General features: G+C 44.0%; 189 protein-coding genes and 1 other RNA gene (1 of these 190 cut by a window edge). 99 read left to right on the forward strand and 91 right to left on the reverse strand.

The features are described from left to right. Nucleotides 1-64 precede the first annotated feature (64 nt). Complete coding sequence (locus ACYTPF_RS05950) at nt 65-382, forward strand: putative signal transducing protein (RefSeq protein WP_461851545.1); 318 nt, start codon at nt 65-67, stop codon at nt 380-382. Between the two features lie 46 nt (nt 383-428). Here the strand turns inward: ACYTPF_RS05950 and ruvX are convergent, their stop codons facing one another. From ruvX to ACYTPF_RS05970, 4 genes are all read right to left on the reverse strand, one after another. Further along, nucleotides 429-860, reverse strand: coding sequence for a Holliday junction resolvase RuvX (gene ruvX / locus ACYTPF_RS05955; RefSeq protein ID WP_179984300.1), 432 nt, complete (start codon nt 858-860; stop codon nt 429-431). After that, nucleotides 853-1419: a YqgE/AlgH family protein gene (locus tag ACYTPF_RS05960; protein ID WP_179984299.1), complete on the reverse strand. Its 567-nt coding sequence runs from the start codon at nt 1417-1419 to the stop codon at nt 853-855. The genes ruvX and ACYTPF_RS05960 overlap by 8 nt, the downstream gene beginning before the upstream one ends. Before the next feature lie 139 nt (nt 1420-1558). Beyond that, nucleotides 1559-2512: a glutathione synthase gene (gene gshB / locus ACYTPF_RS05965; RefSeq protein ID WP_179985249.1), complete on the reverse strand. Its 954-nt coding sequence runs from the start codon at nt 2510-2512 to the stop codon at nt 1559-1561. Nucleotides 2513-2650: 138 nt separating this feature from the next. Continuing rightward, nucleotides 2651-3379 carry a 16S rRNA (uracil(1498)-N(3))-methyltransferase gene (locus ACYTPF_RS05970; protein WP_179984298.1) on the reverse strand — a complete coding sequence of 243 codons (729 nt, stop codon included), beginning with the start codon at nt 3377-3379 and terminating at the stop codon, nt 2651-2653. A gap of 792 nt (nt 3380-4171) precedes the next feature. Between ACYTPF_RS05970 and ACYTPF_RS05975 the strand changes: the two genes are divergently transcribed. After that, nucleotides 4172-5014 carry a mechanosensitive ion channel family protein gene (locus ACYTPF_RS05975; protein WP_118492753.1) on the forward strand — a complete coding sequence of 281 codons (843 nt, stop codon included), beginning with the start codon at nt 4172-4174 and terminating at the stop codon, nt 5012-5014. A 109-nt stretch (nt 5015-5123) separates the two neighbouring features. On the opposite strand, the gene ACYTPF_RS05980 is transcribed toward ACYTPF_RS05975, so the two are convergent. Then, nucleotides 5124-5921, reverse strand: coding sequence for a M48 family metallopeptidase (locus tag ACYTPF_RS05980; RefSeq protein ID WP_179984297.1), 798 nt, complete (start codon nt 5919-5921; stop codon nt 5124-5126). A gap of 408 nt (nt 5922-6329) precedes the next feature. Between ACYTPF_RS05980 and ACYTPF_RS05985 the strand changes: the two genes are divergently transcribed. Continuing rightward, a complete protein-coding gene (locus tag ACYTPF_RS05985; protein ID WP_461851546.1) occupies nt 6330-8132 on the forward strand; it encodes a choice-of-anchor I family protein in 1803 nt (600 codons plus the stop codon). Nucleotides 8133-8280: 148 nt separating this feature from the next. Here ACYTPF_RS05985 and ACYTPF_RS05990 read toward each other — a convergent pair whose 3' ends face one another. The 4 genes from ACYTPF_RS05990 to ACYTPF_RS06005 all read right to left on the reverse strand — a co-directional run bounded on the left by ACYTPF_RS05990 (nt 8281) and on the right by ACYTPF_RS06005 (nt 16732). After that, a complete protein-coding gene (locus ACYTPF_RS05990; RefSeq protein ID WP_179984295.1) occupies nt 8281-11307 on the reverse strand; it encodes a TonB-dependent receptor in 3027 nt (1008 codons plus the stop codon). 84 nt (nt 11308-11391) lie between these two features. After that, the gene (locus ACYTPF_RS05995; RefSeq protein ID WP_461851547.1) at nt 11392-14106 is read right to left on the reverse strand and encodes a poly(beta-D-mannuronate) lyase; all 2715 of its coding nucleotides are present in this window, start codon (nt 14104-14106) and stop codon (nt 11392-11394) included. A gap of 382 nt (nt 14107-14488) precedes the next feature. Further along, the gene (locus ACYTPF_RS06000; protein WP_179984293.1) at nt 14489-15802 is read right to left on the reverse strand and encodes an MFS transporter; all 1314 of its coding nucleotides are present in this window, start codon (nt 15800-15802) and stop codon (nt 14489-14491) included. Nucleotides 15803-15853: 51 nt separating this feature from the next. Beyond that, on the reverse strand, nt 15854-16732 hold the full coding sequence (locus ACYTPF_RS06005; RefSeq protein WP_118492763.1) for an NAD(P)-dependent oxidoreductase: 879 nt from the start codon (nt 16730-16732) through the stop codon (nt 15854-15856). A gap of 624 nt (nt 16733-17356) precedes the next feature. Between ACYTPF_RS06005 and ACYTPF_RS06010 the strand changes: the two genes are divergently transcribed. The 3 genes from ACYTPF_RS06010 (at nt 17357) to prsR (ending at nt 22268) form a co-directional block, all read left to right on the forward strand. Beyond that, nucleotides 17357-18481 carry a beta-ketoacyl-ACP synthase III gene (locus ACYTPF_RS06010; RefSeq protein WP_461851548.1) on the forward strand — a complete coding sequence of 375 codons (1125 nt, stop codon included), beginning with the start codon at nt 17357-17359 and terminating at the stop codon, nt 18479-18481. 297 nt (nt 18482-18778) lie between these two features. Then, nucleotides 18779-20824, forward strand: a complete 2046-nt coding sequence (gene prsK, locus ACYTPF_RS06015) for an XrtA/PEP-CTERM system histidine kinase PrsK (RefSeq protein WP_179984290.1) — start codon at nt 18779-18781, stop codon at nt 20822-20824. A gap of 82 nt (nt 20825-20906) precedes the next feature. After that, nucleotides 20907-22268 carry a PEP-CTERM-box response regulator transcription factor gene (gene prsR, locus ACYTPF_RS06020; RefSeq protein ID WP_179984289.1) on the forward strand — a complete coding sequence of 454 codons (1362 nt, stop codon included), beginning with the start codon at nt 20907-20909 and terminating at the stop codon, nt 22266-22268. A gap of 141 nt (nt 22269-22409) precedes the next feature. Here the strand turns inward: prsR and ACYTPF_RS06025 are convergent, their stop codons facing one another. The 4 genes from ACYTPF_RS06025 to ACYTPF_RS06040 form a co-directional block, all read right to left on the reverse strand. Beyond that, on the reverse strand, nt 22410-22727 hold the full coding sequence (locus tag ACYTPF_RS06025; RefSeq protein ID WP_179984288.1) for a GFA family protein: 318 nt from the start codon (nt 22725-22727) through the stop codon (nt 22410-22412). 18 nt (nt 22728-22745) lie between these two features. Continuing rightward, entirely contained in the window at nt 22746-24878 is a 2133-nt protein-coding gene (locus tag ACYTPF_RS06030) for a diguanylate cyclase (RefSeq protein ID WP_461851549.1), read from the reverse strand. Between the two features lie 117 nt (nt 24879-24995). Then, entirely contained in the window at nt 24996-25331 is a 336-nt protein-coding gene (locus ACYTPF_RS06035) for a replication protein RepA (RefSeq protein ID WP_179984286.1), read from the reverse strand. Beyond that, entirely contained in the window at nt 25291-25986 is a 696-nt protein-coding gene (locus ACYTPF_RS06040; RefSeq protein ID WP_118492777.1) for an AAA family ATPase, read from the reverse strand. The genes ACYTPF_RS06035 and ACYTPF_RS06040 overlap by 41 nt, the downstream gene beginning before the upstream one ends. A 236-nt stretch (nt 25987-26222) precedes the next feature. Between ACYTPF_RS06040 and ACYTPF_RS06045 the strand changes: the two genes are divergently transcribed. The 6 genes from ACYTPF_RS06045 to ACYTPF_RS06070 all read left to right on the forward strand — a co-directional run bounded on the left by ACYTPF_RS06045 (nt 26223) and on the right by ACYTPF_RS06070 (nt 35407). Further along, nucleotides 26223-26963 (forward strand): glutathione peroxidase, encoded by a 741-nt coding sequence (locus ACYTPF_RS06045; RefSeq protein WP_136781987.1) that lies wholly within the window; start codon nt 26223-26225, stop codon nt 26961-26963. An 84-nt stretch (nt 26964-27047) separates the two neighbouring features. After that, the gene (locus ACYTPF_RS06050; RefSeq protein WP_461851550.1) at nt 27048-28136 is read left to right on the forward strand and encodes an alpha/beta hydrolase; all 1089 of its coding nucleotides are present in this window, start codon (nt 27048-27050) and stop codon (nt 28134-28136) included. 253 nt (nt 28137-28389) lie between these two features. Further along, nucleotides 28390-28833 (forward strand): hypothetical protein, encoded by a 444-nt coding sequence (locus ACYTPF_RS06055; protein ID WP_461851551.1) that lies wholly within the window; start codon nt 28390-28392, stop codon nt 28831-28833. Nucleotides 28834-29020: 187 nt separating this feature from the next. Continuing rightward, a complete protein-coding gene (locus tag ACYTPF_RS06060) occupies nt 29021-30436 on the forward strand; it encodes a TolC family protein (RefSeq protein WP_461851552.1) in 1416 nt (471 codons plus the stop codon). A gap of 5 nt (nt 30437-30441) precedes the next feature. Continuing rightward, nucleotides 30442-32175: an efflux RND transporter periplasmic adaptor subunit gene (locus tag ACYTPF_RS06065; RefSeq protein ID WP_461851553.1), complete on the forward strand. Its 1734-nt coding sequence runs from the start codon at nt 30442-30444 to the stop codon at nt 32173-32175. Further along, nucleotides 32168-35407 (forward strand): efflux RND transporter permease subunit, encoded by a 3240-nt coding sequence (locus ACYTPF_RS06070; RefSeq protein ID WP_461851554.1) that lies wholly within the window; start codon nt 32168-32170, stop codon nt 35405-35407. Before ACYTPF_RS06065 ends, ACYTPF_RS06070 begins: the two co-directional genes overlap by 8 nt. A gap of 85 nt (nt 35408-35492) precedes the next feature. Here ACYTPF_RS06070 and ACYTPF_RS06075 read toward each other — a convergent pair whose 3' ends face one another. Continuing rightward, nucleotides 35493-36719 carry a dipeptidase gene (locus ACYTPF_RS06075; protein WP_461851555.1) on the reverse strand — a complete coding sequence of 409 codons (1227 nt, stop codon included), beginning with the start codon at nt 36717-36719 and terminating at the stop codon, nt 35493-35495. 391 nt (nt 36720-37110) lie between these two features. Between ACYTPF_RS06075 and ACYTPF_RS06080 the strand changes: the two genes are divergently transcribed. From ACYTPF_RS06080 to mutT, 21 genes are all read left to right on the forward strand, one after another. Next, nucleotides 37111-37869, forward strand: a complete 759-nt coding sequence (locus tag ACYTPF_RS06080; protein ID WP_179984279.1) for a SapC family protein — start codon at nt 37111-37113, stop codon at nt 37867-37869. Between the two features lie 175 nt (nt 37870-38044). Then, a complete protein-coding gene (locus tag ACYTPF_RS06085) occupies nt 38045-38869 on the forward strand; it encodes a hypothetical protein (RefSeq protein WP_461851556.1) in 825 nt (274 codons plus the stop codon). A gap of 425 nt (nt 38870-39294) precedes the next feature. Beyond that, a complete protein-coding gene (gene mraZ, locus ACYTPF_RS06090) occupies nt 39295-39753 on the forward strand; it encodes a division/cell wall cluster transcriptional repressor MraZ (protein ID WP_012519465.1) in 459 nt (152 codons plus the stop codon). Continuing rightward, the gene (gene rsmH, locus ACYTPF_RS06095) at nt 39750-40691 is read left to right on the forward strand and encodes a 16S rRNA (cytosine(1402)-N(4))-methyltransferase RsmH (RefSeq protein ID WP_461851557.1); all 942 of its coding nucleotides are present in this window, start codon (nt 39750-39752) and stop codon (nt 40689-40691) included. Before mraZ ends, rsmH begins: the two co-directional genes overlap by 4 nt. Then, nucleotides 40688-41023 carry a cell division protein FtsL gene (gene ftsL / locus ACYTPF_RS06100; RefSeq protein WP_118492788.1) on the forward strand — a complete coding sequence of 112 codons (336 nt, stop codon included), beginning with the start codon at nt 40688-40690 and terminating at the stop codon, nt 41021-41023. Before rsmH ends, ftsL begins: the two co-directional genes overlap by 4 nt. Next, nucleotides 41020-42795, forward strand: a complete 1776-nt coding sequence (locus ACYTPF_RS06105; protein WP_461851558.1) for a peptidoglycan D,D-transpeptidase FtsI family protein — start codon at nt 41020-41022, stop codon at nt 42793-42795. The genes ftsL and ACYTPF_RS06105 overlap by 4 nt, the downstream gene beginning before the upstream one ends. Next, the gene (locus ACYTPF_RS06110) at nt 42785-44350 is read left to right on the forward strand and encodes a UDP-N-acetylmuramoyl-L-alanyl-D-glutamate--2,6-diaminopimelate ligase (RefSeq protein ID WP_461851559.1); all 1566 of its coding nucleotides are present in this window, start codon (nt 42785-42787) and stop codon (nt 44348-44350) included. The genes ACYTPF_RS06105 and ACYTPF_RS06110 overlap by 11 nt, the downstream gene beginning before the upstream one ends. Continuing rightward, entirely contained in the window at nt 44347-45756 is a 1410-nt protein-coding gene (locus ACYTPF_RS06115; RefSeq protein WP_461851560.1) for a UDP-N-acetylmuramoyl-tripeptide--D-alanyl-D-alanine ligase, read from the forward strand. The genes ACYTPF_RS06110 and ACYTPF_RS06115 overlap by 4 nt, the downstream gene beginning before the upstream one ends. Then, the gene (gene mraY, locus ACYTPF_RS06120; RefSeq protein WP_014950432.1) at nt 45750-46832 is read left to right on the forward strand and encodes a phospho-N-acetylmuramoyl-pentapeptide-transferase; all 1083 of its coding nucleotides are present in this window, start codon (nt 45750-45752) and stop codon (nt 46830-46832) included. The genes ACYTPF_RS06115 and mraY overlap by 7 nt, the downstream gene beginning before the upstream one ends. 21 nt (nt 46833-46853) lie before the next feature. Beyond that, nucleotides 46854-48386: a UDP-N-acetylmuramoyl-L-alanine--D-glutamate ligase gene (gene murD, locus ACYTPF_RS06125; RefSeq protein WP_461851561.1), complete on the forward strand. Its 1533-nt coding sequence runs from the start codon at nt 46854-46856 to the stop codon at nt 48384-48386. Next, the gene (gene ftsW, locus ACYTPF_RS06130; RefSeq protein WP_461851562.1) at nt 48383-49804 is read left to right on the forward strand and encodes a cell division protein FtsW; all 1422 of its coding nucleotides are present in this window, start codon (nt 48383-48385) and stop codon (nt 49802-49804) included. The genes murD and ftsW overlap by 4 nt, the downstream gene beginning before the upstream one ends. Further along, a complete protein-coding gene (gene murG / locus ACYTPF_RS06135; protein ID WP_461851563.1) occupies nt 49797-50939 on the forward strand; it encodes an undecaprenyldiphospho-muramoylpentapeptide beta-N-acetylglucosaminyltransferase in 1143 nt (380 codons plus the stop codon). Before ftsW ends, murG begins: the two co-directional genes overlap by 8 nt. Then, nucleotides 50939-52384, forward strand: a complete 1446-nt coding sequence (gene murC / locus ACYTPF_RS06140; RefSeq protein WP_461851564.1) for a UDP-N-acetylmuramate--L-alanine ligase — start codon at nt 50939-50941, stop codon at nt 52382-52384. The genes murG and murC overlap by 1 nt, the downstream gene beginning before the upstream one ends. Before the next feature lies 1 nt (nt 52385). Then, nucleotides 52386-53369, forward strand: coding sequence for a D-alanine--D-alanine ligase (locus ACYTPF_RS06145; protein ID WP_461851565.1), 984 nt, complete (start codon nt 52386-52388; stop codon nt 53367-53369). A 2-nt stretch (nt 53370-53371) separates the two neighbouring features. Then, nucleotides 53372-54142, forward strand: a complete 771-nt coding sequence (locus tag ACYTPF_RS06150; protein WP_461851566.1) for a cell division protein FtsQ/DivIB — start codon at nt 53372-53374, stop codon at nt 54140-54142. A gap of 7 nt (nt 54143-54149) precedes the next feature. Further along, nucleotides 54150-55379, forward strand: a complete 1230-nt coding sequence (ftsA, locus tag ACYTPF_RS06155; protein ID WP_179984267.1) for a cell division protein FtsA — start codon at nt 54150-54152, stop codon at nt 55377-55379. Between the two features lie 109 nt (nt 55380-55488). After that, a complete protein-coding gene (ftsZ, locus tag ACYTPF_RS06160) occupies nt 55489-56655 on the forward strand; it encodes a cell division protein FtsZ (RefSeq protein ID WP_118492812.1) in 1167 nt (388 codons plus the stop codon). A 213-nt stretch (nt 56656-56868) separates the two neighbouring features. After that, a complete protein-coding gene (gene lpxC / locus ACYTPF_RS06165; RefSeq protein WP_014980041.1) occupies nt 56869-57780 on the forward strand; it encodes a UDP-3-O-acyl-N-acetylglucosamine deacetylase in 912 nt (303 codons plus the stop codon). Between the two features lie 208 nt (nt 57781-57988). Further along, the gene (locus tag ACYTPF_RS06170) at nt 57989-58867 is read left to right on the forward strand and encodes a peptidoglycan DD-metalloendopeptidase family protein (RefSeq protein WP_461851567.1); all 879 of its coding nucleotides are present in this window, start codon (nt 57989-57991) and stop codon (nt 58865-58867) included. 179 nt (nt 58868-59046) lie between these two features. After that, nucleotides 59047-61755 carry a preprotein translocase subunit SecA gene (gene secA / locus ACYTPF_RS06175; protein ID WP_461851568.1) on the forward strand — a complete coding sequence of 903 codons (2709 nt, stop codon included), beginning with the start codon at nt 59047-59049 and terminating at the stop codon, nt 61753-61755. Continuing rightward, the gene (gene mutT / locus ACYTPF_RS06180; RefSeq protein ID WP_461851569.1) at nt 61755-62135 is read left to right on the forward strand and encodes an 8-oxo-dGTP diphosphatase MutT; all 381 of its coding nucleotides are present in this window, start codon (nt 61755-61757) and stop codon (nt 62133-62135) included. The genes secA and mutT overlap by 1 nt, the downstream gene beginning before the upstream one ends. Nucleotides 62136-62301: 166 nt before the next feature. Here mutT and ACYTPF_RS06185 read toward each other — a convergent pair whose 3' ends face one another. The 9 genes from ACYTPF_RS06185 to ACYTPF_RS06225 form a co-directional block, all read right to left on the reverse strand. Continuing rightward, a complete protein-coding gene (locus ACYTPF_RS06185; RefSeq protein ID WP_461851570.1) occupies nt 62302-63174 on the reverse strand; it encodes an aspartoacylase in 873 nt (290 codons plus the stop codon). A gap of 40 nt (nt 63175-63214) precedes the next feature. Further along, a complete protein-coding gene (gene yacG / locus ACYTPF_RS06190) occupies nt 63215-63442 on the reverse strand; it encodes a DNA gyrase inhibitor YacG (RefSeq protein WP_014950407.1) in 228 nt (75 codons plus the stop codon). Nucleotides 63443-63543: 101 nt separating this feature from the next. Further along, a complete protein-coding gene (gene zapD / locus ACYTPF_RS06195) occupies nt 63544-64296 on the reverse strand; it encodes a cell division protein ZapD (RefSeq protein ID WP_269916839.1) in 753 nt (250 codons plus the stop codon). 343 nt (nt 64297-64639) lie between these two features. Next, a complete protein-coding gene (coaE, locus tag ACYTPF_RS06200; protein ID WP_461851571.1) occupies nt 64640-65251 on the reverse strand; it encodes a dephospho-CoA kinase in 612 nt (203 codons plus the stop codon). A 71-nt stretch (nt 65252-65322) separates the two neighbouring features. Further along, nucleotides 65323-66240: a prepilin peptidase gene (locus ACYTPF_RS06205; protein ID WP_461851572.1), complete on the reverse strand. Its 918-nt coding sequence runs from the start codon at nt 66238-66240 to the stop codon at nt 65323-65325. 153 nt (nt 66241-66393) lie between these two features. Beyond that, nucleotides 66394-67602, reverse strand: coding sequence for a type II secretion system F family protein (locus ACYTPF_RS06210; protein ID WP_461851573.1), 1209 nt, complete (start codon nt 67600-67602; stop codon nt 66394-66396). A 75-nt stretch (nt 67603-67677) separates the two neighbouring features. Next, a complete protein-coding gene (locus ACYTPF_RS06215) occupies nt 67678-68103 on the reverse strand; it encodes a pilin (RefSeq protein ID WP_461851574.1) in 426 nt (141 codons plus the stop codon). Between the two features lie 399 nt (nt 68104-68502). Continuing rightward, the gene (gene nadC, locus ACYTPF_RS06220) at nt 68503-69357 is read right to left on the reverse strand and encodes a carboxylating nicotinate-nucleotide diphosphorylase (protein ID WP_461851575.1); all 855 of its coding nucleotides are present in this window, start codon (nt 69355-69357) and stop codon (nt 68503-68505) included. Between the two features lie 32 nt (nt 69358-69389). Further along, nucleotides 69390-69908, reverse strand: a complete 519-nt coding sequence (locus tag ACYTPF_RS06225; RefSeq protein ID WP_269916845.1) for a retropepsin-like aspartic protease family protein — start codon at nt 69906-69908, stop codon at nt 69390-69392. Nucleotides 69909-70107: 199 nt separating this feature from the next. Here ACYTPF_RS06225 and ampD point away from each other — a divergent pair, with 199 nt between their 5' ends. From ampD to ACYTPF_RS06260, 7 genes are all read left to right on the forward strand, one after another. Continuing rightward, entirely contained in the window at nt 70108-70644 is a 537-nt protein-coding gene (gene ampD / locus ACYTPF_RS06230) for a 1,6-anhydro-N-acetylmuramyl-L-alanine amidase AmpD (protein WP_461851576.1), read from the forward strand. 45 nt (nt 70645-70689) lie between these two features. Further along, on the forward strand, nt 70690-71595 hold the full coding sequence (ampE, locus tag ACYTPF_RS06235; RefSeq protein ID WP_461851577.1) for a beta-lactamase regulator AmpE: 906 nt from the start codon (nt 70690-70692) through the stop codon (nt 71593-71595). A gap of 350 nt (nt 71596-71945) precedes the next feature. Beyond that, nucleotides 71946-72692, forward strand: coding sequence for a pyruvate dehydrogenase complex transcriptional repressor PdhR (pdhR, locus tag ACYTPF_RS06240; RefSeq protein WP_020744112.1), 747 nt, complete (start codon nt 71946-71948; stop codon nt 72690-72692). Between the two features lie 208 nt (nt 72693-72900). Continuing rightward, complete coding sequence (gene aceE / locus ACYTPF_RS06245) at nt 72901-75576, forward strand: pyruvate dehydrogenase (acetyl-transferring), homodimeric type (RefSeq protein WP_179984242.1); 2676 nt, start codon at nt 72901-72903, stop codon at nt 75574-75576. 21 nt (nt 75577-75597) lie between these two features. Further along, on the forward strand, nt 75598-77637 hold the full coding sequence (gene aceF, locus ACYTPF_RS06250; RefSeq protein ID WP_461851578.1) for a pyruvate dehydrogenase complex dihydrolipoyllysine-residue acetyltransferase: 2040 nt from the start codon (nt 75598-75600) through the stop codon (nt 77635-77637). Nucleotides 77638-77769: 132 nt separating this feature from the next. Then, nucleotides 77770-79191, forward strand: coding sequence for a dihydrolipoyl dehydrogenase (gene lpdA / locus ACYTPF_RS06255; RefSeq protein WP_136782031.1), 1422 nt, complete (start codon nt 77770-77772; stop codon nt 79189-79191). A gap of 123 nt (nt 79192-79314) precedes the next feature. After that, nucleotides 79315-79752 carry a hypothetical protein gene (locus ACYTPF_RS06260; protein ID WP_232091220.1) on the forward strand — a complete coding sequence of 146 codons (438 nt, stop codon included), beginning with the start codon at nt 79315-79317 and terminating at the stop codon, nt 79750-79752. A gap of 7 nt (nt 79753-79759) precedes the next feature. On the opposite strand, the gene ACYTPF_RS06265 is transcribed toward ACYTPF_RS06260, so the two are convergent. Beyond that, a complete protein-coding gene (locus tag ACYTPF_RS06265; protein WP_461851579.1) occupies nt 79760-80830 on the reverse strand; it encodes a LysR family transcriptional regulator in 1071 nt (356 codons plus the stop codon). Between the two features lie 151 nt (nt 80831-80981). Between ACYTPF_RS06265 and ACYTPF_RS06270 the strand changes: the two genes are divergently transcribed. The 7 genes from ACYTPF_RS06270 to ACYTPF_RS06300 all read left to right on the forward strand — a co-directional run bounded on the left by ACYTPF_RS06270 (nt 80982) and on the right by ACYTPF_RS06300 (nt 89478). Beyond that, nucleotides 80982-82259 carry an efflux RND transporter periplasmic adaptor subunit gene (locus ACYTPF_RS06270; RefSeq protein WP_461851580.1) on the forward strand — a complete coding sequence of 426 codons (1278 nt, stop codon included), beginning with the start codon at nt 80982-80984 and terminating at the stop codon, nt 82257-82259. Beyond that, nucleotides 82259-85381, forward strand: a complete 3123-nt coding sequence (locus ACYTPF_RS06275; RefSeq protein ID WP_461851581.1) for an efflux RND transporter permease subunit — start codon at nt 82259-82261, stop codon at nt 85379-85381. Before ACYTPF_RS06270 ends, ACYTPF_RS06275 begins: the two co-directional genes overlap by 1 nt. Nucleotides 85382-85556: 175 nt before the next feature. Then, a complete protein-coding gene (locus tag ACYTPF_RS06280) occupies nt 85557-86267 on the forward strand; it encodes an SIMPL domain-containing protein (RefSeq protein WP_461851582.1) in 711 nt (236 codons plus the stop codon). Nucleotides 86268-86443: 176 nt separating this feature from the next. Then, a complete protein-coding gene (locus ACYTPF_RS06285; RefSeq protein WP_179984235.1) occupies nt 86444-86734 on the forward strand; it encodes a DUF1289 domain-containing protein in 291 nt (96 codons plus the stop codon). A gap of 20 nt (nt 86735-86754) precedes the next feature. Next, on the forward strand, nt 86755-87579 hold the full coding sequence (locus tag ACYTPF_RS06290) for an HDOD domain-containing protein (RefSeq protein ID WP_461851583.1): 825 nt from the start codon (nt 86755-86757) through the stop codon (nt 87577-87579). A 134-nt stretch (nt 87580-87713) separates the two neighbouring features. Then, nucleotides 87714-88517, forward strand: a complete 804-nt coding sequence (locus ACYTPF_RS06295; RefSeq protein WP_461851584.1) for a DUF481 domain-containing protein — start codon at nt 87714-87716, stop codon at nt 88515-88517. Between the two features lie 214 nt (nt 88518-88731). Further along, on the forward strand, nt 88732-89478 hold the full coding sequence (locus ACYTPF_RS06300) for a DUF481 domain-containing protein (RefSeq protein ID WP_461851585.1): 747 nt from the start codon (nt 88732-88734) through the stop codon (nt 89476-89478). Between the two features lie 209 nt (nt 89479-89687). On the opposite strand, the gene serA is transcribed toward ACYTPF_RS06300, so the two are convergent. The 7 genes from serA to ssrS form a co-directional block, all read right to left on the reverse strand. Then, nucleotides 89688-90917, reverse strand: coding sequence for a phosphoglycerate dehydrogenase (serA, locus tag ACYTPF_RS06305; protein WP_269916858.1), 1230 nt, complete (start codon nt 90915-90917; stop codon nt 89688-89690). Nucleotides 90918-91251: 334 nt separating this feature from the next. Then, a complete protein-coding gene (gene rpiA, locus ACYTPF_RS06310) occupies nt 91252-91908 on the reverse strand; it encodes a ribose-5-phosphate isomerase RpiA (protein WP_461851586.1) in 657 nt (218 codons plus the stop codon). 89 nt (nt 91909-91997) lie between these two features. Beyond that, nucleotides 91998-92642 carry a 5-formyltetrahydrofolate cyclo-ligase gene (locus ACYTPF_RS06315; protein ID WP_461851587.1) on the reverse strand — a complete coding sequence of 215 codons (645 nt, stop codon included), beginning with the start codon at nt 92640-92642 and terminating at the stop codon, nt 91998-92000. Nucleotides 92643-92673: 31 nt separating this feature from the next. Next, nucleotides 92674-94302, reverse strand: a complete 1629-nt coding sequence (locus ACYTPF_RS06320) for an ATP-binding protein (RefSeq protein WP_461851588.1) — start codon at nt 94300-94302, stop codon at nt 92674-92676. 60 nt (nt 94303-94362) lie between these two features. After that, the gene (locus ACYTPF_RS06325) at nt 94363-95304 is read right to left on the reverse strand and encodes a nucleoside hydrolase (RefSeq protein ID WP_179984227.1); all 942 of its coding nucleotides are present in this window, start codon (nt 95302-95304) and stop codon (nt 94363-94365) included. Nucleotides 95305-95326: 22 nt separating this feature from the next. Beyond that, a complete protein-coding gene (locus ACYTPF_RS06330; protein WP_179984226.1) occupies nt 95327-96223 on the reverse strand; it encodes a ribokinase in 897 nt (298 codons plus the stop codon). Nucleotides 96224-96244: 21 nt separating this feature from the next. After that, a non-coding RNA gene (gene ssrS, locus ACYTPF_RS06335) (6S RNA) lies at nt 96245-96427 on the reverse strand. A gap of 533 nt (nt 96428-96960) precedes the next feature. On the opposite strand from ssrS, the gene ACYTPF_RS06340 reads away from it, so the two are divergent. From ACYTPF_RS06340 to ACYTPF_RS06375, 8 genes are all read left to right on the forward strand, one after another. Continuing rightward, the gene (locus ACYTPF_RS06340; RefSeq protein ID WP_179984225.1) at nt 96961-97527 is read left to right on the forward strand and encodes a UPF0149 family protein; all 567 of its coding nucleotides are present in this window, start codon (nt 96961-96963) and stop codon (nt 97525-97527) included. Nucleotides 97528-97602: 75 nt separating this feature from the next. Further along, the gene (gene pepP / locus ACYTPF_RS06345) at nt 97603-98916 is read left to right on the forward strand and encodes a Xaa-Pro aminopeptidase (protein ID WP_461851589.1); all 1314 of its coding nucleotides are present in this window, start codon (nt 97603-97605) and stop codon (nt 98914-98916) included. Between the two features lie 42 nt (nt 98917-98958). Beyond that, nucleotides 98959-100332: an FAD-dependent monooxygenase gene (locus ACYTPF_RS06350; protein ID WP_461851808.1), complete on the forward strand. Its 1374-nt coding sequence runs from the start codon at nt 98959-98961 to the stop codon at nt 100330-100332. Then, a complete protein-coding gene (locus tag ACYTPF_RS06355; protein WP_461851590.1) occupies nt 100319-101491 on the forward strand; it encodes an FAD-dependent monooxygenase in 1173 nt (390 codons plus the stop codon). The genes ACYTPF_RS06350 and ACYTPF_RS06355 overlap by 14 nt, the downstream gene beginning before the upstream one ends. 243 nt (nt 101492-101734) lie before the next feature. After that, nucleotides 101735-103285 carry a M28 family metallopeptidase gene (locus ACYTPF_RS06360; protein WP_461851809.1) on the forward strand — a complete coding sequence of 517 codons (1551 nt, stop codon included), beginning with the start codon at nt 101735-101737 and terminating at the stop codon, nt 103283-103285. Between the two features lie 51 nt (nt 103286-103336). Beyond that, on the forward strand, nt 103337-104212 hold the full coding sequence (locus ACYTPF_RS06365; protein WP_461851591.1) for an EamA family transporter: 876 nt from the start codon (nt 103337-103339) through the stop codon (nt 104210-104212). 133 nt (nt 104213-104345) lie between these two features. Continuing rightward, nucleotides 104346-105335: an MBL fold metallo-hydrolase gene (locus ACYTPF_RS06370; protein ID WP_461851810.1), complete on the forward strand. Its 990-nt coding sequence runs from the start codon at nt 104346-104348 to the stop codon at nt 105333-105335. Nucleotides 105336-105500: 165 nt separating this feature from the next. Continuing rightward, nucleotides 105501-106433, forward strand: a complete 933-nt coding sequence (locus ACYTPF_RS06375) for a DHH family phosphoesterase (protein WP_179984220.1) — start codon at nt 105501-105503, stop codon at nt 106431-106433. A 54-nt stretch (nt 106434-106487) separates the two neighbouring features. On the opposite strand, the gene ACYTPF_RS06380 is transcribed toward ACYTPF_RS06375, so the two are convergent. Then, entirely contained in the window at nt 106488-107336 is an 849-nt protein-coding gene (locus ACYTPF_RS06380) for a LysR family transcriptional regulator (protein ID WP_025256097.1), read from the reverse strand. Nucleotides 107337-107590: 254 nt separating this feature from the next. Between ACYTPF_RS06380 and ACYTPF_RS06385 the strand changes: the two genes are divergently transcribed. The 5 genes from ACYTPF_RS06385 to gcvP all read left to right on the forward strand — a co-directional run bounded on the left by ACYTPF_RS06385 (nt 107591) and on the right by gcvP (nt 114696). Further along, nucleotides 107591-108505 carry a glucosamine kinase nucleotide-binding domain-containing protein gene (locus ACYTPF_RS06385; RefSeq protein ID WP_461851592.1) on the forward strand — a complete coding sequence of 305 codons (915 nt, stop codon included), beginning with the start codon at nt 107591-107593 and terminating at the stop codon, nt 108503-108505. 146 nt (nt 108506-108651) lie between these two features. After that, complete coding sequence (gene nagA / locus ACYTPF_RS06390; RefSeq protein WP_461851593.1) at nt 108652-109791, forward strand: N-acetylglucosamine-6-phosphate deacetylase; 1140 nt, start codon at nt 108652-108654, stop codon at nt 109789-109791. 365 nt (nt 109792-110156) lie between these two features. Beyond that, on the forward strand, nt 110157-111236 hold the full coding sequence (gcvT, locus tag ACYTPF_RS06395; protein ID WP_461851594.1) for a glycine cleavage system aminomethyltransferase GcvT: 1080 nt from the start codon (nt 110157-110159) through the stop codon (nt 111234-111236). 51 nt (nt 111237-111287) lie between these two features. Further along, complete coding sequence (gcvH, locus tag ACYTPF_RS06400; protein WP_014950360.1) at nt 111288-111677, forward strand: glycine cleavage system protein GcvH; 390 nt, start codon at nt 111288-111290, stop codon at nt 111675-111677. Between the two features lie 121 nt (nt 111678-111798). Beyond that, entirely contained in the window at nt 111799-114696 is a 2898-nt protein-coding gene (gcvP, locus tag ACYTPF_RS06405) for an aminomethyl-transferring glycine dehydrogenase (protein WP_461851595.1), read from the forward strand. A 268-nt stretch (nt 114697-114964) separates the two neighbouring features. On the opposite strand, the gene ACYTPF_RS06410 is transcribed toward gcvP, so the two are convergent. The 8 genes from ACYTPF_RS06410 to ACYTPF_RS06445 form a co-directional block, all read right to left on the reverse strand. Beyond that, on the reverse strand, nt 114965-117172 hold the full coding sequence (locus ACYTPF_RS06410) for a hypothetical protein (protein WP_461851596.1): 2208 nt from the start codon (nt 117170-117172) through the stop codon (nt 114965-114967). Between the two features lie 245 nt (nt 117173-117417). Next, nucleotides 117418-117735, reverse strand: coding sequence for a hypothetical protein (locus ACYTPF_RS06415; RefSeq protein ID WP_461851597.1), 318 nt, complete (start codon nt 117733-117735; stop codon nt 117418-117420). A 217-nt stretch (nt 117736-117952) separates the two neighbouring features. Continuing rightward, complete coding sequence (locus ACYTPF_RS06420) at nt 117953-118270, reverse strand: hypothetical protein (protein WP_461851598.1); 318 nt, start codon at nt 118268-118270, stop codon at nt 117953-117955. Further along, entirely contained in the window at nt 118257-118898 is a 642-nt protein-coding gene (locus ACYTPF_RS06425; protein WP_461851599.1) for a nucleotidyltransferase domain-containing protein, read from the reverse strand. The genes ACYTPF_RS06420 and ACYTPF_RS06425 overlap by 14 nt, the downstream gene beginning before the upstream one ends. A 2-nt stretch (nt 118899-118900) precedes the next feature. Next, the gene (locus ACYTPF_RS06430; protein WP_461851600.1) at nt 118901-119710 is read right to left on the reverse strand and encodes a pentapeptide repeat-containing protein; all 810 of its coding nucleotides are present in this window, start codon (nt 119708-119710) and stop codon (nt 118901-118903) included. An 85-nt stretch (nt 119711-119795) separates the two neighbouring features. Continuing rightward, nucleotides 119796-120527 (reverse strand): SLATT domain-containing protein, encoded by a 732-nt coding sequence (locus tag ACYTPF_RS06435; protein ID WP_461851601.1) that lies wholly within the window; start codon nt 120525-120527, stop codon nt 119796-119798. A gap of 257 nt (nt 120528-120784) precedes the next feature. Beyond that, nucleotides 120785-122296: a serine hydrolase domain-containing protein gene (locus ACYTPF_RS06440; protein ID WP_461851602.1), complete on the reverse strand. Its 1512-nt coding sequence runs from the start codon at nt 122294-122296 to the stop codon at nt 120785-120787. A gap of 92 nt (nt 122297-122388) precedes the next feature. After that, nucleotides 122389-123567, reverse strand: a complete 1179-nt coding sequence (locus tag ACYTPF_RS06445) for an alpha/beta hydrolase-fold protein (protein WP_461851603.1) — start codon at nt 123565-123567, stop codon at nt 122389-122391. A 521-nt stretch (nt 123568-124088) separates the two neighbouring features. Between ACYTPF_RS06445 and ACYTPF_RS06450 the strand changes: the two genes are divergently transcribed. The 3 genes from ACYTPF_RS06450 to ACYTPF_RS06460 all read left to right on the forward strand — a co-directional run bounded on the left by ACYTPF_RS06450 (nt 124089) and on the right by ACYTPF_RS06460 (nt 128588). Then, nucleotides 124089-125273: a PQQ-dependent sugar dehydrogenase gene (locus tag ACYTPF_RS06450; protein WP_461851604.1), complete on the forward strand. Its 1185-nt coding sequence runs from the start codon at nt 124089-124091 to the stop codon at nt 125271-125273. Between the two features lie 90 nt (nt 125274-125363). Next, nucleotides 125364-128018 carry an ATP-binding protein gene (locus ACYTPF_RS06455; protein WP_461851605.1) on the forward strand — a complete coding sequence of 885 codons (2655 nt, stop codon included), beginning with the start codon at nt 125364-125366 and terminating at the stop codon, nt 128016-128018. Nucleotides 128019-128138: 120 nt separating this feature from the next. After that, nucleotides 128139-128588, forward strand: a complete 450-nt coding sequence (locus tag ACYTPF_RS06460; protein WP_020746386.1) for a DUF3010 family protein — start codon at nt 128139-128141, stop codon at nt 128586-128588. 147 nt (nt 128589-128735) lie between these two features. Here the strand turns inward: ACYTPF_RS06460 and ACYTPF_RS06465 are convergent, their stop codons facing one another. The 4 genes from ACYTPF_RS06465 to ACYTPF_RS06480 form a co-directional block, all read right to left on the reverse strand. Continuing rightward, complete coding sequence (locus tag ACYTPF_RS06465; RefSeq protein ID WP_151281357.1) at nt 128736-129284, reverse strand: hypothetical protein; 549 nt, start codon at nt 129282-129284, stop codon at nt 128736-128738. 320 nt (nt 129285-129604) lie between these two features. Beyond that, nucleotides 129605-132772 (reverse strand): tetratricopeptide repeat-containing hybrid sensor histidine kinase/response regulator, encoded by a 3168-nt coding sequence (locus tag ACYTPF_RS06470; protein WP_461851606.1) that lies wholly within the window; start codon nt 132770-132772, stop codon nt 129605-129607. A 59-nt stretch (nt 132773-132831) separates the two neighbouring features. Continuing rightward, nucleotides 132832-133035: a hypothetical protein gene (locus tag ACYTPF_RS06475; protein WP_179984203.1), complete on the reverse strand. Its 204-nt coding sequence runs from the start codon at nt 133033-133035 to the stop codon at nt 132832-132834. Nucleotides 133036-133049: 14 nt separating this feature from the next. After that, the gene (locus ACYTPF_RS06480; protein ID WP_461851607.1) at nt 133050-133877 is read right to left on the reverse strand and encodes an SAM-dependent methyltransferase; all 828 of its coding nucleotides are present in this window, start codon (nt 133875-133877) and stop codon (nt 133050-133052) included. Nucleotides 133878-134052: 175 nt separating this feature from the next. Between ACYTPF_RS06480 and ACYTPF_RS06485 the strand changes: the two genes are divergently transcribed. After that, nucleotides 134053-134493 carry an SRPBCC family protein gene (locus tag ACYTPF_RS06485; protein WP_461851608.1) on the forward strand — a complete coding sequence of 147 codons (441 nt, stop codon included), beginning with the start codon at nt 134053-134055 and terminating at the stop codon, nt 134491-134493. A 198-nt stretch (nt 134494-134691) separates the two neighbouring features. On the opposite strand, the gene ACYTPF_RS06490 is transcribed toward ACYTPF_RS06485, so the two are convergent. Beyond that, the gene (locus ACYTPF_RS06490) at nt 134692-136716 is read right to left on the reverse strand and encodes a RecQ family ATP-dependent DNA helicase (RefSeq protein ID WP_461851609.1); all 2025 of its coding nucleotides are present in this window, start codon (nt 136714-136716) and stop codon (nt 134692-134694) included. Between the two features lie 145 nt (nt 136717-136861). Continuing rightward, nucleotides 136862-137458 carry a hypothetical protein gene (locus tag ACYTPF_RS06495; RefSeq protein WP_461851610.1) on the reverse strand — a complete coding sequence of 199 codons (597 nt, stop codon included), beginning with the start codon at nt 137456-137458 and terminating at the stop codon, nt 136862-136864. 173 nt (nt 137459-137631) lie between these two features. Here ACYTPF_RS06495 and ACYTPF_RS06500 point away from each other — a divergent pair, with 173 nt between their 5' ends. Continuing rightward, on the forward strand, nt 137632-138756 hold the full coding sequence (locus ACYTPF_RS06500; RefSeq protein ID WP_461851611.1) for a zinc-binding dehydrogenase: 1125 nt from the start codon (nt 137632-137634) through the stop codon (nt 138754-138756). Between the two features lie 200 nt (nt 138757-138956). Next, a complete protein-coding gene (nei, locus tag ACYTPF_RS06505) occupies nt 138957-139778 on the forward strand; it encodes an endonuclease VIII (protein ID WP_461851612.1) in 822 nt (273 codons plus the stop codon). A 123-nt stretch (nt 139779-139901) separates the two neighbouring features. Here nei and ACYTPF_RS06510 read toward each other — a convergent pair whose 3' ends face one another. From ACYTPF_RS06510 to ACYTPF_RS06520, 3 genes are all read right to left on the reverse strand, one after another. Beyond that, a complete protein-coding gene (locus ACYTPF_RS06510) occupies nt 139902-141074 on the reverse strand; it encodes a sugar efflux transporter (protein ID WP_461851613.1) in 1173 nt (390 codons plus the stop codon). Between the two features lie 284 nt (nt 141075-141358). Next, nucleotides 141359-142033 carry a nitroreductase family protein gene (locus ACYTPF_RS06515; RefSeq protein ID WP_461851614.1) on the reverse strand — a complete coding sequence of 225 codons (675 nt, stop codon included), beginning with the start codon at nt 142031-142033 and terminating at the stop codon, nt 141359-141361. A 192-nt stretch (nt 142034-142225) separates the two neighbouring features. After that, nucleotides 142226-142594: a hypothetical protein gene (locus tag ACYTPF_RS06520; RefSeq protein WP_461851615.1), complete on the reverse strand. Its 369-nt coding sequence runs from the start codon at nt 142592-142594 to the stop codon at nt 142226-142228. A 330-nt stretch (nt 142595-142924) separates the two neighbouring features. On the opposite strand from ACYTPF_RS06520, the gene ACYTPF_RS06525 reads away from it, so the two are divergent. Next, complete coding sequence (locus ACYTPF_RS06525; protein ID WP_461851616.1) at nt 142925-143383, forward strand: aspartyl protease family protein; 459 nt, start codon at nt 142925-142927, stop codon at nt 143381-143383. A gap of 98 nt (nt 143384-143481) precedes the next feature. Here the strand turns inward: ACYTPF_RS06525 and ACYTPF_RS06530 are convergent, their stop codons facing one another. From ACYTPF_RS06530 to ACYTPF_RS06540, 3 genes are all read right to left on the reverse strand, one after another. Beyond that, nucleotides 143482-143892, reverse strand: coding sequence for a hypothetical protein (locus ACYTPF_RS06530; RefSeq protein ID WP_269916897.1), 411 nt, complete (start codon nt 143890-143892; stop codon nt 143482-143484). A 264-nt stretch (nt 143893-144156) separates the two neighbouring features. Continuing rightward, entirely contained in the window at nt 144157-144465 is a 309-nt protein-coding gene (locus ACYTPF_RS06535; RefSeq protein ID WP_179984192.1) for a hypothetical protein, read from the reverse strand. Next, nucleotides 144465-145013, reverse strand: a complete 549-nt coding sequence (locus tag ACYTPF_RS06540; protein WP_179984191.1) for a YaeQ family protein — start codon at nt 145011-145013, stop codon at nt 144465-144467. The genes ACYTPF_RS06535 and ACYTPF_RS06540 overlap by 1 nt, the downstream gene beginning before the upstream one ends. Nucleotides 145014-145284: 271 nt before the next feature. Here ACYTPF_RS06540 and ACYTPF_RS06545 point away from each other — a divergent pair, with 271 nt between their 5' ends. Then, nucleotides 145285-145926: a peroxiredoxin-like family protein gene (locus ACYTPF_RS06545; RefSeq protein WP_461851617.1), complete on the forward strand. Its 642-nt coding sequence runs from the start codon at nt 145285-145287 to the stop codon at nt 145924-145926. 81 nt (nt 145927-146007) lie between these two features. On the opposite strand, the gene ACYTPF_RS06550 is transcribed toward ACYTPF_RS06545, so the two are convergent. Continuing rightward, nucleotides 146008-146904: a hypothetical protein gene (locus ACYTPF_RS06550; protein WP_461851618.1), complete on the reverse strand. Its 897-nt coding sequence runs from the start codon at nt 146902-146904 to the stop codon at nt 146008-146010. A gap of 287 nt (nt 146905-147191) precedes the next feature. Here ACYTPF_RS06550 and add point away from each other — a divergent pair, with 287 nt between their 5' ends. Further along, nucleotides 147192-148193, forward strand: coding sequence for an adenosine deaminase (add, locus tag ACYTPF_RS06555; RefSeq protein ID WP_461851619.1), 1002 nt, complete (start codon nt 147192-147194; stop codon nt 148191-148193). Nucleotides 148194-148218: 25 nt separating this feature from the next. Here add and ACYTPF_RS06560 read toward each other — a convergent pair whose 3' ends face one another. Then, entirely contained in the window at nt 148219-148782 is a 564-nt protein-coding gene (locus tag ACYTPF_RS06560) for a class GN sortase (RefSeq protein ID WP_461851620.1), read from the reverse strand. Continuing rightward, nucleotides 148775-151192: a marine proteobacterial sortase target protein gene (locus tag ACYTPF_RS06565; RefSeq protein ID WP_461851621.1), complete on the reverse strand. Its 2418-nt coding sequence runs from the start codon at nt 151190-151192 to the stop codon at nt 148775-148777. The genes ACYTPF_RS06560 and ACYTPF_RS06565 overlap by 8 nt, the downstream gene beginning before the upstream one ends. A 59-nt stretch (nt 151193-151251) precedes the next feature. On the opposite strand from ACYTPF_RS06565, the gene ACYTPF_RS06570 reads away from it, so the two are divergent. Further along, a complete protein-coding gene (locus ACYTPF_RS06570; protein ID WP_461851622.1) occupies nt 151252-151428 on the forward strand; it encodes a hypothetical protein in 177 nt (58 codons plus the stop codon). 297 nt (nt 151429-151725) lie between these two features. Here ACYTPF_RS06570 and ACYTPF_RS06575 read toward each other — a convergent pair whose 3' ends face one another. Then, nucleotides 151726-151953 carry a hypothetical protein gene (locus ACYTPF_RS06575; protein WP_461851623.1) on the reverse strand — a complete coding sequence of 76 codons (228 nt, stop codon included), beginning with the start codon at nt 151951-151953 and terminating at the stop codon, nt 151726-151728. Between the two features lie 140 nt (nt 151954-152093). Next, the gene (locus ACYTPF_RS06580) at nt 152094-153047 is read right to left on the reverse strand and encodes a YihY/virulence factor BrkB family protein (RefSeq protein WP_179984185.1); all 954 of its coding nucleotides are present in this window, start codon (nt 153045-153047) and stop codon (nt 152094-152096) included. 307 nt (nt 153048-153354) lie between these two features. Here ACYTPF_RS06580 and ACYTPF_RS06585 point away from each other — a divergent pair, with 307 nt between their 5' ends. From ACYTPF_RS06585 to ACYTPF_RS06595, 3 genes are all read left to right on the forward strand, one after another. Continuing rightward, a complete protein-coding gene (locus ACYTPF_RS06585) occupies nt 153355-153906 on the forward strand; it encodes a type 1 glutamine amidotransferase domain-containing protein (protein ID WP_461851624.1) in 552 nt (183 codons plus the stop codon). A gap of 92 nt (nt 153907-153998) precedes the next feature. Beyond that, the gene (locus tag ACYTPF_RS06590) at nt 153999-154691 is read left to right on the forward strand and encodes an SDR family oxidoreductase (protein ID WP_461851625.1); all 693 of its coding nucleotides are present in this window, start codon (nt 153999-154001) and stop codon (nt 154689-154691) included. Nucleotides 154692-155096: 405 nt separating this feature from the next. Continuing rightward, on the forward strand, nt 155097-155984 hold the full coding sequence (locus ACYTPF_RS06595) for an SDR family NAD(P)-dependent oxidoreductase (protein WP_461851626.1): 888 nt from the start codon (nt 155097-155099) through the stop codon (nt 155982-155984). A 79-nt stretch (nt 155985-156063) separates the two neighbouring features. Here ACYTPF_RS06595 and ACYTPF_RS06600 read toward each other — a convergent pair whose 3' ends face one another. Then, a complete protein-coding gene (locus ACYTPF_RS06600) occupies nt 156064-157971 on the reverse strand; it encodes a tetratricopeptide repeat-containing diguanylate cyclase (protein WP_461851627.1) in 1908 nt (635 codons plus the stop codon). 504 nt (nt 157972-158475) lie between these two features. Here ACYTPF_RS06600 and ACYTPF_RS06605 point away from each other — a divergent pair. Both ACYTPF_RS06605 and ACYTPF_RS06610 read left to right on the forward strand, forming a co-directional pair. Next, nucleotides 158476-161730 carry a WD40/YVTN/BNR-like repeat-containing protein gene (locus ACYTPF_RS06605; protein WP_461851628.1) on the forward strand — a complete coding sequence of 1085 codons (3255 nt, stop codon included), beginning with the start codon at nt 158476-158478 and terminating at the stop codon, nt 161728-161730. Between the two features lie 266 nt (nt 161731-161996). Continuing rightward, nucleotides 161997-163973 (forward strand): TonB-dependent receptor, encoded by a 1977-nt coding sequence (locus tag ACYTPF_RS06610; protein ID WP_461851629.1) that lies wholly within the window; start codon nt 161997-161999, stop codon nt 163971-163973. Here the strand turns inward: ACYTPF_RS06610 and ACYTPF_RS06615 are convergent. Together ACYTPF_RS06615 and ACYTPF_RS06620 are read right to left on the reverse strand one after the other, a co-directional pair. Beyond that, nucleotides 163968-164513 carry a PepSY domain-containing protein gene (locus tag ACYTPF_RS06615; protein ID WP_461851630.1) on the reverse strand — a complete coding sequence of 182 codons (546 nt, stop codon included), beginning with the start codon at nt 164511-164513 and terminating at the stop codon, nt 163968-163970. The two genes, ACYTPF_RS06610 and ACYTPF_RS06615, sit on opposite strands and share 6 nt — an antisense overlap. Nucleotides 164514-164626: 113 nt before the next feature. Continuing rightward, nucleotides 164627-165622 (reverse strand): hypothetical protein, encoded by a 996-nt coding sequence (locus ACYTPF_RS06620; RefSeq protein WP_461851631.1) that lies wholly within the window; start codon nt 165620-165622, stop codon nt 164627-164629. A gap of 157 nt (nt 165623-165779) precedes the next feature. On the opposite strand from ACYTPF_RS06620, the gene ACYTPF_RS06625 reads away from it, so the two are divergent. The 3 genes from ACYTPF_RS06625 (at nt 165780) to ACYTPF_RS06635 (ending at nt 170106) form a co-directional block, all read left to right on the forward strand. Beyond that, nucleotides 165780-167255, forward strand: a complete 1476-nt coding sequence (locus ACYTPF_RS06625; RefSeq protein ID WP_461851632.1) for a radical SAM protein — start codon at nt 165780-165782, stop codon at nt 167253-167255. Nucleotides 167256-167265: 10 nt separating this feature from the next. Next, the gene (locus ACYTPF_RS06630) at nt 167266-169053 is read left to right on the forward strand and encodes a DUF1223 domain-containing protein (protein ID WP_461851633.1); all 1788 of its coding nucleotides are present in this window, start codon (nt 167266-167268) and stop codon (nt 169051-169053) included. Between the two features lie 123 nt (nt 169054-169176). Beyond that, entirely contained in the window at nt 169177-170106 is a 930-nt protein-coding gene (locus ACYTPF_RS06635) for a dienelactone hydrolase family protein (protein WP_461851634.1), read from the forward strand. A 40-nt stretch (nt 170107-170146) separates the two neighbouring features. On the opposite strand, the gene ACYTPF_RS06640 is transcribed toward ACYTPF_RS06635, so the two are convergent. The 3 genes from ACYTPF_RS06640 to ACYTPF_RS06650 are packed head-to-tail and all read right to left on the reverse strand — an operon-like array spanning nt 170147 to nt 173893. Continuing rightward, nucleotides 170147-172360: a xanthine dehydrogenase family protein molybdopterin-binding subunit gene (locus ACYTPF_RS06640; RefSeq protein WP_461851635.1), complete on the reverse strand. Its 2214-nt coding sequence runs from the start codon at nt 172358-172360 to the stop codon at nt 170147-170149. Next, a complete protein-coding gene (locus ACYTPF_RS06645) occupies nt 172347-173372 on the reverse strand; it encodes an FAD binding domain-containing protein (protein WP_461851636.1) in 1026 nt (341 codons plus the stop codon). The genes ACYTPF_RS06640 and ACYTPF_RS06645 overlap by 14 nt, the downstream gene beginning before the upstream one ends. Next, nucleotides 173372-173893 carry a (2Fe-2S)-binding protein gene (locus ACYTPF_RS06650; protein WP_269916918.1) on the reverse strand — a complete coding sequence of 174 codons (522 nt, stop codon included), beginning with the start codon at nt 173891-173893 and terminating at the stop codon, nt 173372-173374. Before ACYTPF_RS06650 ends, ACYTPF_RS06645 begins: the two co-directional genes overlap by 1 nt. A gap of 244 nt (nt 173894-174137) precedes the next feature. Here ACYTPF_RS06650 and ACYTPF_RS06655 point away from each other — a divergent pair, with 244 nt between their 5' ends. From ACYTPF_RS06655 to gloA, 3 genes are all read left to right on the forward strand, one after another. After that, complete coding sequence (locus ACYTPF_RS06655) at nt 174138-174869, forward strand: YehS family protein (RefSeq protein ID WP_461851637.1); 732 nt, start codon at nt 174138-174140, stop codon at nt 174867-174869. A 93-nt stretch (nt 174870-174962) separates the two neighbouring features. After that, complete coding sequence (locus ACYTPF_RS06660; protein WP_461851638.1) at nt 174963-175907, forward strand: alpha/beta hydrolase fold domain-containing protein; 945 nt, start codon at nt 174963-174965, stop codon at nt 175905-175907. Between the two features lie 31 nt (nt 175908-175938). Next, the gene (gene gloA, locus ACYTPF_RS06665; protein WP_461851639.1) at nt 175939-176487 is read left to right on the forward strand and encodes a lactoylglutathione lyase; all 549 of its coding nucleotides are present in this window, start codon (nt 175939-175941) and stop codon (nt 176485-176487) included. Nucleotides 176488-176601: 114 nt separating this feature from the next. Here the strand turns inward: gloA and ACYTPF_RS06670 are convergent, their stop codons facing one another. The 8 genes from ACYTPF_RS06670 to ACYTPF_RS06705 form a co-directional block, all read right to left on the reverse strand. Next, on the reverse strand, nt 176602-180120 hold the full coding sequence (locus ACYTPF_RS06670) for a DUF748 domain-containing protein (RefSeq protein ID WP_461851640.1): 3519 nt from the start codon (nt 180118-180120) through the stop codon (nt 176602-176604). 129 nt (nt 180121-180249) lie between these two features. Continuing rightward, a complete protein-coding gene (locus tag ACYTPF_RS06675; RefSeq protein ID WP_179984168.1) occupies nt 180250-180840 on the reverse strand; it encodes a DUF2780 domain-containing protein in 591 nt (196 codons plus the stop codon). Between the two features lie 240 nt (nt 180841-181080). Further along, nucleotides 181081-183015 carry an LTA synthase family protein gene (locus ACYTPF_RS06680; RefSeq protein WP_461851641.1) on the reverse strand — a complete coding sequence of 645 codons (1935 nt, stop codon included), beginning with the start codon at nt 183013-183015 and terminating at the stop codon, nt 181081-181083. Between the two features lie 180 nt (nt 183016-183195). Continuing rightward, nucleotides 183196-184437, reverse strand: coding sequence for a M56 family metallopeptidase (locus ACYTPF_RS06685; RefSeq protein ID WP_461851642.1), 1242 nt, complete (start codon nt 184435-184437; stop codon nt 183196-183198). Beyond that, complete coding sequence (locus tag ACYTPF_RS06690) at nt 184430-184822, reverse strand: BlaI/MecI/CopY family transcriptional regulator (protein WP_269916925.1); 393 nt, start codon at nt 184820-184822, stop codon at nt 184430-184432. Before ACYTPF_RS06690 ends, ACYTPF_RS06685 begins: the two co-directional genes overlap by 8 nt. Nucleotides 184823-185057: 235 nt before the next feature. Next, a complete protein-coding gene (locus ACYTPF_RS06695; RefSeq protein WP_461851643.1) occupies nt 185058-187043 on the reverse strand; it encodes a class I adenylate cyclase in 1986 nt (661 codons plus the stop codon). Nucleotides 187044-187228: 185 nt separating this feature from the next. Next, nucleotides 187229-188590, reverse strand: coding sequence for a HAMP domain-containing sensor histidine kinase (locus tag ACYTPF_RS06700; RefSeq protein WP_461851644.1), 1362 nt, complete (start codon nt 188588-188590; stop codon nt 187229-187231). A gap of 12 nt (nt 188591-188602) precedes the next feature. Beyond that, nucleotides 188603-189316, reverse strand: coding sequence for a response regulator (locus ACYTPF_RS06705; protein ID WP_461851645.1), 714 nt, complete (start codon nt 189314-189316; stop codon nt 188603-188605). A gap of 167 nt (nt 189317-189483) precedes the next feature. Here ACYTPF_RS06705 and ACYTPF_RS06710 point away from each other — a divergent pair, with 167 nt between their 5' ends. After that, on the forward strand, nt 189484-189933 hold the full coding sequence (locus ACYTPF_RS06710) for a Spy/CpxP family protein refolding chaperone (protein WP_461851646.1): 450 nt from the start codon (nt 189484-189486) through the stop codon (nt 189931-189933). A 121-nt stretch (nt 189934-190054) separates the two neighbouring features. Here ACYTPF_RS06710 and ACYTPF_RS06715 read toward each other — a convergent pair whose 3' ends face one another. Beyond that, nucleotides 190055-190651: a DUF4136 domain-containing protein gene (locus ACYTPF_RS06715; protein ID WP_461851647.1), complete on the reverse strand. Its 597-nt coding sequence runs from the start codon at nt 190649-190651 to the stop codon at nt 190055-190057. Nucleotides 190652-190975: 324 nt separating this feature from the next. On the opposite strand from ACYTPF_RS06715, the gene ACYTPF_RS06720 reads away from it, so the two are divergent. Next, nucleotides 190976-192037, forward strand: coding sequence for an L-dopachrome tautomerase-related protein (locus tag ACYTPF_RS06720; protein WP_461851648.1), 1062 nt, complete (start codon nt 190976-190978; stop codon nt 192035-192037). 24 nt (nt 192038-192061) lie between these two features. Further along, nucleotides 192062-192607 carry a DsrE family protein gene (locus tag ACYTPF_RS06725; protein ID WP_461851649.1) on the forward strand — a complete coding sequence of 182 codons (546 nt, stop codon included), beginning with the start codon at nt 192062-192064 and terminating at the stop codon, nt 192605-192607. Nucleotides 192608-192773: 166 nt separating this feature from the next. On the opposite strand, the gene ACYTPF_RS06730 is transcribed toward ACYTPF_RS06725, so the two are convergent. The 4 genes from ACYTPF_RS06730 to ACYTPF_RS06745 form a co-directional block, all read right to left on the reverse strand. Next, nucleotides 192774-193229: a hypothetical protein gene (locus ACYTPF_RS06730; protein ID WP_461851650.1), complete on the reverse strand. Its 456-nt coding sequence runs from the start codon at nt 193227-193229 to the stop codon at nt 192774-192776. Between the two features lie 242 nt (nt 193230-193471). Then, nucleotides 193472-194053: a hypothetical protein gene (locus ACYTPF_RS06735; protein WP_461851651.1), complete on the reverse strand. Its 582-nt coding sequence runs from the start codon at nt 194051-194053 to the stop codon at nt 193472-193474. 172 nt (nt 194054-194225) lie between these two features. Beyond that, a complete protein-coding gene (locus ACYTPF_RS06740; RefSeq protein WP_461851652.1) occupies nt 194226-195017 on the reverse strand; it encodes a S1 family peptidase in 792 nt (263 codons plus the stop codon). Nucleotides 195018-195344: 327 nt separating this feature from the next. After that, nucleotides 195345-195683, reverse strand: a complete 339-nt coding sequence (locus tag ACYTPF_RS06745) for a MerR family transcriptional regulator (RefSeq protein WP_461851653.1) — start codon at nt 195681-195683, stop codon at nt 195345-195347. A 60-nt stretch (nt 195684-195743) separates the two neighbouring features. Here ACYTPF_RS06745 and ACYTPF_RS06750 point away from each other — a divergent pair, with 60 nt between their 5' ends. Then, nucleotides 195744-196538, forward strand: coding sequence for an MBL fold metallo-hydrolase (locus ACYTPF_RS06750; protein ID WP_461851654.1), 795 nt, complete (start codon nt 195744-195746; stop codon nt 196536-196538). Nucleotides 196539-196699: 161 nt separating this feature from the next. Here the strand turns inward: ACYTPF_RS06750 and ACYTPF_RS06755 are convergent, their stop codons facing one another. After that, on the reverse strand, nt 196700-198376 hold the full coding sequence (locus tag ACYTPF_RS06755) for an acyl-CoA dehydrogenase family protein (RefSeq protein ID WP_461851655.1): 1677 nt from the start codon (nt 198374-198376) through the stop codon (nt 196700-196702). A 252-nt stretch (nt 198377-198628) separates the two neighbouring features. Here ACYTPF_RS06755 and ACYTPF_RS06760 point away from each other — a divergent pair, with 252 nt between their 5' ends. The 3 genes from ACYTPF_RS06760 to ACYTPF_RS06770 all read left to right on the forward strand — a co-directional run bounded on the left by ACYTPF_RS06760 (nt 198629) and on the right by ACYTPF_RS06770 (nt 201378). Then, entirely contained in the window at nt 198629-199429 is an 801-nt protein-coding gene (locus ACYTPF_RS06760; RefSeq protein WP_461851656.1) for a PaaX family transcriptional regulator, read from the forward strand. Between the two features lie 48 nt (nt 199430-199477). After that, nucleotides 199478-200590 carry a hypothetical protein gene (locus ACYTPF_RS06765; protein WP_269916936.1) on the forward strand — a complete coding sequence of 371 codons (1113 nt, stop codon included), beginning with the start codon at nt 199478-199480 and terminating at the stop codon, nt 200588-200590. A gap of 320 nt (nt 200591-200910) precedes the next feature. Next, nucleotides 200911-201378, forward strand: coding sequence for a DUF3718 domain-containing protein (locus tag ACYTPF_RS06770; RefSeq protein WP_461851657.1), 468 nt, complete (start codon nt 200911-200913; stop codon nt 201376-201378). A gap of 179 nt (nt 201379-201557) precedes the next feature. Here the strand turns inward: ACYTPF_RS06770 and ACYTPF_RS06775 are convergent, their stop codons facing one another. Further along, complete coding sequence (locus tag ACYTPF_RS06775; protein WP_461851658.1) at nt 201558-202901, reverse strand: M24 family metallopeptidase; 1344 nt, start codon at nt 202899-202901, stop codon at nt 201558-201560. Nucleotides 202902-203060: 159 nt separating this feature from the next. Continuing rightward, on the reverse strand, nt 203061-203441 hold the full coding sequence (locus tag ACYTPF_RS06780; protein ID WP_461851659.1) for a VOC family protein: 381 nt from the start codon (nt 203439-203441) through the stop codon (nt 203061-203063). 107 nt (nt 203442-203548) lie between these two features. Between ACYTPF_RS06780 and soxR the strand changes: the two genes are divergently transcribed. After that, nucleotides 203549-204025, forward strand: coding sequence for a redox-sensitive transcriptional activator SoxR (gene soxR / locus ACYTPF_RS06785; protein WP_461851660.1), 477 nt, complete (start codon nt 203549-203551; stop codon nt 204023-204025). A gap of 6 nt (nt 204026-204031) precedes the next feature. Beyond that, nucleotides 204032-205006, forward strand: coding sequence for a 23S rRNA (adenine(1618)-N(6))-methyltransferase RlmF (gene rlmF / locus ACYTPF_RS06790; protein WP_461851661.1), 975 nt, complete (start codon nt 204032-204034; stop codon nt 205004-205006). 124 nt (nt 205007-205130) lie between these two features. Here the strand turns inward: rlmF and ACYTPF_RS06795 are convergent, their stop codons facing one another. From ACYTPF_RS06795 to ACYTPF_RS06815, 5 genes are all read right to left on the reverse strand, one after another. Then, entirely contained in the window at nt 205131-205853 is a 723-nt protein-coding gene (locus tag ACYTPF_RS06795) for a TorF family putative porin (RefSeq protein WP_461851662.1), read from the reverse strand. Nucleotides 205854-205992: 139 nt separating this feature from the next. Then, nucleotides 205993-207210, reverse strand: coding sequence for a BCCT family transporter (locus ACYTPF_RS06800; protein ID WP_461851663.1), 1218 nt, complete (start codon nt 207208-207210; stop codon nt 205993-205995). Nucleotides 207211-207378: 168 nt separating this feature from the next. Beyond that, nucleotides 207379-209031: a choline dehydrogenase gene (gene betA / locus ACYTPF_RS06805; RefSeq protein WP_461851664.1), complete on the reverse strand. Its 1653-nt coding sequence runs from the start codon at nt 209029-209031 to the stop codon at nt 207379-207381. 18 nt (nt 209032-209049) lie between these two features. Next, nucleotides 209050-210516 (reverse strand): betaine-aldehyde dehydrogenase, encoded by a 1467-nt coding sequence (betB, locus tag ACYTPF_RS06810; protein WP_461851665.1) that lies wholly within the window; start codon nt 210514-210516, stop codon nt 209050-209052. A 753-nt stretch (nt 210517-211269) separates the two neighbouring features. After that, nucleotides 211270-212100 carry an META domain-containing protein gene (locus ACYTPF_RS06815; RefSeq protein WP_461851666.1) on the reverse strand — a complete coding sequence of 277 codons (831 nt, stop codon included), beginning with the start codon at nt 212098-212100 and terminating at the stop codon, nt 211270-211272. Between the two features lie 210 nt (nt 212101-212310). On the opposite strand from ACYTPF_RS06815, the gene ACYTPF_RS06820 reads away from it, so the two are divergent. Next, the gene (locus tag ACYTPF_RS06820) at nt 212311-212826 is read left to right on the forward strand and encodes an Mpo1 family 2-hydroxy fatty acid dioxygenase (protein WP_461851667.1); all 516 of its coding nucleotides are present in this window, start codon (nt 212311-212313) and stop codon (nt 212824-212826) included. A 57-nt stretch (nt 212827-212883) separates the two neighbouring features. Here the strand turns inward: ACYTPF_RS06820 and ACYTPF_RS06825 are convergent, their stop codons facing one another. From ACYTPF_RS06825 to ACYTPF_RS06835, 3 genes are all read right to left on the reverse strand, one after another. After that, nucleotides 212884-213540 (reverse strand): crotonase/enoyl-CoA hydratase family protein, encoded by a 657-nt coding sequence (locus tag ACYTPF_RS06825; RefSeq protein WP_461851668.1) that lies wholly within the window; start codon nt 213538-213540, stop codon nt 212884-212886. A gap of 106 nt (nt 213541-213646) precedes the next feature. Beyond that, entirely contained in the window at nt 213647-213853 is a 207-nt protein-coding gene (locus ACYTPF_RS06830) for a hypothetical protein (protein ID WP_014977119.1), read from the reverse strand. Nucleotide 213854: 1 nt separating this feature from the next. Continuing rightward, entirely contained in the window at nt 213855-214220 is a 366-nt protein-coding gene (locus ACYTPF_RS06835) for a hypothetical protein (RefSeq protein WP_461851669.1), read from the reverse strand. 183 nt (nt 214221-214403) lie between these two features. Between ACYTPF_RS06835 and ACYTPF_RS06840 the strand changes: the two genes are divergently transcribed. The 7 genes from ACYTPF_RS06840 (at nt 214404) to ACYTPF_RS06870 (ending at nt 221575) form a co-directional block, all read left to right on the forward strand. Beyond that, the gene (locus ACYTPF_RS06840) at nt 214404-216434 is read left to right on the forward strand and encodes an aminotransferase class I/II-fold pyridoxal phosphate-dependent enzyme (RefSeq protein WP_461851670.1); all 2031 of its coding nucleotides are present in this window, start codon (nt 214404-214406) and stop codon (nt 216432-216434) included. 93 nt (nt 216435-216527) lie between these two features. Then, nucleotides 216528-217310 carry a TrmH family RNA methyltransferase gene (locus ACYTPF_RS06845; RefSeq protein WP_461851671.1) on the forward strand — a complete coding sequence of 261 codons (783 nt, stop codon included), beginning with the start codon at nt 216528-216530 and terminating at the stop codon, nt 217308-217310. A 38-nt stretch (nt 217311-217348) separates the two neighbouring features. Then, a complete protein-coding gene (gene ylqF, locus ACYTPF_RS06850; RefSeq protein ID WP_461851672.1) occupies nt 217349-218350 on the forward strand; it encodes a ribosome biogenesis GTPase YlqF in 1002 nt (333 codons plus the stop codon). A 79-nt stretch (nt 218351-218429) separates the two neighbouring features. Next, nucleotides 218430-218939, forward strand: a complete 510-nt coding sequence (locus ACYTPF_RS06855; protein ID WP_461851673.1) for a WbuC family cupin fold metalloprotein — start codon at nt 218430-218432, stop codon at nt 218937-218939. Nucleotides 218940-219308: 369 nt separating this feature from the next. After that, nucleotides 219309-219530 carry a helix-turn-helix domain-containing protein gene (locus tag ACYTPF_RS06860; RefSeq protein ID WP_015067690.1) on the forward strand — a complete coding sequence of 74 codons (222 nt, stop codon included), beginning with the start codon at nt 219309-219311 and terminating at the stop codon, nt 219528-219530. 206 nt (nt 219531-219736) lie between these two features. Further along, nucleotides 219737-220366 (forward strand): uracil phosphoribosyltransferase, encoded by a 630-nt coding sequence (gene upp / locus ACYTPF_RS06865; RefSeq protein ID WP_179984135.1) that lies wholly within the window; start codon nt 219737-219739, stop codon nt 220364-220366. 183 nt (nt 220367-220549) lie between these two features. Then, nucleotides 220550-221575 (forward strand): LacI family DNA-binding transcriptional regulator, encoded by a 1026-nt coding sequence (locus ACYTPF_RS06870; RefSeq protein ID WP_461851674.1) that lies wholly within the window; start codon nt 220550-220552, stop codon nt 221573-221575. 88 nt (nt 221576-221663) lie between these two features. On the opposite strand, the gene ACYTPF_RS06875 is transcribed toward ACYTPF_RS06870, so the two are convergent. The 3 genes from ACYTPF_RS06875 to ACYTPF_RS06885 form a co-directional block, all read right to left on the reverse strand. Beyond that, on the reverse strand, nt 221664-224567 hold the full coding sequence (locus ACYTPF_RS06875) for a TonB-dependent receptor (RefSeq protein ID WP_461851675.1): 2904 nt from the start codon (nt 224565-224567) through the stop codon (nt 221664-221666). Between the two features lie 326 nt (nt 224568-224893). Continuing rightward, nucleotides 224894-225472, reverse strand: coding sequence for a thymidine kinase (locus tag ACYTPF_RS06880; RefSeq protein ID WP_179984132.1), 579 nt, complete (start codon nt 225470-225472; stop codon nt 224894-224896). 5 nt (nt 225473-225477) lie between these two features. Further along, nucleotides 225478-227496: a putative bifunctional diguanylate cyclase/phosphodiesterase gene (locus ACYTPF_RS06885; RefSeq protein WP_461851676.1), complete on the reverse strand. Its 2019-nt coding sequence runs from the start codon at nt 227494-227496 to the stop codon at nt 225478-225480. A 490-nt stretch (nt 227497-227986) separates the two neighbouring features. Here ACYTPF_RS06885 and ACYTPF_RS06890 point away from each other — a divergent pair, with 490 nt between their 5' ends. Continuing rightward, the gene (locus ACYTPF_RS06890) at nt 227987-230497 is read left to right on the forward strand and encodes a TonB-dependent receptor (RefSeq protein ID WP_179984130.1); all 2511 of its coding nucleotides are present in this window, start codon (nt 227987-227989) and stop codon (nt 230495-230497) included. A gap of 118 nt (nt 230498-230615) precedes the next feature. Here ACYTPF_RS06890 and ACYTPF_RS06895 read toward each other — a convergent pair whose 3' ends face one another. Next, nucleotides 230616-230686: the final stretch of a hypothetical protein gene (locus ACYTPF_RS06895; protein ID WP_461851677.1), read on the reverse strand. Its footprint extends 637 nt past the window's final position; only the last 71 of its 708 coding nucleotides appear in the window; the start codon falls outside the window, past its right edge; its stop codon occupies nt 230616-230618.

A 230686-nucleotide genomic window follows, 5' to 3' on the forward strand; every position in this document is an offset into this window, starting at 1 on the left:
CTTGGGCTGCTTTTTCGTATAAGCTCTACGCGGTATGCATTATTTTATTGCAATTGGATAGTCATTGAAAAAACTTTTCTCCTCACAAGACGCTTTTGAAATGCAAGCGGTTCGCAGCGAACTTGATGCGCTGTCTATTCCCTATATGGTAAAAAATGAATTTGCTGGTGGTGCTATAGGAGAGCTGCCTTGGCAGGATTCTCAGCAGGAGGTGTGGCTCATCGACGATAGCTGGTATGCACGGGCGTCGAAAGTTATCGAGGCCATCGTTCACAAATCACGTAATACGAATAACAGCAGTGAAGACTGGCGATGTGACGCGTGTGGTGAGGAAAACGGCAGCGCATTCGATGTATGCTGGCAGTGCGGCGCGGAAAAGTAAAAGTACAGGAAGTGAAAATTAACAACAAAGAGTAGCGCAAAGGTGGCTACTCGTACTGGCTTTCGCTCCAGCTGGTGAAGATCACGCAAGCTGATACGCTATCAACTTTATCCTTAGTAAGCTTTTTATAGCCACCTAACTCAAACAACATAGCTTTAGCGTCGGTAGTAGTAAGACGCTCGTCACAGGTTTCCACTGCAACACGAAAACGTCCATGGAGTCGATTGGCGAACTTGCGAGCTCGTTGGGTCATTTCCTGCTCTGTGCCATCCATATTTAGCGGTAAACCAACAACGACAACATGGGGTTGCCATTCTTCATAAAGCTTTTCTATCAATGCCCAATCTGGAATGCCGTCTCGTGCTTTAAGCGCTGCAAGCGGTGAAGCAGTGCCAGTAATTTCTTGGCCTACTGCTACGCCAATACTCTTAGTACCAAAGTCAAACGCAAGTACAGTACGGTTTCCTATATCAGGCATGCCCGGCTCCTGGAGCTAGCTGCCATACATCAACACCGAGTTTATTTACCGTTGCTTGCCATTTTTTATGCATAGGAGTGTTAAACAGAATTTCTTCGTCCGCTTCTATGGTTAGCCACGCATTTTCCTGCATTTCCTTTTCAAGTTGCCCTGGTGTCCACCCGGCGTAACCTAAAGCAATAAGCACGTCCTCTGGGCCCTCATCGTTGGCGATAGCCGTCAAAATGTCCTTTGATGTGGTAACCATGATCCCCGGCGCGAGCTTAAGACTAGACGCCCAGGATTTCTGCGACGAATGCAACACAAACCCACGTTCTTGGTTGACGGGGCCGCCCGCAAGTACGATTTGTTCTGCCTTGTCTTCAGACACTGTCAATTCTTTATCAGTTTGTTCAAGAAGTTGTTTTACGTTCATAGTAGAGGGCTGATTCACCACAATGCCCATAGCGCCTTCAGCATTGTGCTCACAAACATAAATGAGTGAACGTGAAAAGTAGGGATCGTCTAAGCTAGGCATTGCGACCAAAAAGTGATTTTGTAGGCTTTTTAATTCCGTCATAGTTTGCTTTTTACTACTATATTTTACTAACGTCTTTTACTTTAGGGGGCCATTTAACATTAAGTATAAAAGGCCCTGTATTCACCCACGCTGAGCTTTATCTGAGCTACTCGCACGGGTTACTAGTGCAAAGCACGTTTTATCTGTTGGCTAAGCGCTTTTCAATTGCGTCAAACAGTGCGCCCATAATGTCTACGTCGTACGCGGCTTCTATTTCTCTTACGCACGTTGGGCTGGTAATGTTTATTTCTGTAATTTTATTGCCAATTACATCAAGCCCTACAAACAAAATATTATTTTCTTTAAGCGTAGGAGCTATGGCTTCAGCCAATGCGCGGTCTGAATCAGAAATTGGCTGAGGGCGGCCAGTGCCACCGGCGGCCAAGTTCCCTCTTGTTTCCCCTTTGGTTGGCAGTCGCGCTAAGCAGTATGGCATTACTTCACCATCTACAATCAATACACGCTTGTCACCGTCTTTAATCTCTGGAAGGTACTCCTGTACCATCATATAGCGCGTGCCCAAATGAGTCAGAGTTTCAATAATTACGCCTAAATTATTACCGTCAGGCTTTACTCTGAATATAGAGGCGCCACCCATACCGTCTAAGGGCTTACAAATAATATCTTGATGCTTGGCATGAAACTCACGAATAATCGTTTGGTTGTTTGATACGAGAGTATTCGGGATATGCTCTGGGAAATACGATGTAAACAATTTTTCGTTGTAGTCACGTAGGGCCTGAGGATTATTTACAACCAGTGCTCCAGCGTCTTGCGCTAGCGACAATATCTGGGTGGCGTACAGAAATTCGCTGTCAAAAGGCGGATCTTTACGCATAAGTAAAACATCAATATCCCCTAAATACAGGGTTGCTTCGTCTTCAATCGCGTAGAAATCTGTCGCTTGGTCTTTAACCGACACGGTTTTGCCCAAACCCATAGGCTTACCATTGTCTAAATACAGGTCTTTTAGTTCGAAATAAACAACCTTTGCACCGCGGCGCTGAGCTTCAAGCATCATCGCAAAGCTTGTGTCTTTATGTGGCTTAACGCTTGCGATGGGGTCCATAATTACGCCAACGGTATATTGCATAATGTTCTCACCTTGAATGTTTTTAAAATGCCGGCTCATATAGCCCTGCCGATAATCTTTGTATATTGGGTCACACCCTAATACTTCAAGTTATTGGTCTAGCATAGGCCTGTAAAAAAAAGGGTTTAGAATATATCCTCAAAAGTCGCCGTGTTGTGCCTGGAGAATACTTAAACTCGTAATTGCCGCCGTTTCGGTACGTAAAATACGTGGCCCTAAACTTACCGATTGATAACCGTTTTCGTTAGCTTGATGGATTTCTGTGTCTGATAACCCGCCTTCTGGACCTATAAGTAGTCGAAAGCCTTGAGTATTATAAGGTTGCCTCGCTAAGCTTTGTTCTGCGCCGGGTGCTAAAACCAACCGCGTAGTATTGGTTGATGAGGACAGCCACTGACTTAAATTTACCGGGGCATTGAGCACAGGAATAATGTTGCGACCACTTTGTTCACAGGCACCAATGATAATTTTCTGCCATTGCTGAATTTTCTTTTCCCAGCGTGACTCGTCAAGTTTTACTGTGCATCGTTCGGTAATAACAGGCGTTATCTCTGTTACGCCAAGCTCTACGCTTTTTTGTAGCACAATGTCCATTCTATCGCCCTTAGAAACACCCTGACCTAAGTGAAGGTGGAGGGGGGACTCTTTTGCTAAAGAAAGACATGCGTCGGCTTCAACCGTTACTTTTTTTCTTTGAACACTTATGACTTGTGCACTGTATTCGTTGCCATCGCCGTTAAATAGCACAATAGGGCGATTGGGCTTTATGCGCAGCACAGTAGCGATGTGATGACCCGCATCTTCGGTTAATTCAAATTCTTGTTCTAAAGGAATGGGGTTGGGGTAATAAACTCTTGGTATACGCATAAGGAATCAGGTGTTTGGTTTTAATGCGTATGATACGTGTCTGTATATGCAGGTTGCAATGCTGTCGACGGCATCATGTAAATAATTGGAGAAAAACTTACACAAACGGCAACACGCGACCTATCTTTAATAATCACCTGACTCGTAGGTTTACTCTATGCCGCAGAGGGCGAAGAGTTGCTCGAAGAGTTTTCCAACACTGTGGAAGAAGGCTTCGATTTTTGTGCTGGGCGGTATTCCGCTCTTGCATACTTAGTGTGTTTTCCTTTATCGGTGCGAAGTGAATATAAAAATAAACACAAAACAACCGAAAATAGGGTTATGAGAAGCAACATGCGTTAATCCTTTAAGTGACATAGTTTGCTAAAGCTCGTTCATAAAAATTAGCGGAAAAAGGACCGAAACCCATTTTCTGCGTCAATCTTTATGAGACTTTAGTCTAAAACTTTAAGGCTGAAAAATCATCAAAAAAAAAGTCTTAAAACTCGGTAACTTCCGAAAAAGTTAAAAAGACAACAAAGCGCATTCAAGCTTCGATGTAAAATAGTGCCTTTGTTGAGTGACATGTGTGTGACAATTATTCAAAAAAATACTTAAACTTTGGTATACGTTGTAACTAAGAGTAGCGTTATGTATCGCTACTTTTGGATAATGCTAACACTATCAAGGGCCTATAAGGCTTAGACTTTAGGGCGAATTTACGCTGTTTGGACCTATTGTGTATTGGTGATAATACGAATAGCTGCTACCGTATGTATGCTAATTACAACTAACCATGACAAGGACCATATTATGGAAGAAAAACTCTCACTTTTTTCAGCAAGTGATGTTGAAAGGTACATAAACGACTACGCCATTCCATGGGGCATCAATATCCTAATGGCGATTGCGATTTATGTAGTCGGTAAAATCGTAGTTGGATTTATTCTGTCTGTATTTAGACGCCTAATGGCTAAATCTAAATACGATGACATGTTGGTGGATTTTCTAGAAGCGATACTTAGTGCTATCTTGATGCTATTTGTTATCGTCGCGTCACTAGATCAACTAGGTGTGGATACTACTTCACTTGTAGCCATATTAGGTGCGGCTGGTTTAGCCATTGGTCTGTCATTACAAGATTCACTTAAAAACTTTGCAGCAGGCGTAATGCTACTAGTATTTAAGCCGTTCAAAGCGGGTGATTTTGTTGAAGCTGCGGGTACTGCAGGTTCAATCAAAAAGATTGGTATTTTCACAACTACAATGAATACGCCTGATAACAAAGAAATTATCGTTCCAAACGGCAATATCTATAGCGGTAACATCACTAACTACTCTGCGAAAGATACTCGTCGTGTAGATATGGTTGTTGGTATTGGTTATGACGCTGACTTACTTAAAGCTAAGCAAGTGTTGCAAGAAATGATTGAAGCGGATGATCGAATTCTAGCTGAACCTGCTCCGACTGTAGCGGTTTCTGAACTTGCTGATAGCAGTGTTAACTTCGTAGTACGCCCTTGGGTAAATGCTGCAGATTTCTGGGCAGTTAAGTTCGACTTTACAGAGCAAGTTAAACTTCGCTTTGACAAAGAAGGTATTTCAATTCCATTCCCGCAAATGGACGTGCACCTACACAAACAAGACGGCGAGTAACCGTTATCTTGGAAACAAAAAACGCTGCTAAATGCAGCGTTTTTTTTGCTTTAAAAGCAAGCGAATTAATTAGGCGCTAAACAAAGTATACCTCTATAAGACTGTACTTTTATTTACAGTTAGGTCGATAGGCCGTGGCCTGATAGTCAGCATAGGCGGCGGGCATATTAGCTTGCAAGTTATCGATTCTTGTCTGTGGTGCAGGGTGGGTAGATAGCAGCTCCATAGGACGTTCACCACCACTCGCTGCATCCATATTTTGCCACAAGTTTACAGACTGTCTTGGGTCAAACCCAGATTTTGCCATTAGCTGAAGACCAATGACGTCGGCTTCTGATTCGTGAGTTCTGCTAAAAGGAAGCTGAACGCCTACTTGAACACCTAAACCAATCGCTGCCATGATCGGACCTGATTGAGGCACTTCGTTCGCGGCCAACACTTGACCTACCGCTTGACTGCCTACATTAATTAACGTTGACTGAGACATACGCTCGTTACCATGTTCTGCGATAACGTGACCTACCTCGTGACCAATAACAGCCGCTAGCTGGTGTTGGTTTTCCGCTACGTTAAGTAACCCGGTATATACGCCTATTTTCCCGCCAGGTAAGGCGAAAGCATTAACCTGTTCATCGTCAAACACTACCACCTCCCATTGCCCACTAAAAACGCTCTCAGGAACTTGGGCAGTGATAGCGTCTGCAACGCATTCCACATAGGTGTTTTGTACTGCTTTGCGTGAAATTTTTAGCTCTTCTTTCATACCTGAAAAAGCTTGATCGCCCATTTGTGCTAGCTGGGCTTCTGAATAAAGTAATACTTGATTTCTACCGGTAGGAGATGTTGCACATGCGGTTAGTGTGAGCGCAGCAGCAATAACCGCTGAGGCAGTGAATTTCAATTTCATAGTTAATCCTTTTGATTGCTGAGTACACCCATTTTCGTGAACCCATCCACAAAAAATGATATGCCATTCAGTTTATACGTCTTTTAGGCAGTATTAGTATCAGATACAACGGACAAATAAAACTAGACCTTCGCGCTAAAGATACTGCTTTGTGCTCACAAGCGTTTCTATTGAAATTAATAACTAATAAAAGACGTTGAAATATGCACTTACAATTGACGTAAAGTAAGCTAGGTGTGTACTTTTTATAGAAAAATGACACGCCTTTGCCTTCTTAATATTTGTGTCATAAACTGATTTTAATTTATACATAGAAGTTGAATAAATTTTCTGGTGTACTAAGAGTAGGAATCCCAGATTTCTCGGGCCTCGCAACGTACGACAAAAAACAATTAAAAAGGAAATCAAATGGCAGTGCGTAACAAGTTTAAATATGGATTAATTGCATTTTTAGTTTCAGCTGCGCTCACAGGATGCGGCCTTGATGGTGACGATGGTGCTCAGGGTGAAACAGGGGCACAAGGACCACAGGGCGAACAGGGTGATCCAGGTACTGATGGCAGCGACGGCACCGATGCTTCTATTGGTATCGCGATGGATGTGGTTGGTCGTGCTTTCTTAGGCAATCAAACCGCAGCTGAAATCGTTCAATATCATTCTGATACCAGCACTATTTACGCCACTAACGGCGAAACAAATACAATTGCAGTTATTGATGCCTCAGGCGTTAGTACGGCAACAATGTCTGATCCAATTAATACGACCACGCTAACACCGACCACAATCGCATTACCTGCTGATATTAACGGTGTGGCGCTAGGCAGTTTAACGAGCATTGCAATAAGCGGTGACCTTATGGCCGTTGCAGTACCAGCGGATGTTAAAACTGATAATGGTTACGTGTTGTTTTACAACGGACTTGATAGCTCTGCTCCCGCATTTTTAGACTCGGTAGAGGTAGGCGCACTACCTGATATGGTCACTTTCACTCCTGATGGCGGTAAAGTGTTAGTAGCCAACGAAGGCGAACCGTCTGATGACTATACTGTTGACCCTGAAGGTTCCATTACGGTTATCAATATTCTTGCCAGTGGCGAGCCTGAAGAAACAGGTACTACTGTAGGCTTCAGTGCGCTTAACGGCAGTGAAGCTGAGCTTATGGCACAAGGCATGATGTTCCCAAACCCAGCAGGGCGTACAATTAACGGAACCGCTATCACCTCGACTGTAGCGAAGGACCTAGAGCCTGAATATATTACAGCGACTAACGATGTTGCCTATGTAAGCCTTCAGGAAAACAATGGCCTAGCAATTTTAGATTTGGAAGAGTTAACCGTGGACGTTGTTGGCTTAGGAGCCAAGTCTTGGGCTGGACTTAACATTGATATTCAAGAGAATGAAGCGGTCAGCTTTGGTCAATATAGTGGCCTATATGGGGTTTATCAGCCAGATACAATTGCTAACTTTACGTGGAAAAACGCAACTTTCATCGTGACTGCGAATGAAGGTGACGCTCGTGAGTACTTCTTTGAAGCTGCTGATGAAGCTGCTTGTACTGCTGCTGGTGGTGTTGATTTTGACGAAGACGATGGTTGCCTTGCGTATACCGACGAAGTGAAAGTAGAAGACCTAACGGCTGCGGCAAACTCTGAATTGGCGATGCTACAGGCAACAGGTGAAGCTGACGATTTACGCGTAACTTCGGCCATGGGTGATGCTGATGGAGACGGTGAATATGACGCTGCATATGCCTACGGTGCGCGTTCATTTACCATTTGGGATCAAAATGGTTTAGTAGTTTATGACTCTGGCGACGATTTTGAACGCATTACCGCTTCAGTTCACGGTGCACAGTTCAATAATGGTGACGACGAAAACGCAAGCGATTCACGCTCTGAGAACAAAGGACCAGAACCAGAGGCATTAACCGTGGGGCAAGTGGGTGATCGCACTTACGCATTTATCGGCACGGAGCGCATGGGTGGTATTTTCGTTTACGATGTAACGAACCCTTACGATGTTCAATTCGCTGAGTATGTGATTAACCGCGATCTTACCGAAGGTTTAACCAGCGATAGCGTTATTGGTGACCTTGCGCCAGAGAGTTTGGTATTTGTTAGCGCTGAAGACAGCCCAAGCGGTGTTCCTCTACTTGTAGTAGGTAACGAAGTAAGTGGTACAGTATCGGTATGGCAAATCAACCAGCTGTAATTTAACACTCAATAGTGAGTCAAAAACCCGCTTAACTAAGCGGGTTTTTTTATTAGAAAATAAAAAAGCCCTAGCTTGAACTAGGGCCTTTGAGAGTCGCGTAATGCCTTGCTTTTGCTAAGGTATTACGAGTGGCGATTGGAAGTCCTTAGTACTTGACCGTTACACCTGCAAACAGGCGAGGACCATAGTCATTAACTTCGCCAAGGTTGCCTTGAACGTAGTAGTCTTGAGATTTAGGTGCACTGAATAGGTTAATTGCTTCAACCTTAACGCGTACGTGGTCATTAACCTTGTACGATGCGCGTGCTTCCCAAACACCTACTTCGTCTACGTAACGCAAGCGCGTACCGTTACTGGTGTAAGGTTGGAAATATTCGCTTCTGTACTTATAGATAAGCGCTGTATCTAGGTCGCCAATCTGGTAATAAACCTGACCGCTAAATACATGCTCAGAGAAGCCAGGTACTGAACCTGGAGGAATGATACCTTGGGTTAACTGAGTAGTATTACCGTCAAGGTCGGTAATAAAGGTATCACCGTAATTACTGTCCTCGAATTCATAATCAGTGTCAGCATAGTTATAACCAAACTTAACACCAATACCACTATCCCAACGATAAGCGATTGAGGTTTCGATACCGATGATGCTGCTGCTTTCGTCTGTCGTTACAGAGTTAGTAATAGGCAAGTCATAATCGTCACCTTCAATCTCAAAGGTTTCTAGCACCGTTTGCTGTTGGAAGCCACCGTTGAACTGCTTGTAGTAAACACCGAAAGCAAAAATTGAGTCTTCATTCGGGTACCACTCAATGGCAACGTCATAGTTCCAAGACATAAGAGGCTTAGTACTTGGATTACCAGACCCGTTTACACCAACAATTAGGTCTGAAATCGTCGTAGGAGCAACTTCATCATCAGTTTGGAACGTACGGCTAAAGCCTAGGTCTGATGGGTCTGCGCGAGACATACCGCGATAGATACCTGCACGTAGCAAAATGTCGTCGCTATAATCCATTACAAAGTTAGCGCTAGGCAGTACTTCAGTGTAGCTACCACCACCTTCGATACGCTCAACCACTGAATCATCTTCAACAAGTGTTAGTGTACCCAGTTCACCTTCAATAACTTCAAATGAATTTCTGAAGCCAATTGAAGTAACTTCAGTGTTTACAACACGAACACCAAAGTTACCGCGAATGAATTTACCCCACATTTCTGTGTCGTAGTTTGCCATCAAATAACCGGCATAAGTGCGCTCAGTGACATCTATTGTTCCCGAGTTTTCATATTCCAGCTCAGGGTAAGCGAAATCATCGCCGTTAGATGCAGCTACGGCACGGGCGAAGCAGTTGTTGTCATACGTTGCCCACGAAGAACCAGTACCGCTATCTACAATATTACCGTCTCCATCAACATGAGTGATGATGTCACCGTCTGACACAGAAGATAAGAAGTCACTTTCTGGGAAGTCAATTTGACAGCCTTGCATAAGTGCAATTGCCTGAGCGATTTCTTCTTCGTCAGATGAGCCTTCAGTAGGAGAGAACGTCCATTCAGTTCTAGAACCATTGCCTTGAGACCCGCCTAGTTGAACGAATGTCATTTCAGACGCACGTAAGCCACCTTCGATGCTTACGAAAACGTCATGGTCAAGAATGTAGCTGAAATCTACTTTAGCCGACTTAACTTCGTTTTCGCGCGTATTTTCTCTATCAGCACGTGTACGTAAGCTATCGTAAAAGTTTGTGATATCAGTCACATCAAAGTTCTGTACCGTGAAATGAGGAATATCATCACCCATATCCCACGAGAAGAATTGTCTGTCTTCGGTGCGGGCACGGTTTGAAATTTGAAGTTCTTCACGCTCGGTTTTTGAGTAGGCAAGGTCGAAGCTTAACGTTAATGCATCAGTGGCAAAGTGTTCAACATTGATACCAAAACCGTGGTAAGTCTCGTCACGCGAGAACTGTTCACCAGAGCTTTCAATACGATCTTGACCTTCCCAGTGTAGAATGCCGCCCACATCATTGGTTACCAACGTAGGGCCGGTCAAACCAGGTATCGCACGCTTTTGTAGAAAGATTAAGTCGTGTCTTGCTTCTTGCTGCAAGCGATTTGAGTACTGGAAGTCAGTGTTAATATCCCAGGCGTCATTAGGCTGAAACTGCAGTGCTAGGAAGAATGCATCACGCTCATCAGATGTTTCGTTTTGACGATAGCTACGAGAGCTACCTGTCCACGCATAGGGTGAACCTGCACTAATTGCCTCACCAGTTTCTGGGTCGATTTCTGTGTTGTAGCCTTGGTTAGAGCTACCGCTAACCTGGTCTTCACAGTCGCCAGCGCTGCTGCGGAAAAAGCCTTCATTAGTGTTGGTAGGATCGTTCAAACACGCCCATAGTGAAGAACCTGTTGGGCTAGAGCTTCTGTACTCGGCTTCAGGTTGAGTTATATCTTGGCGCTGGGCACCGATTGAGATACCTAACGCAGAGCCGTTATTGAACTCGAACTGGTCAACATAGCTTATCGTTCCACGATAGCCTAAGTCACTGTGAAGTGAGTTATCTACATTGCCTTCGTCAGGGTTATAGTTGCCTTTAACTTCACCCTGAATACGTTGTTTGCCGTAATCAAGAGGGGCTACAGTTTCAAGGGCGATAACACCAGCCACACCACCTTCAATCATAGAGGCGTCTTGGGTTTTATAAATAGCAATTTTCTTAACCAGTTCGCTTGGGAACTGTGAGAAGTTAACCGAACGGTCACCGCTACCATTAGTCGCTTCACGGCCGTTAATGTGCGTCGCACTTAAGAACGGACCTAGACCACGAATAGTAATTTCTGTAGCACCACCATTTTCACGGTGTGATGCTGCGCCCGTAATGGATTCTAGCGCTTCACCAATAGAAAGCGCTGGCAGATCACCAATGTCTTCGGCCGATAAGCCGTCAACAACAGTAGTCGATTCGCGCTTGATTGAAATTTGGTCCTGTATTGTACGACGTGAGCCAACAACGTCGATAACTTCTACGTCCTCCGCCGCGGTCTGCTCTTGCGTTTCTTGCGCTTGTACTGAAAAAGCGGCAGTGCTGGCTACACCAGCGATGAATGCGGCTCTTACCCAACGCGCAGTTGGGTTTAGGGTAAAGGGTGTGCTTCTTTTCAACGACATTACAATTTCTCCGTTGTGTTATCGATGCACTAACGCCCCGAAGGGCGCAGTGACTTAATGTGTAGGGTATTCGTGTTTTATGTATTAATTATCTGCTGTCCATGTAGAGCCAGCACCTACATCAGTAGACTGAATGTAGTAAAGCCCTTTAGCTCCAGCGACTGCTTGTGCACCGTTCGGGTCGGTTTCAATTAGACCGTTGGTAGCGGTAACAAACTCTGGCACTTCCTTGCCATTGTCTGCGGGGTTTTGGTCAATAGCGCCGTCGGTATCAAATTCGCCGTTGCCGTTAAGGTTGCGAATGTCTACCCAAGACTCATCTTCAACATCGCCCGATGCATAGCTATCGGTAAAGCCGAAGTTGTTAGAAAGAAGTGATTCTTCGTGATTGATAAGGTCACAGTCATACTCGAAAGCGTGGTCACTACTAATCGCTTCAGAATCAAATGCAAGCCCAAGCGTGCTCTCTTTATCTGCTTCGTTAAAGCCATTTGCAATTGCATTAGCATCGAAGTCGATTACAAAGAAGTTTTTGGTTAAGCCATAAAGAATTGGCGCGTTATCCGCTGTTAACTCATCGCAATCACCCACTGGTGCTCTACTGCCAATTTCTGTGCTGAACACGATGGGTTGAAGTGAGTTTAGAACGGTATTGTTAGTAACAGTCAGTGTTAAATCGCCACTGCCGTCAAGCACTGCTTGGTTACCTGCGTTAGGTACACCGCCATCTGCTTGAGAAAATGGGTTAGCCGTGAATACTAAGCCGCCTGCTTCTTTATTGCCTGAACGAATACCTGCAATGTAGTTATTAGTTACCGTATGGCCGAGCGGTGTCATCAATACACCACTTGGGCGGTCGTCTGAACCAGAGATATCAGTGGTTCTAATGATGATATTGTCAGCAACAGTGTTAAACCCACCGTCTTCTAGCGAAATACCGCCATTGGCATCAATAATCGTGTTGCCTTGAATAGTAGCGCCAGACGTTTGAACGCGCATTAGGCGACGGCCTGACGTGAAGTTATCAATACGGTTGTACTGAACAACAAAGTTAGCGTCTTCTGCCGCATCTGCTCCGGTAGTGCTTCCAACGTTAAGAAGCAGTAGGCTTGATTGGTTAAAGTTCGGGTTAACCGCATTTTCGAATAAATTGTACTGGATAGTATGGTTTAGACCCGAAGAAGAGAGCTTGATTACTGAACCTTTAACCGCGTTGTTTCTATTGCGGAAAGTATTACGCTCAATCATTGCGCCTTCACCATTAACAACAAGCCAATGATGAGTTTCTTCATTCAATGTGGTCTGGTCACCATCCATTGTGTTTTCAGCAAAGGTGAAGTTATCGCCTTCTGAATAAATAACTGCGGCTGCTTCGCTTTCACAGTAAGAGTCTAATGCTGTATCAATGCTTTCAAAACGCATGCCCTTTATAGCTGCACCGTCTACAGTACTAGCAACATTTATACATGCTTCGCCAGATATGACCGGCGTTTCACCTTCTACTGCAGTCATGGTTACAGCACTGGTTAATAAAATTGGTGCCAAGTCAGCATACACGTTAGTGTTTAGGCCTAAAACATCGCCGTTGGCAAGGCCGCTATTGAGGGCACTTTCAAGACCGGCTTTATCGTTAACTACGGTAGTGTAAACAATGGTATCTACCGCATCTGATGCTGAACCTTCAAAACCATCGTTGTCCGTATACGAGGCTTCTACAGAAATGATTGCGCCAGCGTTAGCACTTGGTGTGAAAGTGTTGCTGTTGCTATCAGCAATGGCTACGCCATCAGCAAACCACGTATATTCAACGTTCGCTTCGTCAAACCCATTGTTGTCTGTCAGTGTTGCCGTTAAAACACCGTCTACCAAATAAGGGACGGTACCTGTTATCTCAATTGAGCCAGCCTCGTCTACAGCTTGCTCGTTGACCGGTATAGTAGGTTCAGAAGTGATAACTTCTTCAAAACCGTTATCATCGGTATAAGATGCTTCGACAGTGATCACTTGACCAACAAGACTTGCGTCAACGACATAACTGCTTTGAGTAGCTCCTGAGATCGCAGCGTCATCGCCATACCATTGGTATGCCACTTCGCCGGTAGCGCCATCTTCATCGCTAATTTCTGTAGAAAGGGTGTTGCCAACAGTAGGCGTGCCTACAATAGCGATTGCACCTTCTGAATTTACGCGACCTACAGGGTCTGTTGGTTCAGACATAGGCGCTTCATCAAAGCCGCGGTTATCAGTAAAAGCCGCTGATACGGTAATAACCTTACCAAACTCATTTTCTGTAAGCGTAATTGTAGATGTAACTTCATTTTCAATAGCAACATCATCTGCATACCACGTGTAAACAATGCTCTCTGGTTCTACCCCGTTTTCATCTGAAACAGTGGCAGTAAGCATGCCGCCTACTACAACATCGCCAGAGATGGCGATACTCGACTCAAACGCTATTGCCATTACATCACTTGTTGGTTCACTTACGTGAGATTCGTTAATACCACCATCGTCAGTGTAAGAGCCTTGCACCGTTATAGCCGAACCAATTTGATCGTCAGTAAGAGTAAAACTTGCACCGCTTGCGTCAGCAATAAGTTGATTATCAGCGTACCAAAAGTAGTTTACGTCTGATGAAATACCATCTGGGTCGCTGACTGAGGCAGTTAGCGTTTCGCCAGAAGTTGGCGTACCAGATAGCGTGATACTACCTAGGGTATTAGGGTTGTTATCAGAATCTACATCACATCCCGTAATGGCTGCGGCTATGGCGCAAAGTGCAAATGCTTTAATCTTCATGATGGCATCGTGCTCCAAGTTTAATTATAGGGTGGTAAAGTTTTTTATTGTGTTTTGGTGTTACCAATATGTGTATTTGTTTTTACCAAATTGGTAATAAGGCTAATAAAAACACAATTTATTAACATTTGCTAGCAAATTTACTAAATTTCTTAAAAATTAAGACGTTTAAAATAAGCTCGATAAAAGGGATTAGCGGAATTGGTCAGATAGGTCTGGGGTCAGAGTACTTTTTAGGCCCGAAGTCAGTGCACTTTTCGCTGTGACAACCAGATGAGTTTTAGGTTAGGGGGCTGGTTACAGGCACTAGTTAGTTACGTTTAAGTTATGGGTACAAAATGCGCTACCAGACACCTAATAATTCTGATAGCGCATCAATTTACTAACGCTTAGGCTTAAGCATTTCTATTTTTGGGATAAGAAGCCAAATGGCTGCAATTGCAATGATAGCTAACGACGCTCCGATGACGAAGGCAGGCGTATAATTACCATCTGCAGTAAGCCATGGAACCAAAGATGTTAAGCCCACCGCACCCAACTTCGCCGCCATACCTGAAAAACCAGATAGCGTACCCACGGCTTTTTTACCAAACAAATCACTCGGAAGGGTTTGAACGTTACCTATTGCTGTTTGGAAACCGAACAGGATAACCGCCATAATAAGCACCGCTACCGTTGGCGCGCCAGGGTCTGACATTGCGATAAGAGCAGGAAGCATTATTAGACAACCCAAGGTGATAACTAGCTTCCTTGTCTTATTCGGCGTCCAGCCAGCCGCTATACGATTTTGCGCTAACAAACCGCCGAACCATGCGCCAAGCATTGCGCCCACATAGGGCACCCAGCCGTATATACCTATCTCGGTAACGTTCATGCCATACACTTCGTTAAGATAGATAGGGATCCAGAATACAAATAACCACCAAATAGGGTCGATTGCCGCCGAAGCGATAATTACGCCCCAGCTTTCTTTACGAGAAAGCAGTTCACCTGTTGAAGGGCTGTATTCCTCCATTTCCTTGGCATTGCCATTTTCATCTTTATCTTCGCTCATGGTGCGCTGACCAGAAAGAATATAGTGCTTTTCTTCCTCGGTAATCCATGCGTGCATCGCTGGTGGAGCTTTAACTATAATAACCCAAGGCAATAGCCATAAAAGACCGATGGCACCTACGATAATAAATACCGCCTGCCAGCTAAAATGCAGAGTTAAAAAGCCAATAATTGGAAAGGCTATGATGCCACCAATAGCAGCGCCAGAGTTAAAGATGCCTTGGGCTAGCGCACGCTCTTTCGTAGGAAACCATTCGGCGTTACCTTTGGTTGCACCAGGCCAGTTTCCAGCTTCAGCAATACCTAAAATCGATCTAAAGATGCTGAAGCTCAACATGCCTTGCGCAAATGCATGGGCAATAGTGGCGAGTGACCAAACACCGATAGAAAGAACGAAGCCAATTCGCGTTCCAATCCAGTCGAAAATCTTACCGAAAATCGCCTGACCAAACGCGTAAGAGAAAACAAACACGATGGAGATATTAGCGTAAATCTGTTTCCTTTCTAACGCTGATTCATCGGGAAACAAGTCTTCTACAATAGCAGGCCATAATACGCTTAAAGCTTGTCTATCGATGTAATTTATAATTGTTGCGAGAGCAATAAGTGTAATTACCCACCAACGTAGACCTTGAATTTTCACGGCATCACTTCTCTTTTAGGTTGTGTATAGTTTCGCCAGAGCGTTCGTTTACTACTTATCTAATTTGACAAAATAGTCGTAGATTTCAGGTACGTTGCCGTTACCCAAGCCGGCGTCTAACGCTGCTTGTAAATTAGCTGATGAACCTTCAGCAATTTTTGATTCAGTACCTAAGTCTTCTACCATCTTCAAGAAATAGCCTAAATCCTTGTTAGCGTTAGCGATAGAAAAACCTAAGTCACTATTGTTATCCACTGCATAGTTTTTGCAGAATTGCATAAATGGAGAGTTAGATGGACCTGCAGACATAATGTCGAAAAGCTGTTGGCGGTCAACGCCAGCGCGCTCTGCTACCGCAAAAGCTTGCGACATTGCACATACGGTGGTCATACCCATGAAGTTATTAATCAGTTTTGTAGTGTGACCTGCACCAAGTTGACCAAGGTAAAAGACATTTTCACCTTGTTCATCAAGAACAGGTTTCACTTTTTCAAAAGTTTCTTTGTCGCCAGACGCCATAATATTAAGTAGGCCATCTTTCGCATGTGCAGGAGTTCGGCCTAGTGGTGCATCTACCATACCTACGCCTTTGGCTGCTAAGTCCGCGCCAATTTTTCGTGTTGAAGAAGGAATAGAGGTTCCAAAATCAATAACCACGGCACCTTCTTTTAGCCCCGCCATAATGCCGTCTTCAGCGTACATTACTGATTCGACAATATTCGATGTCGTTAAGCAAAGCATAACGATATCCGCGCTTTCAGCTAATTCTTTACCTGTTTTTGCAACCTTTGCGCCGCGTTCTGTGCACTTAGCCACTGCATCAGGGTTTAAGTCCATAACTGTGGTTGGAAAGCCTTTGTTTAAAAGGTTTTCAACCATGTTGCCGCCCATTAGACCAAGTCCGATGAAACCAATTGATGGTTTAGACATTATCTTTTCCTCATAAGTAAAAATTCGAAGGTTAGATACAACCTCGTCACCTTTGGTATCACCTAGTCATAAACAGATTATTGCCGAAAAGACGGCACTTACTAATCGAGAGACTATTGTTATTACCAATTTAATGTTTAAACCCTATTTCTATCTTGCCAATTTGTCAACCAATATCGAGTTCGAGGTCATTATTTTGTAAAAAAATTGTAGGTGTGAAAGCGCGTCTGTTTGCTAGTTACGTTGATTTATAATTTTTTTATACCTCTAACCTATTAATACAATTAGATTTTAATTCTCCTGGCTAAGCTCTAGATGCGAAAAAGAAAGGCGTTTATTTTGTTTCTTTTGTAAACAATTCTTTTTAGTGTGGCTCAATGCGTGTTGTTTTATTGGTCAAGTCAATTCCCTTTCAGCTGCAATTTAGGCGGTTAAGAGGGAACGGTGGCCTCCACCATAGTTACAGTGACCGCGGATTAAGGTAAGCTATAGCTCATAAAACGCAGTCGTATTGCTAATAAAAGGTACGATTAGGCTTAATTGCACTGGCATTATTGCGTGAAGGACACGAAGTAACGCGACGTTTTAAAAGCCAGAAGTGTTAACAGATAATAGAGAATGCTTATGTCTCAACAGATAGTGATTAGCGGTGTGGGTGTTTGGCACCCAAAAGATAGTATTACCAATGAAGAGCTAGTAGAAAGCTATAACGCATACGCCGACGCGTTTAACGCTGAAAACAAAACTAAAATTGAAGCAGGTGAGCTAGCCGCTGTGCCTTACTCAAGTGCAGAGTTTATTGAAAAGGCGTCGGGAATTAAAAGTCGCTATATTTATCAAAAAGAGGGCGCGCTAGATATCACTCGCATGAAGCCAAAAATTGCGCCGCGAGCGGATGATGAACTTTCTCATCAGGCAGAAATTGCCGTTGAAGCAGCTAAGCTAGCTATGGCTTCTGCGAACGTGAGTGCTGACGAAATTGATGCCGTTATTGTATCGTGTGCCTACACACAACGCGCTTATCCCGCTATCGCTATTGAAGTGCAAGAAGCACTGAATATCGAGGGCTTTGGCTTTGATATGTTAGTCGCCTGCTCAGCAGCAACCTTCGGCATGCATCGCGCTTATGAGATGCTAAGCGCTAGAAATGCTACTCGCGTACTCGTTATCAACCCTGAGTTAGTGTCTCCTCAAATTAACTACGCAGACCGAGACAGCCACTTCATCTTTGGTGACGTAGCAACAGCGACTGTGTTAGAACTCGCTGAAACGGCTAAAAGCGAACACGTTTATGACGTGCTGAGCACTAAGGCACTGACGAAGTATTCAAATAATATTCGTTCGAATTTTGGTTATATGACTCGTGCAGAAGATGTAGACCCTTACGGCCCTGACAAACTTTTCCACCAAGCTGGGCGCAAAGTATTTAAAGAGGTTTGCCCAATGGCTGCGGCTCATATTGAAGCGCACCTAGCAAGTCATGACATCACACCAGAAGGCGTGAAGCGTTGGTGGCTACATCAGGCTAATATTAATATGAATACTTTGATTTGTAAGCGCTTATTAGGGCGCGATGCAGACAGAACAGAAGCGCCTATCGTACTCGACGAATACGCAAACACTGCTTCTGCGGGTTCTGTCATTGCTTTTGGTTTGAATCATGAAGATTTAGTCTCTGGCGATATCGGTGTGCTTTGCTCTTTCGGAGCGGGCTATTCAATTGGTTCCTTGGTAATTCAAAAACGATAAAGGTTTAAGCGGTAAAAACTCAAAGCGCAGGCTTGGCCTGCGCATTACAAAAAGCGTAAGCTAAATATTTATTTTGTGAGCCCGTTTTACCAACTCGTTGCTTTATCTAATGCGGCAATAGGACCAAGTTAAAAGCATAAATGCGGCTCTTGCTCCTATATTGCAGTAATACAAAAAACGAGATGGAATTTTGCAGCATCTAACATGGTCGGTATATATCGAGTATTATCAATGTAATGATCTGCTAGTATGCAGATTTATGCCTTCTAATAATGATAATAAAGGTGAGATAAAAGGATGATTTCAGATGTAGGCTACGGGCTAAATAGTCTCGCGCACCTAGCCCTTTTATTGTTGTTGCTAACAGTAAGAAAGCCAGGAGTTGCCAAGCACCTGCTTGTCGTTGCGACCGCTGCCACTTTTTTATGGTCGACAAGTTTAATTACCTCGCTGTTCGGCCCCATTTCCCTTAGCTGGCTGTTAAGCGTTGACGTTGTAAAGCAATTGGCTTGGCTTCTGTTTTTGTCTGCTTGTATTCAAACTAACTTCAGTAATATTGCTGCTGTATTAAAGCGTCCTATTACGCTGATTATCGTCGCTCCCGCGCTTATCGCGCTTCTTGCACCTTATTTGTTGGCAATTAATCCTGCGTGGAGTTTTCTTGTTTTAATCGTACTTTCTTTAGAAGTCCTTGTACTTTTAGAGGTTGTCTATCGGCAAGCAGGAAGAGAGCAGTGGGCCTTCAAACCGCTTATTATCTATCTTGGCGCAACAAATTTGTTCGAATTTGTAACCTACGCTAACGCGACCATGGTTAACCAAGTGGAAATTGGTTATATCGCTGCAAGGGGGTATATCTACTTTCTGCTTATGCCTTTACTCGTGATATCAATTCGCCGTATCCATCACTGGGGAATAGATATATTTATATCCCGCGATGTAGTTTTACATAGTTCATTATTGCTTGTAGCGGGCGGTTACTTATTTGTAATGGCTGTGGTTGGCTATGCCATCAACTATGTCGGGGGTAACTGGGGCGCTACCGTACAAATTATCCTCGTAGTGATGTCATTCGCGTTGTTAGCCACCGTATTTTTATCGAATGCTTTTCGTACTAAGATAAAAGTTTTTATTACGAAGCATTTCTTCGCCAATCAGTTCGACTATCGCGTTGAATGGGTGAAATTAACCCAGTGGCTAACTAGGGCCGGGGACTCGTCATCAGATGTTTATCACGCTGGACTAACGGGCATGCTAAACGCTATTCAGTATGAATCGGGCCTGCTCTTTAAGGTGAACGCAAATGGTTATGAACGTGTGGCTGAGGCATCCCCTATTACAGATATATCAAGCGAAGCGAAAGGCAGTGCCACCTACGCCACATTAGAAACTTTAGCGCAATACAGTGATAAAAATGGTTGGATTATTGATACGGATGCCTATCTAGTTAAGCCCTTTGATTACGAAGGGTTAAAGCTGGACCGCAATGCTTTAAAAGAGTGGGGGTACCAGCTCTTTGTACCTTTCTTGAAAGACGGAGGGCTATGGGGGTTTGCCTTAGTTGCGCCCGGAGACAAGGAAAAAATCAGTCTCAATTGGGAAGTTAAAGACTATCTTACTGCGGTTTCTGAGCAAGTGGGCACTTATATGCAGCACCATGAGGCGGCACAAGTAGTGGCTGAAAACGCCCAGTTTGCTGCGTTTAACAGAATGTCTGCCTTTGTACTACATGATCTAAAAAATGTGCTTGCCCAGGTGGACCTTATTTTGGCAAACGCGCAACAACATAAGCACAACCCCGAGTTTATCGACGATACATTCGAAACTTTAGAACATACTAAAGCTAGAATGGAGAAAATGCTAAAGCAACTCACAGACAAAAAGGCGGTACAAGAAGGGGTTGATGCTGAGCTTTTACTCTCGGAAGTTGCTAAGGATGTGGTAAGTAGTCGTTGTTCAGGTTTAAGCCCTATACCGAAAGTGCATGTGCTTAAAGAAACGGCTGTTATGATTGATAAAGAAAAAGTAGCCAATGTCTTTTACCATTTAATCAGTAACGCGCAACAAGCAACAGGCGATGACGGTGAGGTTGATGTGGTGATAACTGCAAATTCCGACAGCGATACCCAGCTTGTCATGATAGAAGATACCGGCGTGGGGATGGAAAAAAGCTTTATTGAAGAACGTTTATTTAAACCCTTTGATACCACAAAAGGGAATGCAGGTATGGGGATAGGTGCTTACGATGCAAAAACCTATATCGAGTCTATCGGTGGTAAACTAACGGTTCAAAGTGAACCGGGACGCGGTAGCTGTTTTACACTGCATTTTCCGATAGGATAGAACAAATAACTAGAAAGTGGATCCGTACGCGACAAAAATCCACATTCCTTGGATGGATGAAGTAGATTAATAGGATGATGAAATGACTGATACCATTTTGGTAGTAGATGATGATTTAGGCATTCAAAAGCAGCTTAAATGGAGTCTTACGGATTACAATGTTGTTTTTGCTGACGATCATACCTCTGCCATCGCGCAGCTACGTCGTTTTGAACCTAAAGTTGTGACGCTAGATTTAGGGCTTCCACCAGACCCTGCCAACGCTTCTGAGGGCTTACGAATCCTTCACGACATCATTAAGCTGGCGCCGAGAACAAAGGTCATCGTGGTCACAGGTAACAGCGATAAGCAAAACGCGCTTAAAGCCATTGATTTCGGGGCGTACGATTTTTATCAAAAGCCTATCGACTCAGACACTATTAAATTGTTGGTCAACCGCGCGTTAAACCTGTCGAAATTAGAACACGAGAACAGTATTTTAGCGCGCACTCGTTCAGGTATGTCGAGGATAGTTGGCAATAGTGAAGCTATTCAAAAAGTGGTTCGCCGCGCCGAAAAAATTGCCAATACCGATATCAGTACGCTATTGCTTGGTGAAAGTGGTACTGGTAAAGAGGTGTTTGCACGCAGCATTCATGAACACAGCCCTAGAAAAGATAAACCCTTTGTGGCGATTAACTGTGCTTCTATTCCCGAAAATTTGCTTGAAAGTGAGCTGTTTGGGTATGAAAAAGGGGCATTTACAGGCGCTAATAAAACCACAGTAGGTAAGATTGAAACGGCACAGGGCGGTACGCTATTTTTAGATGAAATTGGCGATATGCCTATTGGTTTGCAAGCTAAGATGCTGCGTTTCTTGCAAGAGAGGGTGATTGAGCGGGTTGGTGGACGCAATGAAATTCCGGTTGATATACGCGTAATCTGTGCGACTCACCGAGATTTACAAGCCATGGTCGCGCAAGAAACCTTTAGAGAAGATTTATATTATCGAGTGGGCGAAATGCCCATTATGATCCCGCCGCTGCGGGAGAGGGATCAAGATATTATTCTGCTCGCTCGTACCTTTTTAAATATTTATCGTGAAGAGTTTAAAGCCAAAGCCAAGAGCTTTTCAGAAACGGCAGTCAATGCCATGTTAGCTCACAAATGGCCGGGCAACATTCGTGAGATGCAAAACAAGCTCAAGTCAGCGGTGATAATGGCTGAAGGGACGGTAATACAGCCTGATGATCTGGGGTTAATGCCAGTAGATGCCCATGATGAGCCTGAAACATTAAACTTACGTGAAGTACGAGAAATAGCAGAAAGTCGCGCCATACGACGAGCATATCAAAAAGCGGACAAAAACATGTCGAAAACTGCCGAACTGCTTGGCGTTACCCGACCAACACTTTATTCGTTAATTGATAAGTACCACATGGAAGATATTAAAAACAGTGACTAAAACGTTGTCATCATAGCTTTAGGTAATAACGCGAAAAGGGTGAGATGCTTCTCACCTTTTTTAATGGCGTCATTGAACAAGGGATAGGCTTTGCTATATCGCTTGTTTTTATTTAACTGAGCTCAACTAAACACGACCGCTCTATAAGATAAATTGGCGGTGAGGCTCAGCTAAAGCGTCGTGACCGCTAAACGCCACATCAAGTAGCACTTTATTTGGGCTCACCTCTATACATATTACGCTTCCACACACGTTACATACATGGTGCGTTTCACCGTTTGCTTGATGTAACTCGGCTAACGCGGAAGGCGCGCAGTCAATGACAAGCCTTTCTTTTTCAACTGCCATACGCAGTTTACTGGTGTCTGTCTGAGTGAGTGTTTCATCGTCGGCTTCGAACTCATCAATATGTTCAATTTCATATTGAATGGCTTGGCAGCTGCAACTTCCTCTATACATATCTCATTTCCTCTACTGCTATTTATCGAGGGTATCCGGCCATTGAATACTGGCTACGTTATTAAAAGACGTGGCAATTCTAGAACCAGGAAAGTTGAACTTAGTATCTAACAAAGTTGGGTGCGCTCTCGGTGTTTCAAGAGTTTCTATAACTCCTACCCAGCCGTTTCTACCGGATAGCTTTGTTGCGTACAGCGCATAATCTACAACGGCAAACGTGCGCTTCCATGCGGTATCAAAATCATCTTCTTTATCTGGAGGAAGAAGTGAGAAGCCAATGCTACAGGTAATGTAGATAGGCTCTTCTAGGCCGATATCAAAAGAAGTACGAGCCACCATTTCCCGACAACGCTCAGCCAGTTCTGGTAATTCTTCTCTGTTTGATTGTCGACACACTACCAAGAATTCTTCGCCCCCCCATCGAATAATCAGGTCGGTTTGCCGGAATACCTCTTTTAAAACGCCGGCAAATGCCGACAACACCTTGTCTCCTGCTATATGCCCATAGTCATCGTTAATTCGCTTGAAGTGATCAATATCAATCAGAAGGCAAAGTAAGTCTTGTTTAGACTTATTATTATTTGGGTTTTGCTTTGCTGAAAATTGGCTGCGCCTAATTTCGCCAGGAAGCTGGGACTCGAGATAGTGCCTGTTGTACAAGCCGGTTAACGGGTCGCGTAAGCTTACTTCCTCTAGGGTTTTGTAAGCGCGTTCTAGTTCTTGGTTTTTCTCTTGTAGCGTTAGCGTTTGCTGTCTAACCTCGCGACGTAGAATAATAGTTTGTTGACGCTGTTTGTAACGACTCCAAACTAAAAATGTGAGCAATAGTGCAGCTAGAGATATACTCCAAAACAAGGTGGTTTGTAAGTTTTCACGCTCAGCTTGAGCAAGCACAAGTTGCTTCGACTCTTCCAGCTTTTCTAGCGTACGGGACTGACGCACAAGCTCAATTTCAGCCTGAAGCCCCTCAATGGCTGACTTGTTTTCTGAGTCGAGCAAAACTTCGCGCAACTGTTGAATGACAGATTGAACATCCAAGGCTTTTTTAAATTCACCTAAAGATACAAAAGCACTAAGCTGCAATGAAAGAAAGCTCAGCTGCCCCCGAATATCTCTGTTTTTACGCGCATCAATAGTACCCGTTCTTGCTTCTGCGAGTGCTAGTTCAAAGTTTTGCTCTTTCATATAGGCTTGAGCAAGGGCGAGCCGTCCTTCTTTCATTAGTTTTGTTTGCCCTGATGAACTTGCGAACTGCATGGCTTCTTGTAGAAGTGCTCTAGCTTTAGCAACCTCGCCATCCTCAACTAACGCTTTACCCATTAGCATCTTTGCTTGTGCAATGGCACCGACGTCATTGGTAGTAAGTAGGAGAGTAAGGCCTTCATTTATGGTTTTAATGGCTTGCTTGATAGCACCAGATTTTAGCGACAATTCGCCCATACGCGTTTTTATTGAACCAAGCAGTTTGAGGTTCCCCGAACTTTGAATGCTATCGAATGCATCTTGGTAGTAGGTGTGGGCCAACGTAGCTTGGTTAAGTAAGCTATAAATTTCTCCAATGCGAAGTAGGGAAAGGCTCATTTCGTTAGCCATGTCATTTTCGCGAAAGTATAGCAGTGCTTGTTTCAGCGGCTCTAAAGCCGCTTCTATTTCGCCTTGTTCCTGTTGAATAATTCCGAGTTCAAGGTTCAATCGAGCTTTTAGAATATCATCGCGCTCAATTTGTGCGATAGACATGGCGCGCCTGATATAGGTTACTGCATTCTTATAATTCGACAGATGTCGCTCGGAAGTGGCGAGCTGTAGAAGCGTTAATGCCATTTTATTGAGGCGGCCTTCAACGGTGTAACGCTCTAGAGCAGCATTAAAAATAGCTTTCGATACTTCAAAGCGAGATGCACTTTGCAGTAGTTGTCCCAGTGATGAAAAAGTATCTGCAGGCATTTGCCGTTGTTGCAATGCCTGTTCTAGTACTAAGAGCGCTGTGCTGTCGGCATCTGCATACTGTTTAGCATTGAGCAGGGTTTCGATCCGTGTAACTTCAGCATGAAACAGTTCGAATGCCTTTACCGGTTTGCTCGGTATTAGATGTACAGCGATCACTAGGGCACACAATAGCACGCGCGCTGTGCTTATTCCTCCACGGCCCATTCTATTGTATCTCCTATACGCTGTCAGAATACGCTTAACACTAAGTATCTCAATAGGCCTTCGGCCTAGCAACTTTATTATTTTGAAGGATAAAACGAATCTTATACGTATTTGGATTTATACTTTAGTTTTAATTTTGCTATTTTCTTCAATCCACTCGCGAATAAGCGCTGACTTTGCTTTTCCTGTTCTATGAGCAATATCTGCAAGCTTTTCAATACACTGCGGCGTTAAGGTAAAGGTAGCGTGACGCATACCTTCCGTTTTCGCCGGTTTTCTTATTGGTGCAACGTTCTGGTTGTTTACGGTTTTAACGCAACCTTTTCTTCCTTGTTCTTCTTGTTTATCAACTTTGCCTTGCGCATAAAGCAGCGCATCATCGATAAAATCCTCTATCGAACGAAGATTGGGTTTAGCTAACGGCTTCGACTTTTTGAGGTTGAGCAAACTCATAAGCATCCTCCAATTTGCCAGCTAATAGCTCTTCAAACAGCGTTCTTATTTCCGTAGCGGCTTTGCCTTCAGGTTCACTCTCAATCACCGATTGTCCTGATTCTTCAGAGTCGTCATACATGTTTCTGCTAAAGGTGACTGCGTTTAATACAGGGATACCAAATGAACGACACACCTCTTTTGCCTCTAGAATGCGGTTAGCCAAGCTTGGAAGTGACGGGCACTGAGTAATGACAAAGGCTGCGTTCATTTTTGGGTTGACCATTTTACAGGTAGATAAAATGTCTTCCATGTGAGGCACCGTTTTAAGGTCGCGGCGTTTGGGTCTAAGTGGAATGAGAATATGGTCGGCAACTGCCATTGACGAGCGCAAAGCAAGGTTGTCTTGACCACCACAGTCTATTACAACGTAGTCGTAGTACTGTCGAAGGCTAAGTAATTCGTTACGTATTTTTCCGTATAACTGAACGCAGTTAATTTCAGCAAGTCGAGGATTTGCTTTGCGTTCTTGGATCCAGTCGGAAGTCGTTCGCTGCGGGTCGCAGTCCACCATCAACACCTTGGCACCTTTTTCAGTACGAAGATAAACCGCAATGTTTTGTGCCAAGCAGCTCTTTCCGCTACCGCCTTTTTCTCCACCAACCAAAATAATCATGGTGATAACCCTCGAATATCGCTTTACGTTAAAATGTTAAGTCTTAAGTTGATCGCAAATGGTGTTACAACCCCACTTAACCTCGAATAAAAGCATAGGCAGGCTATTGAGGAGGTTCAGCATCAAAATCGATATTAACGAATGTAAGACAATACCTATTGATTTGTGCGATAACTCAATCTAGTCTTCTACGCTTATACACAAATTCACAGTAGAAATACCGATAAGAGGTTGTTATGTCAGAAAGTCGCTTTACTTCTAAAGAAGGCCAAAAAGTACCAAGCGTGTCATTTCCATGCCGCCAAGGCGATGCATGGGTAACGAAAACGACAGATGAATTATTTTCTGGCAAAAACGTGGTGGTATTTTCCTTACCTGGTGCATTTACACCCACGTGCTCCTCTACTCACTTACCACGTTATAACGCATTAGCGAAAAAATTTGCGAAACACGGTATTGATGACATTGTTTGTGTATCGGTGAACGATACTTTCGTGATGAACGCATGGGCCGCAGATCAGGAAGCCGCGAACATTACGGTTATTCCTGACGGAAATGGTGAATTCACCGACGGCATGGGTATGCTGGTAGATAAAGCGGACTTAGGCTTTGGTAAAAGAAGCTGGCGTTATTCAATGCTAGTGAAAGACGGCGTGGTAGACAAAATGTTTATTGAGCCTGATGTTGCTGGCGACCCGTTTGAAGTGTCAGATGCAGATACCATGCTGGCTTACATTGCGCCAGAAGAGCAAACTAACGCACCCGTTTCTATTATCACAAAACCGGGTTGTCCTTTCTGTGCTAAAGCGAAAAAACTGCTTGATGAAAAAGGTTACGAGTACGAAGAAATTGTGTTGGGCAAAGATGCCTCTCTAACCAGCTTAACGGCGATTAGCGGTCGTGAAACCGTGCCGCAAGTTTTCATTGGCGGTAAGCACATCGGTGGTTCTGACGACCTAGAGGTTTACTTTAGCTAACGTTATATACGTATTAATCGTTACAAGAAACGGGAGCATGGTAAACTGCTCCCGTTTTTTATTAATTATCCGTAGCGGAGAATAATGGTGTCATCGAAGTTTTTTGTAAAAATGCTCATAGGTATTGTTGCGCTTTTAGGTGCAAATATGGCTATAGCCGCAAATTTATCTATACCCGATACTAGCGGAATGAAAAGCAGAAGTTTTTCAGATCTTCAAAATCAGTTCAAAGCATTTTACGAAAAAGAATGGGGTCAAACCCAGCCGTGTAGAGAAACAGCACTCAATCGCTTTTCTGTTTGCAGCAACGTATTGCGTAATGAAGGCAACTCACCTTTCATGCTGACCAACAAATCAAGCAGCAAGGTGGCAGTCCTTATCCACGGCCTGAGCGATTCGCCTTTCTTCATGCGTGAAATCGCCAACATCTTATTTGAACAGGGTTTTACCGTAGTCGTGCCGCTTTTACCCGGCCATGGAAAGCGAGATGCCAATGACGATATGTCTGACTGGGATTTAGCAGAACGCTGGCAGTCACACGTGGATGAAGTCATTAAATTGGCTGATAGTATGGGGGATACTTTGCTTGTAGGCGGCTTCTCTACAGGTGGCGCACTGGCGGTTGAACATTATTTAGATAATGCCAATAACGAACTAAATAATATCGATGGTCTTATGTTATTTTCTGGCGCGCTGGCGCTGTCTGATAACGCTGAAAGTATGTCTCGAATTTGGGGTATTAAACTTTTAGCACGAGTGATTGATGGAAGTTATCAAACCCATGGCCCTAACCCTTACAAATATCCTAATGTAGCGGGTTTAGCAGGGTTAGAATTGATGGATTTAATAAACACCATTCGCGACAAAGTCGAAGAAGGGCAGCAAATTGAAGTGCCATTATTTGCCGCTCATTCCCAAGCTGATGTAACTACGCCAATTCGCGGCATAGAGCAGTTAATGGACGCAAGTAAAGGTCCGAATACCTTTTTTGTTATCGATGAATCGTACGGGTTGTGCCATGCAGATTTAGTTGTGAATACAAGCTTGCTTAATAAAATGAATTTCAACGCAAGCATGGTTAATCAGCAGGAAGAATGTGCAGTACCTAAGGTAAACCCGCTGTTTTCGACCATGGACTTGATGTTGCGTGATTATTTGTCGCAGTTTGAATAAGTTACTGGGGCCTGTTGGCCTTTGATGTACAACAAAGATCAACAGGCCCTGGCTTAGCGACATTAACGGCTGGCTTTACTGGTCGGTGACATCACGCTATTATTTCGTTGCATAATAGACTGTAATTTTCTGAGTAGAGTCTTTGAGAAAGTTTCGGATTGGTTTAACGCTCAAAAGGTATAGGTCGGCGAATGCAAGTTCGTGGGTTCTTACCTTGTTTTTAATGATGGCCCTTGTGTCGTCAGGCAGCGCTGTGTCTATTGAACATTCATACGAACATGACCATTCAATGTCGGCGATGACGCCGCAGTCGGATGCTGCTCATGTTAACCATCAGATTCAAACCACTGAGTCTGCTAATACACATTGTCAGCATCAAGAATTGTCGTCACCACAGGCGGATTTAAGTGCTAAAAACAGCCTGAGCAAGCCTGCCCAATTCAACAGCGTCCCGGTCAGCGATGCAGGCGTGAATAGCGTGAAAGCATCACAGATGAGCGACATGTCTTGCTGCAAGGATGAATGTAAATGCCCAGTCGATCACTGTTTTAACTTGAGCGCTAGTGCGCTAATTCAGCCTACCATTGAAACCGAAATATCAGTAGCCAGAATGGCTGCCATTGCGCCTATTCTAGGGCAGAGTACACCTCCTCACTTCGGGCAGTTTCGCCCACCTAAATCACTTTTCACAGCATAGATCCATCTTGCGGATTTGTTTTGCCGCAGAGACGTTTTTGATTCAACGAGGTGTCTTTTCGTTTTGAGATATCTCTGATCTTTTATCTATGTAACGCGTGGTAAGTGGTTTTGCTAATTCCCTTTGTCGAATTTAGCGAAAAGCATGCAAGGTCACTACGCCTTACACCTGAAAAGTGATGTTATACATGAGTAACTATTCGGCACCTAAAAAAATGGGCACTGCCAAGTACAATAAAATAAGGGTCTCGTTCGCTCTATTTTTTGTGCTTTCTATATTTTTGATGGCTAATAAGCCTGTTGTGGCGCAAACCCTAAGCCTGGAACAAGCGCTGCAGCTAGCTATTCAAAACGACCCTTTGCTTAAAGGGAATGTGCATCGCAAGGAGCGCTTTAATGCAGAAGCCGAGGCGTCATCATATTGGGCAAACCCTCAGGTTTCAGCGTCTGTACAAAACTTGCCTACCGACGGCTTCGCATTTGACCAAGAGCCTATGACGCAATTTAAAGTTGGTTTGAAGCAGCAGTTACCGCGAGGCGATGAAAATCTTTACAGCCAGCAAAAGTATCAGGTTATGGCTGATCAAATGTCGGTACAGAGCCAAGCAAGAAAGGCGTGGCTTAAACGTGAAGTTACCCTTACTTGGTTAGATTGGGTTTATGCGACGCATCGTATTGGCTTATTGGATAAAGAAAAGTCACTGCTTACACAGCTTCTCGATTTTACTGACTCCAGATACAGTCAAGGCGTTGGTGCAGCGGCCCAGCAAGACATACTGCAAGTGCGTTTGGCATTATTGTCACTAGACGATAAATACGTGCAGGCCTATCAGCAAAAAAATGAAGCGAGATCGGCACTATCAAAATGGTTTGGTGCGCCACTAGATGAATCATTGAGCGCGCCGCTGACTCAATCAATGCATGAGTCAACGCCTTCTTATCCAAAGCGTATCGATGTCGATGCTATCTTAAACGACAGCAGCCTTAGCCTTTCTTCGTTCTTAACGGTTATTGAGCGCAGTGAGCCTTTTTCAATACTACAGCATCATCCTGAGGCTATGCTGCTTCAAATTCAGACCCAGATAGAAGCGCAAAATGTGAACATAGCGCGAGAGCAAACTAAGTCTCAGTGGGCATTTGAAGCAAGTTATGGATACAGACAAGACGCGCAAAATGGTGCAAGCCGAGCTGATTTTGTGTCATTGGGTGTTCAAGTAGACCTTCCGTTTTTCAATAAATCTCGTCAAGACGCTTCAATAGCCGCGGCGGCTTCCAAAATGAGTGCGTCTGAAACGGACTTCCGCTTGAAAGTGAACGAGCTTGCCGCGAACGCAGAGGTGCTTAAATCACGCTTGTCAGCGCTAAGTGAGCGCAAAGCGCTTTATGAAACGGCGTTAGTTGGTGAAACACAGCAACTTTCTGAAGCTGAACTGACAGCTTACACCACAGACACCGGTGATATTAGTGATGTTGTCAATGCCAACCTCAAGCAAGTACAAGTGCAGGATGATTTACTCAAAATCGACATTGAGCGCGCTAGAACACTGGCGTCACTTGCTTATTTGTACCTGCCCACTCACGCCCATTTTTCGAATAAAGAGTAGTTAATATGACATCTTCAACTCACCCTGCGCCAGATACAAAGAGCACGCTAATAAAAGGTTTGCTAATAGGTCTGCTATTTGGCGGCCTGATAGCGTTCGGCTTGGCCTTACTATTGTTGTCTGATTCATCAAAACACGGAAATGGTGAAAGTGCCCACAGCGGAGTAAACACCCACAGCGAGAAAAGTGTCCAAAGCGACGAAGCAGGCAATAAAGCCCCTTTATATTGGGTAGCGCCTATGGATGACAGCTATCGCCGTGACAAACCGGGAAAGTCACCGATGGGAATGGACTTAGTGCCCGTATACGCCAATGACGACGCAACATCTGCGAAAAGCAATGAGCGTTCGCCTGGTACCGTAATGATTCCGCCAAATGTACAGCACAATATGGGGGTTAAAGTCGCGCCTGTTACCATTGGAACACTTCAACAGACCGTAACGGCGATGGGGAACGTGGCCTACGATGAAGAGAGTATTATGCACATCCACCCTAGAGTATCAGGTTGGGTCGACAGGCTTTTCATTAAATCCCAAGGTGAGCAAGTTGAAAAAGGGCAGGCACTTTATACCCTGTATTCGCCAGAATTAGTTAGCGCACAAGAAGAATTCGTTCTAGCCCTTAGACGAGGAGACGCACGTTTAATTGAAGGCGCAGCCGAGCGCCTAAGAACTCTAGGGCTATCAAAGGGCGTTATCGAAGAATTGCAGAAAAGTAGACGAGTAACACAAACCGTCACATTTAACGCGCCGCAAAGCGGTGTGGTAGAAGCGCTGAATATAAGGGAAGGATTTTACGTTCAGCCCGGGACAACCTTGATGAGCATCGCGCAGCTAGATACGGTGTGGGTGATTGCTGAGGTGCCTGAAAAATACGCGCAAATTATCGCGCCTCATAATAGCGCTGTAGTTACCCTTGATGAAATGACCCATGGGTCAGGTGCTAAATGGGAAAGCCACATAGAGTATATTTATCCGTCTTTGTCAGAAACAACCCGAACCTTGAAAGTGCGCATACCGCTAAACAATAGCAACCACACGTTAAGGCCCAATATGTTTGCCCACGTTGGAATAAAGCCCACTCAACGTAAAGCGGCGTTACTGATTCCTCGCAGCGCCGTTATTCGCACGGCTGAAGGCGCAAAAGTGGTACTCAGTGATGGCGATGGCAATTTTAAGTCGGTACGCGTATCACTGGGGCAAAGCGATAGTACACATTTTGAAGTAGTTGAAGGCTTGCTGCCAGAGGATGATGTTGTGGTATCAGCACAATTTTTGATTGATTCAGAGTCGTCGAAAAGCAGTGACTTTGAGCGAATGAAAGCGCCCGATCACCAGGCCACGACAACAGGTACTATTGAGGCAATTGAATTGCCAGCTGACACCGAAACGAATGGCGCTTCGAATAACGCAAAGTTAGTAATCGCTCGCGGTCCGATTGAAAAATGGGGGCGGGGACCTGCGACAATGTCATTTGCAGTATCAAAGCATATTGACTTATCTCAGTTTAGTGAAGGTGACAACATCATGTTCACCTTTGTGACTGGCGAAGAATTCACGGTTATTGATATGCGAAAGCGTAGTGAAAATGCGGTGGACAAGGGCATGGTGCATGACTCAGGTCACAGCAGTCATAAACATGATGCAGGCGAGCGGAAGGGCGATGAAAACCAAAGCGATGCTCACAAGTCGGCAGAGCAAAAATCGATAAATCATAAGGAGCATATGCACCATGATTGAATCGGTAATTCGCTGGTCGGTAAACAATAGAATAATGGTATTGCTGAGCGCTATTATGCTCAGTATTGCGGGTGTCTGGGCGGTGAAAAACACCCCCGTTGATGCTATCCCTGATTTATCTGATGTCCAAGTTATAGTGAAAGTAAGCTATCCCGGTCAGTCGCCGCAAGTGGTGGAAGATCAGGTGACGTTTCCTCTCACCTCTGCGCTAATGTCAGTGCCTGGCGCACAGACGGTGCGAGGGTATTCATTCTTCGGCGATGCCTACGTATATATAATTTTTGATGACGATACCGACATGTACTGGGCTCGAAGCCGCGTTCTGGAATACCTAAGCCAGGCGTCTTCGCAACTTCCAGAAGGCGTGACACCTCAGCTAGGTCCAGATGCGACAGGGGTAGGTTGGGTTTACATTTATGCGTTGGAAAACGATGCTAGTCAGCCAAATGCGCTAGATGCTGGTGAATTAAGGGCGTTGCAAGACTGGTTCTTAAAGTTTGAGCTTCAGTCAGTTGAAGGCGTATCTGAAGTTGCGTCTGTTGGAGGGATGGTTAAACAATACCAAGTTATTGTCGACCCTGAAAAATTACGTGCCTATAACATTCAGCCATCCATGATAGACATTGCCCTTAAACGGGGTAACCGCGCGTCAGGCGCTTCGGTTATTGAAATGGCCGAGGCAGAGTACATGGTTAGCGCGCAAAGCTACATTCAGGGCATTGATGACATACTGGCGTTGCCCACAGGCGTTATCAAAGACGGCGTTAGCATAACGATTAACGATGTAGCTCAAGTGGTAGAAAGCCCGTTGATGCGCCGCGGTATTGCTGAACTAAACGGGAATGGCGAAACCGTGGGTGGCATTATAGTGATGCGCTATGGCGAAAACGCAAAAGCCACTATCGATGCGGTTAAAGCTAAGCTGGATTCACTAAAAGCGAGTTTGCCGGAAGGGGTGAATATCGTCCCCGTTTACGACCGCTCCACCCTTATTGATAAGTCCGTCGATACCCTCTCCAATAAGTTGGTGGAGGAATTACTGGTTGTCGGTTTGGTGTGCGCTATCTTCTTGTTTCACTTACGTTCATCTATGGTTGCGCTAATCAGTTTGCCTATTGGAATTCTCGCCGCGTTTATCGTAATGAAGCTGCAGGGACTTAATGCCAACATTATGTCTTTAGGTGGCATTGCTATCGCTATCGGTGCAATGGTGGATGGCGCTATTGTTGTGGTTGAAAATTTACACAAGCACATTCATCAGCATGCTGTTTCATCAAGTCAGGGAGCTTTAGTGAGTCAAAGGGGGTCAGGGAGTGCCCAGTCGCGAACATCTATATCAGCCTCTGCGCCAACATTTGCAAAGCTTTCGGCAGCCAAACGTTGGGAACTGGTGATTAAGTCGACCACAGAAGTTGGCCCAGCTTTATTCTTTGCGCTGCTAATTATAACCGTATCCTTTATTCCTGTTTTTGCATTAGAAGCACAAGAAGGGCGTCTTTTTGCGCCTCTTGCCTTTACCAAAACCTATGCCATGGCAGCAGCTGCGGCGCTGGCAATTACTTTAGTTCCTGTGCTGGCGGGTTATTTCGTACGCGGGAAAATACGATCTGAAGCCCAGAACCCGGTAAATCGAGCTTTAGAGCGTGTGTATCAGCCATTGCTAACGCGGCTGCTTAACTACCCACTGCTCACCTTGGCGGGGGCATTTTGCTTATTGCTTTCCATGTACTGGCCGTTAAGCCAACTAGGTAGTGAATTTATGCCCGAACTGGACGAAGGCGATTTGATGTATATGCCTACAACCTACCCTGGTATTTCAGTGGGTAAAGCCAGAGAGCTTTTACAGCAGACGGACAAGCTTATTGCAACCTTACCCGAGGTTGAAACGGTATTCGGGAAAATTGGACGCGCAGATACGGCCACAGACCCTGCACCATTGACGATGATTGAAACCTTCATTCAGCTTAAACCGAAAGCGCAGTGGAGGGCGGGCATGACCACTGAAAAGCTCAAAGACGAGCTTAACGCTCTGGTGCAATTTCCAGGGCTGACCAATGCGTGGGTAATGCCAATTAAAACCCGCATCGACATGTTGGCAACCGGGATAAAAACCCCTGTTGGGATCAAGATTGCGGGGCCTGACCTTGCGGGCATTGAAGCCATTGGAAAGGATATTGAGATACTGCTTAAAGATCTGCCCAATACAGCATCAGTATACGCTGAGCGGGTGGTAGGTGGCCGCTACGTTTATATCGATATTGACAGGCAGTTGGCGGCGCGTTATGGCATGACGATAGACGATGTTCACAGTATTGTAGGCTCGGCAGTGGGCGGCAAAGTGGTTACACAATCAGTGGAAGGGCGTGAGCGTTTTCCTATCGCCATGCGTTTTTTACAGCACTACCGCGATACGCCTGAATCTTTAGCATCCATGCCTTTCGTCACGCCAAGCGGTGTTCACATTACTCTTGGCGATGTGGCAACTGTGCGTATTGACGACGGGCCGGCGGGGATTAAAAGCGAGAATGCCCGATTAAATGGATGGGTATACATTGATATCTCGTCAGACTCGGCCACAGGTATTGACTTAGGGGGCTATGTAGATAGCGCGAAACGTCATTTGTCACAGAACCTTGATTTACCCACTGGATACTCTATTACGTGGGCGGGGCAGTTCGCTTACCTAGAGCGCGCGAAAGCAAAACTGTCGGTGGTTATACCGCTAACGTTAGCCATTATCTGCCTTTTGCTTTATCTGGCATTTAAACGCTTTCGCGATGTGGCACTCATACTCGCTACCTTACCGTTGGCGCTGGTGGGCAGTGTATGGTTGCTTTACCTTCTTAATTTTAATCTGTCGGTGGCGGTAGGTGTTGGGTTTATTGCCTTAGCAGGTGTAGCGGTAGAAATAGGCGTTATCATGCTGGTCTATTTAAACCAATATGTATCAGAGGCACTTACTAAGCACGCAACAGAAAATGGCAACATTAAAAAAGATGAGCTTACTAAAACGGCTATTGTCCATGCTGCATCGGCAAGGCTTCGCCCTGTTATGATGACATCGCTTTCTATTATTGTGGGCTTGCTGCCTGTGCTTTATGCCACTGGAACTGGTAGTGAGGTGATGCAGCGAATTGCGGCGCCTATGGTAGGCGGTATGGCGAGTGCACTGGTATTAACGCTGTTGGTATTGCCAAGCGCGTTTTACTTAATTGTGTCACGCAAAAAATGATAGAATTGAAAATACAATAGAGTAGAAAAAGAATAGGGAAGCGATAACACGCTTCCCTACGCTTCGTTTTTAAAGCGTTGCGCGACTAGTGCGCTGCCGCCTGATCTTCTGAATAATCTTCCACTTGTTGCCAAACGCGCAAAAGGTTTCCGCTCAATATCTTTTCAATGTCGGCACGGCTATAGCCTCTGTCCAGCAATCCTTGTACTAGGTTTGGAAAACTCGCCACGTCTTTAAGTCCAATGGGTAATGAGTCACCTACACCGTCATAGTCTGAACCAATACCCACGTGATCAACACCAATCAGTTTTACCACGTGATCGATATGGTCAAGCACTTCATCAAGGGTTGAATAAGGGTATGGCACTTCTTTGCGATAATTCTCTTCAAAGTTCTCTAGCTTAGGGCTGTCTTCACCCTCTTTTTCAACCAACGCTTTGCGCGCAGCAGTAAGGCCACTACGCCACTTGCCGGCTTCTTTAGATACAAAACTAGAACCAAAGTTAATCATGATCACACCGCCATTTTCACCGAGCTTTTTGATCATCTCGTCGTCCATGTTGCGTTCAAAGCCAGGTGTAAAACGGCGCAGTGAAGAGTGCGATGCTATGACTGGCACCTTTGTTAACTCAATAACCTGATAAAAGGCGTCGTCAGACACATGGGAAATATCTAGCATGATGCCGATGTTGTTCATCTCGCCCACTAAAGTTTTGCCAAACGGGCTAAGGCCTTTCCATTTTCTGCGCAGGTCATACGAAGAGTCAGAAATATGGTTGGCTTGACTATGAGCAAGGGTGATATAGCGAATGCCGCGCTCGTAAAAAGCCGTTAGATTCGCCAAGTCACCTTGAATAGGCGAACCATTCTCCATACCCATTGGTAGTGAAATTAACCCTTTTTCAAATTGTGCTTTTACGTCAGAAGGGCTTTTAGCAATGGCAAATTTATCAGGTGCACGGGCAACAATGGCTTCTACTGAATCGATGAGCTCATGGGCAAGCTGTGTAGACTCTGGCGAGTTGTCTAAACTAGCGGGCACGTAAATACTCATAAAAGGGGCGTTCAGGCCGCCAGATACTGCGCGAGGATAATCAAAGTCTCCACCGTCGGTGGCTTTGGTAACATCTACCCATTTTTCCTTAACGCGATAAGGAACATCAATATGGCCATCTACAATTATGGTTTCTTGTGCAATCTTTATAGCTTTTTCAGATGCTGAATACGTGGGAGTGTCAGCAATGACAGAGTGTGACATAAAAAGCGCAGAGATAAGTAATGCGCAAGATGAGAGTGGGAAGCGCCCCTTCATAGAAAATCCTTATTTTGTTTTTATCGCTTAGGTCAACAACCGCTAACTTAATAGCACTACGAGACTAAAGGATAATGCACACCGCGACAATAGGCTTTTACTTGCTACGCATTTACTTCAAATTGATCTCGTGAATCCTTAAATTAGTCGATATTGCTCATTTTTAGAGCGCTTGTGCTTGTTTACCTCAAGTTTACATTGCAATAAAAATTTAAAACTTGTTATGGTGAAGACTGCGTGACTTCATTGCGCGAATACGGGATACTCCCAAGCGCTCCGCTTATTATCGATGTCAAATATGCATCAGCGCGGCCGACGTAATTTTTTAGTGGCACCCGCTCTTCTCACATAATTAAGCCGGGGCCACAGCTAACAAGTATGAGAAATAAATATGGCTATTAATTTTGTACCGCTAGATAAAGAAAAGCATAAAGACCTAAAGGTTGCGGTAAACACATCTTTCAGCTTTGCGAAAAACACACACCTTGCAGCAGCAACTATCCGTGAATTTGCACAACTGGCTGCAACAATGCCGCTAGTGTTCATTGAAGACACTACGTCTAAGCGCCACCATGTTGTGACTATGCTTGGTATGGAGCAAGGTCAAAACCTTTTCCTAACTGGCGATAGCTGGAAAGGTCCTCACGTTCCAATGAACATCCTTCGCTATCCGTTTGACGTACGTCCAGACGGCGACAAGCTTGGCGTTTACATTGATGAAAACTCTGACCTTATTTCTGATGAAGGCCAAGCTCTATTCACTGAAGCTGGTGAAGCAAGCGAGTTCCTTGATAGCCGTCAGAAGTTCCTAGCAGACCTAGCGAATAGCGAAATGCTAACACAGCGTTTTGTAGCGAAAGTTGTTGAGCTAGACCTACTTGATCCAATTCAAATTCGCCTTACTTACCAAGACGGTAAGCAGCGCAATGTTACAGGCATGATGAGCATTAACGAGAAGAAACTTCTTGAGCTACCTGAAGAGCAAGTACTTGAGCTACATAAACAAGGCTTCCTAGGTGCAATCTATGCGGTAATGATGTCGGTTGGTCAGCTGAATCGTCTTGTTGAGCTTTCAAACGATACAGACAACCCAATTCGCAACATGCAGCTTTCTGCTGTTAAAGCAGAAGAAGCAGCGCCAAGCGCGTAAACGCGCTTCAAACTCAAATGTAAAAACCCGCGATTTCGTCGCGGGTTTTTTTATGTCTAAACACTATGTTCAGATTTCGTCATGTTTCGTTCAGAATCCGTTAAGTTTTAATGTCTTATCTTATGGTTAGTGTTATTACACGTCGTTCCCAACACATTTTTTAAGGACAAAAGACATGAACATCAAATCTAATAAACTTTCAACAACGCTAACCGCACTTTCACTTATTACGGCTTCAGTATTTTCAGTCTCAGCGGCACATGCAGCAACACAAAACGAAGTACAAGTAACCGCGGTCGATCTTGAAGGGGTAGATGACAACCTCTACGGTGCCAGATATGTGCGCTACCTTGATGAGGTGAGTGGCAATAGCGGCGCTTACCTTATTAATCCTTATTTACAGCGCGTATCAAGTCTGTCTGGTGGGTACGCTAATTTAGACGGTATCGACGTGTTTAACTTAGGTACAACTTTCTATTTCGACGATACGTGGATGCTAGCCATCGAAGGCGCCCACAGTAAATTTGATGACGACTTTGGTGATGAAGATTACACCAATATCGATTTAAAAGTAGGATTTAACTTATCACGCCAATGGCAAATAGGCGCAGGGGTAATTTATCAGCGCGCTAGCTACGATATTAATGACGGTACAGATAGCTACAGCGAAAGCGAGAATGAAACTTCACCGCTTGTCTTCACACGCTACACCACAGTAGGGAACGGGGGAATCGGTTGGGACTTCGCCGCCCAATACATTGCCGATGATGTTGATGTATTATCTGGAAGTGCGCGTTACTTCTTTAGCCCAGGTCTAAGTGTTCAAGGCAGCTATAGCTACACCAATGCGCCAGACGGCTTTGACAACTTAAAAACTGTAGGGGTGGCTTTAGATTACTGGGTGAATGAGCAATTCTCAGTAGCGGCAAGCTATGAAACAGACATTGATAGCGATATCGAAAGCGACGTAGCGTCGCTCACAGCTTCTTACCGTTTTTAAAGTAGTGTAGCCATCAACTATTTATAGCCAGTAATTATTAACAATGAACTATCAACTTCGGTTGGTAGTTCATTTTTTTACATTTATTCCTAGAGGTTGCTTTTATGTTAAGCAACGAATTCAATTTAGATAAAAATAGCAATTCACCGATAAATTTTAAGTTTAATTTTACCCATCTGAATATTATTTAATCTTTTTTACGCGCCTAATCATACACTTCCTAAAAATACTGTATATCCAACCAGTTCAATCCCAGTGTTTATGCGGCTTTCACGCCTTTTTTCTACTTGACAGTGGGGATCATTGGTACCTAAACTGTATCTCAGTGGGTAAATGTGGCGAATTGTGGATCAAATCATCATCACTTTGCAGATTAGTACTCAAAAAACAAGAAAACCAAGAGCAAATAATAAAAGGCTAGGGGAATGTTCCGCGGCGCTAACGCAATCAATCTGGATACAAAAGGCAGACTGGCTATACCGACGAAGTATCGTCAGTCGCTGCTGGATGATTGTCAGGGACAACTGGTCTGCACAGTCGATACACAACAAAGTTGTTTGCTACTTTACCCACTTCCCGAATGGGAAGAGATTGAGCTTAAACTCTCTAAACTTTCAAGCATGATCCCAGCGGAGCGTCGCTTGCAGCGATTGCTACTAGGTTATGCTTCAGAAGGTGAGATGGATAAAAGCGGGCGCATTCTTGTTCCTACTCCACTGCGAAGTTTCGCAAAACTCTCAAAAGAAGTCATGTTAGTTGGTCAGTTAAACAAATTCGAAATTTGGGATGCCGATATTTGGGCACAACAAGTTGAAGCTGATATAGACACCGAACGCAAAGGCGAATTTGAACTTACCGAACGATTACAGGACTTTTCTTTATGACGCAGCCTAGCGAATTTAAACATATTTCAGTATTGCTTGATGAATGCATTGAAGCTCTAGCGATTAAGCCGAACGGTATCTATATAGACGCCACTTTCGGCCGTGGGGGGCACTCAGCGCATATTTTGGATGCATTGGGTGAAAACGGGCGTCTTATCGCCTTTGACCGTGACCCACAAGCGATTAAAGCGGCTGAACGCTTTGCCGATGACAAGCGCTTTAGCATTATCCACTCACCGTTTGGAGATATGGCAGAAGAAATCGAAGCGCTAGGGTTAACTGGCAAGATTGACGGTGTGCTTATGGACTTAGGCGTATCTTCACCTCAACTTGACGATGCTGAACGGGGTTTTAGCTTCCTGCGCGACGGCCCGCTGGATATGCGCATGGACACGTCTCGCGGTCAAAGTGCTGCTGATTGGCTGGCTAGCGCAGAAGAGCAAGACATTACACAGGTCATTAAAGAGTTTGGCGAAGAAAAGTTCGGCAAGCGCATTGCTCACGCTATTGTTAACACACGTAAAGAAACGCCTATTACGCGCACCGCTCAACTAGCCAAAATCATCGATGAAGCCGTACCTGTAAAAGACAAATTCAAACATCCGGCAACCCGCGCATTCCAAGGCATTCGCATTTACATCAATGCGGAACTTGAGCAACTTCGCGTGGGCCTTAAAGCTGCCACACAAGTGTTAGCAAAAGAAGGTCGATTAGCCGTTATTTCATTTCACTCGTTAGAAGACCGCTTAGTAAAGCGTTTTATTAAGGATCAAAGTAAAGGGAAAGTTGTACCGCACAATTTACCGATAACCCAAGCTGAAATAGATGCAGATAAAGTGCTTAAAGCGCTGGGTAAAGCAATAAAACCTTCAGAACAGGAGATTGCGAACAACGTTCGCTCCCGCAGTTCGGTATTACGTGTGGCAGAAAAGTTATGACCAAAGCCATACCAGACAAGGCCAGCACTAATTTCAAATTACTGCTCATTATTGTTTCAGATTTGACCCGCAACAAGTTGCGGGTTTTGTTGTATTTAATGGTTATCACAAGTGCTATGGCTGTGACCCTTAGTAGTCATCACAATAGGCAGCAAGTGATTGCCCTTGAAGACCTAATGCAAGAGAAAGACGAGCTTGATGTTGAGTGGCGTAACCTCGTGCTCGAACAACGGGCGTTAACTGAGCACAATCGCATAGAAAACCTGGTTGAAAAGCAGTTAGAAATGTACCGTGCCACGGCAGACGATGAAGTAGTGGTGAGGCTAAAATGAGTACATCTGCACTTTCTCGTAAGCGCAAAAAGACAGGCGCAAAACAAAATGTAACGCCAAGCCTGGTGCACTGGCGTTTTGTTGTTGTACTTGTGGTAATTATGCTGGTTTTCGGTGTGTTAGCCGCAAGGGCTGCTTACATTCAAGTTATTGAACCTGACGAATTGATTCAACAGGGTGACAACCGCACGCTTAGAACACGAGATATGCCGACCTATCGCGGGCTTATCACCGACAGAAACGGTGTTGAACTGGCGGTAAGCGTGCCAGTTCGCGCCATTTACGCAGACCCTAAGATTATTCATGAAAACAATGGCTTCGAGGAAGAACGCCGCTGGGAAGCGCTGGCAGATGTACTGCGCCAAGACGTAAATGAACTGAAAGAAAAAGTGGCCAACCCCAAGCGCCGTTTTGTTTATTTGCAGCGCCAGGTGTCGCCCGCCATGGCAGAATACGTTGATAAGCTTGATATCCCAGGTATCTATCTTCGTCGCGAAAGCCGACGCTACTATCCTACGGGTGAAGTTTCAGCGCAGTTAATTGGCGTTACCGATGTGGATGACACCGGTGTTGAAGGCTTAGAGCGCATGTATAACGAGTGGCTAACGGGCACCCCTGGCTCTCGCAAAATACGCCGCGATGCGAAAGGCCGCCAGGTTGAAATTTTAGAGACTAAGTCGGGTGAAAAAGCAGGTGACCTGCAGCTGACAATCGACCAGCGTATTCAGGCTCTAGCCTACAAAGAAATTAAAGAAGCCATGATTTATTATCAATCAAGTTCGGCTTCAGCCATTGTTATTGATGTAAAAAACGGCGACGTATTGGCAATGGTTAATGCACCTTCCTTTAACCCGAACGACAGAAGCAAATTGTCTGCGCACAGAATGCGTAACCGTGTTATTACCGACGCATTTGAGCCGGGCTCAGCACTGAAGCCTCTGGCCGTACTTACTGCATTAGAATTTGGTGAAGTTGAGCCTGAAGATTCAGTAAATACCCACCCGGGTTGGATGCGTTTGGGCGGCAGTTTAGTAAAAGACTCACGCAACTATGGCGAGCTAACGCTAGAAGAAATTATTCAGCATTCCTCGAACATGGGCACATCGAAACTGGCGTTGTCTGTTCCTAAACAGTTTTTGCTTGATACCTACTACAACATGGGCCTTATGAGTGATACTGGGCTTAACATGGCGGGCGAAAGCAGTGGTATTTTCCATGAGCGTAGCCGCTGGTCTGAATTTGAGTTAGCCACACTGTCATTTGGGTACGGTATCTCTGTAACTACAGCACAGCTAGGACGTCTTTACGCTACATTGGCAAACGGCGGCGTTAAAACACCTCTTAATATCATTAAATCGCCAGAGCAACCGTCGTGGCAAGCTCAATCAGAGCGTGTGATCAGCGAAGAAAACGCAAAAGCCATTGTTCAAATGATGGAAAGCGTAACCCAGCGGGGCGGCACGGCAACCAAAGCTGCAGTTCCAGGTTATCGCGTAGCAGGTAAAACAGGGACAAGCCGCAAAGCGGTAGCTGGCGGGTACGGGGAAGAGTACGTGAACATTTTCGCCGGTATTGCACCAGTGTCTGACCCAAGGCTAGTAACTATCGTGCTGATCAATGAACCCGGCGGCGATTTGTATCACGCAGGTGATACCGCAGCACCTGTATTTTCGTCAATTATGGGTGGTGCACTTCATATGCTTAACGTGACGCCAGATGACAAGCAAGTTACTTCAAGTCGCTTATTGATGGGAGGTCAAAGTGGTAGTTAGTGCCTTTATTCAAAGTATTAAAGCCTTGTTAGCAAAATTTGGAATAGATGCCCCCGATATTCGCATTGAAGGTTTGACGTTGGATAGCCGTGAAGTGAATACTCGCTTAGCGTTTGTTGCAGTTAAAGGGCATGAACGTGATGGTCGCGAATTTATACCCCAGGCAATAAGTTTAGGGGCCCGTGTAATTCTGGCGCAAACTGAAGACAGTAGTGCCCATGGTCAAATGGAAATGCGCGACCACAGCGTCATCATTTCGCTATATGAACTACCACAAATGCTCTCTGCGTTGTCTGCTGCGTTCTATGATTACCCAGCACAAAAAATGACGACGGTAGCAGTAACAGGGACTAACGGAAAAACCTCTACAGTTCAACTGCTTACCCAGCTTAAGGATGCATTGGGTACACGTAGTGCAAGCATAGGAACCTTGGGGAGTAGTGTGTTTGAAGGCGACGAAACCCAATGGTCTAACACGCCAGCGGCAAACACAACCCCCGATGCCATACGTATGCAATATTTATTGGCAGACTTTGTGCAAAGCGAAGTGCGCCATACGGCCTTTGAAGCAAGTTCTCACGCATTGGTTCAAGGACGTCTTGGTACAGTAAAAACCGATATCGCTGTTTTCACCAATCTGACTCGTGACCACTTAGATTATCACGGCACAATGGAAGAGTATGGAAAAGCCAAGCGCTTGCTACTTCAACAGCCGGGTTTGAAAGTTGTAGTGTTAAACGCTAACGACGATGAAAGTAAGAAGTGGGATGGTGAAGCAGATAAGACGATTACACGCGTCTGGACAGGTATAGATGAAAGTGGTCTGGATGGGAGCGGTGAAAGTGAGTTCTTACGCAAACATAACAATCCACAAAGTCGCCATTGTTTCGCCACAAATGCTTCTTATCATGCAGGTGGATGTAGCTTTGAGCTGATAAGTTCGTGGGGAAGCGCAGCTATTTCGCTGCCACTATTCGGAAAGTTCAATATCAGCAACGTACTAAGTGCTATAGGTACTTTATTAGCTGAGGGTGAGCGTTTTGATGAAGTGGTTAATGCGGTAAATGCGCTAACGCCCGTGCCTGGCCGAATGGAAGTCTTCCCGGTAACAGGTGCTGCTAACGTGGTGGTGGACTACGCGCACACGCCAGATGCACTAGAAAAAGTGCTGCTAAGCGCCAAATTTCACACCGCGGGCAAAGTATGGTGTGTGTTTGGTTGTGGTGGCGACCGTGATAAAGGTAAGCGACCACTAATGGGCCAGGCTGCTGAGTCAGGCGCTGACGCTATTGTGATCACTACTGATAACAGCAGAAGCGAAAGCCCTGAGTCTATTGCTAAGGACATCATTGCGGGCTTAAAAAACTCTGAGCTGGCAGTGTCTATCCCCGACCGCGAGCAAGCTATTCGCCACTGCCTTGAGCATGGGCATGAAAGCGACATCATCATTGTGGCCGGAAAAGGCCATGAAGATTACCAAATTATCGGTGACAAAAAGACTAACTATAACGAACGTGCAGTTGTGGCGCGACTGCAACAGGAGTACAGCAAATGATAACAACAACGCTGTCATGGATAGCCGAAAAGGTTAACGGAAAATTATTAAAAGGTGCTGCTGACATTGAAGTATCAGCAGTAAGTACCGATACCCGCACCCTTGAAGATGGCGCAGTGTATCTAGCCTTGAAAGGCCCGAATTTTAACGGCCACGATTTTGTCTCAACGGCCGAAAAAGCGGGAGCAAGCGCGGTTATTGCCAGTGAAGACGTAGCGACCTCGTTACCTGTCATCATGGTTGAAGATACCAAAGAAGCGCTTGGTCTGTTAGGTGCTGCTGTAAAAGCTCATGTGGCGCCAAAGACGATTGCCATCACTGGAAGCAGTGGCAAAACCACCGTAAAGGAAATGTGCGCGGCTATTTTGGAGCGAAGAGGCAATGTATTAGCGACAAATGGAAATTTCAATAACGATATCGGTGTGCCGCTAACTCTTTTACGCCTTGAACCTCAGCATGAATATGCAGTGATGGAGTTAGGCGCAAATCACATTGGTGAAATCGCCTATACCACGAACCTTGTTAAGCCGGACGTAGCGACTATCGTAAACGCTGCCGCTTCTCATCTAGAAGGCTTTGGAAGTTTGCTAGGTGTGGCGCGCGCCAAAAGTGAAATTTTTAAAGGCTTAGGCAGTGATGGTGTGGCGGTAGTTAATGTTGATAGTCAGTTTGCCGAGTTTTGGCAAGGCAAACTTAAACAGACCAAAACGCTAACGTTTTCTCCGCAGCAGAAAAATAATGCCGACTTTAGAGCAGAAGATATCACCATTGGGCTAGATGGCTGCGCCGCATTCCACTTGGTTTGCCCACAAGGTGATATATCTATTCAACTGACTATTCCTGGCGTTCACAACGTGGGGAATGCTCTTGTTGCTGCAGCGCTAACACTACAAGTTGGCGCCACATTGGAAAATGTGCGAGACGGTCTACTTGCTATGAAGCAAGTTAGCGGTCGCTTGAATGTGAAACAGCTTACCGAACAAGTTCGCCTATTAGATGACACCTACAACGCCAACGTAGCGTCTGTTAATGCAGCAATTGATACGTTAAGCAGCTTTTCAGGCATCCGCGTTCTTGTTCTAGGCGACATGAAAGAGCTGGGCGAAAAAGCGCGTTTTTACCACGAGCAGGTGGGGGAATACGCTAAACAAAAAGGAATTAATTACCTGTATACCATGGGTGTTTTGAGTCAATCAGCGAGTGCTGTATTTAATGAAAACGGTGGTCATTTCAGCGATGTTGAAAGTTTGTTAGCCGCAATGGAGAGTGATTTGTTAGTGCAGCAGCGCGATATTTCAATTTTAGTTAAAGGTTCACGCAGTTCAAAAATGGAACGCGTGGTAGAGGCGGTAGAGGCCTCTGCGCTGGGAAAGCACGATAGCCGTCGGGAGCGAATAGCATGTTAATTTGGCTAGCCGACTGGCTGACACAATTCGATTCAGGGTTTAACGTATTTTCATACCTTACCCTTCGCGCAATTTTAAGCACGCTGACTGCGTTACTTATTGCCATTCTTATTGGCCCTAAGATGATTCGTTATTTGCAGCGTATGCAAATTGGTCAAACTGTACGTGATGATGGCCCGCAAAGCCATTTATCAAAATCTGGCACACCCACTATGGGCGGGTTACTTATACTCGCAGCAATTGTAGTAAGCGGTCTGCTTTGGGCTGACCTGACTAACCGTTATGTGTTGGTAACCCTAACCGTGGTTGTGGCCTACGGTATTATTGGGTTTGTTGACGACTACAGAAAAGTAATCCGCAAAGACTCGAAAGGGCTTATCGCGCGTTGGAAGTATTTCTGGCAATCTGTGGTTGCGTTAGGCGTCGCATTCTATCTATACAGCAGTGCAACGATAAGTGCTGAAACCTCGCTACTGGTACCTTTCTTCAAAGAAGTGTTTCCGCAGCTAGGGGCCTTTTTCATCATCATTACTTATTTTGCCATTGTAGGCACCAGTAATGCAGTAAACCTTACTGATGGATTGGACGGACTCGCCATAGTGCCCACTATTTTAGTGGCGGGCGCATTTGCCATTTTTGCCTATGTGACAGGTAATGCGAACTTTGCCGAATACCTGAATATTCCTCATATTCCGCTCACCAGCGAACTGGTGATTGTGTGCACCGCCATGGTCGGGGCTGGCTTAGGCTTTTTATGGTTTAACACGTATCCGGCACAAGTATTTATGGGTGACGTTGGTTCATTAGCGTTAGGCGGCACATTAGGCGTGTTAGCTGTATTAGTGCGCCAAGAACTCGTGTTAATCATCATGGGTGGTGTTTTTGTTATGGAAACCCTGTCGGTCATCCTTCAGGTAGGTTCTTACAAATTGCGTGGCCAGCGTATTTTTCGTATGGCGCCTATTCACCATCACTATGAATTGAAGGGCTGGCCAGAGCCGCGCGTAATAGTGCGTTTTTGGATCATTTCAATCATTTTGGTATTGGTGGGTTTAGCTACCCTCAAACTTAGATAAGCGGTAAAGAGATAAGTATTAATGTCGTATAACGTACGTGAGCATAGTTATGTAGTCGGTGGCCTAGGTGTTACAGGTCAGGCTTGCGTGCGCTTTTTGTTGCAACAAAAAGCAACGGTTAAAGCGTTTGATACACGTGCTAATTTTAATGCACCTACTGGTCTTGATACTGACATGCAAGCGTTTATGGCAGACAAGATCACTTGCACTGCTCTAAGTGAAGACTACTTTGAAGGCGTAGACACCTTGGTGTTAAGTCCGGGGCTTGCGCTTACTATTGAACAAGTGGCTTTAGCGCAAAAGTGTGGCGTTGAAGTAATCGGCGATGTTGAGTTGTTCGCCCGTTTAAATGCCCCCACGAATAGTGCTACGCCAGCTAAGCGCGTAGTAGGTATAACCGGCTCTAACGGTAAAACCACGGTTACTTTATTAGTGAACCATCTGCTTAAAAGCTGCGGCGTAAAAAGCATTGAAGCGGGTAACGTAGGTCGCCCTGTGCTTGAAGCGCTTCAAAGTGATGCCGATGTAGTGGTGATGGAGCTATCAAGTTTTCAACTTGAAACTACGTCTAGCCTGGTGCTTGAAGCTGCCACAGTGCTTAATATTTCCGATGATCACCTAGACCGTCACGGTACCCTTGAAGCCTATATCGATGCCAAGCATCGCATTTTTGATAACGCGAAATCTGCGATTGTATGGCGAGACGGTGAGTTTGTAGCGCCAGACGAGAAGATTATTGCTGACGCTAAGGGTAATGCTGCATCAAATGCCGTATCTAATGCAGTATCTGATGGCGTATCTAATGCTGAATTTAATGAAGACGCGCTAGCGTCAAAAACCATCGTTGAATATGGACTGGGAGAGTCGACCACAGGGTTTGCGATTGCGTCTTTTGACGGTGATGGTAGTGCTCGTGACGATGAACAAAGTCTATACATTACGTTTAATGGTGAAAAGCTTATTGCCCTTAGCGATATTCATTTAGCGGGCATGCATAATGTGCTTAACATCATGGCTGCATTAGGCATATGCCAACAGCTAGGTGTCTCGCCAGCGCTCGCGGTTAAACATCTACACAGTTTTAAATCTGCACCACATCGGTGTGTGGAAATAGCCCGTGTAAACGATATCCGCTATATCGATGACTCCAAAGCAACCAACATTGGCGCCACGGTTGCGGCCCTTGAAGGGTTAGCCCCGACTATACAGGGGAAGCTAATTCTTATTGCAGGTGGTGACGCTAAAGGTGCAGACATAGCCAGCCTTAATCCTTATCTAACTAAATATGTATCGCACGTGTTTGCTTTGGGCAAAGATGCACACCTGTTTGAAAAGAGTTTTGCGCATACAACGCGTGTGGCAACCATGAAAGACGCCGTAAAAGCGGCAACAAGGCTAGCAGCCTCTGGTGATGTGGTATTGCTTTCGCCTGCGTGTGCAAGTTTAGATATGTTTAAGAACTATATGCATCGCGGTGACGTGTTTAAACAAGATGTATACGACCTACATAATCTACATAGTCAGAACGACCGCGCTATGGAGGTTACATCATGATGACTGCCTCTACCAAACTTAGTGCGCTATTTGCCGCGAAGCACGACGGGCAGCCCTCGGCAACGCATCCATATGATGTCACCTTGATCTTAATTGCGCTCGCGCTAATGAGCATTGGGGTTGTAATTGTTACGTCAGCATCAATGCCGGTAGCCGATAGGCTACACGACAATCCTTTCTATTTTGCTATTCGCCACGGTATTTACATTGTTGGGGCCATCATTGCCGCAATGGTAGTCCTTAACTTGCCTATGCAGTTTTGGCGCATGACCAACCCCTACCTTCTGCTAGCGGCTATCGCACTATTACTAGCAGTACTGGTGGTGGGAAGAACCGTGAATGGTAGTACCCGTTGGTTAGCGATTGGGCCTATAACCATTCAAGCCGCCGAACCGGCCAAGCTCTTTTTCTTTGCGTATTTGGCTGGGTATCTGGTTCGTCGTTACGAAGAAGTGACCGAAAATCTAAAAGGATTTATTAAACCCCTTGTCGTGTTCTTTGCGTTAGCGATGCTATTACTGCTACAGCCAGACTTAGGTACCGTCGTTGTGATGTTTGCAACCACAATTGGCCTGTTGTTTTTAGCAGGTGCAAGACTTTGGCAGTTCTTTGCATTGGTGTTTGCGGGCATATTGGCGGTTGTAGCGCTTATTGTGTTTGAAGAATACCGAATGAAACGGGTTACCTCCTTTTTAGATCCTTGGGCCGATCCGTTTGGTGCTGGTTATCAGCTTACCCAGTCTTTAATGGCCTATGGCCGCGGTAACTGGTTCGGTCAAGGATTGGGTAACAGCTTACAAAAATTAGAATTTTTGCCTGAAGCACACACTGACTTTGTTATGGCTATTTTAGCTGAAGAGCTCGGATTTGTTGGCGTGCTTGCCGTACTTGGCCTTATTTTATGGATGGTATTACGTGCGCTAAGCATTGGAAATAAGGCCCTTGAAAAAGGGCGAGCGTTTGATGGTTACATGGCTTACAGCATAGGCATTTGGTTCAGTTTCCAGACGGCGGTAAATATTGGTGCAAGCGCCGGTATTCTGCCAACCAAAGGGCTAACACTGCCGTTAGTTAGTTACGGCGGTTCGTCACTTATCATTATGTCAGTAGCTGTAGCCATATTACTTCGTATCGATTTTGAATTACGGGTTGATGGCGTACAGGCGATTGGCCGAGGCGATAGCAAGTCCGGTAAAAGCAAAGCCCGTCGTAAAAAGCCTATTCCTACAAGCGCGTCGCAAACTAAAGCATCACATGCTGAAAGTGGGGCGAGTACAGAGGACAAGAGCGACGAAGCTGACTTTTCTACAGCGACGGTTGAAGCTAAACCCGCTAAAACATCAAGTGCGGAAGATGAAGGCAAAGCTGGCATTAAAGCTATTCTCGCTCGCGTGGCGCAGGAGGCGGATAATGGCTAAGCGTTGTTTAATTATGGCTGGTGGTACAGGCGGGCATGTTTTCCCTGGTCTTGCAGTAGCTAATGCGCTTCGAAATGAAGGCTGGGATATTCATTGGCTAGGCACTGCCGAGCGAATGGAAGCGCAAGTTGTGCCCAAGCACGATATTCCTATCCACTTTATTCCGGTAAAAGGGCTTCGTGGCAAAGGTATTTCCGCACGTCTTCAAGGTGCTGTTGCTTTAGTAAAAAGCTTGTTTTCAGCAAGACGAATTATAAAACGCCTACAGCCTGACATCGTTATTGGGTTTGGCGGCTATGCCAGCGGACCTGGTGGCGTTGCAGCAAAAAGCTTAGGTATTCCTGTGATAGTGCATGAGCAAAATGCAGCGGCAGGCATGACCAATAAGCTTCTCAGTAAATTCGCAAGCCGTGTGCTTCTTGGCTTTAACGATGCTAAAGAACAATTTTCAGGGGTTGCGGATAAAGTGCATACTGTTGGTAACCCTGTTCGCGATGAAATTTGGCAGGTGATGCCTAAAGCTGAAGATAATAACGCAGGCGCTCATGCTAACAACCTTGAAAACCCTCTAGGAAACACCAGTGGGGACAAGCAAGGTTTAAATATGCTTGTGGTCGGCGGAAGTTTAGGCGCTCAAATACTGAATGAAACTGTGCCCGAGACATGCGGTGTATTAGAAGGCTTATCGATAAAGCACCAGTGCGGTAAAGGCAACAGTAAAAGTGTTGCCCAAGCTTATAAATCCGCAGGCGCAGATATGTCGAAAATCGATGTCAGCGACTTTATCGACGACATGGCCGCAGCTTATGAATGGGCAGACTTTATTGTATGTAGAGCCGGTGCGCTTACGGTAAGTGAAGTAGCAGCAGCAGGGCGTGCAGCTATCTTTGTTCCGCTACCTTTTGCAGTGGACGATCATCAAACGAAAAATGCGCAGTCGTTAGTGAAGCAAAATGCGGCATTAATGATCGCTCAATCAGTATTAAAAGAAAATTTAGGGCAGGTGGTGCGTCAGTGGTTACAACACCCTGAAGACTGCTTGAATATGGGGCGCGTTGCAAAAACATGTGCAAGCACCCATGCCACGGAAAATGTAGTAAGCCACGTTAAAAGCGTGGTAGGAGTAGGGGACTAATGGTTTTTAAAACCCCATTTGAAAGCCCGCAAATGCGCAGGGTTAAAAGTATATTCTTTATTGGTATCGGTGGTGCCGGTATGGGTGGTATTGCAGAAGTACTGCTGAACGAAGGTTATGCAATTGCTGGCTCTGACATTCAAGAAGGGCCAATGACACAGCGCTTAAGCGAATTGGGCGCTGATGTGAAAATGGGTCATCGCGCTGAAAATGTCGAAGGCATGGACGTTATTGTGGTGTCTAGCGCCATCAATGAGCAAAACCCAGAAATTATCGTTGCTCGTGAAAAGCGCATTCCCATCATTCGCCGCGCTGAAATGCTGGCAGAGCTGATGCGATTCCGCCACGGTATTGCAGTGGCAGGCACGCACGGCAAAACGACCACAACCAGTTTAATTTCAACAATTTTTGCAGAAGCGGAATATGATCCTACGTTCGTTATCGGTGGTTTGCTTAACAGTGCTGGCACCAATGCGCGTTTGGGTAAAAGCCGCTATCTGATTGCAGAGGCTGATGAAAGTGACGCGTCTTTTCTTCATTTACAGCCGATGGTTTCAGTGGTGACCAATATTGAAGCCGATCATATGGATACCTATGGTGGCGATTTCTCGAAAGTAAAAGATACCTTTGTTGAGTTTTTGTCGAACCTACCGTTTTATGGCCAAGCCATAATGTGCGGTGACGATGCGAATATTCAAGAGATTCGGCCTCGCATAGGCCGAAGCATACTCACCTACGGTTTTGAATCACATAATGACTATCGCGCAGAAAACGTGTCTTTGTCATTCGGTAAAGCGAATTTTACGGTTATTCGCCCGGAACGCGAACCGTTAGATATAACGTTGAATCTTACCGGCAACCACAATGTTCTTAATGCCCTTGCTGCTATCGCTGTAGCTACGGATGAAGGTGTAGATGACGACGCTATCATTCGCGCACTAGCCAGCTTTGGTGGAATAGGCCGTCGTTTCGAGCAGCTAGGTACGTTTAATACCAGCAAAGGTGAGGTGTGTTTGGTGGATGACTATGGTCACCATCCAACGGAAGTAAGGGCAACTATTGCTGCGGCTCGTGCAAACTGGCCTGATAAGCGTTTGGTTATGGTCTACCAGCCTCATCGCTTTACGCGCACCCGCGACCTTTATGAAGATTTTGTTGAAGTGCTGTCGAGCGTTGATGCGCTTTTACTTCTGGATGTTTACGCCGCCAGTGAGCAACCTATTGAAGGCGCTGACAGTAAAGCGCTATGCCGTTCCATTCGTCAGCGCGGCCAGATAGAGCCTGTATATGTGGGCGATAAAGACGCGCTGCCAGGAATTTTAGCGAATATCATGCAAGACGGTGATATCGTCATGACTCAGGGTGCCGGTAACATCGGACAAATTGCCAAGCTTCTAGCACGCCACGAGTTAGAGCCTGCAACACTTGCAAAAGAAGGGGAATAACATGATTAGTCCTTCGATAAGTGCTCGCTCGCAGAAAACCCATTCGCCCAGTGAGTACGGCAAAGTGGCTGTGCTGCTTGGCGGTGACTCGGCAGAGCGCGAAGTATCACTTAATTCAGGTAGCGCGGTATTAAAAGCGCTATTAAGGCAAGGCGTAGATGCCTTTGGTTTTGATCCAGCAGAGCGACCGCTTACTGATCTTCTTGAGTTAAAAGTCGATAGAGCGTTAATCATGCTTCACGGTCGTGGCGGTGAAGATGGCTCGATGCAAGGGGCCCTTCAGTTCCTAAAAATTCCCTATACGGGGAGCCCCGTTTTAGGTTCTGCGCTGGCAATGGATAAAATTCATACTAAGCAAGTGTGGCAAAGTTTAGGTTTACCCACTGCAAAATATGAAATTGCTGATAAAAGGCACTTTGAAGCTGGTAAGTGCAGCGCTATAATGGATAAATTGGGGAATGAAGTCATGGTAAAACCGGCCAGAGAAGGGTCGAGTATTGGCATGGCAAGAGTGACAAGCGCTAAACAACTCGAAACTGCCATACAGGACGCTTTTAAATACGATAATCAAGTCCTGTTAGAGCAGTACATAGACGGCCCCGAATTCACTGTTTCTGTATTACAGGGGCAGGCGTTGCCGTCTATTCGCATGTCTACTCCACATACATTCTATGATTATGCTGCGAAATACCAGGATAATACGACAGAATACTATTGCCCAAGCGGCTTGTCTGAAGAGCAAGAAGCACAGTTAGCGAAATTAGCATCTCGTGCTTTTGACGCTATTTCTGGCAGCGGCTGGGGAAGAATTGATGTTATGCAGGACAACCAAAGGCAATTTTACTTGCTAGAGGCAAACACAGTACCTGGCATGACAGAAAAGAGTTTGGTGCCGAAGGCAGCCAAAGTTGCAGGATTAACATTTGACGAACTGGTACTAAGTATTCTTTCTACCAGTTTTGATGACGTTGCGAACAAGGCCTAAAAGTGGCGGAAAGCAATACTAACCAAGTTAAGTCTGCTTCTGAAAAAGGCGGAAAAAGCAAAACGGCAGTGTGGGGCGGTGTCGCTTTCTTACTGTTTGTAATTGCTGGGTTAGTATTTGGTGGGCTTAAAGCAAACCAGTATTTGCAAGACGAACAGCAAATGCCGGTTCAGGTTATCGATTTTTCTGGTGATTATCAGCACATCGATATTACTAAGCTGGAGAGCTTAATACGCAAAGCGCAGCCAGGAAGCTTTTTTGCGCTTGACGTTAACGAAGTATTTGAACTTGTGGAAGCGCAGCCTTGGGTTTATCGCGCGTCAGTTAGAAAGAAGTGGCCGAATACGTTAAAAATTTATTTGGTTGAGCAACAGCCCGTTGCGCAATGGAATGAAGATTTGTTGTTAAATCCTTATGGGGATACGTTTAACGACGAAGGCGTGAAGCTTAACTTGCCGCGTCTGTACGGCCCTGGCGGCAGTGAAAAAACTGCCTTAGAAGGCTATAACGCGATGCACGCATTAATAGCAACAACAGACATGACAATTGATGAATTGTCACTGAGTGAGCGATTTGCATGGCAAGTGCAGTTGAAAAACGGCATTAAATTGAATTTAGGACGTCAGGAGTTTATCGATAGGCTACAACGCTTTATTGATGTTTATCCACTTTTGGCGCAACAAGAGAAGGCGGTGAAATACGTCGACCTTCGCTATGACACGGGCGTAGCAGTCGGATGGAAAGACGACAGCGCCACAGATGAAGAGAGTTAAGGAAACCATGTCAAAACCTGCTGAACGCAATTTGATTGTAGGACTAGATATCGGCACCAGCCAAGTAAAAGCTGTGGTGGGTGAATTACTAGAAGACGATCAAATCAGTATCGTAGGCGTGGGCACCCATGCATCGAAAGGTATGGATAAGGGCGGCGTTAACGATTTAAACCTAGTCGTTAAGTCGGTACAGCGTGCAGTAAACGAGATGGAGTTAATGGCAGATTGCCGTGTGTCTTCAGTTTTCATGTCTATCTCGGGACGTCACGTAAAATGCCAGAATGAAAACGGCATGGTACCGATTAACAACCAAGAAGTAACACAAGAAGATGTAGATAACGTTATTCATGCGGCGCGAAGTGTGCCAATTGCAGCAGAACGTCGTTTACTTCACGTACTACCTCAAGAATTTACGATTGATGTACAAGAAGGCATTAAAAACCCTATCGGTATGTCGGGAGTAAGAATGGAAGCCGATGCCCACATTATCACTTGCGCCGACGATATGGCGAAAAATATGGTGAAGTGTGTTGAGCGTTGTGAACTGAATGCAGACCAGCTAATTTTCTCAGCGTTAGCGTCAAGTTACGCAGTGTTAACTGACGACGAGCGAGAGCTTGGCGTGTGTGTGGTTGACATTGGTGGTGGCACTATGGATATGGTTATATTCACAGATGGTGCGATTCGCCACACGGCAGTTATACCGGTTGCGGGTAATCAAATTACCAGCGACATCGCTAAAATATTTAGAACGCCTATCAGTAATGCAGAAGAAATTAAGGTGAATTATGCCTGTGCATTAAAAGATATGGTGAGTATGGAAGACAGTATTGAAGTACCTAGCGTGGGCGGGCGCCCGGCTAGAGTCATGTCTCGTCATACGCTAGCTGAGGTCATTGAACCTCGCTATCAAGAGCTTTTTGAGCTGGTACATGATGAAATTCGTGCCAGCGGTCTGGAAGAGCAAATTGCAGCAGGTCTTGTACTTACTGGCGGTACCGCTAAGATGGAAGGTGCTGTGGAATTTGCCGAAGAACTTTTCCAGATGCCCGTGCGCGTGGGCAAACCTATCGACGTAAAAGGCTTGTCTGAATACGTTGATGATGCTGGCTTTGCAACAGTCGTAGGGCTGCTGCAATATGGCAAAGTACAATCTGATAATAAGAAATCCAGTACGCAGAAACCCGGTGAAAGCTTATTTCATCGAGTGCAAAGCTGGTTTAAAGGTGAATTTTAATTTTATTTTGGGGGCGCTATAGCTACGGCATTAAGGCTAGCAGGAAGCAATTAGCCTAAGGGAATGACCTGGCGTAGTGTTGAAAAAGACGTACAACCGGAGAGTAAGTATGTTCGAATTAATGGATAGTCACGGCGAAGAAGCCGTAATCAAAGTCATCGGTGTCGGTGGCGGCGGTGGTAATGCCGTTGAGCACATGGTGTCTCAAAGCATTGAAGGCGTAGAATTTATCGCAGTGAATACTGACGCACAGGTGCTTCGTAGCTCAAGTGCAGACGTAACACTTCAAATTGGCTCAAGCGTAACCAAAGGCTTAGGTGCAGGTGCCGATCCAAATATTGGTCGCGAAGCTGCGCAAGAAGACAGAGAAACCATTCGTCAGGCGCTAGACGGTGCCGATATGGTTTTCATCACGGCCGGCATGGGCGGTGGTACAGGTACAGGTGCAGCACCTGAAGTAGCGAAGATTGCTCGAGAAATGGGTATTCTTACGGTAGCGGTAGTGACTAAACCGTTCCCATTTGAAGGTAAAAAGCGTACCTCTTTTGCTGAGCAAGGCACTGTAGAGCTTGCTAACAACGTTGACTCGTTAATTACCATCCCTAACGAAAAGCTATTAAAAGTAATGGGTCCAGGTACGCCGCTTCTTCAGGCATTTAGCGCAGCAAACGATGTTTTGCGCGGCGCAGTTCAAGGTATTGCGGAGCTTATTACTCGCCCTGGTCTGATCAACGTTGACTTCGCAGACGTACGTACTGTTATGTCTGAGATGGGTAAAGCCATGATGGGTAGCGGTGCAGCAAGCGGTCCAGACCGTGCTGAAGAAGCTGCCGAAGCAGCAATTGCCAGCCCACTGCTTGAAGATATCGATCTGTCAGGTGCACGCGGTATTCTTGTTAACATAACAGCGGGTCCTGATTTCGCTATCGACGAGTTCGAAACTGTGGGTAATGCAGTTAAAGCGTTCGCATCAGAAAACGCGACCGTGGTTGTCGGTACCGTTATCGATATGGAAATGACAGATGAGCTTCGCGTAACGGTTGTTGCGACCGGTATTGGCGCAGAGCGTAAGCCTGACATTTCATTAGTAAGCGCAGAAGGTTCTCGCCTTACCCAGCCGGCTAAGGAATACGGTAATTCACAAACAAGTGAGCCGCGTTCTGCAGTAGGTGGCACAGAAGGCAACCAAGCGCTGAAAGCTGACGATAGTGCACAGCCAGACAACGATTTGGAGTATTTAGATATTCCTGCATTTCTTCGCAAGCAGGCAGACTAATTTAGCTGCCTGAAACGGAAGGGAATTATTTTACGTTTGTGTTGTCTTACTCAGTAAGGTGTATTTACACAGCGTGAAGAATTTCGCGTGAATAGGTCGAAAAAATGCGTAATCTGACAAGGTAAAACTTGCCAGAACGGGTGTTTTTTGACATGTGAGTAATAACTCACTATAATTCGCGCCCGCTTTTTTAATAGGTAAAAGCTTAAGCAGATGATTAGACAACGTACAATCAAGCAATCGGTACAAGAGACCGGAATTGGGCTTCATAAAGGGGAAAAGGTCACAATGACTCTCCGACCTGCGCCAGCAAACACGGGTATCGTGTTTAGGCGTGTTGACCTTGAACCACATGTTGACATACCTTCGCGTGCGAACGCGGTAGGTAATACCATGCTGTGTACGTGCCTGAACAACGAAGACGGTGTAACTATCCAAACGGTAGAACATTTAGCGTCTGCGCTTGCAGGTTTAGGTATCGACAACATTATTGTTGAAGTAGACAGTAACGAGCTGCCAATTATGGACGGAAGTGCTAGCCCGTTCGTATTCTTGCTTCAATCTGCCGGTATCGAAGAGCTAAACGCGCCTAAGCAATTTATTCGTATTAAAAAGCCAGTTCGTGTAGAAGATGGCGATAAGTGGGCCGAATTAGTGCCTTACGATGGTTTCCGCGTTGATTTCCAAATTGACTTTGATCATCCTGTGATCAGTCAAACTCGTCAGCATATGGTGATGGATTTTGATTCATGCTCATATGTAAGCGAAGTTAGCCGTGCACGAACTTTTGGTTTTATGCGCGACTTAGAGTACATGAATGCTAATAATCTAGCGCTTGGTGGAAGCATGGAAAATGCTGTGGCGCTAGATGAGTTCCGCGTACTTAACCCTGAAGGGTTACGCTACGATGATGAATTCTTAAAGCACAAAATTTTGGACGCCATTGGTGATTTATACCTTGGCGGTCATAGTTTAATTGGTGAGCTGCGTGCTTATAAAACTGGGCACGGCCTTAACAACAAACTTTTAAATGCAGTTTTGGCACAGAAAGAGTGTTGGGAGTTTGTGACCTACGACTCGCAGGAAACGGCACCAATTCGTTACGCTCAACCGGCGTTAGCGTAAAAAATTTAGAAAAGCCGCCTAACGGGCGGCTTTTTTTCATATGGCAATTACTGTAATAAATGATACAGTAGCCGAATAATTAATATAAATTTCACCCATTCGACAAAAAACTATAAGTTGAAGGTTGTCGCCTTTGGCTAAAAACGCATTCATAGTGTTATGAAGTGGTATGAAAAGAGTGGCGTGAAACAGCAATTTTCTTCGTGGTATGAAATTAACAATCACATTAGCAGGTAAAAATAAACGCTACAGGCACAGCATTAGTGTCCGTACACTCGTGAGCGCAACCGTGCTCTCGTCTATTTTTATGCTAGTGTCGAGCCGTTCTACTGAATCTGTGTCGGAAGATGTCGCACGGGTTCGTTTAGCGCAAACTGAAGTCAGCGAAAAACAAAAAGACGTTGAGGCGCTAAAGCAACAGACCACAATAAAACTAAAAGCTTTGCTTTCTCATGTAGCAGAATTGTCTGCACAGGCCTCGCTACTTGACGAAAAGGGCAAGCAAATCGCAACAGAATTAGGTATGTCAGCGGCTGACCTGGACGCTTTCGTACCGGTATCGATACCGGATAACCTTCAAGACGATCCCATCCTTCACGAAATAGCCAAACTAGAGCAATCACTTGATTTAAAGTCTCAACAGTTGTCTATGCTTGAAAGTTTGGTAAGGGGTCACCATATCAACGAACAGAGCCAATTATCTGGTCGTCCGATAGAGTCAGGGTGGTTGTCTTCTTATTATGGTATGCGGGCCGACCCGTTTACTGGCGAACCTACCATGCACAAAGGGCTAGACTTCGCGGGTAAAGCAGGGGAAAACGTAGTGGCAACTGCCGCAGGTATTGTGACCTGGGCGGGTGAGCGTTACGGCTATGGCCAGCTAGTAGAAATTGATCACGGTGATGGTTATGTTACCCGCTATGGGCATAACGACACCCTTACTGTTTCAATAGGCGATGTGGTGACCAAAGGGGAGCCAATTGCAAAAATGGGCAATACGGGGCGCTCAACTGGCGTTCATGTCCACTACGAAGTAATAAGAAACGGAAAACCAATCGATCCTCTGCCTTTCGTTTACAAAAAGTAGACAAGGTAGCAGCCAGGTAATTCTCGTTGATAATGCCTTATTAGTTAAGGTCATTTGAAGCGAAGAAGCATAATTTAAGAACATCGCAAAACACAACGCATTTAATATTGTGTTTTATACGTTTAATTTAGCTGTGCACGATGTGCGGCGCCTCGACAAGTAGTGGAATATAAAAGCTAATGTTTTCAAGCATCCTTCGAAAAGTATTCGGTAGTAGAAACGACCGATTATTAAAAAAATTACGCAAAAACGTAGATGCCATTAATGCACTGGAAGCAGAATTTGAAAAGCTTTCCGATGAGGCGCTAAAGGCAAAAACTGACGAATTTAAGGCCCGTATCGAAAAAGGTGAAAGCCTAGATAGTATCCTTATTGAAGCCTTCGCAACGGTGCGTGAAGCCAGTAAACGGGTATACGGAATGCGTCATTTCGACGTGCAAATGCTAGGTGGACAAGTACTTCATGAAGGCAAAATTTCGGAAATGCGTACCGGTGAAGGTAAAACCCTTACGGCTACTTTGCCAACTTACCTTAATGCCCTATCTGGCAAAGGTGTTCACGTTGTTACCGTGAATGACTACCTAGCACGTCGTGATGCTGAGTGGAGTAATCAGTTATTCATGTTTTTAGGTATGCGTGTAGGTTGCAACGTACCGGGTATGTCACCTGAGCAAAAGCGCGATGCTTACCAAGCAGATGTTACCTATGGAACCAACAACGAGTTTGGTTTTGATTACTTGCGCGACAATATGGCGTTCAGCCCTCAGGATCGCGTTCAGCGCCCGCTTAACTATGCAGTAGTGGATGAAGTTGACTCCATCCTTATCGACGAAGCCCGTACGCCACTTATTATCTCTGGCCAGGCTGAAGATAGCTCAGAATTATATCGCCGTATCAACGTCATTATTCCTAAGCTTGTTCAGCAAGAAAAAGAAGATGAAGAAGGCCAAGAAGGCGATGGTGATTACACTATCGACCTTAAAGCAAAACAAATACATCTTACCGAGCGCGGTCAATTACACGTTGAAGAGATACTTCATGAAGAAGGCTTATTGCCTGAAGGTGAGTCGCTGTTCGCTGCTGGTAATATCTCATTGCTGCACCATATCAATGCGGCACTTCGCGCGCACAAGCTGTTCGCGAAAGACGTAGACTACATTGTTAAAGACGACCAAATAGTCATTGTTGACGAGCACACGGGTCGTACTATGGAAGGCCGTCGCTGGTCTGAAGGTTTGCATCAAGCCGTAGAAGCGAAAGAAGGGGTTCGTATTCAAAACGAAAACCAAACCCTTGCGTCAATTACCTTCCAGAATTACTTCCGTTTGTATAACAAGCTTGCGGGTATGACAGGTACTGCCGATACTGAAGCCTTTGAATTTAATCATATTTACGGCTTAGAGACGGTAGTTATTCCAACCAACCGCCCTATGCAGCGTAAAGACATGGCTGACCTTATCTACCTAACGGCAGAAGAAAAATACGAAGCCATTGTTGAAGACATTAAAGAGTGCGTTAAACGCGGTCAGCCTACCCTTGTAGGTACGGTTTCTATCGAGAACTCAGAGCTGATTTCTCGCATTCTTAAGAAATCGAAAATTCCTCATAAGGTACTAAACGCTAAGTTCCACGAACACGAGGCGGATATCGTTGCACAGGCTGGTAAGCCCGGTGCTGTAACTATTGCGACCAATATGGCAGGTCGTGGTACCGATATTGTGTTAGGTGGTAACTGGCAAGCGGAAGTTGAGAAAATTGAAAATCCAACTGAAGCGCAAATCGAAAAGATTAAAGCTGAATGGAAGAAGAGCCATGATGCGGTGCTTGAATCTGGTGGTCTACACATTATCGGTACAGAGCGTCACGAATCTCGCCGTATTGATAACCAGCTTCGCGGTCGTTCGGGACGTCAGGGTGACCCAGGTTCAAGCCGTTTTTACCTTTCATTAGACGACGCACTTATGCGTATCTTTGCCTCTGAAAAAATGGGCAACATGATGAAGCGTTTAGGTATGGAGCGTGGTGAAGCCATTGAGCATCCGTGGGTAACTCGCGCCATCGAGAATGCACAGCGCAAAGTAGAAGGTCGTAACTTCGACATTCGTAAGCAGTTGCTTGAATACGATGATGTTGCCAACGATCAGCGTAAAGTTATTTACGAGCAGCGTAATGAACTTCTTGATGAAGGTGATATTAGCGAGACTATCGCAGCTATTCGTGAAGATGTTATCTCAAGTGTTGTCGATGAATACATTCCACCTCAATCTCTTGAAGAAATGTGGGATGTAAGCGGCCTTGAAGAGCGTATGCGTGCCGACTTTGCCGTAGATTTACCAATTAAGACTTGGCTTGAAAATGACGACAAGCTTTACGAAGAGAAGCTTCGAGAGCGCATTTTAGGTGAAGTAGTAAGCGCCTATAAGCAAAAAGAAGAAGTGGTGGGTGAACAAGTACTACGCCAGTTTGAAAAAGCGGTAATGCTTCAAAACCTAGACAGCCACTGGAAAGAGCATTTGGCAGCAATGGATCACCTACGCCAAGGTATTCACCTACGTGGCTATGCGCAGAAGAACCCGAAGCAAGAATACAAGCGTGAGTCGTTTGCCTTGTTCTCTCAAATGTTAGAAGCGCTTAAAGTTGAAGTGATCACTATTCTTGCGCGTGTAAAAGTACAAGCTGAAGAAGACGTGCAAAAAGTAGAAGAGCAACGTCGTCAAGCTGACGATGTGCCTAAGAACTTTGAGCACGAAGAAGCGAACGCAACGCCAGAAGAAGCAAGTGACAAAGTACGTACGCAAGTGCGCGAAGGCGCGAAAGTAGGCCGTAACGACCCATGCCCTTGTGGTTCTGGTAAAAAGTATAAGCAGTGTCACGGTAAGCTTAAGTAATGAAAGTAGTACATGTTGCTGTGGGCGTTATCGCCCGCGGCGATGAAATTTTCATTACTCTTCGTCCAGATAACGTTCACCAAGGTGGGAAATGGGAGTTTCCTGGCGGCAAAGTGGAAGAGGGTGAGACCGTGCTTCAGGCGTTAAGGCGAGAGCTTGCTGAAGAAGTAGGTATTAGCGTAAACCGCAGCGAGCCTGTGATTGTGATCACCCATGATTATGGCGACAAGCAAGTTAAACTAGACGTTCATCGCGTGTGTGATTTTACCGGTGAGCCCCATGGCAAAGAAGGCCAACAGTCGCGGTGGGTCAATGTGCAGGCGCTTAACGCAGCAGACTTCCCAGAAGCGAACGTTCCTATAATCAACGCATTACAGTAATAAAAAATGGCCACATCAAGATGTGGCCATTTTTTATAAGCGTGTTAAATCTAACACGCTAATTCGATAGCAGGCACGAATACCGTTTACTTAAGCTGCAGTGCATTTGAATAGCATTCAAATAGCATATTTAAGTCGTTTTAGCTCCCCGCCTGCAAACGCTAAATTAAAGCTCTATACGCTCGGCAGTGGCAAATGCAACATCTAGCTTGAAATACGCCGCTTCGTTAATGAAATGAGGGTAGGTTTCTTTCTCGCCATCCCATAGAATATCTTTGCCATCAAAAGTTCTAAACATGGGAGAGCCTGGTAACAAGGGCTTAAAGTCATTGTCTTGTAATGAATGATGAACCATAGCGGTACGCTTGCCATTTTCGTCTAAAGGAAAACTCACGTTTTCTCCCAAACGAAATGCTTCGCACTTTGGTAATGCTTCTGTTTTTATTTCTTGATTATTATAGGCGACACAAAAATCTAAAATGGCTTCGGCCATGGTTTGTGTTAAAAGGTACACATCTTCTCGCAACACGCCTTGAGGCTGACCACCCACCTCTATCATTACGCCTTTCTTACCCGTAGTGCACAGATAGCCGTGCTCTAAATAAGGCTTCTCATCCTCCACTAGAATATTCGCTTCAGGCATCTGTTGCTTGACGAACCGTGCTAGCTGAACGTGAAACTCATCTGCTTCTAAAATAATTAGCGTAGCGCCCATCTCGCTGGTGGTGTTATGAATATCAATAACAAGGTCGCTGTTTGAATTACCTTTCGGACCGAATTTTTCATTTAACGATTTAGCAAGCACGGCTTCTTTAGCGGTGTTGTCATTAGATAAGCGCTCAAAGGTAAACTGCCGATTTAAGTCTTCTTCTACAAACCGCACGTTAGCGCCTAGAGCAGCTTCGTTAGCTATGTTCAATGAAACGTTTAGCTCATCAAATCGCGAAGGTAGCCCAAACTGTTGCCAGTTTTTAATAAGCTGAATACCACTGGTTTCATTGCCATGAGTACCACCAACAAGCGCGATAGAGTTAAACATTATTATTCCTTTTTACTAGTGTGAAAATGCGGCTACAAAATTAGTGTTTAAAAAAGTCATCAGACTGCTGCGCCAACATCGCCTCGATTTCTTCTACATCTATATGTTTTGGCGTGGCATCCTCTGCAGGCTTGCCGGCAATTTTTCTGTCTTCTGCAGCCCATTCACCCAAATCGATAAGTTGACATTTTTTGCTACAAAAAGGACGATATTCGCTGGTTGGCGCCCAAACAACCTGTTTGGCGCAGATAGGACATTTCACTTCCATAATAGACTCCAGTGAAATACGTCTTGGCGGCACAATCTATGAACTATGAACTACGAACAAAGAGAGTACCCAAGACGAAAAATATTGAATAAAGGCGGAGTTTAGCAGGCCGCTAAACGAAACTGAATACTGTTTTCCACCGCGCCAGCTTGGCCTTCTTGCGGCGAAAACAACATAAAACGCAGGGCGTAACGGTATTTATTGCCACTTAAGGTTGGGTAGTAGCCTTCATCTACGCTGCACTTTACGCGAATAAGTTCGTTTTTATCTTCCGCTGCGCCTTGGTAAAAGCCATTCTCTGCCACCGCATTTACAAACTGACCTCGTTCGCGGATAAACGATAGGCTAACCGCAATTGCATCGTCAAGAAGCCCTAAAGTCTCTAACCATTGTGCAATCTCAATTTGACGCTGTTCAAGCGGCTGCTGTAACCAAAAGTGCAAATTAGGAAGGTCAAAGCTACATGCGCCGCCGGGTATGGCAAAGCGCTGTCTAATGGCGCTAAGCAGTTTATCGTCTTTTAGCGCGCTACCAAAACGGCGATCTGTCTTTAGCTTTTGCTTTAAAGTAAGTACTGTTTTCAACGCTTGCTCTAACGCCGTACTGTCTATTTTGGGGTGTTTTGACCAATAGACTAAATTCTTCTCGTGAGCTTCAAGATCTTTGGTTAAATCTGAACGAAGATCGAGCCTTTCTATTAGGTCGAGCAGTTCGAAAAGTTGTTCAAAAAACACAAGCTGAAGGTGCGTGTGTTCTGATTTGGCGGTTATTTTAAGTTGACCAAGCAGCTGCTCAACACGTAAATAGTTACGTACTTTTTCCTTTAGTGGAAACTCGAATACAGCGCTACCCATGGAACCCCTTAAAACACATAGACTTAGAGAAACTGCACTACGACCTTGTAGTGCGGCGAATAACAGCAAGCCTAAAGCATCAAGGCTTTGAAGCCAAGTCTACTTGTTCGACAAATGCTTACTTTGACGTTGATTGTTCAAAAAAGTTTCAAAAAGTAATTATGTTAACCGGGAAGGCCCGTTATAAGAAAAAATGGTAGGGCCTCAAATGAAAACAGAAGAACGAAACAAAACAGCTAATCACAAGAGTTAGGTAGAAGTGAGAAGCAGAAAAGCCAGACAGCAACGGTAGATATGAAAAGTAGAGGTGGAAGCGGTTTGCTATTGTGCAAACCACTTACATTTACACTAAAGCAAGGCTTAGTAGTTTTTGGTGTAAAGTTGATATTTGACTAGCAAGCGCTTCCAAGGTCGTGCTGTTATCCAGTACGTCGTTTGCCGCATCAACACGTTCTTTACGTGTAGCCTGCGAAGCCATGATACTTTTTATAGTTTGCTCAGTACTGCCGTCCCGTTTTAACGCTCGTTCAAGCTGCATTGCTTCTGGACAATCTACCACCACAACATGGTTGCACATCTCAGTTAGTTTGTTTTCAACAAGTAAGGGCACAGATAAAATACAATAGGGTGATGTCGACTCGCTGATTAGCAGTTGCATTCGAGAGCGAATAAGGGGGTGCAGCAAGCCGTTTAACCAATGTTTTTCTTCTGCATCGGCGAATACTCTTTCGCGAAGGGCGGCGCGATTAAGGCTGCCATCTTCTAGCAAAATCGTTTCGCCAAAATGCTCGGCAATATGCCGTAAGCCTTCTGAACCTACTTCAACTACGACACGCGCAACTTCGTCAGCATCAACAATATCAATGCCGAGTTTTTCAAAAATAGCAGTAGCAGCCGATTTACCGCTGCCTATACCGCCGGTCAGGCCCACTACGAACGCGTTTTGTTTATCCATAATCATTAAGCCTTGAAGTTAGAGCGTTACTTGAAATTAAAGTGTTACTTGAGGTTAAGTAACACTTGGGTTTATAGCACTGCATTAAGATAGGCAGTAATGATTTCTTCTTTGTAAAGTAGGGTTAGCCAGCCTGCCACGGCCAAATAGGGGCCAAAAGGAATTGCTAACGATTTGCCTTTATTCTGAATGACCATAATGAGTATGCCTACAATGGCACCCACAAATGAAGACAACAAGATGATAACAGGCAAGCCTTGCCAGCCAGTAAATGCCCCAAGTGCAGCGAGCAGTTTAAAATCGCCATAGCCCATGCCTTCCTTACCTGTAACTAATTTAAATAGCCAGTAAACAGACCATAAGCTTAAATAGCCGGCTGCAGCACCGATAATGGCATCGGTAGTGCCAACAAATATGTTTTGTGTACTTAACAGTAAGCCTAGCCAAAGTAGAGGCAGTGTTAGCTGGTCGGGTAGCAACATTTTATCTAAGTCAATAAACAGCAGCGCAACAAGCACATAGGTGAAGATTACCACCCACACTGCCTGGGAAGTCACGCCAAACTGATACGCAGCGAAGGTACAGGCAATGGCAGTGAATAGCTCAACAAGCGGATAGCGTATTGAAATACCTACTTTGCATTTGCCACATTTGCCTTTGAGAAATAGATAGCTGATAACCGGGATATTTTCCCACGCGCGAATTTTGTGACCGCAGCTCGGGCAGGTGCTATCTGGTTTTACTAGGTTAAATGTATCTGTGGTTAGCGGGGGCTTATCATCGGCAGATATAGTGGTGCCGTCATTTTCGCCGCCACTTGCGCCATCACTAAAATAGCTTTCATACTCTTGCTGCCAGCTGCGCTCCATCATAATAGGCAGGCGGTAAATCACTACGTTTAGGAAGCTTCCCACCATTAAGCTTACGAAAAAAACAAGAGAGTAAAATACAGCAGGGTAGAGCTGACTAAGCGTTATTATGGCGTCCATGAAGTGCAGGTCTTTTAGTTATAATAGTGGTTGGAAAAATTCGGGTTTTAAACCTTATTTACAGGCGCCACTAAAAGCGTAGCCCAAGTCGTTAGTGTTTTTAAAGCTAGCAATCGTAAAACTAATAATCACAAAGCTAGCAATACGTGCAAGTTATACCACGTTACCCATTTCGAATATAGGTAAGTACATGGCCACAATCAAGCCTCCGATAACTACGCCTAGTACGGCCATGATCATAGGTTCTAGCAAGCTGGTTAAACCATCTACCATGTCGTCAACTTCTGCTTCGTAAATGGTGGCAATTTTGCTCAGCATTTCGTCAACGGCGCCTGACTCTTCACCAATGGCAATCATTTGCGTCACCATATCAGGGAACACCTGGGTAGCACGCATGGCCACATGCATAGGCATACCTCCTGCCACTTCTTTACGTATATACAAAATGGCATCACGATAAACCGCATTACCGGAGGCTCCCGCGGCAGATTCAAGAGCCCCTATTAGCGGAACACCTGCCGCAAAGGTAGTTGCAAGGGTGCGGGTAAAGCGGGCAATACTGGCTTTTTTAAGTATTTCACCAATAACCGGAATTTTCAAAATGTTACGGTCTACGCTATCGCGCAGTTTTTGGCTCCGTCTGTGTGCACGAACAAACATAAAGCCTGCGGCTGCCACGCCCATGGCAATAAAAATACCGTAGTCTTGTACAAAACGCGAAATAGCGAGTACAAACAGAGTAAACGCTGGGAGTTCAGCGCCAAAGCTGCTAAATATTTCTTCAAACTGAGGTACGACAAAAATAAGAAGGATAGTTGTAACAATAAAAGCAACAACCAAAACCGCGATAGGGTAAAACATCGCTTTTTTGATCTTTGATTTTAGTGCTTCAGCTTTTTCCTTGTATGTCGCAATTCGGTCGTAGATGGTTTCCAGCGCACCAGACTGCTCGCCCGTATACACTAAATCACAATATAAGTCGTCAAAATAAAGGGGGTGTTTTCGCAGTGCTGAAGATAGTGGATTACCCGATTTGACTTCTTCAGTTATTTCACCCAGTAATTTCCGCATTGACGGATTCGCATGGCCTTGTGCAATCATTTCAAGAGATTGGATAAGGGTCACACCTGCAGCCAACATAGTCGCGATTTGACGGGAGATAACAGAAATATCAGCGGGTTTTATTTTTTTTGCGCCACCAAATAACGGCTTGGCTAACTTTTTTACCTTATTCGCAGAAATACCTTGGCGGCGAAGGAGGTTTTTTGCTTCCGATAGCGAGGTGGCAGAAATTTCGCCTTTTCGAGCTTGCCCGTGGCGATCTTTTCCTTGCCAAGTAAATACTATAGCTGCCTTCGCCATATTTTTCTCTCGTGTGTGGTTCTAATATATAGAAAAAAGCCCAGAATTAACTGGGCTTGTTTTATAAAAAACAGATTAGCAAAGTGAGCCAGGAGTACATGTCGAATCCCAAGTCACACGACCGTTTGAAAACGTAGGGTCAAGTACAAATGTCGCAGCATTGCCAGAGTCGTCAGTAATCTTGGAGTTTGTTGACGCCGTTGCAGTAATTTTACCGTTCAACGTGGTAACACCAACGATGTCTGCGCCAGCTGTAACATCTTTAGGCACGCCATTAGTGTCACTAGTGCAACCTGTCACTGTACCAAGTGTCTGCGCGCAAATCTCAACCGCAGTCTTTGCAGCAGCAGTAGCGTTGGTTACTTCAGTAAACTTCGCTTTCTGCGTGTAGTTCTGATAAGCAGGCAACGCGATTGCAGCAAGAATACCGATGATTGCTACAACAATCATTAGTTCGATTAGTGTGAAACCTTTTTGGTTTTTGTTATTCATGTTCATCATGGTTTTTCTCCGGGACGTGTATAACACGTAAAGTTTAAAATCTAATTCAAATTGACGTTTATACCCGAGTCGTCCTTTTCAACGCCCCTGGTACTTGTTACTCAGTATAGAATTTTATTTGTCACTGACAAGTATAGGCAAATATACGTATGTCTAGCTTTTGCAGTATGACATGGATAGCTGCGCTATGGCAGGCGCGATCACTTGTACTTTCGTATAAAAGTTAATGACTTATCTACGTATATCACTCTATACACAGAAAAACATGACGAGAAATAACTGGGGATATTCGTGAGTTCTAGTATCTTTGATCATACTACAACTCACGCTTTTTGCTTAGCGGCTAACTAAGGTGTTGACACCAAGTTAGCTGATTAAAACGCCTTATAAACTGCGCTACTACGACAGAGTAATTCGAAGCGACAAATCAATCGCCTGAACATGTTTGGTTAAGGCGCCAGATGAAATGTAATCTACACCTAGTTGTGCAAGTGATGCCAGTCGTTCATCAGTAATGTTTCCTGATACTTCCAGTTTACATTGGCCTTTATTAAGCGCTACTGCCTGTTGGATCTGTTCGTTAGAAAAATTATCCAGCATGACAATGTCAGCGCCCGCCGAAAGGGCTTGCTCAAGCTCAGCTAGGTTCTCTACCTCTACTTCAACTGGCTTGCCAGGCATCATGGTTTTCGCTCGACTCACAGCTTTTTCGATATTTCCGCAAGAAAAAATGTGGTTTTCTTTAATTAGAAATGCATCGAACAAACCTACGCGATGGTTTTGACCGCCGCCACAACGTACTGCGTATTTCTGCGCGTAGCGCAGACCCGGTAAAGTTTTGCGGGTGTCTAAAATTTTAGTGTTAGAGCCAGCTAGAAATTTGGCATAAAAAGCCGTCACTGTAGCCGTTGAAGAAAGTGTCTGGAGAAAGTTAAGCGCTGTACGTTCGGCGGTTAATATAGCGCGAGCAGAGCCTTCCAAACTCACTAATACCGTGTCAGCTTCAACCTTGTCGCCATCTTTTACATGCCAGGTTAGCGACACTGACTCGTCAATAAGCGCAAATGCTTGATTCGCCCAAGCAATTCCGCAAACTACACAAGGCTCGCGAGTAATAATGGTCGCTTTTGCAGTAACGCTCTCATCTATCAGGTTTGCGGTAATATCGTTTGCAGCATTTAACTCGCCGCCAAGATCTTCTACAAGCGCGTTTGATACTTGCTCTCGGATCGCCTGCATATCTGGTGATGTCATTTTCATCGCTTTTATCTATGCTATTTATATATTCAAAGGGTACGCAATATTAACCATTCTCCGCGCTGAGTAAACTCTAATTGGCGAAGAACACTCATTCCTAGCAGTATATGGTCATCTTGCATACCGGGGTTTAAGTTTGCGTCTACATTACGCACAACAATTTCGCCAATGCGTAATGTGTCAATTGTTGATTCGGCAACCCTCACTACGCCATTGGCAGTGCTGGCTAAACCTTCTCGCCCAGCTTTTAGTTGGAGTTTGTTGGCTAAGTGTGCGGGAACTGCTACATCAGTGGCACCCGTATCAACAAGAAATACCACTTCCTCACCGTTGATATAACCTGTTGTTACATAATGCCCTTGGCGATTTTGCTTAAGGCGTACCTCAGTCTGTGAACCAATACGCTCTGATGTGGGTTCGCTGTTCGGGTTTATTTGTTTTTCAAGTAAGTCAGAGAAGACAAAAACAAGTAAACCGAAACCGCAAATCCATGCAAGGGCAACCATCCATTTACCCGCTGATGTTGTCGGGTCCTGTTGTTCATTCATGTTTTTACCTTATTGATAACTGCCTTACGAATAACAGAGAGGCACTGTTTACCAATCATGCTTTTATAAAGGCTGCCGATTACAGCAGTGGCATAAAATATTGAGTTAGCACCGGCATGTAGCGCTTATAACCCTATACACTTATATCCTTATACAATGTAGGCTATAAAACAGAAAATCAATTACCGAAGCAAATTCTATGGTGCTTTATAACAAAGCGAAGTACACCCAAAGTCCGCATTATGATGACCGCCCTGACGATACCGATGTCAGTCTTTTAGTGATACATAATATTTCACTGCCGCCGTCACAGTTTGGTACGCCAGGTATTCGACAATTGTTTACCGGCAAGCTCAACCCAGACGATCATCCTTTTTATCAAGAGATATCTGGTTTGCGAGTCTCCGCCCATTGTGTGATTTATCGAACGGGTGAAATAGAACAATTTGTTCCCTTTGAACAGAGGGCGTGGCACGCGGGCCTTTCAAGCTTCCAGGGCCGCAGTCGCTGCAACGATTATGCTATTGGTATTGAACTGGAAGGCACCGATACACTGCCTTTTACCGATGCGCAGTATAAAGCGCTTGGCGAGCTCACTGATTTTATTACACGACACTATCCTCGGATCACTTTAGGGCGTATTGTAGGTCATAATGACATTGCGCCGGGGCGTAAAACAGATCCCGGTGTTGCTTTCGATTGGGCAAGATACAGAATGCGCGTGACTGGGTTATAGGACACTACTCGACCTAGGAAGCTGAGAAAAAGGAATGCAATACCTATGATGTTAATGAGTCTGTTGTTAGTTCTTAGTCTTGAACGACTGATAACAAAAACACCGAATTGGCATATTGAAAGATATGCCGCGCAATATCGAGCTTTTCTCCAAAATAAAGGGTTAATCAAGTTCCAAGAAACGGATGAGGAAGGAAAGGATAAGGATAAGAAGGAATCGTCTACTGCGCTTTATTTTTACCTTTTACTTCCCGCACTTGTGCTAGGTGCTATCGAGTACTGGTTGCTTGGCGCATTCCTTACCTTTATTGAGCAAAGTTTAGTGCTGTTCATATGCATTGGCTGCCCAGTCTTAAGAAGCATTTATAAAAACTTCTTGAACGCCGCCGACCGAGGAGACCTTCAGGCTTGTAGTATGTACACCGACCAGCTGGGCCATTGTGCAAGTCAAACTGAAAGCGACGGCAGTGCGGGCACTGAAGGTAAAAGTTTTGGCCAGCACCTTACTTGGCTTAACTACCAGCACTACGCAGCAGTGATGCTATGGTTTATTGCATTTGGCGCCCCAGGCGCACTGTTTTACTGCCTGAGTAGAAGCACCACTGAGGCTCTGTGTGACGCTAATCACCCTTTAAAAGCTGCTGCGGGTAGGTTGATGTTCGCTCTCGACTATATCCCTGTTCGCGTGACCGCCTTTGGCATGTTGATGATGGGGCACTTCTCAAGAGCGTTACCTGAATGGTTAAAACACGCGCTTCAGTTCGATGTTCCTGCCTACGATGTGCTGACGCAAATTTCCTCGAAAGCCGAGGTGCTAACCCCTGACGAACAGCAGTTACAGGCCGAAAATGCAGCGGTTGAACCCCAAGTGCTAGTAAAGTTAGCAAAACGTAATGTTATTTTTCTACTTGTTATAACGGCAGCGCTTACCCTTGTGGGAAGCTTGGCATAATCATTATTTTTAACATTTACTAAAGTATCTTACTTATTGGAGCGTTTGGTCTATTTATTAATTGTATGTAGATCAGGCGCTTTGCTTAACCTAATATCCTATCCGCTTCTCATCAGACCAGTTCGCAAGCGAATACTTTTCTTAACAAATTCAACAATAAAGCTTAACACCCGGCAAATAGCATAGGCTTTGCTATGCTTGAGAGTATTTACCTCGAAATCGATCTGCCTTAAACTAGATAGGTAAAATGGTATTACCAATTGTGTTTGTGTTTAAATTTTCCATGATTATTTTTTACATTCACCGCTCTTATAGCAGCATTGGTAAAAATAAAAGGATACGTTGAGCGCATGCGTCAGCAGCGAAAAAAACTCTCTGATGTAATTACCGAACAACTCGAGTCAATGATACTCGACGGTACGCTATTGGCCGGTCAAAAGTTACCGCCAGAAAGAGAGCTAGCGCTTGAGTTTGATGTGTCACGTCCCTCGTTAAGAGAAGCTATTGGTAATTTGCAAGCGCGCGGTCTGGTAGAGCGTAAGCAAGGCGGCGGTACCTTCGTAAATCGCAACCTGAATTCAGCCATGAAAGATCCGCTGATGGACCTTGTAAGCCAGCGCCCTGAAACTCAATTCGATTTGCTTGAATTTCGTCATGCCCTTGAAGGGATGGCGGCATATTACGCGGCACTTCGTGGTCAACCTGAAGACTATGAAGCATTGAAGCAAGCATTAAATGACGTACCTAAGCCCAAAGCACATGAAAGTAAACGTGCTCAAGCCGAGGCGCTAGGAAAGTTCTACATCATTATGGCAAGAGCATCACATAACATGGTGCTGTTACACGTAATGAGCACCATGCAAAGCATGCTGGTAGACAATATTGAACGGAACTTTGACATGCTGGCTGCGCACCCTGAAGCGGTGGAAGACATCGCTAAGCAGCGTCGTGAAATTGTAGAAGCTATTGCTTCTCGCGACCCTGAAGCTGCCCGCCAGGCATGTAACACGCATTTAGCGTTTATTGAAAAAACGCTATTAACCATTAATCAACGCGATACCCGCGTGCAGCGCGCATTGCGACGATTAGAGATTTAGTTACCTAGTCTTACCCTCGTAATAAGGGCTAGTTAGCTATTCATTCGCAGAGGCCGGTCAGGTTTTTCCTGTGCCACTGCAAAAGCAGGTGAGCCAGATTGGGTCACTGTGAGTACAACGTAATTTAGTTTTCCTTCTTTTAGCGCCTTTAAGATAGAGGCAATGCTAAGGGAGGATTTTCTATATAAGCAAAAAATAGGATGGCACCATGTCTGATATGATGCACCAAGATGTAGATCCTCAAGAAACTAAAGAGTGGATTGATGCGCTTGAGTCGGTTTTAGAAGAGGAAGGCGTAGAACGCGCCCACTATTTACTCGAAAAACTTATTGATAAAGCACGTCGCAGCGGAGCGCATTTACCGTATGACGCTACTACTGCCTACATCAATACTATCCCTGCAGCGCAAGAGCCAAAAATGCCTGGCGACTTGACCATCGAAGCGCGCATCCGTGCCGCTATTCGTTGGAACGCACTAATGATTGTATTGCGTGCATCGAAAAAAGACCTAGAGCTTGGTGGCCACATTGGTAGCTTCGCATCATCGGCTATGCTTTACGATGTAGGCTTCAACCACTTCTTTAAAGCGCCCAATGAAAACCAAGGCGGCGACTTTATTTTCGCTCAGGGCCATATTTCTCCGGGTATCTATGCGCGTTCTTTCATGGAAGGTAACCTAACTGAAGAGCAGTTAAATAACTTCCGTCAAGAGTGTGCTGGCGATGGTCTATCATCTTACCCACACCCTCACTTGATGAAAGACTACTGGCAGTTCCCAACCGTATCTATGGGTCTTGGTCCACTTCAAGCTATCTATACAGCACGCTTCCTTAAGTACCTAACTAACCGTGGTATTAAAGACTGTTCAGGTCAGCGCGTATACTGCTACATGGGTGATGGTGAGTGTGATGAGCCAGAGAGCTTGGGTGCAATTGGTCTTGCTTCTCGTGAAGGCCTAGACAACCTAACGTTCGTTATCAACTGTAACCTACAGCGCCTAGACGGCCCGGTACGTGGTAACGGCAAAATTATCCAAGAACTTGAAGGTACGTTCCGCGGCGCAGGCTGGGAAGTAGTGAAAGTAATCTGGGGTAGTTACTGGGATGAACTACTAGCTCGTGATAAATCTGGCAAGCTGATTCAGCTTATGGGTGAAACAGTAGACGGTGAATACCAGAACTGTAAAGCCAAAGGCGGTAAGTACACTCGTGAGAACTTCTTCAACAAGTACCCTGAAACAGCGGCGCTTGTAGCAAATATGTCTGATGATGACATCTGGCGCTTGAACCGTGGTGGTCACGACCCAGTTAAAGTATTTGCAGCTTATCAAAAAGCCATCGATACCAAAGGTCGCCCAACAGTAATCCTTGCTAAAACGGTTAAAGGTTTCGGTCTAGGTTCTTCAGGTGAAGCGCAAAACGTAGCGCACAACGTGAAGAAAATGGACGTTGAATCAATCAAACAGTTCCGCGACCGTTTCAACATTCCAGTAGCTGATGAGAAAATTGAAGAACTACCATACTTCAAGTTCGACGAAGACAGCGAAGAAATGAAATACCTTCGCGCACGTCGTGAAGCGCTAGGTGGTTACCTGCCTTCTCGCCGCGAACAGGCCGAAGAGCAATTAGAAGTTCCAGAACTAAGCGCATTCGATGCTATTTTAAAAGGTTCTGGCGACCGTCAAGTATCCTCAACCATGACGTTTGTACGTGTACTTAACGCATTGTTGAAAGATAAGAAAATCGGTAAGCGTGTTGTACCAATTATTCCTGATGAAGCCCGTACATTCGGTATGGAAGGCTTGTTCCGTCAGGTAGGTATTTACGCCAACGAAGGTCAGAAATACGTTCCTCAAGATGCAGATCAGGTGGCTTACTATCGTGAAGATAAGAAAGGTCAGGTACTGCAGGAAGGTATTAACGAGCTAGGTGCAATGGCATCGTGGGTAGCGTCAGGTACGTCGTACTCAACGTGTAACGCAACCACTATTCCGTTCTACATTTACTACTCAATGTTTGGTTTCCAACGTGTTGGTGACCTTGCATGGGCAGCGGGTGATAGCCAAGCACGTGGTTTCCTACTGGGTGCAACAGCAGGTAGAACTACGCTTAACGGTGAAGGTCTACAGCACCAAGACGGTCATTCACACGTTCAGGCGAACCTAATTCCTAACTGTATTACTTACGATCCAACGTACGGTTATGAAGTAGCGGTTATTGTTCAAGACGGTTTGCGTCGCATGTACGGTAACAACGAAAATATCTTCTATTACCTAACACTAATGAACGAGAACTATCAGCACCCTGCAATGCCAGAAGGTGATGATGTTGCTGAGCAAATCATTAAAGGTATTTACAAGCTTGAGCGCGTTGAAAACGACAAGTCTAAGCTTAACGTACAGCTAATGGGCTCAGGTACTATCTTAAACGAAGTACGTAAAGCGGCACAGATTCTGTGTGAAGACTACAACGTGTCTTCTGACGTTTACTCTGTGACCTCATTCAACGAGCTAGCCCGTGAAGGTCAAGACGTTGCGCGTTGGAACATGCTAAATCCAGAAGCTGAGCAAAAAGTACCTTACATTGGTCAGGTAATCACGAAGGATGCAGGTCCTGCGATTTCTGCCACTGACTATGTGAAGAACTACTCAGACCAAGTACGCGCGTTCATTGAAACTGAATACCGCTGCCTAGGTACAGACGGTTTCGGTCGAAGTGATAGCCGTGAAAACTTGCGTACTCACTTTGAAGTTAATGCGTCATACATTGTGGTTGCATCACTTTACGAATTGGCTCAGCGCGGCGACGTTGAGAAGAAAGTGGTAGCGGAAGCCATTAAGCGTTTTGATATTAACGCTGAAAAACTTAACCCACTTTACGCGTAAGCCAGATAAGGTATTTTACATATGTCAGATATTCAAAAGATTATCGTACCCGATGTAGGCGGTGACGAAGTTGAAGTTATCGAGCTATGTGTTGCCGTAGGCGACAACATCGAAGCCGATGAAGGCGTTGTTACTGTAGAAAGTGACAAGGCGTCAATGGACATCCCAGCACCATTTGAAGGTGAGATTGTAAGCCTGTCTGTATCAGTAGGCGATAAAATCAAAGAAGGCGATGTGATTGGTGAAATGAAAGTTGCAGGTGGCGATAGTGCCGGTGATAGCGCTGCTGAAGAGTCATCTTCAGACAACGCTTCACAAGAAGAAGCGCCTAAGCAAGAAGAAGCACCAAAAGAAGACAGCAAGTCAGAGGCAGCACCAGCTGCGTCTGGCGGCAGCGAAGTGATTGAAGTCGCAGTACCGGACATCGGTTCTGACGACGAAGTTGACGTTATCGACGTATTGGTTTCAGCGGGCGACACCATCGAAAAAGAAGATGGTCTTATTACCCTTGAAACCGATAAAGCAACGATGGACGTACCTTCAACACACGCAGGTACGGTGAAAGAAGTATTTATCAGCACTGGCGATAAAGTGAAAGAAGGCACAGTTGTTATTAAGCTTGAAGTAGCGGGCTCAGGTTCGTCTTCAAGTGAGTCGGCGTCTAGCGAAGCCTCTTCTGAAGCATCTGCACCGGCTGCGCAGGAAAGCGAAAACCAAGAGTCAGCTCCTGCGGCGTCTGCAAGTAGCGAAACCATTGAAGTAGCCGTGCCTGACATTGGTGAAGACGGTGAAGTTGACGTTATCGATGTGCTTGTATCAGCTGGCGATACCGTTGAAAAAGAAGACGGTCTTATCACGCTAGAAACTGATAAAGCCACCATGGATGTACCTTCAACGCACGCAGGTACCATTAAAGAAGTCTTTATCAAAACAGGCGATAAAGTTAAGCAAGGCACATTAGTTGTTAAGCTAGAAACTAGCGGTGGCTCATCTGAACAGGCACCATCTGCACCTAAAGCGGAAAAGCCTGCTGAAGCGCCTAAGCAAGAAGCACCTAAACAAGCGTCACAGCAAGAAGCCTCTCAAGGCCGTTCTCCTGTGCCGCCAGCGCCAGAAGCTAAGAATACAGGTAAAGCACATGCTTCACCTTCGGTTCGCCGTATTGCTCGTGAGTTCGGTGTAGACCTGACTCAAGTTAGCGGCTCTGGCCCTAAAAACCGTATCTTGAAAGAAGACGTTCAAGCTTACGTGAAAGCTGAGCTTGCGAAACCTCGCACAGCAGCCGCTTCTGGCAGCGCACCAGTAGGCGACAACGTACTGCAAATCGTGCCAGTTAAACCTGTTGATCACAGCAAGTTTGGTGAAATTGAAGAGCAGCCGTTATCTCGTATTCAGAAAATTTCTGGTCCGTTCTTACACCGTAACTGGGCAACTATTCCTCACGTTACGCAGTTCGACGAAGCAGATATCACTGAAGTTGAAGAATTCCGTAAAGAGCAAAACGCTTACCACGCGAAAATTAAGTCTGGTCTTAAGATCACGCCACTAGTATTCGTAATGAAAGCGGTAGCGAAAGCCCTTGAGAAATACGAAGTATTCAACTCATCACTGTCTGATGATGGCGAGAGCTTAATCATTAAGAAATTTATCAACATTGGTATTGCGGTTGAAACACCGGGAGGCCTTGTTGTACCTGTTATTCGTGACGTGAATAAGAAAGGTATTGAGCAGCTGTCTCAAGAGCTTATCGAAACATCTAAGAAAGCCCGTGAAGGCAAGCTGAAAGCGGCTGACATGCAGGGTGGTACGTTCACCATCTCTAGCCTAGGTGGTATTGGTGGTACGGCGTTTACGCCTATTGTAAATGCACCGGAAGTCGCCATATTAGGTGTGTCTAAGTCTGAGATGAAGCCTAAGTGGAATGGTAAAGAGTTTGAGCCGCGCTTAATGGTGCCGCTAAGCCTGTCATACGACCACCGAGTAATCGATGGTGCGGTAGGTGCAAGATTCTCTACTGAGGTTGCTGCAAACCTAACTGACTTGCGCAGAATCATACTTTAAATAAAAGGTCGAAAAATATTACAATATCAGTAACATTTTCGACGATTTTATAAGCCCATTTGATGGCATTTAGGTTATGCTATTACACAAAAGTAATAGCATGACCCTACAAGAACAGGATTGAGGTTCACAATGAGCGAAATTAAAACGCAATTGGTGGTACTGGGCGGCGGCCCTGGCGGTTATTCAGCAGCATTCCGTGCGGCTGACTTAGGTATTGAAACAGTTATCGTAGACTCACGCGACACGCTTGGTGGTGTTTGTCTTAACGTTGGCTGTATCCCTTCAAAAGCCCTTCTTCACGTTGCAAAAGTGATGAAAGAAGCGAAACACCTAGCTAGCCACGGTGTATCTTTCGGCGAGCCTACCATCGATTTAGACAAAATCCGTGAATACAAAGATGGCGTTGTTAAGCAGTTAACAAACGGCCTTAGCGGTATGTCTAAAATGCGTAAAACCAAGCATGTACAAGGCTTCGGCAAATTTACAGGCGCAAACACCCTAGAAGTAAAAAATGGTGACGACGTTACTACTATTACTTTTGAAAAAGCGATTATCGCTGCGGGTTCTGAGCCAGTAAGCCTACCGTTCATCCCAGAAGATGACCGTGTAATCGACTCAACTGGCGCGCTGGAAATGAAAGACATTCCAGAGAAAATGCTAGTTCTAGGCGGTGGTATCATCGGTCTAGAAATGGGTACTGTGTACGAAGCACTTGGCTCGAACATTGATGTAGTTGAATTCTTAGATCAGCTAATTCCAGCAGCTGACAAAGACATCATGAAAGTATTCATGAAAGACTACAAAGACAAGTTTAACATTATGCTTGAAACCAAAGTGACTGCGGTTGAAGCAAAAGACGATGGCTTGTACGTAACATTTGAAGGTAAGAACGCACCTGCTGAACCAGTGCGCTACGACAAAGTACTTGTTGCTGTTGGTCGTAAGCCAAATGGCAAGCTAGTTGGCGCTGAAGCTGCTGGCGTAAACGTTGACGAGCGTGGCTTCATCAACGTTGATAAGCAAATGCGTACTAATGTTGACCACATCTTTGCAATCGGCGACCTTGTAGGTCAGCCAATGCTTGCGCACAAAGCGGTTCACGAAGGTCACGTTGCAGCAGAAGTTATTGCTGGACAGAAGCACTACTTCGACCCACGTGCTATTCCTTCAGTAGCGTACACTGAGCCAGAAGTAGCTTGGGTTGGTCTAACTGAAAAAGAAGCGAAAGAGCAGGGCGTAAGCTACGAAACAGCAACGTTCCCATGGGCTGCTTCAGGTCGTGCAATTGCATCTGATGCAACTAACGGTATGACCAAGATGATCTTCGAAAAAGAAACGGGCCGTGTTATCGGTGGCGCAATGGTTGGTACAAACGCGGGCGAAATGCTTGGTGAAATTGGCCTAGCTATTGAAATGGGTGCTGATGCTGAAGATGTAGCATTGACTATCCACGCTCACCCAACGCTTAATGAGTCTATTGGTCTTGCGTCTGAAATCTTCGAAGGAAGCATTACTGACCTGCCAAACCCTAAAGCGAAGAAAAAGAAGTAAATTAGCTTCTTTTGAAAATACTTTAAAAACCCGCTTTTAAGCGGGTTTTTTTGTACTACACTTTTATTTCAATGCCCAATCCGAAAATATAAGTAAGGCGCAGGAAAAAAGAAGTGGTGGTAGATGTCAGCAAAGATTAAAGACCCAATTAAAGTACAATCGAAGTTTGGGGAATACAGCGTTGAACTTAAAGGAAACATTATTCGCCTAGATGGAAAGGGTGTGGTAACAAAAGCGCTTTTTCAACACTATCACGAAGATGTCAAAAAACTCGCCTTACCTCTAGGTGGACAGCCTTGGGGATTTCTGATTTTCGTACAAGGTGTGGGTATTTTAACGCCCGATGCCGAACAAGCTTTAATTGAATCTGTGCGCCTTAGAAAGCAATACGGTATGCAAGCTTGTGCTTTTGTTACTAGCGATGCTGACATACCTGCTTTGGTTAAAAGCCAGTTTGAACGCGTATATGCAGCGGCCAACTTAGCATGCTATTTCAGTGACTCTGAAAATGATGCGCTTGCATGGTTAGCCGCGCTTGGTTGCTCGTTAGATAATGAGTAACAACAACTTAAGCAGTTTCTTTCCCTGCTATGATTTTTGCTGCTTCATCGTTGCTCGGTGTTTTTAAGTGTGCGGGCTTAAATTCCTCACAGTCCATATTTCGCTGATCCATAAAGCGTTTAACGGTGTCGGCGCAGTACGCTTTACGGCAGCATTGAGAGAGCAGCATTTCATGGCGCTGCACACGCTCGCGAATGAACTTCACAACCAGCCCCCTAAGCCACTGCAAACCAGCGTCCTGGTCTTGGCGTTTATGCCACATGATAGATAGAGGAGAGCTAATGATTTCTACAGGTGTTTCAAATACCGCTAACTCTCCAGAGAAGATTTCCTTTTCCATGACCAATGAAGGCGCAACACAAATAAGGTTACTTTCTTTTAATAGCGGTGTGGCGTTATAAAATTGGTTTACGGACATGGCTACACGGCGCTTAAGGCCTAAATTTGCCAGCACTTGATCTGTGGGACCCGTCACATCGCCTGTAACAGAAACCAGAAGGTGATCGGCCGCTACAAAGTCTTCTAACGTTAGTTGAGATTTGGCTAAAGGATGGTCGGGACGCATTACCACCACCCAGCTTGGGTCTAGGACATGTTCAGCACGAATAACTGAGCCAGGCTCTTGGTATTTAGAGAAAGTCAGTTCGGCTTCGGCATCTTTAAGTATTTTGTCCGTTTCCATATCGTAATTAGGAATGGCATGGATATTAATACCAGGCGCCTCGTTCTCAATAACTTTGCGCAGCGGGCCCCACACCATAGACACAATGCTGTCAGTAGCTGCAATACGAAAAGTACGTTTAGCTGTTGCAGGGTCGAAGTCAGTCGGGTTCACGGCCACTTCAAGCTCGCCTAGAGGGCCTTGTATTTGACTCCAAAGATTTTTGGCGAAAGATGTAGGCTGAATACCACGCCCATCTTTAACAAACAATTCATCGTTCCAAGCGGTGCGCATCCGAGATAGCGCATTAGAGACCGCCGGTTGCGTCATTGATAACCTGTCAGCCGCTCGGGTAATGGCACCCTCAGTCATGATGGCATCAAAAATCATCAATAAATTTAAATCATGTGGACGCATCGTTCTCTCCGCTGTCTTCTCTCTAAGCTCGAATTCAAATATATAACATCATGTGATGTGTTGCATATAAAAATATAATTATTTTTATTCTTTTCGCATATGCATAATGCGCGGCATCAAACTTTAGTTTAATTTTTTAGAGAATCTTGCAATGAATACTTTTACCCGTTTATTGGCAATAGTCAGCCTAACTGCGCTAGTCGCTGCATGCGGTGGTGACGAGCAGGATCCAAGTCAATCAATGAGCGCTAACGCAAATGCAGGTGTTCCTGTTGATGTGGCTACTGTGGTGACACAACGTTTAACCGAGTGGGATAATTTCACAGGCCGTTTAGAATCGCCGCACATTGTTGCACTTCGACCTCGCGTATCGGGCTATATCGACTTTGTCGCGTTTGATGAAGGTGAATACGTTGAGCAAGGGCAAACCTTATTTTTAATCGATAACCGTTCTTTTAAAGCTGAAGTAAATCGCCTAACCGCTCAGCTTGAAGAAGCGAAGAGCCGCGTGAAACTGGCCGAGCAAAACTACAACCGCGCATTTAAGTTGCGCGAAACCCAAGCGGTATCTGAAGAAGTGCTAGACGCCCGATTGGCCGAAAAAAATCAAGCGCTAGCAAGCTTAAACCAAACCCAAGCTGCGCTTGAAGTCGCGCGCTTAAATCGTGGTTTTGCCCGAGTTGAAGCGCCAATCTCTGGGCGTGTATCCCGGGCCAATATTACAGAGGGTAACTTTGTTACTGCAGGACAAACAGAGCTAACCCGTATTGTATCCACTGACCGTTTGTATGCGTATTTCGATATAGATGAGCAGACCTATCTTAATTACGTCAACAGCGATAAAACTGTGTCAACGGCGGTAAGCGACCAGCCAGTAGCGATGCGCCTTGCTAATGAGTCTGAGTACAACCATTGGGGGCAAATCGATTTTATCGACAATCAAGTTAACGGCAACACAGGGACATTGCGAGTTCGCGCGGTTTTTAATAATGAAGAGGGGCGCTTAATCCCTGGTTTGTTTGCACATCTAAAGTTGGCAGGTGATACCGAAGAACAAGGCATTCTAATTAAAGAAAAAGCCATTGGCACAGACCTTAATAATAAATTTGTATTAGTGGTTAACGACAAAAATAAAGTGGAATACCGTGCAGTGAAGCTCGGTGACAAAGTTGGCAGCATGCGCATTATCACAAGCGGCCTACATGCTAACGACACTATTGTAGTTGATGGCCTACAGCGTGTGCGCCCTGGTGCACAAGTTGCAGCAAATAAAGTTCCCATGGGTGATGAAGATGCGCTTGCAAACTTATCCAACTGGCAGTCACGTGTTGATAACGCTACTCAAGTAACCCAAAACATGGCGCAGTATGAAGATGTTTTATCTGGTGGTTCATTTACCTCAGGTACAGCAACGGCAGGTCTTAAGTAATGAATATCTCGCAGTTTTTCATTAGCCGCCCGATTTTTGCGGGCGTGCTTTCCCTACTTATTTTCATCGGCGGTGCCATCGCTGTTTGGCAACTGCCCATCACTGAATACCCTGAAGTGGTGCCGCCTACTGTTGTGGTAACCGCGAATTACCCTGGCGCTAACCCTGAAGTTATTGCTGAGACAGTCGCTACGCCGTTAGAACAAGAAATTAACGGTGTTGAAGATATGCTGTATATGTCTTCTCAAGCTACCAGCGACGGCCGCATGACCTTAACAGTTACGTTTGCGATTGGCACCGACCCAGATGAAGCAACGACGCTGGTACAAAATCGTGTGAATCGCGCTACGCCACGCTTACCTCAAGAAGTGCAGCGCTTAGGCGTGGTTACCGAAAAATCATCACCAGATTTAACCATGGTGGTGCATTTAACGTCGCCCGATAATCGTTATGACATGCTGTATCTTTCAAACTATGCCGACCAGTTTGTAAAAGATGAACTAGCTCGAATAAATGGAGTAGGGCAGGTACGCCTGTTCGGTGCTGGCGAGTTCAGCATGCGAGTATGGCTAGATCCTAACAAGCTTGCAGCGCTTCAATTAAACCCTGGTGATGTAGCAGCGGCTATTGCCGATCAGAACCAGCAGGCTGCGGCAGGTAGTCTTGGTGCGCAGCCAACAGGCACCAGTGAATTTCAGCTACTTATAAATGTACGTGGTCGTTTAAAAGACGAAGCGGAATTTGAAAATATCATCGTTAAGTCAGGCGAAAATGGCGAGATTACCCGACTTAAAGACGTGGCTCGCGTCGAGCTTGGGGCAAATAATTACGCCTTAAGATCGCTGCTAAATAACAACCCAGCTGCAGCAATTCCAATATTCCAAGCGCCAGGTTCAAACGCCATACAAATATCAGACGACGTGCGTTCGCGCATGGCAGAGCTTTCGAAGGTGTTTCCCGATGGCTTAGAGTACGACATTGTTTACGACCCTACTGTGTTTGTAAGAGGCTCGATTGAAGCCGTGGTAAACACGCTTTTAGAAGCGGTATTACTTGTTGTTCTTGTAGTTGTACTGTTTCTTCAAACTTGGCGAGCATCCATCATACCATTAGTGGCAGTACCTATTTCACTGGTAGGAACATTCGCCTTTATGCAGTTGATGGGCTTTTCTCTTAATGCGCTGTCTTTATTTGGCTTAGTGTTAGCGATTGGTATTGTTGTAGACGATGCCATCGTTGTAGTGGAAAACGTAGAGCGAAATATTGCCGAAGGTAAATCGCCATTTGACGCTACTGTTCAGGCTATGAAAGAAGTGACAGGGCCAATCATTGCGACAACCTTGGTGCTAGCTGCTGTATTTATCCCTACTGCTTTCATGAGCGGTTTAACGGGGCAGTTCTATAAACAGTTTGCACTTACTATCACTATTTCAACGGTAATATCTGCAATTAACTCGTTAACACTGAGTCCTGCTTTATCTGCTCTGCTATTGAAGCCTCACGGTAAAGCAAACGATTGGCTTACGCGCGGTATGGATAAAGTATTCGGTCGCTTTGTTTTTGCGCCTTTCAACCGTGTTTTTGAGCGCGGGTCAAAGCAGTACACGGGCGCAGTAGGCGGGTTAATTCGTAAAAGCGGCATTGTACTTGTGTTATATGCAGGCCTTATTGCGCTCACTTATAACCAGTTTGCCACTACACCTACGGGCTATGTTCCAGGTCAAGATAAGCAATATTTGGTGGCTTTCGCGCAACTTCCTAATGCAGCGAGTTTAGACAGAACGGAAGAAGTGATTCGAGAAATGTCTCGCATTGCGATGGAACACCCAGGCGTGTCAGATGCCGTAGCGTTTCCTGGCTTAAATATTAACGGTTTTACTAATAGTCCAAGTTCTGGAATTTTATTTACGCCGCTTAAGCCTTTTAGTGAAAGACAGTCACCCGAGTTATCTGCAGGCGCCATCGCTGCAAAACTTAATCAGCAGTTTGGCTCGATTAAAGGAGCCTATGTCGCTATTTTCCCGCCGCCTCCAGTGATGGGGCTAGGCACTATAGGTGGCTTCCGTTTGCAAGTGGAAGACAGAGGAAATTTAGGTTTTGAAGAGCTAGAGCGTGTAACCCAAGAAGTGATTGGTAAAGCATGGGCCCACCCAGCGCTAACAGGTTCATTCACAAGCTTCACTGTAGCAGTGCCACAACTTGATGTAGACGTAGATCGTGAAAAAGCAGTGAGCCAAGGGGTAAACATCGATACCTTGTTTACCACGATGCAAGCTTACTTAGGTTCGCTTTATGTAAATGATTTCAACTTGTTTGGTCGTACATACCAAGTGAATGTGCAGGCTGATGCTCAATATCGTCAAGAGATAGGGGACATAACCCAGTTTAAAATCAGAAATAGCCAAGGTGAAATGATACCGCTAGGTTCATTCCTAGACGTTCAACATAGCGCCGGTCCAGACCGAGTGATGCACTACAATGGCTACGTTACCGCCGAAATTAATGGTGCTCCAGCGCCTGGCTATTCGTCAGACCAAGCGAAAGCGGCCATTGAAGAGATTTTGGCTGAAACCCTGCCCCTAGGTATGACCTACGAGTGGACAGAGTTGACCTACCAGCAAATATTAGCCGGTAATGCATCAGCTTTCGTTTTCCCACTGGTTGTGCTTCTCGTGTTCTTAGTACTAGCTGCACAGTATGAAAGTCTTCGTTTACCACTGGCAATTATATTGATTGTTCCTATGACCTTATTGAGCGCCCTTATTGGTGTTCAGATTTACGGTGGAGACAACAATATCTTTACCCAAATTGGTCTAATTGTATTGGTCGGTCTTGCTACAAAGAACGCCATTCTTATTGTCGAGTTTGCTAAAGAGCTGCAGGACAGCGGGATGGATGCGCTTTCGGCAATTAAAGAAGCAAGCCGCTTACGTTTACGTCCAATTTTGATGACATCAATTGCCTTTATCATGGGGGTATTGCCTATGGTTATCTCTACCGGAGCGGGTGCAGAAATGCGTCAAGCCATGGGCGTTGCGGTATTCTCTGGAATGATAGGCGTCACTTTCTTCGGCTTAATTCTTACTCCCGTATTTTACTATTTGCTAAAACGTAAAGGTTAACTCTCCCGTCTACCCAAGCGTTGCCCTCTTAAGGGGCTCTTTAGGCCACTCATTAGAGTGGCCTTTTTTTGCCACCTTTGGTCAGCATTTATCTCGTTTTGTAAAACCGAAAAGCTTATATTCGCTTATACCATAAGGGTTAGGTGAAAGCACAGTAGACAGAACGGAGCGTTAAATGAAAATAGGTGCGGCGTTAGTAATGGCGTTGGGTATGGTGGTAGCAGTGTCCTTACTTGGTATTCAGGTGTCTTCTGCCATGAACAATATGCAAACGTGGGATAGGGTGGTCACGGTGAAAGGGTTATCAGAGCGAGAGTACATCGCTGATCAAGTCATTTGGCCTATCCAGTTTGTCGATGCAGGCAACGACCTACCTCAACTATATGACCATATCGAGAAAAACAGCCTTCAAGTGGCTAGCTTTTTAGAAGAGAAAGGTATTCCAGCTGAGAGCATTACTATTGGAAAGCCCGAAATAAATGACAAGCTAGCACAGCAGTATGGAAGTGGTGAAAAAGCGCCATTTCGCTATAGCGCAATTCAAACTGTAACTGTCTTTTCCAATGAGGTTGAAAAGGTGCGGGAGCTTATGCAGCAGATTGGAGAGCTTATTAAAACCGGAATTGTCCTATCTGAACAAAGCTATCGCGCTCAACCCGATTATGTGTTTACTCGTTTAAATGAAGTTAAGCCTGGAATGATAGAAGAGGCTACGCTTAATGCACGAGAGGTGGCGGAAAAGTTTGCCAAAGATTCAAAAAGTACATTGGGTAAAATTAAACGGGCCAACCAAGGGCAGTTCAGTATTTCTAGTCGCGACAGTCACCATCCACACATAAAGAAAGTGAGGGTGGTTTCAACCATTGAATATACGCTTGTAGATTGATATTCATGCTATGCTAAGACTGCCATGTAGCCACGGCGAGTTCGCGCATTTGTGCACTTTATGTATTATATTACTGCTAATGTCTAGTGGCTAGATTTGCGGGTATACGTTTTAATTTAAAGAAGCGCTGACTACTTCAGCGCTTAACGCTTATTAATTAAGGTGGCACGCCTGAGATGAAGGACCCTAAAGCGCAGTCCCAACAGCTTGAATTCTTCGAAATTCCAAGCCCATGTATTGGCGTCTGCGAGTCTGGTCCAAGAGGGTTTTGTAAAGGCTGTTACAGAAGTCGAGATGAACGCCTCTATTGGCTTAAAGTTGATGATGCGACAAAACGAAAAATAATCAGTGCGTGTGTAAGACGTAAAAAAGCAGTAATGGCGAAGTTACGCAAAGTGCAAGAGCTTAAAAGTGAAGAGTCAACTGAACAGTTTTCTCTTTTCAATGAGCCGCCAGAAAAAAGTTAAAAAAGTTAGAGAATTTTTTGATGCCGTTAGATAAGTATGTTTCGTATGCCGCGAAATCGTTTACGTTACCCGATATATGCGTTCGCTTGCGTTCAACCCTAGATGATCCTCGTTCTAGTATCGAAGATATTGCTGTGTTAGTTAGTGCGGATCCTTCTCTGACTGCAAAAGTTTTACGGCTAGCCAACAGTTCACTTTTTCGTTTTCCCTCTCAAATCGCGTCTTTGACAAAAGCGATTAACGTAATAGGTGGCGAAGCGCTTTATAATTTAGTCATTGCTGAAACGGCAACCACTGCTTTTAAGCACTTCGATACATTGTTAATTGATTTAGACAAGCACTGGCATGCTTCTGTTTATTGCGGCATGGTGGCAAAGAGCTTAGCAATGCGATTTAATATTCGTGGCGCTGAACGGTTTTTTGTAATGGGAATCCTTCAGAATCTAAGTGAGCTCATTATCGCTAAGAAAGAACCTAAGCGTTATGACGATTACCGTCAGGCTCAAAAAAGCGAGTTGCCACATATCGAACAGTTAGCCCACTTCGGTTTTACGTTTGCACATTGTAGCGGTATCATATTGGAAAAGTGGCACTTGCCTATTGGTTTGTACTATCCGATATCATTTATGAACGAAGAAGCTAAGTACGCTTCTGATGTTGATATTTGTGTCCTTGCTCTTGCTAGTCGTATAACGCTTAGTCAACTTGATAAAGAAAGTTATGCTGACATTGAACTTTTTACGCCTGAGATAGCCAATACAGTAAGTCTCGATATGGAAGTGATAAGTAATTCAATTGAATATGCTGAACAAGAAACAGCAAAAATTGTCTCGCTTATTCACTAAGCTTTCAGTGCCTCAATGCTGTTACAGCGCTGATATACTGTAAAACACAGTAAAGCTTTCCCAGAGGATTGGTATTATAAGCGTCTCATTTAGACGTAATCTAATAACTAAAAAGCTCAACGTAAAATCAGATTATGTTCACAAAAATCTTCCGGCCACATGTAGTTGTAGGTGCTATTTGCATCGGTATGTGTTTCTCAGCACATGCAAGAGATCTTATTGAGACCCTTTATCACGCCGATTTTACTCCTGACGCCGATGACGAAATTCCCCGTTTTACATTAGATGGAGAACTAGGTGTTCTTCTCAATACAGGTAATACGTCTGCTGCAAGTGTGAAAGCGGCAGTGAACGCCGACCATGAAACCGAAAACTGGAGCAGTGTTTATTTTGCTGAGCTGCTCTACAAAGAAAGCGGTACGCCTACCACAGAGCGCGACGTAAGCGCACAGCGCTTTTTTTCCAGCGCGCAATTCGACTATAAATTACTTACCCCTGGACGCCGTCTTTTTATGTACGGCGATTATGAAGATGATAAATTCACAGGGTATGAGCACCGAGCTTCATTAGCTGCGGGTTGGTCTCAGCGGGTTTGGCGAAACGAAGACAGTGAGTTTCGTTATAGTGTAGGGCCTGGTTATACCTTTATCGAAGCAGAAGAAGACAGTGATACTATTGTCAATGATGGGGTAATAGTACGCGCATCTGCCGAGTACAAATACCACTGGAGCTCAGGTGCCAAACTTCGTCAATTCGTGAGCGCTGAAGCCGGCGAAGAAAATACTAAGTCCCGCTCAGAAACCTCGCTTTCAGCTAACGTATTCGGCTCTTTAGCGATGAAGCTATCTTTCATATTAAGCCATGAAACCGACACCCCTGAAGATGTTGCAGCGTTAAGCACAGAGACATCTGTAGCATTGGTCTATCAGTTTTTTTAGTCAATTAGTGTAAATTTAGGGCTTAATATCGGCTTTTTACCGCGGGTGGATTGACTGAGAGCGTTGAAAATGTACACTGCGCACCATTGTTTGTAGCGTCAGCTTATTTTGTAACGCTATTTAGCAGACCTCTTTTAAAACTCGTGTTGTACCGCCTTGCAGTACTTAAGGTGTCGTGTACAACTAATGGACCGATAATCAATAGGATTGTTCAATGAAAAAGCAAGTGCTTGCATCTTTAATTGCAATTTCTCTTTCTCCTGCCGTATTCGCTCAAGGTAAAGAAGTAAAACCTTTCACAATGGAAGGGGAGCTTGGCTTCATATCTACATCAGGTAACACTGAGACGACTTCAATCAGCGCGGGTATTACTGCACACCAAGAGCTAGAAAATTGGAGCAATGACTACGCCCTTGAAGGTCTATACAAAAAAGAAACTACAGAAGATGATAATGGCGAAGACGTTGAGTATACATCTGCACAAAAATTCTTTGGCTCGGCGCAGGGTAACTATAAGCTAGAAAACCCTGATAACCGTCTATTTGCCTTCGCATCTTATGAAGACGACCGCTTTAGCAACTTTAACTATCAAGCAACGGTAGCAGCGGGTTGGAACCAAAAAGTGCTAGAGAATGATCGCCACACTCTAGAATATTCAATTGGTCCTGGTTACTCGTTCATTGAAACACAAGAAGATGAAAATCTTGATAGCATGATTGTTCGTGCATCGTCAGCGTATTCTTGGAAAATTTCTGACACTGCTAAATTCACGCAAACCGTGAGTACTGAAGTGGGTTCTGACAACACGAAGTCACGTGCTGAATCTGCTCTTACTGCTACCATTAGCGGAAATCTTTCTATGCGTCTTTCTTTCAAACTTGACCACAACACTAACGTTGATGAAGATGTAGAAAAACTTGATACAGAAACTGCTGTAAGCCTAGTTTACAACTTCTTCTAAACTTTGCTGAAGCGCCTTGACTGCTCAACTGTACGTTGAGGCGGTTTAATGCTTTACGTAGGTAATTCTTTTCTGCGCCATAGTAGTGTTGGAACAGGCACGGAATAAAAGGGTTACTGAGTGAAACAAAAATACAGATACAAAAAACGCTGCATTGTTGCAGCGTTTTTTTAACTAAATATCAAGCAAGCGTTTGATTAAACGTTTGTTTAATGAAGGATTCTGGTCTTAATAGTGCCGTCAATTTGCTGAAGTTCCGCTAGTGCTTCATAGCCGCGATCTTCTTTAACATCCACTACCACATAACCAATTTCAGAGTTAGTTTGTAGATACTGAGCTTCAATGTTGATGTCTTTTTCCGCAAAAGCTTTGTTGATTTGCGTAAGAATACCTGGCTGGTTTTTGTGTACGTGAAGCAAACGCGAACGACCAGTGTGTTCAGGCAGTGATACTTCAGGGAAGTTAACTGCCGACAACGTAGAGCCGTTATCGCTGTATTTTGCTAACTTACCCGCTACTTCAATACCAATGTTTTCTTGCGCTTCCTGTGTGCTTCCGCCTACGTGAGGAGTAAGAATAACGTTGTCGAACGCGCGAAGCGGCGATTCAAACTCTTCAGTATTAGACTTAGGCTCTACTGGGAATACATCAATTGCTGCGCCGTTAAGATGGCCACTTTCCAGCGCCTTAGCCAGTGCGTCAATATCAACCACAGTACCGCGAGATGCGTTAATAAGAATGCTGCCTTTTTTCATTTGAGACAGTTCTTTTTCGCCAATCATATCTTGGGTTTGCGGCGTTTCGGGAACGTGTAGTGATACCACATCAGAGGTATTAAGTAGCTTTTCAAGCGACTTCACCTGAGCTGAGTTACCCAGCACTAGCTTGTCTTCGATATCGAAAAATTGAACGCGCATACCAAGGTGCTCAGCTAGAATACTAAGCTGTGTACCTATGTGGCCATAGCCGATAATACCTAAGGTTTTTCCGCGAGCTTCGTACGAACCTACTGCGGTCTTCTCCCATTCACCGCGGTGAGCTTTGGCGTTTTTGCTAGGCACTTGACGAAGCAAAAGAATAATTTGCCCAAGAACAAGTTCTGCAACCGAGCGAGTATTAGAAAAAGGCGCGTTAAAAACGGGAATACCACGGCGCTGCGTAGCTTCAAGGTTTACCTGGTTGGTACCAATGCAGAAACAACCAATAGCAACAAGCTTTTGTGCCGCATCAACTACTTTCTCGGTAATCTGTGTACGTGAACGAATACCAACAAAGTGGGCGTCTTTAATCTTCTCAATTAACTCATCTTCAGGAAGAGAGGTTTTGAGAAATTCAATGTTGCTATACCCATTGCTTTGTAGTGTTTCCAAAGCACTTTGGTGAACACCTTCCAACAACAAAATTCGGATTTTATCCTTCTCTAATGAAACTTTGCTCATGAACTCGCTATCTCTCGCTGATTTAATTGGGGTTGCTGGCAGTGCCAACTATAGGCTCTCATAAATTTTAAGTAGCTAACATCTAAAGATGCACTACCTTATTTGCAACAGAGCCTTGGTTTAGCGCCTGCTATCTAGCGTTTTAGTTACGCTAATTGCTTTAATAATAAAGGTTCATAACCTTAAGCAACATAAACATCTAGCTGCAAAATAGTATTAATTGAGACATCTAGACGTCTAAACGGAAATTAACAGAAAACACGCTAAGTTAAAAGCAGTATTTTGCCTAGCTTTTCAACAAAACACTGGAATGTGGGCGGTTAAGCCGCCCGTATCACTTAAAGGTTTCAACACCACTGTCGGTTGCACTTAACACTACATCTGCGCCACGTAGCGCAAAAATACCGTTAGTTACTACGCCCGGAATATTATTGATTTTTTGCTCTAACTCACGTGGGTTTAGTATTTCAAGATTGTGGACATCTAAAATAACGTTACCGTTATCTGTCACAACGCCTTGTCTGTACTCGGGGTCGCCACCCAGCTTTACCAGTTCGCGAGCAACAAAAGAGCGAGCCATAGGAATAACTTCTACAGGAAGTGGGAAGTCACCTAAAACAGGCACGCGCTTACTTTCATCTACAATACAAACGAACGTGGTAGCGGCACCCGCGACAATCTTCTCGCGGGTCAGAGCTGCGCCGCCGCCTTTAATCATATGTTTGTGTTCAGTGACTTCGTCGGCACCGTCAATGTAAACTGAAAGGTTGCTAACTTCATTTAACTCGAAGACTTCGATGCCCAAGGCTTTCAAACGCTCGGTAGATGCCTCTGAACTTGAAACCGCGCCTTCAATTTTGTGCTTAATTTTGCCCAGTTCTTCTATGAAAAAATTAACAGTAGAGCCCGTACCCACACCGACAATACTGTCTGCTTCAACATAGTCGATGGCTGCTTTGGCTACGGCTTGCTTTTTTTCGTTCTGATCCATGGTTACTCTCCAACTTATTATGTTTGCAAGTGTAACTTATAAGTGAACATGAACCCATAAGTTCATAGGTTCAATTTGATATAGTGAAATTACGGTTTAGTGAATATAAGTGTGCGAGAAGGAGTCACTATAGCATCGAGCGGTACATCCCACGGCGCAGTGGGCAGGGCATCAACTTCTTGCACATCGTGAGCGATACCTACCAATTTTGGAGTATGCTGTTTCAAGGCTGATTGAGTATTTAACTTGCGTTGTGTAAAGCTTAAGGTGCGGTCGTAATAGCCGCCACCCATACCCAAGCGGTTTCCGTTTGTATCAAACCCCACTAGCGGCATAAGGATAACATCGCATTGTGTAACAGGTATGACGGCTTCACAGGACAATACAGGCTCTTCTATGTTGTATTTGTTATTAATTAACAAAGAATCGGGGGTATAAGATAAAAAAAGCAAGTGCCCTTTGCATACAGGGTGTAGCACAGGCAATGCGAATTTTTTGTGCAAGTGCTGCCAAGTTGATTCAATGTAGTATTTTAAGTTTACTTCGCCATCGTTAACCAAGTACCCGGCTACAGTAGTTGCGCTCATAACAAAGGGGAGGGTGTTTAGCTGGGCCGCGATGCACTGTGCAGCGTCTTCACGCTGTTCGTCAGGTAAACTACGGCGCGCTTCGCGAAGCTTTTTGCGAAGTTGGGCTCTAGCTTTCTGTTTTTCTGGTGAAACGCTTACTTGCATATTGGGCTACCTTGCATGGCGTGAAGGGCCGTTAGTGGTTCTTCTGCCCTAAATAGTGATTCAGCACGCGAACCAGCTCAATATTGTCTATGGGTTTGGTTAGCACGTCATCAAGACCTCGCTCTCGCAAATACTCTGACTCAGTGATCACGTCAGCGGTTAATGCTACAACAGGTAAGCTTGGCTTATAAGCTTTTATCTGTGCTGTCGCTTCGTCGCCTTGAATGCCGGGTAAGTTAAGGTCCATTAGCACTAAGTCAACAGGGTTAGCTCTAGCGTATTCAACCCCCTCCTCACCTGTGCTTACCACAGAAAGCGCCACACCTAATTTTTCAAACAAGGTTTGAATAACCACCTGGTTTATATAGTGGTCTTCAACGACTAATACATTTGCAGATTTATCAATGTTAACTTGTGCTACAAAGCTCTGTGGTTGTGCCTCAACGAACTGATTCGCACTTAGCGCATCGGCGGGCAGGGTTACGCTTATGCGGGTACCGTGATTTAATTTACTGCTAACTTTAATCGTCCCATCCATAAGCTCGATAAGACGCCTGGATATATTTAAGCCTAAGCCAGTTCCACTAATCTCTTGAGCGTTACCCATCCGTTCGAAAGGCTCAAAGAGTCGCTTTTGATCATCTTCGCTAATACCAATGCCTTCATCTATGACATTGAATATAACTTTTCCACCCTTGTATTTTACTTGCGCTTTTACAGATTTACCTTTATTGGTAAATTTAATGGCGTTCGAGAGCAAGTTCAGTGCAACCTGTCCAAACTTAGTGTCGTCAAAAAATAGCGAGTCGGGCACCGAACTATCAATGCTGGTGGAAAATGTAATACCGCTGTCTTCGGCGCGAATCTTAGTTAACGAAAACAGATGTGTAAAGAAGTCGCTTGTACTCACCGCCCGTGCCATTACGCGCATTTTACCGGCTTCTATTTGCTTTATATCTAATACCGAATTTACAATTTCTAGTAACCGTTCACCGCTTTGGCTTACATGTGAAAGCGGAGTGGTAAATGACGGGGGTAAGTCTAACTTTTTAGCTTCGCCTTCAAGAAGACGGCTGAACGTGTTTATAGCGTTAAGTGGTGTTCTGATTTCGTGGCTAACGTAGGACAGGAAATCAGACTTGAATTGGCTAGTACGTTCAAGTTCTCGGTTTTTCCGCTTTAGCTCTAAATGTGCTACCACTGATTTACTTAATGTCTGCAACGACGTCTTTTGCGCTTCAGTTAATGTTCTAGGCTTGCGGTCGATGGCGCAAAGCGTACCAATAGCGTGGCCTGAGGGAGTAATGAGTGGCGCACCTGCATAAAAGCGTATATCTGGCGAACCAGTTACTAAAGGGTTGTCATGGAATCGCGGGTCTAACGTGGCGTTAGGGATTTCAAACACTTCTTCTTGCAAAATAGCGTGGGAGCAAAAGGCTATTTCGCGAGATGTTTCTTCAGCATCTAGACCAACGCGAGACTTGAACCACTGCCTGTCAGGGTCAATAAGACTAATAAGTGCAATGGGGGTTTCGCATATTTGAGAAGCTAACGTGGTAAGGTCGTCGAAAAGCTGCTCCGCTTCAGTATCAAGGACATCGTAGCTGAGTAGTTCGGCAAGACGTTCATCTTCATTTTCAGGGAGTGCAGCTGCTTCCATCTATATTAACCTAACGCAGAAATAAAAAAGGGACTGTATATTCACAATCCCTTAAACATATCACAGTGCGTAGGTGTCTACGAATAGTTGTTCCAGTTTTTGATGGTCAACTTTAGTTGCCACTTTAATGGTATTAGCTTCGTTCCAAAGTGGGCTAGGTGTTGTACCAGTTGGCGCAACCACCGTTTGGCCTCTGTCCAGCGTGCCAGTACCAACGCGAACGTGGCCTTCAGTCAGTTCAAATAACTCTGGGTGACGAAGGTGAGCAATTGGGAATGCATCGTGGAAGAAACATACGCGGTCTTCACGGTTTTGCGAGTAAAAGTCCATGTAGAACTGAGCACTTTCCTTCACAAAGCCACCAAGGGTATTGTTTTTCTCTTCAAGTTTTTCAACAAAAGCTGGCGAGAATGGCGTGAAGTTCGTCACGTCCAAACCAAACATAGTCAATTCCCAGTCTGCCGCAAATACGATTTCTGCCGCGTGAGCGTCATTCCAAATATTTGCTTCTGCTACAGGCGTAACGTTGCCAGGTACAAACGCAGCGCCACCCATGATGCTAACGCCTTTAACCAGCTTAGGTAGCTCAGGCTCAAGGCGAAGGGCTAGGGCTAAGTTACCTAGTGGGCCAATTGCCACCAATGTAATTTCACCTGGGTACTTACGCGCCATGTCTACGATAAACTGCGCAGAGCTGCGTGGGTCTAGTTCCGTCTTAGGCGCTTCAGGTTTTATATGACCAAAACCGTGTTCGCCGTGCACAAAGTGTGCATAGGTAGACTCAGGGCCTACCCACGGCATGCCTACGCCTTTGGTTACAGGAATGTCTTTACCGGCAATTTCACAAAGGGTAAGCGCATTTTGCGCAGCCATTGTTACCGGAACGTTCCCGTAAACTGTGGTTAAACCAAGTACTTCAATGTCTGGAGATTGGAAAGCGAAAAAAATCGCCATTGCATCATCAATCCCCGGATCCGTATCTAATATGATCTTATGTGCCATCAAATTTTCTCAGTGCGTCTTGCTAGTTGGCGTGTTTCGCTAAGAAACGATCCACTTCTTTTTGTGTTGGAATACTCTGTGCTGCGCCTTCACGAGTTACTGCAATCGCTGAGGCGGCACAGCCACGACGCAACGCCTGTTTAGCATCGGTGTGGTTACTGTAGGCAGATAAGAAATAACCGATAAAGGTATCGCCTGCCGCAGTTGTATCAACTGCATCTACAGAAAAAGCGTTTACTTCTATGACGTCGTCTTTACGAAGCATCATTACGCCTGCTTTACCCAGTGTAATGATAACTTCGCAGTGTGACCATTGTTCTTTGAACACTGTCACAATATCTTCAAATTCTTCTTTGCCAGTTATAGCTGCCGCTTCTGTTTCATTAACAATAAGCAAATCGACGCATTCTAGTGGTAGCTGTTTAACCGACTCGCTCATAGGAGCAGGGTTAAAGGCAACCTTTAACTGTTTTTCCTTCGCTTGGCGAAGTACTTCTTCGATGCTGCTTGTTTCGTTTTGGGTTAGTACCCAGTCTGAAGGGCGGGTATCGTCTAGCGCTTGCATTACCGTTTTTGCTGTAATGGTTTGGTTAGCACCACCAAAAAGCACAATGGCATTTTCGCCGCTAGGCGTAACTTGAATGATAGCGTGACCAGAAGGAACTTCTGAACACTTAACACCACGGCAATCTACCCCTTTTTTGATAAGGGCTTGCTTGAAAGAGGCGTCGTTTTCGTGAATGCTGCCGACGTGACGTACGTCTGCACCTGCTTGCGCTAAAGCAATCGACTGGTTTGCACCCTTACCACCTAGTAGTGTTTGGTAATGGGTTGAGGCCAACGTTTCTCCAGGTTGCACAAAGTGATCTACCTGATAAACGTGGTCAATATTTATAGAGCCAAAATTTATTATTGCCATTTCTTCTTCCGTCGAAAGAGGGCGCTTCCCAGAATGCCGCTGTCCATGTTTCGCCCGTGAACCGAAAAGTTCAGGGCGGAAGAATCACAATTGCCGTAGGCTTCTCGATACGCGTCGAGCTTGCACAATAGCAGCTGTTTCAACTTCCTAGGTTTAAAGCATCGGCCAGGGACATGAATGAACTAGCAAACATCCCAGGAAACATTGTTGTTGTATTAACGCAACAGGGTATAACAAACGCGAGATCCAGTGAAGAGGATCACCTAACGCGCTTTATAACTATTTTTGCGTGGTGAATATAAAAGCGGTAAAAAAATACTATTTTCTTGACCAATTGGTCAGCAATTATACACGCATATAAGATAAGCTCAATAATAACCAAACAGCTAATTTAGTTACAAACTTACAAGACTTTTAAATACTGCTGCGAGAGGAATTCCGTATCCAACAATGGTGATCTTAGATTAATTATGCGTTCGTTGCTAGGGATAGCAGCGCTCATTTCGTTAAATTAACGCCAATTCGCGGTTGTTTGAACAGTCAGTAAACAATGTATGAGTTCGTTGTACAAAGTATAATCTTTACTATAAATGCACTGTTCAAACACTGCACGGTAAATTGCCAAAAGTGGGCTTTGTATATTGATTTTTGCTAGTATTAACGCCATCACGGAGTAACGGCCGAAATCAAAAAAGGGCTGTGAAAACTCAACTCATCTTAAATAAAGAGAACGAATCGTGGAAAAACAGCTCGATTACGATAGCGTAACTAATAAATTGTCACAGCAAGGTATCATTGTAGATGCGGCAGAAGTACACGGCATTCTAACCGGAATGCTTTGCGGTGGCATGTCGCTTACCGATCAAAAGTGGCTTGAAGCCCTTAGCGAAACCATCAACCAAGGTGATGCGTTCAGCGACCAAACTCAACACCTTCTCAATACGCTTTTCAATCAAACCTGCCAGCAGTTATTAGAGCCTGAATTTGCGCTTAGCTTGTTGCTTCCAGAAGACCAAGCGCCTATTAACGACCGCGGCGCTGCGCTAATCAACTGGGTGCAGGGTTTTATGCTTGGTTTCGGTTTACATCAGCAGGACCTTGTGCAGTGTTCTGACGATGTTAAAGAAGCGCTTGAAGACTTCTCAGATATTTCTCGTATGGAAGAGCCGATGGATGCTGATGAAGAATCTGAAAAAGCGCTCTTTGAAGTAGAAGAATACGTGAAAATCTCAGCTATTTTATGCTTCAGTGAACTTGGTCAATCACTTCTTGATGATCAACAAGACACGCCATCCGTACACTAGTACTTAGGGAAAGTTAAAAGTAGCAGCTGTTTAAGCGGCTCACTTCACAGTGAATTAGTTAGGGTTTTCTAGTTTATGATTAGCGCTCAAGAGTTTATTGCCAGACAAGACAGGCTATTGGCGCAGTGCCAACCAAACAGTGTATGTATAGTACCTGCCGCTGGGCTGGTAACGCGAAGCCGAGATACCGAATATACCTTCAGGCAAGACAGCGACTTTTGGTATTTAACGGGGTTTGAAGAGCCTGATGCATGGTTAATATTGTCTAATCATCCTCGCTACGGCGAGAGCTATCGTGCAATGGTAGTTCAGGAAAAAGACAAAAGCGCTGAAATTTGGCACGGTAAGCGCCTTGGTGCTGAAGCTGCGCTCTCTCGCTTTAGCCTAGATGAAGCGTTTGAAACACATGAATTAGAAGAAGCTTTGTTGGCGTCCATTCAAGGGCAAGACAATGTTTACTTCGCTTTAGGTCATAACCAAAGTCACGACCGATTATTTACTGAAGCTTTAAATACTTTGCGTGAAGCGCCAAAAGAATCATTAGCGCCTTGCGCGGTACACGATTTACGCCCCCAACTGCATGAAATGCGACTGTTTAAGTCTGCCTGTGAAGTGGCAATGATGAAAGCGGCGGGGGAAATCAGTGCCCGAGCCCACAAACGCGCTATGCAGTTTGCTTCTCCTGGCTGCTTTGAATATCAACTAGAAGCCGAAATTCACCATGAGTTTGCTATGGCTGGCGCGCGTTCGCCTGCGTACAGCACTATTGTAGGAAGCGGTGACAATGCCTGTATTTTGCATTACACACAAAACAGCGCGCAGGTTAGTGACGGTGATTTGATCTTGATCGACGCAGGCGCAGAATATCAAGGCTATGCTGCGGACATTACCCGAACATTTCCTGCAAACGGTAAGTTTAGTCACGCCCAGCGTGAAATTTACAGTGTTGTATTGAAAGCGCAAAAAAGTGTATTGGATATGTTAGCGCCCGGTGTCACGCTTTCTGAGGCAATGCTACACAGCGCAGAAATTATTACTGAAGGTTTAGTTGACCTTGGTGTATTAGAGGGTAGTGTGGCAGAAAACTTAGAGAACGAAAGCTGGCGCCAGTTCTATATGCACGGGTTAGGTCACTTCTTGGGGCTAGATGTGCACGACGTAGGTAACTACAAAATAGACGGCCAAGACCGACCATTAAAGCCAGGAATGGTTATAACGGTAGAGCCGGGTATTTATATCAGTCAAGACAGTGCAGCACCCGATAAATACAAGGGTATAGGTGTTCGCATAGAAGATGACGTGGTCATCACAGCATCGGGTGTGGATATTTTGACATCCGACGTGCCTAAAGAGATTGACGAAATCGAATCACTAATGGCGAAAAACTAAAACAATAAAAAGCGCTAAAGCTAGAGCGACGGGAAGACAAATATAGTGGAATCGGCAGCGGTTGATGTAGTTATTATCGGTGGTGGGATTGTAGGAACCGTGCTTGCTAAAGCGCTTGGTGAAAACATTTCTATTGAAACGCCCGAAGGTAAAAAATGCGGATTAAGTGTTGCACTTATTGATGCTGCAGACCCAAAAGAAACGGCACCCTCTCACAATGATTTCAACCCGTTTACCGATACACGAGTTATTGCGTTAGCAAGACGTACGGTTAACGAACTAGCTGAGGTTGGTTTAAGCCTTGACGACTTAGCCAAGCAGCACAACGGCGAACTGCCTCCTAAAATAAAGCAGATAGAAGTGAGTGATAAGGGCCACCTCGGCCTTTTAAATCTGCATAGCCAAGATTATCACATCGACGCGTTTGGCCAGGTGGTAAGTTTAAGCGCGCTAACGCGCCTTGCTGCAAATGCGAGTACTGCGTATCAACATATAGCGCCAGCAAAAGTGACCGGTGTTGAGCAGCACCGTGACAATGTAGACGTGTTGCTAGATAGCGGGGATGTGATAACCACTAAGCTACTGATACTTGCAGATGGTGGGCGTTCAGGTTTAGCCGAGCGTGTGGGTATTGCCAAAACAGTCAGTGATTATCACCAAACCGCCATCGTATTTAACGTGCATACGCAAATGCCTCATGAAAACAAAGCGTACGAACGCTTTACTGATTCTGGCCCCCTTGCTTTTCTACCCTTTGATAGTGAAATTAACGGCGTAAAAGCAAATGGCAATGGTTTTTCAGTGGTATGGACGTTGGAAACACAAGCCGCTAAAGCACTTATGGAAATGGATAAAGCGTCGTTTGTTAACGTGCTTCAACAAGCTTTCGGTTATCGTCAGGGCAAAATATTAAGAGTGAGTAATACGGCTAGCTATCCATTGGCACTTACTAAAGCCCAGCAAGTTACCAGCCACCGAACGGTAGTGGTGGGGAACGCTGCGCAGGCGCTACATCCTATAGCGGGGCAGGGGTTCAACTTGGGCTTACGCGATTTGAGTGCACTCGTTTCTGTACTGAAAAGTACTGTATCTCTGCTCTCTATGTCGCCAATTTCAAAGCAAGACAGCAATCAAGAAACACAAGCGAAAGGTGGTGCTAACCACTTTGACGCTGGGGCATTTAATATCGTTCAGCGCTATGCGAACCAGCGTAGGAAAGACCGAGACAACACGATTGCGCTTACCGATACCCTAGTGCGAACTTTCTCCAACCAGTATTTTCCTACCGTCATAGGCCGAAACGTTTCCTTACTTGCATTAAGTATGATGCCGCAAGCGAAGAAAACCTTCGTAAAGCACACAACAGGTTATGGCGAAACACCACACGGAAATAGAGATAACAATGCAGCATGTTGATATAGCAATAGTGGGCGGTGGAATTGTAGGGTTAACCCTAGCCGCAGCGTTAAAAGACAGTGAACTAAATATAGCGGTTATTGATAAGACGCCTTGTTATCAGGTGCTTGCAGATAAGCCAACGGCGCGTGTTAGCGCAATCAATCAAGCTAATATTAAAGCGCTGCAACAGTTTGGTGTGTGGCTTCATTTACAGCAAGACCGCGCCAACCCGTACACCGCTATGCATGTGTGGGACAAAGACAGTTTTGGTGATATATATTTTTCATGTGACGAAATGGGTAGCGAAACCCTAGGGGTAATTGTAGAGAACCAAGCGTTAGTAAATGCACTGTCTAAAGCTGTGGAATCGCAGCCTAATGTAGAGTTGATTACTGCGGGTATTCAAAGGGTACTCGCTGGCCCTAATCAAACCATGCTGATGTTAGATAACGACGACGTGCTAAGTTGCAGATTGCTTGTTGGCGCAGACGGTGCCAACTCTTTTGTAAGAAAGCAGGCTGGCCTGCCAATTACCTTTAAAGATTATGAGCATACGGCCATAGTCGCTAATATCAAAACCGATGAGCCACACAACAATGTGGCACGCCAAGCGTTTACGCCAACTGGCCCACTTGCGCTACTTCCAATGGCCGAACCGAATGTCTGTTCAATTGTGTGGTCGCAAACGCCGGAGCAAGCAAGCGCGCTAATGGCACTGGATGACGACGCTTTTTGTCACGCTTTAACTGCCGCAAGTAATAGTGTTCTAGGCACTATAGCGCTTGAAACCGAGCGCGCCGCGTTTCCATTAACCATGCGCTATGCAAGGCAATGGGCCAAAGATGGGGTAGTTCTGGTGGGCGATGCTGCTCATACTATTCACCCGCTAGCTGGGCAAGGAGCAAATCTGGGAATGCAAGACGCATTAGCGCTGGCTGAGTCGTTAAGTAGCCTGAGTGCTGCCGGTAAAGACATAGGTTTATATAAGCACCTGCGCAGCTACGAGCGAAGCCGTAAAACAGAAGCCACGAAAATGATAGCAGCAATGGATGGCTTCAAATTCTTATTCGACGGCAACGACCCCCTCAAAAAACTAGTACGCGGCATAGGGCTTTCAGCCACCGACAAACTCACAACTATCAAAAACGCTTTCGTCAGCCACGCCATGGGCCTTTAAACCCCATTCTTGCGTTCTTGGCATTGAGATAGTCAGCGGTAAAGGATACTCTTCGGTATCCTTTTTTATTTCTACCAATGGCTTATGTTTACTTTCTTGTGCAAACCTTATCGCGCCTTTTCCTTTGCATGCGCAGCGTCTCTACTTACTTCTACTTTACTTACTGGTTCGGCGAATGCTGACGTCACTACTTCCAGTTTGACCTCGGTCGAGCCTTCGTCGGCTAAAGCAAAAAACGTAGAGATGTCACTGAATAACGCTTCTATCGATTTAGATATTTATCGCGAGCATGTAAAAACACTAGCAAGTGATGAGTTCGAAGGGCGAGGGCCGTTATCAAAAGGCGAGAAGAAAACCGTAGAATACTTGGTATCAGAGTATAAAAAATTAGGGCTAAAACCAGCTTTTGGTGACAGCTATACGCAAGCTGTGCCGCTCGCGAAAATTACACCTAGCAATATGAGTTCATTAAGCATTGGCGACCTTTCTTTTGAAGCGGGAAATGAGTTTACTGCACGAACACAACGTATAGTAAATGAATACTCACTCACTGATAGTGATTTGATTTTTGTGGGGTACGGTATAAATGCGCCCGAGTATAACTGGAATGATTACGCCGGCCTTGATGTAAAAGGTAAAACGGTCGTGATGCTGGTAAACGACCCAGGTTTTGCTTCTAAAGATCCAAATTTGTTTCAAGGCAATGCCATGACCTATTATGGTCGTTGGACTTACAAATACGAAGAAGCCGCTAGGCAAGGCGCAGAAGCTGTTTTCATTGTTCACGAAACCATGCCTGCTGGCTACGGCTGGGGCGTTGTTGAAAACTCAAATTCTAATACTAAGTTTAGCCTAGTCGATGACAACAATAATGCGTCACAAGTAGGCGTAATGGGGTGGCTTCATCTTAACGCTGCCAGGGAGCTTTTTGAAAAAGCAGGCTTAGATTACGGCGAGCTTAAAAGAAAAGCATCCAAGCCTGGCTTTATACCTATCTCCTTAAACATCTCAGCATTTCTGAAGTTCGACAATGTTATTGAGCATGCTGAATCGCAGAATGTTGCCGGTATTTTAGAAGGCACCTCAAAGCCAGAAGAGTGGGTAATGCTGCACGCTCATTGGGACCACCTTGGTAAAGTAGAGAAGAACGGCAAGACTACTATTTACAATGGTGCGGTAGATAATGCGTCTGGCACCGCTGGAGTGCTAACGCTGGCAGATTCGCTTTCAAAGAACAAAGAAGGCTTTTCGCGTACGCTAATGTTTAGCGCGTTTACCGCAGAGGAAACAGGGCTGTTGGGCGCTGATTATTTTGCAAATAACCCACCTGTACCTACTAAGAACATGGTAGCGTTTTTAAATATCGACGGCATGAATGTAAACGATGATGTTGATTATATCTTGCAGTATGGCGAAGGCTATTTATCTATTGAAGATGATTTAGCGACGGCAGCAGCGCTACAGGGGCGGACCGTTAAGATGGATCCGCGCCCTCAAAATGGCCTGTTCTTCCGCTCTGATCATTTCGCACTCGCAAAACAGGGCGTACCCTCTATTTTGTTTATGAGCTTAGGCGATACCGACCCAAGTTTTATCGCCAAGCGCTACCATAAAGCCGATGATGACTATCTTCCAAGCTGGACCTTAGGTGGCGTAAAACAAGACCTATCTCTTATTGGGACCATGCTTACTCATTATGCTCAAGGTGATATATGGCCTTATTGGAAGCGCGAAAGTGACTTCAAAGCAAAGCGTCTACAGGCGTTATCTGGTAGCGAAACCACTACCAAATAAAAACGCTTAAACGGCAGCTAGTAAAATGACTTTAAAGGTAAAGCGACGCTAATGAGTTGGGTCTTATTCACATTGGGCGCGGTAATCATGCAAACCGTGCGTAATGCGCTGCAAAGCAAACTAAGTAGTGCCGTTAATACCTCTGGTGTTACGTTATCACGCTTTATCTTGGCCCCGCCCATAGCCCTTGTTTATTTGCTTATACTCTATAGCAGCAGTGCCAGCCAGCTGCCGCAATTTACGGGCTCATTTATCACAGTGATCTTGTATGCTTCACTGTTTCAAATAGCGGCCACTTCTTTAATGGTGATTTTGTTTAAGCAAAAGAACTTCGCTATTGGAGCAGGCTTGGCAAAAAGTGAAGCCTTAGTGGCTGGCGTAGTAGGCATGCTCTTTTTTGGCAGTTACTTAACGCCCCTTGGTTGGGTAGGAATAGTCATAGGCGGTGTCGCTGTATTTGTATTAAGCAGTGGTAACAGGCTTCAAGGCATTAGTTTGAAAACCATGGTTATCGGTCTAGCTTGCGGTACCTGTTTTGCTCTCACGTCATTGCTAGTGCGCGAGGCTAGCCATATGCTCAACATTCAACATACAGTAGCCGCAGCTTGGGTTCTATTATGGGTGCTATGCGTTCAGGCGGTAGCTTTAAGTGGCTATATTGCGCTAACCAAACCCTTCGTGTTTAAGCAACTAGTGAGCGCTAAAAAGCAGGTGCTAGCTATAAGTACAGTAAGCTGTTTAGGCTCTATATGCTGGTTCACTGCCATGGCGCTACAGCATGTGGCGCTAGTGAAAACGCTGGGGCAACTAGAGGTTTTGCTTACTTTGGTGCTTTCACATTACTGGCTAAAAAACGCAGTTACAAAGCGCGAAATTATTGGGCTGCTCTTAATCGGCGCTGCCGCTATTATGGTGATGTGGGCTTGATTTTCTGTGATTTATCCTTTTTTTCGCTCAGCTTTCAAAGGCCCAAAAAACAGACATTCTGTGTGGAGATAATGAAGTTTTGAAATATATATTTGGTTTTTTGATTGTCTCAGCGATAAGCGCTTGCAGCACAATTTCAACGAATGACAGTGCAACGGAATATAACACTGCCATTAAAGCAAGTGAAAGCAGCGTAGAGCCTGCATTTCAACTTATTACATTAGGCGATACTGGTGGTATTAAAGACGGCAATTTGAGCGCATTTCTACTGCGAAGTTTAGAAGAGGAACGCTACGTTGCTTTAGACGCAGGAAGCATAGTTAATGGTATTGATGTTGCGTTGAAAGAAGGGGCTTTTGATAGTTTAAAAAGCAAGCCCGACGATAACCTGCGAGCCAACGGCAATGTACTGCATAACCACGTTGCTGCATACCTCATTAGCCATGGTCACCTAGATCATGTAGCCGGGTTACTCATAGCTTCACCAGATGACAACAATAAACCCATCTATGCCCTAAAGTCAGTAAACGACACCATGGGGGCGACCTATTTCAATTGGCAGGCATGGGCAAACTTTACCAATCGAGGAATGGAGCCAAAGCTAAATAAATACGATGTTGTCGACTTGGCTCCGCAACATACCACTGCTATTGAAGGCACCAATTTAACGGTAACGCCTTTTAGTTTAAGTCACCCCTTAGAATCGACTGCTTTCGTTATTGAAAGTGACAACGATATGTTTGTTTATTTCGGTGATACTGGCCCGGACGATGTCGAGAAAGAAGGCAAGCTGGGCGTAATATGGCGCTATCTAGCACAGCAAATGCGAAAGAAGACTTTAAGAGGTATGGTTATTGAGGTGTCGTTTGATAACAGTCGCCCTGACAATTTGTTATTCGGACACCTTACGCCTAAGTGGTTAATACAAGAGCTGACTCGCTTTTACGAACTATTCGAAGATAAAAGTCAGGTTTCAGACATAAACATCGTGATAAGCCACATCAAATACAGTTTAAAAGCAGGAGAAAACCCACGCTCTGTTATATCAAAAGAGCTAAAGCAGGCTAATAAATTAGGCTTTAATTTTATACTAGCCACACAAGGTCAGTCGCTTATCTTCTAATTGCCTTTAACAATAGTGAAGTAAGTAAACATCTGAGTAATCAAACTGTTATATATACTTTCGTCGAGTTTATCTATTAAGTGATTAAATTCTGTATAGGTAATCTCTCAAAATTTTTACTAGCTGTTACACTTACTTGATAATCGTTAATAAAGGAAACACGTGATGTCAGAACGAAAGTTTAGATTAGTTACCCGAAGTGATTTTGACGGGCTAGTATGCGCAGTCTTACTGAAAGACTTAGATATGATTGATGATATTTTATTTGTGCATCCTAAGGACATGCAGGATGGCAAAATAGACATCACTGAGAACGACATTACAACTAACTTGCCTTACGTTGAAGGCTGCCATTTAGCCTTTGATCATCACCTTAGTGAAACCGTGCGAAATGCTAGCAATATCGAGAATCATATTATCGATGCAGAAGCACCGTCAGCTGCTCGAGTAGTGTATGACTATTATGGCGGAGCCGAGAAATTCCCAAATATCTCAGTAGATATGATGGACGCGGTAGATAAAGGCGACTCAGCGCAGTTTTCAAAAGAAGAAATTTTAGAGCCTACCGACTGGGTGCTTATGAATTTCATTATGGACGCGCGTACTGGGCTTGGCCGTTTTAGAGAGTTTAAAATCTCTAACTACCAGCTAATGATGAAGCTGATAGATGCGTGTAAAGACCACAGTATTGAAGAAATACTGCAAATGGAAGATGTGGCTGAGCGCGTAAGTTTGTATCACGAGCACAATGAAATGGCGAAGGCACAGATAGCTAAGTGCTCTACCGTACACGATAACCTTGTGGTACTCGATTTAACTGAAGAAGAGACCATTTACGCCACGAACCGCTTCGTTATTTACGCCATGTACCCAGACTGCAACATTTCTATCCATAAAATGTGGGGGCTTAAAAAGCAGAACGTGGTGTTTGCGATAGGTAAGTCGATTACTAATCGTAGCTCTAACACCAATGTGGGTGAGCTGTGTTTGAAATATGGTGGCGGCGGTCACATGAATGCGGGTACCTGCCAAGTTGAAACCAGTAAAGCAGAAACTGTGCTTGCTGAGCTTATCGACACAATCACAAGTGACGGTTAACACTAATTAGCATAAGGATGGGGGGGCAGAAAAAGTACTCTGCCCCCCCAGCTCTTATTGCGTTAGGCGTACTTTAAAGAATTCGGCGAGTGTTTTGCTGATAACGGGGTGTTGGGTGTCTTGGTTAAATAGGCAGATGTTGACCTTGCCTAACTTAGGCAGGTGCGGGTGGTTCAGCACCGCTAAATTTGCCGGTAAGCTCGACTTCGCCAATGCAGTCACGCCAAGGCCTTGTTGAATAGCAGCCACAAGCCCGCCCAAATCGGCATTGGTGTAGCTAATTTTCCAGGCGAAGGTTTGCTGTTTTAGCTGTTCAATTACTCGGCTTCTGTACATACAGCCATCTGGCGCTAGCACTAATGGGATATTATTTCCTACCAACGGGTGAGAGGTATCACCTACCCACACCACATCGTCTTCTATTACTACTTCGCCCTCGGTTTGTTCATCTGGGTTCACCAAGGCTAATATTAAATCGAAGTGATCTCGCTGAGACGGGTGAAGCAGGTCACGACTTAGCGCAGACGTTACTTCTAACGATACATCTGGGTAGCGCTTCGAGAATTCACCAATTAAGCCTGGCAACAAGGTAGAAGCAAATTCGTTGGGAATGCCCAAGCGTAATCTACCGCTTAGTGGCGCAGGAGTAAGGCTTCTAAAAATGTTGTCGTTAAGCTCTAGTAGCTCTTTGGCTTTCGGGTAAAGCCAGTTGCCGTCGGCGCTAGGCACATGACGTTGACCTACCTTGGTAAACAGCTTTCTGTCTAGCTGTGATTCAAGCTTTTTAATTTGCAAACTGATAGCAGGTTGAGAGCGCCCCAAAAAGTCACCCGCTTTGGCATAACCGCCAAGCTCGATAACGCTTACAAAGGTGCGTAGCGTGTCTAAAGAAAGCTGCTTCATATTTATCAGTATTTCTAATGTATGTGCTTGCCATGATTATATTTGCAAATGAAAACGAGCGAAAGCCCGTATGTTTAAACAACCTAGCCTGAATTCACTACAGTAATTTTACGCTTCGGGTAATCAGTACTTTACGGTAATATCACGCACTCTACTTTTTACCTGCTTTCGATAGTGAGTTAATGGAATTATTAAATCTGAGCATTTAAATTGGCGAGTTAAATTAACCACTTACTTAATCTGCGAGAACGTAAATGAACTCTGATCTGTATTTTATTGGCATAGACGGCGGCGGCACCAAATGCAGAGTTATTTTACAAGACAAGAACGGCACGCAGATAGGTGAGGGCATTAGCGGCCCGGCTAATATAATGCGTGATGAAACGCTAGCAAAAGCATCCATAATGGATGGAGTAGAAAAGGCTATAGAATCTGCTAATACCTTACTTGCTTCACAAAGTAGCGACGTACAACTAACGCCTATTATGCTATCACAGTGTGTAGTAGCAGCTGGGCTTGCAGGCGCGAATATCAGTACCGCAAAAGCTCGCTTTGAAACCTGGGCGCATCCCTTTCACTCGCTTCATATTCTAAGTGATTTACATGCTGCCTGTGTAGGTGCTCATAATGGAAAGCCGGGAGCGGTAATTATTGTGGGTACGGGGTCGGCTGGCACCGTATTTAACGAGGGTAAGTTTACAGACTTGGGTGGCCACGGTTTTCCTGTTGGTGACTTTGCCAGTGGCGCTTGGCTGGGTTTAAAAGCTATTCAGCACACCTTACTATGTATAGATAACATTCGAAGCAAAGACGACCTAGCAAAAACAGTATGTGCGGAACTAGGCACAACGAACGCTGACAGCATAGTGGCTAAGTGCGCCGGGTTTAACACTCATCATTACGCGAGTTTAGTACCCTGTATGCTGCCACTTTTGAATGAAGGTAATAGCCAAGTGACATGCATCTTTAAAGAAGGGGCGGAATACTTGGAAACTATGGCACAGCGGCTTTTAGGCGAAAACGGGTATAACCTTGCTTTAATAGGTGGGTTAAGCGATGTGTATGTACCGTACTTTTCTGAGAAAACACGTTCCCGCTTGCAAGCATGTGAGTTATCGCCAGAGCAGGGCGCTATCAAATATGCTCAAGCATTTTATGATGGCCTGTAGCTGCCAATTGCCGCAAAGACGTAATGCATATTTCACGCGGCAAATTTCGATGCAAGTAATGAGACAAGCGACGAAAAAAACTCAACGTTATAAGCAGCAAACAAAACACTGCTACAACCGCACGTAATTAGGAAAATGAAAGCGCAATGATGAAGACAATTTTAGCCGAAAACGTTTTGATAAAAGGTAAGTGGGAAAAAGACCAAGTACTCAAGATCAAAGAGGGCGTAATTACTCACATCGAAGCACTTTCTGATTCACAAAAGCAGCGTGAAGAAATTTCTGAGCGCGTGTCTAACAGACTTATTCCTGGCTATGTAGATACACAGGTGAACGGCGGCGGTGGCGTTATGTTTAATCACGCACCAACGTTTAAAAGTATAGAAATAATGGCCAAAGCCCATTGTAAGTTTGGTACCACCACATTATTCCCCACGCTTATTACCGATGACATAGCAACCATAGAAAGCGCTGCCAATGCGGTAAGTGAAGCAATAGAAAGTGGCCACCCAAGTGTTGAAGGTATTCACTTTGAAGGGCCGCATTTAAGCGTTGAGAAAAAAGGCGTACATCTTTCGAAATATATTCGCCCGCTTACCGACAGAGAGCTTGCCACTTATACCCGAAAAGATCTTGGCAAGGTAATGATTACCGTAGCGCCAGAAAATACTTCGTGTGATGTTATTCGAGACTTGGTAAACCAAGGTGTTATTGTAGCGCTAGGGCACTCTAATGCGCCGTTTGATGTGGTTGAAAAGGCGATTGAATCAGGCGCGACTGGGTTTACTCATTTATACAACGCTATGTCGCCGTTTACGTCTCGTGAACCTGGCATGGTTGGCGCAGCGCTTTTAAGCAATAACACCTGCGGCATCATTGTTGATCATCAGCATTTGCACCCTAAAGCGGTTGAGCTGGCCTTTAAAACCAAAGGGCCATCACAATTAATGCTGGTTACCGATGCAATGGCCCATGTAGGTGCTGATGAAGACGTTGTAGACTTTTTCAATACGCATATTACTCGTGTTGGAAACAAACTTACTACACCTGATGGCACCCTTGCCGGAAGCTGCTTAGACATGCACGGCGCGGTTATTAATTGCGTTAACGACATCGGAATTTCGCTAGAAGAAGCGAGCTATATGGCAAGTGCAACACCATCTATGTTTATGGGGATTAACGAGACATTAGGCAGCATTGCAGTGGGGCAGCGGGCGAACTTTGTAGAGCTAAGCGAACACAACGCACTTGCAAACGTTTGGCAAAATGGTGAGGTGTGCGTTTAGCACACTTGCTATCGAACAACTTACAACAGGCTACTAATCAGTATTTAAACATTTCTTACAACGCCCTCAACAATTGCGCAGCAAGCATTCGGCAACGTTTCAAAAAAGCTGGGTACTAAATCGCAATTCTCCGTTCTAAACACCATCAAATATTAAGTTTTTTCAGGTTCGATAGTCGTGGCTGCGATCTTCGTTAAGCTATCTCAAAGCACGGTAAACGCTTACATATTTGCTTTTCTCATGCATTCCTAAGAATACATTTGCTTTTTAAATGTATTGATAAAAATTTCCAATTTGTTGCACAAACGTTAGCTCACTATACTCAATTTCGTTTTCTACCTTTCAAATTAAAAAGAGTAAGTGGAATGTCTAGTACCACCGCCCTACACGCAAAGCACCTAGAAGCCGGTGCGAAAATGGTCGATTTCTTCGGCTGGGATATGCCAATTAACTATGGTTCACAAATTGAAGAGCATCACGCTGTGCGTCAAGACGCTGGCATGTTTGATGTGTCTCACATGACCATTGTTGACGTAAAAGGCGCGCAAGCCAAAGCGTATCTTCAGTACCTTTTAGCCAACGACGTGGCAAAACTAAAAGACAAAGGCAAAGCGCTATACAGCGGCATGCTAAACGAAGAAGGCGGTGTTGTAGACGACCTTATCGTTTATCACTTCGACGAAACTAACTATCGTTTAGTGGTTAACTCAGCAACGCGCGAAAAAGACATGAACTGGTTAATGAGCAAAGCAGAAGGCTTTGACGTAACCATCACCGAGCGCCCTGAATTTGCCATGATTGCCGTTCAAGGCCCTAACGCAAAAGAAAAAGCAGCCACTTTTTTCAGCGCAGCGCAAAAAGAAGCGGTAGCAGGCATGAAGCCATTCTTTGGCGTACAAGCAGAAGACTTGTTTATCGCTACCACAGGTTACACCGGTGAAGCTGGTTACGAAATTATGGTGCCTGCAGAACAAGCTGAAAGCTTCTGGCAAGCACTACTAGACGCGGGCGTTAAGCCATGCGGCCTGGGTGCTCGCGATACACTTCGCCTAGAAGCAGGCATGAACCTGTACGGCCAAGATATGGATGAAACCGTATCACCACTAGCGGCTAACATGGGCTGGACAATTACGTGGGAACCGGCTGATCGTGACTTCGTAGGGCGTAAAGCACTAGAAGCGCAGCGCGAAGCAGGTACCGACAAGCTAGTAGGCTTGGTGATGACTGAAAAAGGCGTGCTGCGTCACGGTCTTAAAGTGAAAACAGAAAGCGGCGAAGGCGTTATTACTTCAGGTACGTTCTCTCCAACTCTAGGTCACTCAATCGCGATGGCACGAGTACCACGTGATGTTGGTGAAACAGTAGAAGTGGAAATGCGCAAAAAGTGGGTTACAGTAAAAGTGGTTAAGCCCTCCTTTGTTCGCAATGGAAAAAGTGTTTTATAAGGCCAATAGCTACTAGGCCCCAAAAGTTAACAGAGAATAACAGGAACGATTATGAGCAACATCCCAACTGATTTACGCTATGCCGCTACGCACGAATGGGTTCGCCCTGAAGGTGACGGTGTTTTCACTGTAGGTATTTCTGAGCACGCACAAGGCTTACTTGGCGACATGGTTTTCGTTGATTTGCCAGATGTTGGCGACGCAGTAAGCACTGGCGACGACGTATGTGTTGCTGAATCGGTAAAAGCAGCGTCTGACGTTTACGCGCCAATTTCAGGTGAAATTGTAGCGATTAACGAAGACCTAGAAGATTCACCAGAACTAGTTAACTCTGACCCGTACGGTGACGGTTGGCTATTCAAAATTAAAGCTGACGATGCGGCTGAAGTAGAAGGTCTACTAGACGCTGAAGGCTACGAAAACAGCATCGACGAAGAGTAATTCGTTACGCAGTTTTAAAAGAACCATAATTTGAAAAGGGGCATGAAGATAATTCAGCCCCTTTTTAACTTAAAGATTTAACGCGCCCTTGCGGCAACCATTACGAGTGCTTAACAACGTTATGTCGAATACTTCCCCTACATTGGCTCAACTAGAGCAAAAAGATACATTTATCCGCCGTCACATTGGCCCGGGTAAAGGCGAAATTGAAGAAATGCTGTCTGCTATTGGTGCAAGCTCACTAGACGATTTAATTGAGCAAACTGTACCGGCAGGTATTGCGCTACCAGAGCCACTAAAATGTGGTGAAGGGGCGACAGAAGTTGAAGCATTAAGTGAACTTAAAGCCGTTGCACAAAAGAACAAAATTAACCGTTCTTTCATTGGTATGGGTTACTACGATACGCACGTACCAAACGTTATTCTTCGCAATGTGCTAGAAAACCCAGGTTGGTACACAGCGTACACGCCTTACCAGCCAGAAATCGCCCAAGGTCGTTTGGAAGCTATTCTTAACTTCCAACAAGTAACCATTGACCTAACTGGCTTAGAGCTAGCGTCAGCATCGTTACTAGATGAAGGTACAGCGGCAGCAGAAGCCATGGGCCTTGCTAAGCGTGTGTCTAAGAACAAAAAAGCGAATGCGTTCTTTATTGCTAACGACGTTCACCCGCAAACCGTTGACGTGGTTGAAACCCGCGCTGAAATGTTTGGCTTTGAAATCATCAAAGGTGCGGCAGAAGAAGCGGCAGAACACGACGTATTCGGTGCGCTACTTCAATATCCAACTTCTACAGGCGAAGTAAAAGATATCAGCGACATCATTGCTGCGGTACAAGCGAAAAAAGGCATTGTGGCAGTAGCCGCTGACCTAATGAGCTTAGTAATGCTTAAGTCGCCTGGCGAGCTAGGTGCAGACGTGGCACTTGGTAGTGCACAGCGCTTTGGTGTACCTATGGGCTACGGTGGCCCGCATGCGGCATTCTTTGCTACACGCGATAGCTACAAACGTTCACTACCTGGCCGTATTATTGGTGTAAGTAAAGACACCCGTGGACGCCCAGCACTTCGCATGGCGCTACAAACCCGTGAACAACACATTCGCCGCGAAAAAGCGAACTCGAACATTTGTACAGCGCAGGTGCTGCTAGCCAACATGGCAAGCTTCTACGCGGTGTACCATGGCCCACAAGGCCTTAAAACTATTGCTGAGCGCATTCACCGCTTCGCCGACATTCTTGCTACTGGTTTGAACCAGAAAGGTGTAGCTCTAAAGCACAGCACGTACTTCGACACGTTAACCGTAATGGTGAGCAACAAAGAAGACGTACTAGCAAAAGCCTACGCAAAAGGCATGAACCTACGTGCTGACCTTGAAGGTGCGGTAGGTGTGTCGCTAGACGAAACTACCACACGTGAAGACATTGTTGCGCTATTCGACGTATTGCTTGGTGAAGAGCACGGCCTAACTGTTGAAGGTTTAGATGCAGAAGTAACCACGCAAGACGTAAAATCTATTCCTGAAGGTTTAGTACGTACTAGCGACTTCCTAACGCACGAGGTGTTTAACAAGTATCACTCTGAAACAGAGATGCTTCGTTACATCAAGAGCCTTGAAAACAAAGACTTGGCGCTTAACCACTCAATGATTTCATTGGGTTCGTGCACCATGAAGCTAAACGCAACGGCTGAAATGATCCCAGTAACATGGGCTGAATTCGGTCAACTTCACCCGTTTGCGCCACTAGACCAAGCAGTAGGCTACCAAGAAATGATTGCCGAGCTTAGTGAGTGGCTAATTAACGTAACAGGTTATGATGCGCTTTCAATGCAGCCTAACTCAGGTGCGCAAGGTGAATACGCGGGCCTATTGGCTATTCAGCGTTACCACGAAAGCCGTGGCGAAGGTCACAGAAACGTGTGTCTAATTCCAAGCTCTGCCCACGGTACTAACCCTGCGTCTGCGCAAATGGTTAGCCTTAAAGTGGTAGTAGTAGCGTGTGATAGCAAAGGTAACGTAGATCTTAACGACCTTCGCAAGAAAGCGGAAGAAGTGGGCGATAACCTATCGTGCGCCATGATTACATACCCGTCTACCCACGGTGTATATGAAGAAACCGTACGCGAGATTTGTGACATTGTTCACCAATACGGCGGTCAGGTTTACATGGACGGCGCGAACATGAATGCGCAGGTGGGCATTACGTCACCTGGCTTCATTGGTTCAGACGTGTCGCACCTTAATCTACACAAAACCTTCTGTATTCCACACGGTGGTGGCGGCCCAGGTATGGGACCAATTGGTGTTAAATCGCACCTTGCGCCATTCCTACCAAACCACACGGTTGTTAACGTAGAAACGGCGGGCAAAGACTGTGGTGCGGTATCGGCAGCGCCATGGGGCAGTGCATCTATTCTGCCTATTAGCTACATGTACATCAAAATGATGGGTAGCGCTGGCCTACGTAAAGCAACTGAAGTCGCTATTCTTAACGCTAACTACGTGGCTAAGAAGCTAGAAGGGCACTTCCCAGTGCTTTACAAAGGCAACAATGGCCGCGTAGCGCACGAGTGTATTATTGACCTTCGCCCGCTTAAAGAAGCAAGCGGTGTAACCGAGTTAGACATTGCGAAGCGCCTAAACGACTACGGTTTCCACGCGCCAACCATGAGCTTCCCAGTAGCAGGTACGCTTATGATTGAGCCAACCGAGTCGGAAGCCAAGTACGAACTAGACCGTTTCATTAACGCCATGGTTAGCATTCGCCAAGAAATTGCGAAAGTAGAAAGCGGCGAGTGGGATGCCACTGACAATCCGCTACACAATGCACCGCACACGCTAGCTGACATCTGTGACAGCGACTGGAACCGCAGCTACGACCGCATGCTAGCGGCGTACCCAGCACCAGAAGTACACAGAAACAAATTCTGGCCAACGGTTAACCGTATTGATGACGTATACGGCGACCGTAACCTTATCTGTTCATGCCCTAGCATCGAGAGCTATGTTGAGGAGTAGGGGGGCTTAGCAGCTTAGCTGCTAGAGCTTTATTGATTTGAAAGGCGAACCTGTTGGTTCGCCTTTTTTTGTTGCAGATTTAAGTGCTTATGCCCACTTTGTGCTAAAAGCTGCCCTTTGAATATTTGTAAATAAACGGCAAAAGTGGACATTGGAGGTTACTAACGCGTTTATCTGCCATAGACAGGGAGCGGAAGTTAAAGCCCTACACAAACCGCACGAACTTGCACACATCGTGTTGCCTTAGGTAGCGAATTAAAAGGTCTGGTTATAAGGCTAATTCGCTTTCTTGAGGATCTGGTACTGCAGACTCTAACTCTAAAATTTCTGAATATAGCGAAATTAAATGCTCGATAGTCAAATCTAATATCGGTTCATACATAAAGGAGTTAAGGTGAATATTAGAGCTAACAGTAATGCTAACCTTCTCAAGAATCCTGATAGCTTGACTATTAGGTAATTCTTTTGTGTATAACTTCATTAGAGCACCAAACTGATTCATTGATTGACACCAATAAGTATCATCAGACTTTATTTTTCGCACTTCTTCGATAAGAAAAATTTCAGATCTCATTCTAATAGCTATTGATAAAACCACTTTATCTTCTAAATTAAGCCCATCATGGTTAGCCCGATCTTTAATCTCATTTGCTTTATTAAATAGTAATTCTTTAAAAGAGTTTGTATTGTTAGTCGGATAATTTGTATCAAACAATCGATTATAGATCTCATAATACTCACCGATAGTAATTTGTGCTGTATCTTCTTTCCAGTGTAATAGACTAGTAAGCTTCAAGTAATCTTGATTGGTTTCACCTTTAATATACTCTATTAGGTTTCTTGTAAAAGGTACTGTTGCGCAAAGGATGAACTCACTATTAGTTATGTTTTTCTTCCACTTTCCAATAAAGTAGTTTTTGATACCTTCTGCTTGAGAGAGCTCTAAACCATTCTCAGTTCTGTTAGCCATTAAACATCTTTCACGATGTACAAAGTTATTTGACAAAGATCTATAGAAATCAAAATTATGTGTCAGAATTAATTGTGAAAAGTGTTCTATTTCAGAGATATCCTTAAGGTATTGGACAATAGCATGCTTATTTTTGTAGTCGAAAGAATCTGCAACATCGTCAATAATAAAAAGAGTCTCCGCTGACTTTCTTTTTCTATCCTCGACTTCAAATATAAAATTTAAAAGGTAGAGTGCGCGTTTCTCCCCTTGGCTTAAAGACTTTATTTCGCTTCTCGTACAGTCTATTTGATCATTGCCATCTTTGAACGTGAATTTTAATTTTGCTTTATCTCTTCCTAAAGCAGCTTCAACCTGGTTGAATAGTGACAAAGTGAATGGCATATCGACAAAACGACTATTAAAAAGATCGATAGCTTTGGACCAATTTGGAGCTTCCGTAGCAGCGTCCAATTCGATTTGATGTAATTCAGCTTGGTTGACAGAGAAAGCCTCTAAAAATACGTCGGTATCTGGACTATTTTGAACATAAAAAGCCCACAAGTTTCTCTTGAACTCTGTTTGTTTCTCTGGCTTTGTATTATGTAAAAGCAAATCAATTTCCGTTGCAGAAATATTTTCTAATAATGTAATTAATGCCTGCGTTTGTGCATTTTTAGCTAAGTTACTTCTTAACTTTTTAAGTTCAGAATCTCTGTCGATTGATTCATTTACAACCCTCATCTTTTCTTCAAGTTCTTCATAGTCTATTGAAGAGTCATCACCTTGTAGATGAACTTTATGCCCACCGGCAAAGTAACCTTGTTTATTCAATGTTTTAAATGAAGTATCAGCTTTTGCAGGGTTAAAGACTCCGCGACTATAAATTGTACCAGCTTGATCAAAGAGTTCTTGATACCGTTGAATAAACTCATTTGACTTTGCTAAAAACTCGGGGCTTTCTAATATTTCAATAGCTTTAGGGTCGAATATTTCATTATAAATGAAGCTTCCTAGGTCATCCCCAATGACAACTCCTTTTGCTAACTCTACTGCTGTTGCAAAATCATCTGTTTGAAAGTCTTTTTTTAGTATATCTTCGATATTATCTTTTTTTAGTTTTGATTTTTTCTGGAGTGATGCTTTGAGCTTCGATTTTAATTTATCTATGTCTGAGACTACTGAGTCATATCTAGCTTTACTTTCCTGATTAATAAGAATATTTGTTACAGCATCGTTATCGGTGCTAATTTCTATTTCAGACTTAAGAACGTATATTTGTTCCTTTTGTATACAGGTATTATCAACCTCAACAATACAAGTAGGTTGGCGATTAAAACGTTCTTCTTTTGGGTGGTCACCTCTTGATAGAGCATCAAAAGTTCTAGAAAACGATGTTTTCATTAGTCCATTGGGGGCATAAATTGAGTAAGCTTTAGCTTTTCCTCCCGCACTCGATAAATCAAAATTTTCATCTAAAAAAGAAATACCGTAACAGTTTTCGAGATGTACTTTAAGGTTATCCATAACTCATCCTTTTAATTATTCACCAAGGCCTGATTTCTCAATCAGCCCTATAACAGCTTCTTAATGCGACTCCATAGTAACAAATCGTTCCCCATGAAAAATAATATTCTGTGCTTTCATGATAAGAGTTACACGTATGCATTTGATTCGAAGATGCTGAAACAAAATCTGCAGTCAGAACTTCCGCTATGACGCCATGCATTAAGACTAAAAGTGTGATTGCAAAGGCTAGGACTATGGCGTCATTAATCCTCGAATAGCTCAATTACCAAGTTATCAAAATTTCCCTTAATGGAAACTGTCACCCCCCCTGCTTCATCAACTGCACGATCTAAAAGTACGTCTGGAAAGCCAGAAAATTCCGAGACGTATATCAATCGGAGTCTAAATGAGTCTCCCTTATCTTCGAATTCTACATTATTTTTATCTAATTCAATCGATTCAATAAACTCTGAAAAATTACTACCTCCCATGCATTCATGAACGAATTCGTTTATTACTGACTCGCTTTCTTCCCACCATTTTTCGAGTTGGTATTCTATAAGTACGGTATCCAAAACCATTTTTACGTCCTTTTGATGTGGTGGCTTAATCGAAAGATTTATTATGTGGAATTAACTATTATTAAAATTTCAGACCTATTTTTGTCGCATTCTTTATAAAAATCCGTTTTCTGCTTTTTAAGTAAAAAAAGTTGGAAGGCCGCTTTAAGTAATTTTCTGTCTTTGAAAAAGAATTCACTGACGCAAGTCAACAAGAATCGGTCGGTTAACTTGTCACTCAGCGGCTCGTCTGCTGAGAAACCTTGTTGGACACTTCTAGCTTTAAATCACATAATTGCTTGTTTACCTTATCAGATAATATATTGTAGTCTTCAGTTACTTGCTCTTGACTCTTATTCGCTAGGAAAAACAGAGCTCCAGAGATTGACTTGAGCAATGTAATTATTGGATCTTGAGTATCAAGTTGATTACTCTGAGACCATCGGTCAATAGCTTTCTCAGTCAAACTCATTAAAGACTCAGAGAATAGTCCGGATCCATTAACGATTTTAAGCGCATCTCTCTGTGTACTAATTCTATTATTAAACTCGCTCATACATACCACTCTTCATATTTTCAAGTATATCCATCATCCAAGAGTCTATTTCGCTCAAAGCACTTTTTGCTTTATCTATTTCAGTTCGGCCCAGAATTTCACCTAACCCCCTTGTGCAAAGTACTCTCGCTCTTTCGAGTGATGTATATATCGGCTCGTCGAGCGGAATACTTTTAGCACCCAAGTTGCGAGCTGAGTTACGAGAGAAATCGGGATTTATCTCACTGTGCAATGAGTAACATGTTGCAAAATTTCTGATAGCCAAGAATACAGATGATAAGTCAAATATCTCTGTTAGATTAGAAGTTTCAATCGATTTCTTGGCAGACAGAAATATTTCATGAAACTTTGCACAGTCGGCCATTCCCGTTTTATAAACACTCGGCTGACCAATTCTTCTAAGATGATCAATATCATCTTGTGAATAGACCAACCTAGATTCTAGATAAAGATGCCAAGCAAAAGGGTTTCCTTGTTTCCAAAGCTCGAGTATTCGTTCGTATGAGTAAATAGAATAGTCACTTGGACTAAACCTAGTGTCGTAACCATTAACAATAGCAAGCATGTCTATATCAGACGTAATATCGACTTCGCCGCGACAAACAGACCCGAAAGCATATATATGCATTTTTACCGCCTATTAAAACGCTTAATGATAATAGACATAAAGAAACCGAACATAATTAGCCTAATCAGAAAGATGATAGTCACATAGAATCCTGGGTATGCTGTCGGCTTTACGACTCCTAGAAATACTTGTGGCGACATTATCAAGGCATCAATATATGACTCAACCAAGCCTGGATTATCAAAAACAATAACATGAATTCCTGTAATAATTAGCAAAACAAGTAAGACGGCGCGAAACAGTTTCCAACTAGATTCGCCATTTCCCCAAACTAAATCTAGTAGTTTAAACTCAAGCCATTCGCCGAATACTTTTAATCTATCAATACCTTTATACTTTTTCCGATAATACGACTCTTTAGACTTCCAAGCCTTGTGATAATGAGCCTCCGATGCTTGCAGCTCAATACTAATGGCCTTATTGGCTGACTTTGCATCGCCAATTTGCTGATAATTCATTCGCAATGACCGGGCAAATTTAAGCTTAAGGTTCTCTGGCCCAGGGCAGTTGAAATCAAGAATATCGTTATCTATATACGATTTATCAAAGGATGCATAGTCAAATTTACACCCATTGAAGCTACAGCCTGTAAGATTACAGTTTATGAATTTACATCCAGTAAAATCACATTCCTCAAAACTACAATTTCTTAAGTAAGCAGCATCAAAAATACAGTAGCGAAAGTCAACATTCTTGAATTTCACTTTTAACGCGACTAACCGCTCAAAGAATTTGTTAATGAATTTTATATTACTTGCTGTAGAGTCGATTTTTTTATCGGAAATTTTTTCTCTTCCGCTATCTTTTAACATTCTACCCTCTGTGAGCGTGGCTAATTGTGATTGTATCTGTCCCAATCGTACTTATGTACGACTATAGTGGTTTTTATCCGCCAACCTATGATGTGCTTGTCTTACCAGCGCCAAAAATCTCTGTAAAGCAACTGGTTACTCCTAAGATGTCGAGAATAAATAGAACTTCAAAAAGCATCATCGATGTTGGAATGAGGTAAGGTACAGAATACATAAAGTAAGCTTTGACGTTTAAATACAACCTCTTAAAGCCTGTAATATTAAAATCAACAGAAGATTCTAAAACTGCGAATAAATAATCAACTCGAACATGATTCTCTGGCTCTGACGATATCTCATGATATTTCGAATGATATTTCTCCATATCAATACTGACACCATTCGCCTTTGACTCTGATATTTCATTTCTTAACTTGCGAATGAGTTCTTTAATCCCAACGCCGCAACGATCCAGAGCTTCTGCACGTAAGTCATATTTAGAAGTGCCGATAACTACAGAGTAAACTAAAACTGCGACAGCCAAAAAAATTTGCAACATACTCAGGACTTCATCGCTGTATGGAACTTGAAGACCTGAATTCTGATAAAGGGGCATGAAAATCAGTCCCAACGACAGGACAGTTGTTGTTAGAAAAGAGTACTTACTGGTTCTTGCAAGCCTGACCGAAGCGTTGAACCTGCATTTTGCTGTTACTCGCATACTATTTAGCAGTTTTTGAGCAGGGTCATTTTCTGGTTTTTCCTCTTCCTGTAGTGATAAAAGCCATGTAATTGGTTTAACAAAAATTGTATTTACCAACCATTTTACTTGCTCCATATTCCTTAAGAATTCCCTTGATATTTTAGTTTTATTTATTCCGTTCTGAAGTCACTTTTGACGGATTACAGTGTATTCCTTAGACTTCATATTAACACTCAATTCCTATTAACCTACAGATTATGTAATGTATTTTATAGGGAAAAATGTTAGATATGTGCTTATCGTACATAGCAGCCGTCTGGCTTCGAATATATTAACGGTGCCAACTGACACAAAAAAGATCTTGAGCCAAGTTTCGGTCCTCGCCCAATCAATTACTCTTTCCTAACACCCCGAATATTACCATCCATCACAAGCACTTCGACCAGCCCATTTTCTTCATCCATCTCAAAACGAACACTACTGCCATTCTTAGCAAAGAATCGCTCGTCACCCTCATGAAAATATTCTTCATTCTCTACATAAGGTAATGCGTTAAGCACAAAGCCATTGCCTGTTTTTTCTAATATCAGATCAACATTCACAGGGTTGGTCACTACATAGGTTCCAATATATTTACTTAATTCCTTTTGGCTTATGGGTACTAACTTCCTAACCTCAGCTTCCGAGTAACCTACGTTTAACGTTTCTTTTAAGCGTATTTCTAGTTCAGTTATTAACTGCCTACCGTTATTGCCGTTCGTCATAATGGCGTAGCCATTGCCCGTTTCTAGCTCAATATATAGCTGCGACATAAAGCCAGCATCAGCGCCGCCGTGGCCAAAGCCCAGAATTTCTCCATCGTCACTCATGTTGATAAAAAAGCCGATGCCAACATTAGGTGCTTCATTGGTTGGCGTATTGTTGGTTAACATTTCTTGCGCGGTGGCTTGTAATATCCAGTCTGTTTTTTGCCCTAAATATGCGCTGCGCACGCCGCTTGCCAATTTCAACATGTCTGATGGCGTGCTCCACATGCCTGCAGCTGCTAATGTGGCGTAGGTATGGGCGCCACCCTTAATTGGCGCACCGTCGCCGTCATAAGGCGTAGCCATATTATTTGATAAGTTGGTCGATATGGGCTGTGCGAAGCCAGAACGGGTCATGCCTAAAGGTTTAAACAAAAGCCGTTGTGACATAGTTGGCAAGGGCTCGCTAGCTACGTCTTGCAAGGTAAGCTGAGCAAGCGTAGTGCCGCCACCGGAATAACGCATTTGTGTGCCAGGTTGAATATCAACAACAACGGCATCGGTATTGGCGGGAAATACACCTTCTAGCACCTGCTGCAAAGTAGGCACGGGTTCGCCCGCCGCGTAACCAGGAAAGCCATGTACTGTAGTGCCAGCCGTGTGGCTTAATAATCTGCGTAAAGAAACAACGTCTTGCCCTGTCCATTCATGTTCAGGCAACTGCCAGCTGGTGAGTAAGGTATTAACATCTGCATCTAAATCTAGCGGGTTATCTTCGCGATATTTCATCAATACTGCTGCAAATGCGGGTTTAGAAATACTTCCAGCTTGGAACACTGTGTTTTCATCAATAGCCAATTCAGTGGCTAAATCTTTAACGCCGCTTTGCATGGTCCAAGCTATTTGCCCATTTCTCATAAACGCAACAGACACACCAGGTACATCATAATGCGCTTGTCTTTGTTCTAAAGATTGGTAATCAACCTCTTGCCCTTCAATTCGAATGCGTTCAGTAAGCCCAGATTTTAAAAGGTTGGCTTCTTTTGATTCTGCGGCAGCAGAAGGGGAGGCGGGCAAGGTTTCAGGCTCTGTACAGCCCAATAACGAAGCTAAACAAAACGAAAGTGTTAAAGAGGACAAGAGCTTGATTGATGTCATTATGTGTATTCCATTACGAGTGAACATACCAGAGTACGTTCCTACTATTATTCGGTCAATGCTAACAATTTTCTAGTTCAGGCACTTGATAGCTAGTCGCCCGTACCTTCCGCAATCTTCTTTCGCAAGTTAGCCAGCCGTGTTTTATAAGCACCATTCTCAACATTTTCTTCATAGCTCATTGCTAGCGCTTTCTCTCGCATTTCAAGTGCCATGGCTAAATCGCCGTTAGCTTCATAACCGTCTGCTAGGCTATCGTAGGCATCAGACTTGTTAGGGAAGCGAGCTGTATTTTTCTTAAAAATTGCAATGGCAGAGTCAAAGTCTTGTTTGTTTAACGCCGCATAACCCGCGTGGTTTACGGCTTTATATTCTGGCTTTGCTTCAAAAGCGTATTTTGCAGAAAGGCCTTTATAGTATTGCTCTACCGCAGGAATGCCTTCTTGTATTATTGCACCTGTTGGGCGTAACGAATTTAGCTGCTTTTGAAGCGCCAAGCTCATACCTGCAAGTGCAGTCGTATTGTGGCTTTCAGATGTGTCTAGCTCGGTATCAAAGTTAAACCCTTTTCGTTCGCTGCTATTTAGTAGTTCAACGTAACGTTCGTATGCGCTTAGCATGTTCCCGTCTTCGTTACCCATGTTGATATAAAGGTATTTGTTAAGGTCGCTATCTGATGCAAAGAACGCTTTTGCCTCTGGAAATATTACTTCTTCGTGCCACCACAAACTTGGGCTAAATGCGAAGTAAGCTTGAAACAGTTCAGGTCGCTCTTGCAGTGCGTATAAGGTAAAAAGGGCGCTTAATGAATGCCCAGAAACAATCGCGTAGTTATTGGTGCGATAGTTTGCCTTTACGTAGGGCTTTAGCTCTTTTTCTAGAAAGTCTAAAAAGTTATTGGCACCACCAGATATTCCCCACTGGTTGTAGCTTTCATCATAGGTAGGCGTGAAGTCTCGCGTGCGTTCGGTGTTGGTAATGCCGATAACAATCATTTCCTGCGCCATTCCAGACTGATTTAACAGGTCAAGCGTGCCTACGGTGTGGGCAAAATTGCGCTGACCATCTAGCAAATATAAAACAGGGTAAGTGGTGTCTTTGTAGCGTGAATAGTTATTAGGTAAGTGAATAAGCAGTTCTCGCGACTCATTCAAAACCTCTGATTTTATTGTTGTAACCACGGCCTCGCCACGTACTTTTGCGTTTACGTGAAAGTTAAGGCTAAAAGTAAGTAAGGCACCGATAAAAACACGGGCAAGCTTTTGATACATTTGAAATTCCCTTTCCCGCTATCAGGCGCGAGCTTTTTATAATTTGTTTATCCTACGCTGTCATAGTCGCTCTTGCTTGTCAAAAATTAGTCAAATAATAGCCAGTTAGAAAGAAAAAAGCCGCAATCAGCAACGTGATGCGGCTTTCCGAGTTGGGCTGACTAGGCAGCCTTATAGAGCAATTGCGTAAAAGGGGTTAGCTAGAACGACCCTCACTCATAGCTGCCTGTTCAAATACCTTAACTCTAGACATATGATCACCTCCTTATCTTCGTTGCTAAAACTAAATCGAAAATAACATAGGCGGGGCTTATGTAAAGCATGGGTCTATTAAAGAAAATTAAGGGAAATCTTATGACTTAGAAATGCGAATGATAAAACGAAAGCAATAATATAAACCTCTTTAATTAAATCTACGTAATCAATGCTAACTGAAACCCTTTGCGCCGCCCGTTGACGCTTAATTAACGCGTCAATGTGTAAGTAGCAGTACGCAAACCGTCAACAAGGTTAGAACGCAGATGCAAATAACAAATACACCCAAAAACAGCATGAGCCGAAACGCCGCACTATTGGTTATGCTTTTTGCTACCTCTTTTTTTACGTTTGCCCAGTCACACTCATTTAAGCAAATTGATATGAAAGGCAGCAATGGCTCGACCGTTAAAGGTAGTGTTCAAGCTACCTTTGACAGCCCGTGGGCCATGACGTTTTTGCCAGATGGGCACAGCCTGGTAACGGAAAAGGCTGGGACTCTGTGGTTGCTCGATAAAAACCAGCAGAAGCGTTTTGAGGTAAGCAATGTGCCAAATGTTACTGCAAGTGGACAAGGCGGTTTGGGGGACGTTATTATTCACCCTGACTTTGCCTCGAATAGCACCATTTATATTTCGTATATTGAACGGGATGAAAAAGACGATGCGTTTAGCGGTGCGGTAATAGAGCGCGCTACGCTTAGTGTTAGCGATAGTGGCGCGAAGCTATCTGGTAGAACGATAATTTGGCGTCAGTCACCCAAAGTGACGGGTGACGGTCATTATTCACATCGCATGGCGTTTTCCCCTGAAGGCTATTTGTTTATTACCTCTGGCGAACGCCAGAAATTTACGCCAGCTCAAAACATGGCAATGAATTTGGGCAAGGTTGTGCGCTTGAACGAAGATGGAAGTGTGCCAGAAGATAATCCGTTTTATGGTAAGGGCAGCGTAACCGAACAAATTTGGACATTAGGTCACCGCAACCCTTTAGGTATCGACTTTGATGAGGAAGGTAATTTATGGGTTCACGAAATGGGGCCGCGCCATGGCGATGAACTTAACCTTATCGAAAAAGCTCGCAACTACGGTTATCCTACTGTGTCGCAAGGCGATCACTATTCAGGTGTAAAAATACCTAATCACGAAGATATCCCTATTTTTAAGTCACCTGAATTAGCGTGGGTGCCTGCTATTAGCCCTGCTGGTCTTATTATTTACAAAGGCGATAAGTTTAGCGACTGGAAAGGTAATGGTTTCATCGGTGGTTTGTCTTCAAAAGCGCTGGTTCGTGTTGCCTTCAATAAAGATGATAAAGGTAAGTGGAAAGTTGAAGAAGCTGAGCGTTACGAGTGGGGTAAGCGAGTGCGTGAAGTCGAACAAGACAGCATGGGCAACATCTACGTGCTTGAAGATAAGGAAGGCGGGCGTTTAATTAAATTAAGCCAGTAAAACGTAAGCGTATTATAATTTGGCTTGTCGATGTGATAGTTTTCGATTCATGCGCGTGTATGACGGACGGATACAAACTTTAGGAACTCTATGAATCAATCTCCTCAAAACTTTAACTTTGAACGTTGTGAAGACGAGCCGATACACATTCCCGAAAGTGTACAAAGTTACGGTTTTCTTATTGCGTTTAGCTACGACGACCTGAATATCTCAATTGTCAGTGAAAACTGCGAAACGATATTTGCAGAGGGGATCGTTGGAAAAAACTTCTTGGATATTCTTTCCTCTGATACTAACGAGCGCGCTTTTCTTGAAGAAACCTTCGATAGAGTATCAAAAAGCAAAATACGCCTGCCTATTAAGTTGATTCTAAATAAAGCACTTTTAAAGGAAGGCGAAGCCAAAGATTATTTAGCGGTTGTTTACGACTCAGGTCATCATTATGTGGTAGAGCTAGAGCCTGCTACAGAGTTCAGAGACGCTTACAGCGCAGAGCAGTTTATAAAGCTTTATTCCATGTCTATTGCGCCGCGCTTCAAAGAAATGACATCGTTAGCTGAGATGGCGCAAGAGATGGTTTCGACTATAAAATATCTCACTAACATGGATAGAGTGGTGCTTTACAAGTTCAATAATGACTACTCTGGTAAAGTTATTGCGGAAGCTAAAGCTGAAGATATGGAGTCTTACCAAGACTTGTACTTTCCAGCGACGGATATTCCGAAACAAGCTAGGGAGCTTTACAAAACAAATTGGGTTAGGCTCACTCCTGACACAGACCTGCCCCCAGCTAGGTTAGTACCTTCTGCCGAGGAGACGGGAAGAGAGCGTTTGGACCTTACTCGTTCGCTGTTACGTACCTTTTCGCCTATTCATCTTCAATACATTAGAAACCAAGGGTTACGCGCTTCGTTCTCCATATCTTTAGTGACGGATGGAGAGTTATACGGGCTGATTTCCTGCCATCATCGCGAACCCTGTTATATACCGCAAAATGTAAGGTTGCAGTGCGAAAATTTAAGCCAGCTGTTTAGCTGGCATTTGTTGGCAAAAGAAGAAGAAATCGCGAAACGCAAAAAGCACATTACTGATAAAGCAGTAGATGCCATGTTGGACAGAATCGGTCCGGCAAACCCTATCAGTCGCGTTGTGAAAAGCGGAGAACGCGCTTTTTTAGACGCGCTTAATAGTTCCGGGTTTGTTTACTATTCACAGTACGAAACCATTACGCTCGGTGCGACTTTACCGATAGAGCTTATAAAAGACATCTTTTCAAAAGCGAGTGAAGAAGGTGGTTTTCCTTACACTAACGATTCACTTTATGATGATTACCCTGAAGCGCGAGAATATGGGATAGCGGGTATTATGATCATCCCGCTGTTTGAAAAAAAGCAGTACTTTACCGCTTGGTTTAGAAAAGAAACCCATCGCGTTCAAAAGTGGATTGGCGCAGAAGATGAAAAATCAGAAGATGCGCCGAAAGCGGAACGCCTTAAACCTCGTTCAGCGTTTACTATCCATACTCGAACCATTAAAGGGCGTTCAATATCTTTCGATAAAACAGACGTTGACACTGCCAACCGGTTAAACAGGATGTTTTTGGTATACGCACTTGACGTGCAAGAGCGTATGCATATTAGTATCCAAGAGCTTGAAAAGCAGGATAATTACAGAAACGAATTCCTTGCTACATTGGCCCATGAGCTGCGAAACCCGCTGGGCCCAATTATGTCAGGCGCGAGCATTTTAGAATCGGTTGATGATGAAAAAACCCGCAAAAGAGTAACGGCTATTATTAATCGTCAAGCCGAATACATGTCTAAACTGATTAACGATTTAATGGACGTATCTCGTATAACCCGGGGCAAGGTTAAGCTTGAATTTGAGCGGTTAAGTATTCAAGACGTGCTTTCTGATTCTCTTGAAATTGTCGAACAGCAGGTAAAAGCGAAGAAACACGATATATCCGTAAATTTTCTTGACGAAGATGTAACCGTTTATGGAGATAAAGCGCGCTTAAGCCAGATATTCTCAAACATTATTCATAACGCGACCAAGTATACAAAAGAGTCTGGGAAGATTGTTGTAGATATCAGAAAAGAAGGCGTGATGATTGTCGTTTCTGTTAAAGACAACGGTATGGGCATTCCTGAAGACAGATTAAAAGACGTGTTTAACATGTTCACTCAAATTGAAGCTCATTCTACGCATACCAAAGGCGGGCTTGGTATCGGGCTAACCTTGGTAAGTAAACTGGTGGCTTTACATCACGGTGAAGTATCCGTGAAAAGTGACGGCGTTGACCAAGGAAGCACCTTTGAAGTAAGGCTACCTATTTCAAAAACCGCTTACGAGCAATCAGACAGTACAGAAGTCGAATCGGTTATTCAAAACAAAAGTAAAGTGATGTTCGTGGATGACAACGCGGATCTTATCGATGCTTATTGTTTGCTAGCTGAGTCGATGGGAGTTACTGCTTTGGGAATTACCTCTCCTACAGAAGCGGTAGAGGAATTTAAAGCCTTTAAGCCAAACTGTGTATTCCTTGATATCGGCATGCCAGATATAGACGGCTATGAGCTAGTTAAAATGCTTAAAGTTTTACCTGAAGCTGATAACGTTAAGTTTTACTCTCAAAGCGGGTGGGGGTCAGACAAATACGTGGAAGACTCTAAAGCAGCCGGGTTCGACGAGCATTTTGTGAAGCCTTTGTCTAAAGATACTATCAGGTCAGTGCTAAGTTAGTCTTGCAGGGCCCGCTGGTGCGGTAACGCATGATGGATGGTAAGTAAAGAAAAGCGCTCGCAAGTGAATAAGAGTCTCGAAACGGGTTATAATAGCAGGCAAACGTAATTAGGAATAAATATGAAAGTCTGTGGTATAGATTTAAAAGGTAACGAAGCAATTATTAGTTTGGTGTCGCTAGCTGACGGTTTGTTTCATTTGCCCGACTGCCGTACGCGCCGCTTAACCCTAGCCGATACTAGCGCCAAGGGGCTAAAAAGCTTTCAAAGCACCTTCGCGAAGCTTGTCGAAGATTATAAAATTGATGCAGTGATCATTCGCCAGCGTCAAAGCAAAGGTAAATTTGCGGGAAGTGCAATTGGCTTTAAGTTAGAGGCAGCAATTGAGTTAATTGATGGGTTAGAAGTTATTGTATTTAGCCCTACGGATATTAAAGAGTCGCTTCGCAGAAACCCGCTAGCAGTTCCGTTCTCTGAAACCGGTCTAAAACAGTTCCAAGAGACCGCGTTTACTACAGCATATGCATGGCTTATGAAAAATGAGTATGCGTCGCAAGAGTCTGATCAATAATAAACATAGGTTTGCTGCTTAAACGGACAACTTTCTCAATGAAGTAAAGAAGCAGTGAAAGTATAAGTATTTGGCACCATATTTTTATTGAAGTGTTGTTAAATAAAGGATGCTTTTCATTGGAAAAGCATCCATCACGGTCAAATCTTATTTAAGTAAGGCCGGAAAGTCTGGATGAGAGAAAATCTCAGTATTTAATTTTTGTACAGCAGGTACAAAAGAGCGCTGCATTTCAGAACATGCAGACGTAGCTAGGTAACTTGACTCGTAGTCGTAGCGAGATGTTATGTCTAAGTTTTTACCGTTACTAGATGCTAAGGATAAATCAAACTCCCAATAAGCATTACCGATAACTGTGCTACCGTAAATATCGTTTAGGTTTGCAGTTAAAACTGTAGAAGACTCATCTTCATAAAGATCAGCAACAACCATCTCAGCTAAAATGGCATCTCTGATATAAGTTGCAAAAGTTCGGCCTTCAGGGGTACCCACTGGAGAAGACAGACGGCACATTACCTTCGACTCGTTCTTGCCTGAATCAGTGAATTCACCAATATTAGTTTGAACGTCTTGCTTCGCCAAAGCTCTTAACGCGATGGTATTTTCAGTTGAAGTTGCATAGGTATGGACCTTGTTTGCACATCCAGTAGCAAAAAGTGAAATACCAAGTAGAAATATAGCTTTTATATTATTCATTTTTTTTTCCTTGCCCGATTAAAAGTCTCTCGTTACTGGGCGCTATTGTTTCGAGAGGGTTGAAAGCGTTTAACTTTTTAAAACGCCAAGTAATAATACATGAATTATCTAACTGTTGAACATGCAAATATTCTTAAGTACACCTACAAATAAGAGGCGGGCCTTGTCGAAAGCCATCGAAGAACAAGACACTCATTAAATTGAAGTGCAAAAAAGGATATTTAGCGGATTCTGTACCACTGTCTCATGGCCTATAAGCGCGGGTATAAGTTAAACAGTCAAAAGGCAATGGAAGAAATACGCCCATTCCGGTTGATTATTTACCCCATCATCCCCTTAACTTTTTCACTTAATTCCAATAAAGCTGCGTGAAGAGCTTTTAACTGGTCGTCGAATCTGTCAGTTGTTTTATGCTCGTTGCGCTTTATGGTTAGCTCTATCGTGCTTGCTAATTCTGCAAGTGGAAATGCGCCGATATATCGAAGCGCGGTTGTGAAGATATGCGCTATCTTTGCGATGGAAGGGTAGTCATGGCTATCAATAGCTTGTTTGAGTGCACTAAGCTCACCTTCTAAAGCCACAAAGTCGTTAAGCAAGTCGTTGTAAAGCGTTTCATCACCAAGCAAGGTTTCTAGGGCTTTTGATTTATCTATTAACGTAAGTGAACCAGTCGATACAAGCTTGTGGTTATTTACTGCTGAGGTGGCCGAAGACTGCCTTTTATCCAATACCTCAACAAGAACATCAAAAAAGCGATTAGGGTCGACAGGTTTATTAATATGACCATCCATTCCAGCCGCTAGGCTTTTATCGATGTCTTGCTGCATCGCATGAGCGGTTGTGGCGATGATAGGTAAAGTTAACTTCAGCTCTTCTCTAATGTGTTTGGCAGCCGTTAAACCATCCATTACTGGCATTTGGATATCCATCAATACTACGTCGAATGCGCTGTCTTTACGCAGTATGCTTATTGCTTCTAAACCATTATTTGCAATTTCAATTGAGGCTTTGGTTTCAGCTAAAAGGCCAATAGTTACTTTTTGGTTTAGTGCGTTGTCTTCAGCAAAAAGAATACGTGTACCTTTTAAATTAGGCACTGTAGGTTTGTCTTTAGGTAAGGCTTTAGTTTTTACGTTAAGACATAGCTCTTGCAGCTCATCTACCAGCTCACTTGTGCTGAATGGTTTCTTTATAAAGTTACGTATGCCAAGTTGGTTCGCTTGTTCTCTCATACGTGGCGACTCAAACGCATAAAGCATGATCACTTTTGGCTGCTTAATTGAAAACTCTTGGCTCATTATCGCCGCTACTTCCAGGCCATCTATATCTGGCATATTCCAATCTAAAATGAGTACATCGTAGGGAGATGAGGCGGCTAAAGCTGCGCGCATCTTTACAATTGCGTCTTTTCCGCCAGAAGCGATATCAGCTTGAATATTGGCCATTGAAAGGGCTTCAGAAATTGCGTCTCGCGATGCTTCAATATCGTCGGCTATAAGCACTTTTAACGCAGAAAGCTGCTTAGACGGCGAAATAATTTGTTGAGAGGTGTCCTGCTGAACTTTTACGGTAAAGTGGAAAATAGAGCCTTTTCCTAGCTGGCTTTCTACCCAGATTTCGCCGCCCATTAAAGCCGTGAGCTGTTTACAAATTGCTAGGCCTAAACCTGTGCCACCGTAGCGTCTTGAAATGGATTCGTCACCTTGATTAAAAGGTTGGAAAAGCTGAGCTTGATGGGCGCTACTTAAGCCAACGCCTGAATCTTTCACTTCAAACTCAAGTTGAATACCGTCTGTGGTTTGTGTGCACCTAACGCTAACGGAAATAAGTCCATCTTCGGTGAATTTAAGCGCGTTACTTAATAGGTTGTTTAGCACCTGCTGTATGCGCAACGGGTCGCCAATTAGGTTTAGCGGTACGTCTCGTGAAATATGCTGAATAAGCTCTATGTGCTTTTCTTGCGCGCGGGTTAGATGCAACCTAATAGTTTGGTTTACTAGGGCATCTAAATTGAATTGCGTCGATTCTATATCTAGCTTGCCAGCCTCAATTTTAGAGAAATCGAGAATGTCGTTAATAATACTAAGCAGCGTTTGCGATGCGCCCTCAATTTGTATTAAGTTTGTTTGCTGGTCTTTGTCTTCTGCGGCGCGTTGAGAAAGCTTGGTAAGGCCAATAATCGCGTTTAGCGGTGTGCGAATTTCATGGCTCATACGGGCTAGAAAATCTGACTTAGCTTTAGTCGCTTTACGTAAGTCCTGCGTCAGCGTATTAAGGGCTTTTCGCTGTAGTCGGGTTCTAAGCCACAGCCCGACTACTAAACCTAATGAAAGGATCACAAAGCCAATAAAATATAGTTGCTGAGTGTTCTTTTTCTGTTGGATCAGGTTTCGCTGTTCTTTGAGCTGATTGTCTTTTTCTAGAAGCTTTATTGTTTCTTCTTTTTCAGACACGGCTAATCGCACGCGGTGTAGCGCCATTAGCCTTGACTGTTGCTCATTAAAGCTTTTCTTGAATGCTTGTTGATGTTGCTTTGAATAGCTAAGTGCGGCTTCTAAGTTTCCGTTTTTTTCGTGAAGCTCGATAAGTTGGTTTAAAAGGTCAGTAACCAATACTTTGTCATTTTTAATGACGTCTTTTTCAAGCCCTGCTTCAAGTTCGCTGATAGCAAGCTCTATATCACCCTGTTGCTTATAGATGTCTACAAGGTGAAGAAGGTGAGAGCCTTCGTTATAGCGAAACCCAACCTGACGGTCGGCTTCTGACGCTTGATTCAGTTTCTTTAATGCTTCGCTCAAATTCCCTTGTGCAATGTGAAGCTCTACCATGGCGCTGTGTACAATGCCAATGAAAGGGTAGTTAGCTTCGCGAAGCAAATTTTCGGCTAATAATAGGCTTACTTTCGCATTTTGATATTCGCCTAGCGCACGCTGTGCATATCCTTGGAAAAAGTACGCGGTTCCTTCTCCCTCTTTATTATTAAAACGTTGTGCTGCGGCCAAATACTGATGCGCAAATGTCAGCATCAGTTCATAATTTTTTAGCGACATGTAAACGTTGCCCATGGCGCTATACACCAAAAGAACGCGGTCGCTTCCTACTTCGTTGTAAAAATCTAGCGCTTGGTGCATGGCTTCTAGTGCATTGGCATGCTCGCCTGAAAAATCTAGAATTAAGCCCTCTAGCCGATAAGACTCCGCAAGAGCCCGGAGATTTTCTGATGAATTTGCGTACTTTCGGGCTTCAAGTAATGCTTCGTAGGCCGACGTATAATCTTGTTTTAAAACATAAAAGTATGATTTTATATTTAAAAAGCGGGCATGTTCAAAAGCATCAGGCTGAGCTGCAAAAAAAGCATGTAATTCTGTAAACGTATTTTGAACATTCGGGTCGTTCTCTTGAATTCGCGCTTTAAGCTCAGAAAGCTGGTGTACGGCAGAGGATGCCTTGTCTTGCGGCGCAGCGGGAGCGCGCGCAGGTAGTGTCATCAAGGTAATGACACTAACAATATACAAGGCATAACGCTTCATAATTCGTTTATTGGTCGTTAGTAGCTAACAACACGAATCGTCTTACTGGTATCGTCAAAGCGCTTAGATAGCTCGTCCCAGTTTTGATCTGCAATAATTTTTACTTCATCGGCAGACAAGCCGTATTTCTTTGCTGTTGCAACAGGGTCGCTCTTGTAGGCGTCCATTAGCTTGCTGTTGGTGTCTAGTTCAACCATGAAATCTTGAATAGATTTTGCCATTTTTATTATCCTTTTTAATTTACAGTTGGGTTTCTATAGTTAGTCACTTGTTTTTCTGTTAGGCCTAGCTTTGCTAATCGGTCCTGTCTATACGCTGGCATTCCTTTTGAAGGAACAACGAGAGTAGAGATTAAAGTGGGTGTTGCGAATTCGAGTTCACGAAGCAGTACTTTCTCTATTTTGGGTTCGCAAAGTGGCAGTGTCGCCGCTTCATAAATGATAAGTTCGTGATCCGCTGGATAATGCTCCGCCAATATATCTGCCAACATGGCTAGCCCTGATTGACTATGACTTGCATCTAATACGCTTAATGTGGCTTCTCCGGCTAAACCAATTTGCCAGATTATTTGAGTCATATGTGGGTCGATGCGGTAATCGCGAAACAGAAATTGGGTGGCTTCGTAAGACTGGCAGCCAAAGCGTGAGGGGTCTATGCCTAAATCGGCAATTAAGCAGTCTTCTGCCGATACACCGGGCAACATTTTGGCCTCTAAGTTCATATCCTGGACACGGCGGACAGCTTCATGAGAGGGAGTAACAAAAACACCGGGATGACCATAAAAAGCAACGCAAACTTTATTGCCTTCTACTACAGACTCTACAATTCTATCGGCCATTTGAGAATAGGTGAGGGCGCGGGATTTTCCTTCTTCATAAAGGTCGTCTAGCGATACACTATTTGGGTTAAGCGTAGTTACCGCGTACTCGCCAACTTTGTTCATGATACCCATGAAGACAATGTCGGCATTTTCAATATGGCTTCTAGCGGCAAGGGTCATTTGGCCTGCAACGCTAATGCCTGTGCCGACCACAACAAGTGATCCCTTTTTATTGGTGTCCATACTTCCTATACCGTCTACGACACTGTTGTTTTTCCCACTATAAAATAGAATTAAGGTTTTTGCTATATTCACAAGTTAGCCCAAGACTAATAAATTATATTAAGTAAACGTTTGATTGCGTTTAGGCTATTATCGAAAAATATCGCTAATAAGAATGTATAAAAAGGATTAAAGCGTGTTCTCAATTCATGTAGAGCGAACCATAAATAAACCTATTGAAGAGGTTTTTTCCGTATTAAGTGACCATGCTAACTATGCGCAGTTCAAAGCTATTGAGCAGTCTAATTTACTGGTTAAAGGTAAACATGAGACAAATGGGCTGGGTGCCGTACGTGAGATTATTTCTGGGGGCTCGAACCTTCACGAAGAGATAGTGGCTTACGAGCCGCCTCATAAATTAGGCTACAAAGTGGTGAAGTCGAAGCCTTTGCCATACGATCATCAGTTAGGTGAAATAACACTGAAAGAAGAAGGTGGAAAAACGCATGTTACTTGGCGCTCGAAAGGGCACATTACTCTTTTTCTTTTAGGAAGTCTTTACTTTGATAAACAGATTCAAAGTGTTGGAAGCCGTGCTTTCGGCAGTATCTTAAAACAAATTGATAATATGGCGTGATTCGCCGTTATAAAGCGTAATAGGCATTAGCTTAAAGTTTCGCTAAACCGGTAGTAAACATAGCTCATGTAACCGGGTTATAGTAAGCGGCATAAAGTAAGCGGCATATAGTTAGCGGGATTTGCCCGTTTTTAGTAACTGGCACAGGTTTATTTTAAGGCTGGCCCGTTCTTGGGTCTCAACAGACGGTTCTAACAGTCACTGGCATAGAACCGTGTTCACTTCTTCTAATACGTCTGCATATCGGCAGTGTTCAAAACTGCCAAATCCTTTCACTTGTCTTATTTTTAAGCGGCTAAATAAAGGCATTGTCATGCCAGTTAGAAAGCGACAATAAATAGAAGGGGTAATAGTGCCTTCAAACTTACCGCTTAAATGTGTTTTCAGCGCTGTCATAGCTGCAGATATTTGTTCACTATCTGGTGTTGATATTGGTGATGAATAGCTAAGCTTTGCCACATCGCCCGTACATACACTGCAATGTCCGCACGTCTTCGGCGCTTGAGTATCATCAAAATATGCAGACAAGTTGTGGCTTAAGCAGGTGTCTTGTTCGAAAAAGCTTACAAGTGCGGCGATGCGCTCGACCTCTTTACGCTCGTTCTCCGCAAAATAGTGGGCTAGTTGGGTTGCCAAATCTCTAGCATGGAGTAGATCGTTATTAACACGGTACACATCTGTAATTAAGCGCGATGTGAGTTCTATATGATTGTACTCGTGCAAGTATTCCAAGGCCGCCACAACTCTAGAACGCTCTGCACCGTAGTGCTGATAAATACTGTCAAAATCGACGACACCCCAGACTTTCTTCATATTTGAATATGTAAATACGGCGTCTAAAAACCGCGCACGCTCTTCTGAAAACAGGCTTAATATAGTGGCTTTATTTGTAATGAAGCGGAATTTGTATTCTGCAAAATAGGCATACAAAGGGCGAATAACGTTAGCCAGTTCAAGTTGTACTAACAGAGTTTTAAGCGGAAGCTGACGGATATTACTCGCACTCGACAAACTATTTATCTGTGTTTCCCACTGGTAAACGCTAGCTTCATTGCTAACTGATGGGCTAATTGGGTTAGCAGCATCTTTCTTTTCTCTATCATGCGTTACTCTTTTTTCCATTGCTGGGGCTTGCGACTTAATGTCGTTAAGCACGCGTTCAATAGCGCTTTTATCTGGCGTGTCGCCGTAAACAAAGTTTTCTATGGTGACAAGCCCATCTAGGTTCGCGAGTACGGTACAGTTTGCTGTTTCTCCATCCCGTCCGCCCCTGCCAATTTCTTGGCTGTAGTTTTCGATAGACTTGGGCAAGTCGTAATGAATTACAAAACGAATATCTGATTTATCTATGCCCATACCAAAGGCAATAGTAGCTACAACAACTTGAATCTTATTGCTCATGAAGTCTTGTTGGATACCCTGCCTTATTTTACTGTCGAGGCCAGCGTGGTAGGCCTTCGCAGCAAATCCTTGCTGCTGCAAAAAGCGCGCTACTTCCTCTGCGCTATTTTGTAATGTAACGTAAACAATCCCAGCACCTTGTTGTTTTTGAATTTCTTCAACCAGCACTTGGTTTTTGTGGGCTTCGAGAACGGGCCGCACATATAAATTTAAGTTAGGTCTATAAAACCCCGTTTGAATAATATTGTTCGGCGCGATATCAAAGCGGGCCGACATATCTTCTTTTACTTTTTTAGTGGCCGTTGCTGTAAGTAGCAATACCAGCGGGATATTAAGCTCTTTTTGGTAGGCGGGAAGCTTAAGATAATCAGGGCGAAAGTTATGGCCCCACTCAGAAATACAGTGCGCTTCATCAACCACAAGCATACTGACCTGAACGGATTCAATAAACTGCCTAAAGCGCTCGTTCTTAAAACGCTCCACTGACACCATTAAAATTTTACACTTACCTGAACGCACATCGTTCATCACTTGTTTGTTTTGCTCAGGTGTTAACGTGGAATCGATGCTAGCTGCTGCAATGCCTTTGCTATGCAAAAATTCCAGCTGATCTTTCATTAGCGCCAGTAATGGAGAAACCACCAACGTTAAATGTGGCAGCTGCGTAGCGACGAACTGGTAACACAAAGATTTACCCGAACCCGTCGGAAAAATCGCTAACGTTGAATGCCCACTAAGTAGAGAATCCACCGCCTCTTTTTGCCCCTCGCGAAACGCTGAGAAACCAAAAAGCTGTTGTAAAATATTGGGGTCAGAAGACATTCTTTTTATCCAAGTAGTTGATGATTTAGGTCTAACTATTTCTATCTAGTCGTATGTTGGGACAAGATAAAGAAGAAATCTAAAACTTGTTATATGGTGTTGTGGTAATAAACGCAACGATACCCGAGTCCAGTTTCAGCCTCAGTCAATCTTTGTAGCCCCAGGGCGTACTGGGAACGGGGACCGTGTTATCTAGAACGAAATCAACCTGGACTTCGCGCGCTGGGCGAATCAATCGGTAGCTAAAGCGGTTGGGATAAATCATCATTTGCCACACGTTATCGGTGGATGCTGCTATCCCAGATTCTATAAATAATGCTTTTGAGTAGGCGTCTGCGGGAAATGATTGAACTTGCACGTACCCTTCATCTACAGTATGCCCGCCATACATGGTTGAAGAATGGAAACTGCCGTCTTTATTTCTGTGGTCGTGTTTTAACATAAGACCAGCGCCAGTCTTTGTTAATATCCAGGTGCGGGACGCGTCTTCACCCACATGAAAAGGTATCTGAATTTCTGAGTCTGTACACTTTCGTATGTGCATAACAAGTTCTGCGTCACCGAAGGTATTACCTACATTATCTTTACTCACTTTTCCTTGAAACGCTTTTCCGCAGTGCGCTTTTATTGAGTTAAAAAACGCGTCCTGGGTAGGAATTGAGACCAAAGGTGCAGCTTTACCAAACGCCACATTGCTTATGCCGATAAGTCCTAGAAAGAGGTATATACAGTGTCTTTTCATTTTTTATTCACTATTACAAGTCGATATTCGCTTTGCAGTATAAATCATCTAGATTATCGGGTGTATAAACCATCGAAACGCATATGTATTCGAAATATAAATACTGCTGATAGTGGTGGCGTGTTAGCTTAACAGTACATAGAGCGTTTAATTTTTAGGGCACAAGAGTCAATATGAATAAATCTAAACAACTATTTACGCTAATTACATCAGAAGGTGAGCTTCAGGTATCGCTAAAAGAGGTAGATGTTCCCGAGCCGAAGCCGCACGAAGTTATTGTGCGCATGGAAGCCTCTCCAATAAACCCGTCAGATATGTGGCCTATGTTTGGACCAGCAAGCCTTGATAAAGCCACTTTCGATGCTGATAAGAACGCATTGGTTGCGCCGGTACACAAGCCTTTGCTAAGCCGTATTAAGTCACGTCTTGACCAAACTTTACCTATTGGAAATGAAGGCGCAGGTACAGTAGTTGCCGCGGGTGATAGCCCTGAAGCGCAGGCTTTGATGGGCAAGACCGTATCTATACTTACCGGCGCAGCGTATACAGAGTATGCGTGTGTACCCGTACAGGCGTGTTTACCTCATATGGATAGCACTACGCCGCAACAAGCTGCGTCTTCATTTGTTAACCCGCTTACTGCACTTGGTATGGTTGAAACCATGCGTATGGAAGGGCACAAAGCCTTGGTTCACACTGCAGCGGCGTCTAACCTTGGGCAAATGCTAAACAAAATTTGTTTAGAGGAAGGCGTAGAGCTGGTCAATATCGTTCGTAGCCAAGAGCAGGTAGACCTACTTAAAGGTATTGGCGCGAAAATTGTGCTTGATTCCAGCAGTGAGAATTTCAAAGCTGAACTTTACCAGGCTATCGACAGCACTGGCGCTACACTTGCGTTCGACGCCATTGGCGGCGGTGAGCTAGTTAGCGATATCCTTACCATGATGGAAGCGTCGGGTAGTAAAGATGCAAAAGGCTTCAACACTTATGGCTCTGACAGCAATAAGCAAGTGTATATCTACGGCGGTTTAGATTTCTCTCCGACAATCTTAAACCGCGCTTACGGTATGACGTGGAGTATTGGTGGTTGGTTATTAATGCGCTTCTTAGGCAAGCTTGATAAGAAACGCGTAGGCGAGTTATATCAAAAAGTAGCTACGGAAATTAACACTACCTTTGCTTCATCGTACAGCAAAGAGTTAAGCCTCGAAGAAGCGTTACAGCCAGAGAATGTGGCTTTGTATAATGCGAAAAAGACAGGTACGAAATATCTAATTGTGCCTAATAAAGGCGACTGATGCCTAAGCTTTAAAGCGCCATGCTTTAATTTAATAGATTAAAGTAGAAGGGCTCGTTGATCTTTGATGTATAAGCCACGGTTTAAAGGTACATTAAAGGTCACCGGGCCCTTTTTGTATTCAGTACTTACTGTATGAAAGGATAATAAAAGCCTGCCTAAAGTGATGTAAAAACTAGTAAAAGGTATTAAAAAAGCAACATGCCTGAAGGTCCAGAAATTCGTCGTGCTGCAGACAAAGTCGAAGCAGCAATTAAAGATACACCCTTTGAAAAAGTAGAGTTTGGGTTAGCGCAGCTTAAACCCTATGCTAAGCAGCTGGAAGGCGAAAAAGTCTTGCGTATGGAAACCCGTGGTAAGGCGCTAATCACCCATTTTAGCAATGGGCTTTCTATGTATTCACACAATCAGCTTTATGGTGTGTGGCATACCTGCAAACGCAATGAAATGCCTGATACTAAACGTCAGTTAAGAGTAGGGCTTCATACCGAAACACATAGTGCTATTTTGTATAGCGCGTCCGACATTAGTATTTGGCCAACACAAACCATTCATGAACATCCTTTTTTGCAGCGGGTTGGGCCTGATGTACTCAACGATTCGGTAACAGAAGAGCTGGTGTTAGAAAGACTACGTTCAAAAGCATTCTATAACCGGTCACTTAGCGGTTTATACCTAGATCAGCGCTTTATGGCAGGACTGGGGAATTACCTTCGCAGCGAAATCCTATTTGCAGCAGGCGTTCACCCATCCCTCAAACCCTCTCAATTAGATGATGAGCAGCTGCGCAGCTTATCGCATCACACCTTAGCCATATGCAAACGCAGCTATGAAACTGGTGGTTATACCGTGTACACAGAACTACGCGAAGTGCTTGAAGCAAAAGGCGTCAACTTCGAAGGCACGCGGTTTATGGTGTTCGACAGGGAAGAGCAGCCTTGTAGAGTCTGCGCCACTCCAATAAAGCGACAGACGTATAATGGGCGACGTCTCTATTGGTGTAGCCAGTGTCAGGCAAAGTGATCTCGAACGGTCACTTTTTTCCTACAGATAAGGTGCTATCGACTGAAGCTACATTGCGTATTGAGCGGTATCGCACTTTGACTGGGTTTTGCGTGTAACCCAATCAATGAGGCTAGATAGCCTTCAGCGATGTACTCGACGCTTTACAAACATAAATACCAGCATCACGCTTAGGCCAAATATGGCGATACAGAGCGAACCGATAGTGGCATCTCTGAAGCTAAAAAATTGTGCCACGGTGCCCGCGCCAATGGTGCCTAGCATCATACCTACTCGGGTGGCATTTGAATAAAACGCTGAAGTGAAACCAGTCAAATCAGGCGCTTGTTGTTGCAGTAAGGTCAACCCAATGCCAGCATATAAACCGTAGAATAGGGCATTCAGTATTTGAAGTGTTAACAGCTCCCAACTCGATTGAGAGAAATATACGCCGACGTAAAAGCAACAACCAAAAATAAATGCCACCGCCATAATTCCAGCAGGAGGAAAGCGTCGCGCTAACTTTGCCGCTAGCAGCATAGTAGGTATTTCAAGCGCGGCTACCACGCCCATCATTAGCCCTGGCAAATTTTCCGCTAGCCCTAGCTCATTCATAACGTACAAAGGCATTGAAGATAAATACATAACGTTACCTGCCATTCCGGCAAGTATGGCCAAACCAACCAGCCAAAAAGGCAGAGAAAGTGAGCCTTTTAGCGAAGTGTTAAGTGACTGTTGACTGGCTTTTTGAGGCGGTACTACGTTAACGACAAATAGCGTGGCAACAATTACGCAAACGATAGCCACTGAAAAAGACGCGGCGAAGCCAAAGTTTGCTACCAGGGTAAATGCCAGTGGTGGACCTACCACCCAAGCAAGAGAGATGGCCGCTCGCACCTTCGAATTAAATGCGGCTACATCGATGTCTTGGTTTTTTGCCCATAGCCCCGACACAGTCAACATTTGAGATACAGCCCCGGCACCTACCGACATAAACAAAACGCCTGCTAAAAACACGTGCCAAAATTGTTCGCTGAATATAAACGCGACCATGGCAATGCCAACGCAAACCATGGTTAGTCCGTAAAGGCGATTCGCGTTAAAACCTTTGTCAGCCAAGTGACCTAAATATTGACTTATCACCAAGCCTGATAACGTCACGGAAACCATATAAATACTGATATATATAGGCTCAACATTTATCTCGTCAATCAGAAAATAGCTCATCAGTGGCGTAACAAAAGACGAGGTTAACCCTGTTAATAGACTTAACAGTAGAAAAGGAAGTTGCGGTGAAAATGCGTGACGCGATGACATGAGGGTACAAGCTCCGAGGGCTGTTAAATATGGATGACCGAAATTCGTAAAGAAAAGGTCGCAGCCCTTAATAACGAGAACGCATTATAAGTGCTGCATTTCTCATGTCTATGTCGTTAATAGTATTCGGCCCACATGGTTTGTTATCACGTGCTTTCTAATGGATAAGATGAAAAAGAGGGGGAACGGCACAGCAAAGCTTTACAAATCTATTGTTCGCTAAAGCTGTGCTGCTTAAACACTGTTATTAGTGTGTGCGCACAAGCCAAATGTGTGCGCTTGTTCTATAGAAAACTCGCAATCTCGCTAAGCGACTTCTTACTCTTGGCGTGAGCCGGAATGGTGGCATTATCTGCTGGGTAGCCCGCAATAATGAGCATGTAAGCGCGCTCGTTGTCTGGTCGTTGGCACACGTCGGTTAGAAAGTTCATAGGTTTTGGCGTATGGGTCAAGGTTGCTAAACCTGCGTTGTGAAGTGAGGTAATAAGCATGCCCACGGCGATACCCACTGATTCGTGCACATAGTAGTTTTGGCTTTTTTCACCAGTTTCTGTTTCACCAAATTTTTGACTGAATACGGCTATAAGCCAAGGCGCTGTTTCCAGATAAGGTTTACTTGCATCAGTGCCTAACGGCTTGAGGTCATCTAGCCACTGTTGCCCAGCACGCCCATTATAAAAACCGCGCTCATGGGCTTCAGCCTGTTCGCGTATTTGTTGTTTTACTTCGGGCGACTGTATTGCGGCAAAATGCCAAGGCTGATGATTCGCTCCACTAGGTGCAGTGCCAGCGGTCAAAATACAGTTTTCAATTACTGCTTTTTCAACGGGGCGGTCGCTAAAGTGTCGAATGCTGTGGCGACGCTGCATGGTTTTCAAAAATTCTTTGCTGCGAGCTAGCATTTGCTCTTCAGGGTATTCAATAAAATCATTGAGTGGTGAATGGTCGTGAGGCTGCATTTACTGTCTCTTATTTGTTTTCTATTACTTTATCGCTTCTGAAGCGTTATTAAAAACAAAACAGGCAAAACGAATGTTGTAGTACAGAGCAAAATAACAGGTCACGTGATTACGTATGCACAATAAAAAAGCGATTCACTCAGGCAAAAGTGGATCGCTTTGGTGCAATAGGTTGGGTACTGCAAATGTCTATTAGTGACGTTTGAACGGCGGGCGCGTGCCTCGTTTTTGTGTGTCAGCTTGTTCTTCGAGTATTTCAAGCTGAGCTACGTCGTAAACTGGCATCATTTTCGTCACTCTACGATATGGTGGCTTACCACGCATAATGACGTCTTTCACTTCTACATACTCGATGGCGTCTTGCCCTACCGATTCCAATTGTGCAACATCGTTAACCGACAAGCTTACGATTTTGCGTTTGAACGGTGGCTTGCCAGAGTAATCGACAACTTGCACATCTACAGTTTCATCGCTTAATGCAGACATTGCCTGTGCTGCATTTGCAGAAACGCCAAGTGAAACCGCGGTAATTAATGAACCCAATACATAGCGTAATTTCATGTTGTGTCCTCTTATTGAATTGCTACTTTAGTATATTGTATGACCAAAAAAGTTCTAAACAATGGCGATTGGTGATAGTCATTTGCTATCACCTGGCGGCTTACAAGAAGTTTTAACAATCAAGAAGACCGCGAACGAGTTTAGTGACGACGGGCCATGATAGAAATTAGATGGTTAACCATAGTGCAGGAAAAATGAGTGGCTGCACCGTTCTGGTGCTATGGAACTGCGTAGTTTTAAAGACTGCAGTCTAAATCAATCACTTAGTTTTTGGTCTTTATCTTGCTGTCACCTAATACCTATTTAGAATCGGCACAAGGTACACTTGCGATGAAGTTAAAATTCAAGGTGCCGTCACTGGCGCTATCAACTTTATTGTTCGCTTTTGCATCGACAGTGTCGGCGATAGAACAAAGTATTCCACTTTCACAAAGCAAAGGAGGCACGCTTTATTTAGAGGCAACCTTGGAATCGAATGTAAATGCCTCATTTTTATTGGATACGGGTTCAAGTCTGCTGACCCTAAATCAAGCCACCTTCGATGCTTTAACACGCAACCAAAAGCTGCTTGTCACTCGAACCTCGGCAGCAAGGATGGCGAACGGAAAGATCGTCAAGATATCACAGTATCAGTTAAATTCTGTTCGAATTGGTAACACTTGTGAAGTCGGGCCGGTGGAGGTCGCTGTGCTTCCGAAAGGAAACAACATTTTAGGCATTAACACGTTACTAAGGGTTGCCCCCTTAACAATAACGTCTGATTCTGTGATTTTAGCGGGTTGCGATTAGCCTTAGCTACAAACAGCATCTTTATTTTTAGCTAAATTAAATGCCAACAAAAAAGCGAACCCGAAGGCTCGCTCTCTATTTTTTATAGGGCGATTAACTTAATCGTCGCATTCGCTAACGTCGCCGCCCATTTGCTCTTTCATTTTCACGCAAGCTTCATGTGCTTTCTTCGCTGCTGCATCTTTATACTCACCTGCTTTTTCAGCAGTTGCGTCGTACGCGTCAGAGGCCATATCTTTGCCGTCTTCGTATGCGTCTGAAGCCATTTCTTTGCCATCTTCATAGGCATCAGAAGCCATTTTTTTACCGTCTTCGTAGGCATCAGATGTCGCGTCTTTGGTTTCATCCCAAGAATCTGCCGCGCCTTCTTTGGCCTCTTCATAGGCTTCAGAAGTAGTCTCGCCTGCTTTTTCCATCTCTTTGCTTACTTCGCTTTTTGTTTCTTCGCTAGACTCTGTACAGCCCATTAAAGACAGTAGTAGTGCTAACGCCATTGCTTTAGTTTTCATTATGAAGCTCCTTTTACTGGGATAGTGGCTATTTTTATAACCGGTCAACATGGTGTTCGAACATGCAGCATAAGGCTAAGGGTTACTAGCCATTTAATATTAATGTTTGGCAAGCTGGATATTCAACCAACTCAGTCTAGCCTACTTATCTAGTAAAGTGTAAGTAGACTTTATGTGGAAAAATGAAAGGTTTATAACAAAAAAAGTGCGATCTATAGAAAATAAGTGCGTCGCAAGATGCTGTTTTGTGATGTACTACGCGGGTTATTCTTCTGGGCCTTGCGTAGTAAACACAAGATGTCGACGCATGTCTTTCAAAACTACACCTTTTTTAAGTAGCGCTGCGCTTAATCGTCGCTGCCATTTTTTTAATTCAGGCTCGGCCCGTGACAGTGTCTCTTCATTTTCGAACTGAAATCTTAGCAGTAAAGAACCTGGGAATTGATGATATTGAACGTCGAACCAACACTGCTGCATACCTTCAAGTTCTTCAATTCCTTGTGCTTCTAAGCTATCGGCTATACTGAAAACCAGTGCTTGTTGTTTAAGCTGAACTGCAGAGAGCTTTTTCATTACAGGTGTTTCTCGATAGCTACTTCAACGCTTTCGGTGACATCGGCACCTTCAATGGTTAACCAAACTTGCCCGTCTTGAATGGTAACCTGTATTTGCATAGAGCGATGAACTGCTTTCGCCAACGTAGCAGCTAGCGGCTCTGGCAAAGTAAAAATTGATAGGTTCTTTCTTGTCTGTAACTTGTTTTGCTCTTTCTTCCACCAGGCATCAAAGCTATTGTCAGCGTATGAATAAATCATCATCTGTTGACTTTGATTACAGCCCTTTTTGATACGCTGTTCTGACGGTTGACCTAACTCAATCCACAATTCGACTTCATCGCTAAAGCTCTTCTGCCACAAATCAGGCACTTCATCGTCAGACAGCCCTTTGGTGAACTGTAAGCGCTCATGCGCATTAACAATAAAGGCGATAATACGCAGCATCATGCGCTCGTCATTCTCAGATGGATGCCGGGCAATAGTAAGGTTGTGATCGTTGTAGTAGTTACGATCCATATCTGTTATTGATATGTCAGCTTTAAAAATGGTCGCTTTAAGAGCCATGGTGATCCTGCTTTGTTTTTATTAAGGATTTCGAAAAACCTCGAGTGCCATGCGAACAAACGCTACAGCAAATTTTGACGCTATATTACCAGTAAAATGCGTTGCCTGCTGTAGCTAAGAGGCCTATATCACAGCTGAGTACGCGTTTATTTTCATGGGTAATGAAATTTTAAACAAACCTTCTCGGTCATGTTCCTGGGCATCGCGCGAAGCGCGAATAACTAAAACAGTAAACAAGCCACAATAAGAATATAAATTTGGAGAAGGATTAATGAAAAGACTCGTCGCTATGGCAGCTATGGTATTTGCCTGTATTGCGGGTACATCAAATGTACATGCTTTAGAGCGCGGAACCATTGCTGAAGATGCTAATTCGGTGACGCCATTACTTAATGGCCAAGTTGCGCCTAAAACAACGCTTAAAATGGCTGACGGATCACCGGTAAGCTTACAAGCGCTGACTATGCAAAAGCCCAGTATTGTACTTTTTTATCGTGGCGGGTGGTGCCCATACTGCAACGAACAGCTTGCCCAGCTAAAAGATATTGAAAAAGACTTAGTGGACATGGGGTATCAGATATTGGCAATTTCTCCTGAATCACCAGCGCGTTTACAAGAGCAAAAACTTGAAACTAAGTTTTTGGTTACACTTTTATCTGACGATAAGTTAGATACGGTCCGCGAATTCGGCGTTGGGTTCTACGTGGATACCATGACTGAATTAAAGTACAAAACCTATGGTATTGATTTAACCAAAGATGAAAGCGGAAAAAGCGTGTTGCCAGCGCCTGCTATTTTTATGCTAGATAAAAAAGGGAAGGTTTTATTTAGTTATGTGAACCCAGATTACAAAGTTCGCCCCTCGGCAGAACTGGTATTATCGGTAGCGAAAGCCCTTAAAAAAGAGATGTAATGACTCATGCAAGCCTTATCAAGGCGCAGTCCTTGAGCCTTGATAAGCTATCGCCACCACCACTTAAAAAGCCGCCAGCACTCAAACGGAAAGTAGCGTTGCGATTTGCGAAGCTAGTTTTTTAGGTTCAATGTAGGTATCGCCCTTACAGTCTTTTACTACGTTCAATAGTGCTTTAAGCAGTGGTTTATTTTCTACATTGCGCTGACAGACCGCGTGAATAGTATTGAGCGCTAGTGTCCCTCCCAACGTTTGCATATCGTCAATATTCAAATTTTGCAAAACGCAATCTGCCGTATAGCGGCGCCATGACATGTGATAGCTGTCGAAATCGCACGTTAGGTCAACACTGAGTGCAGCTTTAAGTGCCCAACTTAAAGACCGATAGTGCAATAGGTGTTCAGTAAGCAAAAAGATCTCAAGTGCGTGATCAACAAATAAAGAAGGTTTAGCGTGTTTACTTAGTTCAACAATTGGGAACACACCTTCATCAGCAAACATCGATGTCACAAATTCAAAGGTGTAATAGCCATTACCATGAATGGCAAGCAGGAACGACTCTATCTCGTTTAGAAGAGCTGCATCCGAATGGTTACCGATGTGCTGCAACGTTAAGTTATCCAAAAATTGTGCAACGATTGGGTAGCGTGCATTAAGCTCCGCCCATTTACTATTTGTTGAATAACGTTTCGCTTTTTGGCTTTCTAGGTAACAGTCGTAGCAGGCCAAATCGATAGAAGCGTGGGGCGAACTTGCCGAATAAACATACCCGGCCCATGCCATCATTGGCGATGAATTTAGGCCGAGCGCTTTTATATCTTCAATTGACGTACCTGGCGAACAAACTATTTCGACAAACCCATGGGCGGCCATCACATCTAGTCCCATAAACTCGGGGTCTTCTTGCATGTGTTCGAATGAATACGCACCATTACGCCAGCCTGCTAAATAGCAGCCTTCTATACACTTTCCGCACATATCTGTGCTCCTGTTATTTACGTTGTAAGGGGAGGTGACCGGTTAGTCTTAAATGGAAAACAGCTTTTGTACAAAGCCACATCAGAAATTGAGAGAATGTAGCTTTGAAAAACTGCGAAAAGCATCGACAAGTATTGCGTCGATACGATGAATGAAACTTAAAACAAATTTCGTTTCAAAAAAAGCACAGTTTTGTCCCGCTATAAAAAAGTTATTTTCGGGTAGAAAGCGAGGTTTAATGCGGCAGGTGTTATACTTGAGAATGCTCTTATTTAAATCGTATTCCCATGATTAATAACACACTTCCGCTTCTAGATTTACACCGCCACCTAGATGGCAATGTGCGTCCGCAAACCATTCTTGAGCTTGGGCAGCAGTTTAATATTGATCTGCCCGCTAACTCGATAGAGGGGTTGCGACCGCACGTTCAAGTAATGAAAATCGCGCCGGATTTGGTATCGTTTCTAAATAAGCTAACGTGGGGCGTTAAAGTTTTAGGCAATCTTGATGCTTGTAGACGTGTAGCTATTGAAAACGTTGAGGATGCGGCAAGACAGGGCATTGATTACGCAGAGCTGCGCTTTAGCCCTTACTTTATGGCTGAAAGCCACGGTTTGCCTACACAAGGTGTGGTTGAAGCGGTTATAGACGGTGTAAAAAGCGCAGCCCAAGAGCACGATGTTAAGGTTAACCTGATAGGGATATTGTCGCGCTCTTATGGCGCGAAAGCATGTAAGCAAGAGTTAGATGCAATACTGGCGTGTAAAACGCACATTACTGCAATCGATTTAGCGGGCGATGAAAAAGGCTTTCCTGGTAACTTATTCGTAGAGCACTTTAAACAGGTGCGGCAAAAAGGGTTAGCTATCACAGTGCACGCGGGTGAGGCGGTGGGCCCTCAGAGTATTTGGCAAGCTATAGATGATTTAGGTGCTACGCGAATAGGTCACGGTGTTAATGCTATTTATGATAGTAAGCTAATGGACTATTTGCGCGATAAGCGCATTGGCATAGAAAGTTGTTTAACCAGTAACATACTCACCAATACGGTAACTTCATTACCAGAACACCCGCTAAAAACCTTTTTAGATCACGGCATATTAGCCTGCCTAAATACCGACGATCCCGCCGTTCAAGGTATAGAGCTAGATCACGAATTTAATGTAGCGGCCAAGCAAGCAGGCCTGACTTCTTCTCATATTGAGCAAGCGCAAGAAAACGCCTTAGCAATAGCGTTTTTAAGCGAAAGCGAGAAAGCCGCGCTTATCAAGAAAGTGGGGTCAGAGTAACTACACTGACCCCATAGCTTCGGTTCTATGAAGGCTTAAGCTCGACAACTAACCTTAAATTATTGTCTTGGGCGATGGTATGAAATGGGTAACAGGTGACTAAAAACAGCCTTTTTTGATTGAGCTGAACATTCAGCGTTTGGTTTTTTATATCCACAATGCGCTTGGCTGAAATTCGATAGGGGTGCCATATCCCATCAGACGTTTGAAGTTGTAGCGCATCATTAATATTTACCTTTTCAAGAAAAGCGAAATGGGTGTCTTTGTGGCCTCCAATAACGCTGGTTTCACTGGCCAACTCTCCTGCATTGATATGTCTTCCTGGGCCAAAGGCCAACGCATTACCCTGAGCTCCTTCAAGTATATACAAGTCAGTATCGCTTTTAGGGTGCACTAATCGCCCGACGGGCCACGTGTCTGCCCATTGCCAAGGCTTAACTTCAGCGCCCGTTTGTAAGGTCTTTGCCCAAGCTTTTTCAATCAGCACTTGGGCTAACTCTGCTTTTATCGTTATCCACGCAGCTTTACCAAACCCAAAGGTTACAGCCGCAACAAGCAATACACTTATGAGTACTTTGGGCTTAACCATTGTGCGTTACTCTTTTGTCTTTTGTGAAAATACGGCATTGCCTTAAAAGAAAACGCTGAATTGCACTTGAGTAAAGCAGTACCCAAAAGAGGGATGAAAGAGCACCAATAGCGAGGTAAAAGTTAATATTAGCAGAAGTTTGCGGATAGCTAACGGCGCGCATTTGTGTACCCTGCGGCATTAGGTTTTTTATATTCTGCGATGAAACGTTTACCGATTCAGGTCTTGATACGACCTCTTCAATAGCAACAAAGCTGGTATATGCCGTAATGAGGCTGTGCGTTAGGGCAACGTTAATAATGTCGTTTTTAACCTCGTTTTCTTCTCTACCAAGAGCCTTTTCATCCATTAGCGCTGCTATTTTTTTACGTGCCCATGCGGTAGCGATACCTTTGTTTTGATTTGAGCGTGGTGGTTTAGTATTAGCAGAATTGTCGCTTACATTATTATTGCGCTCAGCTGCTAAATAACGAGCTTTTATACTGCGTTGCCATCTATGGGTATTACCGTCTTTGTCAGTTAATGTACCTTCAAGTACCAGGCTGTTGTCTTCGGTGTTTTCAACCAAATCTTTGCCATGTTCGTGGTCTTCGGGGGCAAGGTCGGGCACCTTTAAATTAATGAGCAGTGGCTCGCCAGCGTACAAATCAGGCAGTCGTTTTGGATAAACTTCAATGTCATCTCTATGCCACATATTCTTAGGTAGAGTTAAAGAAAGATTGCTTAACACTGGGCTCTCTAGCTTGCTAAACAAGCGCTGCATTTCTTTTTGAATGTTATTTTGGTTGTCGATAAATACGTAACTACCTCGCCCGAATTGAGCTGCGCGGGTCATAAAATAGCTGTTAGGTGCGCTACCAATTCCTACCGTAAAAAGCCTTGCGCTACCTAGCTGTTGTTGAATTAGTGAAAAGAGTGCAGCTTCATTGCCTACGGCACCATCAGTGATAAATACAATCTGTTTAATGTGGTTTTCTTTTGGCTGTGCGCTTAGGGCTTCATAAAGGGCGCCCGCCATTTCAGTGCCGCCATTAGCGTTCAGTTCAGAGATAAAAGCCAGGGCAGTTTTTATATTATGCGGTTTGGTATTCGCGGGTTGGCTGAATAATTTTGTGTAGCTTGTATTGAATGCCACAATATTGAACCTGTCTTGTGTGTCTAGTCTTTCAATAGCTAGTTTCAACGCGGCTTTGGCATCTTGAATGGGTCGTCCGCCCATCGAACCCGAGGTATCTATGATAAAAGTAACGTCCCGCGGAAAGTCTTGAAGATCGTCAGGGTTAACTTGAGGCGGTGTTAACATGACTAACGCGTAGTGGTCTGAATCTATATTTTCAGCGAAATAGGCTGCTTGTGGGGTAGAATCCTTCGATGGACGCCACCGCAACCACACATCTTTATCCATGGTTACTTGTTTATCGCCCAGCCAAGCGCGGTATTGATTTCTAGCATTTTCTATAGAGTGCCAGTTAAGTCTGTGACCAGTGCTATTGATGGAATCAAGAGGCACTCCTGCGTTTATAGTTGCATTGAAAGAAAGCTGATTCGTATTACTATCAGGCTGAGCTGTCGCCATAAATGGTGTTATTTTATCGGCGTCACTGACTTCATTTGTAGGTAGCGCCCAGCCTGAAATAAATGTGTTGTTGCTAGTTAAACGGCTGCTGTTGTTACCTGAACTTTGCGGGGCTTGATTACTTTCGATTTCAGTTTTATCACTGTTAGCGAAAGCATGTGTAGAAAGAACCGTATCGCTTAAATCTTTGATGGGAATACCCGGTATGTAGCGTGGGGTGAGGGTTGTGGGGAGGTGAAAACTAAATTCTCCATTGTCATAGTTAACTTGCTGTATGTACTGTAGCTTAACCGTGATTTTTTCACCCGGAGCGATGTTTGCCAGATGTTGAGTGAACAAGTTTGGGCGTTGTTGTTGCGTTAAGCTGGCTTTCTTTCCTGCTTTTTTGGCTGCATCAAACGCTTCTTGGGCTTGTGCTTTTGGCTTTATTTTCCCCAGGATAACCCTATCGCCAATAAGCATTTCCATGCTATTTATCGCCGCGTTTTCATTGAGCGGAAAGGTATACACACCATTTTTCCATTCATCGCTATCATTGGTAAACGTTTGAGAGTAGGTGACATGGGCAATCATGCCATTAACTTGTAGCTCAACGTCAGTTGAATGTAATAAGGCTGGCGTCGACTCTCTATCTTCGCTCTGCATCATGAGTTCACCAGACTCTGCGCGACTTAACGGGCTTACCACTACGCCAAGTAAGAAACACAGGAGTGATACAAGTATTAATAAGGTATGGCTGCGAGACTTTGACGAATGTGGCCGCTCGCGAAACAAGGGCTTATGTATATGATCAGGGTTGAAGTAGTCACGCTTGGGTGGTTTGGTAAATAGCATGGAATAAGCTCGTTTTAAGTGACGATACTTATAATTAAACGCCCCGATCAGGGCGAATTGTGAACAGTTATTATGGCGAGGTGATGAAGAAAAATGGCGAAAGTGTGTTTTCCGTTTACTGTTCAGAGCATTCGCAAAGCGCAACATTTAAACACGCTAACATTAAACGAATTGCGCTAGCGAAAAAAGCCGCGAAAAATAGCAGCGAAAAACTACCCAAGTTTAGAAAGCGTTAGCCAAAAATAACGTTGATAAAGGTAAAGTTGTTTATAGACTAGCGCTTAATTGTAGGGGAGGGGAAGACATTTAGCTTTTTCGCTACGATAGTACAAAGTAGCGTTATAACGAAAATGACTATTGACGTAATAACTATTTCAGCATGCTTATGAAGATGAAAAAACGATGAAAGTGTATTTAACGCAAATACGCTTACTACAATTATCGAAAGCATGTAGGCAATATATTTAGCTATTTGTAAAATTGATATATTCATTGAAAAACTCCAAAGTCGGAGGCGTAACGCCTCCGGTTTTTTATTCTTCTGTCGTGCGTTCTGACATTTTGTCGCCTATTTTGCCACCAGCGTAACCTAGACCACTTGATAAGCCGCCCAAGGCAGCGCCGCCCCAGCCAGCAGCTGCTCCACCTATGGCGCCAGCACCTACTGAGGCCCAAAAGCCTCCCCAGCTAAAATCACCCCAACAGTGCTCTTCACAGCCGCCGGAAACGTTCTCTATTTCGGTAAAACTTAATTCTTGCATTGTATAATTCCTTTTATGAATTTACCCAACATTGGGTAAGGTAAAAGATATACAAAACACTGAATGAAAATAACTGAATAGAGGTATAGTTTTACAAAGTTTACCTCCAATATTACCGCGCGATGCTTGATTTGTAACCGCTAACGTTTCACGTCATCTGGAGTATGGTCAGCCACAAAAGCATTTCGTTCGCCCATAGGCTTGTCTTCGCCTTTGGTACTATCTGCCGTTGTTTGAAGCTCTATTGCCGAATTTACCTCTGCGCCAATAAGAATGATATAAGCGCTAATGTATAGCCACATTAGCAAGATGATAATGCCGCCCACAGAGCCATAGGTTTTGTTATAACTTGCAAACTCATTCAGGTAGAAAGAGAAACCATAGGATGCAACTAGCCACAAGATGGTGGCAAATAGCGACCCTGGTGTTACCCAACGCCATTGGGCTTCGCGGCGGTGTGGTGCATAGCGGTACAACGCTGATAAGGCTAGATTGAACAAGCCAAGCATGATGGGCCAGGTTATCCATGTAGCTTGCTCTGCGCTAATAGCCTTTGCCGTTATCCAGACTATCGCTTCTGGTAAAATGGTAATGCAGGCTAGGGCGACTATCACAGTTAAGATCATGAATATTGTGCAGGTCACACGAGCCAGTATCCCTTTTAAAAAGCCTCGCCCTTCCGATTCACTGTACGTAATATTACAGGCTTTAATAAGTGCATTAGCGCCTTTGCTACTGCTCCAAAGTGAGAGCAAAAGGGTAAATAGAAAGCCCCAACCTAAAGCAGTGCTCGATTTTTCGGTTAAATTGGTAAGCTGCTCTTCAATAATATATCGGCTATCAGCCGGCACTACGTTAACAAGTAATGACATATGGTTTTGCAATTCTTGTGGCGAAACCATAAGACCGTAAAGGGCGATAGTTGCACCGAGTAATGGGAATATTGCTAGTAAACAGTAGAAAGCAACACCTGCCGAAATAAGGGGAATATTGTCTTTTTGCAGGCTAGTGAATATACGTTTTATTATGCTCCACCAGCTTTTCAGTGAAAGCTCGAATGCAGATTTTGCGTGGCTGAATCGTCCCTTGCTCATAGTTCCTCGAATCTTTTTCGATAAGTACGCGTTTGTGTTCTTTCATACATCAAAAAGAAGAAGACGGCTTAATCTTCTTTGTAAATCATTCATGGAGTGTGCAAATAATTGGTGAAGCCTTTAATAAGTTTTAATTTAACTTTTAATGAATAAATGCATATAAAATAACAGTTTACTGGTTTTTTAAGATGGTGGTTTGTAATTTGCAGTTTACTTTTTACAAATTGACATGCGGAGCTCTGTTTAATCGTTTCGGCGTTAGGAGGGCTTCGGGAATTCGATAGAACGTTCAAAAGGAGTAACAAGTATGAGCAACACGCAAAACCTTCAGGGTAAAAAAATTGCTATTTTAGCAACCAATGGTTTTGAGCAAAGTGAATTGGTTCAACCTAAAGAGATGTTCACAGAACGTGGCGCACAAGTTGATATTTTATCTATTGAAGATCAAACCTCTATCAAAGCGTGGGATGAAGACGACTGGGGTAAAGACGTAAATGTTGACTTGCAGGTTACATCAGCCAAGCTTGATGATTACGATGCTCTTGTACTTCCGGGCGGTCAGATAAATCCAGACGTACTTCGTACCAACGAAGACGCGGTAAGCTTTATTAAAGAAGCAAACAATACTGATAGCATCAAAGCCGTAGGTGCAATTTGCCATGGCCCTTGGCTGTTAGTGGAATCGGGTTTAGCGAAAGGCGCAACCCTCACCTCATTCCCTAGCATTCAAACGGATTTGAAAAACGCAGGTGCGAATTGGGTAGATAGAGAAGTAGTGACTGACGATAAGTTAGTTACAAGCCGAAATCCTAATGATATCCCAGCCTTTGTCGACCAAATTAGTAAGATGATTGCATAGTGTCTTTCCTGACTTTAGCTGCTCTTCACAGTGTGAAGCTGTGAGAGAAGTAGCCTTACGCTAATTTCTATAAGTTAAAAATGGGAGATGATATGACAGATTCTACACCGAGCGACAAGGTTATTGCGATAACTGGTGCCTCTAGCGGTATAGGCAAAGAAACGGCAAAGCAACTTGTTGATGAAGGTTACAAAGTTGCGCTTTTAGCGCGAAGTGAAGATAAGTTAACAGAGTTAGTTAACGAATTGGGCGAAGACAATGCCCGCGCTGTCAAAGTTGATGTGAGTAACATTGATGAAGTGAACCGCGCTTTCGAGCAAGTGCATGAACATTTTGGTCGTTTAGATGGCGTATTTGCCAACGCTGGGCGGGGCGCAAAAGCTGCCGGCATCGAAAAAGGCGATGTAGAAGACTGGGATGGCATGTTAGGGGCTAACGTCAACGGTTTACTCTATACCGCTAAAGCAAGCTTACCTTTTCTTCGAAAAACGAGGGGGCATTTTATTATTACTAGCTCTGTAGCCGGAAGAGTAGCCCTTAAGGGGTCTGTTTACGGTGCTAGCAAGTGGTTCGCCTATGGCTTCGGCCAAAATCTTGCCGAGGAAATGCGTGAATGGGGTGGACGATGCACCACCATCTGCCCCGGCATGGTCAATACGCCATTTTTTGACGAGCCTAAGGAAGATAAACTTCAGCCAGCAGATATAGCAAAGTCGGTATTGTTTGCGCTAAGTGCAAATGATTCGGCCTGTGTTCGAGAAGTTTATGTGATGCCTGCAAAATAAGAAGGCCAGCATCACCTAAAAGGTTTGAAAGAAAGGCAGTAATTACGCTGCCTTTTTCTTTACCAACTTATCCCCACTGCTTCTTAAAGCTCAGCCTTCGTGTACTCTATATATCTTTTGTTGATAGTTACCCTTTTACGTTACACAGCCTATCTAACGTTAAGCAGCCTATCTAGCCCTGCGTAGCCTATCTAACATTACGCGCCCTATCAATTTCATGAAGCATTCCAAATTAGCCAAATAAAGTATGTTCCCCGTTGGTTTACACCTAGTCTATTCGTTTCTATAAGCGCTGAATGGCTAACCTGAGCGTTAGTTAATTAAATGAAAAAACCTTTCTTTCGTGCTTGTTGAGAAGGTCTACGCAATAAGCCTAAAGCACTACAAAAATAATAGGAGAGTCGGATGTCTAATGAATTTGCGGGTAAAACTGCCATAATTTCTGGTGCCGCTGGTGGTATAGGGCTAGCGTTAGCAGAAGCGTTGGCACAGCAGGGCATGAATATCGTTATGGGCGATATTGATAACGTGGCGTTAGCCGAATCAAGCAAAGGATTACGCGAACAAGGTTTTGATGTGCTGACTTGCGCCCTAGATGTAACCGACTTCTCTCAGTGGGAAGATATAGTTGCCAATGCTAAAGAGAAATTTGGCAAGGTTCACATGGTTATTAACAATGCTGGTGTGGGCGGCACGCCGGGCAAAGTTGAAGATTCAGAGCATGAAACCTGGCGCTGGGTTATGGATGTTAACGTAATGGGTGTACTTTACGGCGCACAAGCATGCGTACCAGCCATCAAAGAACACGGCGAAGGAGGCTGGGTATTAAACGTAGCGTCAATGGCGGGAATGATGGGAATGCCATATGCGGGTGCTTATTGCGCTTCAAAAGCGGCGGTGGTATCTATGACAGAAAGTTGGGTGCCAGAATTGAAACCCTTTGGTATTCATACCTCGGTATTGTGCCCAGCATTTGTAAAAACTCGCATCCATGAGTCTTACAGAAATAGACAGGAAAAGTATGCAGTGGCAGCTGAAAAGCGCATTGATAAAGATAAGCTCAAAGCAGGCGCTCAAGCGGCAACTAAGGCGGTTGAGTCCGGTATAGCTGCCTCCGTGCTCGCAGAGCGTGTAATAGAAGCCCTTCAATCGAAACAAACTTATATCTATACCCATCCTAACTATCGAAAAGTTACCACAGGTAGATTCAAAGCCATTGATGCGGCTTTTGAAGATGCAGAATTAAGCCCAGCCGTGGGACATCTAAAAGACGATGAAATTGTTACGTTTTAAAGGCAGCTTATTTTTTGTTTTAACTTTTCGACTTGGGAAATCGGGTAACCGGGAATCAAGTAGTACAAGCAATCGCTAACTAGGTAGCGGTATAAGCGTTGACTTGGTTACGTCCGTTAGCCTTTGAAAAGAAAAGCGCTTTATCAGCCTGCTCTATAAACTCTGTAGGTGATGAAGCGCCAAGTTCAATTGAGGTAACACCAATACTGCAAGTTAGTTTTATTTCGCCAAAGCCGTAACTTTCCACTTGTGAACGAGCTTGTTCACTGACGGTCAAGGCATCTTTTAGAGAAATGTTGTACAACACCATACAGAACTCTTCTCCGCCGAAACGCGCTAACACGTCATCGTCTGATATGTTTTGGCGCAGTACGTGTGCTACGCCTCTGAGCGCATCATCCCCTGCATTATGACCAAAGTCGTCATTTATTTTTTTAAAGTGATCAATATCTATCATCACAAGACAGGCAGAGTTTGTAGCGTGTGATTCTGAAAAAAGACTTCTCAATGAATCAAACAGATAGCGCCGGTTAAAGCATTCGGTTAGCGAATCGTGAGTAGCAAGATAGTGAAGCTCTGCATTTTTACGCCGCGACATACTGTAGCTTCGATATAAAATTAAAGCGATGCTGACTAATACAATAACCACTAGCGATAACATTATCTTTGCGTATCGCTCTTTCGATAATTGAAGATTGGCTATTTGTTGTTCTTTTCGCGATATTTCAATTTCACTATTCTGTCTCGCTATTTCTAGCTCATCTAAACGAGTCTGTTCTTTAAGTGCTTCCACCTGGTTCTCTAATTTAAACGATAGCAATTTGGCTTTGGCTTTCTCCAAATCTTTTTCACTGTTTTCAAGCTGTATCTGTTCACTTAGCGCCAATTCTTTCTCAGCAAATTCGAGGGCAGCTTGAAACTGGCCAGTCGCAGAACTTACCTCTCGCAGCCCCTTGAGTGCTGCCAAACGGTATGTCTTGTTTCGCAAGTCTTCAGAAAACGTTAGCGCTGTTTCAAAAGCACGCTTACTATCTGTTAAGTTTTGTTGCTGAAAGTATGTTTCGCCTAGTGGCAAAAGCGCTTTTACTTTAAATAAGTTGTTATCCAGTTCGTTAGCGATGTTCAAGCTCGCCTGATAGTTGTAAATGGCCTTGGTAAGGTTATTTTCGCCTTTATACGCATCACCAATAATTCGAAATACAGCGGTTTTCTTTTCAGGTGCATTTTGTGTGTTGTAAATAGCCATAGCACGGTTAGCGTAGTTACGCGCTTCTTGGTAGTTTGCTGCTATCGCCTCAATCCCAGCCAGTTCTCGCAAAGCGGTAGCTACTGTGGCAGGGGGAAGTTGATCAGCTGGGTACTCTAAGGCGACCTCATAAAACGACCGGGCTTCCTCAAAAGAAGCCAAGCGCACATAAAGATGGGCTATTTCGTTCGCTGTTTTGGCCGTTCCTACGGCATCGTTTTCACGTTTGAAATAAGCATAAGCTAGCTTTAAATGCTCAAGAGATAGTTCGTAATTTTCTATGTAACGCAAAATAATCGACGCGCCCATATGCGCTTTGGCTTTCCCTTCCGGGTCGTCAATCGTCCCGTGTATGCGTAAGCTTTCCATGACCAAATTCAGCGCAGTATCTAAATTGCCAAGGTAGCGTTCGGCTTCCGCCAAGGTATTTAAGGTGCGCGCAATATTGCGTTTACTATCGATGCGTTTGTAAGTGGCTAACGCTTTCCTGTAAAAAGCCGCAGTTTCCTTGCGTAGCTTAAGTCTTTTATATGATTGGGCAATATAGGTGTAGGCTCTGCCCAACGCAGACACGTCGTTTTCGCGAGTTCGGTTTTCTAATGCTTTAGCAATCGTTGAAAATATTGAAATGGCCTGCTCATAATTCCCTGCCTTATATAAAGACAGTGCACGTTCTTTCATTTTATCAATGCTGACAGAGGTTGCTGGAACGGAACGGTCTTGTTTCTGTGGAGCCGGCAAAGACCCGCGTACCTCCACTGGTACACAGAGTAATAGCATCAAAATAAGGAAACAAAAGCTGCTTGAAACTAATTTCACGAAAACGATGTCACTACCATTTACTAAATAGAAATAACGGGCACTAACTACAGGATAATGCAATTAAAGCATTCAGTGTATCAGCAAAAGAATATTAACACCGCCCATCTTATGCATATTTTGATATGTTTAGTTTTACATACTACGGATTATTTATAATTGCGTGATGAATTAGGCGCTTTAAATATACAGATTCAAAGCGCTGGTAGCGATTCGACGTTATTGAGCATATCTTACTGGTTTTGTTGTTTATTAATTGAAATATTAAAGAAAGTATAGTGAGTGCTGAATGTATTTAACTCTACTATTGTGCTGTTGGTCGTATGTTACATTGTAACTTTAAGCAATTATTAGTAATGCTATAACTGGTAATACTACAATTTAAACAGAGCGCTATGCTCTACCAACACACAACGGATAATAATAATGAAAAAGCTTCTTAAAGCGGCAGTTGCGGTGTCAATTGCACTTTCATGCTCACCCACCTACGCAGACAAAGACGATAAAGACGGCATATTCAACAGCGCAACCTTTAAAGCCATGGAGCTTAGAAACATTGGCCCTGCTTATATGTCGGGCCGAATAGCCGATATTGCAATTGACCAAAACAACCCGTCTACATGGTACACCGCTGTTGGCTCTGGCGGTGTGTGGAAAACCACCAACGCTGGCACTACATGGGAACCCATCTTTGACGACCAGCCTGTTTACTCTATTGGTGATGTGACTATTGCACCAAGTAACTCAAATATTATTTGGGTGGGAACGGGCGAAAACAATGGCGGTCGACACATCAGCTTCGGCGACGGTGTTTACAAATCATTAGATGGCGGACAAACCTGGAAAAACATGGGGCTGTCGAAGTCAGAGCACGTTTCAGACATTATTATCCATCCTACCAACCCAGATATCGTGTGGGTATCAGCTCAAGGACCACTTTGGAGTGGCGGCGGCGAGCGCGGCTTATATAAGACTACCGACGGGGGAGAAACCTGGAAGCAAGTGCTTAAGCCTGCTGATAAATGGACGGGCGTAACCTCTTTACTTATCGACCCGCGCAACCCAGATAAACTTTATGCAGCAACGTGGGCTCGCCAGCGCTCAATCGGCGCTTACGTAGGCACAAACGAAGGTGCTGGTATTCATACTTCTAACGATGGTGGCGAAACCTGGACGGAGCTTAAAACAGGGTTGCCGAAAGGAAATATGGGTAAAATTGGTATGGCTATATCGTCTATGAACCCTGACGTTATCTATGCCACCATTGAAACTGATAATCGCGGCGGTGGCTTTTATCGCTCAGCTGATCAGGGCGCTAGCTGGACTAAAATGTCTGATGAAGTAGGCGGCGGTACTGGCCCTCACTATTATCAAGAAATTTTCGCGGACCAGCATCAGTTTGACCGTGTTTATATCGCCAGCAACTACAGTAAAGTATCAGACGACGGCGGTAAAACATGGACACCTATCAATACTAAGCGCAAGCACGTAGACGATCACGCAATGGCCTTTCATCCCACAGACCCGGATTTTGTTTTAATGGGGTCTGATGGCGGTATTTATATGTCTCACGACAGAATGGCGAACTGGCGCTTTATGGCTAATTTGCCGTTGACCCAGTTCTATAAAGTTGCGCCAGACGATTCAAAACCTTTTTACAAGATTTACGCAGGGGCGCAGGATAACTCTACCCAAGGCGGGCCTTCACGCACTATGCGAGAAGAAGGAATAAAGAACAAAGATTGGTTCTTAACGTTAGGTGGTGACGGACACGGCCCAGCAGTAGAGCCTGGCAACCCTGATATTATGTATTCACAGTGGCAACAGGGTAACTTGACCCGAGTTGATATGAAAACCCGTGAAGGCGTATACATTAAGCCTCAGCCACTTCCAGGCGACCCGGCAGAACGATACAACTGGGACGCGCCGATAAATGTTTCAGCTCACGACCCCGCGCGTATTTACTTTGCATCGCAGCGGGTGTGGCGTAGCGATGATCGCGGTGATAGCTGGACGCCGGTATCAGGCGATTTAACGAAAAACGGCAATCGTATGCACTCGCCATTAATGGGGCGCACTTGGTCGGTAGAGGCCGGTTGGGACTTATATGCCATGACCGAATTCCACACCATTGCCAATTTCGCTGAAAGCCCAGTGGATGAAAATATTCTGTGGGCAGGCACTGACGACGGGATTATTCAAGTTACGACAAACGGCGGCAAATCGTGGAAAAAGATTGAGTTAGACGATATCAGAGGCATTCCTGCCAACTCCTATGTGAATGATATTCGCGCTGACTTGTTCGACCCTAATACCGTATATGTGGCGCTGGATAATCACAAATATGGCGACTACAAGCCCTATCTTATTAAATCGACTAACTTGGGTAAAAGCTGGACATCACTTGCTGAAGACTTGCCAGAGAAGCACTTAGTTTGGCGTATTGTGCAAGACCATGTGAACAAAGACTTGCTCTTTATCGGTACCGAGTTTGGTGTGTTTTTCTCGGTAGATGGTGGTAAAGATTGGGTTGAGTTAGACGGTGGCATGCCGACCATTTCAACCCGCGACGTGAAAATACAGCGTCGTGAGAATGACCTTGTGGCTGGTACTTTTGGTCGGGGTATTTATATTCTTGATGACTACGCGCCGCTGCGTTCATTAACTGAAAAGTCTATGCAGCAAGACGCTATTTTGTTTGGCCCGAGCCGCCCAGTGAAATGGTTCCAGCTAGATGACAATCACACTGACTCTGACGGCGACGACCGCTTTGTTGCCGAAAACCCTGAGCACGGTGCAACTTTCACCTATTATCTGAAAGACAGCTTGCTTACGGCAAAAGAAAAACGCCAAGAAGCTGAGAAGAAGTTAATAGAAGATAAGAAGTATCCTAAATATCCAAGCTGGGAAGCTGTAGAAGCTGAGAATCAAGAAGCGGCGCCAGCAGTCTATGTTGAGGTACGCGACAGCGACGGAGACGTTATTAAGCGCATCGAGGGTAAAGTTAATAAAGGCTTACATCGCATCACCTGGGATATGAAGCATACATCGACGAGTCCGCTAACGGATAAAGAAAGTAAAGATAGAGGTTTGATGGCGCTGCCCGGTACCTATACCGCTACCTTGTTCAAGCGCGTTAATGCCGAGGTAACACCACTTTCTGAACCTGTTTCGTTTGAACTTAAGCCTATTGTTCAAGGTGCACTTGAAGGTGCCACTTATGAAGAAATTGCTTCTTATTCAGACAAGGTAAGCGATGCGCAAAAACGTGCGCTCTCTTCAACGACAGTGCTGACGCAGATTAAAGATACAATGGCCCTGTTGCGCACAGCTATCGACCGTACGCCAAATGATGTGGCTAAACTTGAAGCTCAATTTGCTGCGATTCAAGACGAGATAAACGAAGTGAGCAGAGCGTTTTACGGTCTTAAATCTCGCGATAAAATGGGCATCAAGCCGGCGAATATCATGAGTCGCCTGCGCTATGCACGTTCTGCGTTAGGTTCATCTTATGGTCCTACACAGCAGCACAAAGATCAGCTTAGCTATGCTCAAGATAGCCTAGGTAGCGTAGTTACGCGCATCAGTAGTCTACAAAATACTGCTGTACCTAAGCTGCAACAAGCTGTGGTTGATGCCGGTGGCCCGTGGACAACAGGTCTTCCTGTAATCGCTAAATAGCGGCCGACTAGCCTGATTTTTAGTCTAGTTGGGCTTAACACGCGGCAGTAGCATTACTGCCGCGTTTTTCTTTTTTTTAACCAAATTTTTCGGTACGTACTTCTATCATTCGTCCGTATCGGTTAGTGAGACCTTTATTGTTTACTTTTTTTCCAACTCAACGTTCTTCGGTGTTTTTTGAAATTTCATCAGGTTTACCTGCATCTGTTACTTCGCCTTGTACATCTTCGCCATCTATATGCCCGTCACGGTTTTTTGCAGCGTTTTTGTTATCACTTTTAACGACACCGAGCTTTGCTCAAAGCGAACCGTCCAATAGTGTCGAACGCTATACGGTAACAGCTACGCGCCCCTATTATGACGAAGCGCTGTCACGCATATTTCCACAATATGAATTTGATAAAAGTAGTCTTGTTTCGCCTTTGCACACCAATGATGTGCTGCTTCAATCGCCGTCAGTATCGCTAAATGGGCAAGGGGGACAGATACAAAGTATTGGTGTGCGAGGGTATTCGCGGTGGCGAATTCAAACCTTGCTGGATGGTGTACCTATCGTCAGCGATAGGCGCGCAGGTTCTAGTGTAGGCTTTATTCCGCCCGATTTTATTTCGTCAGCCACCGTATTACCGGGGGCAGCTTCCACTTATCTAGGCTCAGGCGCTATAGGCGGCGCGGTGAACTTACAGCTTGAATCAATGCAGGAGCCCTATTTAAGAGTAGGTTACAGCAGTAATCAGCAGATGAAAGCTGTGAGTTATGCCGGTAGCAGCAAAAATGGCGCAAACGGCACAGAAAAGCCTGGGGTTACAGATTGGAATATCTCATACAGAAGCGCGAATAACGGTGAGGACGCGAGTGGAAATATCTTGTTTGATCAATTTGAACAGACAGGAGTGTTCCTCAGGCACAGACCTGAAAATAGCATTATAAAAGAAGCCTGGACATTATATTCAAATAACAAAGATATTGGTAAATCCAGCAGTGACTACCCTGAAAGCAGAAGAACAACCTACCCAAACAATATCCATTGGCTTGGTAAGATAGCGTTTGAAGATAATTTATATGCTGGGAATATCTGGTGGCATAAATCAACCTTAGATACCTCGGTGTTGCGACCAGAGAGTCGTATAAATGACAGCGAAAACAAGGCGTTTGATTATGGCTTCAATATCAATACAGATTCGCAATTAAAAGGCTGGGATTTGAACTGGCAGTTTCAGCTATCCGGCCGGGAAGGCGTGGTGGCTAATGAAAGAGAGTTTACGTTAACGCCAGCAGAAAGCCTACCAGCTAATGCAACGCCACTTGGTATAACTACAAGTACAGTTGAACCAGAGTTTGCCTATGAAGTGCGTACGCTTGATGCCAGTGAAATTAATACTGCAGCCGTCGTTGATGCTTCACGCCAGTGGCAAAGCTTTTCAGTTGCTATCGGTACAAGGGTTGATTGGCAGCGACAGTCTGATGATTCAGGTGCCAGCGCAACTCAGCCTAATGATGTCCAGCCTAGTAGGTCGCAATCAACTACAAATTTTAGTGGCTATTTGGGCGCAAACTATCAGCTTTCTCCCTATTGGGCGGCTAGCCTGTATGTTTCTAGTGCATTTCGAAACCCATCGTTAACTGAGCGTTTCTTTGCTGGGGAAACGCCTCGAGGTACAGTGCTGGGTAGTACACAGCTTGAAACCGAACAAGCCCTTAATAAACAGCTAACCGTGGCCTATAGGGCAAAACACATTCAGGGCTCGATTGAAGTGTTTCATCAGCAAATTGATAACTATATTGAACGTATTACAGTTGCTGAAGATGTACTTCAATATGCTAATTTAGATAGTGCAACCATAGAAGGCGCAAGCTATCAGGTTAGCTGGCAATCACAAGACAGCATCTTAGATGCTCGACTTAGTGGCATGTGGATTAGCGGTGAAGATAACTTGGGAAACACCATTGCAGATATACCGGCAAACAATCAGCGCCTAGATGTAGGTGTTAATTGGCAAGCCTCGCGCTTTTTTACGGTACTAAGCTATCGGGCCAGTAAGACAAACATTGCAGACGGCGAACGAGCCCTTAGCGATGTTTTTACCCTAGATATTGGCGCAAACTGGCAGTTAAGTGAGGATATGCAACTTCAAGCAAGCTGGAGTAACCTCACGAATCAACACTACTACACCAGTGCCGATGACAAAGCCGCGTTTGCTCAAGGGGAAAGTGTACAGCTAGCCATCACTTACCAACTATGAGTTGTTAAGTGGCTGGCGGTATTTCTTTTTTCGGTATTTGCTTTTCAGGGTGGTGTACAACATAACAAGGCCGGTTACCCACAGCACAAAAAGTAGAAGTGCAGCGGGTAGAAACAGCCATAGCTTGGCGCCCTCAAAGAACCAGCTACCGTCATGAATAGCTTCAATGGTGTCTGTGCGTCGGTAGGCAACCTGAAGCACATCGCCGCTTTGGGCATCAAGCTGCACTTCCCAATGGTTCTTGCCGCGTACTTTTATGATGCCTTTTCCGGGGCGAACATCTAAACGGTCGATATCGTCCCACCTATTTAAGTTAACCTGAGGCACCTGTTTTACAGCATCAAGCACTTCATCAAAGGGCAGCGTTGGCGCGCTGTTTTGGCCTTTTTGCACTTTTTGCGTAGGCGGTTGGATCCAGTCGAATTCTTTTTTAACCTGCAATAACAAGCCGCTAGCGATAACAATGATCACAGGGATAAAAATAACCAGCGACAGCCACAAGTGAATACTGCGACTGTTTTTGCGAAAGGAAGCGGACATGAAACAACACTTAAAACAAAACGAAAAGTACACTGCATACTATACGGTAATCTCGATAGGCAGTAAAAACCGTCTAGCGCGAGGTTTATCCATTTAAACGGAATTATCCAATGTCATTTGATTGCGGGGTGATTAAAGTGAAGCTTTGTATCGCAGGTAAGCGAAACAACCGACTCGGTTAATATAATTTCGCCAATTTGTTGCCAATGCGCTTTATCTATTCCATCGTTATTAAACGCGGCGGCAGAAATAGCCCAAGACAGCGTCTGATTGGGGTAATGCTGTAGTGACAATTCATCTCGAAAGTCGTCTTCGTCTACCAGCGGTGTATCTGGCCGTAATGCAGCTCTTAACCAGTGAGGGCCTTGTATTTCGGTTTTTGTATCAGCTTCGCTTTTTACTTCAAGTTCGCGCTCTAATTCGATTTCTTTCGATGCAGTTGGCGCTGAAATGCTCAGCTTTCGCGTACTTTCTTCTGTATGCCCCGCCAATCTAGAGTTTGCACCCCCAACCTTTACCGCGGCTAAATGAGAAACTGGTCTAAACCGCGCATTGGCTTTTTTACCGCTAAACGCTTTATCGGCTTTCTCAAGATCGCTTTCCAACCGATAAGCGGTAAGCAATTGGCTAAAAGGAGGCAGTTCACCAAGCGCTGGTTCGTTAGTCATAGGCAAATTTGCAACATGCTTTGTTTTTGTACCGCCAAGAGAGTGCATAAGAAATATGTTCTCAGTAAGTGCACTATGGGCATAAGGAAAAAGCTTAATCGCTACACCAAATGCACGTTTATCCCGCTGTTTTGTTCCGCTTAAACTGACGGATGCCCTAACAATAATAGGTACCTCTGTGCCCGCTTGAAAAAGCCCAGAGTAAGGGCTGTTTTGACTCATCTTCCAAGTACCGGCAAAGCAAATTCCGTTGGCTTGAAGTAGCTTATGTTTGGTGTCTAATTCGATAAAATTTGCATTTGATGAAAGGGTTCTTTGAGCGTGTTTCAACAGTACATTCTCGCCGTTGATGTCAAAGTGTTTGCGCGACACCTCATATTGCGGAAGGCTTGAATAAGGGTCAGAAAACACAAGGCTCTTCACTTCCTCGAACGTACTCAATGGCGTAGCTAAGGCGAGCTTGGCTTCACTAGCTTCTGCATGACTTGTTACACAATAAAACAAAGTGGTTAGTGCAAAAAAACGGCACGCCTTGAAAGTATTTTTAAGTGTAAAAGGTCTTTGTTGATACTGAGTAGTTTGAAAAAGACACATTGAAATGACGTGCTCCCCTGGTACCACAAGAAATCAACAACTTGCCTCTACACGAAAGCGAATGGGCGAACATTTTACTCCCAATCAACTTTTGGGGCGAACGCATACCATTGGCTGTGTTGCTGTTGAAATTACGCAAAAGTGTAATCTTGATTGCACCTTATGCTATTTGTCAGAGCATTCGCAAGCAGTTCGTGATATTCCCATTCAAGAAGTGTTCAAGCGATTAGACAATGTGCTTAAACACTACGGGCCTGGAACCAGCGTGCAAATTACAGGGGGCGACCCCACGTTAAGAAAACGCAGCGAGCTTATCGATATTGTTGCCTATGCAAATCAACTTGGCTTACATACGGCGCTATTTACAAATGGAATTGCTGCTACCAGAGACCTGCTCACTGAGCTTGCCGAAGCTGGGCTTAACGACGTTGCATTTCACGTAGACACCACCCAAGAGCGCAAAGGTTATGATGATGAGCAGTCGTTAAATGCTATTCGTGAAGAGTACATAGAGCGAGCCAAAGGCCTGGGCCTGATGGTTATCTTTAACACCACGGTACATACCGACAATTTTGAAGAACTGCCCATGCTGGTGGATTTTTTTGTACAGCACGCAGATGCGGTAAGTTTTGCTTCGTTTCAGCTACAAGCTGAAACCGGCCGAGGAGAGTGGGGCGCGCGAACGGATGTGGTCGACCCGCTTACAGTCAAAGCGGCCATTGAGAAAACAATTTCTAAAGCTTTGCCGTGGGAAAAGGTACGTATCGGCCATAGTGATTGCCACAGCTACATGCCCACTTTAGTTGCCGATAATCAAGTCTATTCTGTCGTTGATAACGCGCAATTGTTTGCGCAATTTATTGAAGACTTCAAGCACATACAAACAACGCGGCAGCACGGCACCGCAAAGATTATATGGGATTACAGTAAAGCACTGCTTACTCGCCCACTATGGATTTGGAAGCTCGCCAAAGCAACATTGGCAAAGCTTTTAGAAATGCGCAGTAGTTTAGTTAAAAGTCGGGGGCGTGTGCATAAACTGTCGTTTTTCGTTCAAAACTTTATGGATGCCAGTGCGCTGCAGCAGGACAGAATTGATGCGTGTTCATTCATGGTAATGACAGCAGACGGCCCTGTTTCCATGTGTAAACACAACGCCGAGCGCGATGAGCATATATTGAAACCACTTTCTTACACCAACCATCGCGGGCAGGTAAAGCAATACCAGCCATTAGGAGAGCGCTATCGAGAGGATAACGTGATCCCTATTCGACTGCTTGCCGATGATAAGCCTGTTCACGAACCCATCATTGGGGCCTTAAACGAATCAAACAGTGAGTCATCTAAGGTGTTAAATCAAGACGTAAGCCAAGAGCTAAGCCAAGAGCTAAGTCATGAGTCAGTTCACGGTGTAAATAACGATCTTGGCGCTAGACCAAGTAGCGTTCCCTCAAATCAAAAAACTTTAGAAATAGGATAAGGAAGAAGCCATGCAGTATTCTAATTCGCTCAAGTTTAACAGCGCATACGGTGACGCTTTGCGGGTGTTTGTTTCATGGGTTTTAGCGCTTTTCTTGTTGTTTTTGGTACAGAGTGTAAATGCAAGCGAAAAGCCAAATAAAGTAAATTCAATAAGTGCTGACGCTGAAAACCAAGCGCTTGTTACGCTGAAGCAAGCTTACAAACAAGCGACCCAAGACTGGGAGTATGTATTAGCAAATTATGTTGATGAAGAAGGGCGAACTAATTTTAAGGCCTTGTCTGAGGATATTGCGCCACTAGAAAATGTCGTATCTTTTATTGGCTTTGCTAGTCCAACAGCAACACCTGAATTATTCACTTCGCCAGAAGAAGTAATGAGCTATCACATTAATAGCTACAACGCATTGGCAATGTATGGCGTGGTTGAAAAAGGTATTCCAGATGGCTTTACAAGCTTTTTCTCTCGCGCCGCTTTTTTTAAATTTCGTGATGTGGTGATTGGCGGGAAAGTCACTAATTTATACGACTATGAAAATGACGTGATAAGGCCGCTAAACGAACCAAGGGCACACTTCGCACTTAACTGTATGGTGAAAGATTGTCCACGACTACCTAAAACGCCATTTTACCCGGAGCAATTAAATGAAACGCTAGAACAGCTTACCTATGAATTTTTCAGCAAGAAAAAGCACTTCTATTTGGACGATAAACGCAAACGAGCGTACGTGTCAGAAATATTAGACTTCTATACAGAAGACTTTGTTGCGTCGGGCAAAGCCCGAGACTTACCCCAATACATCAACAAATATATTGAGCAACCAATACCTTCCAATTACAAGCTTCGCTTTATTGATTACGACTGGCGTATTAATGCACAGCCGGAAAAATCGATGGTTTCAACATCTATAAATAGAGACGTAGATAATGCTTCGAGCCAAGCAGCAAAGAACCCCATAGTTGAAGCTGCCCTTACTCTGCACTCTAATGAGAGTAAAACCGCAGGTTTAGCGCATGCTCCAGCGTCTGAATTAGCACCGTTGCTAACACCAAACTTATCATCCAATGAATCAGCAGACGCGCCTTTTATACTTACCAGTACGCCTAATCAAACAACCGTCTTGGAGCTTTATTCATCCCAAGGTTGCAGCAGCTGCCCACCGGCAGAAAAATGGATTTCAGGCTTTGTAGATAGCGAAAAATTATGGACAGAGTTGGTTCCCATCAACTTTCACGTGGACTACTGGGATTATTTGGGTTGGAAAGACCCGTTTGCCGATAGTGCTTTTAGTAAAAGGCAACGAGACTATAAGCGCGTAGGCAAAGCCAACACTGTTGCCACGCCCGGTTTTGTCTTAAATGGCCGCGCTTGGAATGGTTGGTTTCGCGGGCAGCCGTTACCTAACCGAGTCGCCCCTCTGTCTGGCGAACTTCATGCTTCAGTTCAAAACAACATCATTGAGGTGTCCTTCAACAATATCAACAGAAGTACATCGAACACGCTAGTTGTTCACGCTGCGTTACTTGGCTTTGGCATAGAAACCTCAGTCAAGCGGGGAGAAAACGCGGGGCGTAAACTCACTCACGACTTTATAGTAGTCGATTATGAAAGCGCGTTATTGAGTAGCAACGGCAACAATGCTCATGCTCAGCAATATGTGGCTAGTCTGCCTTTGCCTAGTAACACTCATATAAAAGCCAAAAAACACGCCCTCGTTGTTTGGGTCTCTGAAGCTAACGACCCCTCGCCACTACAAGTTGCAGCGTCTTGGTGGTTACAAGGTACTAAGTCTATGTGACGTAAAGAGTTATTGCTTTGTAAAAGAATTGCGCTTTGCTTTCTTGGCTATCCCACGTAGAGTAGATGTTATCGACAATTTCCGGAGCACGGTGTTTGTGCTACCACATTAGGGTTAAAACAGATGAAGCAAAATACCTCCCCAAAACCGCAAAAAACACCGCAAGAAGCATCGCTTAATATCCCTCAAGAGGCGTTTGATTGGTACGACGAATACGCCCACGGGGATATAGACCGTCGAACGTTTTTGACCAGGCTTGCTTCGCTTTCAGTTGCAGGTTTGACCGTGAGCGCTATTGGTGGCGCACTGATCCCTGACTATGCCAAAGCAGAACAGGTTTCGTTTAATGACCCCGCAATTAAAGCGACTTACGAAGTTTTTTCTTCGCCCAAAGGCCATGGTGAAGGCGGCGGTTATTTAGTGCAGCCCACTAGCTTACCAGAATCCGGTGTGGCGCCATGTGTTTTGGTGGTGCACGAAAATCGTGGATTAAACCCTTATATAAAAGATGTAGCCAGAAGGCTTGCTATGCAAGGTTATGTGGCTTTTGCCCCTGATGCGCTGTTTCCACTAGGTGGTTATCCGGGAAATGATGACGATGGCCGTGCTATGCAAAAGAGCCTTGATAAGGACAAGATAGAACAAGATATGGTAGCGGCAGCACTGTGGTTAAAAGATCACGAAAAAACCACAGGCAAGCTTGGTGTAGTAGGTTTTTGCTTTGGTGGGTATATTGCTAATTTTCTAGCAGCCAGCATACCTGACAAGTTAGACGCTGCCGTTCCTTTCTACGGGACACCCGCGAAGCAGCCGCTAGTTGACCAGGTAAAAGGCCCCTTATTGATTCACTTTGCCGAGAACGATAAGCGAGTGAATGCCACATGGGAAAGCTATAAAGCCATATTAGAGGAAAAAGGCGCTGAGTATGAAGCCTTTACTTATGCCAAAGCGCAGCATGGTTTTCACAACGATTCGACAAGTCGTTACAGCCCCAAAGACGCGGAGTTAGCGTGGCGCCGAACGGTAGACTTTTTTGATAGTCATTTGAAGTAAAGTGTATTGAAGCGGCCTAATTAGGCCGCTTCTTTATTATTTAGTTTTTACCAGCGATTATTTTATCCATAGTAATGGGAAAGTCTCTTACCCGCACTTTGCATGCATCAAAAATTGCGTTAGCAATAGCGGCGCCAGCACCAGTAATGCCTAACTCACCAATGCCTTTGGCGCCTACTGGCGATGCGGCATAATCAGGCTCTTGTAAGAAATCTAAACTTACCTCGCTAATATCTCTATTTACGGCAACGTGATACTCACCGAAGTCTGGGTTTACGAAGCTTGCCGTATCTGTATGGTGGTGGATCCCTTCGGTAAGCGCATAGCCTGCGCCCCATACCATTCCCCCTTTTATTTGAGAGGCAGCTGTTTTCATATTCAAAATTTGCCCCGCACTGAACATACCATATTGACGAAGAAGCCTAACTTCACCTGTGTACTCATCTACCTCAACTTCCGCGAAATGCGCGCCGCAGGAGTACTGCTCATCATCACTAGTGTCGTCTTCGGATACTTTGCCGCTTGCTGATAACGGGAAGTCGCTGTGAGAGATAAAGTCGTCTAGCAAGAGCGCCTCAGTCGTAGCATCAATGTTACTTTGTGCGCTAGGCTGTAACTTTATCTGACCATCTGAAATGTGCACTTCCGCTTGGCTAAGGGCAGGGGGAAGTGAGCTTTTAATGTTCGCAATAAGCGCTTCACACGCCTTTTTAACCGCCGAGCCAGAGCTAGCGGCTCCGAATGAGCCACCTGAACCGCATGAGGCGGGGTAGCGGCTATCGCCTAGTTTTACTGTGACATTGTCTACCGACGTATTTAGAGTATCGGCGGCAATTTGTGTAAGAATAGTGTAGGTGCCTGTACCAATATCTGTCATATCAGTGCGAACCGTTACCTCACCGGTAGCACTCAATTCCACTTCAGCTGAACTTTCCACCAGTACATTCATGCGCATAGCACTCGCTACCCCATGACCAATTTGTTTACCCGGTGTGGGCTGCGCTTTATGCTGCCACTTGAAGTTTTGCGCGCCTTGGCGAAGGCACTCACCTAAGTTGTGGGTGGTAAACCGCGTGCCTTTCATAGGGTGTACGACAGGCAGGTTTTTTATACGAAACGCAAGCGGGTCGATTCCTGCTTCGTGAGCAAGTTCATCAATAGCCGACTCAAAAGCAAGAGAGCCAATGGCATCTCCAGGAGAGCGGGTAGAGTCAATAAGCGGAAGGTCTACGTCTTTAACCCTATGCGTGCTTTCAATAAACTGTGATTTATAGGTTACCCGTGCGCCAGCCCCTGTTGCTTCGGCAAATTCATAGCCTTTAGCTTTTGGCATAGCGCTTTTGTGCTGTACGCTTAGCAGTGCATGATCATCACCAGACGCAAGGTTTATCTGCTGAGTACTGTGCCCGCGGTGAGGAGTGTTATAAAAGACTTGTCGTCTACTTAACACCACCTTTACCGCGCGTTCTAAATGCCTAGCCCCTATACAAGCAAGCGTAGCATCGTAGTGAAGACCTAGCTTAGAGCCAAAGCCACCGCCTACAAAGGGGCTTTGTACTACAATGTTTTCTGGATCCATTTCTAGGGTAATCGCGAGCGCTTCTACAGCCGTTGCAATAATTTGCACGCTACAATAGACCTCAAGCTTGCCATCTTTAAAATCGGCAACCGTGGCGTGAGGCTCCATAGCGGCCGAGATTTGGCTTGGCGTGGTATAGGTTGTGTGGACGCTTGCGCGAATATCGCTTTGCTGTGGTTTATTTCCGCTAGATGCGTCTGCCTCGAATCCACCATCCAACGACTCTGGTTTTTGCGTAGCATCATCAAACTCTGTGAGTAAGTCTGGTGTTCTACCATTTATGGTATAGCTGACTAGACTTGCAGCATAGCGTGCTTGCTCCAAAGTGTCTGCAATAACTAATGCTACGGGCGCACCAAAATGACGAATGTGAGGCTCGTTAAGTACTGCGCGACTTTGGGTAAACCTGCTTTCATCTGCAGGCTTACTAAATGGCTTAAGGGGGCCCGCATTTTTATACGTAATCACAGCATGTACGCCGTCGGCCTGTTCTGCTTGCTCTGTATTGAGGGAAGTGATTTCACCTACGGCAGTGTCACTCGATACAACCCAGCCTATTAAAGGAGTACGTTCGTTCATATGCTCAGCAGCATACCTTGCTTGGCCTGTTACTTTTGCAGCGCCATCAACCCGGCTAACTGACGTTCCAACCGTTTTAGCGTTATGCGTTGTCATATAAAGCTCCTTCATGCTCGGGGTGCTTTTCCTGATGTTCTGCTATCTCTAAAAGCACTTTTTCTAACGTCCTGCGCAATAGTTCTGGTTTGAAATCGTTACTGCCGTAGGTTTTTGCACCGGATAATTCAGCCTCAGCCGCCTGCGATATAACTTCAGGTGTTATCTCAGCGCCTTCAAGAACGCGTATTGCCTTTTGCGGGTACCAAGGCTTGGTGCCTACACCACCAAAGGCGAGCGTAAGGTCTTTAACTCGTCCATCGTCAATTTTTAAGCCAGCAGCAACAGACACAAGGGCAAACGCATACGAAGAACGGTCTCGTACTTTGTGGTAGTACTGCGTGCCGTTAGATTTCTTCTCTATGCTGACATGGGTAATAAGTTCATCTTCACCTAATTGATTTTCTATGTGTGGAGTGTCGCCCGGTTCACGATAAAAATCCCTTATCGAAATTTGTCGAGTGTTGCCATTAGGTTGCTGGGTATGTACCTGTGCGTTTAGAGCCATCATGGCCACCGCCATGTCGGAAGGGTGGGTGGCTATACAATGTTCACTGGTGCCAAAAATAGCGTGAATTCTATTCATGCTGTTAATAGCGCTGCAGCCAGTACCAGGCTCTCTTTTATTGCAGGCTTTCGTAGTATCGTAGAAGTAGTAACAACGGGTACGCTGTAATAAATTGCCGGCCGTCGTCGCACGGTTTCTAAGTTGGACCGTTGCTCCGCTTAATAAAGCTTGTGCAAGTAAGGACAGAGAGGAATGCGTGTGTGCAAACTTCGCTAAGTCAGAATTAGTCACCATGGCGCCAATATAATAGTGATTGTCGTCTTCGGTGATAGCGTTAGCGTGTTCCCATTTCGCAAGACTTACCAATGTTTTAGGCGTTTCTACCTGTAGTTTCATTAAGTCTATTAGATTGGTACCCCCGGCCAAAAAACGTGATGTATTGTCTAGAGGGAAATTATCTAGCGGCTTTTCGCCGTTGTAATGATGGAGATTAAATGGCTGCATTATTGTTTCTCCAAAGCAATCACATCTGTAATTGCGTCAACTATATTTGGATAAGCGCCGCATCGACAAAGATTACCGCTCATGCGTTCACTAATGTCTTCTTTAAGAGATGCTGTACTATTTCGAGAACGGCTATAAGTAACAGCGCTAGGGTCTTCATTACTTAACTCACGAAGCAAAGATACCCCTGAACAAATCTGACCGGATGTGCAGTACCCACATTGAAACGCATCGCGCTCGATAAAAGCCTGTTGTAAGGGATGAAGCGCTTCATCTTCATTTGCACCGTTACCTATACCTTCAATAGTTGTGACTTCAGCGCCTTCTAGCTGAAATGCAAACACTAAGCACGCGTTGATGCGCTCTCCGTCAGCGATAACAGTACATGCACCGCACTGACCGTGGTCGCAGCCTTTTTTAGTGCCAAACAGTGATAAATGTTGATGAAGAAAATCTAACAGTGTAGTTCGCGGGTCATCAGGAAGACTGACGTCTTTCCCATTGAGATTTAACGTTGCCATGGAAGGATCCTTTTACCAATAAGCTCAATTTCGGTACTCCAGAGAAATGAGCGTAATGAGATATACAGTATCGTTACGCCATGAAAGTTAATTTGGTTTCACCATGAGCCAATTGATGTCGCTTACTTTTAAGCCTGTGATAGATGCAAATGCTTAAGTGGTGTAAAATGTAAAAAAGAGCGGATGGCTCTACACCTTTAATCTATGCCGCTTATTGGCTACCTCACCTTTCAGGCCTACTTACATGATTCACAACGATGTTCTACGTCGCCTTCGTTATGCATTAGCGATAAACGATACCGCCGCCCTAAGTATTTTTAAATTAGTTAACTACGACATGGAAATTGATTATTTACATGCTGTGATGAAGCGGGAAGGCGAAGAGGGCTATCTGCCGTGTCGCGATAAGATTATTGCGCTGTTTCTAGATGGATTGATTATTAAAAACCGTGGGCGTCAAGAAGGGCAAATGCCTCAAGAACTGGGGCCAAAAGAGCGATTAAGCAATAACGAAGTGCTGCGCAAAATCCGTATTGCGATGAGTTATAAAGATGACGATATGATAGCGGTGCTTAAATTAGCAGACTTTAGAATAAGTAAAGGTGAGCTGTCGGCATTTTTTAGAAAGCCAGACCATCGCAATTACAAACCCGCAGGCGATCAAGTGGTTCGTAATTTACTGCAGGGTATGGTGAAAAAATATCGACCAGATTCATCAGGTACCGGCCGCAGCGCGCAAACAAGTCTTAACAAACCGGCCGCTAATGTGTCTGAAAAAAATCGGACAAACGATAGAAAACGCATTAAAGGTAATCCGAACGGGAATAACCCTCATACAAATGAGCCAAGAGTTACGTCTTCGACAACTAACAAGGCTAAGCGCCCAGTTAGCCAAAGTGCTAACAATGAAGCGCCGAAAGGCAAGAAGCAAACTAATACGTCTGTGTGGGGCGAGCTACCTGCTAAAAAGCGGTGAATAAAGTTCACCGCTAGATGGCTTCCATTTGCCAGTGCTTGAGAGCTTGTTAGGCTTACTGACTTCAATCAACATAGAATGGAGCTTTCATTTATGCGGTTTACTTTTAGGCTTGCTACACTTCTTGGCATAGCATTGCTGCTAGTAGGGTGCGGCACGACGAAAAGCGATAAAAGGGAAACAGAGAGTGAAAAGACCGAAACGCCATACGCTAATTTAGACGACATTAAACCCCAGTCGATAGTTTACAAGACGGTTAATGGCAAAGATTTAGCGCTGGATCTATACATGCCAACTTCCTTAGGAACAGCCCCCACACTCGCCGTATGGGTTCATGGTGGTGCTTGGATGAGAGGGAGTAAAAACGAAACCCTGTCTAAAAATGGTAATTTAGTCGCTTCTTTGCTCAATGAAGGTGTTGTGGTTGCGGCAGTAAATTATCGTCTTAGCGGTGAGGCTATTTATCCTGCAGCACCCAACGACATAAACGATGCGATAAATTTTTTAGTTGATAATAGCGATAATCTTAAACTAAGTGCTGAGCACGTGATCATGATGGGGCGCTCAGCGGGTGGGCATCTGGCTTCGCTTTTGACCACATCAAACAATGACGACGTTCCGTTTCTTAATGCAAAGCCGCGCTACCGTGTAATTGGTATGGTTGATTTTTTTGGACCTTCTGATCTTGTGGCCTTGCGAGGCAACAGCGGCAAAGTGGATCACGACGCGCCAGATGCCGCAGAAGCTCAATTTTTGGGTGAATCTCCACTGGTTAACGAAGCCCTAGCGCGAGAAGCTTCGCCAACCACTTATATAGATGATGAAACGCCGCCTTTTATTATTTTCCATGGACTTGATGATGGTGTAGTACCCGCTACGCAAAGCGAATTATTAAGTCGCCGCCTAGACCAGTTTGGCGTGCCAAATGAGTTGTTCCTTGCTAAAGGTAAGCGCCATGGCGATCCGGTATTTGATACGGATGAATTTGTCTCGAAAGTAGTTAACTTTGTAAGAGAAGTTAAAAAGGAAAATAACTAAATTTATTTCAATAGAGTAAAAGGGAAAAATTATGAGCCGACATTTCGATAAGGCCGAAGGCCTGTGTGAAGAGAAAGATGCCGCCACACAAGGTTTTGTGTTTAACCAAACTATGCTGCGCATTGCCGACCCCAAGCGTTCGCTAGATTTCTATACGCGAGTTATGGGAATGACGCTAATTAAGCGTCTAGATTTTGAAGAAATGCAGTTCAGCCTTTATTTTTTGGCGGCAGGTGATGATTTCTCTGATATTTCTAACGATGTAGACGAACGTACTCAGCAAACCTTTGGTCGCCCGGCCATGTTGGAGCTAACCCACAATTGGGGCGATACACCAGAAACAGTGGATTATCACAACGGAAATACAGAGCCAAAAGGTTTTGGGCACATTGGTTTTCATGTGCCTGATGCAGAGGCAGCCTGCGCCAGATTTGAATCACTAGGCGTTCCTTTTCAAAAGGGTCTCAATGATGGTTCTATGAAAGGTATCGCCTTTATTAAAGACCCAGACGGCTACTGGATTGAGATTTTTGACGCGTCAAAAGTTGCTGAAACCTGTGCGCCACACTTGAAAAAGTAGCGTAGAAATTTTCAGGGCTCTTCCCTGTTGCTTGCAGCATTTAGTAGCTGGACATTTCAAATAAGTATTAGAGAAAGAGGGTAGCCCAGCTAAATCGGCTACCCTTTTTGTTTATTAGTTCGCTTCTAAGGTTAACTCAACGCCGCTAACTTCAGTATGTAAGTCGTGCTTGGTATTTAGCAAAAATAAACGGTTTGCTTCAACTTCGCCTTCGTTGGCTAAATAGCTTTTTACCGCTTTACTGCGCAAGTCGGCAAGTTCAATTAACTCACTTTCAGTAATGTCGATACTATTGCGAAGCTTGTTGTAACGGGCAATCGTCAACGCCCTTTGCACATCCTCTTCGTTAATCGCATCAATAACGTCATCATTATTGTTTTGACCTTCACTTGCTAACTCAGGGTTTAATTGAGCCACCATGTTCTTATATTCTTGATCAAGGTTTGGCGTAAACATCTCTACATAGTGTGACAAAAGGGCGTCGGCTAATGGGCCTTCCAGTGGTATACGGCTGCCAGTTAATGGCTCATCTTGCGGGTTACCACTGTTGCTGAGATTTTCAATGTCACCACCTGCAGAAGTATTTCCGTTCGTACTTGAACTGCCGGAGGTAGTAGTGGGATCAACAAGTCCACTTTTTGCGAACAGCGTTGAATTTAACTGGCGTTGTGCCAGCGTGCTTGAATCTGATACCGCATTAACCGTACCTTCAATGTTCACTCTAAGTCCTGGGCGTTTTTTTAAGGCCTCAGCTAGGGTGTTTAGCTTTTCCTTAGCTTCAGCATTTAGCTTGTGTTCTCCAAACGTAAACGCAACACTGTCGAGCTCATCGTCACTGCCAACCAGACTTGCTAGTAGCGAAAACGGCGCGGTTACCGCCTTGGTAATGATATTGCCAATAGCATTGAGGATTATAGAGCCAAAGCTAAAATCTGGGCTGTCTACATCTCCAGATACATCTAAACCTAAATCTATAACGCCGTTGCTATCTTCTAGCAGCGCGATAGCTAGCCCAAGCGGCAAACTTAGCGCTTGGTCAGAATTAGATTTTTTACCTAAGGTTAGCTGGTCAATAACCACATGATTTTTACCTTCCAGCGCTTTACCATTGAGTTTGTATTGCACCGCTAATGACAACAAACCTTTGTCAATGTAATAGCCCATATAGGTGCCAGAATAGGGGTTAACTAATGTAAGTTCAGCGCCTTTTACAGAGAAGTTTAAATCTAGGTCTAAATCACTTTTTAATGGGTGAATGGTGCCCGCTAGTTTTACCGGTGCGTAGTTATCTATTTTTCCAGTGATATCCACATTGGCCGGCGTATCTGAACGCGAGTCGATGCCTGTTACTTTGCCATTTAGGCTTTCAATGGCCGACGCGAATTTTGGTGTTAATGAGTGGTCAGCAAAATAGGCTTTACCGTTCTCAATTGATATAGCGTTCACGGCTATAGCAAGTTGTTGAGCGTTTGAAGTCGCCTTTTCATTGGTTGCAGATACTGCTGAATTTGTTGCGTTCATGCTGTCAGGTTCGCCAGCGATATTATTTTTAGCGAGCCGCTCTTCTTTGTTGTCTTCTTTTGAAGCAACAGCTAGCTTGCTCACGTTGGTTTGCTTGGCTTCGTCAATAATGAGTCGAGCGAAGGGAGATTGTAACTGAACATTGTCTACGCTTAGCTGGTTTAAGGCATGGTTAAAATCAATATCGTCCACTATTAATGACTGCCATTGCAACAACGGCTCTTGGGCATCATCTAGAACACTTAAGTCAAAAACCTTTGTATTTGCCTTAACGTTTAATGTCTCGGTTCCTTCATCACCGACTGCAGCGTCAAATTCAACATTTAGATTGAATAGTCCCTCTTCAAGTGTGACATTGGCGTAGGGTGAAATATATTGCTGAAATTGATTAAGTGCTAGTTGCTCAATAGCTGCTTTGCCCTTAACCGTTTGTTCTGCAATGACTAGGCTTCCGCTACTTGTTAGGGTACCTTTTGGTGTATTACTAAAAGCCTGGGTATCGGCAGAGACTTGCAGGCTTGTGGTATAAGAAATAGGTTTAGTGAAATCAGTGGTGATTTCACCGCTTTCAATATCCAATCGGCTAATTCTATAGTAGGTGCCATCACTTACACTGCGCTCTAGCATATCAATAGTGCCGTTATTGAATGCAAACTTTTGTAGCGCAACCTTCCATGTCTTCTCTTGCTCTACTTCCGGTGAGCCATTTTTAGTTTGTGCTGTTATTTGCGTCTCCTCGCCCATTGATTCAGGCGAAACGGTCGCTGCATCAACACTGTTGTCAGTTTCAGGTGTTATTTGTTCCTTAAGCTGAAGGCTCTTGTCCTTTTCTTCGGACTCAGAAGGCGAATTTGTATTCGCATCAGCGCTTGTTTGAGTAGCAGAAGCGGTCAGACTTCTAGGTGTAAACAGGCGTTGTAAATCGAGCCCCGTATCGTCAAACAAGCCCGACACTTTGACATTGTCTAGCGCAACTTTAGCAATATTTACTTGCTGCCTTGCGCCGTTTACGCTTATGTCGTGAACGGCAAATGAAGGGATGGCGAGGATCTCTTTCGAGGTACTGACGCTATTTGGCGAGCTTGATGACGCGGCTGATGATGTGGGTGATAATACAGCGGAATTAAACACCAAGTTGTTGACGGCAAACTCACCGTCTTCCAGTAAAAACTGAAACGCCTCTCCCTCTTCAAAAGCCTGCGCCTGAAGGCTTAAGTTAACCGTGCCGCCTACCAGTTTCGCTTCTACCAAATCTTTCGATAGCGACCATAGCGGTGCCAGAGCAACATCACTTATCGCAACGTCTGTAGCCACTTTAAAGGGAGAAAGTTGGAACTCACCTTTAATTGAAACTGTGCCTTTTTCGGCGGTAAGCAAATCAAACTGATATTGATTAAACGCGGCTTGGCTATTGTCATTTACACTAATTACAGCATGGGTATCTAGGTCTTGCAGTGCTACATCCAAATCCGGGTAATCAAGCAAGGTATCGGTAACTTCGTCTTCTAAAACTAGTTGGCCGTTACTTAGTATAAATTGACCTAGTGTTATTCTAGGGATCTGCCCGTCAGATACGTCTTCCTCTTCATCTTTCTCATTTGTACTGCGATTCTCAAGGTGAGCGAGAATATCGGAAAAGTTGAATGTTTGTGTGTCGTTATCGGTATTTAAACGTGCCACTTTTGCATATGGCGAATCGATAGTTAAAGACTCAATTGCAGGAGTGAGAGTAAGCAACGTTTGCCAAAAGCCAATGTCTAGCGAAAAATTACCCACACTAAAAAAACGATTATTTGACGTCTTATTCTTGGTATCGCTTTCACTGCTATTTTTACTCTGCTCGTCACTGTCGCTGTTGGTTGAAGGCTTAGATTCTGGATAAATGACAAAATCAGTAATGCTTACCTTCAATAGAAAAGGGTTTATCGCAATATCTTGTACAGTGGCATTTCGACCTGTATTTTCTTTTAATAGGTTAGGTAATTTTGCCTCTAGCACCGCAGGGGTTACTACGCCTAAAAGAAGGGCATAAGTAAGATAGAAAAGGACGAGGTAGGTAGAAACTCGAAACCACTTTGGTTTCGCTGAAAACCAAGATGTTGCATTTTGCATAGGCGATCAGGCTGCGTAATTGAGTATGAAAAGATGAGCAAGGTTGCTATTAGAAATACAACCTTGCAAAAAAGATTTAAAGCGTATTAATTTCTGCGAGGAAGCATATATCAATACGCTTTCAATAGACTACAGAGCCGCTAGCAAATTATCTAGGCCAGATTTGAAGAGTGCTTGGGTTTCTTCATCGGCATTTACATTTAAGTACGAGCTAATTTGAGTGGCAAAGCTGGCAATCATATCAGTTGATAAGCCAAGCGCTTCAAACTGTTGCTTCAAATCATTTACAGATTTAAGTGTAGAGCTATATTCAGAGGCTTTATTGAGTAGGCCGGATAGTGACGAGCTAGAACTTGCAGCCGTATCACCGCTAAGTGACGGTACATTTTCAAGTAGGCCATCAATGCCAGGAATACTGTTTGCCAGCTGCGCGTAGTCACCGCTAGAAAGGTTACCTTGAACATAGTTCATAATAGAGGCGATGCCGCCTTCTGACTGGGTTTCAGATACATTGAGATTGTCAGAAACTGTGCCTACCAAGCTAGATAAGTCGATACCAGACGCAGCACTTGTCGCCATTTCAGTTAGGCTACTAGTAGTAACAGTTGAGTCAGCTTTCTTATCACCTAAAAGGCCTTTAAGCTGGTCTATATTGGCGTTGGCGTTTGTTGTAAAGACGGTAAGAGCAAGCACAGCAGGTGCTAAAGCGAAACGGTTCATGGTAAGTTTCCTTGTTGTTAGCTCCCTCAACGCTAAGATAAATTGTCTATGTAATATACATATTGCCAATTAAATTTTGTAAAACGAGCATGGGTTAGTTGGTAAATACTAACATTCTATCCTAACGAAGCTTCAATTACTGTAGAGAAAGTGTAAAGAGCATTTACCAGTTCGCATAAATAAATCTAACAAATTATTAAGGCAGATTAACTTTATCTATATAAGGATTTGGTTATTCTTTTACTCTATGAAAGCGGCTAGAGTTTTGAGTTTCAAATACTTCATGAGGTGTGCAGATTGTTCTATCGCTTTAACATCCTCTGAAGAATCAATTGCACATGAAAAGCGTTTTTCATTAAGGCAGTTCGCGCCCTTAGAACACATATCTGCTTTTGGAAAGCATTTTGTACCTCCGTAAATAAAACCATAGCTATCCATGTTCATCAGAAATATTGGTCGTTTTTCATCGTTAGATTTGCTTCCAATTAGGGGGCGCCCAAGAAAAGAGTTTTCCTCATTAATATTTAAAAGGGAAAGCAAAGTTGGCGCGATATCTAAATGACTTCTCGTTGTGTCGATTTGGCGCGGCGATGAGTCAGGGACATGAATTAGCATAGGGACTTTAAATAAAACTTCGAATTTGTCTACAGGTGAAACGGTATCTTTGGGGTAAAAAGGTACCCCGTGGTCACCTGTTATTACGATGACCGATTGGTGGTAATATGCTTTTTGTTTGAGTTTGCGCCAAAACTCTCCAAGAGCAACATCTGCGTAATAAAGAGAACGTTGATAATTACCGTAGATATCGTCGTCCGATTCTTTTAGATGAGGTGGGAACTTGAACTCTTTATAATCCCAATTAAATGGTTGATGGTTAGAAAGGGTTAATATTTCAGTGAAAAAAGGACTTGATTGCTGATCAAAATAATTTAAGGCAGCATCATAAAGAATAGGATCAGGAACACCCCATCCAATATCTTGCGCGTCACTATAACCATCACGTTCAAATGACTCTTTTGAGTAAATATTGTCAAAGCCTAGAGATGGATGAAAAATTTCTCTGTTGTAAAACTCTTTTGTGTTGCCATGAAACCAAGATGTTGTGTAACCATGCTTTTTCAATATGTGAGGTAAACACTTTCCGCGATAAACACCTTCGGAGCGTGCAAAAGGTGTAAGAAGGTTGCCATCTATAGAACTACATAAAATAGCTTGCTCAGACTTAATCGTCGCTCTAGATGTGGCATAATTGTTCGTGAACCAAAAAGACTCGTTTGCAATCTCAAGTAGATTGGGTGTTATTTCTTTCGACAATTCTTTAAATCGAGAGCTCTCTAATACAACAAGTATTACATTTTTCTTGTTAGGTAAATTTAGTGTCAATGGAGTTGTTGGATAAAAGGCTAAGGGGTTTACATTACTGTTTTTATGCTTGAGCCCCGGATAATTTAATATAAGTTGATCAAAGTTTTGCGAACTATATTCTTCTGGAAGTGCAACAAGCGTGTTTTTTCTAAGTGCTTTAGCAATTACCTTCGCTTTGTTTTCTGCGGCACTATCCTCTGACTCTGGTACAAGCCATAGTACTATGGGTGTACTTCTAAAAAAGTACATTAGTGGGTTTTCAAGCTCAACGTTTTTTCTATCGTCATTCGTCAAGTTAAGTAGTTCATTAGTATCGTTTCGTGTTGTGTGAATGCTGATTAAAAATAACCCAGTCATAAAAGGTATCAAAAAGGATAAAATTCCCTTTTGCCACGAAAGGCGATGTAACTTTTTAAATAGTGTTTTATGAAGGATTATGCTGATAGCACTGATAAACAGTATGAAGATTAAAGCAGGTGTGCTGTTGAAATTTTTGATCGCTAAAAAAAGCTCTCGATAAAGCTTAAGCGATTCGTAACTGATGTAGAGTCCATAAAAATCAAGATACTCTCTGGATGCCGAAGCAAAAATCGTTAAGCTTGTAAGTGCGCAGATTACAAAAGCCGTAAATACAAACCTCTTACAATAACTAAAAAGTACTAAGAGACAAAATACAAAGCAACAGAGGGCCAGAGTATCGATCTGAAAATAAATGTCACTGTTTAAATAAAAGTCAAATAAACTAAATATTGCTAGGGGGGTTAGACTTAAGCCCGTGAATAAATAAATTGTTGCTCTAGAGGTTTGCATTAAGAGTTTCCATACTCTTCATCATATTGCGGTGTCAAAATAATACTAATTAGGCTAACAGTATTAAACTAATAATAAGTATAGATTTTTATAACGATGGATTGAAAACTTCAGCTTAAAACAAAACACTAAAAGGAGCGGTGTGCTCCTTTTAATATTCTGACTGTTTGTTGGCCTTGCTTACTTTGTTTCTGGCGGAATGATTATACGCTCTACATCTGGAGAAGCGTTCTTTTCAACATTCGTTGTATCGAGTTTCGGGCCCAGTTGATAGTCTAATTGGACGAGAAGCCCAGTTTGTCTGACGCCTTTGCCACCTTGAATGCGTGGTTTATATTCCCACTGTTTTAATGCCACTTTAGCACTTTTATCGAACACGCCCGCCGGCTGAGATTTAACCACTTTTACATTATCTGTTGCGCCTGTTTCAGTGATATCGAAAGACACTACGACAAAGCCTTCGAGCTCATTTTGTTCTGCCTTTTCTGGGTAGATGGGTGGAACGCGTTTAACGGGTGATGCTTCATTAACTTTTGATTTATCCATGTTGGCTTCAGCTTTTGGCGGTGGTGGTGGCACGTTAGCCAATGCGGTATTAATAGTCAGTAAAGCTGCAACAGAAAGTACGCTCGCTGCCAGTACTTTATTGCTGCGCATAGGTTGTTTTATAGCATTTAAACGTTTGATCATAGTCGTCTTTTCTCCAAAGGTTGGGTACAAAGTTATAGTGCGTGAACAATGCTCGGCACACTGCACAAGTGCTTTTGCATAGGTGAGTTTTTCCTTCTCTGTCTTGTTTTTTAGTACTGCATCATCACAAGCCAGCTCTTGATTTATTCTGAAAGACTTAAGCGCAAGCCAAACTAGTGGATTAAACCAAAATAGAATGGCGATAGTGAGTGCTAGCGTATTCCACAGGTGGTCATAATGTTTGCGATGAACGTTTTCATGTTCCAATACCAGTGTCTGTTGCTGCTTTGAAAACGTGCTTTTAAATGAAAAGGGAATAAGCACTTTTGGCGCGATGAATCCAAACAGCATAGGGGTGGCTGCTTTGCTTGAATAGTAGGCATTGGTGTGGATTGCGCGTCGCTTCCCTATCGATGTCCATGTTGAAATATGATGCACTAAAACATAGGCAGTGATAATGCATGCGCCTATAGCCCAAAGAGTAAACCAAGTTTCGAACGTAACAGTATTCACTGTAGGTTTAACACCCACTACATAGCGAGAAAAGCTATTTGATGGGATGCTAACCATCGACAGCGGAAGGTTATTAACTATCAAACTGCCTGGTATCAACGCCCATAGCTTATACGTTAACGAGGCACCTAATCTAGATGTGAAAAAGTGCTCAGAAACAATGAGTAAAATGAGCGAGAGCGACAATATGCCTTGTTGAGCGATAATCCAATCAATCATTATTTTCTTCCCACTCTTTTATAAGCGCTTTAAGCTCGTTCACATCTTGCTTAGACAGCGAGTTCTGATTTGCAAACCCGGCGACCATAGGCGCGATTTTCCCTTTGAATAGCCGACTTACAAAACTTGTCGTTTCTTTTCTTGTATAATCTTCGCGAGCAATCAGTGGGTAATAAAGGTACTGGCGCTGCTGTTTTTCAAAGCCTAATACTTCCTTTTTTACCAAGCGACCCAATAGTGTTTTGACGGTTTTTTCATGCCAGTCTTTCTTATCGTTTAACCGTGAAACCACCTCACTTGATGTAGCGGGGTGGTCGTCCCATAGTACGTCTAGTACTTCAAATTCGGCGTTCGAAATTTCGGGTTTGTCTGACATTTTACTCATAGTGACCATATCTAATATATTGATTACAGTTGTAGTCGATATATTTAGATTACACTTGTAATTCTAAAGCGCAAGGTTTTTTTTGTGTGTTTTTCAGACCAGTTTTGTAAGAAAAGAGAAATATGTTCAGTGCTTTCGTATTTTAGATCAGGGGAGTGCCTGAAAACGTGAGACAAATAGGCCGAGGCGTCGGCATGGGCGTGACGACGTGTTAAGAAAAAGCGTGTAGTTCTTTTTAGTAGAGCACGTTAAAGTTAAATTCGTTTGACTCTAAAAATTCGCCTAAAATACGCGATTGTTGGTTTCCTCTTGGAACCATTACGTAACATGATGGCTTAGGAGATACTTCCTGAAGGTCGTACCATAAGGTATCCAATACATCATTGCCGAATTTTAAAAACGTTTCTCCCCAAGACGTTTTATAGATTACTGCTACATCTTCAACCGTGGCTTTTTGACGTAAAGTCGGGAAATTCACAATAGAGAAGCATGCGGTTATACGCTCAGGTGCAAGTAGGTCGTTGCGGGGGAGGGACGACACTCTGACAGGCGGGAAATGCTTGCATAAGTGCTTGAGAAGGTCATTGAGGTCTAATTCACTTACTTCGCCATAGTTATAATCTAGATAAACTTTACTGCGAGTATCAATTATTTTACTTGAAACCAGCCATACCATTAGCGCAATCGCACTAGGCGCTTGGGATATTTTCTGTGCTTCATCAATGATTCCGGATTTACTCAACAAATCACCGGCATAGGCAGACCATACTTCATCACCGTTTTTGAGCTGGCGCATAGCGATAGTGATTTTTTCGCAATAAAGGCTTTCGTCGAAGGCACGCCGAAGAAATTCTATTTTATCTTCTTTTTTTGCGTAATAGGTACTTAAGCGCCTGCCCAACACCGTCATGTCTTTTTCGTCCATAGCTTGCTGGTGGTCGCTAAGCTCTTTAGAAATACGTCGATAGCACTTCAAAAGAAAACTATGGACACGGCGACTAAGTTGTACACGCTCACTAAACGTCCAATCCTGTTGGTTGTCTAGATGGTGAATTTGTTTTCGGCTCCATCCCCATTGTCTCGCATAGGACGCTAAAATCCGGCGTTTGAAGTTTGCTTTTTCTCCCTCAAAAAGCGGTTGGCTTAATGGGCATGCACATTTTAAGTACAAGCATTGCTGCAATATCTCAATGTCCTCGGGCTGTCCGTTGGCTTTATAGTGGGTAATAAGTTCGTCAAACATCAATGCGTAAGGGTCAATGTCTGTGACGCGGCCCGGCGCTTCAACTCCACGATGAACATGTTTTTTAAGCAGATTACAGAGTGGCTGCCCATGTGTGATATTGGCCAAGTAGACTTCAAGCTTCGCCATTTTCAAAACCGACTTGAACGGGGAGTCCATTGCTTTACCCAGTTGCCAAATGGCTGCACCAAACAGCTCACTGGCATCAAGTTTTTCTAAATGACCTAAATCCATAAACCAGTCTAAATCTGGTGAGCCGCCTTTTTCCAGACTGTTATAAATAGCCTGATATTGCTTTTCGCTGGTTTTTTCTGGAGTAAGCCACCAAAAGGGCGCCTTGCCAGCTACTACAATATTGGTGTTGTAAAATTCTGCTTTTAGAAACAGTGCTTGTGCAGAGCCGGCGCTTTCGCCTTCAGCAATACCGAAGTCATTTTCCTTTACTTTATCAATCTCTGATAAAAAGAAGTGAACTTCAATGCCAAAGGTGTGTTCCGCCCATTTTTCAATAGCAGTTAGCTTTTGTTGTAGTAAGGAAAGTTCAGTTTCTGAAAAGCGATGGCCTTCAATGCACACCCAAAAATCGAAGTCCGAGTCATCGGTTTGCGCAATAGTGCCCACGCTACCCATAAGTACGAGTGACTCAATGGCTCGCTGTCTAGGCCAAATTTGCTTGATATCAGAGAACAGGTGATTCTCAGCAGGGAAACACCTTAAAAGTGCTTTTTCTATATCAGGCCTAAAAGAATAGTTATTAATGCCAAAAGGTACGCTTTCGCCGGACGAAAGCGGGGCAATATAACCAGGAAGCGCTTCGTGATTTACATGAACGAGGAATGGAAGCACATGAAAAAGTGGTTTGTGCTTTTCAGGCATGAGGGTAAGAGCACGTTCGATGCGGGCTTTGTTATACCTTAATACACGCAATAACCTAATGGTAAGGTTTTGCTGAACGGAAAGCGGCTGCTGCGTTGCCATTATGTTAATCTGCACTTCTTCATGCCGCCAAGCATAACGCTAATTCGCGTCGACTTCCTCTATTTTTGGTAACTAGTTAAACTTGGTCGTGGAATCGATTTTGTGCAGTAAGCCATCATTTACCAAGTGAACCCATTGTGCCATCGATAAGTCCAAGCTGCTTTCCAGAAAAAGATGTTTCACAATTAATTTGGTGTGTTCTTAGGTAACGTAATTTCAACCCTAAGCCCGCCTTGTTCTGGACTTTGCATTACAAGTGTTCCGCCATGCTTTTCCACTGCTTTTAGCGCAATGGTTAAACCCAGCCCAAAACCCTCAGTATGCATCTGATTTCCCGCTCGGTAAAACGGCTGCATTAACTTTTCAATTTCATTGTTATCTACGCCTACGCCATTGTCTTCAACAACGATGACAACATTTTCAGTATCTGGTGAAACGTTTACAGATACCGGCTGCCCTTTGTCGGAATACTTACACGCATTACCTACGATGTTGTCTAGCGCCTGGTGTAGCGCTTCTGGAAACCCGTTTATTATTGCATCGTTTTCACGAGACTCGCTAAAGTCTAGTGAAGTTGGGATGCCTGGATAGTTAATAGCCATATCGTCCAAAACACGATTGCATAACGCAATAACATCGCAAGGTTCAGCTTTCTGTGGAGTATGCTCTAGCGTTGAAAAGTTCAGAATTTGCTGAATGAGTTGGTCCATTCGATGGCAGTCATTGTGTATCTGCAGAACGTGTTTGTTATCTGGTTGATGCTGTTCGATTATTGCTGCTGACGTTTGAAGCCGAGCTAGTGGAGCGCGCAATTCATGGGACACGTCGTGCAATAACCTTTTCTGGGACTCTATAGCATCAGCGGTTTTACGAACCATGAAATTTATATCGGCTGCCAAGTCACTGAGTTCGTCTCCGCGAGAAAGCAGCTGAGAGGGAACCTGCGACGCTGTTTGGTCGTTGGCGTATTTTCGACTAAAGGCGCCTAAATACTTAATCGGCTTGACAATGCTCCAGCTAAGTAGGGCACTTACTAATGCCGAGGCTAAAAAAATAAATACAAACTGCACTGACTGAAAGCGGCTTAATACATGTTTATAAATTCGCGGCGTTTGCGGTTGTCTTAATTGAACGATGTACTGCGTGTTTGAAGGGCCATAGATTTCACGTGTTACCCGTTGGTCCTCAGGCGTTTTATTCATGCGGTAGTGATAAATGGTATCGCCATTTACCGAGGATATTAGCATGGGGATTAGCTGGTTTTCTCGACCATTTCTACGTTTAATCCACTCTTTAATCTCGCTTCTAGCCCTGCCTTTAGTAAACGTTTCATGTTCGTATCGCCATACAATTCTTTCTGCCTGATTGGTCGCATCGTCAAAAAAACGTTTGGTATAGTTACTTGAGGTGTATTCGTTTACTAAGACGTAGCCAGTTGCCGCCATGACCGCTAAGCTGGCAATCCAAAAAGCAACAAAAATTCGCCAGAACAAGCGCTTAATCCCTAAGTTGGCTTTTATGTCCGACCATTTGATGTTACTTATCATTACCCGAACCTTCTATTCTGCTTGCTGAGGTACGGTTAGCATTTGATAGCCAACACCGCGGACAGATTGAATAACGTTAGTAACCCCAGCGGCTGAGAGCTTCTGGCGAATTCGGCTAACGTGAACATCCATTGCTCTATCGTAGGCTTCCAATGGACGTTTCAATACTTCTTGCGTCATCTCCTGTTTGGAAATGGTTTGTCCTACACGCTCCATCAGGTAGCTAAGTGCGTTGAACTCAGCCCCCGTTAACGCCACGGATTCCCCATTAACGGTGGCCTGGCGTGCGCCGGTATCTAAATGAATACCATGTAGCTCGCTTGGCGAAGCGGCAGGCGTTGTTTTTAAGTACTGGGTTCTTCGGATGATAGCGCGGATACGGGCGCCAAGTTCTCTTGGGTTACAAGGCTTAGGAAGGTAATCATCAGCACCCAGTTCAAGGCCTACAATTCGGTCAATATCATCACCACGACCTGTCAACATAAGAATAGGGGTTTGCTTTTCGGCTCTTACTGATTTCAACACATCAAGGCCCGACATCCCAGGCATCATAATATCTAGCACTACGGTGTCGTACTGATTTGTGTTAAGTAGTGTTTCTATTGCCTCATCGCCGCTGTGAATTGCATCAACACGAAAACCGTCCCCTTCTAAAAACTCTTGGAGTAGGGCACATAAGTCTTTGTCATCGTCGACGAGTAAAACGTTTATTTTGTCATTTTCCATGCCCGAATATTACCCTCTATTAATTAAAGTGTTTTTCAACTTTACCGAACTTTACACTAGCTTAACCCTACTTATCGATTGATTCACGCATACTTAATTCTGTTGATTAAACAACATTATTTTTTAACGTCATGCATAAACATGGCAAAACAAGTAGGAAGATTAAGATGAAAAAATTAATTACCGGTGTTTTATTAAGTGCATGTATCGCAACCACTGCTTACGCAGGTGGTAAGAATTCAGATGAACGTAGAGGTGGAGATTTCCTACCTTTGCATAAAATGGAAAGAGTACTTGATCTAACTGATGAGCAAATAGCGCAGTTTGAAGCATTGAAAGTCGAGCTTAAAGCAGAGCGTCAGGCTAAAAGAGCCGAAATGGGTGAAGAAGGTAAGCGCAGAAAAATGAATGCTCTAGCGGGCCTAAACCCTGATGATGCTGACTATCAAGAAAAGGTAAATGCGATTGCAGAGCAAAAAGCTGAAAAAGTAAAAGCGCGTTTTCTTAAGCGTGCTGAACTTCGCATGAAAGTAGCGGACATTCTAACCGATGAGCAGCTTGAAAAGTTCGATAAGTTGAAAAAGAAACGTGGCAAAAAGCAGCGCCAGCACAGCTAATTTAGACCATGTTTAATTAGTAAAAAGCGCCTTTATGGCGCTTTTTTTACGAACGTTATAGTGTTGTCAGTATTTGTTTTAAGAGAGCAGCGTGGTTCTCAACTTTGATTAATGCGTTCCGCTAGTTCTGACTAACTCTTGCTGGATATTGTTCAAGCAAACTTGTTACTAGTTCATCGAGCTTATTTTGAATACTAATACTGTCTTTAGACTCGAGTTCAACGCTGCCCGATGCGCTATAAATAAACTTCCCATCTTTTACTATATCTATTTGAAGACCTTGTTGGAAAGAGGTTTGCTCACCCACAGGTATGCTGAATATACTGCCGAGAGAAATGCCACCAGAGCGCCCAAAGGTGCCTGTACCCAACCCTAAATTCAATGTGGTTCCATCTTCTTTAGTTGTGGTGGAAGGAAGGTAACCTACTGACACATCGGCCTCGTTCTCTGTTGTTGGTGTTAAACCTTTGGTAATCAAGCGCTCGGTTATGGTTGAATATAAATGGTTAGCGAGAGTTTCATTGATAGGGTTTAGTGGCGCTTGGATATAAAAAGTTTTAATGTCAGCAAAGTTTTGCGTGTCATCTACACTGACTTGAGGTTTGCTGGCGCACCCAACAACTAACGCTAAACTTAACAACAACAATAAGGCTGACTTAACACCATACTTCTGTTGCCAAAACCCTTTGTGACATCCTATTGAAGTGCTACTTCGCATAATAAACTCTCTCTAAATTACTGCTGTAAAAAAGGTTACTCAGTCAGCAGATAGGCTCAACTATTTCTAACTTTAACGAGAGGATACCCTGTTTTAGATCTGAATTAACACACAACTGGGGCAATAAGCGCCAACCTTTTACTCACTCGGCGTAATTCGCTGAATTGTCGTCACTTGTCGTCAAGTTGTGCTCTGCTAAGGTATTTAAACCGTATGCTTTGTTATCAAATACTGCTTACTCCGTTTCCGATATGCATGCCAAAGCGCACGCTTAAACGTCTACGGTAAGCGTTCGACTATGTTTTAAGAAAAAACTTAAAGGATATGCATATTAAACGAATTAAGCGCACGTTAACTGTTACTGCGATAGCGGCAGTTTTTTCTATTAATGCCGTAGCACGAGAAGCACAGGATTCTCAAGTTGAATTGGTCGGCGACATTAAAGGCACACAAATTACTGGCGTGACGGTGAGTCGCGATGGGCGAGTATTTGTGAACGCGCCCAATTGGCGAGATGGTGTAAGTTTTTCTGTGGCTCAGGTTGACGATAACGGAGAGTTTGTTGCATATCCTAATAATGAAACAAACGAGTGCGTAGCGCAAAGCGAGGTGAGAAATAATTGCTTTTTGGCCGTGCAGTCAGTGGTTGCCCACAAAGACAAGCTGTATGTTTTAGATACTCGAAACCCTAAGTTTAACGGGGTAGTTGATGCGCCTCGTTTGTTTGTTGTTGACTTAGCCTCAAACGAAATCGAAGGAACCTTGATCCTTAGCGACGATGCATATCACTCTGATTCTTACATAAACGATTTACGCGTAGACGAGAATACTAATCGTATATACATGACGGATTCGGCACATGCAGGCTTAGTGGTCTATGACCTTGATGACAATACCAGCTATCGCATTTTAGATAATCATGAAACCACAAAAGCTGAGGTAGAGTCTTTGAGTATTGAAGGCAAGCCCTTCAACATGAGCGTTCAATCAGACGGCATCGCCTTAGATACATTGAACGACACATTATATTTCCATGCTTTGTCGGGTTATTCACTGTATGCCATTAATACCTCTGATATAAAGAAAGCATCGAATGAGATGTTGGCTAAAAAAGTGCGAAAAGTCGCTACAACAGGTGCGCCAGATGGCATGATTTATCATGAGGGCAACGTCTATTTAGCTGATTTAGAAAAGCAAGAAGTGCAGTACCTTACACCGAGCCTCGACCTTCGCACACTTGTAAAAGGCGATGTGGTGAACTGGGCTGATACCTTTAGTATTTATAACGGTTCGCTTTACTATACCAATAGCAAAATCCAAGATGCTGGCAGCGATGTAAGCGACATGACGTTCGAAGTATATAAAACAGCGCTACCTGCGCGTTAAGGTTTGAGAAACATGGAAATAAGTATGACAAAAGTGACCCGCAAAGTGCCACTTGTTTTGGCAGTAGCGTTCTTTATGACAGGGCAAGTGTCAGCTAAATCAGATTTTGAATATGGACCAGTGTTTAACTCTTTCGGAAAGCATGCGCCTGTGGAAGGCATCAGTTTTACTGAAAATCAGGCATTCAAAGTTGCATTTGACGTAGCCAAATCGGCAAAACCAGGAGAGGTTAACCGTAAGTTTGAGTCGCTGGCACGTTTTATCAATATGCATGTAGCTAACGGCGTGAAACAGGAAAACCTTTCCCTTGCACTTGTGGTTCATGGCTCTGCCACAGAAGAAATGCTAAAGAGTGAGCTCTTCAAACAGCGCAAAGGCCAACCCAACGGCAACGAAGCGTTGCTTACTGCATTAATGAAACAGGGCGTTGAAGTGATAGTGTGCGGTCAGTCAGCTGCGGCTCATGGCGTTGAAAAAAACGCTTTGATAGACGGAATAAAGATGGACCTATCAGCCATGACGGCCCATGCGCGCTTTGCGCAACAGGGGTATTCGGTTAATCCTTTTTAGGTTGTGTGGTATGCGTAAACAAAAGGTGGTCAGCTGCATGAGGCACACAGGCGACTATCAGGTTTGCTAGCTCTTTCACTAGTGGCAAGTTTCGTTATGTTCAAGGCAGACTTAACTCAGACCAAAAAGTGCCCTAGCAGTGAGACTGATCAAAATCACTTTCAATCTACGTAAGTTCATTTGGTGTAACAGTTTTGCGTTTAAAAGCTCTTCCAGAAAATAGCAATACCAGTGCAATGAAGAACCAAAAAAATGTGCTTAACGTTACACCTCTTTCTAACGTTCCAAAACTCGGAAAAAAAACGCGCACCTCTTTCCCAGTCCAATATTGTTTGAGGTAATCCAAAGCAAACGTTCTGTTTTTAGACCTTATCGTCGGATCGAGTGAGACTATATCTGAAACGTACTCAACGTTATCAACGCTGTAAGTGAACTCTATCATTGCTTCTTCAATGTAACCGTTTCCAAGCCTTACTTTAACTCTGTTAGTCGAAACAACTACTCCTTTAGTTTCGTTCCAAAAGTAAGAAGTAATACTTGCCAACATCCCAAATGTTGATAATGGTAGAAGAAACATATTAAGGAACAAGCACGCTGTATATAGCTTTTTATACTTAACCATTACCTACTCAAAATGTGTTAAAAAGCCTTGGGCCAAAAAAGAAAAATCGACCAAATCAAAATTTGCGCCACTGAGTGAGAGCCGCCAACACTGGTTTCTTTACCTGAGAATGTCATGTCAATATGCGCTTATTCCTCACGGTAGTCTAATGACATTCACTACCCAAATAACAGTCTTCAAGATAGGGGCTCCATCTAGGCACAGGCTCAGCTCCTAGTGTTTTAGGCCTATTGATTTGCATGTTATATTTTTACTGGGATTTCCCAAGTTCTTTTAATACTTTGCATTGATTCAACGAACTCGAAACTAGCCTCCCAAAAATATTTGTTTTCTGAAATAAACGCTTTGTTTGTCGGTTGCTTATCATGCGGGATAACAAAACTGAATTCTAAGATTGTTCTACCGCCTACATAATTGATTTCTGTTGTGGCACTTGATACCCAAATTATATCTTTTCGGCTGTCGTCCCCCCTCATTGTGCGGTGCCATAGAGTAATTGATATCTCTTTAACTCTATTAAAATTTGGCTGTAAAATTTCAATAGAGCCTTTGAATTCCTTGCCAATTGTGCAGACTGACGGGGTCAGTGTTAACGGTGTTTTGCCCAGTTTAGAAAATTTTCGCTTCTGATAAGCGCCGATCGCCCATAGAAGAATCGAGAACGAAAAAAAGCCCGCAAAAAATAAGTATAGAGAAGGCGAGTTTGATTTAGTTGATGTAAAAAGAAGCGTCATTGCAGCAAAAAAACAAATTACGCCAAAAATTTGAATGGCAACACCAGTTTTACTTTCTTTGCTATGTATAACTTTATTAAGTTTTTCCACCTGAATACCTCGGTCGTAAGAAGCCGGTCTACACTTGTTTCAGCGACTAAAAGTGCTAGCTGTACCTCAAAACAAAGAGCCACAGTTCATCTTTTACCTATGGGCATATGAATGCTTGAGTAAACTAGCAAAAAGGAACTGAAACTAAACGATAAGTATTCTTAGGCCTGACTCACGAGTTGCTCGATACACTTTCAATCCAGTCTCGGTAGTTTGACACCCTAACTTGATAAGCTGTAGTACCATATAAACCGCCTTTAAAATTAGCAAGATCTCCACGCCAAACTTGCCAGCTCGATAAACCAACCAAATAAGCCTTACCATTCTCAATTATCACTGAAGCTCCGCCACTATCACCAGCACCGTGCATTCCCTCAAGGGGCAATGCATCAGGTGGCTTATTAAATTTATATGTGAGCCAATTTCCTTTTGAGGATTCAATAATGTTTCTAAAATGGTTCAATTCTCGCAATGATTTTGTTTTGAGGTTTTCACCAATTTCTCCGTTACCTGTTGCTCCACGACCAAATACCGTGATCTTTTGACCCGCTTGATCAATGTTTGGGTAGATGTCAATTGGTTTTTTCGTTGTAACAGGGGAAGCTAGTTTTATTAAAGCAATGTCACTTCTAGATTCTAGAAACTTCATCAAGGGAGCTGCATCACCTTTAAAGAGAACCTCATCTGGTTCAATATAAAGTGGATGTATGTGAACCTCTTCTATTTTAAAGACTTTATCGCCAACGCGTAATTTTTTGCCGATGTAATTATAAAAAATGGTATGAGCGACTGTCACAACCCATTGAGGTTTTATCAATACTCCATGACCCTCGTGAGGTAGGTCGATTAAGTATTCGGGTACTTTTTCTAAGGCATAATTTCGGGAGGGAATATCGTGCCGTTTCACTACAGCATTACTACTAGTTGCAATGAAAACAGCGAAAAATAAAAGTAAAATTTTCATATTACATCCATGTAGAATTAGGGCTAACTAAAAGTTGCCTACAAAGACACCATACTAACACTCGTTTTGCCTAAAAAACCATCTGACGTTTACTTATAGAGAGGATATTAGACGCCCGCTTCAAGTATAACGCCGTCTCTCAGGTTTTGTTGTTTTGGCACTTATAGATGCGAGTTGTTGCTCATCAAAATTGTTTCGCTAGGCTTCCAGCATCACAAAGAGGATAGTAGCCATGCCGCCTTTAACGCGCATTGAGGTGCTTTAAAATGGCTTGTCCTTATTTACAAAAATAGCAGAGGCATAGTGTTGTCTTTTGATTATAAAGTTCTAACTGGTTTTCAACATCTCGTCTATGTATCCTACAACTGCTTCATCATCTTTTATCCGTTGACTAAAAAAGCGTTTTTTTGTTTCTAACTCTCGCTTGAACTCAGGGCATAAATACCCCAACTTCAGATAGCGCTCTAGTCCAGTTTTAATCTCTTTCAATGAGAACCCAATTGCTTTTCCCTGCATGATAAATCGCAAGATGGCTAAGTGTTCATCAGTGTAAATTCTATACCCATTCGCACTACGTTTGGGGGCTGGCAATAACCTTATATTTTCGTAATAACGGATTGTATCCCTAGGTAAACCCGACATTTTTTCGAGCTGTAAAATTTTCATAAAGCATGGATTGACTGTGGACTTACTCTATACCTTAGCATAGTCAAAAAAGGAGAGTTTATGAAATTTACCCAGATTAGAAATGCAACCGTTTTGATTGAATTCGATTACGGAAAAATGATTATCGATCCGATGCTTGCGAGAAAAGGTACGCTGCCCAAACTACGTTACTACAAAAGTGATGAACGAAATCCCCTCATTGAATTGCCTGATGTATTTTATAGATATAAGGGAAATATTGATTACGCACTTATTACTCACTGTCAAAAAGGGCACTTTGACCACCTCGATAGAGCGGGCGTTCGTTGGTTAGCCAAACATAGAATTCCAACGTTTTGCACTCCAAGAGACGAAAAATACCTTGGTAAAAAACAAATTCTTACCCGAGTACTGACGAATAAGAGAAGTACTTTCTTTGGTGGATTTATCGACCGTATTCCTGCTACACATACTCGAGGTTGGTTGTCACCGTTCATGGAGCATGGCACGGGTTATTTTATTCAATTGCCAAATGAACCTAGCTTATATTTAATGGGAGATACAGTGCTTACCGACTCAATTCGTGACTTTATTCAAGGTGTTCAGCCTGACTACATTATTGCTCCAACTGGCAAAGCTCAATTTGATATAGGAGCTCCATTGCTATTGGACGAAAACGAAATTATCGAATTAGCAAGCTTAAGCACTGGGAAAATTATTTGTAATCACATGGGAGCATTGGATCATTGTCGGATTGACCACAATAGTCTCGCATCATTACTTGGCAAGCATGCTGTTAAGCACAGGTATATTATCCCTGCAGATGGCGCTACGGTAATACTGTCAACCACAAGTAAGACCAAATCAATTAGTTAGCTTTTCGACTAACGAATTTTAAATCAGTGGTTCTTTTGTTTAACGTCAATCTGAATGTCCAAATTCGTAGTTTACCATCGAACTAAAGGTTTAAAGCGACAGCTCGCCCCAACTTTGCGCGATAGACGCACTATTAATTGTCAGAAAATGTACGAAGTAGCTTAAGCATATGATACCTGCCCAAACGCAATAATCTTCTCAAACGGCGTGGTGTCGGGTAATGTACCAAAAGCAAAGCCACTCGCGTTGCCAAGTCTAGATTCACAGAACGTGTGAGCAATATCGATAAGGGCGTCGTTGTTGTCGAGCGGCGTAGCAAGAAGAGAGCAGGCTTGTAGCGCTAGCGCCATTTGCTCAGTTAAATATCGGCTACGCGTTTCCATGTTCTGCGTATTAGATAGCTCGTCAAACAGCTTACTAAGGTGGATATCATAGTGCTTATTTTTGCCTGCCTGTGTTTTAAGTTCGTTAAACAAGGCTTCTTTCACATTAGGCTCCTTAGCAAGTGCTCGCAATACATCCAAGCATTGAACATTTCCACTGCCTTCCCATATAGAATTAAGTGGGGCTTGGCGGTAGTAACGGGGCATGGGGTTTTCTTCAACGTAGCCAATACCACCTAAACACTCTTGCGCTTCGTTTACAAACATAGGTGTGCGCTTACAAATCCAGTATTTTCCAATTGCCGTGGCCAGCCTTGCCAATGCTGCTTCATGGCTACTATTCAGTGTACTGTCTACCGCTTTTGCAACGCGCATAGTAAGCGCGGTAGCAGCTGCGCATTCTATCGTTAGGTCAGCCAACACATTTTGCATTAAAGGCTGGTTGATTAGCGTTTTGTCGAAGGCATCGCGGTGACTTACGTGATGTAAAGCGTGAACCAGTGATTGCCGCATAAGAGCGGATGAACCAATCATGCAGTCTAATCGGGTTAGCGACACCATATCGATGATTACCGGCACGCCACGACCTTCTTCGCCAATTAAATATGCCGTGGCGTCCTGAAATTCAACTTCAGAAGAGGCATTGCTCCAATCGCCTAACTTGTCTTTTAAACGCTGAATTCGAACGTTATTCAGTTCACCGTTTTCTAATACCCTTGGCAGCAAAAAGCAGCTTAAACCGCCTTTAGCTTGTGCAAGTATAAGATGCGCATCGCACATGGGGGCAGAGAAAAAGAACTTGTGCCCTACAATACGGTAACTGCCATCGGCTTGCTTAGTCGCTTTAGTGGTATTACGCCTAACATCCGACCCGCCTTGTTTTTCTGTCATCCCCATACCGATAGTTAGTCCGTGTTTCTGGCTAGCTGGCAGGGAACGAGGGTCGTATACACCATTAATGGTTTTTTCCAAGTAGTAAGGCGGTAAGTTTTTACCATACCACATGGCGGGGATCGCTGCGTGTGTCATAGTCAGTGGGCAAGACGTTCCAGACTCAGCTTGATAGTGCATATACATTAGTGCTGCCCGGATGGTATGTGCTCCATCAATACCTTCATGCTTCCACGAATAGTTGTGCACATTGTGCTGCATTGCACTTTCCATAAGCGCGTGATAGCTAGGATGAAACTCTACATTGTCTGTACGACGGCCATAGCGATCAAATGTATGAAGAATTGGCTTATTTTTGTTAGCAAGTTCTCCATGATTCATAAGTGCATCACCTGCAAGTTGACCATAGTTGTCTAACAAACCTTCGTCCTGCTGGTGGGATGGCGGCAAATGCTGGTTTACAAACACACGTAGCAACGCATCATCACGCCACAAATTGTAGGGGGCAGGAATGGTGGGTTGGTTTTCTACAAGGTGCGTAACAAATCGATTAGATGAAGTCATGGCATTTCCACTCAATGAATATGTAAAGCGTATCGTTGTCCTTGAGCTTTACATTAAATCATTGCACCAGAATATTACAGTAATAGTTTAAAATTAATAAATTATGTAATGTTTGTGCCAGGCCTTTGTTTATATAATGATGGAAATATGCATGACCGAGCTTATACCTTGTAAGCAACTAGGTAAGTTGAAACAGAAGTTATTGCTTAGCCACTGCTTAGCCATTATCTGAGACAAAGAAGTAAATAGAGTTTGCAATTAGAAAAAGAGAAAAAGCCCGTTGCAAGAAAGCTACTGCTAAAGCTTTTGGGCTCCCGAGACAATATTAAAATGAATGCTAGTGCAGCCGTTCGAGTGGGATCACTGTTTGGTATTTCTGAAAACAACATTCGAGTAACGCTAACCCGTTTGCAGTCAGCCCAGCTCATCACCTTGGTTGATAGGGGGGACTATAAACTGGCTGACAAGGGAATTAAGTTTGCTAAGGAGATACATCAGTGGCGAGAGGATGAAAATGGGCTTGTACCTTGGCAGAACGATTGGGTTATTGCTCAAACCAGTTTACTCCCTAAAAGTGATAAAAAGCAGCTAAGGGCTACTGAACGTGCACTTAAACTTGTGGGTATGATGAAACTTGCAAGTGATATGTATATTAGGCCGAACAATTTTTCAGGTGGTATAAGGGAGGTGCGAGAAAAACTTCACACTCTTGGTCTATCAGGCAAAGCACTTGTGTTTAGCGCCAACGATTTTGATAATCAAACGCAAGCCAAGGCTATGAAGCTATGGAACCACCTAAACTTAGAGGCGCTTTATAACGTCGGATGCTGTGAAATAGAGGAATCTCTTGCTCGAATACCTACTTTACCTCTTGAAGAAGCCACTAAAGAGTCTTATGTGATAGGAGACAGAGCGTTATACCACTTGGTGTTTGACCCTTTACTGCCTTCACCATTTGTAGATGTGGCGATGCGAGAGCGCTACCGTAACCTTGTAAAAAAATACGATGATATGGGCGCACAAATATGGCTTCGCTTTTTAGACCAAAATTAGGTGAGTAAACGCTGAATTAGAACGGAAGTAGCTGAAATGGAAGTAAATATGACCGTATCAAGACCGTTATTTAAACATATTCGTAATCATACTGCGCTTTTTAACGAGCTTTCTCAATATAGAAATGCCGCAGTGAATGTATTAGGGTTCTCAGGTTATGAATTTCACAAAACACCAAAATTTGTCACTGAAGATGGAAGCAGGCTTACTATAGAGCCAGAAAGAAGTATTGTTCTTCCAAAAGTGAACGCACTGGCAGGGCTTAAAAATAAGCTAACGCAAGCTATTCCAACGCTGCACATGGTTGAACATAGTGAAATAGGCTATCGCTATCCAACAGCAGCGTTAGCGGGGTTAGATGCTCCATTTATAAAACGCATGCGCTCTGAGTATTTTCATAAAGTAGATGAAGATAGAAGTATTTGCCGCCCCGTGAATTTGTCTTATGGAATAAAAAGTCGCGGGAAAGCTGATAACCGACAAGAATACGAAGTGTGGATGCCCGATGAAGCCCCAGATCAGAACCCGCTTCCATTGCTCATTGATGCCTATGGTGAAGACTTACCGGATGATGTAAGACACTTCGTGGAGCAGCCATCAAAAGTACACGGTTGGATGGGCGTTAAGCGTGCGGCATTCGAAGCGCTTTACACAAATAAGCAACACTGCGGTGATTTGATTATTTGTATTGCCATGAGTGTTGATGCATACAATATCGGCGCTAAGCCAGATTTAGCCTATTCTCCAGAAGCTGAAAGCTCTATTGCGGTGAGTAATGCTGAGTTTGAATGGGAAATAGAAGGCTACTATGCTCCGCGGGGCTGGGCGTTCGATCACGATGAGGTATGGGCAGCGATAAATCACACTTTGGAAGCTATCAATAAACCGCTCGATGATCTCTATGGCAATGAGATTATCCCTATTATCGAAAGTAAGACAGAACGCATTTTATCAACACTGAAGTCACTTGGTGTCACGCAAGAAGAAGTAGACGACCTCAATCTTCAGCCTTGGGAATTCATGCTTACCGAAAGTGAGCACAGGGTGAAAGCCCATGATCCCAGTCGTTCAGTTAATTTACTGGGTAGGCTGAATCGTCTCTTTTACCAACCAGAACAGCAGTTGCCATCACTTAATTGGATGCACGATCTCATTTTGTAGGTCAAAAATTTAAGGTTACGCTGACAACGGCTATTACCCCACTATAATTTTTTGAATTAAGCGCGCTGAAAGTAATTTCATGCGCGCTTTTTTGTGCGCCCATAATGGGCAACCTGTAACTAAAAAGACTTATATGTAAATTTTTATATAAATGTTGTTATTTTATGTAAATTACTTTCATTTTTGTCGTGATCTGTATGTTTAATTCTCATTTTCTGTAATTAAATTACGAAAAATGCTTTATTTTTTGAAAGTTTTGTTCATAATGTACACATCACTTAGGTGATATCTAATTTAGTTACAAAATAGGAATTCAAAAAATGAAACTGTCTACTTTCGCTATTGCTTTAACATTAACTGTTGCTGCTACTCAATCTTTCGCAAAAGATGTAGTACTAAAACCAATTAACGACAACATCGAAACACAAGCGTGTTTAACTGCGGCTAAAGAAGGTTTTGGACCAGCTCTGCGCCTTATCCGCGCAAATGGTTTTAACGCTGAAGAGTTCAGTGCATCTGTACGTTGTAACGGTGAGTCGCTTCGCACTTTCGCTTACATGTACAAAAACAACAAGACAACTGAAAACGCTAAAACAGTAGCACTTGTTGCAAAGAATAAAGATGTTGCTTCACAAGCGTGTCTAGAAGCACTTTCTGTAGGTAAAGATGCAGCACTAGCGAAGTTTGGTTTGGAAGGTGAAAACATCATCTGTAACCACAAAGAAATGTCTGACTTTGTTCGTGAATACAGCGCAGAAAACGTAGTAGTTCGCACAGCAGCTGAATAAGACCGCGTTTTAGGATAGCAACCTACTGCTAATATTTTGTACAGTTTCATGGCCTTTCGCTTGAAAAGGCGAAAGGCCTGACACTTTACGTATTTACTTCTAAATCCCTTTTCTACACTGGCTTTTCTCGCCAATCGATAACTCTTACTTTTGGAAAAAACGCGAAGCTCTACGCTTATTTATCGCTTTTCATCAGAATGAATCAAATGAAGCTCGGTCTGCCTACCATCTAAATAGGTTACTGACTTCCCGTCAAAAAATGCATCTTCTTCCAGCATAATTCTAATTTCTTTGTTCCACTCTTTAATAAAGCTCGCTGCATTGAGTTCTATTGAGTAAGCCGTTTGTGCAAACATAGGGTAGTCACCCTGAATCGGCACACCTTCTTGTGCATCCCACATTCCTATCGTTGGGCCAGCTGCGTGCCCATGGAAACCCAGCGGGTGAGTATAAATAGCGGGCGTAATACCTTGTTCGATAGCCTGCTGTCGCGACATACTCAAAATAGCGTTACCTGTTCTACCTACTTTAAAATTACCAGTCAGTATGTCTTGCAGCTGGTTACCCGCCTTAAGCGCATTTTTAAGTGAAGCAGGCGCATCTTTTTCTCCTGGTTTTAATACGTAAGCATGCTGCTGTTGATCCGTATTAAGTCGCAAGTAGGTAATTCCAAAGTCAACGTGTATCAGGTCGCCCGGTTGAATGATGTTTTCTCCTGGACGTTTGCTGAAAGCACTGATCTGATCGAACACTTCATTGTCTTGTCTTTGGATGGAAACCGTAGGATGAAACCAATTGGTGAGCCCTAAGGCACGAGTTTGATCCCGAAGCCACCAGACAACATCGTCTGTAGTGGTTACGTTAGGTGTGATGACTTCATTTGAAAATGCTGTCGCTATCAGCGAGTGACCAATTTGAGTGAGTACGGGATAATACTGCATTTCCAGATCACTTCGCGTTTCTAACCAACCTATAGCCAGCCTTTCACCGCTAACAACGCGGCTTTTTAATTCTTCAGAAAGTACACCCATAAATTTTTCGTGTTCGGTAGCCGTCATGCCATCTGCAAGAGCAAATGCATTTGACGTATTAATGGCTATTTTCGAGGGATTTCGGGCTTCTATAATGTGTTGCAAGGCTTTCCATTGATCAGGTTGTGCTTCCTTGTCCCACGCTTTTTTAAATAGCGAGCCTACTGCATATCTCGCAACGGCTAAACGTTCCAGTGGTTGACCATTGCCTGGGTTATAAATGACTAACATGGTATGGCGTCGTGCGGAAATCCAGGTTGAAGGCAGCATGGTTCTTAAAACAGGGTCTTCGTTGTATTCCCGTGACATCAACACCCACATGTCGATGCCTTCACGTTCCATTATTGGGGGGAGTACGGAATTGAAGCGTTCAACGGTGATCTTATCAATCAGCTCGCTTCTCTGTTTCATACTAAGTATGTTATCTGCCCATGCGCTTGCCGATAGGGATAACATTACTAAACCTAAACTTATCGCTAGTACCTTTCTCATCCATGTTTCCTGTCTATTATTATTGAAATGATCACAGTGCTCGTTCATTTTTAGTAAACAAACTTAGCAAACAAAAAGCTAAGTAAAACGCGCACGAGTGAGGTAAGGTTAATCTAACACTAAAATTGAAAGTTCAGCTAGGTGTAACACTCGATGGCATTACACATATGAAACGACTTCAATTTCTATGTTTTGCTGTGCCATAAAATAAAAGCGTCTACCTGGTTCATAATCACCGTGGCTGTAGGTATTGAAATTTAAGGCAAGAACCCGCTGTTCGGTTTCGTCTAAATTTGGCACAACAATGCCAATATGATTGATGTTGGCCAAAGTTTTATAATCGCTTTTTATATCATTGATAGTTTTGGGCCTGTAAAGGGCAAGGTAGTCTCTATCGTTTCCTACGTGTACGGTGTAGCCGTCATTTTTAGCGCCGCCGCTCCACCTTACTTTCCAACCAAACAGCGTGCAAAGCAAGCTAGCTAACTGATCTGGGTCTTGAACGGTAATATTTGTGTGCTCTAAGTATGCAACTGTCATGTGTTTTTCCTTGTGTAGATAATCAACGCAAAACAGCCTAATATCTAAAGCTAACTTTAGATCAAGCGTTTTTTACTCGCTATTTCGAAATTGGAATAAGGGGCGTTATGGCACCAGAACCTATGGTAAGCATTGGCTTTATTGCTAAACGCACTGGCAATGCTGTTTCGTTAATTCGCTATTATGCTAACGAAGGGCTTATTCCTTCAGTGCGCACCAGTGGAGGTAATAGAGCTTTCCCTCGCTCTGTTATTCGCAGAGTTTCTTTTATTTTAATCGCGCAAAATATGGGTTATACCCTTGCGCAAATAAAGAACTTATTGTCTACGCTGCCAGATAACAGAACACCTACCCAAGCCGATTGGGCTAAACTGAGCACAGTATTCAATAAGCATATTGAGGCAAACATTGCGGCGCTGACCAGTTTAAAAAGCTCGTTGGAAGGCTGTATTGGCTGTGGGTGTTTGTCATTAGAGCGCTGTAGGCTTTACAATACTGACGATAAGGTGGCTGCCCAAGGTAGTGGCGCCCAGTTGCTCGATGAAAACGTGCAATCTCAGTTTTTAGTTTCACACAAAAAGTAGCGCTTCATGCATCCTAAAAATCTACATAAGAACGGCTATCCAATGGGTGCGCTGTGTCAGTCATACCCTGCGCTTAAGCCTTTTCTCGTTAAAGCTAAAAGTGGCAATATCAGTATAGATTTCACTAATTCACAAGCTGTAAAGCTACTTAATGCAGCTTTGCTTCGTCACTATTATCGGCTTGACTACTGGGATATACCCGACGGCTACTTATGCCCACCTGTACCTGGTAGGGCCGACTATATCCACGGTATAGCTGACTTATTAAAATCAGCAAGTTCTAATTTAAAAAATGGACGTGGGCGAGACGTACGTGGTTTAGATATAGGCGTGGGCGCAAATGCTATCTATCCTATTATCGGCGTTACATCTTATGATTGGTCGTTCGTAGGTAGTGACGTTGATGAAGCTGCTGTAAAAAACGCTAGTGTCATTGCTAGCAAAAATAGTGTCTTGGCCGATAAGTTCCAAGTTCGTAAACAAACGAATAGTGCGCACATTTTTAACGGCGTCATTAAAGGAAACGAACGGTTTACCTTTACTATGTGCAACCCTCCGTTTCATAAGTCTGCCCAAGAAGCGCTGTCTGGCACACGAAGAAAAACATCCAATTTAACTCGCAATAAGCAGAAGCGAAGTGGTGGAAAGTTTACCGATAATCAAGTTCAAGGTTTAGGGGGTCGTACAACCAAGCTGTACGGCAAAAATGCCTCTTACCAAAGGCAGAATGCGAACTTAAATTTTGCAGGTCAAGCTAATGAATTGTGGTGTGAAGGCGGCGAACTGGCTTTTATTCAGCGCATGGTGCAAGAAAGCGTATCGGTAAAAAACAACGTAGAGTGGTTTACCTGCTTAGTCTCCAAAAGTGCTCACCTAAAACCTATAAAAACCAGTATCAACTATTACGGTGCAACCCAGTGTAAAGTGGTTGATATGGGGCAGGGAAGCAAGCTAAGCCGCTTTATTGCATGGACATTTTAATCGCCAAGTAGCTGAGCGCGATTAATTAAAAGCATTTGAAACAACGAGCACCGGGAATGTGGTGCTCGCATGCATTCAAATTAGTACGAAATTATTTCGTAAAAACTATGCCAGAGATCGAAATTTAGAAGCTAAAGGTCTTTGATACACCAAATACAATACGCTCGTCGGCGGTATCTATATCAAGGTTTGTGTTTTCAGCAGCAATTTCAAAGTCTAATCCTTTGTAGCTTGTCTGATAGGCCAAACGGTAGTGATAGAAAGACGTGTTTTCGTCACGCCATACCCAAGTATCGCTGTCTAAAGAGTTAGATACGTCAAAGCTTGCACGAAGATTGTGGTTAGGTGCAAGTTCAAAGGTGTGAGCAATCATAGCAACTGCGTGTCTCGAGCCTGTGCCAAAGTAATCCCACGTGTACCACAGGTTAAGCTCAGTATTACCATAGTCGCTCGCATAGCCGAATTTAGTATAAATTTCCGGATAGTTACCGTCGCTTGAATCGTCACCGCCGTGATAAGAGTAGTAGGCAATGCCATAGTCAATGCTGACAGCTTCAGTGAGCATTTGGTAACGACCAATGTAGGCGTCCCACTCAAGGTTGGTGTCGCCACCAAAATCAACGTTAGATGCCCAAGTACCAACGTAAGTCCCGTTATCAAAAGCTTTATCAACACCTCCCTGAAGAGCCGGGTCGTTTTGTGTTTGGCTTAAACCGTTAAAGGTATAATCTGATACTGCAGAGATATTGGCGCTCCAATCAGCGAATGTGGCTGAAGAATACAATGCTGTTAGAAGAGCCGCTGTGAATATGTGAGTTGATGTAAAAAGAGAATTCAATTTTTTCATTGTTAAACACCTGTTTTTTATCGTTGTTTTATTTCGCCCATTTCTCTTAAAGCGCGCTTTTACGCGAGCTTCGGGCAATACTTACCCCCATTGGCTCAAAGTGAGCCAATGTTAAGAAGGTAAGAAGTAAATGATTTAGTTAGTTGAGATTTTCTATCTTAGTAAAGTCGATCTTGTTTTCTTTCGGCGAGGTTTTGATAGCCGTCACCGATTTAAACTTCTGACTTAGAATGAACGCAAAGCAGCTAAAGAAGATAGCGATAACTAGCGCACCCACCCACTGAATTTGCAAGAAATCTAGTTTGAACAGCAGTGTAAGTAACGACAGTGCGACTATGTTCAGAGCAATGTAGTTACCTTTACCAATGCGTTCCACAGTCATATTAAGGTTGTCGGTATAAAGTCTTATTAGTGAATCAAGTGAGTTGATTACAAAAACGATACCTACAAATACCATCGCCATATTGGTTATTCCTTCTGTTGGAATACCGGCACTGTGATAGTGGTACAACACTGAAAACCAGGCAGCGATAGGGATAGATGGGATAACCATCATAGCCAACATAACTTGGTAAGTTTTAAGACCGCCCACGAAACGAGACGTAAACTGACCTATCATGATGCTCCAGCTGAACCACCAGAACAGGTAAAATTCATGATACTCATTTATGGGTAGTACGAAGTTATCAATATTCGCAAAATAGCCGCCAATAAGCCCCAGGTTGGTAAAATATGCCGTTATCTCGCTTTCACCAAACACAAATGCTGCCGCCCACATGCCAATAATAAGCGCTATAAATACCCACGTTGTAGTGAGGCTTAAAATACGCACGTATTTAATACTAGTACTTGAGTAAACAGCAAAGGCAATAGCTGCAAACACGATTAGATAAAAAGTCGGAACGATAGATTCTCCATCGCCCACTGCTGGCAGGTACCATGGAAGGTTAGACAGCAATAAGAAAGCTGTGAAAGCACAGGTCCCTATAATTACCACGTTGTTTACGAACTTAACGATAGGAAGCTCGAAGAATTTAACCTTGGGTTCTATTACGCAGAAATAAAAACAAGTAAGAAAGTAGAATCCCCAAATTAAGAAACCCCAAAACCCAAACTCAATGGCGAGCGGATTGGTGAATGCGTATTCAGGACTTGCGCTTATGTCAGCATAACCAGCAAATTCAGTGAGCGGGAACATAATAAGGCCCACATCCAAACCCGAGGTAAAAAGAATAGCAATAAAGGTAAAGGTTCTAACTGGCGTTACGCCGACCACTTTCATGTTGCCCCATTTAAATAAAATATAGGCCACCGAAAGTAGAGTGAAAATAATGCCTGCACTAAGCCATACTGTCATTATCACCCTCCCAGTATTGATAAAAATAAAACATGTTTTTTCCTTTTTTTCGTTATTAAACAGACCACCCAGCTACACGCATCGTCACCTTAATCGGCGGCATGTAGGCACTGTGGAAGGTGCGCTTGTTGCAAAAACAAGCACACTGGTGCGAAATCGCTTTAACGTTTAGCGTTGCTCGGTTTGCCAATTAGGGTGGATGTCCACCGCCACATTCTGTAGTGGTAAAGCAGGTTTACCCAAAATTTTGTCTGCCGCTTTTTCAGCTACCATTATGGTAGGTGCATTTAGGTTTCCATTTGGAATGGTAGGGAAGATGGATGAATCCACCACACGCAGACCTTTAATGCCATGTACTTTGGTTTGTGAATCTACTACTGCCATGTCATCCTCGCCCATTTTGCACGAACATGACGGGTGGTAAGCACTCTCAACAGCTTCGCGCACAAAGGCATCGATTTCTTCATCTGTTTGAATATGCTCGCCAGGCTGAATTTCGCCGTCTCTGAAGTCGTCGAATGCTGACTGTGCGATGATTTCTCTTGTTAGTCTTACGCAAGCTCGAAACCCTTCAATATCATCTTGATGGTGTAAGTAGTTAAACAAGATTTTTGGCGGCACTGTCGGGTCAGCCGACTGAATGGTAACGCTACCTCTACTTTTGGGTTTATTGTGACCTACGTGTACCTGGAAGCCGTCGCCGTCGAATGCTGATTTACCATCGTAACGAATAGCTGCTGGCAAGAAGTGGTACTGAATATCAGGCCATTCCACATCAGCTTTAGAACGAATAAACGCGCAAGACTCAAAGTGATTCGTAGCCCCTAAACCTGAACGGTTTAGTAACCAGCGAGCGCCAATTAGCCCTTTCGAAACTAAGCCGAGCTTGCGGTTTAGCGTAATTGGCTGCTTGCACTTGTACTGGAAATAGAACTCCAAGTGATCTTGCAGGTTTTGGCCCACACCCGGCAGATGGTGTTTAACATCGACGCCTGCTTTTTCAAGAATCTCTTTGTCGCCAATTCCAGAAAGCTGCAGGATGTGCGGCGAGCCAATAGAGCCGGCACTTAAAATCACTTCATTAGATGTGGCGGCAGTTTCAGCTTTGCCATTAACCACATACTCAACGCCTTTTGCGACTTTGTTTTCCAGCACAACTTTAGTAACCAGCGCGCCAGTCACTATAGTTAAATTCTTACGCGATTTTACCGGGTCAAGATATTCACGGCTTGCCGAACTGCGTACACCGTCTTTCACGGTCATATGCATAGGCCCGAAGCCCTCTTGTTGCTTGCCGTTATAATCGCTCGTGATGTCGTAGCCCGCCTGTTCTCCGGCTTTAATAAAGGCGGTATAAAGTGGGTTTTTCATTTCATTGCCGTTATTAACGCCAAGTTCACCATTGCCACCACGATAAGCATCGTTACCCTTGTACCAAGTTTCTGCTTTTTGGAAATAGGGTAGGCAGGCTTGGTAATTCCAACCTTCTGCGCCGTGTGCTTCCCATTCGTCGAAGTCTTTGGCATGGCCACGTACGTATACCATACCGTTAATAGACGACGAGCCGCCAAGCACTTTGCCTCTTGGGCAGTGCATCTCACGGTTGTTTAAATACGGCTCTTTTTCAGTATTAAATTGCCATGCATACTTGTCGGTATTCATTGGAATAGACAGAGCTGTTGGCATCTTTATGAAAATGCTTTTATCTGAGCGACCGGTTTCCAGTAGCAATACCTCGTGCTTTGGGTTTTCTGATAAGCGGTTCGCTAGCACACAGCCAGCAGAACCTGCTCCAACAATAATGTAATCAAATGTCTGCATATGTACTCCTACTGCGGCTTAAAACGGGCTCTCAATTTGGCTCATACCTACATAAACCGATTTGGTCTGTGTGTAGCTATTTAGCGTTTCAACGCCGTTTTCACGTCCAATACCAGACTGTTTGTAGCCGCCTACAGGCATTTCAGCCGGAGAGTTACCATATGCATTTATCCAGCAAATACCAGCTTGTAGCTGGTGGATAACGCGGTGCGCGCGCTGAATGTCTTTACTAAATACCCCCGCGGCCAAACCTAGTTCAGTGTCGTTTGCTCGTGCGATCACTTCGTCTTCATCATCGAAAACCAAAACGCTCATTACTGGTCCAAAGATCTCTTCCTTAACGATAGTCATATCGTCGGTGCAATCTGTGAAAATTGTTGGTTCAACAAAATAGCCGTTAGGAGCAGAAGCTGGTGAGGCTGCGTTACCACCGGTTAATAGCGTTGCGCCTTCTTCTTTCCCTTTCGCAATATAGCTAAGCACTAGCTCTTGGTGCTTTTTAGAGATAAGTGCGCCTAGGTTTACATTAGGGTCTAGCGGGTCACCCATAATGATATTGTTTTCGGTACGGGTTTTAAGCTCATCAATAAAGGCTTGATAAACAGAACGTTGAACGTAAACACGGGTGCAGTTAGTGCAGATTTCACCTTGGGTATAAAAATTACCAAGCATAGCGGCGCTAATAGCTTGGCTAATGTCGGCATCTTCGAATACTACAAGGGGTGACTTCCCGCCAAGCTCCATTGTTACGTCTTTTAAGTTCGACGCAGCGGCGCTTTGCATCACTTTTTTACCTGTGCCTACCTCACCAGTAAACGATACTTTCTCTATGTCAGGGCTGTTTGTAAGCCACTGACCTACTTGTGCTGCGCCTTGAACCACATTGAATACGCCGTCAGGTACGCCAGCTTCGGTGAAAATTTCAGCCAGTTTAAGTGCACCCATTGGGGTTTCTTCTGACGGCTTAAATATAAACGCATTACCTGCGGCAAGGGCGGGGCCTGATTTCCAGCAAGCGATTTGAATAGGGTAGTTCCACGCGCCAATACCAGCGCAGATTCCTAGTGCCTCTTTGCGCGTGTAGAAGAAATCACCGCCAACGGGTTGCTGAGTGCCCAGTTGAGTAGGAGCAAGGCCCGCATAGTACTCAATGACGTCAGCGCCAGTTTCAATATCTACACAATCAGCTTCTTGAATAGGCTTACCGGTATCAAGCACTTCTAATTTGGCGAGTTCATCATTACGTTCGCGAAGCAGTGCAACCGCCTTGTTAAGAATGCGAGTTCTTTCGATAGGCATCATTGCTGACCATACCGCAAAGCCTTCTTTAGCACTCTTAATCGCTTCTTGTTGGATAAACTCATCAGCCACTTCTACGTGATAAATTACCTCACCGGTTGCAGGATTGGTTACTGCAAAGGTTTCTTTGCTTTTGTTCGCCATCGGCTTGCCGTGAATGAAATTCTGATAAGTTGGTAATGACATGCATAAACTCCTACTTTTAATAGTGCTGACAACGCTCGCCAATTAGCGCGCTCTTTGCGTGAAAAATAAATACGTACAAGCTAATACACATATTTGGTTTCAATACGATGAATAGTGTTGAAACTATTTTTCTTGCTAAGCGTTCGAAATGTTCGAACTAATCGCTCTTCGCTTAATAAACACCACTTTAGCTTTCTTTACCTTCACCTCTATCTGAGCCGTGTTTCTGCAGGCTTTACAGGAGTTAATTTAGATGCGCTTAAGCAGTGTTTTTATTTTAATTGGCTGTTCAATAAAAATAAATTGTATAGTGTTCTAACTATTGTTTCAACGTCGAAGCATATTTAACGGCAAGTGATAAGGATGTTAAGTGCGTGTGTTTGTAGCTTAAGTAGCTGATTTATATTGGTTAAAGGCGTAACATTAAATATATAAATAAAGCGCTAACTCCACATGAGAGTCTTTAGCCCGAAGAGGGGGAACTATGAAAAAGTGTTTAATTGAAACTATTCGACAGAGGGTAGTGGTAGGTAAAGTAGAATAGGTAAACCACAAATTGGTTTAAACAAACAAGTGCCGTTTATTAAAGGCGGCTTAATAGTTAAGGGTGAGAACAAAGCACATGTAGCTCATGACAAGTGCAAAGCGGCTTCTGCACTCTACCTAAAATGCCGAAGCATGACATAAATAGTAGTGAACCTTTCTAAATAAAATGCGGCGGCAGTATTACACGGTAATACTGCCGCCTGAAATTTAATGATTAATTGTACAGTGGTAGTAGCCAGAGTTTATAGAAACGGTGGCAACATCACCTTTATTCCAATACACCACACCTTTGTTGTTTGTGTATTTCGCTCCCGATGCAGAGCGTGATAGCTGCACAATGTGATGGGCATTGTTGAGCGAGAGTGCTTTTGTATCTGGGCCAAGGGTATTTACGCGTAATTCTGTGATACTGGCGTTTGGTGTCTCACACTTATAGGTTCTGCTATTGGCTTGCGTGGTAGCGCCGGCCATGTCTTGCTCTTTAGCGGCGACTTTCGACCCTTTTTTAGTTCCAAGCCCGCGTTTATTAGCATTACTGGAGTTGGAACCTTGGGAGGAAGACGAAATTATCGCTTTTACTGTTTCGTTGTCATTGCTGTCAAACAGGACTAGCCATGTGTTATTTAATATTGCATAAGTTTTCGATGAAGCCAGAGCATCTACAAAGCCTTGCTCTTGTTTCATAAGTGCTGGGGCGCACATCTTTCTGGTAAGTACAATTTTATCGGCAGAGAAGGGTTGAGTATTGCTCTCTGCACTGAATGCTTTGTTTGCATTCGCAACATCGAGCGCCCCTGTATATTGATTACAGCCTGTGCTTCCGCTTATTCTGCTAACATCACCATTTACATTCACATTAAGAGTAACGTGGCTAAAGTCGATAATACCTGCTTGATTTATGCTTTCGACCTGCCAATGGCTAGCTGAAAGTGTTAGCTTGTTCTCCTCACTACTTTGTCCTTGTTCATCATTCGAATACATTGAAGAAACTGAACTACAAGCCGTTAAGGCGAGAAGTGCAGGTACTGCTAAAGTCAAAAGGTACTTCCTTTTATTCATGAAAACTCCACTTATTATTCATCAATAGCGGTAGGAGTCGCTTTTCACGACTAAGTTCAGCAATATTATTCAGTTAAAAAAACGTAAATGCTAAGCCAGTTTTGTTGTGTTTGTCGTTAAACCGACAGTTTGCATGTAACCGCAAGGAGTAAACTGACCATCACAATACAAATAAAATGTTGGCGGAGTATGAAAAATCTAGAACAACACTTAAGTGAGTACGCTAAGTACCACAGAGATCAGAAAAACATCTACACCCATTACATAGGCATCCCGCTTATTGTTTTTTCGGTGCTCTGCTTGCTTAGTAAGCCTGCATTTCATGTAAATGCTCCCATTTTGGGAGCTATGGTCATTAGCCCAGCTCTGTTCGTGTGGGTGATAGGCAATGCATTCTATATCAAGTTAGACATAAAACTGGGCGTTGTTATGGCATTTATTACGGGGGCTATGGTCTATTTCGCTCAACCTATTGCTCAGCTTAGTATAAATATGTGGCTTGCTATCTCGTTAGGCATTTTTATCGGTGGGTGGGTACTGCAATTTATTGGTCATCATTTCGAGGGAAAAAAGCCTGCGTTCGTAGACGACATAATGGGGTTGGCCATAGGCCCACTATTTGTGCTTGCGGAATTGAGTTTTGAATTGGGCCTTAGAAGTGCACTTAAAGAAGAGATTGAACGCCGCTCCGGACCCATAAAGTAACTGCTTTAGACAGCGCGTTGAAACAACCAGTCTCAACGCGTTGTTATAACTTAAGCGCTAAGCTTTCATCTTCTCTATCGTTTCTTTACGCAATTGTATTTTAGATTCAGCAAAAGACTTCCTAGGTAACATCTTGAGTTTTTCTGCGTAACCCATAGCCGTTGCTAAAACCTGCTCCTGAGGTACTGCCGCATCTAAAAAGCCTGCTTTAACCGCTTCACTGCCTTGGTAGATACGTGAAAAAAGTAAGGCTTCAGTTTGAGACGTGTTAGCTAATCTTGCTTTGGCTAGTTCCATACCGAATGGCGGCAGCACCATGCCAATGGCGGTTTCATTAAGACCATACTTAGTGTCTGCGTCTTTACCAATGCGCAGGTCAGCAGCCATAAGCATAATTGCGCCCATTGCAATGCTGTGACCTTCTGCAGCAACGACGACAGGTAGTGGGAAGCTATATAAGCGTACGATTAGCTCAGCGCCTTTTGATACCAACTCTTGTTGTTTTGCTTTGTCGTCGGCTTTCATTACCGATAAATCAAACCCGCCGCAAAACTTGCCTTCGCCGCCGTGTAATACAACCGCTTTTGCGTCTTGTTCTGCTTCATCTAAGGCATCGTTAAACTGCTGAATAAGCTCAAAGCCAACGGCGTTAACTTTTCCGTCGTCAAAGGTGATTACTGCAATATCGTTATTAATAGCTAAATTAAAGGCCATGGTATGTCCTGTCACTTTCTGGGGAGGAATTAATTTACGTTACACTCTGTTCAGCGCAACTTTCTAGCAGTGATTGTAGGTAATTGATTTCTTTTATGATAGTGCTTTAGGCTTCATCTTCGGGATATGTGCTATGAATATCGGTAATAATTCGCGGAAGTTCTGCAATAAGCTTCTTTTTATATCGGCGTTGCCTGCGACGCGCTTTCGCGTTATTAGCCCGCCATTGCGCACGTTTATCTTTCACAATTCGCTCTAGGTCTTGGCCATCCTCTATTAAAATTGCGTCGTTAATGGTTGTTCGTTTCGTCACACTAAAACTCCAACTTTAGCTGCTTATTGCGCCATTGTTTCGACTGTTGGTTGAGTGCGTGAAGCGAGACACTCTCAGTGGCTATTTGTTTGGCAAGGTTTAATGCAGCGCTGGCTTGCTCGACGGTCAGGTTTTTATAGGCCGGCGAGGGAATGACCTCATACCAAGCACAGCCGACAATATTGTCTAAAATCACCCGCATAAAACAGTGGTCATGATGTATTGGCCAGGCGTTTTTCTTTGCAGATGCAATAGAAGGGAGCACGTTTTTCGCGTAGTGTAAGAATTCTCGTAGGTTACTTTTGTGCTCTGTTGAGTTTGAAAGATAAGCGTGTGGGAATTGGTTTTGAAGGGAAGGTTTGTGCATGAGTGATTTAGCCCTCGTCCAATTCGTTTACGCACTTGTATTACGACATAGCAAGAGTTTACACGACACCAGTGAAATTCAGAGTTACACTATTTTTAGTTTTACTGTTTTTGTTTATAGATTCTTAGTTTTATGAGTTTTAGCCTAGTGCTAAATGCTCATTATTAATTACATGGTTGGTTAATGCGCCCTCATTTAAAAATTCTTGTTATAGAAGATGCTGTTGATTTATTGGAACAAATCACCTCGAGTATAGGCAACACGATTGCTTATTTTGACAGAAGTGACGTTGAAATAAGCCTGCTTGAAGCGAACTCCGTTGCAAAAGCACTGCAATTTGTTCGTGAAGACGGTGACATTCAGGCTGTTGTATTTAGCTGGGATGTGGTGGCGAAGGTTAAAGAGCTAACAGACGTAGTGCCTTTAAATGGCGTACTTAATGAGAATACGAGCACCGCAGCCGAAAGCGTCAGTGCACAAAACGCAAACGAGAAAACCACAAGCGAAAAGTCGTCTGCACGCAACGCGGTGATTGATAATAACGCCAGAGTTATCGACGCCATTAAACGCATTCGCCCTGAACTTCCCGTGTATGTCTTAGGCGATGCAGTAAAAGGGTTGGATATTGTAAACCAAGCCAATGGCATTGAATCATTCTTCTATCGTAACGACATTATTTCAGACCCAGAGTCTATTTTGGGTTATATCATCAATGATTTTGATGATAGAAACGAAACACCATTTTGGACTGAATACAAAGACTATGTAGTAGAGTCTAATGACTCGTGGCATACGCCAGGTCACAGCGGTGGCGCAAGCTTTAGAAATTCACCCTATATCAGTGATTTTTATCGTTTCTTTGGGCGTAACGTGTTTGTTAGTGACTTATCGGTAAGCGTAGACTCGCTGGGCTCATTATCAGATGGCACTCACGCTATTGGTAAAGCGCAAGCCGCTGTCGCGAATACATTTGAAGTTCGTCATTCCTATTTCGTCACGAATGGCTCTTCTACATCAAACAAAATTATTTTGCAGACGCTGTTGCGTGAGGGCGACAAAGTTATTGCCGACAGAAACTGCCACAAGTCAGTGCACTACGGCATTATTCAGGCGCGAGCCATGCCGGTGTATTTAGACAGTGTATTTAACCCTGAATACGGTATTTTCTCACCCCCTAGAATGGCGCAAATTAAGCAGCTTATTGAAGAAAATACTGACGCTAAACTTATCGTTTTGACGGGCTGTACCTACGACGGGTTATTGACCGACCTTAAGCAAGTCGTAAATTTAGCCCATGAGCATGGCATTAAAGTGTTCATTGACGAAGCATGGTTTGCGTATTCCTTGTTCCACCCTGCATTACGTGACTACTCTGCTATCGCCGCTGGGGCAGACTATATTACTCACTCTGCGCACAAAGTGGTGTCGGCGTTCTCGCAAGCATCCTTTATTCATGTAAACGATCCGGATTTCGATAAAGACTTCTTTAAAGAAGTGTTTGCAATTCACACCAGTACCTCGCCCAAGTATCAACTCATTGCCTCGCTTGATGTATGTCGTCAGCAGCTGGAAATGGAAGGCTACAAAATTCTTAATGAGCTATTAAGCAACGTTGCCGAACTCAAATCGCAAATGGCCAAGTTTAAGCGACTTAAAATACTATCGCCAAGTGATTTTGCGAATATGTTTTCTCACTTTGAAAGCGATAACATTGGGCACGACCCGCTTAAAATCTTAATTGACGTATCTGCGCTAGATTACTCTAATCAAGAAATACATCGTTTCTTGATGGACGAAGTCGGTTTAGAAATAGAGAAGTTCACTCATAGCACTATTCTAGTACTGCTTACGCTAGGTGGAATGCGCTCTAAAATTGTAAGGCTATACAACGCGTTAAAACGTCTTGATGATGGCGCCGTTAACCTAAGCAAGCGCAAGAGCAAGAGTCCGTTACCGGCAGACATTCCGCCAATTCATTTAGACGACCTTCCGTCAAAAGCGTTTTTCAGCCCTAGGGAAGCTATACCATGGCAAAACAGCGTTGGACGCACAGCAGCAGGTTTAATTACACCGTATCCTCCTGGTATTCCGCTTATTGTTCCTGGACAGAAAGTGGAACAAGCGCACATTGACTACCTTCAGGCACTGGCAAGCCAGAAGCTTACCGTCCAAGGTATTTACGACGGTGAAATTTATGTTGTTGCTGAAGAATGATTAAACCATGTTATAGGCAGGGTAAATTGTCACCTTGCCTTTTCCTGAACTTACCTTACACTTGCGCCGAAAGTTATAAAAAGGGCAGTGCAAATGAAACTAAGTGATGTGAAAAAGCTTCATCAAAAGAAATTTAGAACGCAGTTCGGATTCTATTTGGTGGAAGGGGAGCACTTAGTTTTAGAGTTAATTAATGTTGCTCGGCATGACAGCAGTACATTAGGTGATATTACCCTTTATGTGACAGCTGATTATGAGGCGTGGGTGAAAGAAAGACTTGTTTCTTCAGTCTCTAATATGAAGGTAGAAACGGTATCGTCTCAACAAATGCAGCAACTAAGCGATACCAAATCACCTCAAGGTATTATTGCTCGCGTTCCACTTCCTAACACTTCGTTAGGCTCACAGCGGTCACAAACCAACATTTCCCCAAACAAATCCAGTACCGAAAAGTACATCTATTTGTATGAAGTTCAAGACCCCGGCAACTTAGGCACCATACTAAGAACCCTCGCGTGGTTTGGCGATTTTACGCTACTACTAAGCCCGAACAGTGTAGATCCATACAACTCGAAAGTTGTGCGTTCGAGTATGGGAGCTATTTTCCACGTGAACATGGAATTAAACGTAGCGCTTGAAAGCCTAGGGGAGCGGTTCGAACGTTTCGCCTTCTTGGATATGAATGGTAACAATATTACCTCTAACACCTTTGGTGATTACCAGTGTTATCTCTTTGGCAATGAAGCACGCGGCGTTCCTGTTGAAGCGCTATCAAAGCTTAACGCAACGGCGTATACCATTGCGGGAAGCGGTAAGATTGACTCGTTAAACTTAGCCAGCGCTGTGAATATCTGCGCTTATGAATTAACCCGTTAAGCACACTTCCCTCAACTCGATTACGATAGGAAACAACCATGGCATTACAATGGTTCCCTGGGCACATGCACAAAGCCCTGAAAGAAATTAAAGAGTCGCTTAATCAAGTAGACATTCTTATTGAGGTGCTTGACGCACGTATTCCATATTCCAGTGAAAACCCTGAAATTGCAAAAATACGCGGCGATAAGCCCTGTATTAAAATTCTTAATAAGTATGATTTGGCAGACCCAGAAATAACTGCGCGCTGGCAGGAAAGCTTAGAGAAAGAGCGCGGCGTGAAGACGATTACGACCTCTAGCGATAACCCGGGCAATAGCAAGCAAATAATGCAGCTGGTTAAAAGCATTTGTTCGTATAAAGAAGGTCAGCCCAAAGCAATAAAAGCTATGATCACGGGTATACCTAATGTGGGTAAATCGACGCTAATTAATATTTTGGCCGACCGAATCATCGCGAAAACAGGTAACGAGCCAGCCGTTACAAAAAGCCAGCAGCGCATTAATTTAGGCAGCGGTATTATCTTGTTTGATACACCAGGCGTACTTTGGCCTAAGCTTGAAAACCCACATTCCATTTACCGGTTAGCGTCATCAGGCGCTGTTAAAAATACCGCCATGGAATACGACGATGTCGGTTTTTTTGCGGCAGATTACCTCATTAAAGCGTATCCAGAGGTAATGCGGGAGCGCTACAAGCTGGACGAGTTGCCAGATACTGAAATAGAGTTTCTGGAAGCCGCCGCTAAAACGCGTGGGGCGATTCAAGCGGGTGGGCGCGTAAATCTTCATAAAATATGCGAGATCCTGCTTAAAGAACTGCAGTCGGGTAAGTTGGGGCGAATAACGCTAGAGACACCGGAAATGCTGGAAGTCGAAAAAGAGGAAATGGCACTTGAAGCGGCGAAGAAAGCTGAAGCGAAAGCCAAGCGTAAAGCAAAATTCAAAACAGGCTCGTTGACGCCAGATAAGAAAGATAGGAAAGAAAAGCGAGAAGAGAAGCGTCAAGAGCAAAGCCGCAGAATGAAGAAAAACAAATGATAGCTTTTGATGCTTGCGGAATTAGAGGGAGAAGCGATAGGCTTTAATGCAATACCCAAGCATTAGTTAGGAAATGACGTTGGACGATATTAAGTATTTTGATAAAGCATTGTTTAGTGACTTAAAACAGAAAGCAGCAGAGAGTCCTCGCCGCCGAGCTAATTTTAACGTTCATAAATCTTATACTGATATGGTTCAGCGTCTTTTCATTGCCATGATGCCAGACTCTTACGTGCGGCCTCACAGGCATGTGCAGGCGCATAAATGGGAGTTTTTCATGGTAGTAGAAGGCGAGCTAAATATTCTATTTTTCAACGATGAAGGCGTAGTTACAGAAAGAGTAACGTTAGCGGCAAATGGTGAAACAAGTGGAATCGAAATTCCTCCGAATACTTGGCATGCAACTGTGTGCTCTAGCCCAGTGGTATTTATGGAAGTTAAGCAAGGGCCGTATGAAGTGACTGATGATAAAGGTTTCGCAAACTGGTCTCCTGAAGAGGGAAGCGACCTTGTACCACGCTTTCTCGCTTCGCTTAAACAAGCAAAGGTGGGTTCTGAAGTTAACTGCCTGAGCTCGCACATTTCCTAAAACGGTAGCTTTCAACTTGTTTTGCGTACTTTCCTCTTTGGAAAGTCATTGCTATTGCTTATCTACATGGTATGGTTAAGGATAAGTGACACGAGGCGGCTATTGTTTTTAAATAATAACCATTAGCCCCCATTATTTTACTTAGTCTCGGCAGAATGCCGTTTGTACAAGTACATTGTAAAAAGAGAATTATTATGCGAAACGTTTCAACTGGTTATTTTTATAATTTTAATTACTGATTGCACCTGACCGTCGGTGTTCAGGGGCAATTATTGGCTTCTGGGCACTGCAGGTAAGAACGTTTTGCTAAAGCCCAGAAGGTACCACCATCTGGGCTTTTTTAATGCCCGAAATTCTCGGTAAAAAACAATGAAAGAAATTACACTAGGTGACATAAGAAAGCAGCATAGAGTGAAACAAGAAGTCGTAGCAATGGCATTATCTGTTACTGCCTCTGGCGTGAGCAAGCTGGAATCGAAGCGTATTCAAGATGTTTCTCTTCATCGCGCAGCAGCATATTTAGCGGCCGTTGGCGGAAATATGAAAATTGAAGTGACTATGCCCGACGGCGCTACTTTACAAGTAGGGTAGGTCACTAGCGCTCATACACACCATAAATTACTTCAAAGTCGGTTGAGTAATTAGCAAAGGTAGTGCGCGGATAACAAGCTGGTTTTCGTGAAATATGTCTGGCTTGTCCTAAGTAAGCATTGAATAAACATATTTTTACGACTAAGCGCTTTAACTAAGGCATGGCTGGGTTAAAATATAGTGGAATCGATTACAAGGAGTCTTACATGGCCGTTCACGAAATTACCCATCCGCTTATTGCGCATAAACTAGGGCTTATGCGAAATGCCAAAATTAGTAGCAAAGATTTTCGCGAGCTTGCCTCTGAAGTGGGAAATTTGCTGACCTATGAAGCAACGCGAACTCTGCCTACAGAACGCTCGATTATAAAAAGCTGGTCTGGCGACGAGGTAGAAGTAAGACAAATAAAAGGCAAGAAGATAACCGTAGTGCCTATTCTTCGCGCCGGCCTGGGCATGCTTGAAGGTGTACTAGAGTTAATCCCAAATGCAAAAATTAGTGTGGTTGGTCTATATCGCGACGAAGAAACCCTTCAGCCCGTTGCCTACTTTGATAAGGTGGTAAAAAATATCGACGAGCGTACTGCGTTGATTGTAGACCCTATGCTTGCCACTGGCGGAACCCTAATTGCTACTATTGACCTACTTAAAAAGAAAGGTTGTCGTCGAATTATGGGGCTGTTCCTTGTTGCAGCACCAGAAGGCATTAAAGCCGTGGTTGATGCCCACCCTGATGTTGATATATTCACAGCTGCTATTGATGAAAGATTGAATGAAAAAGGCTACATACTGCCGGGCCTAGGTGATGCTGGGGATAAAATTTTCGGTACCAGATGAGGCGCCAGTTTCTTAAAATTAAGCTTGCCAATAAACTTTAGACTAAAACGCCAAGTTCCTAGTTAAAAACTGCGTTAAACGTTTAAGTTAATGTTATAGTCAAAGGGTAGTCGAAGCGCACGCTTGCTACCCTTTTTTAATTACAACTCAGGGTAGTAAGTCTCGTTAAAAGAGCTAATAACAATGAATAAAACGAAACTTACCCTTAAAGATGTTGCTGAGCAGTTAGGCGTATCAACGGCAACCATTTCAAATGCGTTTAATCGTCCTGACCAATTATCCAAAGCGAAGCGCGAAGAGATTTTGGCACAGTGTAAAAAGATTGGTTACAGTGGCCCGAACAAAGCCGCGCAAATTCTTAGAAAGGGGACTTCTAATATTGTGGCTTTAGTACTTGCCGATAGTATTTCTTACATGGTGAGTGACCCCGTAGCTAGCACATTCATCAAAGGGGTTTCATCCGCCCTTCAGGAGAATGGGAAGCACTTACTACTTTATGCTGGTGACTCAAATAGCCTACTTGATGTTGTTGATTTTGTTGACGGCTTTATCTGCTATGGTCAGCCACGCAACAGTAATTTGGTAAAAGAACTAGCGGTATCTCCTAAGCCGGTTGTTACGGTTGATTTTGATATTGAAGATAAGCCGTCTATTAATATAGATAACGAAGAAGCAGCGTATCGCGTTGCGTCCCATGCATTAAAAGAAGGTGACAATGTGGCCATATTTGGGCTACGCCTTATCGATTCACCCTCTACGTGTCGTATCTATGATAGTCCATTGATTGATGTAGCTAGCTCAATTGCCCACCGTCGTCTTGATGGTTATTTAAAGGCTGCTGAAGAAAAAAGTATTGCGGTAAGCAATGAGCGTATATGGCACCTTCCAGAAAGTGATCGACACTTTGCAAGGCAGGCAGCTAAAGAAGTGCTGACCAGCTCTCCGAGACCCAATGTAGTCCTGTGTATGAGTGATATTATAGCGCTAGAGTTGCTTAACTTAGCCTTAGATATGGGAGTTAACGTTCCAGAAGAGCTTAAGATAACCGGTTTTGATGGTATCGAAGAAGCTGAACGCGCACGACCTAGTCTGACTACCGTATGCCAATCTAGTGCAAGTAAAGGTGTTGAAGCAACCAAAGCGCTACTTAATATGGTTTCTACCAAAAGTACGTTGCCTTTCGAGCTTCGCGTTGGAGAGACCGTATAAAGAAGCTTTGCCGAAAAGGTTAATAAGGCGCCCGAATTTAGTGCGCCTTATTAACCGGAAGCAACCTTAGATATGGTAAATGCTTTTTTTAGTAAAAAGCGTAGTTAAGGTTAAGCATATACGAAGGGCCAAATTCCCGGCGAAGCGTAACAATGCCAGCATCATCAATAGTTTCTTCCTTCTCATCGGTCAGGTTAACGCCCTGAAGCGATATTCTTAGCCCTTCTAAATACGCAATGCCACTGTCTGCAAAGTCATAACTGATTTGTGCATCAACCTGAGTGACGGCATCCCGCGTGGCAGCTTCAATCTTATTAGAACCCCCACGTTGATAAGTAAGAAACTCTGAACGGTCAGTCGCGGCCACCCTGAATTCGAACCCGTTAGCTTCGTAGTAAGCCGTTATACTGTATGTATTGTCTGACTGACCTGGGATAGCAGTGCCGTCTTCAAGTTCAGCATCTAGAATAGTTGCTGAAGCAGCAATACCAAAGCCATCCAGCGCATCTGCCATTATTTTCAATGGAATATTGGCCGTTAGCTCAATACCTTTCATTTCACCTTCAAGACCATCTTCAAAGAACGAATAGAACCCCTGATCTGGCGGTGTTACTAAATCGCCCACTTCATAAGGCGTATCCTGTGGGCCATAATTGCCTGCCACATCTATCACCCGGTCGTGAAATCCGGGAATGAAGTAGTTTGCACCGTCATTCGTGACATCATTTGTAAAGTCGATGAGCTGATTACCGTCACGCGTCCAGTTGACTAAGTCTTTGTAAAAAAGCGCAACTGATACGTAACCCTCTTCATCGAAATAGTTTTCAAAAGATAAGTCAAAATTATTAGCTTCAAGCGGACGAAGGGTAGGGTTTCCGGTAAACTTTGACCACGGCGAGCCAAATTCTCTTACCGCTTCTTCAGAGTTCTCTATAGCGATCAGCTCTATATTTTGGTCAAATTTTACAAAACCTGATGCCTTCATCTGATCGATTCGAGCACGGCTTATGGTTTTTGATGCGCCGAAGCGTAAATAACGGTATTCATTCAGCTCTACACTTACGTTTAAGCTTGGCAGGAAATGAGAATAGTCATCGCCGTCGTTTATTATACAGTCGGCATCGGCAGCCCCATTACCATCATCATCACATACGGCAAAGTTTGGTCCAACAATACCAATAAAACCTGATGAGCTTTGATCAGTTTGCACATATTGAGCCCCCACATTGCCTTTAACATTAAAGCCCTGTAACTCGGTTTCAAAGTCTAACTGTGCATAAAAGGTGGTGACTTCTTCATCTACCGTGTATGTGTCGCCTAAACGATCGGGTTCTAACAGTCCGGCATCGTTTAGTGTGTACTCGCCATCATTGTATGGCGCAAAGCCGTTATACGCTACTACCTTGCCCATTCCCGCCCATGTTAAGTCAGCGAGCCCGTTATATAGGTATTGCTCGGGAATAGCACCTGAAAAGGGATAAGATGAAGCTGTGGCGAAGAACCCTTTGTTATCTTTTGCTTTGTATCTATCGCTGTAGTTAATACCTACAGTAAAGGTATTGAAAATACTCCATTCAACATAGCCTACCGCTTCAAAGCGCACGGTGGTCAACTCTTCTTCAAAATCGGCGAAGTTCAAAAAACCGTCTTGCGCATTGAAGTAGCTGTAGGGTTGGCCGTTTGCTTGCAGAGCATCAGTAGCAAATTGGTCGGCAATATTGGCCATTCCGCCCCCCCAGACCTGAGGGCCAGCCAGCTGAAGTAAAGCTGGGTCAGAAAATGCGTCTAGGCCGCTACTATCAGTGAATGTAATACCATCGGCGCTCATTTGAAATTGACGCTGACCGAGCTGGCTCCCATCGAGCGCACCGGAGCGGGCAAGACCTGCGTAAGACTCGCCGCGTAAGTCCCGTTTATTTGATTCGCTATCTGCGACATCCAGCGTTACTGACCAATCATCGTTTATGTCGTATGTTATATTTAAACCAAAGGTTTGAAGCTCGCCATCTTTTTGGGCGGGGTCCGTCCTAAGTACAGGGTTTGCGTTCACTTGTGTACCTGAACTATTAACACCGCTACCGGTAACGTCTGCCGCTGCAAAGGGTTCAATAAAGCCGCGGATAACGCCCGAGTCAGAGTAATCAATATCAAGGGCATCAAATACAATATCTAGTCTATCGGTTGGACGCCATTGCAGAATGGCTGAAATTGTGTCGCGTTCTAGCACTCGGCTAATGGCTTGAGTGTCTAACCCAAACGGGAGTATCTGTCCGTCATCGTTTTCACCATAGCCCCAGACGCCGTATTTCCTTTCATTCCTTGGCGATTCGGTTGAAGCAATGGCGAGCGCCAGGCCTACGGTGTCGTCTGCAAATTTCTCTACAAATGAAAGGGCAAATCGATTACCGCTGTTATCAAACTCGGGGTTGTCAGAATCGTTACTGCCGAGTTCATAAACGCCAGTTACGGTTAATGTTTCTTGCGCTGCTAAAGGACGTACTGTTTGAAGGTCAACTGTACCGCCTATACCTTGTACAAGTAGTGACGCATCTGACGTCTTATATATAGTCGCCCCTGTCATTATTTCCGCAGGGTACAAGTCATATTCAACACCACGGTTGTCGCCGATACCAATAAGTTCTCGGCCATTTAGCGAAGTGCCTGTGAAGTCTTCTTTAAAGCCTCGAACAGATATTCCCGACGTTCTTCCTCCAACCCGTTCACCAGAGACGCCAGGCAATCGCGCTAAGGATTCGGCGATGGATGAGTCTGGAAGCTTACCTATGTCCTCTGCTGAAATGGCTTCTACAATAGAGTCGTTGTCCATCTTTACCGCTTGGGCTCGAATTAGCGAGCCTCGAATACCTGATACTTGTATAACTTCAACTTGTGACTCGACTGTTGCTTCTTGCGCTATGGCTGAGGCTCCGTGCAGCGCTATCGAGATTGATAGGGTAATTAACGCAGGCTTAAATGTGTTTGTGTGCTTCATGCCGTGTCCTTGCTAGTGTTTTGAGTATGGTTTTTATTTACAGCAGTTTAACAATAGTGTCAGGTTAGCAGCTGTGCAAGTTGGGGGCCTAAATGCTTGAGCGTTATAGGCAGAGGGAAGGAAATTTGTCGAAAGTTGTTAAGCCTAAGCTTAAGTGATGGATTTAAATAAACCAATGCGATTCACAAAATGCGTACTGGGGGTTAGAAAAGCAAGTCCCTTTCGGCAACTCGCTTTCTATTTTAAGAGCGTTTGTCAACTAACAGTGAAAACTGTAATGAAATGAAGGGGTAGGGGGGTATTACAAGATTGTTGATGGTTTAAGCCTAATCCCACACCAACTCTTTGAAGTGCTTTCGGCACATCGATTCGTAAGTATCGTTACCACCTATTTGAACTTGGTCACCATTTTTTACGGCATTGCCATTCTCGTCCAAACGCACAACAAAACTTGCTTTTTTACCGCAATGACAAACCGTTTTTAACTCCGACAGCTTATCCGCCCAAGCCAGTAAGTAATGACTGCCTTCAAAGGTTTCGCCTAAAAAGTCGGTTCGTAGTCCGTAAGCCAGAACGGGGACCCCTAGTTCATCAACTACGTCTACCAACTGCTTTACTTGCGCTTTCGTTAAGAATTGCGCTTCGTCAATAAATACGCAGTCGGGCTTACGTGCTTCGTAATCTTTACTTATCGACGCGTATAAGTCGTCGCCTTTGGCGTATAACTTAGCGTCGGCCTGTAAACCAATACGTGATGTTACTTTGCCAACGCCGTATCTGTCATCTAGCGCAGCTGTATAGATAATGGAATGCATCCCGCGTTCGCGGTAGTTATAGGCAGATTGAAGTAAAGAAGTAGATTTTCCTGCATTCATTGCAGAGTAATAAAAATAAAGTTGAGCCATGGTGATTAATAATTTTCGTTATACCAAGAGATTAGGTCGCCGGCGTTCATAGGTTTAGCAAAGTAAAAACCTTGCAAGTAATCAGTACCTAGTTGAGCAAGATGAAGCTTTTGCTCTTCGGTCTCAATCCCTTCTGCAATAGTCTTACAGCCAAACTCTTTTGCCATCAAAAGTGTCGCTCTTATTATGGTATCACTCTCTTCAGAGCTATTCTGTACAAAAGAACGGTCAATTTTAATAAAATCGCATGGCATTGACTGTAGGCGGTTCAATGATGAGTAGCCTGTGCCAAAATCATCAATAGAAACTTTAATTCCTCGAGCTACAAGTTCATTAACTTTTACGCTTACCACTTCTTTATCGCTAGCAAAAACACTTTCTGTGATTTCTAAATGAAGCCGCGCGGAAGAGATTTGGGTAGTCTTCAGTGCGTTGTCTACCGTTTTAAGAAAGCTATCATCAAGCAGTTGAGAGACCGACACATTAATGGATATTGCGAGGTTTTGTTTAAATTGCCAGTGCGATAGATCTATTAGTGAGCGGTTTAACACCCAAGCACCTATTTCCGGCATAAGTCCACTGCGCTCAGCAAGCGGGATAAATACCGCTGGAGAAATACTTTCATCATCACATTTCCATCTAAGCAGGGCCTCTACTGAAGAAAGAGTATTTGATGCTACATCTATAATGGGCTGATAGAAAACGGTAAATTCGCTGTTGTCGATAGCGCAGCGTAAACGTTCGCAAAGTTGTTGCTCTCGTTTAATTTCTTGGTGAAGTGCTTGGCTGAAGACACCAATAGAGCCGCGTTGTTCGCGTTTTTGATCATACATAGTTAAATCAGCTTGTTGAATCAGATCAACAGCAGTCTCACCGTGTTCGGGAAACATGGCTATGCCAATTGTTGCATCAAGAGTTACTTGGTTATCATTTGCAATGATAGGCACGGTTACACCGCTTCTCATGGCGTGAGCGACGGCTTTCGCCGTGTCGACATTCGCGTAGGGGATAACTGCAACAAACTCGTCACCTCCCCACCTACCGAGATGGTTTTCTTCTGTATAGTTGCGTAATCGGTTAGCTATTTCCGCTAGTACTATGTCTCCAATTTTATGGCCTAGGCTATCGTTCACTTGCTTAAAGCCGTCTAGGTCGATAAACAACAATGCTAATGAGTTATCAAGCGCTCGTGTAGTATCAAGTAAGTTATTCAGGTACTTTAAAAAACCGTTTCGGTTAAGTAAGTTAGTCAGTGGGTCTCTATTAGAAAGCTTGTAGAGATCAGCGGTTCGTCGTTCGACTTCAGCTTCAAGCGTAGCGTTAGAGGCATCTAGCTTTTCATTGGACGCTATAAGTAACTGATTGATTTTCTCAGTCTCGCTACGCTCTGTTTTCATTTGTTCTACAAGGCTATTATTTCTTGCTTTCAGGTGTAGCGTATTTATAAAAAACTTGTTGTAACGGAAAGCACTCGTAAAAATACCGAACCAAAAAACTAAGCCTAATACACCTAGAATAAAGAATTTGCCCTCTTCGTCTGTAACAGCACAAAGCGACATCGGAACAAGAAGAGCAGTAGAATAGAAACTCACAAGCTTTTTGTTTGGTGAAAGTACGGTTCCTGCTCCACCCGCCATAGCTGAGAGTACCACCATAGTTGCTGCAAGCTCTACGGTAGCCATGGATGAATAGAATAAAATTGAATAAAGGGCCCATATTGTTCCAGTTATGTATAAGCCCACAGAAAACCTTATTAGGGCAGGACGAGGGTTAAACAATTTGCCGGCTAAATTGGCTCGCCAATAAAGGGAGTCTAAAAGGCGGGCGATGGAAATGCTCATCATAGCAATCCATACTTGCAGCTTATGAGTGAAAATTGACGGCTCATCGTTTTCGAAGAAAAAAACGAGGCCTGAAAACGCGAATATAGTCATTAGAAGGCCGACAAAACTGTTGCCTAAAAGCATGTCGGTGGTATCTCTTTCTATTTCGACCTCAGAGATTATATCTTCATGTCTATTCAATCTTCTAAAACCTTTAGGTAGTGCCTATTGTGTGCATAAGGGGTATTACGTAAATGCGTAGTAGTCTGAGAGACTTATTAATCTAGTTTTCGTTAACGCAAAAATTACGTACAGCTACAATATAGTACGTTTTTTCGTTGATAGTTTGAATGAGACCAAAGTTCAGCGAGATAACTTGGGGACTAACTACAGAGTAATAAATTACTCCTTTAGTTTTTCGTTATCCTATTAAATTATCTTAATCGATGAAACATTTTGTTGGAAGGTTAGTGTTTAGGTACATTCTACGCATGAGTCAATGTAATGTTTTTAACATGATTGGCCCTTTAATTTACAGTTATTGGGGTAAATATTTCACAGCTTGTTTACAATGTTGTTTTTTTGTTATAGATTCTTAATCGATTAAGTTTGTTGCGTTGTTATTACCCTATTAGTTCTAGGGAAGATTCTACTTAGGTTTAACAACTCCAACACATTGCCGGAGAAAAACATGAAAAAACATCACACACTCAACGCATTGACTCTTGCCATTTGCACAGCGTTTACCGGAGCTACGGTTGCGCAAGAAACAGCAACATCTAATACAGAAGTAAAGGCTAAAGAAAAGTTTGAACAGATCGTAGTAACCGCTGCACCCGGTGGCGCCACCATGCAGGAAGCGAGTGTTTCTGTAAGCGCATTTGACGAGGAAGATATTTTAAAACTCGCTCCACGTTCAACAGCCGAAGTTTTCCGCGCACTTCCTGGTATTCGCGCTGAGTCTTCTGGTGGTGGCGGTAACGCAAACATCACTATTCGTGGTATTCCGCTAGCGACAGGCGGTTCTAAATTTCTTCAGCTTCATGAAGACGGTTTACCAGTATTAGAATATGGTGACATTAACTTTGGTAACGCGGATAACTTTCTACGTTACGACTGGTCAGTGGCGAATGTTGAAGCAGTACGTGGTGGTTCAGCATCAACGTTTGCGAGTAACTCTCCAGGCGGTGTAATCAACTTAATCAGTAACACTGGTGAAGTAGGTGGCGGCGCTATCGGTACTTCATTTGGTGTTGACTACGAAGAGTTCCGTCTAGATTTTCGCTACGGTGGCGAAATCAGCGACGACCTTTATTATCACATTGCAGGCTTTGCTCGCGGCGGTGAAGGCCCTCGTGAAACGGGCTACAACGGTGACCAAGGTGGCCAAGTTAAGTTTAATATCACTAAGATGCTGGATAACGGCCACATTCGTTTCTTCTACAAAAACTTAGATGACAAAGTGTCGACGTATCTTCCTTCACCAGTACTAGTTAAAGGTGATGGCGAATATGGCCCAGTTCCAGGCTACGATGCAAGTTCACAAGCACTGAATTCAGCTTACAACACGAATATTTCTACTTTCGACAGCTTCGGTAATCCGGAAAACCGTGATGTTCGCGACGGTATCGAGTCAAAAGTAAATTCATTTGGCATAGAAGTTGACCTTGAAGTGGCTGAGAATTTGTTCCTATTAAACAAATTCCGCATTTCTGATATCTCTGGTGGCTTTATCGCGCCATTCACTGATGGTTTTCCAACTGGCCCTGGTGATGTGTCTAATTTTGCATCTGCACTTTGTGATGGCGCAACCGACGGTGATGGCAATGCGCTAAATTGTGACAGCACAAGCGTAGTATTAGCCAACGGCCCTGGCGCAGGTGAAGTGTATACGGGGCAAGCATTCACAAACCTTCAGTTTGATACGCGTATCAACGACCTTGGCAACATGATCAACGATTTTAGCTTGCGTAAAGAATTTGATAACGGTATCGACCTAACGGTGGGTTACTACTACTCGAATCAAGATATTGCTACAAGTTGGTCAAGCTGGCAGACGTTTATTCAAACACTTGATGGTGACAACTCTCAATTGCTTACAATTACTGATGCGGATGGTGTTGAACTAGTCTCTGATGGTTTACTATCGGCAAGCTTCCTTTCTTGGGAATGGGATCTTAACTACGTAACAAAAGCCCCTTATATGAACCTTGGTTTCGAACTATCGGACAACATTCTTATCGATGCGTCGGTACGTCACGATACCACTGAAGCTTCAGGTGAACTTATTAGCTCTTGTTGTGGTGGTAACGCAGATTTTGATCTGAACGGTAACGGTGTTATTGAGCAAATTGAAGATGCGTCTGCTACTAACAGTGGTTTCATCAGCGGTGGTGTGATTAACCTAAACCGCGCAGGTGCGGCTTCTCAAATCGTAGATTACAGTGCGAACAACACGTCTTACTCTATTGGTGGCTCTTACCTTCTAAACGACAGCCAAACTTTCTTCGCTCGCTACTCAAAAGGCGGCCGAGCGATTGCTGACCGTTTACTTCAGATTGGCGGTACACTAAACGCGGACGGTAGCCTAACAAGCACTACGTCAGGCTACGATACGACCAAGCAATTCGAAATTGGCTATAAGTACGGCACAAAAGACCTAATGGTTAACGCTACCTTGTTTGATACTGTTACTGAAGATACGCAAGCTGAAGTGACAAGCGGTTTGACCTTCATGCGTGAGTACGAAGCAACTGGTCTTGAGTTGGAAGGGCGTTGGAACGCAACGGACAACTTCATTGTTTCAGGTAACTTAACATGGACTGATGCTGAGATTAGCGACGATGTTAACAATCCGGCATTAGAGGGTAACACGCCTCGCCGTCAGGCAGACTGGATTTGGACGATTACGCCTGAGTACGTTACTGACACCTGGTCTGTGGGTGCTTCATTGCAAGGCTCGACTGAGTACTATGTTCAAGATAACAACGATCTTAAGCAAGAGGGTTATAATTTAGTCAACTTATTTGCGACTTATTGGGTTAACGATCAGTTCTCCGTATCGCTAAATGTGAACAACGCAACGGACGAATTTATCATTACAGAGTCTGAAGAGGGCTCAGCTGAGGTGGGCAGTTACGTGCGAGCCCGTCCTCTAAATGGTCGTACTACCGTGCTTTCACTTAAATATATGTTTGACTAAAATGAGGTTGTTTAACGCCTAAAAAGGTTAGATTTTATCTAAGCGAGATATATAGTGCGTTAAATATCAAAGTCTTTCAAACGCCCACTTCATACTGACGTGGGCGTTTTTATTTGTGTCATGTGTTATTACTTTTTTCCAGCGAAAGCTGCTTAGCTATGGCGGCGGAAAGACGTTCTAGCAAATGGG

The sequence above is a fragment of the Alteromonas sp. HB246098 genome, from assembly GCF_054890645.1.

Coding starts and splice junctions, on each gene's coding strand:
- ACYTPF_RS06870 (WP_461851674.1), top strand. CDS start 220,550: ATGAATAAAACGAAACTTACCCTTAAAGATGTTGCTGAGCAGTTAGGC.
- ampE (WP_461851577.1), top strand. CDS start 70,690: ATGATGTTAATGAGTCTGTTGTTAGTTCTTAGTCTTGAACGACTGATA.
- ACYTPF_RS06145 (WP_461851565.1), top strand. CDS start 52,386: ATGATTAGTCCTTCGATAAGTGCTCGCTCGCAGAAAACCCATTCGCCC.
- gloA (WP_461851639.1), top strand. CDS start 175,939: ATGAGCCGACATTTCGATAAGGCCGAAGGCCTGTGTGAAGAGAAAGAT.
- ACYTPF_RS06775 (WP_461851658.1), bottom strand. CDS start 202,901: ATGAGAAAGGTACTAGCGATAAGTTTAGGTTTAGTAATGTTATCCCTA.
- ACYTPF_RS06520 (WP_461851615.1), bottom strand. CDS start 142,594: ATGAAATTACGCTATGTATTGGGTTCATTAATTACCGCGGTTTCACTT.
- ACYTPF_RS06650 (WP_269916918.1), bottom strand. CDS start 173,893: ATGGCAACGTTAAATCTCAATGGGAAAGACGTCAGTCTTCCTGATGAC.
- rpiA (WP_461851586.1), bottom strand. CDS start 91,908: ATGGATCAGAACGAAAAAAAGCAAGCCGTAGCCAAAGCAGCCATCGAC.
- ACYTPF_RS06685 (WP_461851642.1), bottom strand. CDS start 184,437: ATGATTGATTGGATTATCGCTCAACAAGGCATATTGTCGCTCTCGCTC.
- ftsA (WP_179984267.1), top strand. CDS start 54,150: ATGTCAAAACCTGCTGAACGCAATTTGATTGTAGGACTAGATATCGGC.
- serA (WP_269916858.1), bottom strand. CDS start 90,917: ATGAGCAAAGTTTCATTAGAGAAGGATAAAATCCGAATTTTGTTGTTG.
- ACYTPF_RS06430 (WP_461851600.1), bottom strand. CDS start 119,710: ATGTTAAAAGATAGCGGAAGAGAAAAAATTTCCGATAAAAAAATCGAC.
- ruvX (WP_179984300.1), bottom strand. CDS start 860: ATGCCTGATATAGGAAACCGTACTGTACTTGCGTTTGACTTTGGTACT.
- zapD (WP_269916839.1), bottom strand. CDS start 64,296: ATGGGTAGCGCTGTATTCGAGTTTCCACTAAAGGAAAAAGTACGTAAC.
- ACYTPF_RS06660 (WP_461851638.1), top strand. CDS start 174,963: ATGCGGTTTACTTTTAGGCTTGCTACACTTCTTGGCATAGCATTGCTG.
- ACYTPF_RS06260 (WP_232091220.1), top strand. CDS start 79,315: ATGTCAGCAAAGATTAAAGACCCAATTAAAGTACAATCGAAGTTTGGG.
- ACYTPF_RS06295 (WP_461851584.1), top strand. CDS start 87,714: ATGTTCACAAAAATCTTCCGGCCACATGTAGTTGTAGGTGCTATTTGC.
- pepP (WP_461851589.1), top strand. CDS start 97,603: ATGATTAGCGCTCAAGAGTTTATTGCCAGACAAGACAGGCTATTGGCG.
- ACYTPF_RS06115 (WP_461851560.1), top strand. CDS start 44,347: ATGATAACAACAACGCTGTCATGGATAGCCGAAAAGGTTAACGGAAAA.
- ACYTPF_RS06050 (WP_461851550.1), top strand. CDS start 27,048: ATGGTGTCATCGAAGTTTTTTGTAAAAATGCTCATAGGTATTGTTGCG.
- ACYTPF_RS06530 (WP_269916897.1), bottom strand. CDS start 143,892: ATGAAAACTAAAGCAATGGCGTTAGCACTACTACTGTCTTTAATGGGC.
- ACYTPF_RS06820 (WP_461851667.1), top strand. CDS start 212,311: ATGAAAAATCTAGAACAACACTTAAGTGAGTACGCTAAGTACCACAGA.
- murD (WP_461851561.1), top strand. CDS start 46,854: ATGTCGTATAACGTACGTGAGCATAGTTATGTAGTCGGTGGCCTAGGT.
- ACYTPF_RS06635 (WP_461851634.1), top strand. CDS start 169,177: ATGAAGCAAAATACCTCCCCAAAACCGCAAAAAACACCGCAAGAAGCA.
- murG (WP_461851563.1), top strand. CDS start 49,797: ATGGCTAAGCGTTGTTTAATTATGGCTGGTGGTACAGGCGGGCATGTT.
- ACYTPF_RS06385 (WP_461851592.1), top strand. CDS start 107,591: ATGAACTCTGATCTGTATTTTATTGGCATAGACGGCGGCGGCACCAAA.
- nei (WP_461851612.1), top strand. CDS start 138,957: ATGCCTGAAGGTCCAGAAATTCGTCGTGCTGCAGACAAAGTCGAAGCA.
- ACYTPF_RS06510 (WP_461851613.1), bottom strand. CDS start 141,074: ATGTCATCGCGTCACGCATTTTCACCGCAACTTCCTTTTCTACTGTTA.
- ACYTPF_RS06215 (WP_461851574.1), bottom strand. CDS start 68,103: ATGATGAACATGAATAACAAAAACCAAAAAGGTTTCACACTAATCGAA.
- ACYTPF_RS06595 (WP_461851626.1), top strand. CDS start 155,097: ATGTCTAATGAATTTGCGGGTAAAACTGCCATAATTTCTGGTGCCGCT.
- ACYTPF_RS06625 (WP_461851632.1), top strand. CDS start 165,780: ATGACGTGCTCCCCTGGTACCACAAGAAATCAACAACTTGCCTCTACA.
- ACYTPF_RS06730 (WP_461851650.1), bottom strand. CDS start 193,229: ATGGTTAAGTATAAAAAGCTATATACAGCGTGCTTGTTCCTTAATATG.
- ACYTPF_RS06890 (WP_179984130.1), top strand. CDS start 227,987: ATGAAAAAACATCACACACTCAACGCATTGACTCTTGCCATTTGCACA.
- ACYTPF_RS05990 (WP_179984295.1), bottom strand. CDS start 11,307: ATGTCGTTGAAAAGAAGCACACCCTTTACCCTAAACCCAACTGCGCGT.
- ACYTPF_RS06415 (WP_461851597.1), bottom strand. CDS start 117,735: ATGGTTTTGGATACCGTACTTATAGAATACCAACTCGAAAAATGGTGG.
- ACYTPF_RS05970 (WP_179984298.1), bottom strand. CDS start 3,379: ATGCGTATACCAAGAGTTTATTACCCCAACCCCATTCCTTTAGAACAA.
- gshB (WP_179985249.1), bottom strand. CDS start 2,512: ATGCAATATACCGTTGGCGTAATTATGGACCCCATCGCAAGCGTTAAG.
- add (WP_461851619.1), top strand. CDS start 147,192: ATGATTAATAACACACTTCCGCTTCTAGATTTACACCGCCACCTAGAT.
- ACYTPF_RS06040 (WP_118492777.1), bottom strand. CDS start 25,986: ATGATTATTTTGGTTGGTGGAGAAAAAGGCGGTAGCGGAAAGAGCTGC.
- ACYTPF_RS06545 (WP_461851617.1), top strand. CDS start 145,285: ATGAAAAGACTCGTCGCTATGGCAGCTATGGTATTTGCCTGTATTGCG.
- ACYTPF_RS06500 (WP_461851611.1), top strand. CDS start 137,632: ATGAATAAATCTAAACAACTATTTACGCTAATTACATCAGAAGGTGAG.
- upp (WP_179984135.1), top strand. CDS start 219,737: ATGGCCGTTCACGAAATTACCCATCCGCTTATTGCGCATAAACTAGGG.
- ACYTPF_RS06360 (WP_461851809.1), top strand. CDS start 101,735: ATGTCACTGAATAACGCTTCTATCGATTTAGATATTTATCGCGAGCAT.
- ACYTPF_RS06465 (WP_151281357.1), bottom strand. CDS start 129,284: ATGAATAATATAAAAGCTATATTTCTACTTGGTATTTCACTTTTTGCT.
- ACYTPF_RS06675 (WP_179984168.1), bottom strand. CDS start 180,840: ATGAACCGTTTCGCTTTAGCACCTGCTGTGCTTGCTCTTACCGTCTTT.
- ACYTPF_RS06380 (WP_025256097.1), bottom strand. CDS start 107,336: ATGAAGCAGCTTTCTTTAGACACGCTACGCACCTTTGTAAGCGTTATC.
- ACYTPF_RS06585 (WP_461851624.1), top strand. CDS start 153,355: ATGAGCAACACGCAAAACCTTCAGGGTAAAAAAATTGCTATTTTAGCA.
- ACYTPF_RS06800 (WP_461851663.1), bottom strand. CDS start 207,210: ATGACAGTATGGCTTAGTGCAGGCATTATTTTCACTCTACTTTCGGTG.
- ACYTPF_RS06045 (WP_136781987.1), top strand. CDS start 26,223: ATGTCAGAAAGTCGCTTTACTTCTAAAGAAGGCCAAAAAGTACCAAGC.
- ACYTPF_RS06495 (WP_461851610.1), bottom strand. CDS start 137,458: ATGAAAAGACACTGTATATACCTCTTTCTAGGACTTATCGGCATAAGC.
- ACYTPF_RS06535 (WP_179984192.1), bottom strand. CDS start 144,465: ATGAAAAAGCTCTCTGCAGTTCAGCTTAAACAACAAGCACTGGTTTTC.
- ACYTPF_RS06515 (WP_461851614.1), bottom strand. CDS start 142,033: ATGCAGCCTCACGACCATTCACCACTCAATGATTTTATTGAATACCCT.
- mraZ (WP_012519465.1), top strand. CDS start 39,295: ATGTTCCGCGGCGCTAACGCAATCAATCTGGATACAAAAGGCAGACTG.
- ACYTPF_RS06375 (WP_179984220.1), top strand. CDS start 105,501: ATGTCAGAACGAAAGTTTAGATTAGTTACCCGAAGTGATTTTGACGGG.
- ACYTPF_RS06490 (WP_461851609.1), bottom strand. CDS start 136,716: ATGTCTTCTGACCCCAATATTTTACAACAGCTTTTTGGTTTCTCAGCG.
- ACYTPF_RS06825 (WP_461851668.1), bottom strand. CDS start 213,540: ATGGCCTTTAATTTAGCTATTAATAACGATATTGCAGTAATCACCTTT.
- ftsZ (WP_118492812.1), top strand. CDS start 55,489: ATGTTCGAATTAATGGATAGTCACGGCGAAGAAGCCGTAATCAAAGTC.
- ACYTPF_RS06210 (WP_461851573.1), bottom strand. CDS start 67,602: ATGGCGAAGGCAGCTATAGTATTTACTTGGCAAGGAAAAGATCGCCAC.
- ACYTPF_RS06710 (WP_461851646.1), top strand. CDS start 189,484: ATGAAAAAATTAATTACCGGTGTTTTATTAAGTGCATGTATCGCAACC.
- mraY (WP_014950432.1), top strand. CDS start 45,750: ATGTTAATTTGGCTAGCCGACTGGCTGACACAATTCGATTCAGGGTTT.
- ACYTPF_RS06765 (WP_269916936.1), top strand. CDS start 199,478: ATGACCGTATCAAGACCGTTATTTAAACATATTCGTAATCATACTGCG.
- ACYTPF_RS05980 (WP_179984297.1), bottom strand. CDS start 5,921: ATGAAATTGAAATTCACTGCCTCAGCGGTTATTGCTGCTGCGCTCACA.
- ACYTPF_RS06425 (WP_461851599.1), bottom strand. CDS start 118,898: ATGCATATATATGCTTTCGGGTCTGTTTGTCGCGGCGAAGTCGATATT.
- lpxC (WP_014980041.1), top strand. CDS start 56,869: ATGATTAGACAACGTACAATCAAGCAATCGGTACAAGAGACCGGAATT.
- ACYTPF_RS05985 (WP_461851546.1), top strand. CDS start 6,330: ATGGCAGTGCGTAACAAGTTTAAATATGGATTAATTGCATTTTTAGTT.
- betA (WP_461851664.1), bottom strand. CDS start 209,031: ATGCAGACATTTGATTACATTATTGTTGGAGCAGGTTCTGCTGGCTGT.
- ACYTPF_RS06470 (WP_461851606.1), bottom strand. CDS start 132,772: ATGACACTACCTGCGCGCGCTCCCGCTGCGCCGCAAGACAAGGCATCC.
- ACYTPF_RS06875 (WP_461851675.1), bottom strand. CDS start 224,567: ATGAAGCACACAAACACATTTAAGCCTGCGTTAATTACCCTATCAATC.
- ACYTPF_RS06440 (WP_461851602.1), bottom strand. CDS start 122,296: ATGACATCAATCAAGCTCTTGTCCTCTTTAACACTTTCGTTTTGTTTA.
- ACYTPF_RS06450 (WP_461851604.1), top strand. CDS start 124,089: ATGCAAATAACAAATACACCCAAAAACAGCATGAGCCGAAACGCCGCA.
- ACYTPF_RS06010 (WP_461851548.1), top strand. CDS start 17,357: ATGTCTCAACAGATAGTGATTAGCGGTGTGGGTGTTTGGCACCCAAAA.
- ACYTPF_RS06580 (WP_179984185.1), bottom strand. CDS start 153,047: ATGAGCAAGGGACGATTCAGCCACGCAAAATCTGCATTCGAGCTTTCA.
- ACYTPF_RS06475 (WP_179984203.1), bottom strand. CDS start 133,035: ATGGCAAAATCTATTCAAGATTTCATGGTTGAACTAGACACCAACAGC.
- ACYTPF_RS06640 (WP_461851635.1), bottom strand. CDS start 172,360: ATGACAACGCATAACGCTAAAACGGTTGGAACGTCAGTTAGCCGGGTT.
- ACYTPF_RS06105 (WP_461851558.1), top strand. CDS start 41,020: ATGAGTACATCTGCACTTTCTCGTAAGCGCAAAAAGACAGGCGCAAAA.
- ACYTPF_RS06540 (WP_179984191.1), bottom strand. CDS start 145,013: ATGGCTCTTAAAGCGACCATTTTTAAAGCTGACATATCAATAACAGAT.
- ACYTPF_RS06330 (WP_179984226.1), bottom strand. CDS start 96,223: ATGGCAATAATAAATTTTGGCTCTATAAATATTGACCACGTTTATCAG.
- ACYTPF_RS06480 (WP_461851607.1), bottom strand. CDS start 133,877: ATGGACACCAATAAAAAGGGATCACTTGTTGTGGTCGGCACAGGCATT.
- ACYTPF_RS06770 (WP_461851657.1), top strand. CDS start 200,911: ATGAAACTGTCTACTTTCGCTATTGCTTTAACATTAACTGTTGCTGCT.
- ACYTPF_RS06670 (WP_461851640.1), bottom strand. CDS start 180,120: ATGCAAAATGCAACATCTTGGTTTTCAGCGAAACCAAAGTGGTTTCGA.
- ACYTPF_RS06075 (WP_461851555.1), bottom strand. CDS start 36,719: ATGAAGGGGCGCTTCCCACTCTCATCTTGCGCATTACTTATCTCTGCG.
- ACYTPF_RS06225 (WP_269916845.1), bottom strand. CDS start 69,908: ATGAATGAACAACAGGACCCGACAACATCAGCGGGTAAATGGATGGTT.
- ACYTPF_RS06070 (WP_461851554.1), top strand. CDS start 32,168: ATGATTGAATCGGTAATTCGCTGGTCGGTAAACAATAGAATAATGGTA.
- ACYTPF_RS06030 (WP_461851549.1), bottom strand. CDS start 24,878: ATGGGCCGTGGAGGAATAAGCACAGCGCGCGTGCTATTGTGTGCCCTA.
- ACYTPF_RS06745 (WP_461851653.1), bottom strand. CDS start 195,683: ATGAAAATTTTACAGCTCGAAAAAATGTCGGGTTTACCTAGGGATACA.
- ACYTPF_RS06840 (WP_461851670.1), top strand. CDS start 214,404: ATGCGCCCTCATTTAAAAATTCTTGTTATAGAAGATGCTGTTGATTTA.
- ACYTPF_RS06285 (WP_179984235.1), top strand. CDS start 86,444: ATGAAGGACCCTAAAGCGCAGTCCCAACAGCTTGAATTCTTCGAAATT.
- ACYTPF_RS06755 (WP_461851655.1), bottom strand. CDS start 198,376: ATGACTTCATCTAATCGATTTGTTACGCACCTTGTAGAAAACCAACCC.
- ACYTPF_RS06630 (WP_461851633.1), top strand. CDS start 167,266: ATGCAGTATTCTAATTCGCTCAAGTTTAACAGCGCATACGGTGACGCT.
- betB (WP_461851665.1), bottom strand. CDS start 210,516: ATGTCATTACCAACTTATCAGAATTTCATTCACGGCAAGCCGATGGCG.
- ACYTPF_RS06170 (WP_461851567.1), top strand. CDS start 57,989: ATGAAATTAACAATCACATTAGCAGGTAAAAATAAACGCTACAGGCAC.
- ACYTPF_RS06365 (WP_461851591.1), top strand. CDS start 103,337: ATGAGTTGGGTCTTATTCACATTGGGCGCGGTAATCATGCAAACCGTG.
- ACYTPF_RS06645 (WP_461851636.1), bottom strand. CDS start 173,372: ATGCAGCCATTTAATCTCCATCATTACAACGGCGAAAAGCCGCTAGAT.
- ACYTPF_RS06265 (WP_461851579.1), bottom strand. CDS start 80,830: ATGCGTCCACATGATTTAAATTTATTGATGATTTTTGATGCCATCATG.
- ACYTPF_RS06795 (WP_461851662.1), bottom strand. CDS start 205,853: ATGAAAAAATTGAATTCTCTTTTTACATCAACTCACATATTCACAGCG.
- ACYTPF_RS06205 (WP_461851572.1), bottom strand. CDS start 66,240: ATGGACGCCATAATAACGCTTAGTCAGCTCTACCCTGCTGTATTTTAC.
- ampD (WP_461851576.1), top strand. CDS start 70,108: ATGGTGCTTTATAACAAAGCGAAGTACACCCAAAGTCCGCATTATGAT.
- ACYTPF_RS06355 (WP_461851590.1), top strand. CDS start 100,319: ATGCAGCATGTTGATATAGCAATAGTGGGCGGTGGAATTGTAGGGTTA.
- ACYTPF_RS06455 (WP_461851605.1), top strand. CDS start 125,364: ATGAATCAATCTCCTCAAAACTTTAACTTTGAACGTTGTGAAGACGAG.
- ACYTPF_RS06560 (WP_461851620.1), bottom strand. CDS start 148,782: ATGGTTAAGCCCAAAGTACTCATAAGTGTATTGCTTGTTGCGGCTGTA.
- ACYTPF_RS06445 (WP_461851603.1), bottom strand. CDS start 123,567: ATGTATCAAAAGCTTGCCCGTGTTTTTATCGGTGCCTTACTTACTTTT.
- ACYTPF_RS05960 (WP_179984299.1), bottom strand. CDS start 1,419: ATGACGGAATTAAAAAGCCTACAAAATCACTTTTTGGTCGCAATGCCT.
- rsmH (WP_461851557.1), top strand. CDS start 39,750: ATGACGCAGCCTAGCGAATTTAAACATATTTCAGTATTGCTTGATGAA.
- ftsL (WP_118492788.1), top strand. CDS start 40,688: ATGACCAAAGCCATACCAGACAAGGCCAGCACTAATTTCAAATTACTG.
- ACYTPF_RS06300 (WP_461851585.1), top strand. CDS start 88,732: ATGAAAAAGCAAGTGCTTGCATCTTTAATTGCAATTTCTCTTTCTCCT.
- ACYTPF_RS06845 (WP_461851671.1), top strand. CDS start 216,528: ATGAAACTAAGTGATGTGAAAAAGCTTCATCAAAAGAAATTTAGAACG.
- coaE (WP_461851571.1), bottom strand. CDS start 65,251: ATGGATAAACAAAACGCGTTCGTAGTGGGCCTGACCGGCGGTATAGGC.
- ACYTPF_RS06590 (WP_461851625.1), top strand. CDS start 153,999: ATGACAGATTCTACACCGAGCGACAAGGTTATTGCGATAACTGGTGCC.
- ACYTPF_RS06185 (WP_461851570.1), bottom strand. CDS start 63,174: ATGTTTAACTCTATCGCGCTTGTTGGTGGTACTCATGGCAATGAAACC.
- ACYTPF_RS06315 (WP_461851587.1), bottom strand. CDS start 92,642: ATGCAAGTAAGCGTTTCACCAGAAAAACAGAAAGCTAGAGCCCAACTT.
- ACYTPF_RS06860 (WP_015067690.1), top strand. CDS start 219,309: ATGAAAGAAATTACACTAGGTGACATAAGAAAGCAGCATAGAGTGAAA.
- ACYTPF_RS06325 (WP_179984227.1), bottom strand. CDS start 95,304: ATGGCACATAAGATCATATTAGATACGGATCCGGGGATTGATGATGCA.
- ACYTPF_RS06700 (WP_461851644.1), bottom strand. CDS start 188,590: ATGATAAGTAACATCAAATGGTCGGACATAAAAGCCAACTTAGGGATT.
- ACYTPF_RS06615 (WP_461851630.1), bottom strand. CDS start 164,513: ATGTCCGCTTCCTTTCGCAAAAACAGTCGCAGTATTCACTTGTGGCTG.
- nagA (WP_461851593.1), top strand. CDS start 108,652: ATGATGAAGACAATTTTAGCCGAAAACGTTTTGATAAAAGGTAAGTGG.
- gcvT (WP_461851594.1), top strand. CDS start 110,157: ATGTCTAGTACCACCGCCCTACACGCAAAGCACCTAGAAGCCGGTGCG.
- ACYTPF_RS05975 (WP_118492753.1), top strand. CDS start 4,172: ATGGAAGAAAAACTCTCACTTTTTTCAGCAAGTGATGTTGAAAGGTAC.
- prsK (WP_179984290.1), top strand. CDS start 18,779: ATGATTTCAGATGTAGGCTACGGGCTAAATAGTCTCGCGCACCTAGCC.
- rlmF (WP_461851661.1), top strand. CDS start 204,032: ATGCATCCTAAAAATCTACATAAGAACGGCTATCCAATGGGTGCGCTG.
- ACYTPF_RS06720 (WP_461851648.1), top strand. CDS start 190,976: ATGCATATTAAACGAATTAAGCGCACGTTAACTGTTACTGCGATAGCG.
- secA (WP_461851568.1), top strand. CDS start 59,047: ATGTTTTCAAGCATCCTTCGAAAAGTATTCGGTAGTAGAAACGACCGA.
- ACYTPF_RS06740 (WP_461851652.1), bottom strand. CDS start 195,017: ATGAAAATTTTACTTTTATTTTTCGCTGTTTTCATTGCAACTAGTAGT.
- ACYTPF_RS06270 (WP_461851580.1), top strand. CDS start 80,982: ATGAATACTTTTACCCGTTTATTGGCAATAGTCAGCCTAACTGCGCTA.
- ACYTPF_RS06435 (WP_461851601.1), bottom strand. CDS start 120,527: ATGGAGCAAGTAAAATGGTTGGTAAATACAATTTTTGTTAAACCAATT.
- ACYTPF_RS06035 (WP_179984286.1), bottom strand. CDS start 25,331: ATGAGTTTGCTCAACCTCAAAAAGTCGAAGCCGTTAGCTAAACCCAAT.
- prsR (WP_179984289.1), top strand. CDS start 20,907: ATGACTGATACCATTTTGGTAGTAGATGATGATTTAGGCATTCAAAAG.
- soxR (WP_461851660.1), top strand. CDS start 203,549: ATGGCACCAGAACCTATGGTAAGCATTGGCTTTATTGCTAAACGCACT.
- ACYTPF_RS06280 (WP_461851582.1), top strand. CDS start 85,557: ATGAAAATAGGTGCGGCGTTAGTAATGGCGTTGGGTATGGTGGTAGCA.
- ACYTPF_RS06550 (WP_461851618.1), bottom strand. CDS start 146,904: ATGTGCGGAAAGTGTATAGAAGGCTGCTATTTAGCAGGCTGGCGTAAT.
- ACYTPF_RS06780 (WP_461851659.1), bottom strand. CDS start 203,441: ATGACAGTTGCATACTTAGAGCACACAAATATTACCGTTCAAGACCCA.
- ACYTPF_RS05995 (WP_461851547.1), bottom strand. CDS start 14,106: ATGAAGATTAAAGCATTTGCACTTTGCGCCATAGCCGCAGCCATTACG.
- ACYTPF_RS06460 (WP_020746386.1), top strand. CDS start 128,139: ATGAAAGTCTGTGGTATAGATTTAAAAGGTAACGAAGCAATTATTAGT.
- ACYTPF_RS06880 (WP_179984132.1), bottom strand. CDS start 225,472: ATGGCTCAACTTTATTTTTATTACTCTGCAATGAATGCAGGAAAATCT.
- ACYTPF_RS06025 (WP_179984288.1), bottom strand. CDS start 22,727: ATGTATAGAGGAAGTTGCAGCTGCCAAGCCATTCAATATGAAATTGAA.
- ACYTPF_RS06005 (WP_118492763.1), bottom strand. CDS start 16,732: ATGTCTAAACCATCAATTGGTTTCATCGGACTTGGTCTAATGGGCGGC.
- ACYTPF_RS06680 (WP_461851641.1), bottom strand. CDS start 183,015: ATGCAAACCTCTAGAGCAACAATTTATTTATTCACGGGCTTAAGTCTA.
- ACYTPF_RS06835 (WP_461851669.1), bottom strand. CDS start 214,220: ATGCACAAACCTTCCCTTCAAAACCAATTCCCACACGCTTATCTTTCA.
- ACYTPF_RS06065 (WP_461851553.1), top strand. CDS start 30,442: ATGACATCTTCAACTCACCCTGCGCCAGATACAAAGAGCACGCTAATA.
- ACYTPF_RS06655 (WP_461851637.1), top strand. CDS start 174,138: ATGATTCACAACGATGTTCTACGTCGCCTTCGTTATGCATTAGCGATA.
- ACYTPF_RS06695 (WP_461851643.1), bottom strand. CDS start 187,043: ATGGCAACGCAGCAGCCGCTTTCCGTTCAGCAAAACCTTACCATTAGG.
- ACYTPF_RS06705 (WP_461851645.1), bottom strand. CDS start 189,316: ATGGAAAATGACAAAATAAACGTTTTACTCGTCGACGATGACAAAGAC.
- ACYTPF_RS06605 (WP_461851628.1), top strand. CDS start 158,476: ATGAAAAAGCTTCTTAAAGCGGCAGTTGCGGTGTCAATTGCACTTTCA.
- ACYTPF_RS06725 (WP_461851649.1), top strand. CDS start 192,062: ATGACAAAAGTGACCCGCAAAGTGCCACTTGTTTTGGCAGTAGCGTTC.
- ACYTPF_RS06715 (WP_461851647.1), bottom strand. CDS start 190,651: ATGCGAAGTAGCACTTCAATAGGATGTCACAAAGGGTTTTGGCAACAG.
- ACYTPF_RS06290 (WP_461851583.1), top strand. CDS start 86,755: ATGCCGTTAGATAAGTATGTTTCGTATGCCGCGAAATCGTTTACGTTA.
- pdhR (WP_020744112.1), top strand. CDS start 71,946: ATGCGTCAGCAGCGAAAAAAACTCTCTGATGTAATTACCGAACAACTC.
- ylqF (WP_461851672.1), top strand. CDS start 217,349: ATGGCATTACAATGGTTCCCTGGGCACATGCACAAAGCCCTGAAAGAA.
- nadC (WP_461851575.1), bottom strand. CDS start 69,357: ATGACATCACCAGATATGCAGGCGATCCGAGAGCAAGTATCAAACGCG.
- yacG (WP_014950407.1), bottom strand. CDS start 63,442: ATGGAAGTGAAATGTCCTATCTGCGCCAAACAGGTTGTTTGGGCGCCA.
- ACYTPF_RS06060 (WP_461851552.1), top strand. CDS start 29,021: ATGAGTAACTATTCGGCACCTAAAAAAATGGGCACTGCCAAGTACAAT.
- lpdA (WP_136782031.1), top strand. CDS start 77,770: ATGAGCGAAATTAAAACGCAATTGGTGGTACTGGGCGGCGGCCCTGGC.
- ACYTPF_RS06525 (WP_461851616.1), top strand. CDS start 142,925: ATGAAGTTAAAATTCAAGGTGCCGTCACTGGCGCTATCAACTTTATTG.
- ACYTPF_RS06085 (WP_461851556.1), top strand. CDS start 38,045: ATGAACATCAAATCTAATAAACTTTCAACAACGCTAACCGCACTTTCA.
- murC (WP_461851564.1), top strand. CDS start 50,939: ATGGTTTTTAAAACCCCATTTGAAAGCCCGCAAATGCGCAGGGTTAAA.
- gcvP (WP_461851595.1), top strand. CDS start 111,799: ATGTCGAATACTTCCCCTACATTGGCTCAACTAGAGCAAAAAGATACA.
- ACYTPF_RS06275 (WP_461851581.1), top strand. CDS start 82,259: ATGAATATCTCGCAGTTTTTCATTAGCCGCCCGATTTTTGCGGGCGTG.
- ACYTPF_RS06690 (WP_269916925.1), bottom strand. CDS start 184,822: ATGAGTAAAATGTCAGACAAACCCGAAATTTCGAACGCCGAATTTGAA.
- ACYTPF_RS06080 (WP_179984279.1), top strand. CDS start 37,111: ATGGCTATTAATTTTGTACCGCTAGATAAAGAAAAGCATAAAGACCTA.
- ACYTPF_RS06320 (WP_461851588.1), bottom strand. CDS start 94,302: ATGGAAGCAGCTGCACTCCCTGAAAATGAAGATGAACGTCTTGCCGAA.
- gcvH (WP_014950360.1), top strand. CDS start 111,288: ATGAGCAACATCCCAACTGATTTACGCTATGCCGCTACGCACGAATGG.
- ACYTPF_RS06750 (WP_461851654.1), top strand. CDS start 195,744: ATGAAATTTACCCAGATTAGAAATGCAACCGTTTTGATTGAATTCGAT.
- ftsW (WP_461851562.1), top strand. CDS start 48,383: ATGATGACTGCCTCTACCAAACTTAGTGCGCTATTTGCCGCGAAGCAC.
- aceE (WP_179984242.1), top strand. CDS start 72,901: ATGTCTGATATGATGCACCAAGATGTAGATCCTCAAGAAACTAAAGAG.
- ACYTPF_RS06575 (WP_461851623.1), bottom strand. CDS start 151,953: ATGCAAGAATTAAGTTTTACCGAAATAGAGAACGTTTCCGGCGGCTGT.
- aceF (WP_461851578.1), top strand. CDS start 75,598: ATGTCAGATATTCAAAAGATTATCGTACCCGATGTAGGCGGTGACGAA.
- ACYTPF_RS06410 (WP_461851596.1), bottom strand. CDS start 117,172: ATGGATAACCTTAAAGTACATCTCGAAAACTGTTACGGTATTTCTTTT.
- ACYTPF_RS06420 (WP_461851598.1), bottom strand. CDS start 118,270: ATGAGCGAGTTTAATAATAGAATTAGTACACAGAGAGATGCGCTTAAA.
- ACYTPF_RS06565 (WP_461851621.1), bottom strand. CDS start 151,192: ATGCTATTTACCAAACCACCCAAGCGTGACTACTTCAACCCTGATCAT.
- mutT (WP_461851569.1), top strand. CDS start 61,755: ATGAAAGTAGTACATGTTGCTGTGGGCGTTATCGCCCGCGGCGATGAA.